We start from the raw sequence: 227163 nt of genomic DNA on the forward strand, positions 1-227163 counted from the left end.
GTTCGACCCGGCCTGGGCGCGGATCCCCGGCTTCGTCGGCTGGGTATGGCTTGCGGCTCTGCTCTACCTCGTGCTCGGGTTGATACTGGTCGGCGCCGGGTCTGGTGTCGCACGCCTCGCCGGACGCCCGCAGCCCACCGACCCGTCCCGCCGCCGGGTGTTGCGCGGTGCCACGGCCGCGGTGACGGTCGCCGCGATCGGTGCCGCGGGCTACGGCGTCGTCGAGGCCCACACTCCCCGGATCCAGCGGGTCCGGGTACCGCTGCGGCGCCTGCCGAGCGAGTTCGCCGGCATGCGCATCGCCCTCGTGACGGACCTGCACGTCGGTCCGTCCCGCGGAATCGGGTTCACGCGCAAGGTCGTCGATCTCGTCAACGCCCAGAAGCCCGAGCTGGTCCTGCTCGGCGGCGACCTCGTCGACGGCACCGTCGCGAAGGTCGGCCGCGACCTGGAGCCGTTGCGGGATCTGCGGGCCCCGCTGGGCGTGTTCGGGGTCAGCGGCAACCACGAGTTCTACGCGGGCGACGGCGGCCGCTGGCTGGATCTGTGGGACACGCTCGGTATCCGCACGCTGCGCAACGAGCGCGTCGAGATCCACCGCGGCGGCGGGGTTATCGACCTGGCCGGCATCCATGACCACACCTCCTCCGCGCCCTACGAACCGAATCTTCCGGCCGCGCTCGCCGGACGCGACCCCGACCGCTTCGTGCTGCTCCTCGCACACCAGCCGAAGCAGGCGGTCGAGGCGTCCGAACTCGGGGTGGACCTGCAACTGTCGGGTCACACACACGGTGGCCAGATGTGGCCGCTGGGGTATCTCGTCCCCCTGCAGCAGCCGTCGGTGACCGGCCTCGACCGGGTGGGCGACACCGTGCTGTACACGACGCGCGGGGCAGGCGCGTGGGGACCGCCCGTTCGGGTCGGTGTGCCACCGGAGATCACCATCCTCGAACTCGCGAGCCGCCCGCAACCGTCCCGCTGACCGGGCGTGCAGTGCGGGCACGGGTGAAGTCGCGGGTGACAAACGACGTGACACGCGCCCACCACTGGTTGGTTCGCCCGATATGTGCGTGGATGAGAGTTCTGCCGATCCTCCATGCCCCCACCTTCTCTGCAGATGCGGTCGGTCGCCGAAACCGAAGGACACCCATGACCCAGGAGTTCACCAGCAACCGGATCGCCGTTTGGGCGCCGACGAGGTTGCTGCACCGACTCCGGCGCACTTCGGGACTCACCGTCGTCCGGGCGCCCCACGGGTTCGGGAAGTCGGCGCTGGCGTCGGCGTGGCTCACGACATCGCCGGCCGCGGGACGCCGCACACTCCACATCCCACCGCCCCAGCCGACGACGTCCGTCGACGACTACTGGACACAGGTCTACCGCGCACCGACCGGCGCCGGGGACCCGCTGGACATCGTCCTCGAACGCGTGGACCTGCTCGGTGATCCGATCGTCGAACGCCGGATCCACGAGTTCGTCGACGAGCACCTCGCGGTCGACGTCCTGGCGACGGTGGTCGGGCGGTCGACCTTCGAGGATCCGCTGACCTTCCCGCCCGACCACGACTCGCTCCGCGCAGACGACCTTCTGTACACGCCCGACGACTTGCGGGAACTGTTCGGCTGCGCCGGGCACGAACCGTCCGACGCAGTTCTGGACGGTCTCCACCGCCGGACCGGCGGACTACCCCGGCTCTGCACGGCGGTGCTGGCATCGACGACATCGGCAGGCGTACCGGCGGGCGAGGTGCTCGAACAGGCCTGCGCCGACGTGGTCACGAGATACGTCCACCACGACATCCTCTCTGCGGTCGACACCGAACTGCGACGCTTCCTGGTCCGTACCGCGACCGCACGTGTGGTCACTGTGGAGCTCGCGCAGTACCTCGGTGGTGGCCCCGACTCGGCGCGCCACCTACACGACCTCGAATCCATGGGAATCCTGGACCACCGGGACACCGCCGACGGCGACGCCTGGATGCTGCCACCCGCGGTACGGACGGAACTGGTCAGCGTTCAGCGCGCGGAGGGCCTCGAACCCGCGGCGCGGTCTCGGCTGCTGGCTCTCCATCATCGGGACCGCGGCGATCACGGCGCGGCGCTGCGCTGTGCCGCCGAGGCCGAGGACTGGGACCTCGCCGTCGATCTGTTGAACCGACAGGCCGCAACTCTGGTCAACACGCACATCGACGTCCTCCGCGAAGCGCTCCTGGCGCTGCCGGCCGAAGTGCTGGACGCCCAACCCGGTCTCACGATGCTGCGCAACCTCGTGCGACAGCTGTCGGGCGATCCCTCGAACGACGAGGCCCGCTACGACACCGCCGACCTCCTCGACCTCACAGTGGTCGAGGACCCCCGCGAAGCTCTCACGATCGTCGGGAACCGGATTCTCTCGCAGCGCCTCGGTGGCGACTACGAAACCGCGGCCGATCAGACACGCAGGCTGCACGTTTCGGTGGGACGGCTGCTGGACACGGACCCCGACGCGATCACCGACCTACTGCCGTTCCTCCGGATGCAGAGCGGCCTCACGTATCAGTTGGCGGGCGACTTCGCGGACTCCACCGTCGAGCTACGGCTCGCACACCGACTCGGTGCGGCACGTCGCATGGACTACATCTCACGGAATGCGGCCGGCAACTCGGCCCTCAACTGGGCTTTCGCCGGCGAACTGCAGCGAGCACACGACTGGCTCGCCGCCGAGGCGCGGATCCCGCCGCCCGACGAGTGGATCGAAGCCCTCGTCCGCATCGGCGGTGCTGTCGCGCGCGTGCTCACCGCGATCGACGAACTCGACCTCCCGTCTGCGGAACGCGCGGTCGAAAGCTTGCGCGTTCTCCCGGAAGTCGTGGAACTGTGGCCGTTCGTGACGTACGCCCGCTGCAGGTACGCCATCGCGACGGGCGAACCGGCGGACGGACTCGCGGCGCTCGGTGTGTTCGCCGACGCGCGGACGACTGCAAACGGCGCCTTCGTGCAGTCGCTGCTCTCCGCTGTCGAGATCGAGGTGTGTCTCGCGCTCGGCGACATCGCGCGGTCCCGGGTGATCGCCGGTTCGCTGACGTCCGACACGCCGTGGGGCGTCGTTGCTGCCGCACGGGCGCACCTTCTCACCGGAGATCACCAGTCCGCCATCACCATGTGCCGCCGGTACGACTGGCTGGGTTCGCCGTACGCGCGAGCGCAGCTGGAAGCACTCGTGATCGAGGCGGCCGCCGCGTGCCGACTCGGCCGCGACGAGGACGCCCTCCGTGCCTGGACCCATGCCTGCGCGATCGCCGACCGCACGGGTATACGGAGCGCCTTCGCGAGCGTCGACCGTGACACCGTCGTCCTTCTCTCCCAGCGTGCGGCACGACCCTCGCCGGCGGTGACCGCGTTCCTCGAGGCGCCGTCCCGCGAGCACTACCCGTCGACGCTGGCCTTCCCGCAGCTCACCGACCGTGAAGCGACGGTGCTCGAGGGTGTCGTGCAGGGCCTGACCGTCGGACAGATCGCGAGCCGGATGTTCCTGTCGACCTCGACCGTCAAGACCCACAAGCGCACGCTCTATCGAAAGCTGACTGCGCACTCGCGCACCGAGGCGATCGATCGTGCCCGCTCCCTCGGCTTCCTCGACGACTGACCCTCCCCGGTCGTGGCTGCTCGAGAACTGGTGGTGAACCCGCGTGAGATTGCAGCGAGTCGCAAGATTCCGGGTTTCCTTCGATTCCGTCACATACGGAGTTCAATCATCGCACCGAGCGGGAGGGACTGGATGCTGCGGCTAGCCTGCGGGACAGAGAATCCGCCGGGCCTGATCCCAGAACGGGTACAGCTGCGATGTGTTCGCGTCGGGATGGTCGGCCCGCGCGACGCGTTCGAACTCGAGATAGGTCTGCCCCGGCATCGACGACAGGTTGCACGCCTGTAGACCGAGCTTCGCGGCCGAGGCGTCCGATACGCCCCGGCCCCACGGCCCGAGATCGGATGCCAGGTAGGCGTTCAGGCCGTCACCCCAACGATCGAACGCGAACTGCATATCGAAGGAACAGCTGTCCGGCAGCAGTTCGACGCAGGTCATCGTCCGCCCCCGTACGGTCGCCACATCGTCGGCCAGAGGCCGTTCCGTCGACGTCTGGGCGACGTCCGACAATGCGCGATAGAAGGCGAAACCCGTCCCGAGAAGCGCCGCGACCACCAGCACGGCAACGATTATCCTCGACACCCCTCCCCCTCTCCCCCGGTCCCGGGCGCCCGAACGTCAGGGACGCTGCGCGAGCGTCAACCGGATCTTGTGCCGGGTGACCACCCGGCCGTCCTCGTCACGCCAGCCCTCCACCCGCTCGAGCGCGGCGTCCCGAACGTGGTCGCGTTCGTCCTCCGGAATCGAATCCCACAGCATGCGCTGCCCGTGGGAGCGCGTCCACGAATACCACTGTGCGGGGTCGTCGAATTCCAGTTCGAGATCGAAGGACGTAGTCCTCTCGTGGACGAGGCCGGCGGTCCGCATCAGTGCCTCGACTGCGGCATCGGCGCCGAACGGCCCATCCGGATCGCGAGGATCCACGGGGAAGAAGCGCGTGTCGCGGTACGGCGCGAACAGATCGTCGAGTTCCTCCCAGCGCGGATCCCACGCGCCGAACGTCGACACGCCCACCGTCCCGTGTGGAACGAGGAGCGATCGCCACGCGGTCAGCGCGGCCGCCGGATCCGGCAGGAAGAAGAGCATGAACGACGCGGTGACGACGTCGTACCGGCCGTGTGGAAGGGACGGCCGCATGGCGTCCATCACCTGGACGTGCACGTTCGTCAACCCTCGGGTCCGCGCCTCGCGCCCTGTCACGGCCACCATCCGCGGCGCGAGATCGATTCCGGTCACCTCCCCCGACGGGCCGACGGCGTCGGCGAGGCGGAACAGCACCGCGCCCCTACCGCATCCGACGTCGAGCGCTCGGGCACCGGGCCGAGGCGCGACGGCACGCACGAGACGATCCGCGATGGGCCCGAAGAACGGCACGCCCAGACTGTCGTAGCTGTCCGCGACCAGATCGAACAGATCCGCGATCCGTGCGGTGTGTACCTCGTCCGGCACCTCGACCATCCATCGATCATGTGCCGGGCGCACCGCCAGGTCAACGACGATCAGGTATCGGAAGGCGCCGACCGGACCAATAGATTCGGTATTTCACCGACTTCCGTCCCGTCCGGATGTCCATAACCGCGCGCAACGTCGGCAGACGGTGAGGGCGGGTCCACGATCCGAGGGCCCGCCCTCACCTCTGGGACGTCAGCCGGAGTACGCCTCGATCGGCGGGCACGAGCACACGAGGTTGCGGTCGCCGTGGGCACCGTCGATCCGGCGTACCGCCGGCCACACCTTCGGTCGCGCGGTGCCGCGCGGGAACACCGCAATCTCCCGTGAGTAGGGGTGGTTCCACTCGGAAACAAGACATTCGGCGGTGTGCGGAGCACCGCGCAGCGGATTGTCGCCGACCGGCCACTCCCCTGCCGCGACCCGATCGATCTCGCCACGAATCGAGATCATGGCGTCGCAGAACTCGTCGATCTCGGCCAGGTTCTCGCTCTCCGTCGGCTCCACCATGAGCGTGCCGGCGACCGGGAAGCTCATCGTCGGTGCGTGGAAGCCGTAGTCCGCCAGTCGCTTGGCGACGTCGTCGACCGTCACACCGGTCTCCTTCGTGAGCGGACGCAGATCGAGGATGCACTCGTGCGCCACCATGCCGTTCTCGCCCGTGTAGAGGACCGGGAAGTACTCGTCGAGGCGGCGGGCGATGTAGTTGGCCGAGGCGATCGCGGTCAGCGATGCCCGGCGCAGCCCCTGGGCGCCCATCATCTTGATGTACGTCCAGGTGATGGGCAGAATCGACGCACTACCGTAGGGTGCCGCCGACACCGGTCCGCAGTCACCCAGTTCGGGCGCCAGGGGGTGCCCGGGCAGGAACGGGGCCAGGTGCGAACGGACCCCGATCGGCCCCACGCCCGGACCGCCGCCGCCGTGCGGGATGCAGAACGTCTTGTGCAGGTTCAAGTGGCTGACGTCGCCGCCGAAGCGGCCCGGACGCGCGAGTCCGACGAGCGCGTTCAGGTTCGCACCGTCGACGTACACCTGACCACCGGCGTCGTGGACGGCCGCGCAGATCTCGCCGACCTCCTCCTCGTAGACGCCGTGCGTCGACGGATAGGTGATCATGATCGCGGCCAGGCGCTCGGCGTGGTCGGCGATCTTCGACCGCAGGTCGTCGAGGTCGACGTCACCGTTCTCGCGGCACGCCACGACCTCGACCCGCATACCAGCCATGACCGCGGACGCGGCGTTGGTGCCGTGCGCACTGGAGGGGATAAGGCAGGTGTCGCGGTGGTCGTCACCACGGCTGAGGTGATAGTTGCGGATCGCGAGCAGACCCGCGTACTCGCCCTGGCTGCCGGCATTCGGCTGCAGGCTCACCGCGTCGTAGCCGGTGATCGCGGCCAACCAGTCCTGCAGGTCCTCGACGACCTTCAACATGCCGGGGGCGTCCTCGGGCGCAAACGGGTGCAGCTTCGAGAAGCCGGGCCACGTGATGGGCTCCATCTCGGCAGTCGCGTTGAGCTTCATGGTGCACGAGCCGAGCGGGATCATGCTGCGGTCGAGTGCGATGTCCTTGTCTGACAGTGCGCGCAGGTAGCGCAGCATCGCGGTCTCGGTGCGGTACTTCGTGAACGACTCGTGCTGCAGATACACCGACGTGCGGTCGCCGAACGGTGCCGGGGTGTAGGCGATCTCGGCATCGGCGGGCATCCCGAACGCCGCGAGCACGGACTGCAGGTGGGCATCGGTGGTCGCCTCGTCGCACGCGACAGCCACGTGGTCGGCGTCGACCAGCCGCAGGTTCACGCCCCACGCCTTGGCGTTCGCGACGATCTCGTCGGCGCGACCGGGCACCCTGGCCAGGACGGTGTCGAAGAATTCGTCGTGGACGACCTCGATGCCGGCCACTTGCAGGCCGGCGGCCAGGTAGGCGGCGCGCTGGTGGACCCGCTGCGCGATCGCCTTCAGCCCCTCCGCACCGTGATAGCTGGCGTACATCGCCGCGATGATCGCGAGCAGCACCTGCGCGGTGCAGATGTTGCTGGTCGCCTTCTCCCGGCGGATGTGCTGCTCACGCGTCTGCAGCGCCAGTCGGTATGCCTTGTTGCCGTCCGCGTCCACCGAGATGCCGACCAGGCGTCCGGGAAGCTGGCGGGCGTGCTTGCTGTGGACCGCGAGGTAACCCGCATGCGGGCCGCCGAAGCCCATCGGGACACCGAAGCGCTGGGTGGTGCCGAAGCACGCATCGGCACCCTGCTCGCCCGGCGGGGTCAGCAGCGTCATCGCCAGCAGATCTGCACCGACCGCCACCAGGGCGCCGCGCTCGTGCGCTTCCGCGATCATCGCGGCATGGTCGACGACCCGGCCCGACGCGCCCGGAAGCTGGGCGAGGACACCGAAGAACTCGCCGTCCGGCAGCCCCTGCGTCAGGTCCGCCTCGACGATCTCGATGCCGAGCGGCTCGGCGCGGGTGATCACCACGGCGCGGGTCTGCGGGAAGAGATCGGTGTCGAGGACGAACCTCGGCGACTTGCTCCGCGACGCCCGGCGCAGCAGCGTCATGGCTTCGGCCGCGGCCGTGCCCTCGTCGAGCATCGACGAGTTCGCGATCTCCATACCGGTGAGGTCGCCGACCATCGTCTGGAAGTTCAGCAGCGCCTCGAGCCGACCCTGGCTGATCTCGGGCTGGTACGGGGTGTACGCCGTGTACCAGGCGGGGTTCTCGAGGATGTTCCGCACCAGCACGGGCGGGGTGAGCGTGTCGTAGTAGCCGAGACCGATCATCGAGGTGGCGACGGTGTTCCGCGCTGCCTGCTCGGCGAGGGCCGCGAGGGCCTCGTGCTCGGAAAGAGGCGCATCCAACGCGTCCAGGCCCGCCGCGACACCGTCGGAGGCAGGATCGAGGATGCTGTCCGGAACGGCGCGCGCTGCGAGTTCATCGAGAGAGTCGACGCCGACGACGTCGAGGATGCGTGCCAGTTCGGCCGAATCGGGGCCGACGTGACGGTCGGCGAACGAATGGCTACGAGCGTCGATCAAGTGAACTCCCAGGCGGTTCGACGGGTACAGGATGCGTTCCGGCGGAACGGTCCTCCCCCTCTGTCGCCTGCTCGATCTTCCGAGCGCCTGAGAGATTCGGCTGCCACACCGGCCGGGCGGAGACTCGGACGGCGTACGCCTTTCCCCGTGGGCGGGTGGGTGCTCCCACCGCTTTCCAGAGGCGTCGGAGCCCGCACGGTCCTGGGTGCCTGAGAGATTGACGGGGAGGTGCTGCTCCTTCGGCGCCCGGGCAGCACATACAGATCTGCCCGGAACTCTCCCGCGCGACGGCGACGCACCGTCAGTCTATGTCACGACCGCGCGCCTACCGAACAGGCTGAGCGGCGGTGATCGCCTAGCCGGTCTTGCGTGCGCCGCGGTTCTTCCGGCGCGACGCCAACTCGTCCTCGGGACTCTGGGTGGCCTCGCCACCGTCCGCGCGCTCGGCCGGGAAATCGGCGATCGTTCCGGTCAGCTCCCGCATCGCGCCACTGACCGCGATCCCGAACACGCCCTGACCACCCTGCAGCAGGTCGACTACCTCCTCCGGAGACGTGCACTCGTAGACGGTGGTGCCGTCGGAGAAGAGGGTGATGCGCGCCAGATCGCCGACACCGCGCTGGCGCAGGTGGTCCACCGCGACGCGAATGTTCTGCAGTGAGATGCCGGTGTCGAGGAGACGCTTCACGATCTTCAGGACGAGGATGTCCTTGAAGGAGTACAGCCGCTGACTGCCGGAGCCGGCGGCCCCGCGAATCGACGGGACCACGAGGTTGGTGCGGGCCCAATAGTCGAGCTGCCGGTAGGTGATGCCGGCGATCTGACATGCCGTGGGCACCCGGTAGCCGACGAGCTCGTCGGGAACGGTGTCGTCGGGGAACAGTCCGGGCTGCACGTCGTCGACGGTCGACGTCTCGATCGATGCCTGGCCGGTTGCCTCGTCGGCGAGGTCCAACTGCTGCTCCTGCGGCCGATCTCCCACGGACTACTCCCTCTCGTGTGTTCAGTGGCGGTGACGGTACTGCCGAACTTCTGCAACCCGTCGATCACACACTCGTGACATCGAGTAAACCCGAACTGTGGATCCACTCAGCGTACGCCCCGGATTCACAGCGTGGCGCGCGTTCGCATGCAAGACGCTAGGGACCCGCGGGGGCCGGGTCAACGCGACGCGCCCAAGAGTCTCAACCTGAACTTGAGGTTGAGGAGTCAGCCGTCGGTGGCCTTGAAATCGTCCGGAGAGACCGACTCGAGAAATTCCTTGAACTTCTCCACCTCGTCCTCGCGCTCGTCCGGCATCACCAGCCCGGCTTCTGCGAGCACCGCCTCCTCGACGAAGATCGGCACGCCGATCCGAAGCGCGATGGCCACGGAGTCCGAAGGACGGGCCGAGACCCGCACATCCCCGTCGAACACGAGATCCGCGTAGAAGGTGCCGGCTTGCAGATCCACGATCCGCACTTCGCGCAGCGTGTGCCCGAACGCATCGAGCAGATCCTTGATGAGGTCGTGCGTGAGTGGGCGCGCGGGTTCCACTCCCTGCTGCTCCAGCGCGATCGCCGTCGCTTCCGTCTGACCGATCCAGATCGGCAGATAGCGGTCACCGTTGCTCTCCCGCAGCAACAGCACCGGCTGGTTCTGCGGCTGCTCGACACGGATTCCGATCACACGCATCTCACTCATCGCGTCCTCCACCTCGTACCGGTGACCGGATCCACCGCGGACGGCGGACGAGCCCCGCTTGACGTACTGCCCCGATTCTATTCGAACCTGCTGTGGTCGTCAGCGATCGAGCGCTCCACGAACCGCAGCCTTGACGAGGCACGTGTGCAGAGTCAGTGACAGCGCCGCGAGTTCGCGGACCATCTCCTCCGCGCGATCGCGCGCACCTGCATCGCGTCCCTTCGCGACCGGACCGGCGATCTGGGCGACGAGGCCTGCTTCACGGTCGGCGGCGAGCTTGAAGGCCCGCAGATGTCGCACCTCGAGCCCGAACTCGGACATCGCCTTCGCGGTCCGCGCCAGGATGACCGCGTCCTCGTCGAAGAAACCGGCGGCTCCGGGCACCACCAGTCCGCTGCGCAGGAGTTCGTTCAGGAACTTGACGTCGATGCCGGAACGTTCGATCAGGTCGTCCCGGCTGATCCGCACCTCACGGTCGGACCGGAACTCCTCGGGGGACACCTCCCCCGGGGCCACCGCGAGGGGGCGTGGGCGCCGGGGAGCCGAATCGACGGCGCCCACGGTGGCCGCGCCCTTGTCGATCGCCTCCAACTGTTCCTTGATCACCTTCAGCGGCAGGTACTGGTCCCGCTGTGCCGTGAGCACGTAGCGAAGCCGCTCACAGTCCGCGATCGAGAACCGCCGATAGCCCGACGGCGTCCGTTCGGGGCTGATGAGCCCCTCGGCCTCCAGGAACCGAATCTTGGAGATCGTGACGTCCGGGAAATCCGGACGCAGTCGATCGAGCACCGTGCCGATCGACATGCCCGTGGCGGCGTCCTGCCGAACGGCGGTCATCAGCTACCTGCACCCGCCGCGGATTCGCCGATCTGGGGGCCGCCGCTGTTGCCGCGCGGGCCGGTAAGGAAGACCAGTCGGAACTTGCCGATCTGGACCTCGTCGCCGTTCGCCAGCACCGCCGAATCGACGGGCTCGCGGTTGACGTACGTGCCGTTGAGGCTTCCCACGTCGACCACCTGGAACTCGTCGTCGTCCTGGCGGAACTCGGCGTGCCGACGACTGACCGTCACGTCGTCGAGGAAGATGTCGCTGTCGGGATGCCGGCCGGCCGACGTGGTCGGCTGGTCGAGCAGGAACCGCGAGCCCGCGTTGGGGCCTCTCTTCACGACGAGCAGCGCGGACCCGGCAGGCAGACCCTCGACCCCGGACACCGGAGCCTCGGCCGTCTGCGACGACTGGGTGTCCATCTCGCTGAGAAAATCCGCACGGAAAACCGATGTGGTCTCGGCCGGCGTTTCTCCGTAAACCGCATCGTTGCCGTTCTCGCTCACCGTTTCTCCTCCTCAATCCGACGAACCGGGAGCGCTCGCGGCGCTCCCGGGTTCACGCGGTCCAACTCGGCCCCGACGACGTCGTGTGACGACGCCGCGGCCACGATCACATTCCGATGCGGATGTGCGCACCGAGACGGCCTTGCGCTCACCTCGACCGTACCCTGAGAGTGCCGGTGCGTGTAGGTGGACAGGCCGCGCGGCGACCCGCGAAATCAGCTCCCGGACAGCGCGAGGTAGGCCTCGGCGTCCAGGGTTGCGGCGAGCACCGAGTCGAGGCCCGCCTCGTCCTCGACCTCGAGGTCCACGAGCCAGCCATTTCCGTACGGCTCGGAGTTCACCAGCTCGGGGCTGCCGTCCAGATCCTCGTTCACGGCAACCACTTTCGCGGTCAGCGGCGCATAGATGTCGGACACGCTCTTGGTGGACTCGACCTCGCCGAACGAGTCGCCGGAGGTCACGTCCTCCCCCACTGCGGGGAGCTGGACGAACACGACGTCACCGAGCTGCGACTGGGCGAAGTCGGTGATGCCGACTCGTACCGTCGTCGGACCCGTCCGCCGCACCCATTCGTGCTCTGCTGTGTAGCGCAGATCGTCGGGGGTAGCGAGCTCACTCACGGTGGCGTCCTTTCGAGGAGGTCCGACGAGCGGACCGCAGAAGATCAGTTTCCGGGATGAGCGTATTGGCGCGGTGAGATCTCCCGCAAGGCGGTCACGGTGACCTGCGGCGATTGTTCGATCCGCAATTGTCCGCCGCTCCGCGCGACGGTGTCGACCACGCCGCCGGGGATGTTCAGGGCCGCAGCCAGCGTCGGCGGATCACCGATCGCGACGACGCGGAACGGCGCGGACACCTTGCGCCCGTCGACCGTGATGTCGCCCCCGCCGCCGCTGACCCACGAGTCCACCCCGATCCGGATCGGGTCCGCACCGGCACCCTGCATCTCGATCGCCTCCGCTCCCGCGGCCCGCAGTTCCTGCAGTAGGTCGAGGATCACCTCGGAGCCGACCGACCTGCCGGGATCCTGGATCGTCAGCGTCACCCCGGGTCCGGTCGCGGCCACCGTGCCGACCTGGATGGAGAGCGCCGACAGGCGGGCCTTCGCCTCGTCGAGCGCGGCGCCCGAACCGCCCCCACCGGCCTCGAGTTTCGACAGGGTCTGTTCGAGTCCGGCGATCTCCTGCCGCAGCGCCGCCTCGCGCTGGTTGAGGTTGCCGAGAACGACGAGCAGGTCCGCGGGGCGGGCAGAGTCGAGGTTGTCGCCCGAGCCGGTACTGGTCACCTGCGTCGCGATCGCCACACCCAGCGCTGCCATGAGCAGGACCGCGAGCAGTCCGAACCCGAAACGCGCGCGGGATCGTGCCGGTCCCTTCGACGGCATCTCGTGCCGCCCGTCGGTCCGTGGCCCGGTGGGAGTCCCGTTGTCCTGCATGCCGATCACGCTCCGAACAGGCGCCGCCGCAGTGCGGCCGCGTTCCCGAAGATGCGGATGCCGAGCACGACGATGATCGCGGTGGACAGCTGTGTTCCGACGCCCAGTTGGTCACCGAGCCAGACGATCAGCGCGGCGACGAGAACGTTGAACACGAAGGACACGACGAAGACCTTCGAGTCGAAGATCTCGTCGAGGTAGGCACGCAGGCCGCCGAAGACGGCGTCGAGGGCGGCGACCACGGCGATCGGCAGATAGGGCTGGACGGCGTCGGGCACCTGCGGGCTGAACACGACCCCGACGACGATGCCGACGACGAGTGCGAGCACTCCGTAGAGCGCGTATCCACCCTTCACTTTCACGGGGCCCCCGTTTCCTTTGCGTACCGCACTTCACGACCTGCCGCAGCGGGCAGCTGCAGGTCGTCCGACTCGGCGATGGTGAAGCCCACGCCGTAGAAATCGCGGACCGCCGCCATCCGAAGGTAGGCGTCGCTCACGACGAAACTCGTCTGCAACTTGGCGGGCGGTCCGATGGCCGAGACCCGGTAGGGCGACGGCACGGGCTGATTGTCGACGAGCATCGCCCCGCCCGCTTGGCGGATCGTGACGCCCGGACCGATCCGGACGTCGCCGACGGCGACGGCTTCCGCTCCGCTGGCCCAGAGCGCATTGACGACGGACTGCAGATCCCGGTCGAGCACACCGGACTGCGGCGAGCCCGGCACCCGCTGTGACGAGTCCGACAGGTCGGGGCGGGCGGCAGGGTCGGTCAACGTCACGACGATGCCGGGTCCGTGCACGGGTTCCGCCGCGGCGGCGGACTCGAGGGTTCGCAGTTCGGTGAGCAGCTGGGCGCCCTCCGCGTCGCCGGCGAGCACCTTGGCCCGCAGGTCGTCGACGCGTGCGGTCAGATCGTCGCGTGTGGTGGCGAGGCTGCGGCCGCGGTCCTCGGCGTCACGCACCTTCGTCAGCATCTCGGCTCGGGTCGCGTCCGCGTCGGAGGCCGACGACGACGCCTGCGCGTACGCGATGCCGAACACCATTCCCACCAGCAGCGCCCCGAGCGCGATCCACGCGCCGGCCGCGATGCGGGGCGGCTTCGAGTGCCCCTGTTCCCGATCCGCAGCCGCCCCGGCGTATCCGGGGTCGAGGTGATCGTTCATGAGGGACTTCAGCAGCGACGGGACCGGATTCCGTCGCACCGACCGGGGCGCGTCGCTCACGGGCCGCTCCGGGCCACCGCGCGCGCCACGCCGACCGCTTTCGCGATGTAGATGCCCGCGGTCCAGACGTAGAGCACCGTTCCCCACACGAGCAGTGCGTAGCCCCAGGCGTTCGCGATCGACGCTCCTGCCCAGTCGCTCTGGGCGGCCAGCAGGATCGGGAGTGCGAACATCAACGCGAACGTCGCGGCCTTGCCGAGGTAGATCACGTCCGGCGGGGGAAGACCCCGACGGCGGTACACCGGGAGCGTGAGCGCGAGGATCAGATCGCGCCCGATCAGGATCGCGGCGAGCCACCACGGGATGATGTCGCGCAGGACGAACGCGACGAGCGTCGAGATGACGTACAGACGGTCGACGAACGGATCGAGCAGGGCCCCGAGGCGCGACATCTGGTTCAGCAGGCGGGCCAGTTTGCCGTCCGCCCAGTCCGTGAATCCACTGAGCATCAGCACTGCCAACGCCCAGCCGTCGGCCTGCGGTCCCAGCAGCAGATACAGGAACAGCGGCACGCCCGCCAACCGGATCATGCTCAGAACGTTGGGGATCGTGAGAATGCGGTCGGCGCCGGGACTGGAGCTCACGTTCTGCTGTCCTACCGCGTCCACCAACGATCCTCTCGGCTCCCGTGCTGTGTCGGTACGCCACCCTTCCACATGCGGTGTCGCATTTCAGCGACCGACCGGGCAGGGCCGCGGCGCTCAGATGCCGAGCGTGTTGCGGGGCACGCGGGCGATCGCCCCGGCGGTGAGGCTGCCGAGGTACAGCCATTCGGGGGTTTCGCGGACGCCCGTGACCGGCGAGTAGCTGCCCTTCCCGCCCTGCAGGCTGTGGACGATGCGCCCAGCCGCATCGAGGCCGAGGACCCACGCGCGGTGTTCCGGGTCCGGTTGGACGAACGCCGGCAGGTTCGCTGTCAGGACGCGCAGGGTCGGGTGCGGGGCCACTCGGTCGAGCAGTGGCATTCGCGGGCTGTACAGCGCCACCCAGAAGATACCGTCGGCGGTCTGCGACGCGACATTGTCGGGAATACCCGGCAGGTTGTCCGCCCAGACCGACACCGCGCCCGTGCGCGGACCGGTCAGCTCGACCCGCTGGATCCGGTAGGACCCGGTCTCGGCGACCACCACGAACGACTCGTCACGCGCGAGCCCCACCCCGTTCGCGAACTGCAGCCCACTCGCGAGCAAGTCGATCTCACCGGTGCCCGGATCGAAGCGGAGCAGTCTGCCGGTACCCGAATGCTCGAGCAGATCCAGGCGGTGGTTCGGCACGGTGAACCTCGACGACGAGTCGGTGAAGTACACGACACCGTCCCGCGCGACGGCCGAGTTGTTGCATGCGAGCAGCGGAGTACCGAGAGCGGTGTCCGCGAGCAACTCCACGCGTCCGGTCTCGTCGACGCGCAGCAGCCCCCGTTCGCTGTCGCAGACCAGGTATCGGCCGTCGCCCAGCACCTCGACGCCGAGTGGCCGGCCTCCGGTGTGGGCGAGTTCGGTGGGTCTGCCGTCGGCGTCGAAACGCCACAGCCGTCCGTCCTCGCCCCCGGTGATCACGCGTCCCTCACCGTCGACGGCGACGTCCTCGGGACCCCGGCCCGTAGGGAGCTTCCACTGTTCGGTCGCGTCGAGCTGGCGACCTGGCGCGAGCACGCCGGTGAGCGCGGGCGCGGCGGGCGGCTGCCAGGCCACCGGCTCGATCCCGGTGCGGTCGAGTGCGCGCAACGCCGATCGCAGGAGGGTCACCGCGCTGACGCTAGTCCGGACGGCCGTCGTTCACGCCGATTTCAGCGCCACGCGAAGCTGGGCTGCGCGAACGCGGACACCCGGGTGTGTCTGCCGTGCAGCACGACCTCGCAGAACTGGTGGATCACGGCCCCGGTGGGCGCATGGATGTGCTCGCCTCGGAACGGCCAGCACGCCACCGGCTCGCCCGATCCGGGTATGTCGGTCAGCTGTGTCGGCACGTCGAGTTCGTCCAGCGGAACCGCGAACACGTGGGCCACCTCGGCCGGACTGGGCACCACCGAGTCGACGGACCGGTCCGACCACACCACGAACGGGGTCATGACGTAGCCGGACCGCGTCACGTAGTCGTCGAGACGGCCGAGCACGTTCTCGGGATCGACCTCGACGCCGAGTTCCTCGGCCAGCTCGCGCAGCGCGGCATCCTGCGCGGTCTCACCGGCGTCAAGGCGCCCGCCGGGCAGTGCGAACTGGCCCGCGTGCGCCCGCATCTTCGCGGGCCGCAACGTCAGAGGAAAGACCGGAATGCCGTCCTCGCCCTGCATCACGGCGATCACGACGGCTGCGGCACGCCGCTCCCCCAGCGGTACCGTCATCGCGTCGAAGTCGTCGAGCCTCGCCCGGATCTCGTTCTTCGACAGCCGCTTCGCCTCCGCCATGTCCGCCTCCCGCACCCCGCACCGCTGTTCGATCGATCATCCCCCATGCAGCCAGGTCCCCCGATATCGTGAGTGCCTGCGATTGGGGTTCGGATGAACATGTCGTCGCGCTTTCTCTCCCACCGGTTCCGGTGCGGCCTCCGCGGCCCCGAGTGCCGCCGCCGCGCCACCCGATCCGATGCCCGGTGTGTGGCAGGCTTCGAAGGCTTTCCCGCGGGAGACGAATCGTGAGCTACGACATCCGGTTTCAGGACCGCGACGAGCAGCCAGCGGGAGTCGTGGCAGGCGACGTCACCGTCGACCGGATCGCCGACTTCATCGGGGCAGCGTTCCGTGAGGTCGTCGCGGTCGCGGAGCGTTCCGGGACAGCGCTCGCGGGTCCGCCGTTCGCTCGGTACCGCCCGCTTCCGGGCGGCGTGTGGAACGTCGAGGCGGGCTTCCCGCTCGACCGTGAGATCGCTCCGGACGGAGAGGTGGAGCCGACCGCGCTGCCTGCGGGACCGGTCGTCACCACCGTCCATGTGGGCGGCTACGACACGGTCGAACCCGCGTACATCGCGTTGACGTCATGGATCGCCGAACACGGTTACCTCACCGTCGGGGAGGCGTGGGAGTGCTACCTCGACGGCCCGAACGTGCCCGATCCACGCACCGAGATCGTCATGCCCGTCACCCGGCCCGATGCCCGACTGAACTGACGGTTCAGTCGATGCCGCCCCCGGCAGCGCGCCTCTCGGACAGGTAAGGAAAGATCGCGCATCGTGATTCGCTCGGCTCGGCTCGGCCTCTTCTCCGCCCTCTCCACCTCTGCTTTGATTCTCACGGGGTGCAGCGGCACCCCGACCGACGGAGAGCCGGTCGTCATCTCGCGTGCGGCCCCGGCACCGGCCGCCGTGACGACCCCCGTCGACGCCCTGCCGCGCATCCAGACCACCCCGGCCGTCACACCGGCGACCGAGCAGGGCACCACCGCGCGCGTCCCCGCACCCGAAGCGGATTCGGCACGCGTCCTCGAACCGACCACGGAACTGAGCACCGAGGATCTGCTGTTCCTGTCGTACATCACCGAGTTCACGTTGATGGAGAAGTCGGAGAGCGACCAGATCCGTCTCGGGCTGTCGATGTGCAACTCGCTCTACCGGGGCCGCAGCAAGGCCGACGTCACCACCGACTACGTGGGCGACGGCCGCTACACGACGCCCGAGATCACGAACGTCCTGGGAGCAGCGACGGTCTCCTACTGCCCCGAGTTCGCGTGAGATCCAGATGACCGACGCGATCCCGTACGAGGAGATGCGACGCATCCTCGGCCTCCCCGTCCGCCGTACCCGGATCTCGGCGCCGTGGGCGATTCGCAAGCTCGACGCCGGCGCCCATGTCGGGCACTGGGGTGTCTGGAAGGTCTCCGGCGGAACCCGTGAACTGATCGACGCCCACCGCACGTGGACCGACGCGATCACGGACGTGAGCAGCCGTTCGGACCACCGCTGACGTCGACGTCCGCGGGCCGACCCGGGAGCCGCCGTCGGAACGACAAAAGTCCCAGGTGAATGATCACCTGGGACTTTTTCGGTCGGGCTGACAGGATTTGAACCTGCGACCACTTGACCCCCAGTCAAGTGCGCTACCAAGCTGCGCCACAGCCCGTCCACGCCCTCGTTCGGGCGCCTCAGAAGATTACAACAGTGTCGCTCCGGAAAGCGAATCGCCAGGTCAGAGGCAACTTTCGGGCTTCCGCTGCCCCCGCCGCACGAGTCCGGTGCCGGTTGGCCACCGAAACCCGTGCGACGTCGGACGATCAGCGCCTCTTGTTGCCGCGGTCCCGCTTCTCCCGGACCCGCACGGAGATGCGGACGGGACTGCCGTCGAAGCCGAACTCCTCCCGCAGGCGACGCTCCAGGAAGCGGCGGTAGCCGGCCTCGAGGAAGCCGGTGGTGAACAGCACGAAGGTCGGCGGGCGGGTGCCCGCTTGCGTCGCGAACATGATGCGCGGCAGGCGTCCGCCACGCATCGGCGGCGGCGTGGCCGCCACGACCTCCTTGAGCCAGTTGTTGAGGCGTCCGGTCGGAATGCGCTTGTCCCACGACTCCAACGCCGTGTCGAGCGCGGGGACGAGCTTCTGGACGGCCCGGCCGGTGTGCGCGGAGATGTTGACCCGCTGCGCCCACGGCACGCGGACCAGTTCGCGATCGATCTCCTTCTCGAGCATCAGACGCCGGTCCTCGTCGACCAGGTCCCACTTGTTGAAGGCGAGCACCAGTGCCCGGCCCGTGTCCGCCACCATGCTCAGGACGCGCAGGTCCTGCTCGGTGATCGGCTTCGACGCGTCGATCAGCAGGATCGCGACCTCGGCGGCCTCGATCGCCGACTTGGTGCGCAGCGACGCGTAGAACTCGTGGCCACTGGCGTGGCTGACCTTCTTGCGCAGGCCGGCGGTGTCGACGAACTTCCACACCTTGCCGCCCAGCTCGACGAGCGAGTCGACGGGGTCGACGGTGGTGCCGGCGACGTCGTGCACCACCGAACGCTCGTCACCGGACAGCTTGTTGAGCAGGCTCGACTTGCCGACGTTCGGCTTGCCGACGAGCGCGACACGCCGCGGCCCGCCGCCGCCGGTGCCCTCGCGCGGAGTCTCCGGCAGCACCCGCAGAACCTCGTCGAGCAGATCGCCGGTGCCGCGGCCGTGCGTGGCGCTCACCATGTGCGGTTCGCCCAGACCGAGCGACCACAGTGCAGCGGCCTCGGCCTCGGTGCGGGCGTCGTCGACCTTGTTCGCGACGAGGATGACCGGGGTCTTGGACCGGCGCAGCACGCGCACCGCGGCCTCGTCCGTCGCGGTCGCGCCGACGACGGCGTCGACCACGAGCAGGATCGCGTCGGCGGTGTTCATGGCCAACTCGGCCTGACGGGCGACCGACTGCTGCAGCCCCTTCGCGTCGGGCTCCCAGCCACCGGTGTCCTGCACCATGAATCGGCGTCCGGCCCAGTTGGCGTCGTACGAGACGCGGTCACGCGTGACGCCGGGGATGTCCTCGACGACGGCCTCACGACGGCCGATGATGCGGTTGACGAGCGTGGACTTGCCCACGTTCGGCCGTCCGACCACTGCGAGTGTCGGTACGGCGACGTGCTCCTCGGCGTCCTCGCCGTCGAGGAAGTCGGCGAGGTCCCAGTCGGATTCCTCGCTCCAGATTCCGTCGCCGGCGTACTCGGTCGCCGAATCTGCTGAATAATCGTCGGTCACTGCACTGCTCCAGTTCTGTCGCCTACCACCAGCAGCAACCTGCCGATCACGTCTTCGATGCCCAGTTCGCTGGTGTCCACCGTCACCGAATCCTCCGCCGGGCGCAACGGAGATACCGCGCGGGTGGAATCGAGGTGGTCGCGACGCTGCACGTCGGCGAGGACGGCGGCGAAGTCGTCACCGCGCCCCTCGGCGATGTTCTGGGCGTTGCGCCGCGTCGCCCGCGCCTCCGCGGAGGCCGTCAGGAAGATCTTCACGTCCGCGTCCGGCAGGACCACCGTGCCGATGTCGCGGCCTTCGACGACGATCCGCCCCGCCTGCGCCACGATGCGGCGCTGCAGATCCACCAGGAACGTCCGGACCTCGGGTACCGCGGACACCGCGGACACGGCCTGAGTGACGGCCGCGCCCCGAATCTCGGCGGTGACGTCCTCGCCGGCCAGTTGCACACCGTCAGCCTCGGGATCGGTGCCGATCGACAGCGGCAGCGACGCCGTGACCTTCGCGATCGCGGCCGGGTCACCGAGGTCGACGCCGTGACGCAGTACGTGCAGCGTCGCGATGCGGTACATCGCCCCGGTGTCGAGGTAGCGCGCGCCGAGGGCGATCGCGACCCTGCGCGACACACTGGACTTGCCGGTGCCGGACGGGCCGTCGATCGCGACGACCAGCGCGGTCCCGTCCGTCACAGACCCACCGCCCCGTACAGGCCGCCGACCTCGCCGCGACCGAGAACCCGCAGGGTGCCGGGACGACCGTCGCCGAGCGCGACATTGCCGATGTCGGTGCGGACCAACCGCACCACCGGGTGCCCGACGGCTTCGAGGAGGCGGCGCACGATGTGCTTGCGGCCCTCGTGCAGCACGACGCGGACCAGCGACTTGCCACCGTTGACGTCGAGGAGCGTGAACGCGTCGACCTTCGCGGGCCCGTCGTCGAGTTCGACGCCGGCCTTGAGGGTCTTTCCGACGTTGCGGTCGACGACGCCCTGGACGGTGGCCAGGTAGGTCTTCGGCACCTCGTACGACGGGTGCATCAGCCGGTGCGCGAGGTCCCCGTCGTTGGTGAGCAGGATCAGGCCTTCGGTGTCGGCGTCGAGACGGCCGACGTGGAACAGGCGCTGACCGGCCGAGACGCGCTCGGAGACGATGTCACCGATGCAGGGACGGCCGAGGTCGTCGGACATCGTCGACTGCCAGCCACGCGGCTTGTTCAGCGCGATGTGGACGAGGTCCTTCTTCACGACGACGCGGATGCCGTCGACGCGGACGATGGCGTTCTCGGGATCGACGCGCAGGCCCTGTTCGAGGACGATGCGACCGTCGACCTCGACCCGGCCCTGGTCGATGAGTTCCTCCGCGGCGCGCCGGGAGGCGACGCCGGCCTGCGCGAGCACCTTCTGCAAGCGCACACCGTCGCCCTTCATCGGCGCACGCTCGCGGTCGACGTCGGCGTACTGGTGCTTCGCGGGCTTCGCGTTGCTGATCGTGGGAGTGTGCGACTGCGCCTGGGCGCGCTGGGGCTTGGCCGACTTCGGCTTGCCCCGCTTGTTCGTCTGCTGCTTGTTCGCAGCGGTGGATCGGGCGGCGCCCTTGGCGGGCTGCCTCTTCTTACGGTCCGGTGTGCCATCACGGCGAGCGGGCTTGTTCACTTTTGATCCCTGTCAGTTTTCGATGTCGATCCCGGGGTCCGGCGCGGTCGCCGTCGACCCCGATGACGACGTAGACCTGTCCATTCTCGCAAATCGTGGATCGGCTTCCAGACTCTCGGTGATGTCATCGATCACATCGACGTCCGGAAGCAGCGGCGCGAGCGGTGGCAGATCCGCCAAAGACGCCAGCCCGAGGCGCTCGAGGAACAGTTCCGTCGTCGCGTAGGTGGTCGCTCCGGAGTCCGTGTCCACACCCGCCTCCGTGATCAGACCGCGCGCCAACAGCGAGCGGATCACGCCGTCCACGTTGACGCCACGCACCGCGCTGATCCGCGCGCGGGTCAGCGGCTGCCGGTAGGCGATGACGGCCAGGGTCTCGAGGGCCGCCCGGGTGAGCTTGGAGCGGGCGCCGTCGAGTAGCAGTCGCTCGACGTACGGCGCGTACTCGGTACGGGTGTAGAAGCGCCACCCGTCACCCGCGTAGCGCAGGTCGATGCCACTGCCCCGCTCGGTGAAGTCCGCCGCCATCGTCCGCAGCATCGTCTCGACCCGTGCCTCGGGAACACCGACGACGTCGGCGAGCATCGCCGACGAGGCCGGGGTGTCGACCACGAGGAGCATCGATTCGAGTGCCGCGGCGAGTTCGGAGTCGGGCAGCTCCGTGAACTCGTCCTCGAACGATCGGGCGTCGTCTGTTCCCACGTCGTCGCTGCCGACGGACGTCATCCGTAGTCCTCCTCGGTCGCGGGAGCCGTCCGGTCCTCACCGGTCCAGCTCACCATCAGCTCACCCAGCGGTTCGGGCTGCTCGAACAGCACCGCTTGCTCTCGGTACAGCTCGAGCAGCGCCAGGAACCGGGCGACGATCTGTACCTGGACGTCGCACTCCGCGATCAGCGCCCCGAACGGTGTCCACACGCCGGCGCCGCGTTCCCGCAGCAGTTCCAGGACCCGGGCGGCCTGCTCCGGAACCGACACTGTCGGTGCGTGCAGATGGTCGAGGCCCACCGTCGGAACCGGGCGTGGACGGAACGCGGTGGCCGCGATCTCCGCGAATTGGAGGGGGTCGACCCCGAGAAGCACCTCGGGGAGCAGACCGACGTAGCGCTCCTCCACCGACACCGACCTCGGGTAGCGGCGCAGCGCGGCCGACTCGAGTTCACCGAACAGTTGCGCCACCTGCTTGTACGCGCGGTACTGCAGAAGCCGGGCGAACAGCAGATCTCGCGCCTCGAGGAGCGCCAGGTCCTCGTCGTCGTCCACCTCACCGGCGGGCAGCAGACGCGCGGCCTTCAGGTCGAGCAGCGTCGCGGCGACCACCAGGAACTCCGTCGTCTGGTCCAGCTCCAGTTCGCTGCCGAGACTGCGTGTGTACGAGATGAACTCGTCGGTGACCTCCGCGAGCGCAACCTCCGTGACGTCGAGTTGGTGCTGGCTGATCAGCGTCAGCAGCAGATCGAAGGGCCCTTCGAAGTTGCGCAGCCGCAGCCGGAACCCCGAGGGTCCGTCTGCGGCGGGAGCCTCCGTGACGACGTCGGTGGCCACGACCACTACCGGCCGCTGCGATGGATGACCTCACGGGCCAGTGCCCGGTAGGCCTCGGCGCCGCCGGACTTGGGGGCCCACGTGACGATCGGCTCTCCGGCCACGCTGGTTTCCGGGAAGCGCACGGTGCGGTTGATCACGGTGTCGTAGACGAGGTCACCGAACACCTCGACGACGCGCGACATCACCTCACGGGCGTGCAGCGTGCGGGCGTCGAACATCGTGACGACGATGCCCTCGAGCGACAGGCGCGGATTGAGCCGGTCTCGGACCTTGTCGACGGTGTCGTTGAGCAGCGCGAGACCGCGCAGCGAGAAGTACTCGCACTCCATCGGGATGATCACACTGTCGGCGCACGCGAGCGCGTTGACGGTGAGCAGACCGAGCGACGGCTGGCAGTCGATCAGCACGTAGTCGTAGCGGTCCAGAACCGGATGGAGCACGCGGCCGAGTGTCTGCTCACGACCGACTTCGGTGACCAACTGGATCTCGGCTGCCGACAGGTCGATGTTGCTGGGCAGCAGGTCCAGTCCGTCGATCCGGGTGCGCATCAGCACGTCGTCGATCGACGTGCGCTCCACCAGCAGGTTGTGGACCGTCAGCTCCAGATCGTGGTGCGCGACGCCGAGACCTGCGGACAGCGCGCCCTGCGGATCCAGGTCGACGAGCAACACTCGCCGACCGTACTGTGCCAGCGAGGCGCCCAGGTTGATCGTCGACGTGGTCTTGCCGACGCCGCCCTTCTGGTTGCACATCGCGATGATCCGAGCGGGCCCGTGCGCGGTGACCGGTCCCGGCTCGGGTATCTCCCGCAACGGACGCCCGGTGGGGCCGAGCGGCGCGTCCGGTACCGGTTCGACATTCTCTGCGTACGACAGCGCGCCCCTGGAATGCGGGTGCGCTGGCTCCGCCTCCGGCGGCTGCGGTGTCACCACGGTCCGATGCTCCCCTGTCCTGTAGGTCCCATCCTGTCGCTGACTGATGCCGTAACGCTACCGCTTCGTGATCTCGAACGACGCCCAACACGCAACCGCGTCAGCGCGCTCTGGGATGCGCCTGCGCCCATACCTCGCGGAGCGCACCCACCGTGACCAGGGTGTAGATCTGCGTCGTCGTCACCGAGGCGTGGCCGAGGAGTTCCTGCACGACACGCACGTCAGCGCCGCCGTCGAGCAGGTGTGTCGCGAACGAGTGGCGCAGCGTGTGCGGCGACACCGCGACCGCGATGCCGGCCTTCTCGGCCGCGGTGTGCAGGACCTGCCACGCGCTCTGCCGGGACAGCCGCCCGCCACGGACGTTGAGGAACAGCGCCGGACCACCCCGCACCGACAACGCCGGCCGCCCTCGAACCAGATAGTTGTCGATCGCGGTGATCGCGGGCCGTCCCACCGGGACCACGCGCTCCTTGCCGCCTTTGCCGCGCAGCAGCACCGAACGCGACTGTGTGTCCAGGTCGTCGACATCGAGACCGACGGCTTCCGAGATGCGGGCGCCGGTCGAGTAGAGGAGTTCGAGCAGCGCCCGGTCACGCAGCGTGCGCGGGTTGTCCGCGGAACCGTCGCCGCCGGACGCTTCGAGGATCGCGAGTACCTCGTCGAGCGGGAGCGACTTGGGCAGCCGGCGTCCCGGGGTCGGGGGTTTCACCGCCCGCGCGACGTCCCCGCTGGTCACGCCTTCTGCCGCCGCGAACCGGTGCAGTCCGCGGACCGCGATGAGCGCCCGTGCCGCCGAACTGGGCGCCAGCGCAACCACTCCGTCCGCCGGATCGCCCTTGCGCAGAGCGACGACGAACTCGCTGACGTCCGTCTCGGTGACCGACCGGATGTCATCCGTCCCCCGCGCTTCGAGGAACCGTGCGTAGCGATCCAGGTCGCGGCGGTACGACGTGAGGGTGTTGCGTGCGGCACCCCGCTCGACGGCCAGGTGGTCCAGATACGAGTCGATCAGACCGCCCAGCTCCGTCATGCGGATCCGTGCCCGGCCCGACCGTGCTTGCGGCGGGCGAAGGCGTCCGGCCGGTCCACCCATGCCGCATCGGCAGACCGCAGATCCTCCCCCCGCGCGCGTGCCGCGGCGAGCGCGAGAATTCCCGACACCGCGGTCGCGTTCACGATGTCGCCCCGCAGCGCCATGGACACGGCATCGTCGAGCGGCACCCTTGCTATCTCGAGGTCGGCTTCCTCGTCGTGGGCGTCCGGCCGTTCGACGTCGTGCACGCCGGTCGCCAGGAACACGCGAACACTCTCGTCCGTGAACCCGGGTGAGAGCGCCACGTCGACGAGGATCGACCAGTCGTCGGCATCGAGGCCCGTCTCCTCGGCCAGCTCCCGGCGGGCCGCGTCGAGCGGCGCTTCCCCGGGCTCGTCGAGCAACCCGGCCGGCAACTCCCACAGTCGCCGGCCCAGCGGATGCCGGTACTGCCGGATCAGCACCAGCCGATCGAGGTCGTCGAGCACCGCCACGGCAACAGCCCCGTGGTGCTCGACGACCTCACGATCGGCTTCCCGCCCGCCGGGCATGGCAACCCGGTCCACCCGCAGGGCCACGATCGCCCCGCTGTACACGTCGCGTGAGGCGACGGTGTCGAACTCGTGTTCCCCCGGCAGGCTCATCGGGGGTTATCCGACGCTGTCCGCGGTAGCCGCCTCGGCAGCGTCCGCCGGCGACGATGCGCTGACGTCGGTGACCTCGACGGGAAGCTGCTCGGCAGCCTTGTAGTCGAGAGCCGCGCCGATGAACGCCGAGAACAGCGGGTGCGGGCGGGTCGGACGGCTCTTGAGCTCCGGATGTGCCTGCGTGGCAACGAAGAACGGGTGCTTGTCCGCGGGCAGCTCGACGAACTCGACGAGGTGACCGTCGGGCGAGGTGCCCGAGAACACGAGGCCGCTCTTGGCGATCCGGCTCCGGTACGCGTTGTTGACCTCGTAGCGGTGACGGTGGCGCTCGGCGACGTTCTCGCTGCCGTACGCCGCGGCGACGACGGAGCCCTTCTCCAGCACGGCCGGGTACGCGCCGAGACGCATCGTGCCACCCAGATCGGCCTCACCGGCGACGATCTGTTCCTGATCGGCCATCGTCGAGATGACGGGATGCTTGGTGTCGGGATCGAACTCCTCCGAGTTCGCGTCCTCGAGACCCACCGAGCGGGCCGCCTCGATGACCACGGCCTGCAGGCCCAGGCACAGACCGAGCAGCGGAATCTTGTGGGTGCGGGCGAAACGGATCGCGCCCAGCTTGCCCTCGATGCCACGGATACCGAAACCGCCCGGGATCAGGACGGCGTCGACTCCGCCGATAGCGGCCCGGGCACCTTCCTCGGTCTCGCACTCGTCGGACGGCACCCACGAGATCTCGACCTTCGAACGGTGCGCGAAGCCGCCGGCCCGCAGCGCCTCGGTGACCGACAGGTAGGCGTCCGGCAGGTCCACGTACTTTCCGACCAGGGCGACCTTGACGGTCTCGCGCGGGTTGTGGACACGATCGAGCAGGTCACCCCACACGGTCCAGTCCACGTCTCGGAACGGCAGACCGAGCTGGCGGACGACGTACGCGTCGAGGCCCTCGCGGTGCAGCACCTTGGGGATGTCGTAGATCGACGGCGCGTCGGGTGTGGAGATGCACGCGTCGACGTCGACGTCGCACATCAGCGCGATCTTCGACTTGAGTGCCTGCGGCACGTCGCGGTCGCAGCGCAGGATCAGCGCGTCGGGCTGGATACCGATGTTGCGCAGGGCCGCGACCGAGTGCTGCGTCGGCTTGGTCTTGAGCTCGCCGGACGGCCCGAGGTACGGAACGAGCGACACGTGCAGGAAGAAGACGTTCTCGCGGCCCACGTCGTGGCGGACCTGGCGCGCGGCCTCGAGGAAGGGCTGCGACTCGATGTCGCCGACGGTGCCACCGATCTCGGTGATCACGACGTCCGGCACATGGCCCTGGGCGTCGGCACCCGCCATGGCGAGGATGCGGCTCTTGATCTCGTCGGTGATGTGCGGGATCACCTGGACGGTGTCGCCCAGGTACTCGCCGCGGCGCTCCTTGGCGATGACCGCCGAGTACACCTGGCCGGTGGTGACGTTCGCGAAGGCGTTGAGGTCGCGGTCGAGGAAGCGCTCGTAGTGCCCGACGTCGAGGTCGGTCTCGGCGCCGTCCTCGGTGACGAAGACCTCACCGTGCTGGAACGGGTTCATCGTTCCGGGGTCGACGTTGAGGTAAGGGTCGAGCTTCTGCATGGTCACGCGCAGCCCGCGCGCGGTGAGCAGCTCACCGAGGCTGGAAGCGGTCAATCCCTTACCGAGGGAGGAGGCGACACCCCCGCTCACGAAGATGTGCTTGGTGGCGCTACGCGACTGGATGCGTGACTGTGGCAAAGGGGCTCCCGTGACGACTGTGCAGGACTTGGTCTGAGTTGAAGCTGCTGGGGGCCTGCCGACCCACGGGACTTCACGGTAACACCTTCTCGCGCAGTCGCCGCGCGCGGCGTACGTGTTGCGGAGCGACAGGCATCACAGTCGCCCGACCGCAGCCGCTACTGCGCCGGCGCCCCGACCGTCACCGAGGTCGCTCCCGGCCCGGTTCCGTAGCGGCCGGCGCCGCCGCCGAGCTGCTCCTGCAGTGCGAGCACCGTGGTGATGCGGCCCGATTCCCGATCGACGTTGTCGACCGTCGAGAGGGTCGCCGAGACCCCTGCGTCGGCACGCGCGACGGCGATCGGGCCACTGCCCTCCGCTGCCGCCGGCGGCCCGACCAGCACCGCACCGGCGCCGCGGCCGTCCATCGCCGCCGCGAAGCGCGCGATCACGGCGCCACGATTGCCACTGGTGTTCTCGGGGTCACCGCTGCCGGTGAGGACGATCGCGAACTGTGCGGGCGCGACGTTGCCGTCGAAGTCGACGAAGCCTCCGCCCCGCAGCGCATCGAGGGCGAGGGCCCGTTCTTCGGGGGTGGTCTGTGGCTGCGCGGTCTGCGGATCGAGCAGCAGCACCGATCCCAGCAGGTCCCCGGCCAGGCTGCCCTGGTCGACGGCGCCGGTTCGCAGCTGGATCCCGGCGGGGATGACGTTCGTCACAGTAGTGCGCAGCTGGTCGCCGTTCACCGAATCCACGAACGACTTCGTGAGGGCGACGCGGCCGGTCACATTCCCGCCGGCCTGGCCGATCAACCGGTTGATTCCCTCGGCCTCACCCGGATCGGCATCGGGCGTGGTCACGACGACGACGGACCGTTGCGCGAGGGTGTCCCGCACGATGCGGTCGGACACCACGGAGTCGAATCCGTCCGCGGCGGTCAGTTGTTCGTTCAACTGGTTGTTGGTCGTGTTGAGGTCCTCGATCCGGCTCTGCAGATCGGCCTTGTCGTCGCGTAGGCCCGAGAGCATCCCGTTCGAGAGCAAACCCGAACCCAGCACCACACCGATGGCCAGTGCCAGGAAGATCGCCGCTATCGAGATGGCATGTTGACGCATCGAAATCACTTGAAGAGCCCCTGAACCCACAGCGCGAAGCTGTTCCACGTGTCGATCGCCCAGTCCATCGCGTCACCGCCGATGTTGGACACCACCAGAGCGACGATCACCGCGGTGAGCGCCGCCAGAACCAGCAGCGCTACTGCCGCGCCCGACACCCGGCTGCTGTACAGCGTCGAAACCGCCTTGGCGTCGACGAGTTTCGGCCCCACCTTCAGCCGCGTCATGAACGCGGCCGGGTTGGTGTCCCGGCGACCGCGGTCGAAGAACTCGTCGAGGGACACCGTGGTGCCGACCGTGACGATGAGGGACGCACCGTGATGATCGGCGAGTAACAGCGCCAGATCCGACGGCGACGCGGAGGCCGGAAACGTCATCGCGCCGATGCCGAGGTCCTGGATGCGCGAGAGTCCCTGCGCGTGGCCGTCCGGGTCGGCAGGTAGCACCACCTCCGCGCCGCACTTGAGCGTTTCGGCGGTGATGCCGTCGGGGTCGCCGACGATCAGATCGGGACGGTAGCCGGCCTTGGCCAACGAGTCGGCTCCTGCTCCGACGCCGATCAGGATCGGCGAGTACTCCTTGATGAACGGCTTGAGACTCTTGAGGTCGGCGAGGTGGTCGGGGCCGTCTGCGACCACCACCACATGCCGATCCTTCAGGTCCACATCGATGTCCGGCACGCCGACCCCGTCGATCAGCAAGGGGCTCTCGGAGCGGATGAACTCGATCGTGTTGCCGGAGAATGCTTCCAGGTGATCGACGAGACCGGTCTTCGCTTCGATCATCCGATCGGAGATCTCGGCCTCGACCTGTTCCTCGCCCTGGACCAGCAGGCGCTCGCCGGCGTAGACGGCGCCCTCGTGCAGTCGGATCTTGGAGCCGTCCTTGACGACCTTCATCAGGTCGGTGCCCGGTGCGTCGATCAGCGTGATGCCGTTCGCGACGAGGACCTCCGGGCCCAGATTCGGGTAGCGCCCGGAAATCGACATCGAGGCGTTGACGACAGCCAGGACGCCGGCCCCCACCAGCGCGTCCGCGGTGACGCGATCGAGGTCGATCTCGTCCAACACGACGATGTCGCCGTGCCCGACGCGGCGCAGCAGCTTGCCGGTGTCGCGGTCGACGCGGGCAATGCCACTGATTCCGGGCAGCGTTTCGGTCTTACGGGAGAGCAGCGCCGGCATCTTCATGCCGTCGATCATCACCCGTCACTCGGCGATCACACGGGAGGCGCGCCGTATCAAATACCACACCAGTCACACAATGCCAACTGAAAAGTCTGTTTCGACTCAGGCGAACGCGGCGCTGCGCTCCTGCCCCGCGATCGTCAACAGTTCCTCGGCGTGGGCGCGTCCGGTCTCGGTGTCGTCGAGGCCCGCCAACATGCGCGCCAGTTCCACGACACGCTCGTCCTCGGTGAGGGTGCGCACTCCGCTGTCGACTCCGCTCCGGACGTCGTCGGTCTTGTCGACCACCAGATGCGTGTCGGCGAAAGCCGCGACCTGTGGCAGGTGGGTCACGACGATCACCTGGTGGGTCCTCGCGAGACGGGCGAGCCGACGCCCGATCTCCACCGCAGCGCGCCCGCCGACGCCGGCGTCGACCTCGTCGAACACCATCGTCGCGCCGCGGTCCGAACCGGCGAGTACCACCTCGAGCGCCAACATCACCCGGGACAGCTCGCCGCCGGACGCGCTCTTGCTGATCGGTAGCGACTGCGCCCCGCTGTGCGCCGCGAGCCGGAACTCCACCTCGTCGACGCCGGACACTCCGGCATGCAGTTCCCGGCCGTCGACCAGCAGCGGGGCGGGATCCGCCGGTCCCGCCTCCCGGGCACGCACCGACACCTCGAGCGCGGCCCGCCCCATCGCCAGTCCCGCCAGTTCGTTGCTGACGGCCTTCGCGAGCTTCACGGCGGCCTTCGTCCGGGCGGCGGTGAGTTTGACAGCCGCCTCCGCGGTGGCGGCGGCGGTCTTCTCGACCCGCTCGGACAGTTCCGCCAGCGCATCGGCAGACACATCGATGCGGGCGAGCCGATCGCGCGCCGTCTCGGCCCATTCGAGCACGCCGTCGATGTCGGCTGCGTACTTCCGGGTGAGTGACTTGAGTTCCGCCTGACGGGTCAGCAACGTATCGAGAGCCCCGGGGTCGCTCGGCAGACCCGAGAGATAGCCGGACAGCTCGCCCGCGACATCGGCGACGACAGCCATCGCCTCGCCCAGTCGTGGCCCGAGTCCCGCCAGTGCGGGATCATCGGACGCCTCGATCCGCGACCGTGCCTCACCGAGCAGGTCGAGCGCGCCGGTGCCACCGTCCATGACGTCCTCGACTCCGGCGAGCGCTGCCTGCGCGCCCTCGGCTGCCGAGCGCAGCGAGTCGAGGTCGCCGAGACGGCGGACCTCGTCGACGATCTCCCGATCCTCGCCGGGAGTGGGCGCGATGCGGTCGATCTCTTCGAGCGCAAACGTCAGCTGATCGGCCTCCTGCGCGAGTTCGCGTGTGCGGCTGGTTCGTTCGAGCAGTTCGTTGCGCGCCTCCACCCACTCCGAGCGCAGCTTGCCGTAGCGCGCGAGTAGGGGGCCCACAGTCTTGTCCGCGAACCGATCGAGCGCTGCAAGTTGCTGATCCGGCCGCAGCAGGCGCAACTGGTCGTTCTGACCGTGCACGGTGAGCAGCGGGTCCGTGAACTCGGACAGCACGCCGGCCGGAATGCTGCGGCCACCGAGATGCGCCCGCGAACGCCCGTCGCCGCCGACGGTGCGGACCGCGATGATGCTGCCGTCCTCGTCCCGTTCGGCGCCGCACGATTCGAGCAGTCGGGTCACTTCACGGTCGATCTGCTGAGAGCTGCCGTCGACACTGAAGCGACCCTCGACCACCGCTCGGGCCGCCCCGACGCGTACCCGACCGGCATCGGCGCGGGCACCGCTGAGCAGATGGAGGCTCGTGACCACCATCGTCTTGCCGGCACCAGTCTCCCCGGTGAGCACGGTCAGCCCTTCGTGGAACTGGGCCGAGGCCGAGGAGATGGCCCCGAGGTTGTCGATCCGAATCTCCGAGAGCACAGCTACCGTTTCCTCCCTCGCCACCCGGTGACCGGTAGTTCGAACTTGCGCACCATCCGGTCTGCGAACGGCGCCGAATCGAGTCGCACCCAGCGAATGGGGTCCTTGCCCCGCACCACCTCGACACGTGCGCCCGCCGGAAGTTCCAGGGTTCGGCGTCCGTCGCAGAAGACCAAGCCGTCGTGGCTGTCGGCGACCGTCTCGACCGCGACGATCGACTCCGGACTCGTGACGAGGGGACGCGCGAACAGTGCGTGCGCATTGCTCGGGATCACCAGCAGCGCTTCGAGTTCGGGCCACACGATGGGTCCGCCGGCCGAGAACGCGTAGGCGGTGGACCCGGTGGGTGTAGCGATCAGCACCCCGTCGCACCCGAATGCCGAGACCGGACGGCCGTCGACCTCCAGTACGACTTCGAGAACGCCCAGACGCGAACGGTTCTCGATGCTTGCCTCGTTCAAGGCCCAGCCGCGCTGGACGATCCTGTCCTCGATCCGGACCAGGACGTCGAGCGTCATCCGATGCTCGATCCGATACTCGCGGCGGACCACCTGAGCCATCGCCGCCTCGAGGTGCTCGGCTTCCGCCTCGGCGAGGAACCCGATCCGGCCGAGATTGATACCGAGCACGGGCACATCCGCCGACTGAGCGAGTTCGGCGGCACGCAGGAAGCTGCCGTCGCCACCGAGGACGATGACCATCTCGCAATCCGCGGCGGCACCCGGCCCCTCCGGCACGACGGTGACGACAGGAACGTCCGGATCGTCGACGCCGTTCTCCACCCAGGAGAGGTCGACCTCGTTGTCCAGCAGGCGCAGCGCGATCCCCGCGTGCGCGCAGATTGCCGCAACCCTGCGGGCGGTATCGGTGATGTCGGGTCGCCCGGAGTGCGCCACCAGCAGTATCTGGCGGCCCGCCTCGCCGCGCGAGACCCCGTGCGTCACTGCGGACCTTCCTCGACTGCGCGACGAACCAGCGCCTCGACGTCCCGAATCTCGCCGCCCTCACCTTCCGGCGAGTCGGCGTCCGGGGTCGGGTCGCCCTTCCGGAGCCACAGGAAGTACTCGACGTTGCCCGACGGCCCGGGCAGCGGACTCGCCACCGCGCCGAGAGTCTGCAGCCCGAGCGCAGCCGCAGCTTCCGCGACCTCGAGGACCGCACCGACTCGCAGTTCGGGATCGCGCACCACGCCGCCGGCTCCGACCCGATCCTTGCCCACCTCGAACTGCGGCTTCACCATCGGGACGAGATCCGCGCCCTCGTTCACACACGCGACGAGTGCCGGGAGGACCAGTTTGAGGGAGATGAAAGAGAGATCGGAGACGACGAGATCGACCGGACCTCCGATCGTCTCGGCATCGATGGACCGGACGTTGGTGCGATCGTGGACGTGCACGCGGTCGTCGGTCTGGAGCTTCCACACGAGCTGGCCGTAACCCACATCCACCGCCACGACCTCACGAGCACCGTTGTGCAGCAGCACATCGGTGAACCCGCCGGTAGACGCACCGGCGTCGAGGCATCGACGCCCCTCGACCGCAAGTCCGTGTGGCATGAACGCCTCGAGCGCCCCGATCAGCTTGTGGGCACCGCGCGACGCCCAGGACACCTCCTCGGCCACCTCGGTCACGCGGAGCGGCGTACCCGCTTCGATCGCCGTGGCCGGCTTGGTCGCGACAGTTCCAGAGATGAGGACGCGGCCGGCGGCGATCAACTCCACCGCTTGCTCGCGGGAGCGCGCGAGACCGCGTCGCACCAGCTCCGCATCGACCCTTGCTCGACGTGCCACCTCAGACCTTGTCCACTGCTGCCAGGGACTCGACGAGTACATCGTGAGCCCGTTCGAGAATCTGTGCCTGCCGGGAAAGTTTGCTCGCTGCGTCCGTATCGGCGGCGGTACCGTCCAACCGCGCGAGCAACTCGTCTACCTGCGAGTGGATACCCGCCGGGTCGACACCGCTGCCCGTACCCGGGAGGTGCTGGCCTGGAAGTGGTACTGGCGTGCTCATCGATGCAAACCTAGCCCATCGGCCCGACAACGGACCACCTGCGATCCCGGCCGACAAGCCGTCACAATCCGCCGAGCAGGGCGGAGACCGCGGCACGTGCCGCGGCGTCGGCAGCCCTGATTCGAACGAACTCCGGATGGGCCCACGCCGCGGCGAGCACGGTGAGGAAGGCGCCGGCGGTCGTATGCCCAGCCCCGCCGTCGCCCGTATCGGCACTCCGCACGACGACGTCCCCTGCCTCGAAGTTCGCCTGCCAGCCAGGATGCGCCGTTACCGCCGACTCCTCCGCCGGCCGGTTCAGCGCCTCCAACGACGCAGCAACGTAGGTCGGTCGGTGCTCGACGTCGGCACGCAGGAGGTCCGCGGTGGTGCTCACGCCGGTGAGTACGAGCAACGACTCGACGTCGACGGCATTCGCCCCCGCGATGTCCGTGTCGAGTCGGTCACCGACGACCAGCGGCCGGCTTGCACGGGCCCTGTCGAGCGCGTCGTGCATGAGCGGCGCCGCCGGCTTCCCGGCCACGATCGGCTCCCGACCGGTCGCGGTACGCAGAGCCGCGACCATCGAGCCGTTGCCCAGGACGAGCCCGCGCTCGGTGGGAAGCGTGGAGTCGACGTTGGCCGCGATCCACAGCGCACCGGCCCGGATCGCAAGAGTCGCCTCCGCGAGAATCGCCCAGTCGGTCGCCGGGGAATGCCCCTGCACCACCGCGACGGGGGCGTCGACGAACCGCCGAACCGCGCGCAGCCCGACCTTCTCGACCTCGTCGCACAGTGCCTCGGTACCGACGACCAACACCGCCGAACCCGTATCCAGATGCTCCGCCAGCAGCCGCGCAGCGGATTGTGAGCTGGTCACAACGTCGTCGTCGGCAGCGTCGAAGCCGAGCTCGCGCAGGTGTTCCGCCACGTCGGCAGGGCTTCGGCTGGCGTTGTTCGTCACGTAGAGCTGCCGCTCGTTGCCCGCTTCGAGCGCCTCCCGGGCACCGGGGATCACCTCGCGGCCCTGGTAGACCGTGCCGTCGAGGTCGAGCAGGAGGACATCATGACCGGCGCGAAGCGACGGGCGATTCGTCGCACCCTCCGCAGACGTCACTGACCTTCTCCGGTCAGTTCGGCCACACGCTCCTCTGCATCGGTTTCACCGTCGAGGTCGGCCGCAGCCGCGTTCAGGAACCACTTGAGACCGTCGGGGATTCGTCCGGCTGCGACGAGCGCGTCCGCATACGCGTAGAACAATCGAGCCGCAGCCGACCCGGAACGCGACGCGTCGAGATCGGCGGTCTGCAGCGTCACGACGGCCTGGTCGTACTGACCGAGGTCCATGCGCGCGCCCGCGACGACCATGCGAAGCTCGCTGGCGTCCTCGCCCGTGAGCGCACGCGCTTCGTCACTTCGGCCGAGTTCGATCGCCCGCTCGGGACGACCGAGGCCACGCTCGCAATCTGCCATGACGGCGAGGAAGCCCGGCCCACCCGACATGCGCCGGGCAGCTCGCAGCTCGGACAACGCCTCGGCCCACTCGCCCGCGTGGTAGGCGGTGATACCTGCGGTCTCACGGACGACGGCGATTCGGCCGGCGCGCTGACGTGCCGCGCGGGCGTGAGCAAGCGCGAGACGTGGGTCGTCTTCGATCAACCGACTAGCCATCACGAGGTGACGGGCGACGGCGTTCGCGTTGTTCTTATCGAGACTCAGCAGATCGCGGCGCACGGCCGGATCGAGCTCCGACGCTTCCACCTCGTCCGGGATGTCCGGCTCGTCGGGACGCGCGTCACGACGCTGTTGACCGACTGCCTCGCGACCGCGTGCCGGCCCGAAGCCACCTTCCCCACCACGACGACGTGGACCGCCACCGGATCGACGATCGTCGCCGCGTCCCTGGAAGGAGCGCCGGTCATCGGACCGGCGCTCGCCGCGGTCGTCGCGTCGGTCGTCGCGACCCCGGTATCCACCTCGCTCTTCGCGACCCTGGCTTCCACGGCGATCGTCGGACCGGTCGTTACGGCGATCGTCGCGATCGCGCCACTGACCTGAACCCCGACCCGGACGGCCGGCGCGATCCTGTCCACTCGGGGGAGACTGACGGCGATCTTCCCGATCACCGCGTCGATCCGACGGTCGACCGTCGCGTTGTCCTTCGGAACGGTGGGGGCCGTCTCCGCGGAAGTTCCGACGATCACCACTGCTTTCCGACACAGCCATTCCTTTCATACAAAACACGAAAGGGGACCCAGTGTGTTGGGTCCCCTTTCGGTAACGGATGTTCGGCGGTGTCCTACTCTCCCACACCCTGTCGAGTGCAGTACCATCGGCGCTGGAGGGCTTAGCTTCCGGGTTCGGAATGGGACCGGGCGTTTCCCCTCCGCTATGGCCGCCGTAACTCTATGAAACTGTCACACATTCAACACCCCTACCCGAACCCATCCCCGGGGTCCGAAGACCCGAAAGATGGTGGGGGTGAATGGTATCTGTGTGTTGTTTCAGATACCGCACAGTGGACGCGTAGCTTCTTTGTGGTAAGTCCTCGGCCTATTAGTACCAGTCACCTCCACACATTACTGTGCTTCCAGTTCTGGCCTATCAACCCGGTGGTCTGCCGGGGGCCTTACCCCCTCGAGGGGGTGAGAAACCTCATCTTGGAACAGGCTTCCCGCTTAGATGCTTTCAGCGGTTATCCCTTCCGAACGTAGCTAACCAGCAGTGCTCCTGGCGGAACAACTGGCACACCAGAGGTTCGTCCGTCCCGGTCCTCTCGTACTAGGGACAGCCTTCCTCAAGTTTCTAACGCGCGCGGCGGATAGAGACCGAACTGTCTCACGACGTTCTAAACCCAGCTCGCGTGCCGCTTTAATGGGCGAACAGCCCAACCCTTGGGACCTACTCCAGCCCCAGGATGCGACGAGCCGACATCGAGGTGCCAAACCATCCCGTCGATATGGACTCTTGGGGAAGATCAGCCTGTTATCCCCGGGGTACCTTTTATCCGTTGAGCGACACCGCTTCCACTTGCCGGTGCCGGATCACTAGTCCCGACTTTCGTCCCTGCTCGACCTGTCAGTCTCACAGTCAAGCTCCCTTGTGCACTTGCACTCGACACCTGATTGCCAACCAGGCTGAGGGAACCTTTGGGCGCCTCCGTTACATTTTGGGAGGCAACCGCCCCAGTTAAACTACCCACCAGGCACTGTCCCTGAACCAGATCATGGTCCGAGGTTAGATGTCCAATACGATCAGAGTGGTATTTCAACAACGACTCCACGAACACTGGCGTGCCCGCTTCACAGTCTCCCACCTATCCTACACAAACCGAACCGAACACCAATACCAAGCTATAGTGAAGGTCCCGGGGTCTTTTCGTCCTGCCGCGCGTAACGAGCATCTTTACTCGTAATGCAATTTCGCCGAGTCTGTGGTTGAGACAGCAGAGAAGTCGTTACGCCATTCGTGCAGGTCGGAACTTACCCGACAAGGAATTTCGCTACCTTAGGATGGTTATAGTTACCACCGCCGTTTACTGGGGCTTAAATTCTCAGCTTCGCCATTACTGGCTAACCGGTCCTCTTAACCTTCCAGCACCGGGCAGGCGTCAGTCCGTATACATCGTCTTACGACTTCGCACGGACCTGTGTTTTTAGTAAACAGTCGCTTCTCTCTGGTCTCTGCGGCCCCACCCAGCTCAGGAAGCAAGTTCCGTCACCAGACGAGGCCCCCCTTCTCCCGAAGTTACGGGGGCATTTTGCCGAGTTCCTTAACCACAGTTATCTCGATCGCCTTAGTATTCTCTACCTGACCACCTGTGTCGGTTTGGGGTACGGGCCGTGTGAAAGCTCGCTAGAGGCTTTTCTCGGCAGCATAGGATCACTGAATTCGCCTCAATCGGCTACGCATCACGTCTCAGGCTGTATGTGACCCGGATTTGCCTAGGTCACGCCCTACACGCTTACACCAGTATTACCACTGACTGGCTCAGCTACCTTCCTGCGTCACCCCATCGCTTGGCTACTACCAGATCGGTTCACGCGCATCCACACACCGGAGAACCCGAAGGTTCGAAGGCGGCTTCAGGGCGCTTAGCATCACTGATTCACCAGGGGCGCGTTCACACGGGTACGGGAATATCAACCCGTTGTCCATCGACTACGCCTGTCGGCCTCGCCTTAGGTCCCGACTCACCCTGGGCGGATTAACCTGGCCCAGGAACCCTTGGTCATTCGGCGGACGAGTTTCTCACTCGTCTTTCGCTACTCATGCCTGCATTCTCACTCGTGCAGCCTCCACACCTGGATCACTCCGGCGCTTCCATGGCTGCACGACGCTCCCCTACCCATCCACACCACTGCACACAGGCCCGTAGACCCGCATGGGTGTTATGTGAATGCCGCGGCTTCGGCGGTGTACTTGAGCCCCGCTACATTGTCGGCGCAGGATCACTTGACCAGTGAGCTATTACGCACTCTTTCAAGGGTGGCTGCTTCTAAGCCAACCTCCTGGTTGTCTTCGCGACCCCACATCCTTTTCCACTTAGTACACGCTTAGGGGCCTTAGCCGGCGATCTGGGCTGTTTCCCTCTCGACTACGAAGCTTATCCCCCGCAGTCTCACTGCCGCGCTCTCACACTCTGGCATTCGGAGTTTGGCTGACGTCAGTAACCTTGTGGGGCCCATCGGCCATCCAGTAGCTCTACCTCCAGAGTGAAACACGCGACGCTGCACCTAAATGCATTTCGGGGAGAACCAGCTATCACGGAGTTTGATTGGCCTTTCACCCCTACCCACAGCTCATCCCCTCAGTTTTCAACCTAAGTGGGTTCGGGCCTCCACGACGTCTTACCGTCGCTTCACCCTGGCCATGGGTAGATCACTCCGCTTCGGGTCTAGAACATGCCACTACAAACGCCCTATTCGGACTCGCTTTCGCTACGGCTACCCCACACGGGTTAACCTCGCGACATGCCGCTAACTCGCAGGCTCATTCTTCAAAAGGCACGCCATCACCCACCCACCGAAGTGGCGCAGGCTCTGACGGATTGTAAGCGCACGGTTTCAGGTACTATTTCACTCCCCTCCCGGGGTACTTTTCACCTTTCCCTCACGGTACTAGTCCGCTATCGGTCACCAGGGAGTATTCAGGCTTATCGGGTGGTCCCGACAGATTCACAGCAGATTTCACGGGCCCGCTGCTACTCGGGTGTCCGTCACGACAGTCACCATGTTTTCGTCTACGGGACTCTCACCCTCTACGACAGGCCGTTCCAGACCACTTCGACTAACACGATGATTTCTCACTGTCGGCCAATCCGGCAGAATTGACAAGACGGATCCCACAACCCCACGAATGCAACGCCCGCCGGCTATCACACACCCATGGTTTAGCCTCTTCCGCTTTCGCTCGCCACTACTCACGGAATCACATGTTGTTTTCTCTTCCTGTGGGTACTGAGATGTTTCACTTCCCCACGTTCCCTCCACACGCCCTATATATTCAGGCGCGGGTAACCACACATCACTGTGGCTGGGTTTCCCCATTCGGACATCCTCGGATCTCAGCTCGGTTGACAGCTCCCCGAGGCTTATCGCAGCCTCCTACGTCCTTCATCGGCTCCTGGTGCCAAGGCATCCACCGTACGCTCTTAAACACTTACAACAAAGATGCTCGCGTCCACTGTGCAGTTCTCAAACAACACACAAACGGAAAACCAGTGCAGACACCGGACCAACCAGAACCGAAGTTCCCGCTGCGGTATGACCTGCGTTTCCCGCTCGTCGTTTCTTCCTTGAAAGATCACTCACGTGTTCTCTCAGGACCCAACAGTATGCCGATATAACTCTCTTCCCACCAGCACTCGGGCCGGCAGCAGTGAAGAAGAATACGTGTCAGTGTTCCACCCATGAGCAACCGCAGTCCCACGATTGGGGACTAAACGGCCTCTGCCAGCAAGAAGACAACCTCTGTTGCCCCTCGACTGGAGAACGCTCCTTAGAAAGGAGGTGATCCAGCCGCACCTTCCGGTACGGCTACCTTGTTACGACTTCGTCCCAATCGCCGATCCCACCTTCGACGGCTCCCTCCACAAGGGTTAGGCCACCGGCTTCGGGTGTTACCGACTTTCATGACGTGACGGGCGGTGTGTACAAGGCCCGGGAACGTATTCACCGCAGCGTTGCTGATCTGCGATTACTAGCGACTCCGACTTCACGGGGTCGAGTTGCAGACCCCGATCCGAACTGAGACCGGCTTTAAGGGATTCGCTCCACCTCACGGTATCGCAGCCCTCTGTACCGGCCATTGTAGCATGTGTGAAGCCCTGGACATAAGGGGCATGATGACTTGACGTCGTCCCCACCTTCCTCCGAGTTGACCCCGGCAGTCTCCTGCGAGTCCCCGCCATTACGCGCTGGCAACACAGGACAAGGGTTGCGCTCGTTGCGGGACTTAACCCAACATCTCACGACACGAGCTGACGACAGCCATGCACCACCTGTATACCGACCACAAGGGGGGCCGTATCTCTACGGCTTTCCGGTATATGTCAAACCCAGGTAAGGTTCTTCGCGTTGCATCGAATTAATCCACATGCTCCGCCGCTTGTGCGGGCCCCCGTCAATTCCTTTGAGTTTTAGCCTTGCGGCCGTACTCCCCAGGCGGGGCGCTTAATGCGTTAGCTACGGCACGGATCCCGTGGAAGGAAACCCACACCTAGCGCCCACCGTTTACGGCGTGGACTACCAGGGTATCTAATCCTGTTCGCTACCCACGCTTTCGCTCCTCAGCGTCAGTTACTGCCCAGAGACCCGCCTTCGCCACCGGTGTTCCTCCTGATATCTGCGCATTTCACCGCTACACCAGGAATTCCAGTCTCCCCTGCAGTACTCAAGTCTGCCCGTATCGCCCGCAAGCTTGGGGTTGAGCCCCAAGTTTTCACGGACGACGCGACAAACCGCCTACGAGCTCTTTACGCCCAGTAATTCCGGACAACGCTCGCACCCTACGTATTACCGCGGCTGCTGGCACGTAGTTGGCCGGTGCTTCTTCTGCAGGTACCGTCACTCTCGCTTCGTCCCTGCTGAAAGAGGTTTACAACCCGAAGGCCGTCATCCCTCACGCGGCGTCGCTGCATCAGGCTTTCGCCCATTGTGCAATATTCCCCACTGCTGCCTCCCGTAGGAGTCTGGGCCGTGTCTCAGTCCCAGTGTGGCCGGTCGCCCTCTCAGGCCGGCTACCCGTCGTCGCCTTGGTAGGCCATTACCCCACCAACAAGCTGATAGGCCGCGGGCCCATCCTGCACCAGTAAACCTTTCCAACCCCCGCCATGCGACAGGAGCTCATATCCGGTATTAGACCCAGTTTCCCAGGCTTATCCCAGAGTGCAGGGCAGATCACCCACGTGTTACTCACCCGTTCGCCACTCGTGTACCCCCGAAGGGGCCTTACCGTTCGACTTGCATGTGTTAAGCACGCCGCCAGCGTTCGTCCTGAGCCAGGATCAAACTCTCCGTTGAAGACTCAAGATTGGCCGGCAAAACCGGCAATCAGTCATAGACATCGAGTCAAATCACTAGCAAAATAAACTCAAACTAGCTGTTTGCGCTGACCATCCCAGACGGAAGAATGAGACAATCAGCAAATACCCACCACAAAAAGTGATGGAGTACCAAAAATTGGCACTGACATTCATCGACACACTGTTGAGTTCTCAAAGAACACGCACACACCATCACTCGAAACACACAGTTTCTCGTTCCGGGGCAACCGTTCCAGCTTAGCCCACCCGGGAGTCGAGTGCAAACTCGCTTCCCTTCCGGGCCACCCGGACGCGGTACAACCACCCTACACACGGCAGGATCATCAACCAACTTCCGGGAATATCAGGCGCTCCCCGTACAACCTCGTTTTCCCTCGCTGACCAGTGAAGATCGCGTCCGGGTCGGTGTCCGTGTCGCTCTGACTCGCAATAAGTTACGGGTCGGTTAGTGGATCTGCCAAATCGCCAGGTCAGAGCGCGATCATGGATCCGGCAAACCGCGAAGCCGCTGGTAGAACGATCGGGACGGGGGCAATCCCCGCCCCGATCGACTCACACTCTCTCAGGTGACGCCGAACACGTCAGCCGGCGATCACCTTGATGCCGGCAAAGTTCTTGCGTCCACGACGGATCACGAGCCACCGGCCGTGCAGCAGGTCCGACGACTCGGGCGTCCAGTCGTCGGACTCCACGCGCTGATTGTTGACGTAGGCGCCACCCTCCTTCACCGCACGACGTGCGGCGCCCTTGCTCTCGCTCAGTCCGCTCGCCACGAGCAGGTCGACGATCGTGCGCGGGGCATCACCGGCGACCTCGGCGATCGATGCTTCCTTCAACGCGGCGGCGAGGGTCGACTCGTCCAGATCGGTCAGCTCGGCACGACCGAACAGTGCCTTGCTCGCCAGTTCGACCGCATCGGTGTTGGCCTGACCGTGGACCAGGGTCGTCATCTCGGCCGCGAGCCGGCGCTGCGCCTCGCGTGCCTGCGGGCGTTCGGCCGTCGCGACCTCGAGCTCGGCCAGCTCCTCCTGGGTGAGGAAGGTGAACCACCGCAGGTACTTCACGACATCGGCGTCGCCGGTGTTCACGAAGTACTGGTACCAGGCGTACGGGCTGGTCATCTCCGGGTCGAGCCACAGGCTGCCGCCACCGGTGGACTTGCCGAACTTCTTGCCGTCGGCGGAGGTCACGAGTGGCACCGTCATGGCGTGGACCGACTCGCCGTCGAGCTTCCGGTTCAGGTCGACGCCGGCGATGATGTTGCCCCACTGGTCGGAGCCTCCGACCTGCAGGGTGCAGCCGTAGTTGCGGCGCAGGTGCACGAAGTCGTTGGCCTGCAACAACATGTAGCTGAACTCCGTGTAGGAGATGCCGTCGGTTTCGAGTCGGCGCTTGACGGTGTCACGGGCCAGCATGACGTTCACCGAGAAGTGCTTGCCGATGTCGCGCAGAAAGTCGATCGCGGTGAGCTTCGACGTCCAGTTCGCGTTGTTCTCGATGACGGCGCCGGTGGGCGATTCGTCGAAGTCGACGAATCGCTCGAGCTGCGAGCGGATGCGGTCGGCCCAGTCCGCGACGGTGTCCGCGGTGTTCATGACCCGCTCGCCGACGTCGCGCGGATCACCGATCATGCCGGTGGCGCCGCCGGCCAGCACGATCGGGCGGTGGCCGGCCCGCTGGAAGCGCTTGAGTGCCAGCAGTGGCACCAGGTGTCCGGCGTGCAGACTCGGCCCGGTCGGATCGAAGCCGGCATACAACGTGACTGGACCGGCCTCGGTCTCGCGACGCAGTGCGTCCAGATCGGTCGACTGGGCGATGAGCCCCCGCCAGGTCAGTTCGTCAAGGATGTTCTCAGTCACGACCCGATCATCCCACCGTCAGGTCGGGGCGGGTGCGCGCGGGCTGCGGCGATAGGACGAGACGGCGGGAGAACCGGGTATCCACAGCCGCCACGGCCAGTCCGGAGCCACCGAGATCCCCACGCGCGGACCGCTGTTCCAGACGTCCGTCGCGCACAGCTCCAGACTCACCCCCGACTCCTCGCCGAACAGGTCGAGGCCGTCGTCGTCGAGCGTCAACCCCAACGCCGCGCCCAGGTTTCCGGGACCGCGTGCCGCGTCGACGGGACGTCGGACGGCGGGACGCCGCGAGGCCACCAGCTCGTGCCCTTCGACGACTTCCGCGGCCCGCAGCAGCACTCCCCCGGCCACGCCGTCCGGTCCGTACGTGACGTTGGCGCAGAAGTGCATGCCGTAGCTGCGATAGACGTAGAGGTGTCCGGGCGGGCCGAACATGACCGAATTCCGGGGAGTCGGCCCGCGGAAGGAGTGTGCCGCCGGATCGGGCCACGGCCCCGACGGATCCCCGCCGTACGCCTCGACCTCCACGATCCGTGCCTGCACTGCACCGACAGTCAGCAGCCCGCCGAGTACCGCGCGCGCGGCGGCGAGCGGATCCTCGGCGTCGCGAAGGACGGCCCGGCCGGAGGAAGTCACGGTCACGATTGTGCACGGATACGCATTCGGTGCACGGCAACGGTTGACCGGCCGGCGGGAGCGGGCAGAGAATTCATCGGGCGATGAGTTCATCACTCGATGAATCGAGGTCGGTATGACCGCACCATCCGAGCACTCCGCCGATCCGCCGGCGTCGTCCGCCGTCGTGATCCAGGGCTTGAACGTGACGCGTGGAGGTGCCCCCGCGCTGCGGGATGTCGACCTGTCGATCCCCCGCGGCTCGATCACCGGACTGTTGGGACCGTCGGGCTGCGGAAAGACCACCCTCATGCGGTGCGTCGTCGGGACCCAGATCATCGAGTCCGGCACGGTGACCGTGCTCGGTCGGCCGGCGGGCTCGACGCCGCTGCGCCACCGGGTCGGGTATGTGACGCAGGAGCCCAGCGTCTATCTCGACATCTCCATTCGGGACAACGTGCGGTACTTCGCCTCGCTCTACGGACGCGGGCACGACGCGGTGGAGGACACGATCGAGGCGGTCGGTCTGAGTACGCACGCCGATCACGCTGCCGGGGACCTGTCCGGCGGCCAACTCGGCCGGGTGTCGCTGGCGTGCGCACTGGTGGGGCGGCCCGACGTACTGGTCCTGGACGAACCGACGGTCGGCCTGGATCCGGTGTTGCGCGCGGAGTTGTGGGATCACTTCGCGGACCTGGCGGCGTCGGGGGCGACGCTGCTGGTGTCGAGTCATGTGATGGACGAGGCGGACCACTGTGAGAGCCTGCTACTTCTCCGCGAAGGTCGGCTGCTCGCCCACGTATCGCCCGACGAGCTGCGCCGACGAACCGGCAAGTCGAATCTGGAAGAGGCTTTCCTCGTCCTCATCCGGGACCAGCAGGTCGGAGTCCAGCCGTGATCGTCAATCCACGTATCTATGCCGCGAGCACCGTTCGCATCCTCCGCCAACTCCGCACGGACCGGCGCACGGTCGCGATGATCCTGTTCGTGCCGTCGCTGATCATGGTGTTGCTGTACTTCCTCTATCAGAACGTCCCGACTCCGCCCGGTCAGACTCCACTGTTCGACCGCATCGCGATCACGATGCTCGGCATCATCCCCTTCATAGTGATGTTCCTGGTGACGTCGATCGCGATGCAGCGCGAGCGCAGCTCCGGAACGCTGGAGCGGTTGCTGACCACTCCCCTGTCGAAGCTCGACCTCCTGGCCGGCTACGGGACCGCCTTCTCGATCGCCGCGGCGGCACAGGCCGCGCTGGCGTGCGGAGTGGCGTTCTGGTTCCTGAGCCTGACCACGCAGGGCAACGCGTTCTGGGTGATCCTCATCGCCGTGCTCAACGCGGTCCTCGGCGTCGCCCTCGGCCTGTTGTGCAGCGCATTCGCGCGCACCGAGTTCCAGGCCGTGCAGTTCATGCCGGTGATCGTCATCCCACAGCTGCTGTTGTGCGGCTTGCTGGTGCCGCGCAACCAGTTGCCGCAGTGGCTCGAGTGGATGAGCAACGTGCTCCCGCTCAGCTACGCGGTCGAGGCACTGCAACAGGTGGCGACCCATCCGGGAACGACCGCGCTGATGTGGCGCGACCTGGGCATCGTCGCGTCGTTCGTCGTGGTCGCGCTGGGTCTCGGCGCCGCGACGCTACGTCGACGCACGCCATGACGGTGGACCCCGCGGTGCCCCCGACCCGGCCCGGGCGTCGCCCCGGCCCGTCGACCACACGCGACCGGATCCTGAGCGCGGCGCGGGAGCGTTTCGCCGACGACGGGTTCGACCACACGACGATCCGAGCGATCGCAGCCGATGCCGGTGTCGACTCGGCGCTGGTACACCACTACTTCGGAACGAAGCAGCAGTTGCTCGTCGAAGCCGTGGCCCTACCGATGGACCCGGCGTCGATCGCCGGCTCGTTCGAAGCCGTGCCGGTGCACGAACTCGGTGAGGCGCTCGCCCGCACGGTGATCGGTATCTGGGATTCGCCGCACCAACCGGCGGTGGTCGCGGCGGTACGGTCAGCGCTCACGGGCGGCCGCGAACGACTGCTCCGCAGCTTCCTGCTGGAAGTCGCACTCCGCGACGTCGTGCCGCGGGTCGACTCACCGCCGGGAACCGGTGAACTTCGCGTGGCGCTCGTCGCGTCGCAGATGGCGGGGTTGTTCCTCACCCGCCACCTCCTCGACGTCGGCGCGCTCGCCGATCTGTCGACCGACGAGGCCGCCCGACTGGTGGCACCGACGCTGCAGGCCTATCTCACGGGCCCGCTCGACGCTGCGGTCAGGACTCGGCCGCCGCGCCCCGGGCGACGAAATCCTCGTGCTCGGCATCGGTGACGTCGCGCGCCTCGTCGATCAGCAGAACGGGAATGCCGTTCTCGATCGGGTACGCGCGGCGCAGGCGCGGGTTGTAGAGCACCTCGTCACCGACCAACAGCAACGGCCCCTTGTCCTGCGGGCACGCCAGAATGCTGAGCAGGGTGGGATCAATAGCCACTTCAGTCCTCTCGGGCCGTCCGTCGATCTCGGCCGGTCCAGGCTACAAGTCGCCGCAGCACCGGCTACGCGGGCACCCCACCCGGACCCTCCGGGCTGCCGCCGTACCGGGCGGCCGCAGCCTTGGTGAATCGCTTGTAGCGGCCCGTCTCGGCATCGAGACACCACGAACGAGCACTCGGCTTCGGCAGCCCGGCGGCCTGCAGTTCGGTCGCCTGCGGCCGGTACGACGGGCCCAGCGGAATCCGGTCGACGACGTGGACGATGTCCGGGCACTGCTCGATCGGCAACTGTCCGAGAGCGGCCGTGACCTCGGCGGCGCTCGGGACGCGGCCGTCGTGGACGGTGATCGCGGCCACCGGTACCTGGCGCTCGCCCGTCGGCACACCGTAGGCGACCGCAAGGTCCACCTGCGGCATTTCTCCGAGCAGGTCGACGATCGGTTGCGTGAAGACCGGCCCGCGGACCGTGTCGACGACCGTCCGCTTGTGATCGACGAGCCAGAAGTCACCGTCGGCGTCGCGACGGAAGAGATTCTCGGTCGGCACCCACGCGTCACCGGCCGCGAACACACCCCGCATGACGCCCGGCACCGCCTCGGTTCGAGCGCCGGGCCTGCCCAGCAGGAGGCCCACCTCGTCGTCCTCACACTCGCGCACGAACCCGCGCGCATCCTCGAGGAACCGTCCCTCGATCGGGTCGTAAGCGCCGACCCGTACCTCCGCGCTGCCCGGCAGCGGCCGTCCCTTCGAGCCGACCTTCGCGCCCGACACGTTGACCAGCACCACGTCACCCTCGGTGGATGCGTAGAACTCGAGCACCCGCGCCGGCGCGAAACGGGAAGAGATCCGCCGCCAGAGCCCGGGCGGCATTCCCGACCCGATGAACAACCGGATCGGATGTCCTTCCTCCAACGGAAGGGATTTGGCGTCGAGAATCTCGCGCATCATCGTCCACGTGTAGCTCACGACCGTCACACCGTAACGGCGGACTTCCTCCGCGAAGCGGTCCGGATCGAGGCCGCGGGACAGGGCGATGCGTGCGCCACCGGCGATCGCGCCACCCAGGGTCGCCATCAACCCGGACGAATGATGCAGTGGCGCAAGGCAGTAGACGGTGTCGCTCCGGCTGAGCGAGGCAGCCGAGGCGGTGCCGAACGCCGACAGCGCCCACCGGAAGTTGGTGATGTACTTGGCTTCGAGGTTGCCGCAGGACCCACTGAAGATCACGAACGCCAACTCGCGGGCCAGGCCGGGATCCGGGCGGTACCACCCGGGCAGCGTCACCGCATCCGGGTCGACCTGCTCGAGGTCGATGACATCGGGGCCCAGTTCCACCGCCAGGCCGCGGAACTCGCCACCACCGAGCACGAGAACCTTCTGACCCGTGGCAACCGCATCCTCGAGGTGGTCGGGATCGACGACGATCCTGTCGACCCGACCCAGCCGGACCGCCTCGTCGAGATCCCCGCCGGGCGGCAGCAGCACCGCGACCGCGCCCAGCCGCGACAGCGCCGCGATCGCGACCAGCGCACTCGGCCGGGTCGCCATCAGCACGCCGACATGCGCGGCAGGCCGGACGCCGGCGTGCACGAGCCCGCGGACGACGTTGTCGATACGGGTGTTGACAGCCGCATTGGTGTGCACCCGGTCGTCGAACAGGAAGCACTCGCCGTTCGGCGCCTGCCTGCCCTGCTCGGCGAGCAGCAGACCCAGCGAGATCCGGGAATGCGGTTGCAACTGCCCGAGGCGAGCCAGTCGGGGCAGTGCCCGCGCCGCCTCTATCGAGATCTCGCGGGTCCCTCGCACGGTGTCGGTCGCGAAGTCGGCGATACCCTTCCCGACGCCGACGCCGACCTCGGCGATCGACGCGACCGTGTGAGTGATGCGATTGGTGAGGCTGACGCCGCTGTCCTGACCGGACGGCTCGTCGTGGATCATCACGTCGACCGCTTCCGGGCGCGGGCCCATGTCTTCGCGCCAGCGCACCCATTCACCCGTGGTCGGCCATGTCCGCGATGCGGCCGCCGATCCGACCACCAGACCGAAATGCCCTGCACGGAGGGTCGACTCGAACACCTCGGCGCGAGGGGCCGCCCGCTTGATGCCCCGTACGGCGAGGGGCTGGCCGATGTCGTCGACCTCGCCGACGAACGCGAGGATCGGGCACGACAGCTCGGCCAGACTGACGGCGGTGTCCTTGATGACGAACCCGCCGGTCATCATCCGGTTGTGGACGATGAACTGCTTGAGCAACTCCGCGACGGCCGGCCCGGACCACGCGACCCAGCCGTCCTGCGCCAGGAACCGGCGCTGCTGCTCGCGCGGTAGCAGCGCATCCCGGTCGTGCAACTGGCGGAGGAAATCGAACCGGGACTTGGCGGTCTTCACCGGATCCAGCAACTGGAACCCGGTGCGCGCCATCCACCCGGCGATCGAGAGCCGGTTGAAGACGTGGTCGGCCAGCAGGTCCGCACCCTTCGTCGCGAGCCCTGCAGGAATGTTGAACGGCAGCGCCGCCAGGGTGTCCACGGGGGCGCCGAACGTGATGAGGCTGGCGATGTTCCGGCAGCGGCGGTACGCCGCAGCCTGGTAGCAGAACATGCCGCCCTGCGAGTACCCGGACAGGTGGACGTCGCGCCCGGTGTGCTCGTGCACCCGGTCGACGATCTCGCTGATCGCGACGATGTGGTCGGCGAGCGTGCGGTTCCAGCCGCCCTCCTCGGCATCGGGCGAACCGAAGTCGACCACCCAAGGGTCGAGGCCCATCTCGTGGAGAATGCCGACCGCGCCCTGGTCCCGCGTGACGTCGTAGACATCCGCGGACATCATCATCGGCGGAACGAGGACGATCGGCGGACCGGCCTCCGCGGGCTCGGTGTCCGCGGGCTCGGTGTCCGCGAAGTAGCGACGGAGCCGGTACATCGGCGCACGCTCGACGATCTGGAACGGGGACGGGGTCGCCCCCGTTTCCAGACCGCCGAGTCGAACAACTTCGAGGCCGTTCTGTGCCGTGGCCACGGCCCGCCGAAGCGAACCCACCACGTACTCGGAACCGAGACTCACCAGCGCACTCCCCCAGCAACTCACCGTGACTTGCATCACATCATGTTCGATGAGCCTTCCACATTACTGCGTTCGTGGAAGCCGGGTCACACCGACTCGTCGTCGATTTCCTTATGCGCGCGCCCATGCGCGAAGCGCGTTCGCCGACTCCCGCACCCCGCCCAGCTGCTCGGCGACGCGGACACCGGCCGTGCCGCCACGCGCACTGCGCGATGCGATCGATCCGTGCACCGTGAGCACCTCACGCACCGCGGGCGTCAGCGCCGGATCGACCCCGGCCAGTTCCTCGTCGGTCAGCTCGTCGAGACCCACGCCGCGAGCCTCGGCGACACGCACGCACGCACCCGCCGCCTCGTGCGCCACCCGGAACGGGACACCCTGGCGCACCATCCATTCCGCGATGTCGGTGGCGAGCGTGAACCCGGCCGGGGCCAGCTCCGCCATCCGGTCGGTGTGGAACTCCAGAGTGGAGACCAGGCCGGTGATCGCCGGCAGCAACAGCTCGAGCTGTGCGACCGAATCGAAGACCGGCTCCTTGTCCTCCTGCAGATCGCGGTTGTACGCGAGGGGCTGCGCCTTGAGCGTCGCGAGCAGACCGGTCACGTTGCCGATGAGGCGTCCGGCCTTGCCGCGAGTGAGCTCGGAGACGTCCGGATTCTTCTTCTGCGGCATGATCGACGAACCCGTCGACCACGCGTCCGCGAGCGTGATGTAGCCGAATTCCGGTGTGCTCCAAATGATGACCTCTTCGGCCATCCGGGACAGGTCAACCGCGATCATCGCGAGGACGAACGCCGCCTCGGCCGCGAAGTCCCGCGACGACGTCGCGTCGATCGAGTTCTCGGCAGCCGAGTCGAAGTTCAGCTCGGCAGCGATGGCGTCGGGATCCAGGCCCAGCGACGAACCCGCGAGAGCACCGGAACCGTACGGCGACACCGCGGCCCGCTTGTCGAAGTCCCGCAGCCGCTGCACGTCGCGCAACAGCGGATGCGTGTGTGCGAGCAGATGATGCGCCAGCAACACGGGCTGCGCCGCCTGCAGGTGTGTCTTGCCCGGCATCACGGCGTCCGGGTGCGCAGCGGCCTGCGTCGCGAGCGCGTCGACCACGTCGAGAACGCCGTCGGCGATGCGGCGGACCGCGTCACGCAGCCACATGCGGAACAGTGTGGCCACCTGATCGTTGCGGGAACGCCCCGCGCGCAGCCGGCCACCGACCTCGGGTCCGACGCGCTCGATCAGCCCGCGCTCGAGGGCGCCGTGGACGTCCTCGTCGGAGTCCGCCGGACCGAACGCACCAGAGGCGACGTCGTCGCCGAGCCTGGTGAGGCCGTCGAGCATCGTCGCCAGGTCTGCGTCGCTCAGCAGACCGGCCTTGTGCAGGACCTTGGCGTGCGCCTGCGAGGCCCGCACGTCGTACGGGGCCAGGACCCAGTCGAAGTGCGTCGACTTGCTCAGCGCCGCCATGGCGGCGGCCGGTCCGGATTCGAACCGGCCGCCCCAGAGGGCACCCTCGTTTGTTCCGTGGGCGTCGGTCATGACCTAGAGACCCAGGTCGCGCTTCGCCGCGACCTTGGAGGACAGGCCGTGGATGTTGACGAAGCCCTTCGCGTACGACTGGTCGAAGGTGTCGCCCTCGTCGTAGGTGGCGAGGTTGAAGTCGTACAGCGACTCCGGGCTGCGGCGGCCGTTGACCGTGATCGCGCCACCGTGCAGGAACAGGCGGATGTCGCCCGTGACCCGCTCCTGGGTCTTCGCGACGAAGGAATCGAGCGCATCCTTGAGCGGCGAGAACCAGAGGCCGTCGTAGACCAGCTCGCTCCAGCGCTGCTCCATCTGACGCTTGTAGCGCCCGAGCTCGCGCTCGAGGGTGACGTGCTCGAGTTCCTGGTGCGCGGTGATCAGGACCATCGCGCCCGGGGCCTCGTAGATCTCACGGCTCTTGATGCCGACGAGACGATCCTCGACGACGTCGAGGCGGCCGACGCCCTGCGCGCCCGCACGCTTGTTCAGCTCCTGGATGGCCTCGAGCACGGTGACGGGCTTGCCGTCGATCGCAACCGGCTTGCCGGCCTCGAAGCTGATGATCAGCTCGTCGGGGCTGTTCCAGTTGAGGGTCGGATCCTGCGTGTAGTCGTAGACGTCCTTGGTGGGGGCGTTCCACAGATCCTCGAGGAAGCCCGTCTCCACCGCGCGGCCCCACACGTTCTGGTCGATCGAGAACGGCGAACGCTTGGTGACGTTGATCGGGATGTTGTTCTCCTCGGCGAAGGCGATCGCCTTCTCGCGGGTCCACGCGTAGTCGCGGACCGGCGCGATCACCTCGAGGTCGGGGGCCAGAGCACCGAAGCCCACCTCGAACCGAACCTGGTCGTTGCCCTTGCCGGTGCAACCGTGCGAGACGACGGTGCCGCCGTGCGCACGCGCGGCCTCGACGATGTGCTTGACGATCAGCGGACGGCTGATGGCCGAGACCAGCGGGTAGCGGTCCATGTACAGCGCGTTGGCCTGAATCGTCGGCAGGCAGTACTCGTCGGCGAACTCGTCACGCGCATCCACCACGACCGACTCGACGGCACCGCAGTCGAGGGCACGCTGACGCACGACCTCCATGTCCTCGCCGCCCTGGCCGAGGTCGATGGCGACGGCGACGACCTCTTTGCCGGTCTCCTTGCCGATCCAGCTGATGGCCACCGAGGTGTCCAGCCCGCCGGAGTAGGCGAGTACGACGCGTTCAGCCATGGTGTGTGTGCTCCTTAGAGATAGAAGTGTTCGAGAAAGAGTCTAGTGGTCAGGCCAGGCGCTCTATCGCCGCGGCAAGCTCCGCTCCGGTGAGCGGGTCGCGGGCCACGACGAGGATCGTGTCGTCGCCCGCGATCGTGCCTACGACGTCGGGCAACGAGGCCCGGTCGAGCGCGCTGGCCAGGTAGTGCGCCGCCCCGGGCGGAGTGCGCAGCACGGCGAGATTCCCGCTGGCGTCGGTCGACACCAACAGTTCGCCGAGCAGGCGGGACAACCGGTCGGTGCCGCCCGAGACGCCGCGTACGGGCGAGCCGTCCTCGGGTACGACGTACACCCCGGCCCCGCCGTCCGCAGCGCGCAGCTTCACCGCGCCGAGCTCCTCGAGGTCCCGCGAAAGCGTCGCGTTCGACACCTCGATGCCCTCGGCGGCGAGCAACGCCGCGAGCTCGGCCTGGCTTCGGATGTGCCGCTCCGCCACGAGAGCGGTGATCCGCGCCTGACGGCCGGCGCGCGTGTGCGCGACGGCCGCGGCAGGGTGCGCGGTCTCCGAGCCCGGGGCGGAGGTCACGGCCGCGTCCCGGCGCGGTCGAGCAACCACACGAGCAGGGCCTTCTGTGCGTGCAGGCGGTTCTCGGCCTCGTCCCACGCCGCGGACTGCGGCCCGTCGAGCACCTCGTCGGTGATCTCCTCACCGCGATGCGCAGGCAGGCAGTGCAGCACGACGGCGTCGGGCGCCGCCTTCGCCAGCAACTCGGCGTTGATCTGGAACGGCCGGAACGGTCCGACGCGGTCGAGACCGTCCTCCTCTTGCCCCATCGACGTCCACGTGTCGGTCACCAGCACGTCGGCGCCGGCGACCGCGGCCTGCGGGTCGTCGACGAGCGTGACCATCGCACCGGTCTGCTCGGCGCGGGTGCGGGCCGCCGCGACGACCGCCGGATCGGGCGCGAACCCGAGCGGGGCGGCAATCGTCACGTGCATGCCGGCGGTGACGCCGCCGAGCAGCAGCGAGTGCGCCATGTTGTTGGCGCCGTCGCCCAGGTACGTCAGTCGCAGGCCTGCCAGCTCGCCCTTGCGTTCGGCGATGGTCTGCAGGTCCGCGAGCACCTGGCACGGGTGGAACTGGTCGGACAGCGCGTTGACGATCGGAACCGTCGCACCCTCCGCCATCTGCTCGAGCCGCTCCTGACCGAACGTGCGCCACACGACGGCGTCGACGAAGCGCGACAGCACCCGGCCCGTGTCCTGCAACGTCTCGTCGCGTCCCAGCTGGGTCTTGCTGCCGTCGACGACGACCGCGTGCCCACCGAGCTGCGCGATGCCCATCTCGAACGAGAACCGCGTGCGCGTCGAGTTCTTGTCGAAGATGACGCCGACGCCGCGCGGGCCCTCGAGCGGCTTGCGCGAGAACGGGTTCGCCTTGAGTTCGCGGGCGAGCCACAACACCTCGGCCTGCTCGGCCGGAGTGAGATCGTCGTCCCTCAAGAAGTGCCGAACGGTCATGTACTACTTACCTCCTGCTGCCGATTCCGCTGCGGCCGTGTCGAGAATTCCCGGCAGCGCCGCGACGAATCCTTCCGCCTGCTCCTCGGTGAGGATCAGCGGGGGTGCCAACCGGATCACCCCCGGCTGCGCGGCGTTGACGAGGTAGCCGGCCTCACGGGCCGCCGCCTCGACCGTCGGCGCGACGTCCTGCGTGAGCACGACACCCAACAGCAGACCCGAGCCCCGGACGTGGTCGACGAGCGGATGCCCGAGCCCCTCGATGCCGGTCGAGAGCACCTTGCCGATCATGTCCGCCCGGGTGAGCAGGTCGTCGGCCGCGATGGTCTTCAGCACCGCCAGGGCCGCCGCCGCACACACCGGGTTGCCACCGAACGTGGTGCCGTGCTTGCCGGGACCGAACAACTCGGCCGCCGCGCCGGTCGCGATGCAGGCGCCGATCGGCATGCCGCCACCGAGCCCCTTCGCGAGCGTCATCACGTCGGGCACGATGCCCGAGGCCTGGTGCGCGTAGAACCAGCCGGTGCGGCCGATGCCGGTCTGCACCTCGTCGAGGACGAGCAGCGCTCCCCGCTCGGCCGTGATCTTGCGGGCACCCGCCAGGTAGCCCTCGGGCGGCACGACGACGCCGCCCTCACCCATGATCGGCTCGAGGAACACCGCTGCGGTGTCCTCGTCCACGGCCCGGTCCAGAGCCTCGAGATCGCCGTACGGGATGTGCTCGACGCCGGGCGGCATCGGTTCGAACGGCGCCCGCTTGTCGGGCTGGCCGGTGAGAGCCAAAGCGCCCATCGTCCGGCCGTGGAACGCCTTCTCGGCGGCGATGATCTTCGGCCGGCCGGTGGCCCGCGCCAGCTTGAACGCGGCCTCGTTGGCCTCCGTGCCGGAGTTGCACAGGAACACCCGGCCGGTGACGGAACCGGCGTTGTCGCCGACGCCCAGCTGCATCAGAAGATATTCGGCCAGCGCGACGGCGGGCTCACTGGCGTACAGGTTCGACACGTGCCCGAGCGTGGACAGCTGCGTGGTGACCGCCTCGACGATCGCCGGGTGTGCGTGCCCCAGGATGTTCACCGCGATGCCGGCGAGCAGGTCCAGGTACCGCTTGCCGTCGGCGTCGGTGACGACCGCACCCTCGCCACGGACCAGTGCGACCCGCGGCACGCCGTAGGTGTTCATCAGTGCGCCGGACCAGCGTTGCTGGAGATCCGTCGTGGCAGTCATGCCAGTCCTTCCGTGGATGCGAGTTGGAGTTCGGGTGCGGGAACGACCATCGTGCCGATGCCCTCGCCGGTGAAGAGTTCGAGCAGTACCGCGTGCGCGACGCGACCGTCGATGACGTGTGCCGTGGGCACGCCCCCCTCGACGGCGCGCAGGCAGGCCTCCATCTTCGGAACCATGCCGGCGTCCAGCCGAGGCAGGAGCTGACGCAACGCGGCCGTGTCGATCTCGGACGCGAGTGACGAGCGGTCGGGCCAATTGGTGTAGAGCCCCTCGACATCGGTGAGGACGACGAGCTTCTCGGCGCCGATCGCCTCCGCCAGCGCCGCGGCCGCGGTGTCGGCGTTGATGTTGTGCACGATGCCGTCCTCGTCGGGCGCGATCGTCGACACGACCGGAATGCGTCCGGCCGCAATGAGATCGAGCACCGCCGCGGGATTGACGGTGGTGACGTCGCCGACGAGCCCGATGTCGGTGGCCTCACCGTCGACCTGCACGGTGCGCCGGGTGGCGGTGAACAGCCGCGCGTCCTCGCCGGAGATGCCGACGGCGAACGGACCGTGCGCGTTGATCAGGCCGACGAGTTCGCGGCCGACCTGACCGAACAGCACCATGCGGACGACGTCCATCACCTCGGGGGTGGTGACGCGGAAGCCTCCGCGGAACTCACCCTCCATGCCGAGCCGCTTCAGCATCGCGTTGATCTGCGGACCGCCACCGTGCACGACGACCGGGTGGATGCCGATGGTGCGCAGGAACGCCATGTCGGCCGCGAACGCGCTCTTGAGCTCGTCGTCGATCATCGCGTTGCCGCCGTACTTGATGACGACGACCTTGTCGTGGAAGCGCTGCAGCCACGGCAGCGCCTCGGCGAGGACGAACGCCTTCTGGCTCGATGTCAGGTTCGCGATGGATTCGGTCATGACGAGTACGCCGAGTTCTCTTCGACGTAGGCGTGCGAGAGATCGGTGGTGCGGATGGACGCACTGTGCTCGCCCACCCCGAGTGCGATCGTCAGGTCGATGTCCATGCCCGACAGATCGACCTCGCGGGCGCCGGGCGCGCCGACGCCGTCGATGCACACGGGATTGCCGTTGAACGACACCGAGATCCGGTCCGGGTCGAGGTCGACGGGAGCGATGCCGACCGCGGCAAGCACCCGGCCCCAGTTGGGATCGGACCCGAACAGTGCGGTCTTGACCAGGCTGTCGCGCGCGACGGTGCGCGCGGCGACCAGCGCGTCCTGCTCGGATGCGGCGCCGCTGACGGTGACCCGGACCCGCTTGGTGACGCCCTCCGCGTCGGCCATCATCTGCTCCGCCAGGTCGTCGCACACGGCGAGAACCGCGGCATTGAGCTCGTCCTGCGACGGCGTGACCGAGCTGGCGCCCGACGACAGCAGCAGGACGGTGTCGTTGGTGGACGTGGCGCCGTCGACGTCGAGTCGATCGAACGTCATCCGCGTCGCGTGCCGCAGCGCCTCGTCCAGTTGCTGCGCGGTGGCGACGGCGTCGGTCGTGACGACGCACAGCATCGTCGCGAGCGACGGCGCGAGCATGCCCGCACCCTTCGCCATACCGCCGACGTTCCACTTGTCGGCGTGGTGCAGCGCCGCCTGCTTCGGGACGGTGTCCGTGGTCATGATCGCGTGTGCGGCGTCGGTGCCGCCGGAGATGCCGCCGGCCAGCTCGTGCACGATCTCGGTGACGCCGGCGAGGACCTTGTCCATCGGCAGCCGGTCGCCGATCAGGCCGGTGGAGCACACCGCCACCTCGATCGCGCCGGTCTCGGTGCCCCAGTCGCTGAGCGACGCGGCCACGTGTTCGGCGGTCTTGTGCGAGTCCTGGAAGCCCGGCGCCCCGGTGCACGCGTTGGCGCCGCCCGAGTTGAGGACGACCGCGCGCAGACGTCCGGTCGTGAGCACCTGCTGCGACCAGAGGACGGGTGCCGCCTTGACCTTGTTGGCGGTGAAGACACCCGCCGCAGCCAGGTCCGGCCCCTCGTTGACCACGAGCGCCAGGTCGGAGCGTCCGCTGACCTTGATCCCGGCCTTGATACCTGCGGCGCGGAACCCCGCAGGGGCAGTGACACCCTGGCTGCGGATCAACCGACCGCCGGCGATCTCGGTGGCGTCGGTGAAGTCGGAATCGGTTGTCACGGAGCAACTCCCACAGTCGAGAGACCATCGGTCTCGGGCAGGCCCAGGGCCAGGTTCATGGATTGGACAGCGCCGCCCGCGGTGCCCTTGGTCAGGTTGTCGATCACCGCGACCACGACCAGGAGGCCGGCGTCCGCGTCGACCGAAACGGCGATCTGCACGGCGTTCGAGCCGACGACGGCACCGGTCTGCGGCAGCTGGCCCTCGGGGAGCACATGCACGAACGGCTCGTTCTTGTAGGCCTTCTCGTAGACGGCACGGATCTCGTCGACGCTCGCGGTGGTCGGCGCCGTGCACGTCGCGAGGATGCCGCGCGGCATGGGCGCGAGCACCGGCGTGAACGACACCGTCACCTCGGTGCCGGCGGCAGCGGAGAGGTTCTGCTTGATCTCGGGGGTGTGGCGGTGCGCGCCACCGATGCCGTAGGCCCGGACCGACCCCATGATCTCGGCGCCGAGAAGATCCGCCTTGGGCGCCCGGCCGGCGCCGGACGCGCCGCTGACGGCGACCACGTTGACCCGCGGCTCGACGACGCCCGCGGCCACAGCCGGAGCCATCGCCAGGGACGACACCGTCGGGTAGCAGCCGGGCACCGCGATCCGGGTGGCGCCCACCAGTTCGTCCCGGCCGCCCGGCAACTCGGGCAGGCCGTACGGCCAGCTGCCGGCATGCGGGCTGCCGTAGTACTTCTCCCACGCGGCGGCGTCGGTGAGCCGGAAGTCGGCGCCACAGTCGATGACGACGGTGGACTGCGGCAGCTGCTGCGCGATCTCGGCCGACTTCCCGTGCGGAAGGCCCAGGAAGACGACGTCGTGCCCGAGCAGTTCCTCGATGTCGGTGGGACCGAGGACGCGATCGGCCAGCGGCAGCAGGTGGGGATGGTGTGAGCCGAGCGTCGTCCCGGCGTTGCCGCCCGCCGTCAGCGCACCGATCACCAGCGAGCCGTCACGGTAGGCGGGATGCCCGAGCAGCAGACGCAGGATCTCGCCGCCCGCGTACCCGCTGGCGCCCGCGATGGCCACCTTGATCGGCGACCGTTGGACGGCCGACGAAGCTTCGGAGTCTCCAGAAGTACCCATACGGATGATTATGCACCATCATGCAAATCTATTCATCCGGCGGCGGCGCACGGTCGGCCCAGGCGCGCAGCGCGACGGCGAACCGGCCCGGTCATCCCACCCGCGAGTGCCCGGACCCGCTGCCGATCACGGCCGAACGGGTGCGAGTTCGGGACGCTTTGCCACCCGTCCGGCGCCCGACGACGTTCCGCGCAGTCGGCGGCCGAGCCACGGCCCGAGGAAACGCAGAGCCCAGTCGGCATCCGCGCGCAGGCGCGCCGGCACGGTGACCGGAGGAAGAGGACCCAGACTGTCCTGCCAGGTCAGATCGGTGCCGGGCAGCCCCAGCACGGTGGCCGCGGCGGCTGCGAGACGGTCGTGTCCGTCGGCATTGAGGTGCAGCCGGTCCCAGCTCCACAGCCGCGGGTCCGTCGACACCGGGTACAGCTCCAGGTCGATCACCGCGACGTCGTGTCGGGCCGCAGCCTTCCGGATCTCCGTGTTCAGCGCCGATATGCGGGCCATGATCGCGCGCCCGCCCGGCATGCCCGCACCGAGCGTCGGGAACGCCATCGTCAACACCCGGGCGCCCGACGCGGACAACGCCTCGAACGCGATCTCCAGTTCCGCCGCGATGGCGACGGGTTCGAACTTCGGACGCAGCAGGTCGTTCACACCCGCGACGACGGACGCCAGGTCGGGCTGCAGCGCCAACGCCGGAGCCAACTGTTCCTCCCGCACCTGACGGGCCAGCCGGCCCCGGATCGCGAGGTTCGCGTACTGCACGCCGGGGTCGATCTCCGCGAGACGTTCCGCCAACCGGTCCGCCCAGCCCCGGTAGCCCCTGGCGTCGTCCCCGTCGTTGAGTCCCTCGCTCTGGCTGTCACCGATCGCCACGAACCGACTGAACACGAAGGTCCCCCTCATCTCTGCTGCGCCTGTGCGACGAGCCTAGAACTCCGCCGTCCCGGTCGACGCGCGGGTCATCCGTCCTTCATCGATCGGCGGATCTCGTCGAGCCGGTCGCGGCCCGCCTTCTCCCGTGCCTGCCACTGCTCGTCGACGTCACGGCCGGTACGGCTCTCTCGTTCGAGTTCCTCTGACCCGATCGCCGTACCGAAGCGTTCCTCGATCCCGTCACGCACCCGGTCGAAGGTCGGCACTCCCGCATCGGTGTAGTCGAGCCCCGACGGCGAACCCGTCCCGATCATCGTGGGCGGCGGAACGTCCGGGGGCGCAGCGGGACGCGACGGGTCCGGTGGGACGTCGGAGGTGTGGCCCCCGGCGGCCGCGAGCATCGCCGCCGCAGCGTGCACCGGAGCCAAGGCCGGCCGGCCGTGCGTGACCGCGAGCACCACTTCCAACAACGCGGCGTCGTCCAGCCCCTGTAGGCGGGTGAGTGTCTCGTCCGGGTCAACCATGAAGGGCTCCTCTCGACAGCACTGTCCAGGCTACCGAGAGGAGCCCCTCCCTGGTCGAACTCGAATGTCAGCCGCGCAGCACGGCACCGACCGCAGCCGCCGCCGACGCGACCGCCGCGTCTCGGGCCGCGCTGGCCTCGTCCTCGGTCAGCGTGCGATCGGCACCGCGGAATCGCAGCGCGAAGGCGAGCGACTTACGACCCTCGCCCACCTGCTCGCCCTCGAACACGTCGAACAGACGGATGTCCTCGAGCAGTTCGCCGCCGCCGCTGCGCAGCGCCGCCTCGACCGCAGCCGCGGGCACCGAGGCGTCGACGACCACCGCGACGTCCTGCAGGACCGCCGGGAACGGCGAGATCCGCGGGGCCGGAAGCACTTCGGTCACGGGCAGCGCGTCGAGATCGATCTCCACCGCACACGTGCGGGCCGGCAACCCGGCGCGCTCGAGCACCGCGGGATGCAGCTCACCGGCGTGGCCGACGACGGTGCCGTCGAACACGACCTCCGCGCAGCGACCCGGATGCCACGGCAGGTACTGCGCGGCGCGCAGTTCCACGGTGACACCGCAGGCGTCGGCGATGGTCCGGACGAGCGCGAAGGCATCCGCCGCCTCGACGGCGCGACCCGGCCCCCACGGACCCGACGGCTCACGCAGGCCGGCCAACACGACTGCCACGTGCAGCGGCTGCGCGGGCAGCGACCCCATCAGTTCGGCGATCTGCTCGTCGGTGGGCCGACGATCGACCGGCAGTGCCTCGACCGGCTTGGTCTCGGGACCCGGTTGGACGACCTGAGCGACGCCGTACAACGCGACGTCCCGCTGACCGCGAGCGACGTTGCGTGCCAGCACCTCGAGCATGCCCGGAAGCAGCGTCGAGGCCAGCTCGGGACGATCCGACTCGAGCGGGTTGAGCACCTTGGTGGTGTTGCGACGGGGATCGTCCGCGTCGAGGCCCCAGGTGTCGAACACGGCGTGCGGGAGGAACACCGGGGGCAGGACCTCGACGCACCCCGACGCCGCCAGCATTCGGCCCACCGCGCGGCGACGGCGCTGCTGCGGCGTCAGACCGCGGCCGGCGGGAGCGTGCGGCAGCACCGACGGGATCTGCTCGAGACCTTCGAGGCGCAGCACCTCCTCGACCAGATCGGCGGGCTGCGTCAGGTCCGGACGCCACGACGGCGGCGTCACGACGAGTTGACCGTGCCCGGTCTCGCTCACGCCGACCTCGACGGTGCAGCCGATCTGTGTCAGACGGCGCGCGGCCGTACCGTTCGGGTAGGCCACACCGGCCACCCGGTCCGGCAGGTCGATGTCCATGCGGATCTGCCCGGCGGGCGTCACGCCACCGATGTCCGTGAGGACCGGTTCGACGGTGCCGCCCGCGATCTCGACGAGCAGCGCGGCGGCACGGTCGAGTGCCGGCAGCGCCACCTCGGGGTCGACGACGCGCTCGTAGCGCTTGCTGGCCTCGCTGATCAGCTTGTGCCGACGCGACGTCTTGAACACTGCCAGCGGATCCCACGTGGCGGACTCGAGCAGGATGTCGGTGGTGCCGTCGTGGACCTCGGTGGAGGCACCACCCATGACGCCTGCGAGCGATACCGCGCCCGAGTCGTCGGCGATCACCACGTCCTCGGCGTCGAGTGCCCGCTCGATGCCGTCGAGGGTGGTCAGCTTCTCCCCCGCCTGAGCGCGGCGCACGACGAGCCCGCCCTGGACCTTCGCGGCGTCGAACGCGTGCAGCGGCTGCCCGAGCTCGAGCAGCACGTAGTTGGTGACGTCCACGGCCGGCGAGATCGGCCGCACCCCCGACATCAACAGACGACGCTGCAGCCACCACGGGCTGACGGCCTTCGGGTCGATACCGGTGATCCGGCGCGCCGTGAACCGGGTGGCCCCGGACTCCGGCTCGAGTGTGATCGGCCACGCCTCGCCGCCGTCGGACGGCAGCGGCGCGATCGCCGCGGGATCGGCGAACTCGAGGTCGAACCCGCACGCCAGTTCGCGGGTCAGTCCGCGCACCGAGAAGCAGTAGCCGCGGTCGGGCGTGATGTTGAGCTCGATGACGGTGTCGTCGAGACCCAGCAGGACGTTGGCGTCGGTACCGGGCTCGGCTGTACCGGGCTCGAGCACGAGGATGCCGGAATGGTCCTTGCCGATACCCAGCTCGGACGCCGAGCACATCATGCCGTTCGACACCTTGCCGTACGTCTTGCGGGACGCGATCGCGAATCCGCCGGGCAGCACGGCACCCGGCAGCGCGGCGATCACGAGGTCGCCTTGAGCGAAATTCCGGGCGCCGCAGACGATCTCCTGCGGTTCGTCTGCGCCGACGTCCACCTTGCAGAAGCGGATCGGCTTCTTGAACTCGGTGAGTTCCTCGATCTCGAGCACCCGGCCCACCACCAGCGGCCCGGTCACGGGCTCGAGAGTGTCGACCTCCTCGACCTCGAGCCCCACCCGGACGAACCCCGCGTCAAGTTCCTCGGGGCTCACCTGCCACTCAGGGGTGGTCCGCTGCAGGATGTCGGTCAGCCACGATTGCGCTACTCGCACGTCTTCTCAGCTCTCTCGTTCTCGTCGCGATCAGGCCTGGACACCGAAGGGCAACGTGAACCGCACGTCGCCCTCGACGATGTCGCGCATGTCGGGGATGCCGTTCCGGAACTGCAGGGTCCGCTCGAGGCCCATACCGAACGCGAAGCCGGAGTACTCGTCGGGGTCGATCCCGCTCGCGCGCAGCACGTTCGGGTTGACCATGCCGCAGCCGCCCCACTCGACCCAGCCGGCCCCGCCCTTCTTGTTCGGGAACCACACGTCCACCTCGGCGGACGGCTCGGTGAACGGGAAGTAGTTGGGGCGCATGCGCGTCCGCGTCTCGGGGCCGAACAGCGCGCGGGCGAAGGCGTCGAGCGTGCCACGCAGGTGCGCCATCGTCAGACCCTTGTCCACCGCGAGACCCTCGACCTGAGAGAAGACCGGGGTGTGCGTGGCGTCGAGCTCGTCGGTGCGGAAGGTACGCCCCGGGCACACCACGTAGATCGGGATCTCCCGGGAGAGCATGGTCCGCACCTGCACCGGCGACGTGTGGGTCCGCAGCACCTGCCGCGAGCCCTCGGGCGCGATGTGGAACGTGTCCTGCATCGTGCGTGCCGGATGGTCGGGCAGGAAGTTGAGCGCGTCGAAGTTGAAGTGCTCGGTCTCCACCTCGGGCCCCTCGGCCACCTCCCAGCCCATGGCGACGAACACGTCGGCAATCTGCTCGGAGATGATCGTGATCGGGTGCCGCGCGCCGGCCGGACGGCGGTCCGACGGCAGCGTCACGTCGATCGCCTCGGCGACCAGCACAGCCGCGTCGCGCTCGGCCAGGAGTACCTCGCGGCGGGCGTCGAACGCCGTCGTCACTCGCGTGCGTGCCACGTTGACTCGCTTGCCCGCATCGGCCCGCTCGTTGCCGGGCAGCGCACCCAGGCCCCGCTTGGCGAGCGCGATGGGGGCCTTGTCTCCGAGGTGCTCGATCTTGGCCTTGGCGAGCGCATCGAGATCGGCGGACGCCGCGAAGGCCTCCTCGGCCGCGAGCGCCGCGGCGTTCAGCGACTCCTCGGTGAGCGCATTCGCATCGACAGTCGGCGGGGCGCCGCCCTCATTCTTAGCCACGACCGGTGCAACTCCTTGTCTATCGATGGATATCAGCGCGCGCAGGCACAACACTCGAATCCTAGGCGATCGCCCCAGGACGATTCGAACGAGTTCACACTCCGGTCAGGACTGCCGGCCCTGCACCCGCGCGCTGGCGTACAGGCAGATCGACGCCGCCGTGGCCAGGTTCAGGCTCTCGGCCCGGCCGCGGATCGGGATCCGCACCCGATGATCGGCTCGCCGCGCCACCGCGGCGTCGAGTCCGTGGGCCTCGTTGCCGAACAACCAGGCGGTGGGGCGGGCCAACAGGTCGTCGGCCTCGTCGAGATCGACCTCGCCGTCGGCCGCGGTTGCCAGAATCTGGATGCCTGCCGACGTCAGAGCGTCGAGCACGGCGTCGACGTTGCGCTCCCGCACGATCGGGATGTGGAACAGGCTGCCGGCAGAGGACCGCACACACTTGCCGTTGTGGGGGTCCACGCTGTCACCGGCGAGGATCGCCGCATCGGCACCGACCGCGTCGGCAACCCGGATGACCGTGCCGGCATTGCCCGGCTCACCGATCGCCACGGGAACTGCCAGGAGCCGGGTCCGCGACGTCACCGCGGTGGCCAGCGGCACGTCGAGCAGATCGCATACGGCCACGACGCCGGGAGGTGTCACGGTGTCGCTCAGCGCCCGGATCGCCCGGTCCGTTACCAGCGAACCACGAACGCCGTCGGCAACGGCCCGCTCGATCAGGTGGGGGTAGCGCTCGGCGGCCTGCTCGGTGAAGAACAACTCGTGCACGGGCCCGGCGATCAGCGCCTCGGCGACCGCGTTCTCGCCCTCGACGAGGAACCGGCCCGTCTTCCTGCGCTCTGCGCCGCGCAGGAGCTTGACAGCAGAAACGACCCGCGGAGTCCGTTCGGTGAACGGGTCCACGGGTCGATTCCGGAACTGCTGACTCAGGCCGCTTCTCCGGCCGGAGCGTTGACGTCGGCCGGCAGAGCAGCCTTCGCGACCGCCACGAGGCCGGCGAACGCCGCGGCGTCGGAGACCGCCAGCTCGGCGAGGATCTTGCGGTCGACCTCGACACCCGCAGCCTTCAGGCCCTGGATGAAGCGGTTGTACGTGATGTCGTTGGCGCGGGCCGCAGCATTGATGCGAGCAATCCACAGCTTGCGGAAGTCGCCCTTGCGCGCACGACGGTCACGGTAGGCGTACGTCAGCGAGTGGAGCTGCTGCTCCTTGGCCTTGCGGTACAGGCGCGAACGCTGTCCGCGGTAGCCGCTCGAGGCCTCGAGAATCGAACGACGCTTCTTCTGGGCGTTGACTGCCCTCTTTACGCGTGCCACTGCAAAATCCTGTCAATCTGTCGGGGCGCAGACACACCCCGTGCGGTCGAGTAAGGGAAGAAATCAGATGCCGAGCAGGCGCTTGATGCGCGGCGCATCCACGTCGGCGACGACGGCGACGCCGTCGAGGCGGCGGGTCACACGCGAGCTCTTGTGCTCGAGCAGGTGGCGACGTCCCGCCTTCTGGCGCAGGATCTTTCCGCTACCGGACACCTTGAATCGCTTCGCGGTGCCGCTGTGGGTCTTCGACTTGGGCATGGAGTCCTCAGTTCTTGTGTTCTGTACTTCGGTCTTCGTGAAGTGGTCCGGTCGGCCGGCTACGCGCTCGGCGCGGAGGCGGTGCCATCCTCACCGGCAGCGGGCTTCGGCTGTGCAGCCTGGACCTCTTCCTGCGCCTTGGCGCGCGTCTTCGCACCCTTGTGCGGCGCCAGCACCATCGTCATGTTGCGACCGTCCTGCTTCGCGGACGTTTCCACGAAGCCGAGATCGGCGACGTCGGCACCGAGGCGCTGCAGCAGGCGGAAACCGAGCTCGGGACGGGACTGCTCACGACCACGGAACATGATCGTGACCTTGACCTTGGATCCCGCTTCGAGGAAGCGGATGACGTTGCGCTTCTTCGTCTCGTAGTCGTGATCGTCGATCTTCGGCCGAAGCTTCTGCTCCTTGATGACGGTCTGCTGCTGGTTCTTCCGCGACTCGCGCGCCTTCTGCGCCGTCTCGTACTTGAACTTGCCGTAATCCATGATCTTGCAGACCGGCGGGCGGGCGTCGGGAGCCACCTCGACCAGGTCGAGGTCGGCCTCGAGAGCGACACGAAGCGCATCCTCGACACGCACGATCCCAACCTGCTCACCACCCGGTCCGATGAGGCGAACCTCGGGGACGCGGATGCGCTCGTTGATGCGGGTCTCGGTGCTGATGGGGCCTCCTAGGTAGTACGGTGCAGTCCGTTGACCGCGCCGCAGCCCGTGCGCCCTCTACCCCAACAAGAAAGCCCCGCGTCGACGAGTGTTTCGTCGTGCGGGGCCCGATGTCGACCGGTTCGACGCCGGATCCGAGACCTCGGACCTTGCGTCCCCTCGATTACCCGAGGAAGCCGTCCGGCACTGCTGCCGTCCGGCGACCGGACCACTGAACCGCACCGTCGGTGCCGCGCAGAGGTGGGAGTCGGACTCCACTTTGCTGCCCTGGCCGAAGCCTAGGGCGGTCGTGACGAACAGCCTAACACCTCCCCCGCCGGGAATCGAATCGCGCTCCGCGTCCCGACCCGGTCACCCCCGGGCGCGATCACGGGTGGAATCCTGAGAGCATGACGCAGAATCCCGACCCGGCCGAAGCCGTTCAGCACGCCGAGGACGACCTCGACGACATCCGCGAGCTCGCGGATGTTCCCGCCATCGAGGTGATCAGCCGCGCCGCCGTCATGCTGATGAGCTCGGCCGCCGAGAAGCTGGGCCTGTCCGACGAGAACCCGGAGACCAGCCCCAACCTGGATCTGGACGAAGCGCGCCGCGTGATCACTGCGCTCGCCGGACTGGTCACCGCCTCCGTCGAGTACCTCGGTCCGCACGCCGGTCCGATCCGCGAGGGACTCCAGGCCCTGCAGCGCGCCTTCCGTGAGACATCGGCCCACCCCGACGAGCCCGGCAAGGGCCCCGGCGAGAAGTACACCGGCCCGGTCTACTGATCAGCGGCAAAGCCGGCAAACCCGATGCACTGATTCCCCTCGCGCCACACTCGTCACATTGGTAGCGTCCCCTTCGCGTGGTTCAGATCACGCAACTCCCCCACCAGAGTCCTCACCCGGGGACGACCTAAGGAGAACGAATGGGATCGATCGGCGACATCTTCAGCGGCTTGCTCGGCGCCATCACCAACGGTGACATCGACATCACCGCACTGCTCACCCAGCTCCTCGCCGGCTCCGCCGAGCAGCAGCAGGGCGGCGGCGGCCAGTAAGGTCCGGGAACTTTCCGGCGGCGGGGGCAATCAGCCCCCGCCGCCGTTTCTTTTGCCCGGAGGACCCCGAGTCCCACTTGCGCGCCCGAACTTTGCTTCCGCCGCCGAACGCCGCGTCCCGCGCGCCCACAGGGCCGCCACCAGGCAGTTTCTGGACAGATGTCCGACTTCCACGCTGGCCTGCACAAACTCCGCGTTCGATGACGGAAAACAAGTTTGCGAAAAGCGCCCCGAATCGCCCCGCCGTGTTGGTAGCGTCACCGTCGCGTGACCGGAAAGTGATCCAGATCACGCATACCCCCACCTGGACCTTCCCCCCGAAGGACCGATTCGAAGGAGAGATACATGGGATCGATCAGCGAAATTCTTCCGGGCCTCATCAGCGCGCTGAGCAGCGGTGACCTCGACATCACCGCACTGCTGGGCTCGCTGCTCGGCGGTGCGTCCGAGCAGCAGCAGCCGTCCTGATTCGGTCCGCTGACAGCTTGACGGCGGTGGGAAACCTCGGTTTCCCACCGCCGTTCGCTCGTTCTGAGTCGACAGGCTTCGGTCAGCCGACCGTCGCGGCCTTCCGCGCACGCTTTCGCGGCGCGGCCTTGGCTTTGGTCGCTCCGGACGCCTTGTTCACTCCGGACTTCCGGGGCGCTGCTCCGTTCGTCGCCGGCGGCGCGGACAGCACTTCCTCCAGGAACCGCCCGGTGTAGCTGCCCGGCACGGCCGCGACGTCTTCCGGAGTTCCCTCGGCCACCACGGTGCCGCCACCGGAGCCGCCCTCGGGCCCCATGTCGATCACCCAGTCGGACGTCTTGATCACATCGAGGTTGTGCTCGATGACGATCACGGTGTTGCCCTTGTCGACGAGACCGTTGACGACCTTCAGCAGCTTCCGGATGTCCTCGAAGTGCAGACCGGTCGTGGGCTCGTCGAGCACGTAGACCGTGCGCCCGGTGGACCGCTTCTGGAGTTCCGCCGCCAGCTTGACCCGCTGCGCCTCACCACCCGAGAGCGTGGGCGCCGGCTGGCCCAACCGGACGTAGCCGAGGCCCACCTCGACGAGGGTTTTGAGGTACCGGTGGATCGAGGTGACCGGCTCGAAGAACTCGGCGGCCTCCTCGATCGGCATGTCGAGCACCTCGGCGATGGTCTTGCCCTTGTAGTGCACCTCGAGCGTCTCGCGGTTGTAGCGGGCGCCGTGACAGACCTCGCACGGCACATAGACGTCCGGCAGGAAGTTCATCTCGATCTTCAAGGTGCCGTCACCGGAGCACGCCTCGCAGCGACCGCCCTTGACGTTGAACGAGAATCGTCCCGGCTGATATCCACGGACCTTGGCCTCGGTGGTCGCGGCGAACAGCGTCCGGATCTTGTCGAAGACACCGGTGTAGGTGGCCGCGTTCGACCGCGGGGTCCGCCCGATCGGCGACTGGTCCACCTGAACCAGCTTGTCGAGTTGATCGAGGCCGTTGATGCGGGTGTGCCGACCCGGCACCTGCCGTGCGCCGTTGAGCTTGTTCGCCATCACGGTGGCCAGGATGTCGTTCACCAATGTCGACTTGCCGGAGCCGGACACGCCCGTGACGGAGGTGAGGACGCCTAGCGGGAAGCTGACGTCGATACCCGCAAGGTTGTTCTCCCGGGCGCCGACGACAGTGATCTGCCGCTTGCGGTCCACCGCACGCCGCTCGGCCGGCACCTCGATGACGCTGCGGCCGGACAGGTACGCGCCCGTGAGGGACTCCGTGTTGTCGAGAAGTTCCTTGTACGTACCGCTGTGCACCACCCGACCGCCGTGCTCACCCGCGAGGGGGCCGATGTCGACGACCCAGTCCGAGGTCCGGATCGTGTCCTCGTCGTGCTCGACGACGATCAAGGTGTTGCCGAGGTCCCGCAGCCGGGTGAGCGTCTCGATGAGACGACGATTGTCGCGCTGGTGCAGTCCGATGGACGGCTCGTCGAGCACGTACAGCACGCCTACGAGCCCGGACCCGATCTGGGTGGCGAGCCGGATGCGCTGGGCCTCACCGCCCGACAGGGTGCCCGCGGCACGCGCCAACGACAGGTATTCGAGCCCGACGTCGAGCAGGAAGCCCAGGCGCGCCTGCACCTCCTTGAGGACCTGGCCCGCGATCGCTTCCTCGCGGGCGCCCAGCGTGAGGCTGTTGAGGAACGCCGAGCACTCGGCGATCGAGAGCTCACAGACCTGCGCGATCGACTTCTGACCGTAGGTCTCGGAGGAGATGGTGACCGAGAGGATCTCGGGCCGCAGGCGGGCGCCGTCACACGCGGGGCACGGGACGTCGCGCATGTAGCCGTCGTAGCGCTCCTTCATCTGCTCGGACTCGGTCTGCTCGAGCCGACGGTGCAGGAACGGCATGACGCCTTCGAACTCGGCGTAGTAGGAGCGGGTGCGTCCGTAGCGGTTCTTGTACCGGACGTGCACCTGTTCGGTGCTGCCCTCGAGGATCGCGCGGCGCGCCTTGGCGGGCAGCTTGTTCCACGGCGTGGCCATGTCGAAGCCCATGATGTCGCCCAGGCCGGACAGCAAGCGCCCGAAGTACTCCGAGCTCTGGCCCATCGACCACGGGGCGATGGCGCCGTCCTCGAGGCTCAGTTCGGGGTCCGGCACGACCAGGTCGGGGTCGACCTCCTTGCGGATGCCGAGACCGGTGCACTCGGGGCAGGCGCCGTACGGAGAGTTGAACGAGAAGGACCGCGGCTCGAGGTCGTCGATCGACAGCGGATGCGCGTTGGGGCACGCCAACTTCTCGGAGAACCGCCGCTCCCGGTCGGGAGCGTCCTCGTCGCGATCGACGAAGTCCAGCACGACGATCCCGTCGGCCAGACGCAGTGCCGTCTCGACGGAGTCGGTGAGCCGCTGCTTCGCGCTCGCCTTGACGGTGAGGCGGTCGACGACCACCTCGATGTCGTGCTTCTCCTGCTTCTTCAACTTGGGCGGATCGGTGAGCTGGTGGATCACACCGTCTACGCGCACGCGCGAGTAGCCCTGTGTGTTGAGCTGCTCGAACAGATCGACGAACTCGCCCTTGCGTGTCCGGACGACGGGTGCGAGGACCTGGAACTTGGTTCCCTCCTCCATGTCGAGCACCTGGTCGACGATCTGCTGCGGCGTCTGGCGTGCGATCTGCTCGCCACACACCGGGCAGTGGGCCGTGCCCGCACGCGCATACAGCAGGCGCAGGTAGTCGTACACCTCGGTGATGGTGCCCACTGTCGAGCGCGGATTGCGGTTGGTGGACTTCTGGTCGATCGACACCGCGGGCGACAGACCCTCGATGAAGTCGACGTCGGGCTTGTCCATCTGGCCGAGGAACTGCCGCGCGTACGCCGACAGCGACTCGACGTAGCGCCGCTGCCCCTCCGCGAAGATGGTGTCGAACGCGAGGCTGGACTTTCCGGAGCCGGACAGCCCGGTGAAGACGATCAGGCTGTCCCGGGGCAGATCGAGATTGATCCCTCGCAGATTGTGCTCCCGCGCACCTTGCACGATCAGGCGATCCGCCACACGTATTCCCTTCTCGGTACAGCCGTCGTCGGACACTCGTCCGGGCGAAGCCCATGGTAGGCGCGGGCACCGACAAACTCGCCGACCAGCAGGTTTCCCGAGGATCGACGGCAGCAGGCGTCGGCGCCGCGATTCGACGGTAGCCTCCCGATCATGGAGCAGCAGAGCATCACCATCGACGACGACTACACCGGCGACCTGTCCGGAAGTTCCGCGGCCCAGCGACGGACTGTCCTGGGCGCCACGATCACGAAGATGTCCGTCGGCCCGATGGACAACAACACCTACCTGATCACGTGCTCTGCCACCGGAAAGTCGCTGCTCATCGATGCCGCGAACGACGCGGGACGAATCCTGCAGCTCCTCGACGCACAGGCGCCGGAACTGGAGTTGATCGTCACGACGCATCAGCATCACGATCACTGGTTCGCGCTCGCCGAGGTCGCCGAGAAGACCGGTGTGCCTACCGCTGCACACCCGCTCGACTCCGAGATCCTGTCGGTGGCTCCGACCCGCAGCCTGGAGGGAGGCGACACCGTGACCGTGGGCGATCTCACGCTCGAGGTGATCCATCTGAGCGGGCACACGCCGGGCGGAATCACGCTCGCGCTCACCGAGAACGGCGGGAACGGCCGCGTCCATCTGTTCACGGGCGATTCGCTGTTTCCCGGCGGTGTCGGCAAGACTCCGGACGCCGAACGGTTCGCCTCGCTCATGGACGACGTCGAGAGCAAGCTCTTCGCCCGGTTCCCCGACGAGACCGTCTTCTACCCCGGCCACGGCAAGGACTCCACGCTCGGTGCCGAGCGGCCCCACCTGGGCGAATGGCGCGAACGCGGCTGGTGACGATCGGTTCCATCGGTCGAACCCCTCGGCCGATGGAACCGGCGTAGTTTGAGGACACCGGCGAAACCTGCAGCGTGGTGAGCGGTATCGACGCCCGGGTCTTTCGTTCGGTCAGCGGCCGGCAGGCGGAAGGCGAACGGCCATGCAGACGACTCCGGGACGGGATCGATGACCCGCGCGGTGATCGATCCCCGGCGTCTCGACGCCGTCGCCTTCGCGCTCGAGGGTGTTTTCGTCGGCACCGCCGACCTCCGTGGTGAAGTGTGGGACCACTTCTACCGCGAGCGCTTTCCGGACCACCCGCCCCTGCCCGGACACGATTACGTTCGGATCGTCGCGGACACCTCGCTGACCGACGCGATCGCGGACGGGCTGGCCGGCGTCGGTGTCCCGCTGCCGGTGGGCGCCCCCTCCGGCTCGCCCACCGCCGAAGCGGCACGGGGCATTACGGGCCTGTTGGATCGGGAGTTCGCGGACCGTATCGCTCGCGGCGGCATCCCGGTGCAGGACGCGGCCGTCGACCTCGCTCGGCGGGTCCGCAGTGCGGGCCTGCGGATCGCGGTGTACTGCGCAGAACCTCGCCGCACCGCGATCCTCGACGCGATCGGTGGCGACATCTTCGGCGCCGAGACGATGCTCGCCGTCGAGGCGCAGCTCCGGACGCTCGACGAAGCCGTACGTCGGCTCGGGGCGGACCCCGCTCGCACGGCCGTCGTGGTGGGCGGTCCGTCGGATCTCGCGGCCGCCCGCCGCGGCGGATTCGCGCTCGTGATCGGCGTGGCCCGCCCCGGCGACGAGGAACTCCTGCGCCGCGCCGGTGCCCACGTGGTGGTGACCGACGTGGCGCGGATCGGGTTTCGTTCCGGGACACGTCCCCTCTCCCGGATTCCCGATGCTCTCACCTCACGCCACCAGTCGGCGGCGCTCCTGCGGTCGCGACATCCGGCGGTGTTCCTCGATTTCGACGGCACGATAGCCGACATCGTGGCCCAGCCCACCGCCGCAACTCTCGTCGAAGGCGTGGCGTCCGAGCTCGCGCGGCTGGCCCGGCACTGTCCGGTCGGGATCATCAGCGGCAGGGATTTGGCGGACGTTCGAGCCCGCGTCGGAGTGCCCGGCCTCTGGTACGCGGGCAGTCACGGCTTCGAGCTCGTCGGACCGGACGGTCAGCACTACGAGAACGAGGAGGCGTCGGACGCCGAACCGGACCTCGTCCGGATCACGTCGACGCTGTGCGAACGCCTGGGCACGGTTCCCGGGGTCCTGGTGGAAGGTAAACGTTTCGCCGTCTCGGTCCACTACCGCAACGTGGACGCCGAGCGGGTCGACGAGGTGATCTCGACGGTGCGTGCGGCCGTAGCGGAGGAACCTCGATTGCGGCTTACGAGCGGCCGCAAGATCGTCGAGATCCGTCCGGATGTCGACTGGGACAAGGGCCGGGCACTGGTGTGGGCCCTCGGCCACGTCGGCGCATCGTCCGACGTGCTGCCGATCTACGTCGGCGACGACCTGACCGACGAGGACGCGTTCGACGCGATCGAGGACAGCGGGTTCGGGGTCGTGGTGCGCCACACCGAGGACGGCGACAGGCGGTCGGCGGCGCGATTCGCGGTGGACGGCCCCGCGCAGGTACACGAACTGCTCCAACGAATCGCCGATCTGGTGGGCAGCGATCCGCGCACCGCACCCCCGCCGGAAGACCCGTGGACGGTGTTCTTCGAGGGTTACGACCCGTCCGTCGAGAAGCTGCGCGAGGCACTGTGCACGGTCGGCAACGGCGCCTTCGCCACCCGCGGGTGCGCGCCCGAGGCGCGAGCGGGCGCAATCCACTATCCCGGCACGTATGCGGCCGGCATCTTCGATCGGCTCCGCGAGGAGATGGCAGGCACCGCCGTCGACAACGAGAGCATGGTGAATCTGCCCAACTGGCTCCCGCTCACGTTCAGGATCGACGGCGGCCCCTGGTTCGACGTCGACACGACCGAGCTGCTCGAGTACCGCCAGCACCTCGACCTGCGTCGCGCGGTCTTCGTTCGGAGGTTGCGCTCACGCGATGCCGCCGGCCGCATCACCTCTCTGATTCAACGCCGATTCGTAGCCATGCATCTGCCGCACGTCGGCGCGCTGGAGACGACGATCTCGGCCGAGAACTGGTCGGGGCGTCTGGACATCCGCTCGGAGGTCGACGGCGCTGTCGAGAACACTCTGGTCGAGCGGTACCGCGCGCTCGGGAGCAGGCACCTCGAGCCGGTGCAGGCCACCGAACTGGCCGCCGGGTCGGTGCTGATCTCCGTGTGCACCAGCAATTCCCGCATTCCCGTGGCAATCGCCGCCCGGACGACCCTCCGGCGTGATCACGAGCAGCCCTCCCCCACGTACCGGTTGATCGAAGGGGACGGCCGGATCGGGCACGACATCTCGATCGACCTCGCTGCCGGGCAGTCCGTCACTGCGGAGAAGATGGTCACCTTGTTCACGGGCCGCGATCCCGCAGTGTCGGAACCGGCCGACGAGTCGGCGCGGTGGCTCACACGCCTCGGCCGGTTCGACGAGGTACTCGACGGTCATGTCCTGGCCTGGGCTCGGCTGTGGGACAGTCTCGGTATCGAGCTCGAGGGCCACGGCCACGCGCTGCGGATCGTCCGCTTCCATCTCCTGCAGATCCTCCAGACGGTGTCACCGAACACCGGCGACCTGGACGCGGGTGTGCCGGCACGGGGACTGCACGGAGAGGCGTATCGCGGCCACATCTTCTGGGACGAGCTGTTCGTGTTCCCGGTCTTGAACCTTCGGTTGCCCACACTGACGAAATCGCTCCTGCGCTACCGCTATCGCCGGCTGCGCGAGGCCCGCCGAGCGGCGCGGGAGGCGGGGCGGACCGGCGCGATGTTCCCGTGGCAGTCGGGCAGCGACGGACGTGAGGAGAGCCCCCGGCTGCATCTCAACCCGATATCCGGGCGATGGAACCCGGACCCGAGCCGCCATCAACTTCACACCGGGATCGCGGTCGCCTACAACGTGTGGCAGTACTACCAGGTCACAGGTGACCTCGAGTTCCTGATCGAATTCGGCGCCGAGATGCTGATCGAGATCGCACGGTTCTACGCCGGACTCGCCGACCTGGACGAGAGTCGCGGCCGCTACGTCATCCGCGGTGTCATCGGCCCCGACGAGTTCCACGCCGGCTACCCGGAAGCCCCCTTCGACGGCATCGACAACAACGCGTACACCAACGTCATGGCGGTGTGGGTGCTGCTGCGGGTCATCGACACCCTCGAGGTGATCCCGCGGCAGATCCGCTCGGATCTCACTCAGGCTCTGGGTTTGCCGACCCAGGAGATCATTCGCTGGGAAGACGTCAGCCGCCGTATGTTCGTCCCGTTCCACGACGGGGTGATCAGCCAATTCGAGGGGTACGGCGACCTCGCGGAACTGGATTGGAGCGGGTACCGCCGGCGGTACGGCAACATTCAGCGGCTGGACCGCATTCTCGAGGCCGAGGGCGACGACGTGAATCGGTACCGTGCATCGAAACAGGCGGATGTGCTCATGCTCTTCTACCTGCTGTCGGCCGACGAACTCCGGGAGTTGCTCCAGCGGCTCGGATACACCTTCCCTGCAAACGCCATCCCCCGCACCATCGACTACTACATCGAACGAACCTCGCACGGCTCGACACTGAGCGGCGTCGTCCATTCCTGGGTCCTGGCCCGTGGCAGCCGAGATCGCGCGATGGAGTTCTTCGACCGAGTGCTCGCATCGGACGTCGCCGACATCCAGGGCGGGACCACCGCGGAGGGTATCCATCTCGCCGCGATGGCGGGCAGCGTGGATCTGATGCAGCGGTGCTTCTCCGGACTCGAGGTGCGCGGCGACCGACTGGTGTTCTCTCCCGACTGGCCCTCGAGCCTGGGCACCTTGCAGTTCCCGATCTTCTATCGAGGTAATCGCCTCTGGTTGACCGTCGACGGTCGTAGTGTCGAGGTGAGCGCCGCGCCGGGCAATCAGCCGTCGATCGAGGTCGAATGCCGTGGACAGGTGGCGCAACTGCACCCCGGGGGCTCGATTCGGCTCGGGTAGACAAATCGGCTCGTGCCGTGCCGGATCACGCTCGCCTGGATACGGTGGAGGGACAATCGAGGTAGGGAGTCCGCCCATGATCGTTCGAAGAATTGCCCGCCCGCTCCTGTCCACCGTGTTCATCGCCGGTGGCATCGATTCCCTGCGCAGTCCGGCTCCCAAAGCCGACGCCGCCGGGGCGCTGATCGAGAAATCCGTCGGGACGCTTCCCGGTGCCGTCACCGACAAGTTGCCGTCCGACCCCGAGACATTGGTCAAGATCAATGCCGCGCTCCAGGTCGGGGCGGGTGCACTGCTCGCGGTCGGCAAGGCGCCGCGTGCAGCCTCGCTGGTCCTGGCCGGGACGCTCGTTCCGACCACGCTCGCCGGGCACGACTTCTGGAACGTCGACGACCCGCAGCAGCGCGCGATGCAGCGGATGCAGTTCTTCAAGAACATGACGATGCTCGGCGGGCTGCTCATCGCTGCTGTCGACACCGAGGGCAAGCCGTCGCTGGGCTGGCGCGGCCGGCGCGCCGCCCGCAAGGCGCAGGCTTCGGTCGCGGAAGCGTTCTCGAGCGCAAACGGTTCGGATGCCGAACACACGATGCACGTGGTATCCGAGCGGGCGCGGTCGGCGGCCGAGCAGGCCGGTGAGCGTGGCGGCGAACTTCTCGACGCGGCCCGTGTCCGAGGGTCGGCACTGGCGCACCTCGCGAAGGAACGCGGTGCGGAGCTGAGCGAAGTGGCCCGCGAACGCGGACCGGTACTCGCCGAACTCGCGCGCGAGCGCGGAACCGAGTTCGCCCACCTCGCCCGGGAACGGGGAACGGAATGGGCGGCCTCGGCGAGCGAGCAGGGCGAGGTGTTGAGCAAGCGGGCCCGCAAGAAGGCGGAACACGCACTGGCGACCGCCGGCGAGCAGAGTGAGGTCGTGAGCAAGAAGGCCCGCAAGAAGGCCGAGCATGCTCTCGCGGCCGCGCGCGCGAAGGCCGCCGAACTGCAGGACTGATCGCCCGTCGTCACGCTGACGCCGGACGACCGATATCGGGCGGCACGTCACCGGAATTCCGGTGACGTGCCGCCCGTTTCGGATTCGGCACGGTCATCGTTCGCCCGATCCCGAGAGCTCGTCCCGGAGTTGCGAGTCGATGGTCACCCGGACGAGCGCTGCGGCGAGCGGTGCCATCCCCCGCGTCCCGGCCAACGCGCCGAGTCCCCCGCGGTCCCGCGGCAGATGCAGCGCCTCGGCACCGTCGAGGGCGCGGTCGTCGAGATGCGGCCGGAGCCACGTCCACGTGTCCTGAACCTCGCGGAGGAAGATCTCGGCGCCCACCGGGCCGATGCCGTCGAACTCCTCCAGCAGCCGTGCGGCCGCGCCCGCGTCGTGATCGCTTCGCTGCGCGAGCTCGCGCAGATCGCCACGGTATTCGGCCGTCACACGGTGGGCCATCTTCCTCAGGCGGGTCGCGGTGCTCTCGTCGTACCGCGTGTATCGACCTCGCTGCAACGCCGCGATCACCTCCGCCCGCGGTGCAGCCTCCATCGTGTCCGGCGTCCGCCATCCTGCGGCGAACAACTCTCGGGCCGCCCGCGTCGCGATGTCGGCCGATATGCGGGAGCTGAGCAGCATGGACAGCACCAGCAGCTGAAACAACGGTTTGGGTGTGTCCTTCAGCGTGATACGCGCCTCCTCCGCGAAGGTTCGGCCTGCCCGGTCGAGGAGGTCGCGGACCACGTCGGTGTCCGACCGTGAGGCGGTCACGAATACCTCCCCTCCTAACCGGTTGCCGCGTGTTCGACTCCGGCGTTCTTCGGGACGGAACGAATCAGCTTGCGGTTGGCGAATTCGAACAGACCGAGATCACTCAACTCGCGACCGAAACCGGAACTCTTGACGCCGCCGAAAGGAAGCTCCGGGGCGGTCGACGTGGGATGGTTGATCCACACCATCCCGCTCCTGATGCGATCGGCGACGGCGCGAGCCCGCTCCTCGTCCGAGCCGAAGACCGTGCCACCGAGACCGAAGCGCGTCGAGTTGGCGAGCTCCACCGCCTCGTCCTCGTCGGCCACCCGGTAGACGACCGCGACCGGCCCGAACAGCTCCTCCTCGAACGCCCGCATGTCCGGCGTCACGCCGGTGAGCACGGTGGCGTCGACGAACGCGCCGTTTCCGTCCGGCCCCCGGTCGTCCGGACGTGTTCCGCCGACAGTGACCGTGGCGCCCTTGGCTACGGCGTCGTCGACCTGTTCGAGCAACTTCCGTGCAGCGTCCTCCGACGACAGCGGGCCCAGCGTCGTCTGCGGATCCGACGGATCTCCGACGACGAGTTGGGAGAACCGGAGGGTGAGTCCCTCGACGAACTCGTCGTAGACGGCGTCCGGGACGATGAAGCGTTTGGAGGCAACGCAACTCTGGCCGGTGTTGCCGAGTCGTCCCGCGGCCGCCGCATCGAGAACGCCGTCCAGATCGTCCACGTCGAGCACCACGAACGGATCGCTGCCACCGAGCTCGAGCACACACTTCTTCAGGTGCCGGCCCGAAATCTCGGCCAGGGAGGCGCCGGCGCGTTCGCTGCCGGTCAGGGAGGTGCCCTGAACCGCCGGGTGGGAGACCACCCGTTCCACGTCGGAGACCTGCAGGAAGAGGTTGCTGTACACACCCTCCGGCGCCCCGGCGTCGGCCAAGAGCTTCTCGAGTTCGAGTGCCGTCTGCGCACACGAACTCGAGTGTTTGAGCAGGATCACGTTGCCCAGCAGCAGGTTCGGGGCGGCGAAGCGGGCCACCTGGTAGAGCGGGAAATTCCACGGCTCGATGCCGAGCAGCACTCCGATGGGCTCGTTGACGAGTTCGGCGGTGCCCTCGTCCACGTCGAGCTCACGGGGACGGAGGAACTCGGGTCCATGTTCGGCGTAGTAGTCGAAGATCGCCGCCGCCAGGTCCACCTCGGCGCGAGCCTCCGTGATCAGCTTGCCCATCTCCCGCGTCACCGACGCCGCCAAGTCGTCCTTGCGTTCGCGCACGAGTTCGGCGGCGCGGGCCAGCACGTGCGCACGGCGTTCGACGGGTTCGTCGCGCCACAGTTCGAATGCGGCGGCGGCTCGCTCCACGATCTCGTCGAGTTGCTCCCCGACGAGGTACGGGTACTCCCTGATCGACCGTCCGGTGTACGGGTCGACGGTGCGGAAGGGCGTCGCGTCGGGGCCGGACGCACTGGTGGGCTGCACGCTGGTGGAGGTCATGCTCTCCCCTCTCCGGTTGTGGGCGGAATCGGTCCGCTCTCCGACTACCCACTGCACGCCACGCTCACGCATCCGGGCCGCGACCCACGAAGGGCCCTCGACCAGCGAATCTGCGCGAGCATCCCCCGCGCACTAGACTGCTTGGGCGCTTTTCTGCCGTCCCTCGATCTAGGAGACCTCTTGCCCGACGAGGCCCACATCCACCCCGAACTCGACCACGAGCAGGGTTATGTGTCGATGCTGTACGAGCGCCTCGACGGCCTGCGCACGTACGCTTCCGACCGGCTCAGCCGAGTCCTCCTCGAGGGCGGTGGCACCCCGCAGGCGCGGAGCGAGCGCGAGTCGTTCACCCAGATGTACACCGAGGACCTCGCCCGCTACGACGCAGCGGAGAACGGCCTGTGCTTCGGCCGCATCGACGTCGACGGAGAACCGCGCTACGTCGGACGCGTCGGCATCCTCGACGAGGACGGCGACTACGAGACGCTCCTCCTCGACTGGAGAGCACCTCTCGCCCGGCCGTTCTACCTCGCGACCCCGGCCGCCCCGGAGGGGGTCACCCGCCGGCGCCACATCCGCACCCGGCGGCGGACGGTCACCGCGATCAACGACGAGTACCTCGACCTCGACGCAGCGCGGGCTCACGGCGACGGCGGCGGAGCGGGCGGTGTCGCCGGCGAGAGCGCACTGCTGGCCGCACTGAACGCGGCCCGGACCGGGCAGATGCACGACATCGTCGAAACCATCCAGAGCGAGCAGGACGCCATCATCCGGTCGAACCACCGCAGTGTCCTGGTCGTGCAGGGAGGACCTGGCACGGGCAAGACCGCCGTGGCCCTGCACCGCGCCGCCTATCTGCTCTACACGTACCGGCAGCAACTGGACCGGGCCGGCGTCCTCATCATCGGACCCAACGCCACGTTCCTCGACTACATCGGTCAGGTCCTGCCCTCGCTCGGTGAGACGGGAGTCCTGCTGTCGACGATCGGCGATCTGTATCCGGGCGTCCGCGCGACCCGTGAGGACTCGTTGGAAGAGGGCGAGCTCAAGGGCTCCCTGGCGATGATCGACGTGTTGAAGAAGGCGGTCCGCGACCGCCAGGAGGTGCCGAAGTCACCGATCGAGCTGCGGTTCGACACCTACCCGATCACGCTCGACCGGAAGATCGTCACCCGCGCCCGCGGACGCGCGCGCTCGTCGCGTCGCCCCCACAACCTCGCGCGTCCGATCTTCGTGTCCGCCGCGATCGAGGCGCTCGCCGACCAGCTCGCGGCCACCCTGGGGCGCAACGTGCTCGACGGCTCGAACCTGCTCAGCCGCGACGACATCGCCGACATGCGCGACGAGATGCGCGAAGACCCAGCGATCATGGCAGCTCTCGACGCGCTCTGGCCCGAGCTGACGCCGCAGCAGGTCCTGACCGATCTTCTCCGCTCCCCCGAACGGTTGGCATCCGCGGCCCCCGAACTCTCCGACTCCGAACGCGACGTACTGCTCCGCACCGAGGGGGTCGGGTTCAGTGCCGCCGATGCGCCGCTGCTGGACGAGCTCGCCGAGCTTCTCGGTATCGACGACGCCGCCGAACGCGAACGCGCAGGGCGCCGCTGGCGGGCCCAGATCGCCGACGCCCAGGGCGCGCTCGACATCCTGACCGGTTCGGCGCCCCAGGACCTCGAAGACGAGATGGATCCCGAGATCCTCATGGCCTACGACCTCATCGACGCCAGCCAGCTCGCCGAGCGTCAGGACCTCGGCCGCCACCGGACCACCGCGGAGCGCGCCGCCGGCGACCGGACGTGGACGTACGGCCACGTGATCGTCGACGAGGCGCAGGAGCTGTCGGAGATGGCGTGGCGAATGTTGATGCGCCGCATCCCCAACCGGTGGATGACCCTCGTGGGCGACACCGCCCAGACCGGCGATCCGGCGGGCAGCTCCTCGTGGCAGGACGTGCTCGGGCCGTATGTAGCGCAGCGATGGAAGCTGACCGAGCTCACCGTCAACTACCGCACGCCCGCCGAGATCATGGAGCTCGCGCACAAGGTCCTCGAAGAGATCGACCCGAACCAGACGGTGCCGCGGTCGGTCCGTGCGTCGGGCCACGCGCCGTGGGCCCAGTGCGTCGACGCCACCGAGGTTCTCGACGAGGTCCGTCGACGTGTCGCCGCCGAGTCCGGGCCGGGACTGACGGCCGTCCTCGCCGGACACGAGCACGTCGCGCAGCTCGCCGATCTGCGCTCCGACGACGTGAGTGTGCTGACCGTCAAGGACGCGAAGGGCCTGGAGTTCGATTCGGTGATCATCGTCGAACCGCAGAATCTGCTCGACGAGTCCCCGCGCGGCATGAACGACCTCTACGTCGCGCTGACGCGAGCGACGCAGCGTCTCGGCATCGTCCACGCTCGGCCGCTGCCGAGTGTGCTCGACGCGCTCGACGAATCCGTCTGCACACGGGCCTGATCGCCGAACCGCTCGTGGGCGAGAACGTCGAGGCGGTACGGTGCCTGGGCACCGAATCGTCGACTGCAGAAGGAAGAGACCGTGATCCGATCGCGTCTGCGGGGACGCGCAGTGCGCGCACTGCCCATCGCGTTGACTGCCGGCGCGATGGCGGTGACGCTCGGGGCCTGCGGCGCCACGAACCCTGCCGGCCCTCCTGCCGAGACAGTGGCAGATCCGCCCGAGCCGTCCACTGTCGCGACCGTGGCCGACGTCCGCACCGAGCATCTCTCGCAGGTGCTTGCGGCCCGAGGATTCCCCGCCGTCGTTCCTCACCCGACGCTGCTCGCCCTCGCGGACGGGGTGTGCCGGCAGATCGCGGCCGGCACACCCGATTCCGAGATTCTGACGCACCTGCGGCCGACGGCCGCCTACGCGGCGAGCCAGTCCGGCGGCGTGCTCACCGCCGAGCGGGCCACCCGGCTACTGCTCGATTCGACGCGTAGCGACTTCTGCTGACCGGTCAGCGCACCGTGTGCACGATGAGGACATCGCACGTCGACTTGCGTGCCGCGTCGGACGGCACGGAACCCAGCAGACGCCCCGTCAGGGTGTTGAGTCCGCGGTTGCCGACGACCAGGAGGTCCGCCTCCACCTCGTCGACAAGTGCGAGAAGCGAATCCACCGGCGCGCCGACGACGGCGCGTTCGACGATGTCCTTGGCGCCCGCACCCAAGGCACGCTCGCGCGCCCTCCGGAGGATCTCGTAGGTGGGGGCAGATCCGGTCACCTGGTAGGCGTCCTCACGCAGGGTGTCCTGCGCCGCCTCGGTGTCCTTCGGATCCGCGGGATAGTAGGCGCATGCGATCACGAGCTTCGCATCTGCCGCACCGGCAAGGGCAGCAGCCTTGTCGACTGCGCGGTACGACGAGTCCGATCCATCGGTTCCGACGACGACGGTCCGATACGCGGTCATTGATTCCTCCATGTGTGCGTTCGTTCGAGGACTCCGGCTGCGTGCCCTGTTCGACCGAAGATTCCCGTTCGCTGCGCTGACACTATCCGCATCGGCGCGACGTCAGGTGGAATTGCGGCACAACATGCTTCATCCCCCGGTGGACGGATCCACCCCTGCGACCATTTCACCACGGGACTCCACCGTGTGGGTCGCGCTGTCAGCGGGACTCGCCGTACCGCGGGCCGAACAGCGATTCCGGGAACAGACCCGAATCGCGTACGGACCGGCACCACGGCGTGGCGAGTTCGACGAGGCGGGCTGCTCCGTCCTCCCCAAGTTCGGTCCACGGCGCCGACCCGAGCTCGTCGGTGAGATCCTCGACCACCTCGCGTAGTTCACGGCCGTCGGCGGTCAGCTCGCCGTCGGGGGTCAGCAACTCCCGGTCGACCAGGTCGGCCGCCGCCGACGCCCAATCCTCGCTGCTCCAGCCACGACGCGACTGCGCGAACGACTTCCGGAAACCGATTCCCGCGGCGGTGTGCGTGATCAGCGCCTCGAGCCCGCTGAATCCGGCGGTCTGCAGCGCTGCCACGTGACCGTCCCCGCGGTACTCGCGCAGCAGCGTCAGCGCATGCCACAGCACCAGATGCGGCTGGTCCGGCCAGTCCAGTGCGGCATACCCCGCATACAGCGGGCGACCGTCGACGCCCGGGATCGCCTGCGCCGCAATAGCAGCGAGCTGTGCGGCCTCCGACATCTGCTGCGACGCGATCACCTTCTCTCCGAGCAGCGAGCGGTAGGCCGCATCGACGCCGCGATACCGCGCCTTCACGATCTCCGCGGGGTCCGCGAGGGTCCAGGCACGCGGGAGCACGTTCGAGATCAGCGACGGGTTGAAGTTGTAGAACACGGCGGCGACGACCCCCGCCGACACCGCTCCCATCGGTGCGGAACGTCCGGCGAAGTACGTCATTCGGCCCGGTTCGAGCCCGCTCCCGACCAGTTCCCGCTCGACCTCGGGTGCGAAGTAGGCGAGCGAATGCAGAAGTTCGAGCGACCGAGCAGTGCGTCCGGCGAGATGTACGTCCATGTCCCGGAAGCGTACTGACCTCTACTTCAGGCCCGCCGCGTCCATCCCGCGCAACTCCTTCTTCAGGTCCGCGATTTCGTCCCGCAACCGGCCGGCCAGCTCGAATTGGAGATCGCGTGCGGCGTTCATCATCTGATCGGTGAGCTCCTTGACGAGATCCGCCAACTCGGCTCGCGGCATGGACTTCACGTCACGACCCTCGTAGATGCCGGCGCTGACGGCACGACCGGCCTCGCCCTGCGCCCGCCGCCCGCGACTGGCGTTGCGACCGGAACCGCCGACGCCGACCTCGGTGTCCTCGGCCTCCTCGTACACCTGGTCGAGGATGTCGGCGATCTTCTTCCGCAGCGGCTGCGGATCGACGCCCTTCTCGAGGTTGTAGGCGATCTGCTTCTCGCGCCGACGCTCGGTCTCCTCGATGGCTCGTTGCATCGAGTCGGTGATCTTGTCGGCGTACATGTGCACCTGCCCGGACACGTTGCGGGCCGCGCGTCCGATGGTCTGGATGAGACTGGTAGTGCTACGCAGGAAGCCCTCCTTGTCGGCGTCCAGAATCGCGACCAGCGAAACCTCCGGCAGGTCGAGACCCTCGCGGAGCAGGTTGATGCCCACGAGGACGTCGTACTCCCCGAGCCGGAGCTGTCGCAGCAGCTCGACGCGTCGGAGGGTGTCGATGTCGGAGTGCAGGTATCGCACCCGGATACCGAGCTCGAGCAGATAGTCGGTCAGGTCTTCGGCCATCTTCTTGGTGAGCGTCGTGACCAGCACGCGCTCGTCGCGCTCGGAACGCTCGCGGATCTCGTGCACGAGGTCGTCGATCTGTCCCTTGGTCGGCTTCACGACCACCTCTGGGTCGACCAGACCGGTGGGGCGGATCACCTGTTCGACGAACTCACCGCCGGCCTGGCCGAGCTCGTACGCGCCCGGTGTGGCCGACAGGTACACGGTCTGACCGATCCGGCCGGCGAACTCTTCCCAGGTCAACGGCCGGTTGTCAGTCGCCGACGGGAGCCGGAAGCCGAACTCGACGAGATTCCGCTTCCGGGACATGTCGCCCTCGTACATCGCACCGATCTGGGGCACCGTCACGTGCGACTCGTCGATGACCAGGAGGAAGTCCTCCGGGAAGTAGTCGATCAGCGTGGCGGGAGCCGAACCTGCCGGGCGACCGTCGATGTGCCGCGAGTAGTTCTCGATGCCGGAACAGAATCCGACCTGCTTGATCATCTCGAGGTCGTACTGCGTCCGCATCCGCAAGCGCTGCGCCTCGAGCAGCTTGCCGCGGTTCTCCAGGTCGGCGAGGCGTTCCTCGAGCTCCGCCTCGATGTCCTGGACCGCGCGTTCCATCCGCTCCGGCCCGGCCACGTAGTGCGTCGCCGGGAAGATCCGCACGGTGTCGACCTGGCGCACGACGTCCCCGGTGAGAGGGTGGAGGTAGTACAGCGCCTCGACCTCGTCGCCGAAGAACTCGATCCGCACGGCAAGTTCCTCGTACGAGGGAATGATCTCCACGGTGTCGCCGCGGACGCGGAACGATCCGCGGGTGAACGCCATGTCGTTGCGGTTGTACTGGACATCGACGAGGAGCCGGAGCAGAGCGTCCCGGTCGACCTCCACGCCCACCTCGAGCTGGATCGACCGATCCAGATACGACTGCGGGGTGCCGAGACCGTAGATGCACGACACCGACGCGACCACGACGACGTCCCGTCGGGACAGCAGACTCGAGGTGGCCGAGTGGCGGAGCCGTTCGACGTCGTCGTTGATGGACGAGTCCTTCTCGATGTAGGTGTCCGTCTGCGCGATGTACGCCTCGGGTTGGTAGTAGTCGTAGTACGAGACGAAGTACTCGACGGCATTGTTCGGCAGCATCTCCCGCAGTTCGTTGGCGAGCTGCGCGGCGAGAGTCTTGTTCGGCGCCATCACGAGAGTGGGCCGCTGGACCCGCTCGATCAGCCAAGCCGTCGTCGCCGACTTACCGGTGCCGGTAGCACCGAGCAGGACGACGTCCTTCTCGCCCTCTCGGAGCCGCCTCTCCAGCTCGTCGATGGCCTGCGGCTGGTCACCGGCAGGCTCGTACTCGCTGACGACATGGAAACGCGCGTCGGACCGCTCGATCTCGCTGACCGGTCGGAACTCGGAATGGGCAACCACGGGGTGCTCGGATGCGAACGCCATGTCCCCAGGGTATGCGCCGGTTCCGACAAGTTCTGATAACGCTGTCCGAGGCCCGGTCGATCGCCGCTGCCCGGCGCCACGTTTGCCGGTACTTTCTTGCTTTATGGAGAACGTCGAACCGGGCCTCGCTGCGGCCACGCCGCCCGCAGCCCCCGCAGCCGTCTACGTACCCACGGTCGACCTGGCTCCGGCACACCGGCCCAAGATCGAGTACTTCAACCTCACCGAGTGCACCAACACCGATCCCAAGGGATTCGTCCGGCCGGTGGACCACTACCGGCTCGAGCCGTGGGGCCTGTACATGGCGCGCACAGCGGACCACCCGCAGTTCCACTACCTGGAGTCCTGGATCATCCCGGACCTGGGAATCCGCGCGTCGATCTTCCATTTCCATCCGTACCACGATCGCGATCAGGACCACTACATCGACATCGGCGACTTCACGCGCGGACCGGACGTGTGGAAATCGGAGGACCACTACCTGGATCTCGTCGTCCGGACGGGGCGCGAAACCGAGCTCCTCGACGTCGACGAGTTGATCTCGGCAACCGCGCACGGATACATCTCCCCGCGCACCGCCGGCCGCGCGGTGCAGCGTGCGGTGGCCGCAGTCGACGGGATCGCTGCCCACGGCCACGACCTGGACGCGTGGCTCGCGTCGAAGGGCATGCCGATCAGCTGGCGCTGACGCTCGTCAATCGCCGGGCGTCCAACCCGTTGCCTCCGCCCAGGCCCAGGCTCGCTGATACCCCTGGTCGAACCAGGGCGCGACCGCTTCGGCGTACGCGACGTCGGCGTCGGCCTCGTGCGTGTTCTCGGCGGCCGTGGCGGACGCGGCCTGCTTGACCTCGAGGAACTCGGCACGCGCGTCCACGTCCGCACTCAGCCAGTCGCGCAGGAGCAGTGCGAACTGCTGACCGGGCCACCCCGCGACACGGATGCTGATGTGCACCGGCCGTCCGGGGTCGGCGCCGCCGTGCGTGCGCTTGTCCCACAGCCCGGGATCCGCCTCGCCCCCGACACCGTAGGTCGGCTTCGGCAGGTCCCGATCGTCGTCCGGTATGCGCGGGAACCCCGCTGCGGCGAGCGGTCCGGCCAGTGCATCCGCGGCCGCCAGGTCCTTCACCGTGATCTGGACGTCGACGAGGTCGCGGGCATCCAGACCCGGAACCGCCGTGGACCCGACGTGATCGATCCGCGTGGCCAGGTCTCCGCACACCAGTCGCAGTCGCTCGACCAGCCGCCGGCCCTGCGCCGCCCAGTCCGGATCCGCCGGGCGCACGACCGGTGGCACCGACACCGCCGTCCCGGTTCGCAGATTGGCCTCGAAGGGGACCAGGCGATCAGTGAACAGCGCGCGGACCTGCTCCCCGACCATGTCGGGAGTACCGCTGTTGTCGAGCAGGACGTCGGCGGCCTCGCGGCGCTGCGCGTCGGTGGCCTGCGCCGCAATCCGTGCCCGGGCGTCCGTCTCCGGCATGCCGCGCAGTTCGACGAGACGTCGGACTCGTTCCTCCTCGTCGACGTACACGACGAGGACGAGATTGAACGCGGGGCCCATGCGGCCCTCGACGAGCAGCGGAATGTCCTGCACGACGATTCCGTCGGCGGGGGCACCCTCGACGAGTTCCGTGGTGCGCGCCCCGATGAGCGGATGCAGGATCGAGTTGAGCAGCATCCGCGAGTCGTCGCTGCCGAATGCCTTCTCCGCCAACGCCGGACGGTTCAGCGAACCGTCGTCGTGCAGGATCGAGTCGCCGAACGCGTCGACCAGGGCCGCGAGCCCCGGGGTGCCCGGCTCGACGACCTCGCGGGCGATCAGGTCGGCGTCGACGATCACCGCACCCAATTCCGCGAGGACCTTCGACACAGTCGACTTGCCGGCTCCGATGCCTCCTGTGAGGCCCACTCTCAACACGCCGACCAGTCTCTCACCAAACACGCCGAAGATCATCTACGCACCAAATGACGGGGTTCTTCGACCTGGTCAGATACCCTTTCGGAGACCGTACGAACAGCCGATTGAATCGAGTAGGAGAAGCGCATGAGCAGCCATCCCACCCGTCCCGGTCGGCACCGTCTCGGCATGGAGAACGGCATTCACGCCATCCTCATCCCCGAGGTGGCCACGGCGCTCGCAGAGCACCGTCGCAACTGGTTCACCAGTATCCTGAGCCCCGCTCGCCACAGCTTCGCGACCATCAAGAAGCGCACGGCGACCATGCCCACCCGATGGGTGCCTGCCGCGGCGGGCTGACCACCCGCACAGGACACGCACTGTGGCCCGATCCCCGCCGGGATCGGGCCACAGTCGTCTCTCCCCCGTCATCCCTGCCCGGTTCCCCCCGCCCTCTCCGGACCCGCGTTTTGCGCACTTATCGCGCGCAGGGGCCGGCGTGTCGGCGCGATAAGTGCGCAAAACGCGGAGGGGGGGGACGGACAAAGGTGGGGACGAAAAGACAGAAGACCCCGACCCTGAGAGTCAGGGTCGGGGTCTTCCGGTCGATCAGGCCTGAATGCTCAGGCCAGCGCTATCAGGCGTTGCCCGACAGCTTCTCGCGCAGTGCAGCGAGCTGTGCGTCGCTCGCCAGCGAGCCACCGGCGGACTCGGTGGACGCGGCAGCGCCCTCGTCCGAGCCCGACTCCGAGGAGTAGTTGGTGCCCGAAGCGCCGGCCGCAGCCTCGGCAGCCTCGTCGGCAGCCATCTTCTCCATCTGAGCGGTGTGCATCTTGTGGCGACGCTCCGCCTCGGCGTAGCGGGACTCCCACTCCTCACGCTGCTTGTCGAAGCCCTCGAGCCATTCGTTGGTCTCGGGATCGAAGCCCTCGGGGAAGATGTAGTTGCCCTGCTCGTCGTACGAGTCGGCCATGCCGTACTTGGACGGATCGAACTCGGCGTTGTAGTCCTCGTTCGCCTGCTTCAGCGACAGCGAGATGCGGCGGCGCTCCAGGTCGATGTCGATGACCTTGACGAGCGCATCGTCGCCGACGCCCACAACCTGGTCCGGAACCTCCACGTGGCGCTCGGCCAGCTCGGAGATGTGCACCAGGCCCTCGATGCCCTCCTCGACGCGGACGAACGCGCCGAACGGAACCAGCTTGGTGACCTTGCCCGGAACGATCTGGCCGATCGCGTGGGTGCGGGCGAACTGACGCCACGGGTCCTCCTGCGTCGCCTTCAGCGACAGGGAGACACGCTCGCGGTCCAGGTCGACGTCGAGAACCTCGACGGTGACCTCGTTGCCGACCTCGACGACCTCGGACGGGTGATCGATGTGCTTCCAGGAGAGCTCGGAGACGTGGACCAGACCGTCGACGCCGCCGAGATCGACGAACGCACCGAAGTTGACGATCGAGGACACGACGCCCTTGCGGACCTGGCCCTTCTGCAGCTGGTGCAGGAACTCGCTGCGGACCTCGGACTGGGTCTGCTCGAGCCATGCACGACGCGACAGGACCACGTTGTTGCGGTTCTTGTCGAGTTCGATGATCTTGGCCTCGATCTCCTTGCCGACGTACGGCTGGAGGTCGCGGACGCGACGCATCTCGACGAGCGAAGCGGGAAGGAAGCCACGCAGGCCGATGTCGAGGATGAGGCCACCCTTGACGACCTCGATGACGGTGCCCTTGACGGCCTCGTCCTTCTCCTTGAGCTCCTCGATGGTGCCCCAGGCACGCTCGTACTGAGCGCGCTTCTTCGACAGGATCAGACGGCCTTCCTTGTCCTCCTTGGTGAGGACCAGGGCTTCTACCTCATCGCCCACGGAGACGACCTCGTTGGGGTCGACGTCGTGCTTGATGGAGAGCTCACGGGAAGGGATGACGCCTTCGGTCTTGTAACCGATGTCGAGAAGGACCTCGTCGCGATCGACCTTGACGATCGTGCCTTCGACGATGTCGCCATCGTTGAAGTACTTGATCGTGGCGTCGATGGCGGCGAGGAAGTCCTCGGCGGAGCCGATGTCGTTGACGGCTACCTGCGGCGAGGTCACGGTGTTGGAGGGCATGTGTTGAGTTGCTCCGGACGGGTTGTTAGTCGGTTGATGGTGTTTGTCAGACAGGCGGATCGGGATGCCGTACGTTCCGACGTAATGCCGGATCCGACCGATCTTCCGGTCCACCACGAGGTCTTCCGACGACTCCGCCGACCAAACTTCGGCCGGTGGCGATCCGCACCGAAGACACTCGCGAGCAACAGGGTACGCGACCTACGGCTAGCTGGGCAAACCCTGCCGTCACCGGCCCGGCCGCGACCGCCGACGGGCGGGCAGACAACCATCCCTGCGCGACATCTAGGCTTGACCTCCATGTCCGACGATCGTCACGCCGCCGCCATCTCCACCCTCGGGACCAGCGGGGTCGCCCGCACCCGCATCGGTTCGGACGCCAGCGAACGCGCGAGCCGCGCGTGGTGGGACGCCGACGCCGACGACTACCACCGCACGCACGGCGAGTTCCTCGGTGTCGACTCGAGCGCCGGCGAATTCGTGTGGTGCCCGGAGGGCCTCCACGAGGGCGACGTGCACCTCCTCGGCGACGTCGCCGGCAAGCGCATCCTCGAAGTGGGCTGCGGATCTGCACCGTGTGCCCGATGGCTCGCGTCCCAGGGCGCCGACGTCGTCGGTCTCGATCTGTCGATGGGGATGCTGGCCCGTGGGGTGGCCGCGATGGACGAGGCCGGTTCGCGAGTCCCCCTCGTCCAGGCCGGCGCCGAGACGCTCCCGTTCCGTGACGAGAGCTTCGACGCCGCCTGTTCGGCTTTCGGTGCGGTTCCGTTCGTCGCGGATTCGGCCCGGGTGATGGCGGAGGTGGCGCGCGTCCTGCGCCCGGGCGGTCTGTGGATCTTCGCGGTCAACCACCCGATCCGGTGGATCTTCCCCGACGATCCCGGCCCGCGCGGTCTCACCGCGACGCTCCCCTACTTCGACCGGACGCCGTACGTCGAAGTCGACGACGACGGCGTCCCGACGTACGTAGAGCACCACCGCACCATCGGGGACCGCGTGCGAGAGGCGGTCGCGGCCGGTCTCGAGGTGCGCGACATCGTCGAGCCCGAGTGGCCGGAGTGGCTCGACCGCGAGTGGGGACAGTGGAGTCCGCTGCGGGGTCAGTTGTTCCCGGGCACCGCCATCTTCGTCACCCGCAAGCCGGCCTGATCCTCACAGCAGCTTCGACAGGAAAGCCCTGGTCCGCTCCTGCCGCGGGTTGGCCAGCAGCTCCCGGGGGTTGCCGGCTTCGACGACCACTCCGCCGTCCATGAACACGAGTTGGTCGGCCACCTCGCGGGCGAAGCCCATCTCGTGGGTGACGACGACCATCGTCATGCCGTCCCTGGCGAGCTCCTTCATGACACCGAGCACCTCGCCGACCAGTTCGGGGTCGAGGGCCGACGTCGGCTCGTCGAACAGCATCAGTTTCGGTTCCATCGCGAGGGCGCGCGCGATCGCGACGCGCTGTTGCTGACCGCCGGACAGCTGCACGGGATAGGCGTCGGCCTTCGACGACAGACCCACCCGGTCGAGCAGTTCCCGGGCCTGCGCGACGGCCTTCGCGCGAGGCACCTTCTTCACCAGGACCGGCGCCTCGACGATGTTGTCCAGGACCGTGCGGTGCGGGAAGAGATTGAAGTGCTGGAAGACCATGCCGATGTCGCGGCGCTGCTTCGCCGCCGCCCGCGGGCTCAGTTCGTGCAGTTTGCCGCCGCGCTCCGCGTAGCCGACGAGTTCACCGTCGACGTACAGGCGGCCGGCGTCCACTCGTTCGAGGTGGTTGATGCAGCGCAGAAAGGTCGACTTGCCGGAGCCGGACGGACCGATCAGGCACAGCACCTGGCCGCGCGGGATCTCGAGTGTGATGCCGCGGAGCACCTGTAGCGCGCCGTAGTTCTTGCAGACTCGGTCGGCGCGGACCATTGGGGTGGTCACACCGCTCCCCCTTCGTCGCGGCGCTGGGCCTTGGCGAGCGCCTGCAGCTGCCCGGCGGTGAGGGTGCGTGAAGCGCCCTTCGAGTAGTGGCGCTCGATGTAGTACTGACCGACCATCAGGATGCTGGTGATCGCCAGGTACCACGTGGAGGCCACGAGCAGGAGCGGCACCGGGTAGAAGTTGGCGCCGGAGATGTCGCGGGCCCGGCCGTACAACTCCAGGCTGTACGGCACCGCGGCGACCAACGACGTGGTCTTGAGCATGCTGATCAGCTCGTTGCCGGTCGGGGGGATGATGACCCGCATCGCCTGCGGAAGCACCGTGCGCCGCATGGTCTGCGCCCACGACATGCCCAGAGCGGTGGACGCCTCGGTCTGGCCTTCACTCACCGAGCCCACACCCGCTCGAACGATCTCGGCCATGTACGCCGCCTCGTTGAGCGCCAGGCCTATGACCGCGAACAGGAAGGCCGCTTCGAGCGCCTGGATGTCGAAGTGCGCGAACTGGGGCCCGAACGGGATGCCCACGTCGATCGTCTTGTAGATCGACGGGAACAGGCCCCAGAACACCAACTGGACGTACACCGGGGTTCCGCGGAACACCCACAGGTAGACCCACGCCGCGGAACGCAGGACCGGGTTGGGCGACAGGCGCATGACGGCCAGGACCACCCCGAGCACGATGGCGATCACCATGGCCAGAACCGTCAACTGGATGGTCTTCCATGCGGCGGCGGTGATGCGCTTGTCGAACAGATACTGCCCGTACACGTCCCAGTGGAAGGCCTCGTTGGTCGCGGCGCCGTAGACGAACAGGCCGAACAGCGCCAGCACGACGACCGCCGCGACCCAGCGGCCGGGGTGCCGCAACGGGACCGCCTTGATGGGTTCCGGCTCGGAGGCGACCACTGCGTCCGGTGGTCGGCTCTCGTTGGCTGGCATTACTGTGTTCTCTCCTGTGTTCAGTTCGTTGCGCCGTTGACGACCGATGTGTCGATCATCCCCGCCTCGACACCCCATGCTTCGGCGATGGCCTGATACTGACCGCCGTCGATGAGGTACTGGACCGCCTGCTGCAGCACCGGGGCGAGCGGCGAACCCTTCGCGACCACCCATCCGTACGGACTGGCGTCGTACACACCGCCCGCGGGCACCATGCGGCCGTCACTGCGCTTGATCGCGTACGCGGTCACCGGCGAATCGGCCGACAGCGCGTCCACCCGCCCGAGGATGAGGGCGTTCGCCACGTCGTCCTGGCTGTCGTACTTGATCTTGCGGATCGGGGGCTTCCCGGCCGCGACGCACGCCGCGCTCTTCGCGGGCACCTCGTCGATGTCCTCGATCGTGGTGGTCTGCACCCCGACGCGCAGGCCGCACGCATCGTCCGGGTCGATGTCGTCGCCCGCCCGCTGCGCCCACTGCACTCCGGCGCTGTAGTAGGTGACGAAGTCGACACTCTTCTCACGCTCGAGGGTGTCGGTGAACGACGACATACCGAGGTCGAGGGTCCCGGCCTGGACGGCCGGGATGATCTTGTCGAAATCGGTCTGCTTGAGGTCGAGCGTCAGGCCGAGGACCGCGCCCACTGCCTCCATCAGGTCCACGTCGAAGCCCACGATCGCTCCCGACTCGTCCTTGAACTCGTTGGGGGCATAGGGCGGATTCGTGCCGATACGAAGCTCGCCGGAGGCTGCGACGTCCGGGGGCAACTGGTCGGCGATCGCGGCGACCCGTTGCACGTCGATGTCCGGCAGGACCGGAACCAACCCCTCGTCGTTCGTGACACATCCCACGGCCCCGAAGGCCAAGACGGATGTCGCGACGGCAGCGGTCACGCACCTTGCGAATCGAGCGAACACGCGCGCCTCGAACCTCCGTTTCCCGACCGGCGAACCCGGGACACACTACTGCCTGAGCGGTGCAGGTAGCGAACGCGGTCCGCGATCACCGCCGGAACACCCGGGCGATCACGGTCTCGGTGAACTCGCTGGTCGACGCCAGCCCACCGAGGTCGGCAGTGGCGACGCCCGACTCCACGGTTCGCTCGACGGCACTACGGATGCGCTCGGCCGCGGCGGCGAACGCCGGTTCGCTGCGGCGAGCCGAGATCCAGTCGAGAAGCATCGCGGCCGACAGGAAGAGCGCGACGGGGTTCGCGCGGTTGCGGCCCGAGATGTCCGGGGCCGCACCGTGCGCGGCCTGCGCCATCGCCTTCGTCTCGGACGCGTTGATCGAGGCGGCGGTCCCGAGTGATCCGGACAACTCGGCGGCGAGATCGGACAGGATGTCGCCGAACATGTTCTCGGTGACGACGACGTCGTAGTCCTCCCCGCGCCGCACCAGGTATGCGGCCATCGCGTCGACGTGCTCGTCGTCCAGGCGGACGTCCGGATAGTGCGCGGCGACGTCTCGGCACACGTCGCGGAACAGACCGGTGGTGGTGGCCAGCACGTTCGCCTTGTGCACCACGGTGACCCGCTTGCGCCGGCGCATCGCGAGCCCGAAGGCGGTGTGGGCGATGCGTTCACACGCCTGTCGTGTCACCACACCGACGGCCATCGCCACGTCGGGAGTAGGCATGAACTCACCGCTGCCCACGAACATGTTGCGGTCGGCGTAGAAGCCCTCGGTGTTCTCCCGGACGATGACCAGATCCATGCGCGGCGATACCGCGCGTACGCCGGGCAGGGCCCGCGCCGGCCGGATGTTGGCGTACAGGTCGAAGCGCTTGCGGATCGTGCCGCCCGGGGTCAGCTGCATCTGGAACGGGTCCGGATAGGACGCGCTGTCGTGCGGGCCGAGGATCCACGAGTCGAGTTCGGCCAGGGCGACGAGGGTGCTCTCCGGCATCGGTGACCCGTGCGACTCGATCGCGTCGAGCCCGATCGGCAGTGGCACCCACTCCACCTCCGGAAGCCCTGCGGCCGACATCGCGGCGTCCACGACGTCCCGGGCGGCGGGCACGATCTCCCGTCCGATGCCGTCGCCCTGCAACGAACCGAGACGCAGATTCCGCAAATCTCCTGTGCTGACGCTCCCCACGCGACAATCATTACTCACGATGGTCCAGTCCGTGGAGTTGCTGCTCGACCCCGACATCGACGCAACCGTGCGTGCCGAATGGCGCCGGCTCTCGTCCGCGCGCCTGCCCAGCCAGGACCGCATCACCGCGGAGTCGAACCGGCCGCACGTCACGATGGGGGTGGCCAGCCATATCCCCGACGACATCGAGGACGCGCTGGTGCGGGAACTTCCGTCGGCCCCACTCCCGATCCGGCTCGGCGGCGTCGTGGTGTTCGGTGGCCGGCGGCTCACGTTGGCGCGGCTGGTGGTCCCGACCACGGAACTCCTCACACTGCAGCGGATCGTCTACGAGCTGATCGCGGACTGCGAAGGGGTGCCCCCGCACATCGTGCCCGGCGAGTGGACGCCGCACGTCACGCTGTCGCGCCGCATCCAGTCCACCGATCTCGGTACCGCCGTCGTCGTCACGCGTGCCGGTAGTCGCGACGTGGTCGGCACCTCGGCGGGAATCCGGCGGTGGGACTCCGACGACAAACGTGAGTGGCGAATCACACGTCACCCTTGAGCAGTGGAAACAAACCGCGGCGGCCGGGCGTGTTCCGCGATCCGGAAGAATTCGGGCCGACGGAGCGTTGTACCGGCCAATCAGCGGATATCCCGAGTCAGCGGATATCGATGACGACTCCCCCGAAAGGACCCTTCGTGGCTACCCAGACCCTCACCCAGCAGAACTTCAAGCAGACCGTCGAGGACAACGACATCGTGCTCGTCGACTTCTGGGCGTCGTGGTGCGGCCCGTGCCGCAACTTCGCGCCGACGTTCGATGCGTCGTCGGAGAAGCACCCCGACGTCGTGCACGGCAAGATGGACACCGAGGCCGAGCAGGAGTTCGCCGCCGGCGCCGGGATCCGCTCGATTCCCACGATCATGGCGTTCCGCGAGGGCGTGCTCGTGTTCAACCAGGCGGGTGCGCTGCCGCCGGCCGCGCTCGAAGACCTGATCACCCAGGTCAAGGCGCTCGACATGGACGCGGTCCGCGCGGAGATCGCATCGCAGACGGGGAACTGACCCCGGCACGCCACGAGAGACGGAAACGCCGGGCGCACCGATCGGGTGCGCCCGGCGTTTCCCTGCACGGTCAGTGCGCCGCGGCGTCCCAGCTGCGTCCCGTGCCCACCGACACCTCGAGCGGCACCGACAGATCGATCGCCGCCGCCATCTTCTCGCGAACCAGCTGCTCGACCCGCTCACGCTCGCCCGCGGCGACCTCGAGGACGAGTTCGTCATGTACCTGCAGGAGCATCCGCGACGCCAGCCCGGCCTCGCGGAGTGCGCGCTGGACGTCGATCATCGCGACCTTGATGATGTCGGCAGCGGTGCCCTGGATGGGCGCGTTGAGAGCCGCGCGCTCGGCCACTTCCCGACGCTGACGGTTGTCGCTGTTGAGGTCCGGCAGGTAACGCCGACGGCCGAACAGGGTCTCGGTGTAACCCACCTTGCGGGCCTGCTCGACGACCTCGTGGAGGTAGTCGCGGACCCCGCCGAAGCGTGCGAAGTACGCGTCCATCTGCTGACGGGCTTCCTCGGTGGAGATCTTCAGCTGCGCCGCCAACCCGAACGCGCTCAGCCCGTAGGCGAGACCGTACGACATCGCCTTCACGCGGCGCCGCAGTTCCGGCGTGACCTCCTCGATCGGTACACCGAACGCGCGCGAGCCGACGAAGCTGTGCAGATCCTCGCCGGTGATGAACGCCTCGATCAGGCCCGCGTCACCGGACAGGTGCGCCATGATGCGCATCTCGATCTGGCTGTAGTCGGCGGTCAGCAGCGTCTCGTAGCCCTCGCCGACGACGAACCCGTCGCGAATCTGACGGCCCGCGTCGGTGCGAACCGGAATGTTCTGCAAGTTCGGCTCGGTCGACGACAGTCGTCCGGTCGCCGCCACGGTCTGGTTGAACGTGGTGTGGATCCGTCCGTCCTCGGCCACCGTCTTGAGCAGACCGTCGACCGTCACCTTGAGCCGCGTCGCGTCGCGGTGCTCGAGAAGGTGCTCGAGGAACGGGTGCTGCGTCTTCTCGAACAGGGACTGCAACGCATCCGCGTCGGTGGTGTATCCAGTCTTCGTCTTCTTGGTCTTCGGCATGTCGAGTTCGTCGAACAGCACCACCTGCAACTGTTTCGGCGAACCCAGGTTGATCTGCTTGCCGATCACCGCGTAGGCAGCCTCGGCCGCCTCGGCGACGCGCGCGGCGAACGCCGACTGCAGGTCGTGCAGATGCGTGGTGTCGACCGCGATGCCCGTCGACTCGAGGTTGGCGAGCACCTCGAGCAGCGGCAGTTCCATGTCCGCGAGCAGGCCGGTGGCCTCGATGTCGGCGAGTTCGGTGTCGAGCGCCGCGGCGAGATCGAGTACCGCCCGCGAACGCAGGATCTCACCCTCGGCCGCCTCCGCGTCGGCCGCATCCTCGTCGTCGAGGAGCGAAAGCTGTTGCTGGCCGGACTCTTCCACCCGAAGCTCGCGCTTGAGGTAGCGCAGCGACAGATCATCGAGGTTGAAGCTCCGCTGGCCGGGACGCACGAGGTACGCGGCGAGTGCGGTGTCGCTGGTGAGACCCGCCAACGTCCAGCCGCGTCCGCGCAGCGCATGCGTCGCCCGCTTCGCCTCGTGCAGCGCCTTGGGCCGGCCGGCATCCGCAAGCCAGTCCGCGAGTGCCGCCTCGTCCTCCGGCGTCGCCGTCGTGGTCGAGATGTAGGCCCCCTCGCCGTCGGGCGCCGCGATCGCGACGGCGGTCACGTCACCGCCGTAGGGAGTGGTGGTGCCGACGACGGAGAGCCCGTGCCGCTCCCCGGTGGACGCATGTTCGGCGATCCACGCCGCGACCTCGCCCGGCGCGAGAGCCCGTCCGCTGACCTCGAAGCCTTCCTCGGCCTCGGGTTCGGTGGAACTGAGGGTCGCGAACAACCGGTCGCGCAGCACCTTGAACTCGAGGTCGTCGAACAGCGCGTGGATACGCTCGCGGTCCCACGGGGCGAGCGCCAACTGGTCCGGCGTGTACGGCACCGCGACGTCGCGCACCATCTCGGTGAGGTGCCGATTGAGGAGCACGCTGTTGACGTTGGCGCGCAATGCATCCCCCACCTTGCCGCGCACCTTGTCGACGTCGTTGACGAGGTTCTCGAGGGAGCCGTACTCACGAATCCACTTGGCCGCGGTCTTCTCCCCGACACCGGGAATGCCGGGCAGGTTGTCGCTCGGGTCGCCGCGCAGCGCCGCGTAGTCGGGGTACTGCTGCGGGGTGAGGCCGTACTTCTCCTCGACCGCCGCCGGAGTGAAGCGCGTCAGATCCGAGACACCCTTGCGGGGGTAGAGCACCGTGACGTCGTCGGTGACCAACTGCAGCGAATCGCGGTCGCCCGTCACGACCAGCACCCGGTAACCGAGCGCCGTGGCCTGCGTGGTGAGGGTGGCGATGACGTCGTCGGCCTCGAATCCCTCGATCGCCATCACCGGGATGCCCATCGCCGCGAGGACGTCCTTGGTGATCTCGACCTGCCCCTTGAACTCGTCCGGGGTCTTGCTGCGATTGGCCTTGTACTCCGGGAACGCCTCGGCGCGGAACGTCTGCCGGGAGACGTCGAATGCGGCGGCCACGTGCGTGGGCTGCTCGTCGCGCAGAAGATTGATGAGCATGGACGTGAACCCGTAGACCGCGTTGGTGGCCTGACCGCTCTGCGTCTTGAAGTTCTCGGCCGGCAGGGCGAAGAACGCGCGGTACGCCAGCGAGTGCCCGTCGAGGAGCATCAACGTCGGGCGGTCGGAACCGGACGCGTCGGCGGTAGCGGGAGTGGTGGACGAGGACGTGGTTGCGGGGCTCACGGTTGACCAGTCTAGGGAGGAGGGCCGACACCACGGCCCGTCGTCCCCGCGCGTCGCCGACCGGAACCCCCGCAAACCCGCTCAGGCGGGGGAACTGCCTCCGCCGAGAGTGTCGAGGACCACCTCGGCGACGGCCTTCATGGTCGTCCGGCGATCCATCGCGGCCCGCTGGATCCACTTGAACGCCTCGGGCTCCGACAGGTTCTGTGACTGCATCAGCATTCCCTTGGCACGTTCGATGACCTTGCGCGTCTCGAGTCGATCGGACAGGTTCGCGACCTCCCGCTCGAGCAGCGAGATCTCGACGAAGCGGCTTGCCGCCAGCTCGACTGCCGGCACCAGATCCGACTTCGAGAACGGCTTGACGAGGTACGCCATCGCACCGGCGTCTCGGGCCCGCTCCACCAGTTCGCGCTGGCTGAATGCGGTGAGGATCACCACGGGCGCGATGCGCTTCGCGGCGATCTCGGAGGCGGCGTCGATGCCGTCGCGTCGGGGCATCTTGACGTCCATGATCACCAGGTCCGGACGGAGTTCTTCCGCCAACTCCACAGCGCGCTGGCCGTCGCCGGCCTCACCGACGACGTCGTAGCCCTCCTCGCGGAGCATCTCGACCAGGTCGAGCCTGATCAGGACCTCGTCTTCCGCCACCACCACGCGCCGCGGCCGTCGTTCCGTGCCCTGCGCGGCGGGAGCGTTCATGGTCACCTGTCTCCTCGGGGGTCGGCGCCCGCCGAATCGGGGCGCGAACGCTTCGAGGGTACCGGTGGTTTGACTGTGCTCCGTGATCTTCTAGAGTAGGAACCCGCAGGACGCCCTCGTATCCCAATTGGCAGAGGAAACGGATTCAAAACCCGTGCAGTGTGAGTTCGAGTCTCACCGAGGGCACCACACAACTTCCGGAATTCGACGGGACCATTCGGCTACCTCGGCGTGTCGCCGGGAACGATGTCGATCGACGATTCCGATCGACGATTCCGATCGACGACTCCCACGAGTGATTCCTACGAGTAAGGCCCCGAGATCTCGCGATCCCGGGGCCTTCTCGGTCTCCCCTACCAAAAGGAGCAACTCCAGAGTGCCACAACTCTGCGGGTGCGCCCACTACGTACAAGTGTGAAATCGATGGTGAAAATGCCGCGCGGGGCCTCGACGCACTCGTAACCGCGCTCGACGTGCGGGCCTCGACCACCAATTTCCCGGAGGAAGTCCCGTATCGACGACCGGTGTCCGGCGGGCCCGAGTGACCGGCGCGACGCTCTCCGCCTCAGGCGACGTCCGCGAGCGAGTCGAGGATGGCCCGGTAGTGCAGGTGCGCCATGAAGTGGCCGCCCGTCCCGATGTTCAACGTGGACTTCGGGATTCGCGTCGCGAGTTCGGCCGGCCATTCCCGCGGAATCAACTGGTCCGCGTCGCCCCACCATACGTCGACCGGCACCTCGAGATCCTCCGGCTCGAAGCCCCACGGCCGCATCCACGCCCGGTATTCCTCGACGACGCCCGCCGGATTCCTGAGCCCCTCGTCGATCATGGCCGCGAACACCCTCGGTTCGCTGTCGACCAACTCCGCGTCGGCGGGGGCGAGCGTGCGCGACGAGATCCGCGCGAACTGCCGCGGCATCGCTCGGGCGAGCACCGACAGACCGCGGAAGGACGCCTCCGCGAGCCCCGGACAACCCACCGACATCCGCGTGAACAGCCGATCGATCCGGGGCAACCGCGCGAACGTCCCCGCCTCGGTCAGCGGCAGTGCGCCCGCCACGATCGCAATCCGACTGATGCGGGACGACAACGCGTATCCGAGCGCGGCCGCATACTGCCCGCCCATGGACCACCCGAGCACGCCCATCCTCTCGACGCCGAGCTGATCGGCCAGTTGTTCGACGTCGGACGCCCAGTCGAGCACTGTCCGTCCGGGGCTCGGATCGGACAGCCCGATCCCGGGGCGATCCGGTGAGATGAGCCGGATCCCGGCCGCCTCGGCGACCGGGGCGGCGGCTCGGATGTCGAGTCGGCAGGACAGTCCGCCGTGGGCATTGACCACGACGAAGCCGTCTGCGGGACCGTAGTCGGCGAATCCCATCGACCGACCGTCACGCAGACTGATCACCCGATCCTCGGGCCTGACAGTCACTCTGGGCACAACGCACCTCCGACGAGTCGCCATCACGATAACGGTCGGTCGCCCGACAGTGACGGACTTCACCGCCGGGATTCGACGCGTGTTCACCGGCACGGCCCGGACCCGCCGTTTTCGGCCTTCCTCCAGGTAGGCCCGTGTCGTCCGTTTCGGTCGTTTGGTCTTCTTCGCAGGGGGCGTCACTCCTCACGCCCGGTCCCGCTGGCCGGACGTTCGACATGTTCCGCGGCCCGCCGCCGGGCACGAGGCCGCACCGCCGTCCGGTGGATGGGATCGCACGTCGGGAATCAGTTAACTCATGCCATACTGCAACCCGTTCTCTTGCCGGTCACCCACTCGACCGGCCGATCAGGCTCGACAAGCAGATGAGGTTTGCATGAGCGACACCGCCACACCGGCCGTCGAAGGCTGGTTCACCACCGGGCCGGAGCCGGCCCTGATCGGCACCAAGTGCCGGTCCTGCGGCACGATCTCGTTCCCGCGGGAGACCACCTTCTGCAAGAACCCGGCGTGCTCCGGCGAGGAGTTCGACGACGTCGAGCTGTCCCGCTTCGGCAAGGTGTGGTCGTACACCGACGCGCAGTACAAGCCGCCGGCCCCGTACATCCCCACGACGGATCCGTACGTGCCGTTCGCGCTCGCCGCCGTCGAACTGCCCGAGGGTCTCGTCGTCCTCGGCCAGGTGGCCGACGGCTTCGGCGTCGCGGACCTCAAGGTGGGCAACCCGGTGGAGCTGGTCGTCGAGACCCTCTACACGGACGAGTCGGGCGACCGCAGCATCTGGCGTTGGAAGCCGCTCGCGGCAGCAGAGAACGGGGCACAGGCATGAGCAACAACGATGTGGCCGTCCTCGGCGTCGGCATGCACGCGTGGGGCAAGTGGGGCCACTCGTTCGTCAAGTACGGCGTCGCCGCGGCCCGCGCCGCGCTCGCCGACTCCGGAGTCGACTGGAAGGACGTCGACCTGATCGTCGGCGGTGAGACGGTCCGCAACGGCTACGGCGGCTACGTCGCGGGTGCCACCTTCGCACAGGCCCTCGGCTGGAACGGCGCCCGCGTCGCGACGTCGTACGCGGCGTGCGCCACGGGTGCACAGGCCCTGGACACGGCTCGTGCGCGCATCCTCGCCGGCCTGTCCGATGTGGCCCTGGTCGTCGGCGCCGACACCACCCCCAAGGGCTTCCTGGCTCCCAACGCCGGTGAGCGCTGGGACGATCCGGACTGGCTGCGCTTCCGCCTGATGGGCATGACGAATCCCGGCTACTTCGCGCTCAACGCCCGCCGTCGCATCGACCTGTACGGCGCCACCGTCGAGGACTTCGCGGCCGTCAAGGTCAAGAACTCCAAGCACGGCCTGAACAACCCGTACGCGCGTTACCGCAAGGAGGTGGCCGCCGCCGACGTTCTCGCGTCGCCGATGGTGGCGGATCCACTGCACCTGCTCGACATCTGCGCCACCTCCGACGGCGGTGCGGCGATCATCCTGACGTCGATGGAGTACGCCCGCAAGAAGGGCATCGTCGATCCTGTTCGTATCAAGGCGATTTCGACGGTCACGCCCACGTTCCCGCAGACGATCATGGACATGCCGAACTTCTCCACGGAGTCGGCGTCCGCGGTCCCCGCGCCGGAGCGCACGTTCAAGGAGTCGATCGGAGACGCCGCCTACGAGGAGGCCGGCATCTCGCCCGAGGACGTCGACGTCGCCGAGGTCTACGACCTCGCCACGTCCGTCGAACTCGACTGGATCGAGGACCTGGGCCTGTGCAAGCGCGGCGAGGCCGAGCACCTGCTGCGCGCCGGCGACACGACGATCGGTGGCCGCATCCCGGTCAATCCGTCCGGCGGCCTTGCATGCTTCGGTGAGGCGGTCCCCGCCCAGGCACTGGCCCAGGTCTGCGAGCTCACGTGGCAGCTGCGCGGACAGGCCGAGGGCCGCCAGGTCGAGGGTGCCCGCGTCGGCATCACCGCCAACCAGGGCCTGTTCGGCCACGGCTCGTCGGTGATCGTCTCGGCCTGACCCTCGGAGAAGTCGTCTCGAAGAGCTCCCGCCCTCGCGGACGGGAGCTCTTCCTTCTTCCCGAAGCCCCTGTGCACCAGCTAGGTTCGAGTGATGACCGACCTCGATGCCATCGACGAGCACGTGCGGCCCCACCTGGACTCGTCGGCACTGCTCGTCATCGACGTGCAGAACGACTTCCTCGACGGCGGACCGCTGCCGGTGCCGGGCACCACGGCGGTACTTCCCCGGCTGGTCGAGCTGGTGGGGGCCTTCCGCCGTGCGCACCGGCCGATCGTGCACGTGGTCCGGATCTACGACGGCGACGACGTGGATCCGGTCCGTCGTACCGCCGTCACGCGCGACGACGCCCGCATCGTCCGCCCCGGCACCGAGGGGTCCCGAATCCCACCCCAGCTGCTCCCGCCCGGAGCCCCTGAACTCGATCCGGACATTCTCCTGCGTGGTGAATTGCAGCCGTTCGGCGACGCGGAGGCCGCGCTGTGGAAACCACGCTGGAGCGCCTTCCACCGCACAGGGCTCGAAGCCCATCTCGCAGGAGCGGGCGTCGACACCATCGTCGTCGCGGGGTGCAACCTGCCGAACTGCCCGCGGGCCACCCTGTTCGACGCGAGCAGCCGCGACCTGCGGACAGTGCTCGTGACCGACGCGACGTCACAGGTGAGCGACGAGCGTCTGGCCGACGCACGGTCCATCGGCGTCGTGCCCATGACCGCAGCAGAAGTCGGCGGTGCGCTCCGGTCAGCCTTCTGACCAGCAATTTTGCTCGGGTCGCGGCGCATGTGCCGTTCGTGACCGACGCACGCTATCGGGTCACGAGGGCGTTTCGCGCGGCTAGCGAATGTGACCTGGGACACCTTCAGGCAGTGACCCTGGTCACATTCCGTACTCGAATGCGCCCCCGCCTGACCGCCGGTTTTCACCCGCCCACCTGGGCCGACTGTGGAAGTCTCGCCCCGAACACGCACATGCGTACCAGAAAACAGACCCGTGACGTGACGGAGAGTCCCACCTAGCGTCGATCACGGCTCGAACCGAAAGAGCCCGCCGCCGATCCGCTTTCACCGTCGGACTGCCCGCCGGATCGGAATGGCAACCTCCAGGGCAGACGTGAGGGATCGCACCGTCGGCGCCCTTCGTGCGGCGCCGGCCGGAACCCTCACCATCAGTACGGAGAGGACACCATCGATGCCGAAGTCCATCACACGCTTGCTCGGCGGCCTCGCCGCCTCCACCGCGGCCGTCGCCGCGCCCCTCGTCGTCAGCACCGGGACGGCCCACGCCGCCTCCGGCGACTGGGATGCCGTGGCGCAGTGCGAAAGCGGCGGAAACTGGTCCGCGAACACCGGAAACGGCTACTACGGTGGCCTGCAGTTCAGCGCCGGCACCTGGAGCGCTCACGGTGGTTCCGGTCTGCCGCACAACAATTCCCGCGAGGAACAGATTCGGGTCGCCGAGGGTGTGCTGGCCTCGTCGGGCCCGGGAGCGTGGCCGTCGTGCGGACAGTACCTGTGATGCACACCTGAGCGAAGGGGCCGTTCGTGCGCCCGGGGCGCACGAACGGTCCCTTCCGGTGGGGATGCCTCAGCCGACGCTGACCGCGGACAGGCGCCAGGGCCCGCCCCCGAGCAGTTCGAGCTGGCGGGTGTGGTGCTGGTCGACCGTGCTCCGGTGGCTGACACTGAACAGGATGCTGTCGGGGACTCGATCCCGAATCATTTGGTAGAGAGAGTATTCGAGTCCCTCGTCCACGGCCGACGTGGCCTCGTCCAGGAACACCACCTGCGGCCTGATCAGCAGGACGCGCGCGAACGCGATGCGCTGCTGCTCCCCCGGGGACAGGGTCTTCGCCCAGTCGGCGCGCTCGTCGAGTCGTCCGACGAGGTTCCCCAGGTGGACGTCGCGCAGCGCCGCGGCGATCCGGTCGTCGGAAAGGTCCTGCACGTGGCCCGGATACGCCACGGCGCTCCGGAGATCCCCCAACGGCAGATACGGTAGCTGTGACAGGAAGAGTGCGTCGGGTCCCACCGGCCGGGCCACGCTGCCGGCGGCGAACGGCCACATCTCCGCGAGCGTACGGAGCAGCGTCGTCTTGCCACTCCCCGACGATCCCTTCACCAGTAGGGCTTCCCCGGGGAGGAGGCGCAGATCGAGTGTGTCGATCAGCAGTCTGCCGTCCGGGGTGCGCACGGATACCTTGTCCAGGTCCACCACCCGGTCCCGACCCTCGGTCCGGATCGAGGGCAACTGCCGGGAACGTTCGTCGGCGCTCAGCAGCCCGTCGAGACGAATCAGACTGGCGCGGTATACCGCGAACTGGTCATAGGACTGCCGGAAGAACGACAGCGCATCGGACAATTGGCCGAATGCCTGCGCGCTCTGGGTGATGTCGCCGAGCGTGATGGTGCCGGCGAAGAACCTCGGTGCCTGGATCACGATCGGGAAGACGACGGCAACCTGGCTGACGCCCAGATTGAATCCATTGAACTTCAGTGTCCGGAACACGATCTGCCACGCGTTCGCGATGACGGCGGCGAATCGTCCGAGCAGGCCCTGTCTTTCGACTTCCTCACCGCGATAGAACGCGACGTTCTCCGCGCTGTCGCGCAGACGCACGAGTGCGTAGCGGAAGTTGGCCGTCAGGCGTTCCTTCAGGAAGCTCAGGCCGATCAGCGGTCGGCCGATCCAGAACGCGATCGCCGTGGCCGTGAGGATGTCGACGTAGACGAGGAGCACCATCGCGCGCGGAATCTCCACGCCGAACACACTCATCGGCCCCGACAGGTCCCACAGGATCCCGGTGAACGACACCACCGACACCACCGAACTGACCAAACCCATCGACAGCGTCTGCGACGTCGTCGCGACTTCGGTGATGTCGGACTCGATCCGCTGGTCCGGGTTGTCGATCGAACCGTCGATGAATCTTCCTCGGTAGTACGCTCGCCCGTCGAGCCAGTCGGTCGTGACCCGGTCGGTGAGCCACGTGCGCCACAAGATCTCGAGCGCCTGGCCGGTGTACTGCGCCAGTAGCGACCGCACCACGTGCACGGTGGCCAGCACAGCGAAAACCACGATCGAACGCCAGAACATCGACTTCGCACCGTCGAGTGCCGCGGCGTCACCGGCCTCGAGCGCCTGCGCCACCAGTTGCAGTGAGGTGTACATCTCGTTGCCCTGATACGAGAGCAGGACCAGGATCCGCACACCGAGAATCGTCAGAAACAACAGCGCCAGGATCAGCGCCCACGGCCGCCAGCTGTCGCGACTGGAGAAGTAGGGCCCGGTGATTCGCCAGAATTGGCGCCCCCACTCGGTGCGCCGGGCCAGCACCGCACCGATCACGACGAAACAAACCAGCGCGATCAGGAATGCTCGGGAGGTCCACAACAGACTGGCCACGGCCTCGTGGCTCCAGTCGATCGGTTCGTCTCGCATGGGGCTCCCCCATCACCGATGGCGTGCCGTGATCAGAGAACCAGAATTCTAGCCACCGCGGCGGGGCCACGGACCGTCATGGCCGAACAGGCTCAGCGCCGGGCCGGAAAGTGCCGAATGACGCCTTCCTGCACCACCGTTGCGATCAATTCGCCCTTGCGCGTGAAGAACCGACCGGTTGCGAGACCACGCGATCCGGCCGCGACCGGAGACTCCGTCGCGTAGAGCGCCCACTCGTCGAACCGGAACGGACGATGGAACCAGATCGAGTGATTGACGGTCGCGGCGACGATCCGGTCGAGCCCCCAGGACAGCCCGTGGGTGGTGAGCACCGAGTCCAGGACGGTGGTGTCCGACGAGTACGCGAGGGCGGCGGCATGCATCCCGGGATCGTCCCCGAGCTGTCCGTCGGTGCGCATCCAGACCCGATTGTGCTCGAGGCGTTCACCGGAGCCCTTGAGGACCCAGGCAGGATCGTTCGCGTAGCGCATCTCGATCGGTTTGAGCGCGCCCACGAACGTCGGGAGGCGGTCTTCGTAGCCGGCCAGGTGATCACCGAGCGAAGGAAGTTGCTCCGGGCCGTCGACATCGGGGATCGCGACACTGTGCTCGAGCCCGGCACCCCAGTCCTGGAACGCCGCGAACATCGAGAAAACCACGTTCCCGTCTTGGTATGCGGTCACCTGACGGTTCGCGAACGCCCGCCCGTCGCGGTGCCGCTCGACGCGGTACTCGATCGGGGCCTTGACGTCGCCGCCGCGGATGAAGTGGGCGTTGACGGCGTGCACGGGACGTCCGGCATCGACCGTGCGCCCCGCGGCCACCAGTGCCTGGGAGACCAACTGCCCGCCGAACGTCCGGCTGGCGACCTGCTCGGGATGCCGTCCGAGGTAGGTGTCCTCCCCGATCTGTTCGAGATCGAGGAGGACCAGCAGCGTCTCCAGATCGGCCGAGCGCGTCGGTCGTAACGCTGCCCCCACTTCGTTCACGTGCGCGTCCCCTTGCTAGTGGTCTTCCTCCCCGATCCGGTGCACGTGGATCAGGTTGGTCGAGCCTACTGTGCCCGGCGGGGAGCCGGCCACGATGACCACGAGGTCGCCCTTGTTGTAGCGGCCGAGGGAGAGCAGCGCGTGGTCGACCTGCGTGAACATCTGGTCCGTCGAGTCGACCGGGTCCACGATGAACGTCTCGGTACCCCACGACAGCGCCAGCTGGCAGCGCACCGACTCGAGCGGCGTGAACGCCAGCAACGGCAGCGGCGAATGCAGCCGAGCGAGCCGGCGGACCGTGTCCCCGGACTGGGTGAACGCCACCAACGCCTTCGCATCGAGCCGCTCACCGATGTCACGAGCCCCGTAGGAGATGACACCACGCTTGGTCCGCGGGACGTGAGTGAGCGGCGGCACGCGCGCGGGATCGGTCTCGACCGCCTCGAGGATCCGCGCCATCGTCTGCACGGTCTCCATCACGTACTTACCGACCGACGTCTCACCGGAGAGCATCACAGCGTCGGCGCCGTCGAGGACGGCGTTCGCGACGTCCGACGCCTCCGCACGGGTGGGCCTCGAGTTCTCGATCATCGATTCGAGCATCTGCGTCGCCACGATCACCGGCTTGGCGTTCTCACGAGCGATCTGGATCGCCCGCTTCTGCACCAGCGGCACCTGCTCGAGCGGCAGTTCCACACCCAGATCACCACGGGCGACCATGACCGCGTCGAACGCCAGGACCACGGCCTCGAGGTTCTCGATCGCCTCGGGCTTTTCGAGCTTCGCGATCACCGGCACCCGGCGACCGACCCGATCCATCACGTCGTGGACCAGTTCGACATCGGCGGGCGAACGCACGAACGAGAGCGCGATGAAGTCGACTCCCAGCCCGAGCGCGAACTCGAGATCCTCGATGTCCTTCTCCGACAGCGCCGGCACCGACACGTTCATCCCGGGCAACGACACACCCTTGTTGTTGCTCACCGGACCGCCCTCGGTCACCCGACACACCACATCGTCACCGTCGACGGCCTCGACGACGAGCCCGACCTTGCCGTCGTCGACGAGCAACCGGTCACCGGGCCGCGCGTCCTGCGCGAGCTGCTTGTAGGTGGTCGACACCCGATCGTGGGTTCCCTCACAGTCCTCGACCGTGATCCGGATCTGTTCACCCGTCTCCCACCGCGTCTTGCCCTCGACGAACCGGCCGAGACGAATCTTCGGTCCCTGCAGATCGGCCAGGATGCCCACCGCGCGGCCCGTCGCTTCCGACGCCGCCCGCACACGACGGTAATTGTCCTGGTGATCGGCATGTTCACCGTGACTGAAGTTGAGTCTGGCTACATCCATTCCGCTCTCGACGAGCTCGCGAACGCGGTCGCCGGATGCAGTAGCAGGGCCAAGAGTGCAGACAATCTTCGTGCGTCGGGTCACGGGGAAAGCCTAGTCAATCCGGGGAACGAACTCTATTCGGCGGGCGAACGCTCGGTAACACCGAAGTGAGCGTCAGAGGACGGTCAGCGGCAGGGCCGTCGGATGCACCGGAGCGGGCAGTTCGGACGAACCAGTCAGGTACACGTCGACCCCGCGTGCAGCCGAACGCCCCTCCGCGATCGCCCACACCACCAACGACGCTCCGCGGTGCGCGTCGCCGCACACGAACACGCCGGGCGTCGACGTCTGCCAGTCCGCCGCGCACGACAACGAACCGCGGCGGTTGGTCTCGAGCCCGAGATCGTCGAGCAGCGGACCGTGCTCGACGCCCTCGAATCCGATCGCGAAAAGCGCCAGATCACAAGGTAGTTCGATCTCCTCGCCGACGGGAGTGATCACGCGTCGGCCGTGTTCGTCGCGGCCGAGGCGGACCTCCGCGAGCACCATCGACCGGACGTGGCCGGACTCGTCACCGAGGAAACGTTGCACCGCAACCTCGTACCGGCGGACGCCGCCTTCGGCGTGTGCCGGCGACGTACGCAACACCATCGGCCACGCCGGCCACGGTGCCGATTTCGTGTCCCGCTCCTCCGGCAGCGCCGGGTGGTAGTCCAACTGGGTCACCGACAGCGCGCCCTGGCGGTGCGCGGTGCCCAGGCAGTCGGCGCCGGTGTCGCCGCCACCGATGATGACGACGTGCTTGCCGCGCGCGGAGATCGGCGTCGCCCCATCTCCCTCGCACTCGTGGTTCGACGCGACCAGGTGCTCCATCGCCAGGTGCACCCCGTCGAGGCCCCGGCCCTGGACGTCGGGATTGTCGCGGGCGAGCAGCGCCCCGGTGGCGAGCACCACTGCATCGAAGCGCTCCCGCAGATCCGACACCGCGAGGTCCACACCGACCTCCACCTCGGTGACGAAATGCGTTCCCTCCACGCGCATCTGGGACAGGCGTCGTTCGACGACCCTCTTCTCGAGCTTGAACTCGGGGATGCCGTACCGCAACAGCCCACCGAGCCGGTCGTCGCGCTCGTACACCGTGACCTCGTGCCCCGCCCGGGTGAGCTGCTGTGCCGCGGCCAACCCCGCCGGACCCGATCCGACGACTGCGACGTTCTTGCCCGTCCGTAGCGCCGGGCGCACGGGTGGGACGAGGTCCTTCTCCCAGGCGGCGTCCGCGATGGCCTGTTCGATGCGCTTGATCGTCACGCTCCCCGTGGTGTGCGTGTCGGCCAACGCCAGCACGCACGCGGCCTCGCAGGGGGCGGGACAGACCCGGCCGGTGAACTCGGGAAAGTTGTTGGTGGCGTGCAGGCGTTCGGTGGCCGCGTCCCACCGTCCGCGCCGCACCAGGTCGTTCCACTCGGGGATCAGGTTCCCGAGCGGGCACCCCGCGCTGCTCGAATGACAGAACGGGATGCCGCAGTCCATGCACCGCCGGGCCTGCTCGGACACCTCACGGTCCCGCTCGGAGGGCGACTGGGGTGCATACACCTCACGCCAGTCGTGGATGCGTTCCTCGACGGGACGCTTGCGTGCGTCCTGCTTCGCCACGTGCAGGAATCCTTGGGGATCAGCCACGCGCCGCCTCCATGATCGCGGTGTCGACGTCGAGCCCTTCGGCGCGTGCCATCCGTGTCGCTTCGAGCACCCGCTGGTAGTCGGTGGGCATGACCTTCGTGAACAAGGCGGAACGCCGGGGCCAGTCGGCCAGGACCGACGCGGCCACCGCGGAACCCGTCCATCGCAGGTGCTGCTCGACCACCACACGCAGCCATTGCAGGTCGTCGCCGTCCGGAGTCTGCAACCGCACCATCGCGGTGTTGATCTTCGAGTGGTCGGCGTCGAGGAGGAACGCGATGCCACCCGACATGCCTGCTGCCAGGTTGCGCCCGATCGGGCCGAGGACGACGACGCGTCCACCCGTCATGTACTCACACGCGTGGTCGCCGACCCCCTCGGTGACGGCGACGGCCCCCGAATTGCGCACGCAGAACCGTTCGCCGACCCGGCCCCGCAGGTAGGCCTCGCCCGATGTCGCGCCGTACAGCAGGGTGTTGCCCGCGATCACCTGAGTCTCCGGGAGGAACAGGACGTCGTCGGCCGGGCGCACCACGATCCGACCGCCGGAAAGCCCCTTGCCCACATAGTCGTTCGCGTCACCCACCAGGTCGATCGTGATGCCGGGGGGCAGGAACGCACCGAGTGACTGCCCCGCCGACCCCTCGAGCTGGACCCGGATCGTGTCGTCCGGCAGCCCCGCCGCACCGTAGCGGCGGGTGACCTCGGATCCGAGCAACGTTCCGACCGTGCGGTTGACGTTGCGCACCGGCAGTTCGAGCCGCACCGGCAACGCGTCCTCGAGGGCGCCCTCGGCCAGCTGGATAAGAGTCCGGTCCAGGGCCAGGTCGAGCCCGTGGTCCTGGGCACGGACGCGTCGACGCTGAGGCGGGCCCGAGCCCGGGAGCGTCTCCTCGGCCGCGAACACCGGCGTGAGGTCCAGGCCACGGCTCTTCCAGTGCGCGACGCCGACCGCGGTCTCGAGCAGCTCCGGATGCCCGACCGCCTCCTCGACGCTGCGGAACCCGAGTTCCGCGAGGTGCCTGCGGACATCCGCCGCGACGAACCGGAAGAACTCCTCGACGAACTCCGGCTTGCCCGTGAATCGTTTACGCAGTTCCGGATTCTGCGTCGCGACACCCACCGGGCACGTGTCGAGGTGGCACACGCGCATCATGATGCAACCGGCCGCGATCAGTGGCGCGGTGGAGAACCCGAACTCCTCCGCCCCGAGCAGCATCGCCACCATGACGTCGCGTGCGGTGCGCAGGCCACCGTCGCACTGCACCGTGATCCGATCGCGAAGTCCGTTGAGCACCAGCGTCTGCTGCGCGTCGGCGAGGCCCACCTCCCACGGGAGTCCGGCGTGCTCGAGGGAGGTGAGCGGCGATGCGCCGGTGCCGCCGTCGTGCCCGGAGATGAGCACCACGTCGGCATGGGCCTTGCTGACCCCGGCCGCGACCGTCCCGACACCGACCGAACTGACGAGCTTGACGTGGACGCGGGCGTTCTCGTTCGCGTTCTTGAGGTCGTGGATGAGCTGGGCGAGGTCCTCGATGGAGTAGATGTCGTGGTGCGGCGGCGGCGAGATCAGTCCCACCCCCGGCGTCGAATGCCGGGTTCGCGCGATCCACGGATAGACCTTGAACGCCGGGAGTTGGCCGCCCTCACCGGGCTTGGCGCCCTGTGCCATCTTGATCTGGATGTCGGTGGCGTTGACGAGGTAGTCGCTGGTGACACCGAATCGCCCGCTCGCGACCTGTTTGACGGCGCTGCGCCGCATCGGATCGTAGAGGCGGTCGACGTCTTCCCCGCCCTCACCCGAGTTCGAGCGGCCCCCGAGTCGGTTCATTGCGATCGCCATCGTCTCGTGCGCCTCCGCCGAGATCGAGCCGTAGCTCATGGCGCCGGTGTTGAACCGCGCGAAGATCGATTCCGCCGGCTCCACCTCCTCGATAGGCACGGGTGGGCGCAGCCCGTGCCGGAACTCGAACAGTCCCCGCAGCGTCCCGCCCTCCGCGGACAGGCGATCGACCTCCGCGCTGTACTTCTCGAAGACGTCCGCCCGGCCCGTCCGGGTCGCGTGCTGCAACAGGAAGACCGTCTCGGGGGTGAACAGGTGCAGTTCGCCGTCGCGCCGGTACTGGTAGATGCCGCCGACATCGAGCCGACGATGCACCTGCGAGGACGGGTTCTCCGGATACGCGGCGCGGTGCCGCAGTTCCACTTCGCGGGCGAGCACGTCCAGACCGACACCGCCGAGACGACTCACCGTCCCGGTGAAGTACTCGTCGACCACCTCGCGCGAGAGACCGATGGCCTCGAAAACTTGTGCGGCGGTATACGACCCGACCGTCGAAATGCCCATCTTGGACATCACCTTGAGCACACCCTTGCCGAGCGCGCGCAGGTAGTTCCGTACCGCGACCGACGCCTCGACGCCGGTGAGTTCGCCCTCGGCGACGAGGTCCTCGATCGTCTCCATCGCCAGGTACGGGTTGACCGCCGCGGCACCGCATCCGATCAGTAGCGCAATATGGTGCACTTCGCGCGCGTCCCCGGTCTCGACGACCAGCGCCACCTTCGTCCTCTCCTTCGTCCGGACCAGGTGGTGGTGCACCGCGGAAACCGCGAGCAGCGTCGGGATCGGCGCCCGCAGGTGGTCGGAGTCGCGGTCCGAGATCACCAGGGTGCGGAAGCCGTTCGCGATCGCCTCGCTCGCGGACGCCCGGAGGTCCTCGATGGCCTCCGCCATTCCCTCACCGCCCGCGTCCGCCCGGTACAGCGCCCGCAGCACCGTCGCCGCGAAACCCGGGCAGTCCCCGTCCGCGTTGATGTCGATGATTCTCGCCAGCTCGTCGTTGTCGAGCACCGGCCACGGCAGCACGATCTGCCGACACGACGCGGCCGTGGGTTCGAGCAGATTCTGCTCGGGGCCCATCACGCGGCGCAGCGACGTCACGATCTCCTCCCGGATCGCATCCAACGGCGGGTTGGTGACCTGCGCGAACAGTTCGACGAAGTAGTCGTAGAGCAGCCGGGGCCGCTGCGACAGGACGGCGATCGGGGTGTCGGTGCCCATCGAACCGATCGGTTCGCCGCCGGCCGTCGCCATCGGCGCCAGCAGGACGCGCTCCTCTTCCGCGGTGTAGCCGAAGGCGAGTTGTCGTCGGACCACCGACTCGTGGTCGTGGGAAATTCGGCCCCGCCCCGGCATGGAACGCAGGTCGAGCAGACCGGCGTGCAGCCAGTCCGAGTACGGCTGCTGCGCCGCGAGTTCCGCCTTCACCTCGCGGTCGGGCACGAGTCGCCCGGCCTCGGTGTCGACGAGGAACATCTCCCCCGGCTCGAGCCGGCCCTTCTCGATCACCTCGGACTGCGGGATCGGCAGCACGCCGCTCTCGCTGGCCAGCACCACTCGCCCGTCGCCAGTGCGCCACCATCTGCCGGGACGCAATCCGTTGCGGTCGAGAACCGCACCGACGACCGTGCCGTCGGTGAATGTGACGCAGGCCGGGCCGTCCCACGGTTCCATCAACGACGCATGGAACTGGTAGAACGCTCGCAACGACGCGGGCATGTCCGCGTGGTTCTCCCAGGCCTCGGGGATCATCATCAGTACGGCGTGTGGTAGTGACCGTCCGCCCAGGTGCAGGAGTTCGAGAACCTCGTCGAAGGAGGCCGAATCCGAGGCGTCGGGGGTGCAGATGGGAAACAGCCGCTCCAGATCTCCCGGGATCACCGTGCTCGCAAGCATCGCCTCGCGAGAGCGCATCCGGTTCCGATTTCCCCGCACCGTGTTGATCTCCCCGTTGTGGGCGACGAATCGGAACGGGTGCGCCAACGGCCACGACGGAAACGTGTTCGTCGAGAAACGACTGTGCACCACGGCGATCGCACTCGTCACCCGACGGTCTCGCAGATCGCGGAAGAAGACGGCGAGTTGCACCGTCGTGAGCATCCCCTTGAACGTGATCGTCCTGCTCGACAGCGACGGAAAGTACACGCCGATTCCGGCCCGCTCGACCTCTGCGGGCGTCTGCTCGGCGCGCTTGCGCAGACCGTAGATGCGGCGGTCCAGTTCGAGTCCGCCCAGCGGACTGCCGTCCTCCGCTCGGGCGGAGACGAACAGGTACGTCATGTGCGGCATGCAGGACTGTGCGGTCCTGCCGATGTCGGCACCGATCGGGTCCACGTCCACGTCGTGCCAGCCGAGGATCTCGATGCCCTCCTGTTCCGCTATCCCGGCCACACGCTCCCGTGCGGCAATCCGGGACTGCGGATCGGTCGGCAGGAAGCAGATGCCCGCCGCGAAGGTGTGGGCGCCGTCGGGGCGCGATTGCGGCAGCGCGAAAGAGACACGTTCGCGGAAGAACTCGACCGGTAGCTGAACGAGGATGCCGGCCCCGTCGCCGCTGTTGGCCTCCGCACCCGCGGCGCCGCGATGGTCGAGATTCTCGAGAGCCGACAACGCGTCGCACACGATCTCGTGGGAACGCCTGCCGTGAATGTCGGCGACCATGGCGACGCCACACGAGTCCGCTTCACGATCACGGACATAGAGGCCGCGGGAATCGGGTTGCCGAGAAAACAGCACCGGAACACCTCCACACCGGCCCACCGGAAGCTCCGCGAGCTTCGCTGCGGCCATCGCGCGTCGCGCACTTCTTCAGTGGCCCCTGGCGGGGTCACCGACTACGGGTGCCGACTGCATCGATCGGGGTCCACCGGCACTGCTGTCGACCCGTGAAGGTTGCCGAGGTTCCACACCCGGCCGGGCCAGTTTACCCCGGGAAGGCCACCCGAAGCGATGCCGTGAACGTGCTCCGCCCGCGCCGGAGAACGGCGCGGGCGGAGGGTTCGGAGGCGAACGGGGAACGGCGGATCAGGTCTTCAGCGGCCGGCCCTGAGGGTCGCGGACGGCGCCGGACAACATGAGGATTCCGTCGACGAACGCCCAGATCCAGATGACCGGGAAGATCACGAACCCGATTCCGAAAATGATGGTGATCAGGCCGAACCAGAAGACGAGCAACTGGGTGAGTCCGATCCCGATGCTGCCGATGTACAGGCGACCGATACCGGGCAGCGAGATGAACCCGAGCAGGATCTGCAGCAGACCGGCCGTCGCGCGGGACTTGTCGGAGTACGGTTCGCCGGTGACCGGATCCCGACCGAACGGCGCGCTCGGATCGCCGTAGGCTCCGCCGTACATCCCCGGGTACCCCGATGCCGGCGGGTAGCCCGGCGCCGACGGACCCGTCGACGGCGGTGGGGTGGGCCTGCCGTACTCGGGCTGCGGAGTTCCGTACACGGGACCGGGCGAGCTGGCACCGGTGACCGGCGGCAACGGATCGCTCGACGGCGGCGGGTAGCTCGGGCCGGATCCCCAGCCCGGGCCGTTCCCGACACCCGAGTAGGTGTCCCATCCCGGACCGGCGGTGTTGCCGCCCGACGGTGGGACCGCCGACGTGCCGGACGTCGACTCGGTCATCGACGCGTCGGCCGTGGCGTCGTAGTCGAACGGTGAGCCGAACTCGGGTGGCAGCGGCGTACCGGAGGTGTCGGCCGACTTGTCGGCGGACTGATCTCCGGTGGACTCGGGACGCTTGTCCGGTTGCTCGGTCATTTCTTCTTCCCCTCGACTTCGGACGGCTCGGCGGTGTCCGCGGCGGGCGCCGCGCGGCCACCGGATCCGTGCGGCTGCAACTCCGCCGGATCCTCACGGCCCTTCTTCGCGAGAACGAAGTACGCGACGGCGGCCAGGAAGACGAGCGCCGACGTGAACGAGTTGACGCGGATACCCAAGATCTCGGACGCGTGGTCGGAGCGCATCAGTTCGATCCAGAAGCGCCCGGCGCAGTAACCGGCCACGTAGAGCGCGAACAGGCGCCCGTGCCCGATCTTGAACTGCCGGTCGACGGCCACCAGCAACACCACGATCAGCAGGTTCCACACCAGCTCGTACAGGAACGTCGGGTGCACCACCTGCTGGACCACACCGTTGGAAACCCCGTTCAAGGTGTCCACCCGGCCGGAAGCGTCGGTGCGCTCGTAGATCTCCAGACCCCACGCAACGGTGGTCTCGCGTCCGTACAGCTCCTGGTTGAACCAGTTGCCGAGTCGACCGATCGCCTGAGCCAGCACGATGGCCGGGGCGATCGCGTCGCCGAACGCCGGCAGCGGGATCCCGCGCCGGCGGCAACCGATCCAGGCGCCGACGGCGCCCAGCGCGACTGCACCCCAGATGCCGAGACCGCCCTGCCAGATCTTCAACGCGTCCGCCGGACTGCCGCCCTCACCGAAGTACGTCGGCCAGTCCGTGATCACGTGGTACAGCCGGCCACCGATCAGCCCGAACGGCACCGCCCACACGGCGATGTCGAGCACGGTGCCCTTCTCACCGCCCCGCGCGACCCAGCGGCGGTCGCCCCACACGATGGCGACGACGATGCCGACGATGATGCACAGCGCGTAGGCGCGCAGGGCCAGTGGCCCGACGTGCCACACGCCCTGCGGCGGGCTCGGAAGATAAGCGAGCAATTCGGTCGAAGTCACCATCGCAGTCACGACGCCACGTTAGCCGAGCGCACACCCTCCGAGAGTTCCGCAGTGAGCGCCCGCACCGCGTCCAATCCCTGCTCGGCCGCCGAGACGATCGCCGACCCGACGATGACGGCATCCGCGTACGACGCGATCTCCGCCGCCTGCGCCCCGGAACGAACTCCGAGGCCGACGCCGACCGGGATGTCCGAATGCGCGCGGATCCGGGCGGTCAGTTCGGGGGCCATCGAGGACACTGCGTCCCGGGCACCGGTCACGCCCATCGTCGACGCGGCGTAGATGAACCCGCTGCTCGCCTCGAGGGTCATCGCCAGACGCTCCTCGGTCGACGACGGTGCGACCAGGAAGATCCGGTCCAGGTGATGTTCCTCGGACGCCGCCATCCACTCGCCGGCTTCCTCGGGGATGAGGTTCGGCGTGATCAGGCCGAGGCCGCCGGCGGCGGCGAGATCACGGGCGAAGCGATCGACGCCGTACTGGAGCACCGGGTTCCAGTACGTCATGACGACGGCCTTGCCACCGACCGACGCGATCTGTTCGACGACGGTGAACACGTCGCGCACCCGGACGCCGCTGCGTAGCGCGGTCTCGGCGGCGGTCTGGATGGTCGGTCCGTCCATCACCGGATCGGAGTAGGCGATACCGACCTCGATGATGTCGCAGCCCGCGTCGACCATCGTCTTGAACACGTCGATCGACGTGGGAACGTCCGGGTATCCGGCGGGCAGATACCCGACGAGTGCGGCCCGATTCTCGTCGCGGCACTTCGCGAACGTGGGCGCCAGGCGCGAATCTCGTTGGCTCACTTGGCCGAACCTTCCTCGGTCGAATCATCAGCAGAGTCGTCGAACAGCCCGAACCACTTCGCTGCGGTGTCCATGTCCTTGTCGCCACGGCCGGACAGGCTGACGACGATGATCGCGCCCTCCCCCAGCTCGCGGCCGAGCTTGAGGGCGCCCGCGACGGCGTGGGCCGACTCGATCGCCGGGATGATGCCCTCCGTACGCGAGAGCAGCAGCAGTGCGTCCATCGCCTCGGAGTCGGTGATCGGCTCGTACGACGCGCGACCGGTGTCCTTGAGGTAGGCGTGCTCGGGACCGACACCCGGGTAGTCCAGGCCCGCGGAGATCGAGTGCGACTCGATGGTCTGGCCGTCCTCGTCCTGCAGCAGGTACGAGTACGCACCCTGGAAAGCGCCCGGGGTGCCACCGGCGAATGTCGCTGCATGCCGACCGGTCTCGACGCCGTCGCCGGCGGCCTCGTAGCCGACGAGCTTGACCGTCGGGTCGCCGATGAACGCGTGGAAGATGCCGATGGCGTTCGAGCCACCGCCCACACACGCGACGACCGCGTCGGGCAGGCGCCCGGTCGACGCCTGCACCTGTGCACGCGCCTCGAGACCCACGACGCGCTGGAAGTCGCGCACGATCATCGGGAACGGGTGCGGGCCGGCCGCGGTGCCGAAACAGTAGTACGTGCGGTCTGCGTTGGTGACCCAGTCGCGCAGCGCCTCGTTGATCGCGTCCTTCAAAGTGGCCGAACCCGATTCGACGGAGACGACCTCGGCGCCGAGCAGACGCATCCGGGCGACGTTGAGGGCCTGCCGGGCGGTGTCGACCGCACCCATGTAGACGATGCACTCGAGCCCGAGCAGGGCACACGCGGTCGCCGTCGCGACGCCGTGCTGGCCGGCTCCGGTCTCGGCGATGATGCGCGTCTTGCCCATGCGCTTGGCGAGCAGCACCTGCCCCAGCACGTTGTTGATCTTGTGAGATCCGGTGTGGTTCAGGTCTTCCCGCTTGAGCAGGATGCGCGCGCCGCCGGCGTGCTCACGCAGCCGGGTCGCTTCGAAGATCGGGGACGGACGGCCGGTGTAGTCGCGCTGCAGCCGGTCGAGTTCGTCGAGGAAGTTGTCGTCCGCGCGAGCCTTCTCGTACTCCGCGGTGACCTCCTCGATCACCGCCATGAGCGCCTCGGGTACGTGCCTACCGCCGTAGACACCCCAGTGGCCACCAGGGTCCGGTTCATGGCCGGACCGCTCCGTCAGACCGGCGCTGGCGGGAGGCAGATCGCCACCCTTGGACACGAGGGCCTCATTGCGTGAACTCACCCCTCCAGTCTGCCCCAACGCCATCGAGAACGAGCGGTCGGGTCCGACGGGAAGCGTGCCGTCAGCGCGACGGCTTGGGGCACGACGGATGCGCACCCGCCGTCACGAGATCCGACACGGCGGCACGCGGATCGCCGCTGGTGACCAACCCCTCCCCGACCAGGACCGCGTCGGCACCGGCACCGGCGTACGCCAGCAGGTCCGCGGTACCACGAACGCCTGACTCGGCGATCTTCACGAGGTCCGTCGGCAGGCCCGGGGCGATGCGCCCGAACGTGTCCATGTCGACCTCGAGCGTCTTGAGGTTGCGGGCGTTGATGCCGATGACGCTGGCGCCGGCCTCGAGCGCGCGGTCGGCCTCTTCCTCGGTGTGGACCTCGACGAGCGCGGTCATCCCCAGCGACTCGGTACGGTCCAGCAGAGACGCGAGAACGTGCTGCTCGAGCGCGGCGACGATCAGCAGGATCACGTCCGCGCCGTGCGCGCGCGCCTCGTGGATCTGGTACGGCCCGACGATGAAGTCCTTGCGCAGGACCGGAATGTTCACGGCCTTGCGGACAGCGTCGAGATCGGCGAGCGAGCCGTGGAAACGCCGCTCCTCGGTGAGCACGCTGATCATCCGCGCCCCGCCGGCCTCGTATGCCGCTGCCAGCACCGCGGGGTCCGGGATGTCGGCGAGGGCGCCCTTCGACGGGCTCGCCCGCTTCACCTCGGCGATGACGCCGATTCCGGGCGCGCGCAGAGCGGCGGCCGCGTCGAGCGCCGGAGGGGCGGCAGCGGCCGCGGCCTTCACGGCAGAGAGGTCGAGAACGGCTTCACGGGCGGCGACGTCGGCGCGCACTCCGTCGAGAATCGAGTCGAGAACGGTCATCGTGGCCCGAGTCCTTTCCGGCATGTCAACCGATGTGAGGAAACTCATCGGCTCTTGACTCAGCCTAGAGGTCGCAGTTATTCGGACTCCGAGCGGGTACCCGAGGGCCCGGTGTCCTTGGTCACATCCGGTGCCGCAGGGCTTGACTCACCTGCAGCGGAGGCGCGATCGCCCCCGTCGACGGTCGGGTCCTCACCTGCGTCGAGCGCGTCCCACAGCATGCGCTGGGTCGGCGGCTCGTTCTCCGCATGCGAGGCGCCCCGCTTGGCGGTGGCCTCCCGCCGCGCCGCCGGACTGTCGTACTTCGACGAGAGTCCTCCTGCCGCAGACGGTTTCCGGATCAGAACGAACGCGGCACCGAAGGCGACGACGGACCCCACCAGCACCAACAGCGCCGGGGCGGTGGCCACCTCGGTCGCGGTGACCTGAGTCGCAACACGTTCGAAACCCGCGATGTCGGAGGCCTTCTCGTCGGAAGCGCCGCCGACGAGCAACCCGACGGCCGGTATCGCGGCGACCACCGCGACGACGGCGACCAGGAGCCCGACCACCCGCAACAACCATCCGCGCACCGCGAAGGCGGCCGCGATCGCAGCGATCAGCGCGAGAGCGAGAGGCGTCGTGGCGGCAGCCCAGGTGCCGCCGTCGAGTTCGGTGATGCGCTCCTCGCCGAGTCCGTCCGCGGACGTCACCGTCACCCACGTCATCCGGGAGGACGCCCACAGGCACAGCGCCGCGACGGCGAGCAGCAACGCCGCCACCCCGGTTGCCCGCTTGCTGCGCGAAGCGGGGTTCGCGGTCTTCTTCTCACTCAACGCCGTTCACCTCCGAAGCGCCCCCGAAGGGCCGCAGCGTCTGCGCGGCGGCGACGGCACTGAGCGCCGACATCGCCTTGTTCCGCGCCTCCATGTCCTCGTACACCGGATCCGAATCGGCGACCACGCCGGCGCCCGCCTGCACGTATGCCGTGCCGTCCTTGATCAACGCCGTGCGGATCGCGATCGCGGTGTCCGCGTCACCGGCGAAGTCGAGGTAGCCGACGATGCCGCCGTAGATGCCGCGCCGTGTCGGCTCGAGTTCGTCGATGAGTTCCATCGCGCGCACCTTCGGTGCGCCGGACAGCGTCCCGGCGGGGAAGCAGGCGGTGACCGCATCGAGCGCGTGCCTGCCCTCGGACAGCCGTCCGGTCACCGTCGACACGAGATGCATGACGTGGCTGTACCGCTCGATGTGCCGATAGTCGTGCACCTTGACGGTTCCCGGCTCGCACACCCGGCCGAGATCGTTGCGCCCGAGGTCCACGAGCATCAGGTGCTCGGAGTTCTCCTTCTCGTCGGCGAGAAGGTCCTTCTCGAGCAGGATGTCGTCCTCCTCGGTGGCACCGCGCCACCGGGTGCCCGCGATCGGGTGCGTCGTCGCGACGCCTTCCTTGACCGTGACGAGCGCCTCCGGGCTGGAGCCGACGATCGAGAAGGCCGTCTCCCCCTCCGGTCCGGGCACCTGCAACAGGTACATGTACGGGCTCGGGTTCGACGCCCGCAGCATCCGGTAGACGTCGATCGGCTCTGCGGTGCAATCCATCTCGAAGCGCTGCGAGAGCACCACCTGGAACGCCTCGCCCGCCTCGATCTCGTCGATCAGCCGGCGCACGTCCGCCCCGAAGCTCTCGGTGGTCCGCTGGCGGCGGTACACGGGCTCCGGCCGCGCGAAGGTGGACACGGTCGACGGGGCGGGCGCCGCCAGCGCCGCCGTCATCCGATCCAACCGCGCGAGCGCATCGTCGTAGGCCTCGTCGACGCGCTCGTCGGATCCGTCCCAGTTGACCGCGTTCGCGATGAGAGTGATCGCGCCCTCGTGGTGGTCGACCGCCGCGAGGTCCGTCGCGAGCAGCATCACCATCTCGGGGATCTGCAGGTCGTCCACCGCGTGGTCCGGCAGCCGCTCGAGCCGTCGGACGGCGTCGTATCCCAGGAAGCCGACCATGCCGCCGGTCAGCGGCGGCAGGTCCGGCAGACGCTCACTGCGCAGCAGTTCGAGGGTACGGCCGAGCGCGACCAGCGGATCGCCGCCGGACGGCGCTCCGGCCGGAACGTTGCCGAACCACGAGGCCTCGCCGTCGCGCACAGTGAGGGCGGCGGGACTACCCGCCCCGATGAACGACCAGCGCGACCAGGACCGGCCGTTCTCTGCCGACTCCAGCAGGAACGTGCCCGGGCGGCTGCCCGCCAACTTGGCGTAGGCGGACAGCGGGGTCTCGGCGTCCGCCAGCACCTTGCGGATGACGGGGACCACGCGATGCTCCGCCGCCAGCGACCGGAACTGCTCGCGGGTGGTGGTCGAATCGTGCCGTGGCCCCCGGCCCGGAACGGCCGAGGGAGCTGCTGGGATGGTGGTGGACTCGCCGCGCATGCACCCATCATCCCAGCAACACCGATCGCTGCCGCGGTCGCGGGTAGCGTCGGCGCCCATGAAGCCCGGAGAGCGCGCGCCCGAATTCGACCTTCCCGACCAGGACGGCATCCGCCGCACGCTGGCTTCACTGCTCGCAGACGGACCGCTCGTGCTGTTCTTCTATCCCGCGGCGTCCACTCCGGTGTGTACGGCCGAGGCGTGCCACTTCCGTGATCTGGCACGCGAGTTCGCCGCGGCCGGCGCGTCCGTGGCGGGTATCAGCCGCGACGCCGTCGAGAAGCAGGCGAGTTTCGCCCGCGCGCAGGCGTTCGACTACCCGCTGCTCGCCGACGTCGACGGCACCGTCGCCGAGCAGTTCGGTGTCCGGCGAGGACTGCTCGGCCGGATCACCCCGGTCAAACGCAGCACGTTCGTCATCGACACCGACCGGACGGTGCTCGAGGTGATCTCCAGCGAGCTGCGCGCCAACCTCCACGCGGACCGCGCGCTCGAGTTCCTGCGCAGCCGGGCCTGATCCGGCGTCAGACCACCTGGAAGGAACGCTTTGCCAGGCCCATCCAGAAGCCGTCGATCACCTGGTCGGCGCTCTGTTCCGGATCGCTCGACGCACCGAGGGTGACGAACAGCGGCGCGAAGTGCTCGATCGTCGGGTGGGCGTACGGCATGCCGGGGGCCTGGGCACGGAAGTCGATCAACGCGTCGACGTCCCCGGCCGCCAGCCTCTCCGCCGCCCACGCGTCGAATTCCGCCGACCATCCGGGCGCCACGGCGTCGGGCGACGGATCGCGCAGGAACGGCAGACCGTGCGTCGTGAAACCGGATCCGACGATCAGCACCCCTTGCTCGCGCAGCGGACGCAGCCGCCGTCCTAGTTCGAGTAGGCGCACCGGATCGAGGGTGGGCATCGACATCTGCAGCACCGGGATGTCCGCGTCGGGATACATGACGGTGAGCGGCACGTACGCACCGTGGTCGAGACCGCGGTCGGGCTGGTGGTGAACCGGTTCGTCGTCGGGCATGAGTGCGGCGACCTGACGGGCCAGGTCGGGTGCGCCCGGCGACCGGTAGGTCACCTCGTAGAAGCGGCGCGGGAAGCCCCCGAAGTCGTACACGAGCGGTGTCCCGGTTGCAGTGGCACCGATCGTGAGCGGCGCCGACTCCCAGTGCGCGGAGATCACGAGGATCGTCGTCGGGCGCGGCAGATCGGTGGACCACCGGGACAGCTCGTCGACCCACTGCGCGCTGTCCACCAGCGGGGGTGCGCCGTGGCTGAGGAAGATGGCCGGCATTTCGCTCACGAGAACTCCTTTGTTGAAGCTTCAACCTAACATGTTGTTCAACTTTCCCCGCTCGACCTCTGTTCCCCGCTCACGCGCCGGCGGTGCCGGTTTGGCACGCTGGTACCCGAGATCGACCTCTTCAGTGATCGGAGAAACGACCCGATGGGCGCGCAACAGAGCACCGAGACTCCCTGGCTCACCGGAGCACAGCAGGAGGCGTGGCGGACGCTCGTCTCCCTCGTGACCCGGCTGCCCGCGGCGCTCGACACCCAGCTGCAGCGCGACTCCGAGCTGACCCACTTCGAGTACTTCGTGCTCGCGGTGCTCTCGGAGGCGCCCGACCGGCGCCTGCGCCTGTCCGAACTCGCGTTCCAGGCCAACGCGTCGTTGTCACGGCTGTCCCATGTCGTGACCCGGCTCGAGAAGCGTGGGTGGGCTCGGCGCGAGACGGTGGCGGGCACGCGCGGGGCGTTCGCGGTCCTCACCGACGAGGGCTACGACAAGGTGGTCGAGGCCGCACCCGGGCATGTCGCCACCGTTCAGGCGCTGGTCTTCGAGGGCTTGGACGACAAGCAGGTCATGCAGCTGTCGACCCTGGGCAAGGCACTCGTCGATCAGCTCGACCGGGGCATCGCGGCCGGCACCGGCAAGGCCTAGCCGCATGGCGGCGGAGCCGGCATCCTCCGGCCCGTCCGCGTGGGGCGGGATGCTCACGCTGACACCCGGCGCCGTCCTCTATCGAGGCCCCGGAGGCAACGCCGATCTGCACGCGCACCATGCCGTGCAGGTCCTGATCACGCTGGACGAGCCGTTCGTCCTCGAATTCGCGGACAGCAGTCTCGAGGCCTCTGCCGCAGTCGTGCCGAGCGGTCTCCCCCACCGGCTGCGGTGCACGTCCCGCGATGCGCTCCTGATGCTGGTCGAGCCGCTGGGGCCCCGCGGCCGCGGGCTCGGCGCGGCGGGATCACGCAGCCGGGGCCAGGAGCATGCGCACACCCTCGCCCGCATCGCGACCGAGCGTGTGCGTGAGCCGAGCGCCACGGCCACGATCGACCACCTGCTCGGAGCGATCACCTCGGAGGGACCGCCGCGATCCCGCGCGCTGTCCCGACCGGTGCGCTCGGCGGTGCAGTATCTCGAACGCAACGCCGGGACGCGGCCGACGCTCACCGGTGCGGCCGCCGAAGCGCACCTGTCCCCCTCGCGGCTGACACACCTCTTCACCCAGGAGGTGGGAATCCCGTTCCGCCGCTACGGGCTGTGGGTGCGCCTGCGTGCGGTCGCCGAACACGTCGCGGCCGGATCCGACCTCACCCGTGCGGCGGTCGCGGCCGGCTTCAGTGACTCCGCGCATTTGAGCCGGGTGTTCAAGAGGAACTTCGGCCTCACTCCGTCGGCACTGCTGGGAATGACGGTCGACCGCGACGCGTGGCCCACGGGCGGACCGACGGGGGCGGACCCCGCGTAGAAGATCAGCCGCAACGTTCAAGCCGCCCCACCGTCGCCTCTCCTACGTTCGAGGCATGGACGTTCACCTGCGACCCACCGACATCCTCGACTACGAGCGGGAACCACTTCGAGCGCTGATCGGATCGCGCGGATGGCGCGAACTGCCGTACGCGGCGCGCATCGGCGCGGTGTACGACTTCGTCAGGGACGAAATCGAATTCGGATACAACGCATCCGACGCGATCCCGGCGTCCCGGGTGCTCGCCGACGGGTACGGCCAGTGCAACACCAAGACCACCCTGTTGATGGCACTCCTCCGCGCCGTCGGAGTGCCCTGCCGATTCCACGGGGCGACCATCGACAAGCGTCTGCAGAAGGGCGTCGTCGAAGGCGCGCTGTACCGCATGGCACCCCGAAACATCCTGCACAGTTGGACCGAGGTGTGGTTCGACGACCGCTGGGTCGATCTCGAGGGAGTCATCCTCGATGCCGACTACCTGGCGGGCCTGCGCAACACCGTGGCGTCCACCGGGGCATTTCTCGGCTACGGGGCCGGGACCGACGACATCGCCGACCCGCCCGTGGCGTGGGTCGGCACCGACACCGCCATTCAGAAGACCGGCGTGAACGGCGATTTCGGTACGTTCGACGATCCCGACGACTTCTACCGAGCGCACGGCACCAACCTGACCGGCGTGCGAAAGTTCCTGTATCAGAGGATCATTCGTCACGTCATGAACCGCAGGGTCGCCTCGATCCGCGGGTGTGCGATCACCCCAGCGGTTCGCCGCCGACGCCCCAGTGCTCGCGCGGAACCTCGGTGATCGTCACCCACACCGACGACGCGTTCTTTCCGGTCGCCTCGGCATAGGCCTTGGTGACGGCGGCGATGGTCTCGCGCTTCTGTTCGGCGGACAGGCCGGGCGTCTGACTGATCTGAATCAGGGGCATGCCGCCATTGTCGCCGCAATCGCTTCCGTCCCGCCCGTCGGGGCGCCACCACCACGCCCGCGCGCCGGGAGCCGAGACGACCGGGGTCGATCGGAGCGGCCTCTCGACTCCATTTCGTCAACACTGTTGACAACATTTCGTCAACACTGTTGACTGGTTCTCATCGAGTTCGACCGATCGGAAGACCTGCCACCCGGTGCGCCACGAGGCAGAAGTGATCGCCCCGATCACCGGTCCGGGGCACACGGCCGACGCCGATCGCCAGTTCCCAGCTCGAACTCATTCGTAGAAAGGGCGCAAGAATGAACCGACTTTCCGGCAAGAAGATCGTCATCACCGGAGCTGCAAGTGGAATCGGGCAGGCCGCGGCGAAGTTGATGGTCGCCGAGGGCGCACACGTTCTGATCGCCGACCTCGACCGGGAGGCCGCCGAAAGTGCCGCCGCCACCATCGGCCGGTCCGAGTCCGGTGGGCGAGCAATCGGGACAGAGGTGGACGTGATGGACGCCGAGTCGATCCGCACGATGATCGACCACGCGGTCGCAGAATTCAGTGGAATCGATGTTCTGTGCAATCACGTCGGCGGCAGCAACCCGCGCAAGGACCTCGACCTGCTGCGACTCGACCTCGACGAGTGGGATCGTACGATGGCGCTCAACGCCCGCAGCACCGTTGTCGCGTCACAGTTGGCGCTGCCTCACATGATCGCGGCGGGCGGTGGTTCGATCATCAACACCGTGTCCGTCGGCGGACTCTCCGGCGACACTCTCCAGTGCGCCTACGGAGCGGCGAAGGCAGCCGTCATCCGTCTCACCCAGTACATCGCCACCCAGTACGGAAAGCAGGGCGTTCGCTGCAACGCCGTCGCGCCCGGGGCGGTGATGACACCGGCGCTCCGGGACAACCTTCCGGCGAACGTCATCGACGACATTCGTCAGCACAACGCCCTCGACATGATCGGTGACCCTGACGACATCGGATGGGCAATGGTCTATCTCGCGTCCGACGAATCCCGGTACATGAGCGGCCAGACCCTCGTGCTCGACGGTGGACTCACCGCGCAGAGTCCGATTGCCGCGAGTCGCCGAGTGCTGCTCGACTCCTGACGGCCCCGGCTGCGGCGGTTGCCGCCGACGCTACGGGTCGGCACAGAACCGACCGGGCGGCGCGGACGATCGTGCTGCGGTCGTACGTGACGACGTAGTCGAACTCACGCTTGCCGTCGGGTCCCCCGGTGTGCAGATCCAGAGCGGAGAGTGCACACGCGAACCGGGCTCCGATGACGATCACGTTCCATTCGTCGATCAGAGGATCGTGTGGGTGCAGCCGATACCGATGGATCCCCAGATCGCTTGCCGGCGAGAACTGTTCGCCGTACGCCGCCGTGAACGAAATGGTGCGGGCGAGGTCCGACCATCGGCGCTCGGTGGACGCGGGAAAGTGATGCAGCCGCTGGAAGGTTCCGACGGCGACGACCTCACTGCCGGCCGATCGCGCCTGCTCCTCCAACTGTGTGCTCATCTCGACGAGGAGACCCTTGACGCTTCGAATCCGTTCGCGTCCGGGAGAAATGAGGGAGAACGGGGTGCTGCCGACCGGGACGGGGTCCACCTGCCAGGTCGGGCCCGCGAGCAGCGGTCGGGGCCGAGTGCTGCGCATCGGATCGGGAGTTCTGTTCAGGGATTCGAACTTCCGGCCCGAGCCGTGGCGGATCCCGAGAGCGAGAGCGTGCTCGCAGTCGCGGTCGGTGTCGATACCGTCGGCGACCACGACCGCGTTGCTGCGCTCGACGACCGCGGCGAGGGCCTGAGCCAGAGCGATCGGATCGCTGTCCGCACCGTTCGACAAACCCCCCGCTCCGACCACGATCACATCCGGCTCGATCAAAGGCAGTAAGCCGAGGGCTCGCGGGTGCGACCCGACGCCGCTGAGAGCGATGAGATCGCCCTCGGCGCGGGCACGGTCGATCAGTCCGAGGACCGGCGTGGGATCGCCGTCCAGCAATCCGGGTGTCACAACCGACACACGGGAGACGGCCGCGGCCCTGTTCGCGCTCCGGCGAGTGATGGGAACGAAAACCGGAAGCGCCCGGCGCTCGACGTCCGATGGAAACAGGTCAATGCAGTCGGCGTCCTCGCCGTTCCACACCACGGCCACACACTCGCCGTCTTCGAGCTGACAGATCGGAACCACCAACTGCGCACCCGACGACTGACCCATCGCAGCAGAATAGGTCAGTTCCCCGGACACCCGCGTGTGCGTCAGTCGGTGAACCGCTCCAGGACGGCGTGCGCGCAACGCGTCACGGTGCGGCGATCGTAGGAGACCACATACTCGAACTCGCGTTCGCTGTCGACCGTGCCTTTGTGCAGGTCCCGGGCGGCCAGCACACAGCAGAAGTGCGATCCGAGGACGACGACGTTCCATTCGTCGACCAGTCGGTCGGTGTGGTCGAGCGGCGCGTGATGGACGTTGAAGTCGATCATCGGCTGAATGCCCACTCCGTATATCCCGGTGTAGGCCACTTGCGACGCAAGATGAGCCCAGCGGCGCCTGGAACCGGGAGTGAAATGATCGGCGTGCTGGAACGTACCCAACACGATGGTGTCCTGGCCGGCCGAAGCGGCCTGCATCTCGAGCATCTTGCTCATCGATACCAACAGTCGCTTGAGGCTGCGCGTCGTCCGGCGACCGGGTGCAGCGATGGTGAAGGGCGTCGAACGCCCGTCCGACGCGCCCTCGGGCCGGGAGCGCGGTCCCGGATCGAAGTCACCGTGACCCGCGACCGATGCGGCTGTCGCAGGAGGGAACGAGCCGATCCCGAACCGCGCTCCGACGCCGAGCGCGCGGCGCCGCTGCAGGTCGCTGTCGACGCCGCGCGCGATCACCAGGGCATCGGTTCGCTCGCGGTAGGCCGCGACTGCATGCGCTGCCCGTGCCGTCAACGCGTGAGCGGGGCGTGAAACGAGGTCGGCCGACGTGATGATCACGTCCGGCTCGACCAGGGACAAGAGCGCCAGCGACTGCGGGCGCTCACCCACCTCGTCCACGGCGATCGCCAATCCCATGGAACGAGCCGCCGCGATGTATCCGAGTGCCCGTGCCGGATGCGCCATGACGGCGTCCTCGGTCACGGTTGCGATGAGGCGCACACCGTCGTCGACTCCCGCCAGGTTCGCACTCACAGCGATCTCCACGTCCAGTAGAGCCAGCTGCGGTACGGCGGCCTCCTCCTCCGCATACGCCCGCGCCGCGGCCAGGGTGATTTCGTCGAGCAGACCCGTCTCACCCATCGAGCGCGCAGTGGCCCGTAGGACACCGGGAGCCGCGAAGGCAGAATCCTCGGCGCCGCGGAGCTGAAGCTCCACAGCGGTCAGGGCGGCGGTGTCCAGGCAGCGGACGGGAGCGCGGTGCACACGGAGCGGGATGCCATGGAACGCGGGGGCAGAGCCCGCCGAGGCGGGTTCCGGTGCAGTTGTCTCCATCGGCCCACCATGCCAGACGCCCGGTCCAGAACCTTTCAGCACCTAATTCATATCGATTCGATAACCTTGCATAACGTTTCGGTATCGTTGGACGACCATCGCTATTTCGGCGGTTTCCGCAGCTCAATACGCACTACACGGGGTCTACGCTCGCCGCATGACAGCAATCGGAGACAGCCCAACTGCGGACACTGCTCCCTCCGTGCCCGTTTCGTTATACGAACTCGCGACGGCACCCGTCACGACCACGAGGCGCGCGGAGCGCACACTGCGGGTGCCGACGGCGGCGTATCTGTCTTCGCTCTATCGCGACGAAGTCGATGCACTCGCCATTGCGACGTGCAGACCGACCTCCGTGGTTCGTCGCGGCACCGGGTTCCTCCTGTGCGTGGAGTTCGAGTTCGACCGGTTCCTCCTCGCCACCAACTCTCCGCTCGGCACCCTCGAATCCAGCCCTCGACGTACAGAGCCCCCGCGATGGGTAGTGCAGTTCTTCGCTCGCGACGACGGCAACGAACGGTTCCTGGTGGAGGCCGCGAACGAATGGCTGATCGACGCATTCGACGAGGCCCTGATCCGGGTCTGCCGGCAGGGACACTGGGTGCGGGCCGATTTGAAGTACGGGCACCTGACAGCGCCGCGCGAGGCCGCGACGGCCTAGTTCGACAGGTGCGCGGCGCGGTCGGGCCGAGGTGTCACGGGCCGAGGTGTCACGGGCCGAGGTGTCACGGGCAGGCCGGTGTGACGATGTCGTAGATCCGTTCGGCCTGATCCTGCGAGGGTTCGGTTCCCTTGTTGGCCGCCAGCACACGGATCTTCTCGGTGACCTGCTCCTCGCTGACCCCGTTCGCCAGGTCGTTGCAGGACGCGATGACGATGTTCTCGATGCTGTCGTCGTCCCGGTCCTCGGAGAGATCCGAGTACCCGCTCCGAAATGCGACCACGAACGCATCGAGCTTCGCCTGATCGAACGTGCCCAGCTGGTCGGTCGATGTGACCGATGTGGGGGTCGATTCTTCGCTCTCCGTCTCGGTGGTCGCGGGCATCTCCATCGACGTCTGCATCGTGGTGTCGGTGTTGTCGTCGTTGCCGTCTCCGCACCCCGCCAACGGCAGCACGGCGCCGGCACCCACCAGAGCGGTGGCGATGATCTTCTTCATGCGACTTGCCTCTCTCTTCGGCTATTCGGAAGTTGGAGTGGAGGGAGCGAACTGCTGCTCGAACAGGCGAGCGGCCTCCTCGAGCACGGATCGATGGATTCGGGCCAGCGGACGGAACTGGGCGACCAGCGGTTCGAGATCCAGGCTGTGTCCGATGACGGTGCCGGTGAGCAACCAGGGAAACCGATCCGGCTCCGAGCCCTGCTCGGCGGGCACTTGTTCGACGAGGCCGCAGCAACGGTGCAGCCGGCGCGCGATCCATTCCTCGACAGTCCGCGGCCACCACGGTTCGAGGGACAGTGGTGTGACGGTCAGGCCCGGCATGTCGATGTCCGACTCCCGGTCTCGGCTCCGACAATCTGCGGCATCGCGTTCGGGGCCGGCGGAGTAGCGCAGGAAGATGCCGTGTGTGGACGCCGTGAGGGCGACCAGCTCGGCCAACGTGGTGATCGTGACGAGCTGCGCCCCCGGCGGCTCTCGATTCGAGACCGCGCCGGTCACGAGTAGGTCCTCCGGACTCTCGATCGCACGAAGCTCCTCCGATGCTCGCATCCGTCTCGACGACGGCGGGCACGGTCCGTGTACCCGGGCGGACGCGCGGCCAACCATGCCGGGCACGTTTCACTTCTCGGCACCTCGGGAATACACCGTCTGTTCCGATCGGTCCCGAGCAGCACCCGGAGAGGCAGACATGAAATTCGAGGCGCACTGGGAGACCACCGCTTCTCCCGACAAGGTGTGGGAGGTACTCGCCGACGGCTGGCGGTATCCGGGCTGGGTGGTCGGCGCGTCCCGAATGCGGGCCGTGGACCCCGCCTGGCCCGCCCCCGGTGCGCGCATCCACCATTCGGTCGGATTGTGGCCGTTCCTCATCGACGACCACACCGAGGTTCTCGAGGAGGATCCGGGGAAGTCACTGACCCTTCTGGCCCGCGCGAAGGCCTTCGGCCGCGCCCGGATCGAAATCCAGGTCCGTCCCCGCCCCGACGGGGTGGGCACCGTCATCGAGATGGGCGAGCATCTCGCCTCCCCTCCCATGTCGTGGTTTCCGCAGAGCGTGGTCGAACTGGCGGCGGTGCCGCGCAACCGGGAGTGCATCCGCCGGTTGGCACTGCTCGCGGAGGGCCCCGCCCATCCGCGCGACGGCTCGACCGCACCGAGGCTCGGGTGATCGGATGACGGAGAAGGCGGATGCAATCGTCGTCGGCGCCGGACCCAACGGACTGGTCGCCGCGATCACCCTCGCGGATCGAGGATGGGACGTGCTGGTCCTCGAGGCCGAACCGACACCGGGAGGAGCCGTGCGTTCCGGTGATCTCCACCCCGGATACCGCTACGACCGGTTCAGTGCGTTCTATCCCCTCAGCGCGGTATCGCCCGCGTTCGCCGAGCTGGACCTGGACCGGCACGGGTTGTCGTGGAGTCGAGCTCCCATCGCGGTGGCCCATCCGCTGGACGCCGAGGACTCGAACGCGCCCGCCGTCCTTCCCGAGGCCGCGGACACCGCAGCCGCACTGGAGCGGTTCCGCAGCGGCGACGGGGAACGGTGGCTCGAGCTGTACCGGACGTGGGAGCGCATCCGCGAGCCCCTGCTGGACACCCTGTTCGGCCCGTTTCCCCCGCTGAAGGGGCCGGTGAAGCTACTGCGCGAGCTGGGCTCGGCGGAGGCGCTGCGCATCGCCCGGTTCCTGTTGTTGCCGGCGAACCGGATGGGGCAGGAACTGTTCGCCGGCGAGGCGGCGAAGGTCCTGCTCCTCGGCAATGCACTGCACGCCGACGTGCCACCCGACGCCCCGATCAGCGGGGCGATGGGATTCCTGTTAGGGATGCTGGCGCAGGACGTGGGTTTCCCGGTCCCCGTGGGTGGTGCGGGCGCGCTCACCGACGCCCTGGTGCGCCGACTGGAATCGGCGGGCGGCCGGGTGGAATGCGACAGTCGCGTCGACGCCGTAACCGTGCAGGGCGGCGCGGCAACGGGGGTTCGCCTGTCCGACGGCCGGACGTTCGGGGCTCGTCGCGCCGTCCTCGCGGACGTGTCGGCGCCCGCGCTCTACGAGCGGCTGCTGCCGCAGGACGTCGTGCCTGCGAACGTGCGCGCCGCGCTCGCGAACTTCGAGTGGGACACCCCGGTGGTGAAGGTGAACTACGCTCTGCGCGAGCCGATTCCGTGGCAGGCCGACTCGGTCCGCCGCGCCGGCACCGTGCATGTGGGCGGCGATACCACCAGGCTCGCGAAGTGGCACACGCAGCTGGCGGCCGGCGAGCTCCCCGAGCACCCGTTCCTGCTGGTGGGCCAGATGACGACCGCCGATCCGACCCGCTCGCCGGACGGCACGGAAAGCGCATGGGCGTACACGCACCTCCCGCGGGGCGTGGCCGACGACGCCAGCGCGGACAAGATCGCCGAGCGCACCGACGAACAGCTCGAGCGTTTCGCTCCCGGCTTCGGTTCGAACATCGTCGCGCGAAGCGTCCAACGGCCGTCGGATCTCGAACGCGCCGACGCGAACCTGGTGAACGGCGCTGTCAACGGCGGAACCGCCCAGTTGCACCAGCAACTGATCTTCCGTCCCGTTCCCGGGTCGTCGCGGCCGGAGACTCCCGTGAAGAACCTGTTCCTGGCCAGCGCGTCGGCGCACCCCGGTGGCGGCGTGCACGGCGTGTGCGGCCTCAACGCGGCCCGGGCCGCCCTTGCCCGGCACGGCATCGGGGCGCCGGTCCGGCGAAGCGTGAACCGCGTCGTGGCGGACGTCGTGTGGCGTTCCGCGAAACGAGGGTGACGATGCGGATCGCGATCACCGGCGCCACCGGGAACCTCGGCACGGCCCTGTTGCAGGCGTTGCGGGAGGACGGCAACCACGAGATCGTCGGAATCGCGCGGCGGAGGCCTCCGGACGAGCCCCCGTACGCCGGCGTGGCCTGGCACACCGTGGACGTCGCCGCCCCCGACGCCGCCGAGCAACTCGCACTCCCGTTCGCGGATGCCGACGCCGTCGTCCACCTCGCGTGGGGTTTCCAGCCCACCCATCGACGCCACTACCTGCGGGCGACCGGGGTCGACGGGACACGCGCCGTGCTCGCGGCCGCAGCGACGGGCGGCGCCGGGCACGTCGTGCACATGTCCTCCTCCGCCGTCTACGCGCCGGGCTCGTACGGGCGGCCCGTCGACGAGTCGTGGCCCACCACCGGTGTGCGGTCCTCGGTCTACAGCCGGGACAAGGTGGCCGCCGAGGACGTCGTCCGCCGCCATGTCGATTCCGGCGCCGGCCCGTCCGTGACGGTCCTGCGCGCCGGCCTGATCGGTCAGTACCGCGCGGGAAACCAGTTGCTGCACTACATTCTTCCCGACTGGGTGCCCGCCGGCGTTCTGCGCCTCGCGCCCGTGGTGCCGATCGACCGGGGCATGTGCATCCCGGCGGTGCACGCCGAAGAGGCGGCGCGGGCGATCGTCCTCGCGACCCGGCAGCGGAAATCCGGGATCTACAACATCGCGTCCGACGTCCCGGCGACGGGCGCCGACGTCCTTGCCGGACTCTCGGTCCATGGTCTGCACGTCCCGTCCCGACTGCTGCGGGCGGCCGCCCAGGTGACGTGGCGGCTGCACCTGCAACCCGTCGACGGAGGCTGGATCGACCTGGCGTACTCGACTCCGCTCGTGGACCCCGCCCGCGCCCGCGACGAGTTGGGTTGGGTCGCGCACACCGAGGGACCGGATGTCGTCCGCGAACTGGCCGAGGGGATGGTCGATCGCGCGGGCACCGGCAGCCCCGTCCTCGAGGACCGCTCGGTGCTCACGCGGCTGACGTCGGCCCTGCGGCGAGGCGAGGTCGGCACCAGGAAACCGACGTGACGGTCAGTCCATCCGCCTGGACGCCGGCTGCGCGTTGCGCGTCTCCATCGGCGGGAGGAAACCGCCGATGACGATCATCGCGACCGCGAGCCCCAGGTGGAGCCAGTTGTCGGCGTCGTTGACCGGAAGGAAGTTCGCCGCGTCGTCACGGTTGATCGACACACCGTAGATCCACACCGCGAAGTAGACCACGCCTCCGGCGATCAGGTAAGTCCGCGCCATTTGCATGCTCCGGGCCATCACGATTCCGGCCACACCGAACGCAAGATGGATGATGTTGTGCAGGACGGAAACTTCGAAGATTCCGAGCAGCTTCGCATCGGAGTGGTGGCCGGCCCACGTCATCGTGTCGTAGTCGGTCGTGATCCCGGGGATGAAGCCCGCGATTCCGACGACGAGGAACACGACACCGAAGACCAGCGCCACCACCTCGGTGGCCGAGCGCTTGCGAGCCGACGTCGGCCGAGTGTCGCTGGACATGTCGTACCCCTTCCTGTTCGGGTCCGAGCGGGGTACCCCGCGATCGCGGCGGTCAACCCCCGGCGGGCGGGGAAATCCGCTCACGGACATCGAGCGTGTGGCATACCCAGCGAATGGGTACCCGACGTCCACGGAGGGGCGGACGGCGAGCACGGACATCGAGGAGGCAGCCATGACGCAGCGACCGGGCGAACATCTGGAGGAGGAACCACAGTCGGAGCGGGGCGCGCCGGGCTCCCGCGATACCGGGGCCGAGGAGCCGAGTGCAGGCGACCACCGGCGCGAGGGCGCCTTCGAGGACGAGTCGACGATCTCGTCGGGCGAACCGGGGTGGCAGCGGCCCGCGGATGCCGGCGGACACGGCGCGTCCTCCGACGAGGCCGCGATACCGCCGTACGACGATCGCCAGCAGGAGGCCAAGTCCCCCGAGCACATGCGTGCACGCGCCGGCGATCCCGACGGCGCCGGGCAGGCACAGAAGAGCGGCGTGCAACACGAACGACCGTCCGAGTCCGACCCCGGGGTCGGACCGGCACACCAGGGTGGTACCCGCCGGGGCGAGGACCATCCCCCGGAGACCACGCACCCGGAGAAGTAGCGCCGCGAACCGGCGCGGCAGCGAAGCACTGGAACGCCGAGGAGGATCAGCAGATGGAAATACTCGTCATCGTCGCACTCGTGGTGATCGTCGCCGCGATCAACGTGCGCTGGTGGTATCGCAGGCGCCAGGGCAACTCGCCCACCCCGGAAGCCGGTACCGCCGAGGGCAAGACCCGGCAGATGAACGACGTGCACCGGGAGCGCCGCAACGGCGAATCGTAAGTCTGCCGCGCTCACGGCCTGCCGATCCCGCGGTAGGAGAAGCCACAGGCCTCCAGAGCCGCGGGATCGAGCAGGTTTCGCGCATCGATGACGAGCGGCCGCTGCACTTCTCGCGCCGCGGCGCGCCAGTCGACGGTCCGGAACTCGGGCCATTCGGTGAGGACCACCACGGCCGACGCGCTCTTCACCGCCGCCGCCGGTTCGTCGACCACCTGGAACTCGCCGTCCGCGTCCACGGCCGATGCCCGCCCCGAGCCGCATGCCGGGTCGTACGCGGTCACGATCGCGCCGCGGACACACAGTTCGTGGACGACCGCCAGCGCGGGCGACTCCCGCACGTCGCCGGTGCCGGCCTTGAAGGTCAGACCGAGGACCCCTATCCGATATCCGGCCAGGGATGCCGCCGGTTCCCCCGTGAGCTCGCGGACGATGTCGGCCACCAGCCGGCGGCGATGGCGGGTGTTCGACCGCACCGCCGCCCGCACGGTGTCCAGCACCACCCCCGCCCGCCGCCCGGCGTCGAGCATGCCGCAGGTGTCCTTGGGCAGGCAGGATCCACCCCACCCCGGACCGGGCGCGAGGAACGCACCTCCGATTCGCGGATCCGCCGCCATCACCGCGGTCACCTCGGTCACGTCGGCGCCCACCGCCGAGCACAGGTCGGCGAGTTCGTTGGTGTACGACGCCTTGACCGCGAGGAAGCTGTTGCACGCGTACTTCGCGAGTTCGGCGCTCGCCCAGTCCGTGCGGAAGATCGGCGCGGGAACCGACCGGTACAGCGACGTGACGGCGTCGACGGCGGCGCTGTCGGCGCCACCGACCACGATCCGTTCGGGCCGCAGGAAGTCCGCCACCGAACGGCCTTCGCGGAGGAACTCGGGATTGCTGACCACGTCGATACGGCCGCGGCCGAGTGAATCCTGCAGTGTGCGAGCGCTTCCCGGCGGGACGGTGGATTTCACCGCCAGCACCACCGGTCCCGCGATCTCGCGGGCGATGCGTCGGGACACCGATGTCACGCTCGCCAGGTCGGGTGCGCCGTCCCGGCCGGAGGGCGTGGGCAGGCAGAGAACCACGACACCGCACGAGGTGAGTGCACCGAGTTCGGTGTCGAAACACACCGTCCCGCCGCGTAATCCGGCGTGCACGAGCTCGGCGAGACGCGGCTCGAGAATGTCGACCACACCCCGCCGTAACCGCTCGACTCGGGTCGCATCGCTGTCCACACACCGCACCGAGTGGCCCAGGTGCGACAGACAGGCCGCCGTCGTCAGCCCCACGTACCCGGCCCCCACTACGCCCACCGGACCTGCGGACATCGCGCACCTCACCTCTCCAGTTGCACGGACGCGGCGGCCACGACGTCGGCCGCCTCGATGTCCGCCAGACCGGGGTCCAGACGCGCACCGTGCGGGTCGCCGCGCCGGCCGGTCCACAACACCGTGTGCAGATGTCGGTCCACCCGCGGACCCCACGTCCGCGGCGGTGTGGGCCCGAACAGCACCACCGATCGCGTCCCGAACGCCGTTGCCAGATGGGCGATTCCGGTGTCACCGCAGACGACCAGCCGGGCATGCGAGACCAGCGCGGCGAGTTCGCCGAGCCGACACGGGACCGCACGCCGGACCGGGACACCCGATCCGACGGCCCGGCACACGTCGTCGACGAGTCCGCCTTCCCCCGGACCCCCGGTGACCACGACGGCTCCCCCGTACGCACTCCACAGTTCGCGAATCACGGCGGCGAACCGAGCTGCGGGCCAGCGGCGGGCCGCGCTCGCCGCGCCGGGGTGGACCACGATCGCACCCTCGACGGGCGCCGATCGGGGTCGTCGGATCCGCAGTTCCGTCGGATCGGCGGGCACCCCGTGGTGCCGCAGCAGCGCGCACCAACGATCGACCTCGTGCAGATGCTCGTCCCATTCCGGGCCGTCAGCGCCGATGCCCGGATCGCGATGACACCAGACGCCGCCCGGTCCCGCGCCGCGCAGCAACGTCGTGCTCTGCGGGCCCCGGCCGTGGAGATTGACGGCCAGGTCGGGACGGGTGTGCACGGCCATGGCGCGCAGCCCGGACGTCGGCACGATGTCGTCGATCCCGCCGATCAGGCCGACGAGGTCCCGCAGCCCGATCGGCGTGGCCAGGCGCAGACGTGCGTTCGGGAACTCGCGCCGCAGCGCACGCAACGCCGGGACCGCGGTCGCCAGGTCACCCACCCCGAGCGCACGCAGCACCAGCACGTCGCTCACGGCCACGACGACTCTTCGGAGGCGCACACGACCATCTCGCGGATCTCGCACCCCTCCGGCTGCCCCAGCGCGTACATCACGGTCGCGGCCACGTCCTCCGGCCGGTTCAGGTGGGCGTCCGGGGGCGGACGGTACTGCGCGGTGCGCCCGTCGAAGAACGACGTGTCCATGCCACCGGGCACCAGCAGGGTCACGCCGTATCGTCCCGCCGTCTCCGCCGCGAGTGCCCGGGTGAAACCGACGACACCGAACTTCGCCGCGCAGTAGGCAGTCGCGTCGCTCACCGCCTTCAGACCAAGGGTCGAGGCGCACGTCACGATGCGGCCGGACGGGCTGGCCAGATGCGGCAGTGCCGCACGGACGACGGCCGCGGTCCCCATCAGGTCGACGGCGACGACGCGCTCCCAGTCGGCTGCGGCGACCTCGTCCAGCCTGCCGCAGCAGTCGATGCCGGCGGCGGTGAACACCCCGTCGAGTCGGCCGCCCACGCTGCCTGCGAGTTCGGCGGTGGCCTCGGCGACCGCCGAACTGTCCGCGATGTCCACGAGCCGATAGGCGTGTTCCGCGTCGGGCACCGCCATATCGAGTACGAGCGGCGTTCCTCCCGCCTTGGCGACGGCGGTCGCGGTCGCGGCGCCCAGGCCCGACGCTCCGCCCGAGATGAGCACGTTGCCGATGTCGATCACGGATTCCTCCCTTCGGATCCGAGACCGGCCCGGCCCCGGAAAGCTTCGTGATGCGATTCGATCGCGGCGACGACCTTGGTGGTCGAGTAGTCGCCGAGCGGCGGGACGGTGCGGACCTCGCCGCCGTTCCGCCGCACGGTCTCGGCCTCGGGGAGATCGGCCGGTCGATAGTCCCCGCCCTTCACCCACACGTCCGGTCGCAACCGCTCCAGCAGGCGGGTCGGCGTGTCGTCGTCGAACACCGCCACCGCGTCGACGGTGTCGAGTTCGCGCAGCATCGCCGCGCGCACGTCCTGCCCGAGCACCGGGCGCCCGGCCCCCTTCAGCCCGCGGACGGACGAATCAGAGTTCAGGCACACCACCAGTGCGTCGCCGAGTGCCGCGGCCTCGCGCAGCAGGCGGAGATGACCCGGATGGACCAGGTCGAAGCACCCGCCGGTCGCCACCAGCCGGCCTCCGTCCCGGTGCACGCGATCGGCGAGTGCGAAAGCGTCCGAGCAGGATCGGCTCGGACGACGAACCCGGCTCGATGCCGCCCCGCGGTCCACGGAGGCCATCGACCCCGCGCCGCCCGCGGACACGAACCGGGACGCGTGATCGACCGCGACCGTGACCGCTTCGGTCACCGACGCACCACCGCCCAGCGCGGCCGCGGCCGCCGCGGCGAAGCGGTCGCCGGCGCCGCACGTGTCCGGCCGGCCGGTCCGCAACGTCACCGGCGTCTCCGGGACCGGGACCACGTGGACCCGCCGCCCCCGTTCGACGACGGTGGCACCGGCCGGGCCCTGGGTGATCGCAACGGCTCGTGTTCCCCACTGCCCGAGCAGGCGCCGCCCGGCCTCGGCCGGCACCAGCGCGTCGGCGCCGCCGCCGAGCGCACCGTAGGCCTCCCGCAGATTCGGCGTCGCCAACGCGCACTCCGCGCCGGGAGCCGCCCCGCGCGGATGCGGATCCCAGACCACCGGAGCCACCCGGGCCCGGGACGCGACCAGGGCCCGGAGGCCCCGATGCCGCGTCGTTCCTCGCCCGTAGTCGGCAACGACGATCGCGTCCGCCCCCGCCAGCGCTCGCTCGACCGCGGAGGTCACGGGCGTGCCTGCGGTGGTGCCGTCGCCGGAGTCGATCCGCAGCAGGTGCTGGACGTCGGTACGGATCCGGGTCTTGGTCACTGTCGCCCCCAGCAGGTCGATCGGGACCACGTCACAGTGTTCCGAAACGAGTTCGACCAGTCGCCGCCCCTCGGCGTCGGCGGCCACCGCTGTCACCAGCACCACCTCGCCGACGTCGCGGGCCGCCAGCACGGCGGCCAGCGCGGCGCCGCCCGGACGCACCCGGACGCTGTCGGTGTCGAACACCGGGACCGGCGCCTCCGGCGACAGCCGGTCGACACGGCCCTCGAGGTCCACGTCGAGGAGCGAGTCCCCGAGCACCACGACGCGGGTCACTGCTCGAACCTCAGGGCGGTGTCGATCTCGGCGCACAACGCGTGCACGAGAACCAGGTGGATCTCCTGCACCGTGGAGACCCGGGGCGCGTCCACCGCGATGGCCTCGTCCACCACCGCCGCCAGCGGGTTGGGTTCGCGCCCCGTCATGGACCACGTCGTGACACCCAACTCGTGGGCCGCCTTGGCTGCGGTGAGGACGTTCGGACTGCGGCCACTCGTGGACAGGCAGAGCAGCACGTCGCCGGCGCGGGCATGGGCGCGGACCTGGCGCGCGAAGATCTCGTCGAGGCCGTAGTCGTTGGCGATCGCCGTGGCCGACGAGGTCTCGGCGTGAAGAGCGATCGCGGACAGTGGCATCCGCTCCCCTTCGAACCGGCCGACGAGCTCGCCGGTGAGGTGCTGCGCCTCCGCCGCACTGCCGCCGTTTCCACATGTCAACAGCCTCGCTCCCGAGGGCAGGACCGCGGCGAGATGCCGGCCCCACCGCTCGAGGCGGGGCGTCGCCGCGACCACGCCGTCCAGGGCCGCGTGAAGTTGCGCTGCATGGTCGTCGAGGTGCTCGGGCATCGGGGCCTCCCAGTTCCGAGTACGGGCGATCACGGGCTACCCGTGCCGACCGGCCCCAAACACCGACCTTGCGGATTCCGCGGAACATGCGTGAGCCCGCCCCGGCCTGGGTATCCGCAGGCATGACCGAACCGACTGCGCTCGCTCTCGTCTGCACACTCAAGGCTTCTCCGGCCCCCTCCAGCAGCGACCTGATCGCCCGGCAGGTCCTCGCCGAACTCGAAAAGCACGGCGTCTCGGGACGCACGATGCGGGTCGTGGACCATCACGTCGCTCCCGGCGTCGAGAAGGACATGGGAGAGGGCGACCAGTGGCCGACACTGCGCCGCGCGGTCCTCGAATCCGACATCGTGCTGATATCGACGCCCACGTGGCTCGGACAGATGTCGAGCGTCGCGAAACGCGTCCTCGAACGTCTCGACGCCGAACTCTCGGAAACCGACGACGAGGGGCGTCCGATCCTGTTCGACAAGGTCGCGGCAGCCGCGGTCGTCGGGAACGAGGACGGCGCCCACGCCATCGTCGCGAGCCTGTTCCAGGCATTGAACGACATCGGCTTCTCGGTGCCGGCCCAAGGTTGCACGTACTGGAACGGGGAGGCGATGACTCCCGGCGACTACAACGATCTCGGCGACGTGCCCGAGGCCGTGGCCTCGACGAACGCGACGCTCGCCGCGAACGCGGCACACCTCGCTCGCGTGCTGCGGGAGAACCGGTATCCGGCGACCTGACCGAACCGGTCGCCCAGCGCCGACGCCTTCAGGGTGTGCCCATGGCGACGGCTGAGACCGCCTCGCTGAGCCTCGGCAGACCTGATCACATGTTCACGACGCGCGATCGAGCGCCATCTCAATGGCGGACGCGAAGTGGCGGACGCGGGGGCTCTCGTTATCGTCGCGCCAGACCAGCGCGAGCGCGGAATCGGGAAGCCCGTGCACGGGTACGAAGGCGATGTCGGCCCGCTGACTGTATGCGGCCGTCGCCGCACACAGAAGGAGACCGCCGCGGTGGGATGCAACCTGCGAAAGCCCCTCCTGAACCGTGCTCGCCCCTCCCCTCGTGTGAATCCGCACTCCGCCCGGTGTCGATCGCGGGGAGTGCGCGCGTCGCCAATAATCCGGCGCGGGACCGGTGATCGGCACCAAAGTGATCTCCGCCAATTGCTCGGCCCTGAGTTCTCCCGCTCCGGCGAACGGATGGTCGACCGAGACCGCCAGCGTCTGAGGTTGACGGGAGAAGACGAGACCGGTCACCAACTCGGGCTCTTCGACGGGAAGCAGTACCACCGCAGCATCGATGCGACCGGCCAGCACATCACTGAACGGATCGCCCAGCGGCAACTCCCTGATGTGTACAGAAGTGCGCGGGTGCTGCAATTCGAATTGACGGATCGCCCTCGCAATCGAATCGTAGATCGCACCCTGAAAGCCGACTCGGAGCGGCGTCGTCGCATCGCGTGCGCGCAACTTCGCCTCTTCGACGACATTGACGAGTGCGCGATGGGCAGGCGCCAAGGAAACGAGGAAGTCGGCCCCGAACTCGGTGAGTTGGACTCGTCGGCTCGTGCGTGTCACCAGGCGCGCACCCATGCGCCGCTCCAATGCGCTGATCAACTGACTCACGCGGCTCTGCGAGATGCACAGCCGCTCTCCGGTTCGTCCGAAGTGCAGTTCCTCGGCGAGAGTGAGAAAGCACTCGATCTCGCGCATGGGTAGCTCCGACACCTCGTCACCCCGATCTCTCGAACCCACCGTCAGCGGATCTTCCCACCCTATCGATGAATCTCGCTAATGAGTCGATGATCGATTCGCCGTTGATCACTCTGCGGCGCGCCGGTTCCCTTGTCGTATGTCTCCCTCCGCACCGACACCGATGTCACGACAGAACTGCCCGACTTCTCGCTCCTTGCAGACCTCGGAGCTTCCGAACCGGAACCACTGGGGAGCAGTAGCTTTGGTCGCGTCGGCCACGTTCGTGGTCGTCGCGGCGGAGATGATGCCCGTCGGACTTCTCACACCCATCGGCGCCACGCTGGCCGAAAATGAAGGGACGATCGGTCTTTCGCTGACGATCACAGGCTTGGTGGCTGCCGCATCCGCCCCGTTCATCCCGGCCGTTACCAGCCGAATCGACCGACGGTCGACGCTCATCGTCCTGATGTTGCTTGTTGCGACTGCGAACGCCCTCACCGCCCTCGCAACAAGCTTCACCGTGCTCGCGGTCGCACGTGTTCTTCTCGGACTGAGCATGGGTGGAGTTTGGGCACTCGCCGCAAGCATGGGTCCCAGGCTGGTTAGGGGCAGTTCCGTCGGGATCGCGACCACCGTCATCTTCAGTGGAATCGCCGTCGCCTCGGTTGTCGGTGTTCCAGCCGGCACCTACATCGGCGACCGAGCGGGGTGGAGCGCAGCGTTCTGGACTCTCGCCGCAGCCGCGACCGTGATCGCCCTCGCGATGCCCCTCGTCGTGCCGAATATGCCGTCCGAAGGCGTTCTACAACTCGGGAGTCTCGCGGCAGCCCTTCGATCCCCGGGAGTCCGGTCGGGACTCGCCCTTACCGCCTTCCTCGTCACCGCACACTTCGCCGCCTATACCTATATCCGTCCGGCCCTCGAATCCTTCACCGACATAAGCGCTTCCTTGATCGGCGCACTGCTCCTCATCTACGGCATCCTCGGCGTCGTGGGCAATTTCACCGCTGGGCCGATTGCCGTGAAGGCTCCGAGCAAAGTGGCGGCCGTCATCAGTTTGGGAATCGCCGCGACACTAGCCGCATTCCCTGTCGTGGCAACCACCGCGACGGCTGCCGCCTTGCTGATGGCCGCATGGGGCCTGTTCTACGGAGGAGTATCCGTGGGAACTCAGACGTGGGTCGCTCAGTCGACTCCCCATCGGGAAGCCGTATCCGCCCTCTGGGTCGGCATCTTCAATGCAAGCATCGCGTTCGGCGCCTTCGGCGGCGGACAGGTCTATGACCGCGCCGGCCCCAGTCTCGTTTTCTGGATCGCCGCAGGAACCGCGTCGATCGCCTTGCTGTTCGCAATAGCCGGGAATCCTTCGAATCCGCGGAAGCAAGCCGGTCGGCGCGTCGGAGGTCGAGTGACCCGGGCCGAGCGTCATCATCGGACGGGCACCCGGACAATTCACCGGCCCGGCGGGGCGGCCGCCTTCGTCGTGGGCGAGCGTCCTGGCAGCGGCACCGCTCTGGCTCCCCCGCGCCGCCGTATCCGCCGAATCTGAGTCACAATCGATTCCCGTGACGACGGTTGAGGAAGTAGCGCCCGATGTGTTCCGTGGCAGCGGAACGCATGTGAACTTCGTGCTCCTGCGAGATGGTGACGCGCTCACTCTGATCGACGGCGGCTATCCAGGCGATGTGGCCGCGGTCGACGGGGCGATCCGATCGCTGGGCCGGCGGCCGGAGGATGTGCAGGGCATGCTGCTCACGCATGCGCACGTCGACCACATGGGCGCGATCGTCGCGTTCCATGAGCGCTACGGAATTCCCGTCTTCACCGATCCCACCGAGGTGGCGCACGCGCGTCGGGAGTACCTCGAGCAGGCCGCCGGTAGGGACTTCATCCCGATGCTGCACAGGCACGGCGTGCTGCCGTGGCTGCTGCGCATCGCCCGCGCCGGTGCCACCAGGTCGGTGTCCGTGAACGCGCAGGCCGTCACCTCCGGTCGCCCCCTGGACCTCCCGGGCGGCCCCGTGCCGGTGGCCACCCACGGCCACACTTCCGGGCACACCGCGTTCCATCTGCCGCAGCACGGTGTCATCGTCACCGGTGATGCCCTGGTCACCGCACATCCGCTGTCAAAGACTCAGGGCCCGCAACTGCTTCCGCCGGTCTTCGACCACGGTCACGGGGACACACTCGCAGCAGCACTCGACCACCTCGCGACGCTGAATGCGGACACCGTCCTGCCGGGCCACGGCCCAGTGGTGTCGATGGCGATCGCGGCCGCCGTCGATCTGGCGCGTGAAACCGCGCGCTCGCGCGCGTACCCGGTGTGATCGTCGCATTGCTGCGAGCATGGGGCCATGAGCGCCGAACCGGGTGAACTGTGGACGATCGGGCACTGGACCTGCCCGCCGTCCGTCGTGCTCGACACGCTCACGCAGGCCGACATCGACATGATCGTGGACGTGCGGAAGATGCCGGGATCGCGGCGCAGTCCGCAGTTCGACGCCGACGAGATGACCGCGTGGCTGGGTGCCGCAGACATCGAGTACCTCCATCTCACCGAGCTCGCCGGTCGGCGGCCCAAGCAGCACGACGTCGACCCGACGATCAACGCCGGCTGGCAGAACACGAGCTTCAAGAACTACGCCGACTACACGCTCACCGCAGGTTTCGACGCGGGCCTGAAGCGACTCACCACATTGGCCGCCGATCGGCACGTCGCGATCATGTGCGGCGAGCCGATGCCGTGGCGCTGCCACCGCCTGCTGATTGCGAACACACTGACCGCCCGCGGCTGGAGCGTGGTGCATCTGGTGAACAACGCCGCGCCACGGCCGCATCGGCTGGGGCAATGGGGCGCGGCTGCGTTGGTGGGCCCGGACGGGGTGGTCACCTATCCGCCCGACCCGGCGCCTGCGGCCGGATCACCGTAGCCGCCGCCTCGGAGCTGTCGGTGTGTGCGCGGCAACCTGCGGCGCCTACTCCGACGATCCGATCCGAACTATGTGGTCCCACCAGACGGCGTCGCTGTCCGAGTGACGGCGAGCACCGCCGCCAGACCCTCCTGCAGATCCCGGACGAAATAGTCAGGGACCTCCAGCGACAGGAAGTGACCGCCGGTCTCGGGTTCCTGCCATCGGACGATCCGCCTATACCGCTGCTCCGCCCACGGGCGTGGGCACTTCTCGATGTCGCGGGGATACATGGTGATCGCGGACGGCACGTCGACCCGAAGCTCGGGATCGAGCGAGTTGTGGCTCTCGTAGTAGATGCGGGCCGCCGAGGCGCCGGTCCGCGTCAACCAGTACAGCGTGACGTCGTCGAGGATCGCGTCCATGGAGATCGTCTCGAAGGGGCTGTCCTCGGTGTCCGACCACTCGGCGAACTTGTCGAGGATCCACGCGAGCAGCGCCACCGGGGAGTCGACCAGCGAGTAGCCGATGGTCTGCGGCCGCGTGGACTGCTGCTTCGCGTACGCCGCCCGGTGGTGCCAGAAGTCGCGGGTCTCCTCGGTCGACCGGCGCTCGTCCGCCGTCAGCCCGTCCGTGGACAACCCCGGCGGCGCCTCCGCGAACAGGGTGTGGACGCCGAGAACGTGCCCCGGGACCGGCCCGCGAGCACCGTGGTGATGTTGCCGCCCCAGTCGCCGCCGTGCGCGAGGAACCGGTCGTAGCCGAGCCGTCCCATCAGCTGTACCCAGGCGGCCGCACGGCTGACCGACGTCACCCCCGATCGGGGTGATGACGATGTTGATCGCCCATTCAAGGTTCGCGTCGCCGACAGTGGTGCCCCCGCTCGACGCGAACCCGGAACGGGCGGCCTCCCGACGGCGCTCGGATCACCAGACGCCGGTCGCCATCAGGATGAGCGCGACCACCACCGCGGCGAAGACGATCACGATGAGACCGACCACCACGATCGTGGCGGCACCAGTCGCCGGAAATCCGTGGCGGGTGTCGGGCTCGTGCTCCGACACACCCGAGGTTCCGCCGGATGCGGGCGGAGTGGACCCTGCGGGCACGCCCCCACCTGGTTCCAGGTCCGGGGTGTTGCGGGGGTCGGGGTCGGGGCTTTCGGCTGCGCGTGGATCGGTCATCTCGTCCTCCTGGTCGCCTTTGGATCCGAGTACCCAGGGGCGCCGCGAGTCATTCGCCCCGAGTCCCGTCGGTTTCCGAAATCGGTGTTTGTGCGGGCGTCGCAGCGGCTAACCGAAACGGGTGGAGCGCGGCGATCCGGGCCGGTGGGGTACCGGGCATGTCCCTCCCCCGTACGAAGGACAGGTCATGAAAGGTGGCATGCGAGTCGCACTCGGTGTCGCGGCCGGCTACTTCCTGGGCCGAACGCGAAAGATGAAGGTTGCGCTGATGCTCGCGGGCGCGGGAGCGACGGGACGTCTTCCCGACAACTCACGCCAACTGGTTCGGGAAGGAATCAAACGGCTCGGGGAGTCCGCCGAGGTCGGCAAACTCACGGAAAGTGTCCGGGGTGAACTCACCGACGCCGCAAAGCGGGCGGCGGTCGCGGCCGCGAGCAACCGGATCGACGCCCTCACCAACCGCATCGAAGGTGTCGGGTCCGGCGTGGGCGAGAGCGTCGGCAAGGTGGGCGAGGACGTCGGCGACACCGTCGGCAAGGTCGGCGAGGGCTTGCTGGGCGGCGGGAAGGACGACGAAGACGAGGAAGAGCAGGACGGAAAGGCCGAGAAGGGCGAGAAGGGCGAGAAGGACACAGCCACAGCCGAATCCGCGACTCCGAAGTCCACTTCCTCTCGGCAACGGACGAAGCGGACGAAGTCCGCAGCAGACACAGATGACGCCGATACGGGAGATGCCGGCGGCACGGAGAGCGACGAGGACGTGGGATCCGATCACGAAGAGGGCCGGGACGACGCGGCCCCCCGGCGCAGGTCTTCCGCGCGCGGCTCGGCGGCGCGACGCGGCACGCCGCGCACACGTAAGGACTCCGAGTCCACGTCGCGCACCCGCACGCGGTCCGCGACGGCCGCCGATGCACCCGTGCGACGGACCGGGAGGTGAGGGTGATGACCACAACGCAGGAAGGGACCGACGAGAAGGCAACCACGCCTGGCGCGGATCAGCTCAAGTCGTCCCTGCAGCATCTCGTCGGCGCCGTCGCCCAGAAGGGGGTGAAGTCGCTGACCGACACCGTCTCGTCGACCGTGGGCAATCTCGACCAGTTCACCGAGGGCGGCGGAAGTGGAGGTCTCGCGTCCGCCGTGACCGGGCTGGCGCAGGGCGAGTCGCCCGCGAAGGTCGCGCTCAAGGCCGGCATGTCGTCGGTGACCGGAAAGATCAAGGAGAAGGGCCAGGACCTCAAGCAAGCGCTCACTGGTGGCGGCAAGGGCAAAGGTAAGGGCAAGAGGGACAAGATCACCAACATCGTCGAACAGATCGACATCGGCGCACCGGTCGATCTGGTGTACGACCAGTGGACCCAGTTCGCCGACTTTCCCCGGTTCATGAAGAAACTCGAGCAGGTTGAACAGATCTCGGACGAGAAGCTGAGGTGGAAGGCGCAGGTCTTCTGGTCCCACCGCTCGTGGGAGTCCACCATCCTGGAACAGGTTCAGGACGAACGCATCGTGTGGCGTTCCAAGGGCGACAAGGGGTATCTCGACGGCGCGGTCACCTTCCACGAACTCACACCCGACCTCACCAGGGTGCTGGTCGTGATCGAATACCACCCGCAAGGCTTCTTCGAGAAGACCGGCAACATCTGGCGGGCACAGGGACGTCGAATCCGACTCGAACTCAAACATTTCCGCCGCCAAGTCATGATCCAGACCCTCCTGCACCCGGACGACGTCGAGGGCTGGCACGGCGAGATCCGTGACGGCGAGGTGGTTCCCGAGGAGGACCTGGACGAAGAACCCGAAGACGAGGACACCGAGGGCGACGAGGGCGACGAAGAGGAACCCGACGAGTACGACGAGGTGGACGAGGAGCCGGACGAGAACGAAGACGAGGAACCGGAGGATGCGGAAACCGACGACGGTGAGCGAGCGGAAGCCGGTTCCCGGAAGGAGTAACAGATGACCATGGTGCAAGGGGGCGGCGGTGCCGGCGGCCCGAGTTCCCAGAGCCTCGCGGACGTGGTGGACACGATCCTCGACAAGGGCCTCGTGATCGACGCGTACGTACGGGTCTCTCTGGTCGGCATCGAACTCGTCACGATCGATGCGCGTGTCGTGGTCGCCAGCGTCGACACGTACCTACGATTCGCGGAGGCGGTCAATCGCCTGGAGATCTCGGAGACTCAGCCCAAGGGACTGCCCGACATGGTGCAGGACATGACCACGGGCGTCGCCGAAGGCAAGACGAAGGGCGCCATCGAGGCGGCCGGCGAGAAGGTGCTCGACTTTCTCGGTGGCTCGCAGGACGAGCGTGAGCCGCAGCGACGCGGGCACTCCGGCGGAGGCAAGGACCGATGAGCGAACAGGAATCCGCACCGGACGGTGGTGGCCCGGTGGTGTACGTGTACGGACTGGTTCCCGCGGACGTGGAAGTGAAGGAGGACGCCACCGGTATCGGCTCGCCGCCCCGGCCGCTGAAGATCGTCCACCACGAGGACGTGGCCGCTCTGGTCAGCGAGATCGACCCGGACACCCCGCTGGGCAGTTCCGACGACCTGCGGGCCCATGCGGCCGTCCTCGACTCCACCGCGACGGTGGCACCGGTTCTGCCGCTGCGCTTCGGCGCCGTACTCACCGATACCGATGCCGTGGTGGCCGAACTTCTCGAACCGTATCGGGACGAGTTCCACGAAGCGCTCGAACAGCTCGAGGGCAAGGTCGAGTTCGTGGTCAAGGGCAAGTACGTCGAGGACGCGATCCTCCGCGAGATCCTCGCCGACGACCCGGAGGCGGCACGACTGCGCGACGTCGTCCGCGAACAACCCGAGGACACGACCCGCGACGAGCGGTTGGCGCTAGGCGAACGAATCAGCCAGGCACTGACGGCCAAACGCGAGCAGGACACCGGGCGCATCGTCGAAGCTCTCGAACCCGCGGCGACCGCCGTGGCACCACGGGAGCCGACCGACGACGAGGAAGCGGGTTCGGTGGCCGTACTGATCTCCGCGGACGGGGTGGACGAACTGGACAAGGCCGTGGCGCGGCTGATCGACGACTGGCAGGGGCGCGTCGAGGTCACGGTGACCGGTCCGCTGGCCGCCTACGACTTCGTGAAGACGCGGGCGCCGGGTACCTGACATGGGACTCTTCTCCGCCATCTTCGGACTGCCACTGGCGCCCGTCCGGGGCGTCGTGTGGATCGGGGAGGTCGTACGCCGGCAGGTCGAGGAGGAGACGACGAGCCCTGCCGCCATGCGCCGGGACCTCGAGGCGATCGAGGAAGGCCGCCGTTCCGGTGAGATCTCGGAGGACGAGGCCGCGCAGGCCGAGGACGAGATCCTCCACCGGGTCACCCGCCGTCGGGACGCCGGCGGCTCCGGAGAGGAGTAGTGAGCGATGAGCGGGCCGCGAGATCCGGACGAGCCCACCGACCTGACAGCACCGCAGGCCGCCGCGGAGGCGGCGCGGCAGATCGCCGCGCTCACGGGGCGGACGCCCATCGGAGCCGTGTCGGTCGCGCCGAGCGACGAAGGGTGGTCCGTCGAGGTGGAGGTCGTCGAGGATCGCCGGATCCCGTCGTCCTCCGACGTCCTCGCGATCTACGTGGTGGTCCTCGACATGGACGGCATGCTGCTGTCCTACCGGAGGAGCCGCCAGTACACGCGCGGTCGGTCCGAGAAGGGGGCACAGCAGTGACGAGGTCGGGCAGCGGAGCGAACTACCCACAGCAGTACAGCCAGGGGCTCGGCGGGGCGGGCCACGAGCCGGCCAATCTCGGCGACATCCTCGAACGGGTCCTCGACAAGGGCATCGTGATCGCCGGGGACATCCGGGTCAATCTCCTGGACATCGAACTGCTCACCATCAAGCTGCGCTTGGTGATCGCCTCGCTCGAAACGGCGCGCGAGGTCGGAATCGACTGGTGGGAACACGATCCGTGGCTGTCCGGGAACAACCGCGATCTGGAACTCGAGAACGAGCGTCTGCGCGCGCGCATCGAGGTTCTCGAATCCGGCGAGAGACGGGTCGCGGACGTGACCGACCCGCACCGGGCGGTGCAACCGGCCGAGTCACCCGCCGCGGAGGTTCGCGACGATGACTCCTGACGACGGCGTGTGGGTGTACGCCGTGACCGGTGACGGCCCGTTCCCCGGCGGTATCTCCGGTATCCGCGGGGTGGCCGGCGAGGAACTCCGTACGGTAACCGACTCGGGGTTCACGGCCGTCGTGGGCACTGTTCGCCTCGACACGTTCGGCGAGGAAGCTTTGCGGCGCAATCTCGAGGATCTCGACTGGCTGGCCGACACGGCCCGTCGACACGACGCGGTCGTCGCCGCCATCTGCGCGGGCGGTGCCACCGTGCCACTCCGCTTGGCGACCGTGTACTTCGACGACGATCGGGTCCGAACGATGCTGCGCGACAATGCCGAGCAACTCGGCGAGGCACTGCAGCAGATCACCGATCGGTCCGAGTGGGGCGTGCGCGCCTACCTCGAGCGACCGCGCAGCGAACCCCGAGACGCGCGTGAGAAGACCGGACGCCCCTCCGGCACTGCGTATCTCATGCAGCGGCGCGCACAGGTGGCCGCCCGAGAGCAAGCCGAGTCCGCGGCGGGCCGACGAGCCGACGAGATCTTCGCCGAACTGGCACGGTGGGCGGTGGCCGGCGTCCGGCAACCGCCCTCTCCCCCGGACCTCGCGGGCCGTCGTTCCCAGGAGATCCTCAACACGTCGTTCCTGGTCGACAACGGCCGCCACCGCGAGTTCGTCACGGCCGTCGAAGAACTCGACGCGCGACTGAGCGATGTGGACCTGGTACTCACCGGCCCGTGGCCGCCGTACTCGTTCACCTCCGTCGAAGCGAGTGCGCGGTGAGCGCCACCCCGGACCGTCGGATCGCGCTGGTCGATCTCCTCGACCGAGTCCTCGGCGGAGGCGTCGTCGTCGCGGGCGAGATCACCCTGTCGATCGCAGACGTCGACATGGTGCACATCTCCCTGCGCACGCTCGTGTCGTCGGTCAGTGCGCTGACCCGGCCACCCGACGAGAAGCCGGAGAATGCCGGGTGAGCGAATCGAGCGGCGGTCCGACGTCGAACGAGCGTGCCGGCCCGCACGATCGGTCGATTCGCCAGCGGATCGACTCGGATCCCGAGTCGGTCGAACGCGGGCTGGTCGCGTTGGTCCTCACACTCGTCGAACTGTTGCGACAGCTCATGGAGCGGCAGGCGCTGCGCCGCGTGGACGCCGGTGATCTCTCCGACGACCAGATCGAACGCATCGGCACGACGCTGATGCTGCTCGAGGAGAAGATGGAGGAATTGCGTGAGCATTTCGGACTCGAACCCGAGGACCTCAACATCGACCTGGGCCCGCTCGGCCCGCTGTTGGCGGAGGACTGACCGCCGGCAGTGGCGGGAGCCGGCATGAACCGCACATCCGTCGTGATCGCCACACGCGACCGGCCGATCGAGCTGGCCCGGACACTCGACCGCATCGGTGCAGACTGTCCTGCGACACCGATCGTCGTGGTGGACAACGCCTCTCGGGATCCTCTGCAGCGCTGGTTGAAGACGCGCCACCCGGACGTCGAGGTGATCCGGCTCGACACGAACCGGGGCGCAGCCGCCAGGACGGTCGGCGCCCGCCGGGCCGGCACAGAGTTCGTGGCCTTCTGCGACGACGACTCGACGTGGGAGCCCGGCGCCTTCGCCGTCGCCGAAGGCATGTTCGATGCGTATCCGTCGGTTGCAGTGCTCGCCGCTCTCACCCTCGTCGGGGATCAGCAGCAACCGGACGCGATCACCGCCGCGCTTGCCGGCAGCCCGCTCCCCCACACCGAACCGCTTCCCGGACCCCGGATCCTCGGCTTCCTCGCATGTTCGGCGATCGTCCGGCGCGCGGCGTATCTGGGTGTGGGCGGATTCGATCCACTGCTCCACTTCGCCGGCGAGGAACGGCTGCTGTCCCTGGACCTGGCAGTACACGGCTGGGATCTCTGCTATTCGAACCGGCTGGTCGCGCGGCACTTCCCGTCGCAGGTCCGTCCCCCGTCGGATTGGCGGCGGCGCCGCGAGATGCGCAACGACGCCCTCACCTCGTGGATGCGCCGACCGTTTCCCGCCGCCCTCGGATCGTCCGGGCGGTTGCTCCGGCGCGCGCTCGCCGACCGTTGCGCCCGCGGTGCCGCCGGCGAGGTGGCGCGCCTGCTGCCCGCGGCGCTCGCGCGCCGACGGCCGCTGCCGGCGACCGTCGAGCGCGACATCCGACTGCTCGAAACTGCACCCGCTCTTCGTCCGGAGGTCTCGTCGTGAGCGAACGCGCCACGGTCGTCGTCATCACCTACAACCGCCGCGACGAACTACGGCGCACCCTGCGGGCGATGACCTCGCTACCCGACGCGGCGCCGATCGTTCTCGCCGACAACGGCTCGAGCGACGGCAGTGCAGCCATGGCCGAGGCGGAGTTCCCCGACGTCACCGTCGTGCGGTTGCCGCGGAATCTCGGCGCGACCGCCCGCAACATCGCGGTGGAGCAGGTGTCGACGCCCTACGTGGCGTTCTGCGACGACGACACGGTGTGGCAACCGGGTGCGCTCACCACCGCCGCCGACGTCCTCGACGAGTACCCGGGCCTGGCGACGGTCACCGGCCGTTGCCTCGTCGAACCGACGCTGACGGAAGATCCCCTGACCCCTGAGCTGCGCAACTCGCCGGTCCCGGGCCCGGACTGGATGCCCGGTCCGACGCTTCTGGGCATCATGGCCGGGCTGACGATGATCCGCCGTCGCGCGTTCCACGAGGTCGGCGGGTTCGAGCCGCGGATGTGGCTGGGCGGCGAGGAGGAGCTGCTCGCCCTCGACCTCGCCGCTGCCGGGTGGTGGATGTGCTGGCGCGAGGACGTCGTCATCCACCATCGGCCCTCGACGTCGCGTGACGCCCGGCGTCGGCGCCAACTGGGAATCCGGAACACGTTGTGGACGCTGTGGCTGCGCCGTCCGGTGCGCTCCGCGCTCCGTCGCTCGACGCAGATCGTCCGTTCGGCGCCGGCCGACCGGTACACCGCTCTCGCGGTCCTCGAGGCAGTGCGGTCGCTGGGCTGGGTGGTCCGCAACAGGGTCGTCGTCCCGAGTCGGGTCGAATCCGGTCTACTCGCCCTCGAGGACGCCCAGGTGCACTCGGCGGCGCGACGCTACGTGGGCTGACCTGCTCCGCAACACCTTCGGTTCGGTTCCGACACGGGATTTCACGATTACCTATCCATAGAGTTTGAAATTCGCTGGATCGGTAACCCTCCCCACATGAGCGATCGGAGCGACGCGCGCAACATCCTCGTGTGGCACGTGCACGGCTCGTGGCTCGACGCGTTCGTCCGCGGTGGACACCGGTATCTCGTACCCACGCTGCCCGGCCGCGGTCCATGGGGACGAGGACGGATGGGCCGCGACTGGCCGCCGAACGCGGAGGAGATCGTCCCACGCGACCTCGAGAACGCGGACGTGGACCTCGTGGTGGCGCAGAATCCGGGCGAGGTACCGCTGGCCGCCCGGTGGCTGGAGCGCCTGCCCGGACGCGACGTTCCTCTGGTCTACGTGGAGCACAACACCCCGGGTGGGCACGCCCCCACCACCCGGCACCCGATGGCCGATCGTGACGACCTGACACTCGTTCACGTCACCCACTTCAACCGCACGATGTGGGACTCGGGGGCCACGCGCACCCGCGTGATCGAGCACGGCGTCGTCGACCCTGGTGCCCGCCACAGCGGCCGCCTGGCCCGGAGCGCGACGATGATCAACGACCCGGTACGGCGGTGGCGGGCCGTCGGCACGGACCTGCTACCGAAACTGGCGTCCGCCGCCCCCGTCGACGTGTTCGGCATGCGAACCGGCGAACTGGCGCGCAGAGCCGACATACCTCCTTCGGTCTCGGCCGGAGGGGACCTCGGCCGCGACGCGCTGCACGACGCGGTCGGGGAGCGCCGCGTGTATCTGCACACCGCGCGCTGGACGTCCCTCGGATTGTCGCTGATCGAGGCGATGATGCTGGGAATGCCTGTGGTCGCGCTCGCCAGCACCGAGGTGGCCGTCTCGGTACCCCCCGAAGCCGGAGTCGCCGCCACCGACCCCGACCGAATGGTCTCGGCAGTGCACCGCTTCGTCACGGATCCCGCGGATGCCGCCGAGACGGGCCGCCGCGCGCGGGCTTTCGCGCTCTCGAAATTCGGACTCGAACGTTTCCTGCACGACTGGGACGTCCTCATCGACGAGACAACACGCCGACCACTGTGCGCCAGGAGGTAGCGAATGAAGATCGCGATGATCTCGGATCACGCCAGCCCGCTCGTCGCGATGGGCGGGGTCGACACGGGAGGACAGAACGTCCATGTCGCGGCGTTGTCCGCCGCGCTCGTGCGGCGGGGTCACGACGTCGAGGTGTTCACCCGGCGGGACGACGCCACCGTCCCGGAACGGGTCCGCTCCGAGGACGGCTACGACGTGGTGCACGTGCCGGCCGGGCCCGCGCGGAGAATCCCGAAGGACGAGCTGCTACCCCACATGCAGGAGTTCGCCCTCGGTCTTCGCGATCGTTTCGCGCGGGCACAGTTCGACGTCGCGCACTCACACTTCTGGATGTCCGGCCTCACCGGCCGACTCGCGAGCCAGGCATGCGGGATACCACTCGTGCACACGTTCCACGCGCTGGGCATCGTGAAGAAGCGCTACCAGGGCGCGGCGGACACGAGCCCGCCGGAGCGGATCCCGTTGGAGTGCAAGATCGGCCAGAGTGCCGACGCCGTCGCGGCGACGTGCTCCGACGAGGTGTTCGAACTCGTCCGGATGGGCATCCCCCGCTCACACATCACCGTGGTCCCGTGCGGGGTCGACACGGACGAGTTCCGCCCGGACGGGCCCCGGGCCCCACGGGGCGACCGGTTTCGCGTCGTCACGGTGGGACGCCTGGTGCAGCGCAAGGGATTCGATGTCGCCATACGCGCGCTGGTCGCGCTGCCGGGCGCCGAGCTGGTGATCGCCGGCGGGCCGGTGGCGGGATCGGTGGACGAGGACGCAGAGGGATCGCGGCTGCTGCACCTCGCCGACGAACTGGGCGTACGGGATCGCCTGGCGATGCCCGGCCAGATTCCCCGCGCCCGGATGCCGGAACTGCTGCGCTCGACGGACGTGGTGGTCTGTTCGCCGTGGTACGAACCGTTCGGGATCGTCCCGCTCGAGGCGATGGCGTGCGGTAAGCCGGTGGTCGCCAGTGCCGTCGGGGGACTCACCGACTCCGTCGTCGACGGGGTGACCGGGGTGCACGTGCCGCCCCGGAACGCCGACGCCCTGGGCCGCGCCCTGCATCGGCTGCTCACACAGCCCGTGCAGTGCGAGCAGTTGGGACACGTCGGGCGGGACCGGGCGGTGCAGCGCTTCGCGTGGAGCCGGGTGGCGGGCGAAACCGAGCGCGTGTACGAGTCCGTGCTCCGCCAGGCGGTTCCCCGCGCGGCCGGCGGGGTGGGCCGATGAACGCGCCCGGTGGTCCGCGCCGTCGTCGGGTTCTGGTCACCGGCGGAGCCGGCTTCCTCGGTCTCCATCTCTGCACGCGCCTGTCCAGACGGGGCGACTCGGTGATCTGTCTCGACGACTTCTCGACGTCGGCCCCGTGGGCGCGATCGACCCTGGAAGCGCTCGACCGCGTGACGGTGATCGACGGTTCCGTGACGGATCCTCCGCCCCTGCCCCGCCGAATCGACCTCCTGATCCACCTCGCCTGTCCCGCGTCGCCGCGCGACTACCAGGACGATCCGGTCGGCACCCTCGCCACCGGTGGTCTCGGAACCCTCGAGATGCTCGAACGTGCCGAGGCTTCCGGCGCTCGCTTCGTGCTGGCGTCGACGAGCGAGGTGTACGGCGATCCGCAGGTGCACCCGCAGGTGGAGTCGTATCGCGGCAATGTGGACCCGGTGGGCCCGCGCAGCATGTACGACGAGGGCAAACGGTTCGGCGAAGCCCTCGCGTCCGCGTTCCGCCGCCAGTACGACACCGACACCGCGATCGTGCGCATCTTCAACAGCTACGGTCCCGGCATGCGGGCCGACGACGGGCGCATGGTGCCGGCCTTCGTGTGCGCGGCCCTCGACCGCCGCCCTCTACCGGTCGCGGGGAACGGACGTCAGACGCGATCGCTGTGCTACGTGGACGACACCGTGGCGGGCATTCTGGCCATGTCGGACAGTCGGCATCCCGGTCCGGTCAACATCGGCACCGATCACGAGATGTCGGTGCTGGATGTCGCCGCAGTCGTCAACCGGATCGCGCACTCGGACGCTGGTGTCCGCTTCCTGCCCTCGGCCCCGGACGACCCCCGGCGACGGTGCCCCGACGTCGAACGTGCCCGCAGTCTTCTCGGTTGGCGCCCGCGGGTGACGCTGGAGGAGGGCATGCGCCGCACCGTGGACTGGTTCGCCCGCACGGCCCGGGCACAGTCGGTCGCCGGCGCTCCGGCGAGCACCCGAGGGGGTTCACTGTGAAGATTCTCGGTGTCAACGCGGTGTTCCACGATCCCGCCGCCGCCGTCGTCGACGACGGCCGGGTGATCGCCGCCGCGGAGGAAGAGAGATTCAGCAGGCGAAAGCACGGCAAGCGGCCGTACGCCTTCTCCACGTGGGAAATTCCCGAGCAGTCCATTCGATGGTGCCTGGCCGAAGCCGGACTCACCGCGCAGGACCTCGACGCCGTCACGTACTCGTACGATCCCGCTCTGGTGGATCCGGAGCTTCCCGGCACCGAACAGGACTGGGAGTTCCTACGCACGATGTACGCCGAGCGTTTCCCACGGTTCCTCAGGACGGTCCTTCCCGACGTCGATCCCTCGATCGTCCGCTTCGTTCCCCACCACCTGACCCACGCCGCGTCGGCTGCGCTCGCCTCGCCGCATCAGGATTGCGCGGTTCTGGTCGCGGACGGGCGCGGCGAGTCCTCGTCGTATCTCGCGGGCGAGTTCCGGGACGGAAAACTGACACAGCTTGCCTCCCAGAGCCTTCCGCACTCCCTGGGGCTGATGTACGAGGATCTGACCGAGCACCTGGGGTTCGCGCGGTCGAGCGACGAATACAAGGTCATGGCCCTCGGCGCCTACGGGACCCCGCGCTTCCTGCCGGAACTGCAACGCCTCGTCACCACCACCGACAGCGGCAGCTTTCGGATCGAGCCGATCGAATGGGACGCGCTGGCGCCCCGGCGACGTGCCGGGGGCAGTTGGACCTCCGCGCAAGCAGATCTCGCGTGCAGTGTGCAGCGTCGCCTCGAAGACGTCCTGCTCGCGCTGGCTCACTGGCTGTACGACCGAACCGGGAACCCCCACCTTGCGCTCGCCGGGGGTGTGGCGTTGAACTGCGTCGCCAACACTCGGTTGCACGCGGAAGGACCTTTCGACGACGTGTGGGTCCAACCGGCGTCAGGTGACGCGGGGACCGCACTGGGCGGCGCACTACTGGCCGCCACGGAACTCGGCGATACCCCGGCCCATCCCGCCGGGTACGACCTCGGACGGGCGTGGACCGACACGGAACTCGAGGACATTCTCGTGGCCGCGGCCGTGCCCTACGAGCGCCCGACGGACATCGCAGATGCAGTCGCCGAGGCGATCGCACGGAACCAGGTGGTCGGATGGTTCCAGGGCCGAAGCGAATTCGGGCCGCGCGCGCTGGGCCACCGCTCGCTACTGGCGCACCCCTCCCCGGCCGCGAACATCGAGCGGCTCAATGCGGTGAAGGGCCGTGAGCAGTTCCGGCCGGTCGCCCCGATGGTCGCCGTGGACCGCGCGTCCGACATCTTCGGCCGCGGCCCCGTTCCCAGCCCGTACATGTTGTTCGTCCACGACGTCGCGCCGGAATGGCGGGAACGGCTGTCGGCGGTCACCCACGTCGACGGTACGGCCCGCATCCAGACCGTCGATCCCGTCGCCGAACCGCTGCTGCACCGGATGCTGGCGGCGTTCGAGCGCCGAACCGGAGTCCCCGTGGTGGTCAACACCAGTTTCAACACCGCGGGCCGGCCGATGGTCGATTCGCCCCGGGACGCGCTGGAGTGCTTCGGGTCCGCCCCGATCGATCTGCTCGCGATGGGTCCCTTCGCGGTTCGGAGGCCGAGGTGACCCCGCGCGAGTTGCGCTACACCGTCGTGATTCCGACGGTGCTGCGGCCGAGCCTCGACGTTCTGCTGCGAGCGCTGGCGGGCACCGACGGTCCGCAGCCATCCGAGATCATCGTGGTCGTGGACCTGCCCGACCGAACGGGCTCGCAGGTCTCCGGCGGGGCCGGGAGCGTCGACAGCGGTGGGCCCCCGGTGCGATGGCTCTCCTCCGGGGGCCACGGTCCGGCGGCCGCACGCAATCGTGGCTGGCTCGCCTCCCACGACCCGTGGGTCGCCTTCCTGGACGACGACGTCGTCGTCTCTCGCGACTGGGCGCGGCGGCTCGCCGAGGACCTCGCCGGGCTGGGACCGGAGGCTGCCGCGTCCTACGCCCGGATAGAGGTCCCGGCGCCGATCGGACGGCGCCCCACCGACGACGAGCGGCGCACGCTGGCGCTGCGCAATGCGCAGTTCATCACCGCGGACGCGGCTGTCCGCCGATCGGCCCTGATGGCGGTCGGAGGGTTCGACGAGCGGTTCCCGCACGCGTATCGGGAGGACGCGGACCTCGCACTGCGCCTGATGTCGGCGGGATTCACCCTCCACACCGGATCGCGCGTCACCACCCATCCGATCGGCCGCGCTCGCGCTCTCGCCAGTCTCCGCGCCCAGACCGGTAACGCCGACAACGCCCTCATGCGTCGCAGGCACGGGCCGGACTGGCGTCGCACCGCGGGCGAGAGCGGGGGCCGACTCGGGCGGCACATGTTCACCACTTTCTGTGCGGGTCTGGCCGCGGCCGCGGCGGTCTCGGGACGGCGCCGAGTCGCTGCCACTGCCTCCGCGGCGTGGCTCGCCTCCACCGTCCGGTTCGCGCTCGTGCGGGTGGCGCCGGGCCCCCGCACCGCCCGAGAAGTGCTCGAGATGTCGGTCAGCAGCATCCTCGTCCCGCCGGCGGCGGTAGCCCACCGGATCCGCGGGGAGATCGCCGTGTCGAAGGCCGGAACAGCGATTCGGTCGCCCGTCCTCGCGGTCCTCTTCGACCGCGACGACACGATCATCCACGACGTTCCGTACCTGTCCGACTTCCGCAAGGTCGAGCCCGTGCCGGGCGCCGCCGAGGTGCTGTCGCGGCTGCGGGCCACCGGGGTGCTCGTCGGCGTCGTCTCGAACCAGTCCGGGGTCGCGCACGGACGGATCACCGTCGGCGAGCTTCGGGAAGTCAACGACGAAGTGGAACGACGGCTCGGCCCGTTCGACACCTGGCAGATCTGCGTCCACTCGGGACGGGCCGGCTGCGCGTGCCGCAAACCGATGCCGGGCTTGATATTCCGAGCCGCTGCGGACCTGGGCGTGCCGGTGGAGCGCTGTGTCGTCATCGGGGACACGGAAGCGGACGTCGAAGCCGCTCGCACCGCAGGAGCAGTGGGGATCCTCGTACCCACGGCACGCACGCTGCCCGCCGAAGTGCACCGGGCCCACAGCCACGGCAGGCTGGCCCCCGACCTCGCGACGGCCGTCGCACTCGCAGGACTGGGCCGGGGCAGGACCGCCGACTCGTGACCGGCCTCCACACACTCGTCGTGCGCCAGGACAATCTGGGCGACGTGCTGCTCGCCGGTCCGTGTGTGCGCGCGGTCGCGGCCGGATCCGGGCGTGTCACGCTGCTCGTGGGTCCCCGCGGGAGTGCCGCCGCGGCACTGCTTCCCGATGTCGACGAGGTTCTCGTGTGGGAGGCGCCGTGGATCGACCCGGAACCGGTGTGGCCCGGCTCCGACTCGGTACTCGACCTCGTCGACCGGTTGCGGCGGCGCCGATTCGATCGCGCCTTGATCCTCACCTCGTTCCACCAATCCCCACTCCCGACGGCCGTGCTGCTCCGGATGGCGGGAGTGCCGTGGATCGCGGCCATCTCCGACGACTACCCGGGGGCTCTGCTCGACGTCCGCCATCGTCTCGATTCCGATGTACCGGAGGCCGAGCGGGCGCTGGACCTCGCCCGGCGCGCCGGATTCCAGCTGCCCCGCGGCGACGACGGCCGCCTGCGACTGCGCGCCGAGCTGCCCGATCCCGCGCCGTTCGTCGGGCCGGAACCGTACGTCGTCGTGCATCCAGGCGCCTCGGCGGCAGCCCGGACCGCGTCCGCCGGTTGGTGGGCACGAACGGTCCGGTCACTCGCCCTTCGCGGGCATCGCGTCGTCGTCACGGGCGGACCGGACGAGTCCGCGCTGACGCGAGCCGTCGCCGGTTCCGCGATCGATCTCGGGGGACGGACCACGTTCGCGGAACTCGCAGCGGTGCTGCGATCCGCCGCCGTGACGGTCGCGCCGAATACCGGGGCAGCCCATCTGTCGGCGGCCGTCGGCACTCCGGTGGTGTCGTTGTTCGCTCCGATCGTTCCGGTCGAAAGGTGGGGGCCCTACGGAATCCGCAGCATCGTGCTCGGCGACCAGCACGCCCCGTGCCGGGGCTCGCGCGCACGACGGTGCGACCTGGCGGCGCACCCGTGTCTGGACGCGATCGACCCGCGAGATGTGGGTGGTGCAGTGGAGAAGCTACTCCGCAACTCTTCCCTGGAGCGCGAGTATCCGCGAGTTTGGAAACAGGGCACGACGGGAATCCTCCGATCGAAGCCACCGACCGGACCCACCTGTCAGGCCCAGTTTCGAAACGAGGAGTCATGAGCGAAGCGTGCCTCTCCACGAGCAGAAACCAGGAGCCCGCGCCTGTCATCGAGCTGCGCACGCCGGCCGAGCCGATCCAGCTGGCCCCGATCCGGGGGGTCACGGCATCGCTGGCCGAACGGTGCGACATGACCCTCGACCAGTTGGCCGATCTGAGGCTCGCCGTCGACGAGGCCTGCAGCACTCTCTTCCGGATCGCGCTACCCGACAGTGACATCGTGTGCACGTTCCGGGTGCGGGCCGACACCTTCCGATTCGCCGCCTGTGTCCCGACCTCCCGTCCCGCAGTGGACGGAGAGTACGAGCAGACGTTCGGTTGGCACGTACTTCGCACCCTCACAGACGATCTCGCGCTCCATCGACACCACGGCAACGGCGACGGCCGCGCCTCCACCGTCACGATCTCCTTCACCGTGGAATGCGGGGAGCACATGTGACGCCCCGGACTACGGACCGGCCCGACGAGTACAGCGACGTCAAACCCATGTTCGCGTCGCTGCAAGCGCTTGACGAAAACGACCCTGGTCACGCGGAACTACGGGAATCGATCATCACCCGGTGCTTGCCCCTCGCCGAGCACATCGCTCGACGCTTCGACCGCCGCGGCGAGCCCTTCGAGGATCTGGTGCAGGTCGCCAGCATCGGCCTCGTCAACGCGGTTGACCGCTACGACGTCGAGCGTGGCTCGGACTTCCTCGCCTTCGCCGTGCCCACGATCATGGGAGAAGTGCGGCGCCATTTCCGGGACACCGGCTGGGCGGTCAGGGTGCCGCGGCGCCTCAAGGAGCTTCACCTGGACCTCGTCAAGACGTCGTCGCAGTTGTCCCAGCGCCTCGGACGGTCTCCCACCACCCGCGAGATGGCGGAGGAACTGGGAATCGAGGTCGAGGAAGTCGCTCAGGGCCTGCAGGCCGCCAACGGATATCAGGCACTGTCCGTCGACGCCGCCGCGGGCAGCGGCCCCGACACCGGTTCGACGCTGGGCGACCTGTTGGGCGACAACGATTCGGATATCGCCGGTGTCGAGGACCACGAAACACTGCGGGTCGTCCTCGAAGGACTGCCCGAACGGGAACGAACGGTCCTGTTGCTCCGCTTCTTCGGGAACCAGACGCAGTCCCAGATCGCCGCGCACGTCGGCGTCTCCCAGATGCATGTCTCGCGGATCCTGTCCGACACGCTTGCCCGACTGCGTGCGCAGGTGGAGCGGTAGACCACGCGCTGTTCTTCCGGCATACCCGTTTCGTGAGCCTCGAAACCAGGGCAGACGCCGGTGACCTGTACACCGGGACGCGTCGGTGTTAGAAAGAAGAGAGGTTGAGCACACAGCCTGTCCACATCGGAGACGGGCGCATCTGTGGCCGTCGATCGAGTGAGCGTCCCGGCCAGGAATGGGGCGAGGCGCCGTCCAACTCGTTTCCAGCAGATGGAGGCATGCCGTGCCTGATCTTCCCGGTACAGCGACGAACATATTGCACGCGTCCACCCACCAGACCGACGCCGGCGCCGACACCTCGTCCGCGTTGGTGGTGACGCTCCTGGTCGACTTGGACCTCAGCACCGTGGACACCTTCCGTCAGGCGTTCGCCCAGCTACTCGCAGGCGACGCTTCGCCGAACGCGGACCTTCTCGTCTTCGATCTCTCGCGGGTCGACTTCGTCAGCATCGACGGAGCCTCGGCACTTGTCGAGGCGAAGGACAGGGTGGTCGAAAGCGGCCTCGATTTCCGGCTCGTCACCGCGACACGGGGCGTTGAGCATGCTCTTGCGGCCACCGGCGCGCGGCAGATGTTCGAGCGCCACGCCACGGTCGGGTCTGCTCTCGATCGCGAGTCGAACCGGGCGGGCACGCCGGTCGCCGACCCCTCCTACTGACTGCCGCACCGGTGAACGGATCCCCAGATGACGGACGACACCACCGACACACTGAGTGAGCGTTTCGACGAGATCACCGGAGCACTCCAGGATCTGTCCGACGTCCTGGACGAATACGAGGACCTCGCAACGGTTCTGGAGCATGTCGTCGAAGGAGCGGTGAGGATCGTTCCCGGAGCCGACATGGCCGGAGTGACGCTCGTGTCCGACGAATCCGCGAAAACTGTGGCGGCAACGCATCCGCGAGTCCGCGAAGTGGACCAAGTCCAGTACATGAACGACGGCGGCCCCTGTTTGACGGCGTCTCGGGACGGCCGGAGCGTGGTGGTCGACGTCGACCAGGTTCGCTCACGGTGGCCCGCCCTCGAAGCCTCGGCCGCCGATCTCGGGATCAAGAGCTTCATCGCGCTGCCGTTGATGCTCTCGGATCGTATTCACGGCTCGTTCAACCTCTACAGCAGCGATCCCCGAGGCTTCCAGTCCCTGGACGAGTCACTACTCGAGCTGTTCACCACCGCCGCTGTCACCGCGCTGCAGCAGGCCGAACGGCACCGCCGCGCGCTGGCGTCGATCCGAAACCTCCAGACCGCGCTCACTTCTCGCGCAGAGATCGACCAAGCGATCGGTGTGGTCATGGCGTTGCACGGCCTGCCCGCCGCCGAGGCGTTCGACCGGCTGGTGTCCACGTCTCAGGACACGAACGTCAAGGTCAGAACTGTTGCGCGACAACTTCTCGACAAGGTCGCGGCGCAGAGGTGACCGGCGGATGACGGCGGCGCTGCACCCGCAGCGCCGCCGTCATCGTGTCGGACCGTGATCGTGGTCAGATGAGAATCGCGGCAAGGCCCACGGCCACGAACACCACCAATGCCACGGTGGCACAGAGAATCCCGCTGTATCCGAGCACGAGGGGCGGGAAGGCGGCAACCGCTCCCGAGCCGCAAGCGAGGGCCGCCGAGAAGCCGCGCCGTGACTGGCGGCCTCCCGGCTCGGGAAGACCGTTGCGGCCGGCGAGTCGATCGGAGTCGAGAATCATGCGTCCGCACCTACCGTCCTCGCATCGACGTTGCGCGCCTTCCGGAGCTCGGCCCACTGCGGCGGAACGATGACCGCACCGTTCGGCAGGTCGCTCTCCCTGACCAGCGAGATCAGGCTCGCGGCGGCGGATCCGACACTGACGTGATGATGCATGGCGACGTCGATCAACTCGTCGAATGCGGCGTCCTGGCTGCATCCGCGCGCGGCACTGATGACGGCCACCGCTTCGCGTTCGGGAGCGCAGCCCGGCACTTCCCCGCGGAGGGAACGATGTACTGAGAGGTGTTGGCGATTCATCACGAGACGACTCCGATACGTCGGAAGAAGAGCGGTCTCGCTGTCGACCCATCGCATTCTCGAACCGAGCGAGAATGAGGGACGAAGCCGACGCGAGCGGGGCTTCCAGCATCGGCTGTTTGTTCAACCGTGACCAAGAATACAGACTGGCCCCGCCGACGCGCAAGGGTCGGAGCCGAATACGTCCGTGACGGGGTCGTGAGAGATCAAGTCGAGTAGGACTCCGCCGGAAAGGGTATAACCGAGCAATGGCGAACCCCCGCAACGACAGCGACGCACTCGCAGAGAAGGTCTCCGATCTCGCTTCCGAGGCCGGCCGCAGTATCGCGACCGCCGAATCCCTGACCGGCGGGCAGATTTCGTGCCTGCTCGGCGCCGCTCCCGGATCGTCCGACTGGTTCCGTGGCGCCGTCGTCGCCTACGCGAGCGCCGTCAAACACGATCTGCTCGAGGTGCCGCCCGGCCCGGTCGTCTCGGAAGCCGCTGCCCGCAGCATGGCAGCGAAGACGGCGGAGCTCCTGGGCGCCGACACCGTCATCGCGGTGACAGGCGCCGCAGGACCCGACGGCCAGGACGGGCAGGAACCGGGGACCGTCTGGTTCGGGATCTTCGACCGCGGTTCCGTCCGTGCCTTCCAGAAGAAGTTCGAGGGCGAGCCGACGGAAGTCGTCGAGACGACCGCCCATCACGCCCTCGAACTCCTCACCGACTGCCTCGGCGGCGAATGAGCTGCCGAAGCGTCGAGCCGCGCGTCACCAACCTCAGGGTTCGAGGAGGACCTTCACCGCGCCGTCCTGCTTCTTCTGGAAGATCTCGTAGGCGCGGGGCGCTTCGTCGAGCGACAGCCGATGGGTGGCGAACGTGTCGACCCCGAGCGGGTCACCGTCCGTGAGCAGCGGAAGAATGTCGTCGGCCCAGCGCTTCACATTGGCCTGACCCATCCTGAACTGGATCTGCTTGTCGAACATCTTGAACATCGGCAGCGGGTCCAGAGCTCCCCCGTACACGCCGACGATCGAGACGGTGCCCCCGCGGCGCACGATGTCGATCGCTGCTTCGAGCGCCGCGAGACGGTCGATGCCCGCGTGGGTGAACAGCGGTCCGGCGACAGCATCCGGCATGAACGACGTCGCCTGCTGTACCAGCTTCGCACCCGGCGACCCGTGCGCTTCCATCCCGACGGCGTCGATCACGGCATCGGTGCCGCGCCCACCGGTCATGTCCCGGATCGTCGCCCCGATGTCGTCGTTCTCCCGCAGGTCGAGAACCTCGATGCCACGCGCCCGCAACCGCTCGAGCCGCTCCGGAACCAGGTCGACGCCGATCACCCGGACCCCCCGGTGTGCCGCGATCCGGGCGGCCATGTCGCCGATCGGCCCCAGCCCCAGCACCGTGAGCGATTCGCCCTCGCGGACGCCGGCGTACTCCACTGCCTGCCACGCGGTGGGCAACACGTCCGACAAATACACGAAACGGTCGTCCGGCGGGCCCTCCGGGACCTTGATGTGCGTGTACTGCGCCTGCGGAACACGTAGATACTGCGCCTGCGCCCCGGGGATACTGCCGTAAAGCTTCGAATACCCGAAGAGCGCGGCGCCGGTGCCTTCCGATCTGACTTGTGTTGTCTCACATTGCGTCTGCAACCCACCACCACACATCGCGCAGTGCCCACACGAAATCTGGAACGGAATCACCACGCGGTCCCCGACCGCGAGATCGCCCACATCGCTGCCGATCTCCCGGACGATACCCATCGGTTCGTGTCCGAGAATGTCGCCGGCGGTCATGAACGGCGACAGCAGTTCGTACAGGTGCAGATCGGACCCGCAGATGTTGGTCGTGGTCACCTCGATGATCGCATCGTTCGCTTCCTGGATACGCGGATCGGGAACCGTCTCCACCGATACGTTCCGCTTGCCTTGCCATGTCACCGCTTTCACCGCTACCTCCAGGTTGTGGGTCGTCTCCGCCCGACGCCTACCCAGTCGCGGACCGGCGCAAACGCCCCAGGATCGCCCGCCGGCAGCGAGCGGATCGAGGTGCGGTACGGCCCCCGCGAGAACGATCGCGTGCAAGAACGACCGGGGTGGACGACAATCGGAACTACATTCAGGGCCCGCACCGGTCCATTCCGGCGCGGAGCACCGACTCGACACCGGGGAGGCTCGAAATGAACACCAACGACCCTCGCGATCTCGCGCACACGACCCGGGAGCACCCCGGCGAAGCGATCGAAGACGCGCGCAACTGGCCCGGCTACGCCCTGATCGGCGTCGCCATAGTCACGCTGGGCCTTACACTCGTCGCAGCCGGATACGGGTTTGCGGGCTGGGCCTGGATCGCCGGAATCGTCTGCGTGGGCGCACTGCTGGCCGGCACCGCACTCGTTCTCGCCGAGCATCGGCGGGTGAAGCGACTGGACAACGCGTCGCTCACCGATCAGGTCGGCCACTGACCGACGTTTGATTCCTTCGACGATCGGGTACACAGCTGGCGGAACCTGTCGGCGGAAGGGAGTTCGCGTCATGTCGGACAAGGACGAGTCGGGGCCTGCGGAGGCTGTCAAAGGCGCCGTCGAAGGCGTGAAGGGTAAGGCCAAGGAGGCCGCCGGCGCGGTGACAGGTCAGGACGACCTGGTTCGGGAAGGCAAAGCGCAGCAGGACAAGGCATCCGCCGAGCGGGAAGCCGCCGAGAAGGAGGCCGAGGCGGAGAAGGCTCGCGGCAAGGCGGCAGCGAACGAGGCGCGCCAGCGCACGGAGCAGGACTCGTAGCAGATGACTTCGGACGCAGTGTTGCGGGGAACCGGTGAGCCGATTCGCCCGCGCAACGGGAAACCTGGCAAGTTCTGGCGTCTACCGGGGGTCTATCCGCCGCAGTCGGACACCTACCTTCTCGCACGTACGTTGCTCGGCGAGACGATCGAACCCGGTACCCGCGTGCTCGATATCGGCGCGGGTACCGGGTATCTATCGGTGTCAGCAGCGCTGGCCGGCTCGCGGAACGTGACCGCTGTCGATGTCGCGAAGCGGGCATTGCTGAACACCCGCCTGAACGCCACACTCAACGGCGTGCAGGTACGTACAGTCCACGGCGATCTGACGAATCCTCTGGGGGAGAACAACTTCGATCTCGTCGTCAGCAATCCGCCGTACGTCCCGGCAGCCGACGACACGTTGCCGACGGCGGGCCTGGCGCGATGCTGGGATGCCGGCCGAGACGGCCGCGCCCACCTGGATCGCATCTGTCGTGAAGCTCCGCGCATACTGGCGCCGGGCGGTGTGCTCCTATTGCTGCAATCGGCCCTGAGCAACATCGATGCGACACAACGAGAGCTCCAGCGCCAAGGCTTTTCGGCAGAGATCGTCTCCACCGCCCAGATCCCCTTCGGCCCCGTGCTCACCGAACGCGCGTCCCTGCTGCGGCAGCGCGGGCTACTGGCACCCGGAGAAGACCGTGAGAAGCTGGTCGTTTTCCGGGCAATCAAGCCTACGGGCGCAGCATGAGAGCCGATCGGCGCATACAGGTTTCGACGTCTCGCCAGGGACGGGCCGACAGCTCCTGCGGTAGCTAGGTTCCTCCAGGTGCGGCAGGGCGGGATGCCAGCACGATCTGTCGCTGGCAGCGTTGGGTCGGTTGTCCGCGGTCACCCGGCCATGACCGCATCGGCCGATCTGTGATCGAGCGATCCGCGAACGGCAATCGCGATGAGTGCGAGCCCGGCGAAGAGCACGCCCGACCAGATCATCCGATGCAGTAGCGCAGTCAGTTTCGTAGTGGTGAGGACGCCGGAGGCGAATCGCGGTCCGGCGCGGTCCGTTCGTGCGCTCCCCTGTCGCCTCGGCTGGTAGTCCTCCCCTGGCAGGATTGCGAATTGTGGAGTGCTGATGCAACGGAACCTCTGGGTCCACCTCGTCGGCGGAGGTCAGTTGCGGCATTGCTGCGGTACCACCTCACGGAACCAAGCCTCATCGTCTCAGCCGCGGATGGCTTCGAAGGTCCACACCGCGTCGGTGGGGGTCGGTGCGCTGCCGGCGCGATATCCGCCGTGGACGGCCACCTCGGCGAACCCTGCCTGGTACAGCATGGTCGTGAACTCGGCCAACCCGAACCAGAGCAATGAGAACACCTGCAGTTCGGTTCGGATCAGTACGCCGGCGTCCCAGCGTTCGTAGCGGAGCCAACTGGTAGATCGTTGGGCGATCGGATCTGCGGTCCTCTTCCAGGTGTCAAGAGTGATAAGGCTTCCTTCGTGCCACCAATGACGAACTGGATCGCGGTCGGGCTCGACGTGCACGGTCGGCGGCTCGATGTCGACGATGAGCCGTCCACGCGAGGCAAGGTTGCCGTGCATCGCTTCGAGCGCAGCCAGGGCGCTGTCGCGATCCGGCAGAAGAGCGAATGATCCGGTCGGGATCACGATCGCCTCGTACCTGCGCTCGTCGCAATAACGTGTCATCTCGCCCTCGACGACGTCGGGGACCAGATCATGGCGTGCACAGTTCGCCCGGCATTGGTCGAGCATCGCGGGCGAGTTGTCGTACCCGCGCACGGAGAATCCTTGTTCCAGAAGCGGGATGAGGATTCTTCCGGTTCCCACCGCAGGTTCGAGCACGGGGCCGGTCACGCCCTGCAGGCGGGACAGATAGAACTCGACGTCACCGAAGGACGTCCCGATCGGCTTGTCGAGTTCGTAAGCCAACGTGGCGAGTGGTCCGTATTCCCAGCCGGTCCCGTGCGTCTCCACCAAAGCCAACTCGCCTTCCGATCGAGGATGCTGCAACGCCTCTCAGGACGCTCCCGAGCACGCTACGGGCGAGCCGGGACTCTGCACCAATGGATTTCGAATCGCAACTCGTGTTCGACGATTCATCTCCTGGGTACAGCATCGCTGGACTCCAAGGTGAGCGCATGGCAAGGAACGACCAACGTTGGCACTGGGCTCCTGAGGAACTGGCGCTCGCCTCCGGCCCGGATGCAGGCTTCTGGATCGCTGATGGGTTGCGACGCGGTGCGTTCGATGTCGGAGGCCTCGTTCCGCCGGTGTTCGACGCGTTCGCACGTGTCTTCCATCCCGTTTACCTTCACGACGGCGACGACTGGACTCGAGTCAACTGGGGAACCATCGCCCAGCAACACGGCACGACCGCACACGCTGCAATGAGCTGGCAGGCCATAACCGGCACTCACCGTCCCGGCAATGATCCGGAAGAAGGCTCCCTGCCTCGACCGGAGGCAAGCGTCCTCGCGACGATCCTCCGCCATCACACCACCACACCGGACGAATGCTGGTTTGCAATCTGGGACGGGTACGGCGACGAAGGCAGACCCCCGGCTGGTATTGAACTCCTCGATGCGTCCCGGAACATGGTTGTCCTCCACGGGCCGATCACTGCAGCCGAGGCTCGTTTCGGCGCGGCCCCGCACCACTCGGGCGGCGGCTACAGCGCCAATCTATGGTGGCCAAACGATCACACGTGGTGCGTAGCAACCGATATCGACCACAAGTCGACGTACGTGGGCGGCAACTCCGCCTGCATCGATGCCATCCTCACCGATCCGCGTCTCGAAGCCTTCCCCGTTTCCGGAACCCAGTTCATCGGCTGGGCAGCCGACACCGTCAACCCCCATCCGCCATACGGGACATGACAGCCAACCAACTTTCCACAGTGCCGGAGAGGCTCGGCGGGCCCCACAGGTGTGTAGCCGGCCGAGCCGGCGGGCCCTCCAGGTCACCGTGCTGTATCGGACGGGACATGCCGTCAATCCAACTCCGGGCCGGCAGCACACGTGCCTTGTACGTTGAGGGAGTGAACTGGCTCCTGGTAGTGACACTGCTCCTGGTCACGGTGGGCGCGTACCTCGGGATCGGCGTACTGACAGCAATCGGGTAACGCCGACGTGGCGGTAGCGGCGTCCTCGCTGCCGGCTCGATCGTGCTCTTCCCCGCCTACTGGATCACCTGGTATCTGCGGGACACCAAACCCTTCACCCGCACGCCGCAACCATCCGGTGTGCGACAGTCGCAGAACGGGAAACCAGCGGCACGCCGACACGACGCCACACGGTTCCCGAGGTAGCGCCGCGAAGGCACTTGTCATCGCCGCAATCTGCCTCATCGGCGGGCTCACGTTCACCGGCTTGCCCATCTTCGAGACCTCGCTGTGGATCACCTATGCCGTAATGGTCATGGTCGAAATTGCTCTCGGCGTCGTCCTGTTCTTCTCCCGATGGACCAACAAACCCGCAGAAGTCGTCCTCGTGCTACTGGCACTGTTTCAAGCCGGACAGAGCTACTTCAACGAGCAGATGCGATACACCTCAGGTGATCCGGTCATCCCGATCGACAACTTCGGAGTCCTCTTTTGTGCGCTTTGGCGGCATATCTGATCGAGAAGGGCCAGCCCTGGCCTGTTCGACCCCACCCCTGACGGGGGTTCTGGCCCCACCTGGGATGCTCGCCCCTGCTCGGGGCGAGCTGCACCTGTACGACCTATACGCCATCCCATGGTGCATACGTTGAGCGCCTTGTAATCGACTCGGGGGTTCTATCGTTGCTGATTTCGGCTGGGCGTCCCCAGCATGTTCTGTGGCGTGACCAACGCGAAAATCACTCCTCCGCTGAGCAATTGAAAGAGTCGACGGCGTTTTCATGAGGCTTGTAGGTGTGCTCGCAGCCGATCATCCAGCAGAAGGCTCGATGTCGCCGACCAGCTCCGGCGATCGTCACTCATGCGACCCAAGCACCCACCCGCTTCCTCTTCTTCTGCAACATCGGATGGATTCGCGATTCGGGCGACGCCGTAGGGGGTGGCGACTCGACGACGGTCGTCTGCGACGGAGTACTCGGCAGCGCGAAGGAAGTCGTCGTCACAGACGAGGGCTGACCGCTCTATCCGGCACCGCTTCCGCAGGCGACCAGCGCCGCCCCCACCACTACGCCCAGCAACACCCGCCTACCGTTCATGCGTCGACTACCGCGAATGACGCCCAGCCGTTACACCTAAAAGCAGGGCAGTCGTCGCCACCCGCGAATTCGCGTTGTTGAAAGACGAATTGATTGTCGTGGGGCGGAGCCGTTCAGGCAGCGCCACCGCAGTGTCGTAGTCAGGTTCGCTGTCGTGCGGCTGGCGTCCTGAGCTTTCCAATAATTGCAGGCCCACCGGTCGCGAAGGTCGCTGTGCCCGCTGCAAGCAGAATCCCAATCACCGCGGCTCGGCGCGGAAGCCCTTGGCGAGCAGCGGCCGCTACCACTCCCGCGTCGACGACGTCCATCACGACACCGGCTTTCAGCGTTGCGCGTCGAACAGCATCGTCGGGGTGCAGGGCCGCCACCCCCAGGACGATGTCGCGGACTCCAAAGGCCTTGATCCAGATCCCCTTGTCCGGGCCGGGATACTCGACACCAAGCGCTCGGTGGACGCAGCCGGGAAAGAGCGCTGTTGTGGCACCCCAGACGATGCGCCCAAGACCTATGGCAGCGAGAACGTGACGTTCCGCTACATGAACACTTGTCACCTTGGCTGTCCTCCCAGTTGGTTCGGCGTGCTCCCGCTGCGAAGGCGGCCAGTGTGTCGCTCTATGGCTGTGCCGTGTTGCCCATCTCGACGTGATCGAGCCAGATTCGCTTCGTGAAGCCGCCCCGGGTCGTACGCTTCCGATCGGCCACCTTCTTCACCTCGGAATCCGCCATCCCGAGCTCCGCCATCAAGGCGGCGGCAACCTCGAGCAGGTCGGCCAACTCGTCGATTCGGTTCTCCGGCGACGCGTCCTGCAGTTCCTTGGCTTCCTCGACGACCTTGGTGAGCAGCGCCGCGAGGTAGTCCGAATCGTCGACTATGGGCCGCCAGTGCGGGCGGTCACCATTGGCAAGAATAACGTCCGGAATGTTGTCTCGAACGAGCTTTCGATGGAACTCTACCGCGCCGCTGCTTCCCATTCGCTGATTCAACCATCCAGGACGACGTGCAGCGCCCCCTGTTTCCGGGATTGAACGGCGCCTTGGCGAGGCTGGTTCGTTCATACAGCTGTAACCATTACCGCGAGGTGGTACTGATTCAGGAGTGGTATTGCCAGTCCGGCCGGCCCTCGGCGACGTGAGGTGTTCATCGACCGTCGAAGGCACTACCGGTTTCCAAGCCGTCCGCGGGATCGGTGAGCATGGCGCTCAGCGATACCCAGCGCGGACGAGCGGCGTCCGCGTCGACTTTGTCTACTAGGGCTGCTCACTCCCAGGTGATGTCGTCTCGGCCCGTCTCTTCGCGGAGCCGGCGATAGAGATCCGCGCCCACCTCTCGATGGCGCCGTGCGTGTGCGGGGTTATCCCAACCATCGATTGGGTCGTACTGCCGGTCCCACGAACGTTGCCATTCAATGAGGTCACGAATCAGATCGCGACAGCCCGAGCGGGTTGCGGCCCGGCCCGAGTAGGACGAAGTGGTCCGGCACGCGAAGATAGGTTCCCCATACTGGAAACGGCGCGCAGTAGTCGACCATTAATCGGATGCGGGAAATCACCGCTGACGACACTGCGCGAGTGTACCGGTTCACAGCGCCGGGCAGAGGGAACCCGTGCGCAGATCACAACGGACTGGGTTGCTTTCTCTGTGGCCGTTGATTCCGTTGCGCGTGGTCTGGTTCCTCGATGCTGGGCCAAGGATGATGGGCAGGTGCCGGATAGCGACGTGGAACCATATCTCGAAGCCGTCGTGGAGGCCGCCCGCGAGGTGTTGGGTACGGAATTCGTCGGGGCGTACGCGGCCGGGTCGCTGGCTCTGGACGCCTTCGACCCTGGCCGCAGCGACATCGACATCGCTCTGCTCTGCCGCAACCCCTTGAGAGAGGCTGTAAAGCGGGAGTTGATAGCCCGATTGCGGCACAGCGCCCTGCCGTGTCCGGCCCGGGGTTTGGAGCTGGTGGTCTACACCGTGGCTACAGCGCACTCGGGCACCGGGAAGCCGGGCTTCGAGCTCGAGCTGAACGACGGCCCAGACATGGCCTTCCGGCAGACCTTTCGACCTGCGGACCGTCCGGCGGCCGACGGGACGTTCTGGTACGGACTGGACCGCAGCATCCTGCACCAAAGCGGCCGGGTGTTGGCGGGACCGCCGGCCTCGGAGGCTTTCGCCGAACTACCACCGGACGAGCTGCGGAGCCTACTGATCGACTCGCTGCACTGGTGGATGGCGCTGTCCGGCCAATCCGACGACCGATCTGCAGCCGGAGCCGACGACGCGGTCCTGGGGGCCTGCCGCGCGCTGGTCCGATATCGCTACGGGAGGTGGCTTTCCAAAGCCGACGCCGGCCTTCGGCTACTCGGGGCCGGCAACCAGCCGACCGAGGCGATCGAGCAGTCCATCGCAGCACGCTGGGGTGGGCCCCCACCCTCGGGCCGGCAAGCACGGACCTTCCAGGAAGGCGTTCTGCACACGCTCCTGACTGAGACCTGACGGGCCATGCCGCCCGCCACGCATCCGAGTGTCTGCCCGGGCTGGCGCTGCGGGCGGTCACGCAGACCTGACCGAGCGATCGGCCCTCGGACCTGTGAAGTGCGCCAATCACTGTGCGGTCCCCACACTTCGATTCGTGATGTTGCGCGTCACAAACCCGCGGGACTGCCGCGGATCGGAGTGGTGGTTTCTAGGATTGTGTGATGCCGAAATGGTTCGACCTGTCTGCCGGCGACGAGACGCACCTGGAAACAGCCACCTTCGTCCGGCGCTTCTCGGTCGCACTGTCGGTCTCCGCGGAATCTGCATGGGCGGAACTGACCCGCGATAACGCGCTCGCTTGGTGCTCATCTGTCACCAGTTCCCGATACCTGACACCACGCCCGTTCGGTGTGGGCACGCGTCGTGAACTGTCGATGCGTCCATCCCCAGTGAAGGCCACAGAGGAGTACTTCCGGTGGGAGGAGACATCGCGAGTCCGGTATCGGAACACCTTCTACGTCAGTAGATTCACCGTCGCCGGTCTGCGGCTTTTCGTGGAGGACATACTCGTCGAGCAGATTGCATCCGGCTCGCGACTGACTTGGACGTTCGCGATCGAACCGGCTCGCACACTGCGCGTGCCGCTGCGACGTGGTGCACCGGCCGTTACCGCGGCGCTACAGCGCGTCGTGACGGAGACCGCTGACCACCTCGGGCGCGCGACCGAAACCACGCCCATTGACACCTGAGCTGCGCGATCGACCGAGAGCCGGGCTTCGGATCGCCACTACCTGCCTGGTAGAGGTCACTTCCGTTGGCTGCGACATCCAAGGAAATCCCCTTGCAGCGCAGGCAGAGTGGTTCTTCGTTCGCGTTCAACACAGGGATGGAGTGTTCGTGCCCGTGCCCGTGCCCGCGCCAACTTGCCGACATCGCTTGCGTAGGGGCCGTTCCGTCCGTACACAATTCACGGGACCAAGGCCGGCCCAGCGAGGAGAACTACGAAAGGCAACAAACTGCGGCGGGAAGGCCCGGTACGAATAGCAGCGGGATGTGCGGATGAGGGACCGGCTGCCAGTCGGCCGTGCCTACGCCTTGCCAGGTTCGTAGTTCACCCAGTCTCCGTAGTGGGTGAACACGACCCAGGATGCTCCATCGTGTTCCCTTGTCCGTTCTGTCCGGATGCACACGCAGCGACCGTGACTCCGAACCTGATCGGCCGGCTGATCGGGGCAGCACATCTGACGGGTCCGATAGGGGCCGATCTCTCGTTCGTCGACGTCGAGATAGCTCCCCGTAAGGTTTCCACCCTCGAAGGTGCACCGCATGTGACGATCCTAACGGCGGGCCACGAAGTACGTCCGCTTCCCCACCTGGCTGACTGCTGGGCCGCACGCCTGCCCGCGCCCGGATTGCCCAGCGGTTGCGGCCGCTCGAGGCGATGGTGAACATGCACCGCGACACTCCGACGAGTGCCGATCTCGACGCACCTCGCCGACCAGCAGGGCACGACGCAGGCCGAACATGCCGATCGTGGTCGACCGTCTTCTGCTCGAGCTCGCCGAACCACAGTGCGAACACTCCGGCCAGTACGAACATGTTCGTTACGAACATGTTCGTGTAACGTGGTCGGTATGGAGAAGGCAGTTTCGATCCGTAGCCGACGCGAACGACCCGCCAAGCCGGCGTTATCCCGCGAAGGGATCATCGGCGCAACCATCGAGATCATGCGCGCCGAGGGCCTCGAGAAGGCCACTCTGCGTCGCGTGGCACAGGCGCTCGACACCGGCGCATCCTCGCTGTACGTCTACGTGGCCAACACCACCGAACTCCACAACGCGGTACTGGACGAACTCATCGGGTCACTGGAGGTAGGCGCAGACGGGAACTGGCAGACACGGCTCGAGAATCTACTGGCGGACTACACCGACGTGCTGTTCACATATCCCGGTCTGGCGCGATCGGCAGTTGCACTCCGCCCGGCAGGACCGAGCTCACTTCGATTGTTCGACCGGGTCCTCGGGTTGCTCCTAGGAGGCGGTATCGAGCCCGCCCGCGCTTCATGGGGTGCCGATCTCCTACTGCAGTACGTCACCGCGACTGCCGCCGAGCACAGCACTCCGGCGCCCACCAACCGCGACCATCTCGGCGAGAACGAAGCCAAATCAATGCATCTCACGTCAGCGATCCGATCTGCCGACCCACAAGCCCTCCCCCATCTCACTGCACACGCGGGTTCGATCCTCGGCGGCACACCAGCCGAACGCATTTCGTGGTCCATCCGGGCACTCCTCACCGGAATCTCCGCCACACCAACACCAGACACACACCACGATGCGCCCTGACCACAGCGGGCCTCACCAAGGAGCACCATGCCCAAGCACTACCCCATCGCGATTATCGGCGGCGGTCTCGGCGGCCTGGTAGCCGCTCGTGTCCTCCACAGCCACGGCATCGAATCCGCCGTGTTCGAACTCGAACCGACCCGTGACGCCCGCGTCCAGGGCGGCATGCTCGACATCCACCACTACAACGGCCAGAAGGCCATCCACGCCGCGGATCTGTGGGCACCCTTCGCCGCACTGGTCCGCCCCGGCGGCGAAGCAATGCGCATAGTCGACCACACCGGCGCGATCCTCCGCGACGAAGCAGACGACGGAACCCTCACGCGGCCTGAAGTCGACCGCGGCCAACTCCGTGACATGCTCATCGATTCACTACCCGACGACACCATCCGCTGGGGTCACAAAGCCATCCACATCCACGCGGACGCAGGCACAACCGGCCGCCACGAAGTGACATTCACGAATGGTGAAACCATCACCACCGACCTCCTCATCGGAGCCGACGGCGCGTGGTCGAGAGTGCGGTCACTGATCTCCGACGCCACACCCGCGTACACAGGAATCTCGTTCGTCGAAGCAGACCTGTTCGACGCCGACGAACGACGCCCCGCCCAGGCCGAGATCATGGGCGGTGGAATGCTGTTCGCATTCCGCGGAAACACAGGAATCCTGGGTCATCGTGAAACCGACGGCAGCCTGCACAGTTACCTCGGCATCCGCATCGACGAAGACTGGATCGACACGATCGACTTCTCCGACACCGCCACCGCCCAACAAACCATCCTCGACCTGCTCGACGGCTGGAACGACGCGCTCCGCGGTCTGGTCACCAACTCCGATACCGGCCTGACCCCGCGCCGCGTCAACGCCCTCCCCGTCGGACACTCATGGCCGCGCGTCCCCGGGGTCACACTCCTCGGCGATGCCGCGCACGTAATGTCGCCTTTCGCCGGAGAGGGCGCCAACCTTGCAATGTACGACGGGGCACTGCTCGCACTTGCCATCGTTGACCACCCTGGCGACACCGAGACCGCACTCGCCGCCTACGAAGCCGAACTGTTTCCTCGCGCCACCGAGGCGGCCGCCGAATCCGCGCAGAGCCTCGACATCCTCTTCAGCGCGGCGTCACCGCAAGGTCTTGTGGACATGTTCGCCGCTCACGACTCCGAGAGTGGCCGCGCCGGCGAAATATAGCAGCGCGGCATACCCGTGGAACGCAGCGGAGAACACGCCATAGTGCCCGAAGCGCGGAGCGACACCCCAGCCTCCGGTCCGCCTCCTCGGGCGACTCTCAAGACGGGGTTCGCGACAACAGGGATGGCCCCGAAGCGATTTCGGCGCCGCATAGCCGCTCCCTGAGGATGACCGGAGAGGTGCGTGGAGGGAGCCTGCGTCGGCGCCGGGAGAGGATCGGACTCCGATCGGTCCACCGGGCGGCGCTTCTGCCGCTGGACGGTGAAATGGTCCCGGAGCTGTCGAACCCGAGGGGGATCAGGACGCCCACGGCGGGGTTATGGTTCCGCGGTCCGCAGTGATGGCCGTCATGCCCACCGATGTCGTCACCCACAACGAGGCGACACTGCCGTTGGGGTTGTCGAGCTGAACAGTCGCGGACTCCGGAACGAACACGACATCTCCCACCGAGAGTTCAAATCGGCTGTCGTCCAGCGTGATCACAGGTGTTCCATCAAGCACGAGAAGGACCTCCTCATGCGAAACCGTGTGCGATGCGCCAGCACTTCCCGGCACGAGATCCGTCCGCCAAGCGCACAGCTGTCGACTGCCGCGAGAGGGCGCCACATAGGAGTGGAATTTCGCGCCGTGCATTTGGTGGGTGTCGTGATCGCCGCTTCGTCGAATCGGCATGTCGATCCCCTTTCGTCAGTTTTACTGTCTTTATTGGACAGGTAGGCTGACGACATGTCAAGGGACGAACCGCGCGCCGATCTGCTGATACTGCTGATGCGAAGCTCATCCGCACTGGCAGAGCGGATCAATGCCGCCGTGGTCGCGGCGGGGCATTCGTCGCTACGCCCGGCGCATGGCTTGTTGTTTCGCAGAGTGGCCGGCGACGGGGCCACCGTCAGCGAAATAGCGGCCTACCTGGGTATCACGAAACAGTCCGCAGCTGTGATGGTCGACGAGTTGGTCGCGTCGGGGTATGTGAGCAAACACCCCCACCGAAGCGATCGCCGTTCGCAGCTCGTACGGCTCACCTCCGCCGGTGTCGATGTGACCGCTGCGGCTACTGACGCAGCCCTCCGCTGCTGGGAAGCAGCGAGCACGACGATCGGCGCCGACACAATGGCATCGCTGGTGGTCGCACTCGAGGAGATCGGGAAACACGGAACGCCCCGGCCGGTCTGGTGACCGAATAGTCGGGCGACAGCGCTTGCGCTGTGTATTGGGGGCCCGCGTCTCGTCTCAACTTCGCGCTGCGGCACTCCGGCGTCGGTTCTCCTTCTCGATGGCATCGACAAGCTCCCCCTTGTTCATCGTCGACCGGCCGTGGATATCGAGTTTCCGAGCGATGTCGTAGAGGTGACGTCTGCTGGCGTTGGCGTCGACGCCCTCAGCGGTGCGGCCGGAGGCCTGCGGGCCTCCGCTGCGCGCCCGTGCGTCCGACGGCCCCTTCTCGGCCTTCGGCTCCCAGTGGTCGCCGACCTTCTCGAAGCTGTGCTTGAGCGCCGCGTACGCGACCCTGTGTGCTCGCTCACCTTCGCCGTACTCTTCGACCGCCGAGTCGTGCGCCTTGGCGAAGGTCCGTTGCGCCTTCGCGGGCGAGCGCAGCAGTGTTTCCGGCAGCTCCTGCTTCTTCGGCTGTCCGGTCTTGGTCGTCTTCGGCATCACTGCACCTTCTCTCGCCTGTCTCGTCCGGCACGGCCTAGGCCAACGCCGGTGCAATCTCCCGCACGTAGAAATCGAAGAACCCGTCGACATCCGGTCCCGCGTTGACGAGGGCGAGATGATCGAAGCCGGCTTCGCCGTACTCGCGAATGCGCTCCAGATGACCTTCCGGATCGGGCCCGTAGCCGAAGCTCTCGGCCGTGTCCGATTCCCGGACAACGGATGCGGCGGCCTCGAAATTGACCGGATTCGGCAACTCGGCCTGCACTTTCCACCCGGTAGCCGAGAAGCGAAACAGCTTGTGCGCAGACTGCAGGGCCGCGTCCTCCGTCGGCGCCCAGGACAGCGGGACCTCGGCGTATCGCCGTCCCGCTCCCCCCTCCTTCTCGTACTGGGCGATCAGATCCGGGTCGGGCTCGGTCGCGAACAATCCGTCGCCGAGATCGGCCGCGATCTTCGCCGCCGGCGCTCCCGATCCCGCCACGATGATCGGAGGCAGTTGCTCCGGCAAGTCGAACACACGCGCGTCCTCGAGCTCGAGGTGTCGACCGCTGTAGCTGTGATAGCCGCCGCTCCACAGCAAACGGATGATTTCGATCGACTCGCGCAGCATCGCCGAACGGGTCGACGCCGGTGGCCACCCGCGGGCCACGACGTGCTCGTTCAGTCGTTCCCCGGTTCCCAGCCCCAGCACGAATCTGCCGTCGGACAGGAGTGCTGTCGTGGCCGCCGCTTGCGCGATGATCGCCGGGTGGTAGCGGACGAAGGGACACGTCACCCCGGTGGCCAGTTCGAGGGTCGACGTCTTCGCGGCGATGGATCCGAGGATCGACCACGCGAAACCGGAGTGGTTCTGATCGTGCAGCCAGGGGTGGAAGTGATCGCTGATCTCGACGAAGTCGAAACCCGCCTCCTCTGCCCGAACCGCCTGCCGCACGAGCTCGGCGGGCGAGTACGCCTCCGCGAACAATTTGTATCCGATCTTCACAACGCCTCCGTCGATGCCGTATCCGTCACCCGGTCCTGAAAATCGACTACCCCGCAGCCGAGCGCTCGAAACCGGCTCCGCGTGGGGTGCCGCCGGTGCCGATATTGCGTTCGCGTCACGATCGGCGACGGCCACGCCGGTCGAGGATTCCTCCGCGCCGCGGCGGGTATCTCGGCAACGTCCGAACTACCGCGTCCCGAAGGAAGTGACATGTTCACCCACAACAAGGATCTCCAGTTCGAAGTCCGGATCGACAGGCCCGACCCACAGTTCGCGACGCTGCTGCAGGAACAGTTCGGCGGCGCCAACGGTGAACTCAAGGCCGCCATGCAGTACTTCACGCAGGCATTCGTCCTGCGGCGCAAGAACCCGAAGATGTACGACCTGTTCATGGATATCGCCACCGAGGAGTTCAGCCATCTCGAGATCGTCGGCTCGATGATCACGATGCTTCTGGACGGTCTCAACGACGACCTCAAGCAGGCGAACGAGCGCTGCGACTGGATGCCGGTCGTCGCGACGGCCGACGGCCGGGAACAGGCGATCCACCAGGTCGCGGTGAACCCGACCTATCTGAGCCTCACCGGCGGCGGCCCCGACGTCGTGAATTCGGCGGGCACCCCGTGGTCGGGAACCTTCGTCAACTCCAATGGGGATCCGTCGGTGGATCTGCGGAGCAATCTTGCGGCGGAGTCGCGGGCGAAGATCGTCTACGAGTACCTCAAGCAGTTCACGGACGATCCGGGTGCGCAGGACACCCTGACGTTCCTGATGACGCGGGAAGTGGCGCACTACCAGCAGTTCACCGCCGCCCTCAACGAACTGCCCGTCAACTTCCCGCCCGGCCAACTGCCCGGCGACGATCGCTTCCAGAACGTCGCGTTCAACATGTCCAACGGTGGATCGGTCCGCGGGCCGTGGAACGAAGGCCAAGGCCCGTGGCCCGAGGGCACGGAGTGGCGCTACGTCGAGGCTCCTGCCGACCAGTGGCTGCGCAGTGAGGACAGCACCAACCGGGGCGAGACCGAGAGCCCCGAAGGCGGCCCTGCGGTTCACGGCACCAAGCCGTTCACGCACGAGCAGCACGTCCCCGCGAACTGACCTCACGACCGACAGATGCGCGACGAAGGGATGCTCCCCGCGATCGGCGGGGAGCATCCCTTCGTCGTGGTGAGCTGTCCCGGTCAGCTCGGCGGCGTCTCGGGCGGATGGTGCCGACCGCGTCCGCTGAGCACGTCGCGAACCTTGTCCACCGCCGCAGCCATGGCGCCGGTGGTCTTGAGAACAGCCGGCCGCGGTGGTGTGTTCGGGTGAGGACGTGTCGGAGCACGCTTACGGGCCGCCTCCAGTCGGTTCCCTGCGTCCTCGAGGTCCGAGGCGGGAACGGCCTCCGTCACGAGTGGCCACACCTGATTCTGTTCGTACTCGATGTGCTCCCTTGCCGCGGCGAGAAACTCGCGCAGAGCCGACTCGTAGTCCTCGTCCCCCGCGGACCCGTGCTCGATGGTGTCGAGCAACTTCTCTCCGTCCATCTCCTGGCCGATCGCCGTGTCCGCCAGCTCGTCGCCCCCCGGGACCGCGTCGCGGACGATGGGCCAGAAGATCTCCTGTTCGATGGCCTCGTGACGAGACTCCGCGATCACGAGATTCGCGACCATGTCGTCCCGGCCGGGTGATCCCGGGCCCGACCCTTCGAGCACCTCCAGCATGCCGAGAACGCTCTCGTGCTCGGCGCGCAGAAACGTCAACGCATTCACCACACCCATCACCTCCGATTCCAGGGCTGTCTGTGGGACATAACCGATCAGGGGCGTCCTCAAACACGCTGCCGGCAGTGGACAGGATCCGGCGAGGCGTGCACGGTGGGACCAGGACCTTCCGACCGAAGGAGAACTGCAATGTCCGAACGTGATTCGCTGCAGGATCCCACCACGCGCTTTCCGATCCCCGACCTCGAGGGCCAGAAACCGATCGCGCACCCGGGCCTCACCCAGGAGATGACTACCCGCCCCGACCACGGCGAGCAGGACTACCGCGGAGCCGGCCGTCTGGCACAGCGCCGGGCGCTCGTCACCGGCGGTGACTCGGGGATCGGAAGGGCCGTGGCCGTAGCGTTCGCGCGAGAGGGGGCCGACGTCGCCGTCAGTTACCTTCCGGAGGAGGAGCCGGACGCTCGGGAGACCATGCGTTTGATCGAGGATGCGGGTCGACGCGCGCTCGCCCTCCCCGGCGACATCCGCTCCGAGGAACACTGTCGCGCCCTGGTGGAGTCCACGGTGGAATCCTTCGGAGGACTGGACATCCTCGTCAACAACGCGGCGTACCAGATGGCGACGCCGGGCGGGATCGCGGACATCTCGACCGAACAGTTCGACCGCGTGATGAAGACCAATCTCTACGCGCTGTTCTGGTTGTGCAAGTTCGCCGTCGCGGTCATGCCGGCCGGCTCCACGATCATCAACACATCCTCCATCCAGGGCACCAACCCATCACCCTCCCTGATGGACTACGCCACCACCAAAGCCGGGATCGTGGACTTCACCAAGGCGTTGGCCGACGACGTGGCAAGCAGGGGGATTCGGGTCAATGCCGTTGCACCGGGGCCGATCTGGACACCGCTCATCCCGGCCACGATGCCACCCGAGCAGTACCGCGAGTTCGGCAAGGACGTCCCGCTCGGCAGGCCGGGGCAGCCCGCCGAACTCGCGCCCGCGTACGTGTTCTTCGCCTCGCCCGAATCCAGCTACATCACTGGTGAAGTCCTCGGAATCACCGGTGGCACACCGTTCACATAGTTCCACGCGATCGGTGTACCGCGGTCAGTGCGAGGGACGAGGGGTCCCCGGCCCGGTATCGCCACCGAACGGATGGCGCAGGCTCCGCGGGTGTTCCGATTGCTGCGTCGTCTCCGTGCGGGGGGCCTCGGCGCGGGTGGTGGGCGAGACAGCCGCATCACCGGCCGGCACCGCCGCGGCGTCCCTGCGCTCCAACTCGTGGCGGGCGTAACGGGCCTTGCGCGAGGTCCGCCGCGCACCGGCGAGCAGCAGCGCGAGTCCCAGCATGCCCGCGGCGCCGACGACCAGTCCCGCCAGGAAGAGCGTTCCGGTGGACCCGGTCACGTGGACACCGAACACCGTGAAGTCGTCCTGGAGTTCGTGTGCGGTGCCGGTGTTGTTCACGACGCCGGCCACCCCGATCGCGACGGCGGCGATCAGGAGGATCAGTCCGATGATGATCATGTGTTCTCCTCGGTCGTTGCGCGGCTGCCCTGGGCCGCCGCGAATTTCAAGCCGTAGTGGTTGAGGGTCGGAGGCAGGTCCCCGCCCGGTTGCAGTCGTGGTGCACTCACCTGTTCGATCCGGTCGAATGCCGTCACGACCGCGGACAGCACCGTGCTGGATACGAACAGGGCGACGTTGCGTCCGGGGCATTCGGCGGGGCCACCGCTGAAAGGCAGCAGCGTGTGCAAGCCGTCGGCACGCCCGTCGATCCAGATGTCGGGGGTGAACGCGTTGGCGAAGTCGAAGCGGTCCCGGTCGCGGTGCAGCGGCGGGGTGAGGATGATGAACATGCTTCCCTCGGGCACCGTGGCCCTCGCGCCACCCGGGGTCCGCCACACGGTGGGCCGAGTCGAATCCCGCAGAATTGCCGGCGTCGTCGGCCACAAGCGAAGCGACTCCAGAATGCAGGCCCGGTGGATCGGCAGGGTGGCCGCGTTCCCGACGGGTCGCTCCGACGCCTCCCGACGAACCTCGGCGAGCCGGTCGGGGTGCGCGGCAAGGAGTGCGAGCGCACGCAGGGTCGCCATCCCGGCCGCGTCGAATGCGAAGAGCCAGTGCGGGATCTGCCCCACCGGATCGACGGCCGGAGCCGTCTCCACCGACGCGAGCGCGTGGACGAGGGTGCCCGGCTCGGCACGGTCGGCGTAGTCGTAGAGACTCTCGAAGAACCGATCCCGCAGGCGTCGGCGCGGCGGAGTGAGGTACGACCAGTTGCCGTTGGCGCGGAGCTTCCACAGCCGATCGGTGACGTCCGTGTCGTCCCGCGCACTTTCCCCCAGTGTCACCTGGCGAGCGATTCTCCACCAGACCCGGGTGAAGTCGGCCGCCGTGAACGCGCCGGTCTCCCCCACCTGCTGCGCGAAGATGGAAATCTCCCGGTCGATCGTCCGGGCCATGCTGTCGGACGCACCGTGCAGCGGCTTCGGGGTCTCCAGTGCCGCCTCGTTGACCACGCGCCGTCGCGCGCGGATATCGCCCTGCGAGATGAGGACCCCATGCGGCTGGAACGCCCCCAGCGCCGCCCGCTTCTCTCGATTCGCCGGCGTGAACGGGTCCGGGCTGTCGTCGAGCACCCGCGCGACGTCGTCGGGGTCCAGCAGCAGGACCACCCGGCGGCCCGGCAAGCGGAATTCGATCGGACCACGACCGAATTCGTCACGCAGCCGTCGGAACATCTCGATCGACAACGCGTCGGCCCGTGCCTTCTCGAGTAGCGGCATGACCAGATGCCGCCGGGCGATGATGCCGGAGGCGACCGACGGCAGTCCCAGTGCGGTGACCGCTCCGATCGCCCGGAGCCCGGCGACGACCGGAATCGCGGAAGATCCCTCGTCGGTCGTGGCACCGACCGGCTCGCCCGGCGCTGGGAAGTGGGACGTCATTCGGAAGACCTACCCGTACCGCCGAAATGCAAACGTCGCGGGGTGACAGCAGCGTGCATGGACGGTGCCTTCTGGGTTGTCTCTGCGAGGGTTTCGAATCCTCACGGGGCGGGAACCTTCCCACATGATCAGACGCAGACATCGGGCGCCCCCCGAGCCGGACGACGACACCGAAGGTGCCGAGGGGTCGCCCGACGTCCGATATCCGCAACCGAGCCCCCTCGAACCGTGGTGGCGGCGCGTGATGGCGCAGGGCAAGGCGGCCGACGACCGCCCCGAACACGGCGACGGACGCCGCTGAGCCGGCCTGGCCGACGCCTGTCCACGCCGAAGGTGTAGCCACGCGGACTGCTGGGTATGCGACAGCCAGGCAGCACACGCATTGGAGGGAGACGACCATGGCACGCTCGTCGATCAAGGATGAGAAGCAGTACGAGAAGCTCCGGGAGAAGGGCGCGTCCAAGGAGAAGGCCGCCCGAATCGCGAATGCGAGCGCTGACCGTGGGCGTTCGGACGTGGGCCGCAAGGGTGGCAAGTCGCAGTCCTACGAGGACTGGACCGTCGACGAACTGAAGAAGCGCGCCAAGGAGATCGGCCTGTCGGGCTACAGCTCCAAGCGCAAGGCCGATCTCATCTCCGAACTGCGTAACCACTGAGCCCGTGAACGACCCCTCGCTGTGGCTCGACCGCCCCCGCCCCGCATCGAGTCCGCCCCTTCCGGACGGCAGCCGGTTCGACACGGTGGTGGTCGGTGCAGGATTGACCGGATTGTGTACCGCGTTCGAACTCTCCCGGGCGGGGGCCACGGTGGCGGTCCTCGAGGGCCGCCGTGCGGGTTCGGTGACGACGGGTCGCACGACGGGGAAGATCTCGCTTTTGCAGGGCACGAAGCTGTCGCAGATCGCCGAGCGTTACCCCACGGACGTCGTACGCGCCTACGTCGAGGCCAACCGGGACGGCCGACGGCGGCTTCTGGACCTGTGCCGCAGTTTCGAGGTGCCGGTGCAGAGGGAAACGGCGTACACCTACGCCACATCGTCCGAGGGCGCGACGGCGCTCGCCGCCGAGTTCGATGCCGCAACCGAAGCCGGCCTCGACGTCGGTTGGGACGAAGCGGCTGAGTTGCCGTTCCCGGTGACCGGCGCGATCGGGCTTGCCGATCAGGCGCAGTTCGATCCCGTCGACCTCGTGACCGCGCTCGTGCGCGAGCTGCGCGGGCGTGGCGTCCCCGTCGTCGAGAACACTCGCGTGCGGTCGGTCGGGCGGACGCCGGGCGGCCTCGCCGTCCGCCACGACGGTGGGGGCGAGCTCGTGGCCGACCGGGTGGTCCTCGCGACCGGAACACCCGTCCTCGACCGCGGGTCCTTCTTCGCCAGACTCGAACCGCAAAGGTCGTACTGCATCGCGGTCGCCGGTACGGACCAGCCGCCCCGAGGGATGTACCTGTCCGCCGACTCCCCTACGCGGTCGCTACGCTACGCGCCCAACCCGGACGGCGATCTGCTGATCGTCGGCGGCAACGGGCACACCGTCGGTCGCGGCGGACCGACGCAGCCGCGTGTCGCGGATCTGATCGACTGGACCCGTCGCCACTTTCCCGGCGGGGAGGTCACCCATACGTGGTCGGCTCAGGACTACCACTCGGCCGATCAGTTGCCGGTGGTCGGCGGATTGCTCCCCACCGACGATCGGATCCTGATCGCCAGCGGGTACGACAAGTGGGGTATGACGAACGCCGTCGCCGCCGCGGCCGTGATCGCCGCGCGAATCGACGGCGAGCCGCCGGCGTGGGCGGCGACCTTCGACCCGTGGGCACTGAGTCGCGCACCCCGAAGCGCTCTGCCCACTCTCGAACTCAACGCCGGCGTGGCGGTCGAGATGGTGAAGGGATGGGTGGGGCCCGTCGTCGGATTCCGCTCGTCGTCGCCTGCGGAGGGCGAGGGCAGGGTCCAACCCGGGGTTCCGGTTCCTCGAGCCGTGTGCACGGTCGACGGGCGGACCCACCGGGTGTCGGCAGTGTGTCCCCATCTCGGGGGCATCGTCCGGTGGAACGACAGCGAACGCAGCTGGGACTGTCCGCTGCACGGCTCCCGCTTCGCCGCGGACGGCCGGGTCCTCGAAGGGCCCGCCACGCGAGGTCTGAGTGCGTCGGATTGCGTTTCCGACCGACGGGGTACGTGAGGGTCATGGACCAGTCACGGGCGCCTCTGCTGGAGGCCTTGCAGGAGTACCACCGATTGGACCGTTACGGCTTCTCGCCGCCCGGGCACCGCCAGGGCCGCGGCGCCGACGCGCGGGTTCGCGACGTGTTGGGCGACGAGCCGTTTCGCGCGGACGTCCTGGCGTCCGGAGGCCTCGACGATCGCCTGTCGTCGGCGGGCTATCTGTCGAACGCCGAGAAGCTGATGGCAGAGGCGGTCGGCGCGGACCAGGCCTTCTTTTCCACCTGCGGCAGTTCGCTGTCGGTCAAGGCGGCGATGATGGCGGTTGCGGGAGACGATCCGGGCGGCCTCCTCGTCGCCCGCGACTCTCACAAGTCGATCGTCGCCGGACTGGTCTTCAGCGGCGTCACGCCCCGCTGGATCACCCCGAGGTGGGACGAGGAGATGCATTTCTCCCATCCGCCCTCCCCCGAGCAGGTCCGTTCCGCGTGGGAGAAGCACCCCGACGCGGCAGGAGCGCTGATCGTCAGCCCGAGCCCGTACGGCACGTGTGCCGACATCGCGGGCATCGCCGATGTGTGCCACGAGCGCGGCAAGCCGCTCATCGTCGACGAGGCATGGGGCGCACACCTGCCGTTCCACGAAGACCTACCCACCTGGGCGATGGACGCCGGCGCCGATGTCTGCGTGGTCAGCGTCCACAAGATGGGAGCCGGTTTCGAACAGGGCTCGGTCTACCACGTACAGGGCGACCTCGTAGAGGGCCGGTACCTGGCGCAGTGCGCCGACCTGCTGATGACCACCAGCCCGAACGTGATGCTGTACTCGGCCATGGACGGCTGGCGGCGGCAGATGGTCGAGCACGGCCACGACCTGCTCGGACGCGCGCTCACACGGGCCGCGCGCGCCCGCGAGCAAATCAACGGCATCGACGGTCTCACCGTGCTCGAGGACCGCCTGCTGGGTGAGGAGGCCTCACACGATCTGGACCGGCTCCAGGTTCTCGTCGACGTGAGCGACCTCGGTGTGTCCGGATACCAGTGCACCGATTGGCTGCGCGAACACTGTCACATCGATCTCGGCATGACCGACCATCGGCGAATCCTCGCCACGATGTCCCTCGCCGACGACGACGCCACCGTCGATCGCCTGGTCGACGCCCTCCGGGCCGTCGCCCGTGCGGCGGAGTCGTTCCCGGCGCCCCACGAGATTCGCCTTCCGAGTCCCGACGAACTCCAACTCGAGTCGGTGCTCTCCCCACGGGACGCCTTCTTCGGAGACATCGAGATGGTGGATGCCGGCGACGCCGACGGCAGGATCGCCGCCGAACAGATCACGCCGTATCCCCCGGGCATCCCCGCAGTGGTGCCGGGCGAGCGTCTCGACCGAGCGGTGATCGACTACCTCCGCAGCGGCGTCGCTGCGGGCATGAACATCCCGGACGCCTCCGACACCTCGCTGGAGAAGTTCCGGGTGGTGAAAGAGCACTGAGCGGCGAATCCGCTGGACTTCGTTTGAGCCACAGCGGAGCCGGGCACCCACTACACACAGACCGGAAAGGTTCGAGATGACCGACGAGACCCACCGCCCCGCACCGAAGGACGACGTCCACGCCGACCCCCCGGGTCCGGCCGATCACGGTCGCGACGGCGGAATGGCAACCCGCGAGAACGCGCCGGACGTCGTGCGCCAGTCCGACAAGGACGAGGACGACAGCTGAGCACCTCGGAGGACCCATGATCTATCTGGACAACGTCGTGCAGAAGGTGGGCCAGGTGGTGGGCGAGGCCGTCGGCCACGTGTCGAAGTCGGACGCCACCCAGTCGGTCACCATCGCCCGCCCCCGCGACGAGGTGACACAGTTCTGGCGCGACCCCCAATCGCTGTCCGCGGTCTTCGACCAGGCCGCGGAAGTCCGAGCGGGCGATGTTGCCGGGGAGTATGTCTGGAGCCCGGTCGGTTCACCCGACGACGCCGAGTCGTGGCGCGCGACCCTCCGAGAGGACGAGGACGGCTTCCGGTTCACGACGACCGGGGGCGACGCGACCGGCCCGACCCCCGGATTCGTCCTGGGCTTCCGGGACGCGCCCCACGGGCTCGGCACCGAGGTCACGCTGCGAGCCCGGACCCCGCTACCGGAGTTCCTGTCGTCGCTCGCGGCGTTCGCAGTCCTTTACCGGGCGCGCGCTCTGCTGCAGACCGGGGAGGTCCCCACCCTGCGCGACAACCCCAGCGCCCGCCGTAGTGGGCAGTGATCGACAACCGGAGGAGGTCCCGTGCGCGCTCTGTGTTGGAACGGCGTCAACGACTTGGCCGTGGAAACCGTCGACGATCCGCGTCTGGTCAATCCTCACGACGCGATCGTCGAGGTACGCCTGACCACGACGTGCGGGTCCGACCTGCATTTCATCGACGGCTACCTACCGGGGATGCGAGAAGGCGACGTCTTCGGCCACGAGTTCATGGGCGAGGTGGTCGAGACCGGCCCGCAGGTCACCCGGATCCGGACCGGGACGCGGGTGGTGGTGCCCTCGTTCATCAGCTGCGGGTCGTGCTGGTACTGCGACCACGACCTGCCGTCGGTGTGCGACACCGCCAACCCCAATGCCCATCTGCAGCAACCGGTTTTCGGTTACCCAACCGGCGGGATCTACGGCTACACCCACCCCTTCGGGGGCTACCAGGGCTCGCACGCCGAGTACATCCGGGTGCCGTTCGCCGACTCCAATTGCTTCCCGGTGCCCGACGGGATATCCGACGAGCAGGCCCTGTTCCTCTCCGATGCGGTGCCGACCGGCTACATGGGTGCCGACTTCTGCGACATCTCCGCCGGTGACACGGTCGCCGTCTGGGGCGCCGGCGGAGTGGGTCTGATGGCTGCGAAGAGCGCGCTGCTGCTCGGCGCCGACCGGGTGATCGTGATCGACAGGTTCCCGGAGCGTCTCGAGATGGCACGCACCGTGTGCCACGCCGAGACCGTGGATTACACCGACTGCAACGTGCGCGAGGTACTACGTGAGAGCACCGGGGGACGCGGTCCCGACGCGTGCATCGACGCCGTCGGGATGGAGGGCCACGGTACCGGAGTGCAGGAACTCTACGACCGCACCAAGCAGCTGCTGCGACTCGAGACCGACCGCGCGACATCACTGCGGCAGGCCGTACTCGCCTGCCGCAAGGGCGGAGTGGTCTCCGTGCTCGGGGTCTACGGGGTGACCGACAAGTTCCCGATGGGCGCCGTGACCAACAAGAGTCTGACGATCCGCTCCGCGCAGCAGCACGGGCAGCGCTATCTCCCCAGGCTGTTCGAGCACGTGCAGCGGGGTGAACTCGATCCCGCGGTACTCGCCACCCACGACCTCCCGCTCGAGGACGCGGTCCGGGGCTACGAGATGTTCAAGAAGAAGCAGGACGGTTGCGTCCGCGCGGTCTTCCGTCCGTAGCGACGCGAGAGGGTGCGATGCCGTCGCGGTGGAATCCCACCGTCGGGGTCGAGGAAGAGTTCCTCCTCGTCGACCCGGTCACCGCGTGGCCGCGGATGGACAACGACGCCGTGGTCGCCGAAGCTCACCGCGCCGGTGTGGAGCTCCAACGCGAACTGGGTGCCTGTCAGATCGAGACGACCTCCCCGGTGTGCACCGGGCCGGAGGAGCTGACCACGCAGCTGGCCCAGCTGCGTTCCGCGGCCGCGCAGGCGGCGGCCCGATGCGGCTGTCGACTGCTCGCCTCCGCGGTCCCTCTCGTCGGACCCCGCGAACACCAGGTCAGCGACGACGACCGTTACCGATCGATGGAGCGAGCCTTCGGGATCCTGGCGCGGCAGCACGGCGTGTGCGGCTGCCACATCCACGTGGCGGTGCCGGACCGGGACTGTGCGATCGCAGTCGGCAACCGCCTACGCCCCTGGCTGCCATCGCTGTTGGCTCTCACTGCGAACTCCCCGATCTACAGCGGGGTCGATACCGGTTGTGCGAGTTGGCGTTCGGTCATGTGGCGACGCTGGCCCAGCGCCGGCGCTCCCCCACTGTTCAGGGATGCGCACGAGTTCGACCGCGTCGTCGCGGCGATGGTCGACACCGGCAACATCCTCGATCGTGGAATGGTCTACTGGGACGTGCGGCCGTCCGCACGGTTTCCGACGGTGGAAGTGCGGGTGAGCGACGTTCCGGCGACCGTCGAGGAGTCGGTGCTGCTCGCGGTACTCGTGCGCGCGCTCGTGGTGACGGCGCTGCGAGACGCAGAAGCCGGCTCGGACGTCGCGGATGTACCCGGCCACGTGCTCGACGCCGCCTACTGGCGCGCCGCCCGCGACGGGCTGGACGGCGTGGGTGTGGACCCCGCGACGGTGACCGTCGTCCCCGCCTCGGTCCTGCTCGAGCGGATGATCGACAGCGTGGGCGACGCCCTCGACCACCAGGGGTTGCGAGCCGTCGCAGAAGACGGGCTCCGGCGTCGGGTGGCAGCGGGAAACGGTGCTCGACGGCAGCTTTCGGCCTTCCGGCGACGGCACTCGATCTTCGACGTGGTCGAGACGGTCGCAGACCTCACCCTGCAGGGTTGCTAGGCAGCAGACCACCCGACTGGCGATCACGGGCCGTGCGGGACGACACGAAAGGCGTCCTGCTAGTTTTTGTGACGACTTGTCGTCATAAAGAAGGGTCGACTCGGTGCCGACGATCGATGTACACGTTCATACCGACGGGATCCGGCTACCGCGGCGCCGGCAGATGGCGTTGTCGGCCCTGGCCGGCGCCGCCGCGTCCGCGGTGATTCTCGCTTCGGCGCAACTGGCTGTCGGCTGGCAGAATTCGGCCGATTCCGCGCTCCTGCTGAATCTGGGCTACGCGGCCCAGTTCGCCGCCATCGTCCAGGTACTGTCCGTTCCGCTCGCGCGCGCCGGAGACCGCGTGACGGGTCTGTCGCTGGGATTGTTCGTCGCCGCGATGTTCCCGCCGATGCTGCACGGCCATGCCGCCCGACTCGCAGTCGTGAGCGATCTCTATCTCGTGAATGTGCTCGTGGTCCTGGCGCTCGCGGTCGCGACGGTCCGTGCCACCGCCGATCTGTGGCGGAGGGCTCGCGCGTGAGCGGACCGGCGGACGTCGTCGGCGCGGTTCGGCTCAGAACGAGACGAACGGTCGCGGTGGAGCTCGAGCGCCTGGCGCGGCGCGGCAGCCTGTCGGAGATCCAGATCGAGGCCGTCGCCGCGGCCCTCGAGCGCGTGTCGACCGTCCTCGTCCTCGATCGGCTGGCGGCGTTGCAGGGTGACCCGTGGGTCGTGGCCGAACTGTTCGGCCACGACGCCCCGACCACGAACGAGGAACACCGCCGATGCCCAAACTGACAGGTGGGACCACGCTGGCCGAGCACAAGGCTGCGACGCGTGACGCAATGCTCGACGCGTTCGCCGTCGAACTGCACCAAAGACCTTGGCAGGACCTCAAACTGCAGACGATCGCGGAACGGGCGGGAGTGGCGCGCACCGCGGTGTACAACTACTTCCCCGACCGGACCACACTGTTGCTGGCCTGGTCCGAACGCGAGATGACGCGATTCATGGCGTTGGCCGCGCGCGAACTCGCGGACCGCATCGACCCCGTCGACCGCTTGCAGGTCCTCGTCAAGCTGGTCCTCATCGAATTCTCCCTGCAGCGCGGTGTCGCCGCCTCCGTCGCGTCGATGCTCGCACCCGAGGATCGACACGTCTTCTTCACGCACCTGGAACCACTCGCGGAGCTGTTCGAGGATCTGCTGCGGGACGGTATCGACGGTGGAGTGTTCGCGGACGCCGATCCGGCAGCCACGCGCCAGTTGATCATGGCGTGTCTGGAATCCCAGCGCCCGGGACTGGTCGCGGGAGGAAGAACGGATTCCGCCGTCGCACGCACCGTGCCGTTCATTCTGCGCGCGCTCGGGGTACGAGAACCCGGGGTGCAGGGCTAGTAGGCCCGCGTCAGCAGGGCGTTGCGCAGCGCGGCCCGATCGTCGAACGCGGTCGCCACGCCGTCGTCGACGAGTGCCGGGTCGTGCCCGCGTCCCGCGAGGAGCACGGTGTCCCCGGCACCGGCCAGGTCCACGGCTACCGCGATCGCCTCCCCGCGATCCGGGATCACCACCACCTCTGCCGTCCCGGCCCGGCGCGCTCCCGCCGCAACGGCGTCGCGGAGATCGGCGGCGTCGTCGGAGAAGGCGCTCTCGTCCGTCACGACGACCACCTCCGCGTATCGCGCAGCGGTGAATCCGAGCGGAGCGCGCTTGCCGGGATCACGCTCGCCGGTGGCGCCCAGCACAACCACGATCCGCCCTGGCGTCACCGAACGCAGATAGGGGAACAGCCGATGCTGACCGGCGGTGTTGTGCACGTAGTCGACCAACGCGAGGAACGGTTGCCCGACGTCCACACGCTCGAGCCGCCCGGGGATCGCGTCGAGTGCCTCGATCCCGGCCACGGCAGCGCCGAGGTCGATTCCTCGGACGGACAGCGCAGCGAGGGCCGCGACAGCATTGTCCACCTGGTGCCCGCCGAGGACCCGCAACCGAACCGGTACCCGTTCGCCCCGGTGGTGCAGAGTGAACGTGCTCCCCCACCGTTGTGCCCGCACCGTCGTCGCGTACACGTCGGCACCGGGATCGCGTGCCGAGAACGTCAGGTGTGGAACCGCGACCTCGGCCGCGAGCCGGCGGCCGTAGTCGTCGTCGATGCAGACGGCCGCGCGTTCGCAGAGGTCGCGTTCGAACAGACGTGCCTTTGCTGCGTAGTAGGCCTCCATGTCGGGGTGGTAGTCGAGGTGGTCACGCGCGAGGTTGGTGAAGACTCCGACGTCGAAACGGGATCCGTCGATCCGGTGTTCGGCCAGTCCGTGGCTCGACACCTCCATCGCGACCGCGTCCACTCCTTCCTCGACGAACTCGACGAAGCTCTGCTGCAGCTCACACGCTTCCGGCGTGGTCCGCGTCGCGGGCCGGACCGTGCCGGGTCCCCGCACCGTGACACCGGTGACCACCCCCGTCCGGAGACCCGCCGCCACGAGAGCGGCCTCGAGCAGGTAGACGGTGCTGGTCTTGCCGTTCGTCCCTGTCACGCCGTACAGGTCGAAGGCGGTCGACGGATTTCCGTACGCCCATGCCGCGAGCGGTCCCAGTGCCACGCGTGGATCGTCGACGACGACCGTCGGCACGATGTCCGACGGCCGGTCGCTCAGCATCGCGACAGCGCCGCGCGCGGTTGCCTCCGAGGCGAAATCCGCACCGTGGTGCCGACGTCCCGGCAGTGCAGCGTAGAGGTCACCCGGGCGGACACGCCGGGAGTCCTGACACACTCCGGTGATCACCCGCCGGTCGTCCACGGGGGCGTCGGCAACCACGTGCCCCGCCTCGCACAGGCGGTCGACGACCTCACGCAACGTGCGGGGACAAACCGGCGTCCACAGGTCCTCGAGGTCCATCCGACAAGTTGACCACCCTCGGGGCGGTTGCCGCCGGTGAACGATCGTGTCCCTGACGGTCGGGGCATTCCCGATCCGCGCCGTCTCGACATCTCGGCGACGGAACTGCCCGACTGCGCAGGCGCTCAGCGGCCGGGCGAGCCGACGGACCGCACGGGAAGGCGATGCAACTCCACCTCGTTCAACACCCCGCCCAGGGCCGTCGCCGTCATGTACGTGCAATGCGGCTGCCGGCGCCGATCCGTCGGTGAGCCCGGGTTGAGCAGACGCAGTCCGCCCGGGGCTGTCGTGTCCCACGGGATGTGCGAGTGCCCGAACACGAGCACGTCGGTGTCGGGGTACGCCGCCTCCGCCCGCTTCTCCCTTCCCGCCGCTGCTCCCGTCTCGTGGACCACCGCGAGACGCACCCCTTCGAGCGTCACCCGCGCGATCTCCGGAAGCCGTTCCCGCAGTGCGGGACCGTCGTTGTTGCCCCAGCAGGCGACCAGCCGCCGAGCCCTTCCCTCGAGCTGATCGAGCAACCCGACGTCGACCCAGTCGCCCGCATGGACGACGACGTCGGCGCGATCGACCTCGTCCCACACCGCGGGCGGCAGCGACCGCGCTCGGGCCGGGACGTGGGTGTCGGCCAGCAGCAGGAGCCTCATCTCACCAGTGTGCCGCTCGCGCTCGATGGGTACACGGCGAGCATGACCGTCCCCACACACGACCGACTCGCCATCGTGACCGGTGCAGACTCCGGCATGGGCAGGGCAACCGCGCAACTCCTCGCCTCCGACGGGTACGACGTCGGCATCACGTTCCACACCGACGAGGCCGGGGCTGCGGACACCCGCGCCGCCGTCGAGCAACGCGGACGACGCTGCTACGTCGCCCGCCAGGATCTGACGAGTCCGGATACCGGCGACACCGTCGATCACCTCGCCGAACAGCTCGGTGGATTGGGGGTGTTGGTGAACAATGCCGGCGCCGGTCACCGGGACCGGGCGCTCGACCTGACCTACGCCCGGTGGCGGGAGATGCTCGCCACCGATCTCGACGGCCCGTTCCTGTGCGCGCAACGGGCCGCGCGCCGGATGGTCGAAACGGGCAGGGGTGGACGGATCGTCAATATCACCAGCGTCCACGAGCACGTACCACGCCTGGGCGCGGCCGCCTACTGCACGGCCAAGGCCGGCCTGGGAATGCTGACCCAGTGCCTCGCACTCGAACTCGCCCGGTACGACATCACCGTCAACGCCGTCGCTCCCGGCGAGATCGCCACCCCGATGACCGGTATGGACGAACCCGACGCTTTCCGCGAGGACCGTCCCGGCAATCCGACCGGGCGCCCGGGGCACGTCGACGAGATCGCCGCCGTCGTCGCCTTTCTCGCGTCGCCGCGCGCGTCGTATCTCACCGGCCGCTCGATCCCGGTGGACGGCGGCCTGATGCTCATGGCCGCGCACGGGCACGACATGGCCGACGGCAGCTGGCGCGAACTCTGACTGCGCCCAGCTATTCGGCGCTACGTCCGACCCCCGCGTCGCGACAAGCCGCGACGAGGTGGAGTCCGGCGTAGGTCCGCCACGGCCGCCAGCGGTCGACATCCACCGCATCGATGCCGAACCGGTCCATTGCCGCCCGGACGGCGGGATCCTCGGTCGACAGGACGTCGGGGTCGCCCAGGCCCCGCATCCGGATGTGGGCGGCAGTGCCCGGTGGGAGGCCGGGAATGTCGCCGAGGGCCTTCTCCGCGGCGGCGCGGTCGACGCCCGGGTCGAGTGTGACCGCGCCCGAGGCCAGCCTCCGAGCGAGCCCTCGAAGCGTCCGCCGGAGGGGATCGGACAGTTCCCCGAACGAACGGTCGGCCAGATCCTCGGCTCGGGGGAACAGGTGGGTCAGGCCGCCGCGGGCAGTGACCAGCGGCTGCCCATAGCGCCGCGCCAGGAGGGCGCCGGCCCGGCCGGCGACCGCGCGGAGCGCGAATTCCTCCGGGTCGACGGTTCCCGGAGAACGCAGACCGGGTCGGGCCGCCACGGCGTCGGCGAGCGCCCGGTCCGCGCCCAGCCGCTCGGCCACCGCGTCGGGATCTGCGTCGAGGTCGAACAGGCGCCGGACGCGTTGCGTCGCGGTCGTGAGGTCGCGCAGGTCCTGCAGGCACAGGTGGCAGGGCAGCCACCCGTCGCCGCTGTCCTCCCCGACCTCGGCGATCCCGACACCGCGGGGAAGGCGCAACGTGCGACGGTAGCGGCGGGTGGGACGGACACCGGTCATCTCCTCGACGCCCGGTACCAGATCGGCGGCGAGGACGTCGAAAGTCACTGCGGCCGAATAGTGCCCGCGGAAAGGCAGGCGCAGTGGGATACCCGCCGCCGTGCCGGGGGCGCCTACGTCACCGAACCGGGTGGGGGTCCGGGGGCGGGCGGCGCGCAGCCCGGTGGGGTTGGCCGCGTAGATCTCACGGATGGTGTCGTTGAACTGCCGCACGCTGGCGAACCCGGCCGCGAACGCGACATCGGTCACCGGCATCGACGTGGTCTGGAGCAGGACCCGTGCCGTGTGCGCGCGCTGGGCCCGCGCCAGCGCCGTCGGGCCCGCCCCGACCTCGGCGTTGAGTTGGCGCTGAACCTGGCGAGCGCTGTACCCGAGTCGGTAAGCGAGCCCCGAGACACCCTCCCGGTCGACGACGCCGTCGGCGATCAGGCGCATGGCGCGCCCGACCAGGTCGGCCCTGACGTCCCACGCCACCGAACCGGGGACGGCGTCGGGGCGGCAGCGGCGACAGGCGCGGAATCCGGCGCCCTGTGCAGCGGCCGCGGTGGGGAAGAAGCGGACGTTCACACGTTTGGGGGTGGTCGCCGGACAACTCGGCCGACAGTAGATACCGGTGGTGGCCACCGCGAAGAAGAAGTCGCCGTCGAACCGCGCATCACGACTGCACACCGCCTCGTACCTGGCCTCGTCGCTGATCACCACACCAGCATGCGGTGGACGAGTTCGATCGGGCCAGCGGAAATCGGACGTCGCGTTCGAGGACCGCTCGCTGGGGTCGACGTCTTGGCGGGCTGCCACGGAGCCGCCGAGGTCGTTTACGCCGCCGCTGTCCCGTCCGCTCCGCCCGCGACCACGGCGACGGTCGAGCAGACCACCGCCGCTCGCGTCAAGATCTTTGTCAGCACTGGATACTCACCCCTCTCCCTTGATGGAGGCGATCAGTGTTCGACCGCCCTCGTACCGTGTACGAACGGTTCGGACCCACAGCCGCATCCGGAGCCGTGAGCGTTCGTGCGGCGGTAGCGCTTCGCTCGACGTAGCCACAAGGCGCGCCGCGAACGGATACGTGACTCGCCAACCGGAGCGGCCTGTGGACCGCGGAGAGACCTCGACGGCCACCGGCTCAGTGGCCGCAGGACGTCGTAGCCCCTCGAAGCCTCGCCGCACCTGCTCCCGAACCGTCAGGGGCCCACTCGCACCAAACCTGCCAGCGCCCGGACCAGATCGGCAGATTCCGGAGCGGGTAGCTCCCCGAGCCATTGCTCCTCGACGTCGCGCACCGTCAGCGACAAGCGGGCGTGCAACTGCCGTCCCCGCGGACTCGGATAAACACGCACTTTGCGCCGGTCGTCGGGGTCGACCTCACGGTAGACAGCGGCGATCGACACGAGCCGATCCACGACACGGGTGAGAGTCGGTGCCGGGATCCGTGTATCGACACGCAACTCCGCCATCGTCGCTCCCGGACGGGCCGCCAGCGTGTCCAGCACCAGGTAGTGGTCGACGGTGAGCTTGTCCGCGGCGAATGCGTCGTCCGCCGCCTGCGCTGCCACTCGGGCCGCCCTCAGCAGCGCAGCGGTCACCGACACGTCGCCTACTGCGATGGCACTATCGTCCGACACGACCCACTCCCGAGCTGTTGCGTAGTTCACACCCCACAAGCAATACTTTCAAATGAAATGATAACCCGAGCACAGCCCCTCACCTACGACGCCGCGGAGGCCTCGACATGAGCGCCGTACTCGACCGCGTGCGCGCCGCGCAGTGGCGAGTGGCGATGGTGGTTCCGCTCCAGGGGCCGGCCGGATTGTTCGGGCCGTCGTGCGAGGCGATCGGCGAACTGGCCGTGCACGACATCAACAACACCGGAGGCGTTCTCGGCCGCGAGGCCGCCCTCCATGTCGTGGACGGCGGTCTGGACCCTGCGGCGATCGCCGCAGAGGTGCACCGACTGGTGTCCGCCGGCGCCGTGGACGCGGTGAGCGGTTGGCACATCTCGTCCGTGCGCCACGCGCTCGCACCGGTCGTCACGGGACGCGTCCCGTACTCCTACACCTCGCTTTACGAAGGCGGCGAGACGCGCAGCGGCATCTTCTGCTGCGGCGAGACGCCTCGCCAACAGATTGCTCCGGCCCTGAAATGGTTGCGGGACAACCTCGACACCCGTCGATGGTTCGTGGTCGGCGACGATTACATCTGGCCGCACGGATCACTGGGCGCCGTGCGGGCGTATGCCCACGAGCTCAGTCTCGAGATCGTGGGCGAGGCATTCGTAGACCTCGGCCGCGGCAACATGAACCGCGTGGTGGACGCAGTCCGCGCATCATTGTGCGACGGCGTTCTGATGCTTTTGGTGGGTCAGGACGCCGTCGACTTCAACCGCGCCTTCGCCCGCCGCGGACTCGACGAGCACATCGTGCGGTTCAGTCCCCTCATGGAGGAGAACATGCTGCTCGCGAGCGGGCCGCACGCCACGCGAAGTTTGTTCGTAGCCGCCGCATACTTCCGCTCGCTCGTCGACGCCGACTCGATGGATCTCGTCGGCCGCTACGTTTCGCTACACGGCGCGGCAGCGCCGCCACTGAACAACGCCGCGGAGTCCTGCTACGAGGGCATCCAGACCCTCGCCAACCTCATCCACCGTGCGGGAAATCCGTCCACCGCGGCACTCGATTCCGTCGTCGACGGCGCAGCATACGACGGCCCACGAGGGACCGTTGAGTTCCGAAACCGAGTAGCTCGTCAGCGAATTCACCTCGCCATGGCGAACGGTGTCGACTTCGACATCGTGACCACACTCTGATCGACCACCTCTTGACACTGTGGCGCACACCACTTACTTTCATTTGAAATCATTCCATTTGAAAGTGCTCTGAGGTGTCCGATGGGCAGTGTCGGTCTGCTGTACGTGGGTGCGGTCCTGTTCGTGAACGGGCTGATGCTGCTCGGAGCGGTGCCACCGAGATCGGCGGCGATCCTGAACCTGTTCGTCGGGGCGCTCCAGTGCATCGTCCCGACGGCGATGCTCATACAGGCGGACGGCGACTCCGCGGTGACCCTCGCCGCGTCGGGTCTGTACCTGTTCGGCTTCACGTACCTGTACGTCGGGATCGGCAACCTCGCCGGGCTCGATCCTCGTGGCGTCGGCTGGTTCTCGATCTTCGTCGCCGCCGCAGCGGGTGCCTACAGCCTCATCTCCTTCAGCATCGTCGACGACCCCGTGTTCGGTGTCATCTGGCTGGCCTGGGCCGGGCTCTGGACCCTGTTCTTCCTGGTCCTCGGCGCCGGACGGGAGGAACTCACCCGATTCACGGGCTGGACGGCCCTACTACTCAGCCAACCCACCTGCACGCTTCCTGCGTTCCTGGCGCTGACGGGCAATCTTCCGAGCTCATCTGGTGCTGCGGCACTGTGGGCCGCCGGGCTGGCAGCGCTCGTCGCAGTCGCCGCGACCCTGGGCCTGCCAGCCGCCCGGCGCCGGGTGCCCGATACTGCCGAACTCCACCTCAACCCCCACTAACTCTGCCCTGCAACGCAATCAACGAGAGGAACGATCATGCGACACGGAGATATCTCCTCGAGCAACGACACCGTCGGAGTGGCGGTGGTGAATTACAAGATGCCTCGACTGCACGACAAGGCCGGAGTCCTCGACAACGCACGACGAATCGCCGACATGATGATCGGCATGAAGTCGGGACTGCCGGGGCTCGACCTGGTGGTGTTCCCTGAGTACTCCACGCAGGGAATCATGTACGACGAACGAGAGATGTACGAGACGGCGGCAACGATTCCCGGCGACGAGACCGCGATCTTCTCGGCCGCGTGCCGCGAAGCCGACACCTGGGGCGTCTTCTCGATCACCGGCGAGCAGCACGAAGAACACCCGAACAAGCCGCCCTACAACACCCTGATCCTCGTGAACAACAGGGGCGAGATCGTGCAGAAGTACCGAAAGATCCTGCCGTGGTGCCCGATCGAAGGCTGGTATCCGGGCGACACCACACACGTGACCGAGGGGCCGAAGGGCTTGAAGATCTCGCTCATCGTATGCGACGACGGCAACTACCCCGAGATCTGGCGGGACTGCGCAATGAAGGGCGCCGAACTGATCGTGCGCTGCCAAGGGTACATGTATCCGGCGAAGGACCAACAGGTCCTCATGTCGAAGGCCATGGCGTGGGCGAACAACTGCTACGTCGCCGTAGCGAACGCCGCCGGATTCGACGGAGTGTATTCGTATTTCGGCCACTCGGCGATCATCGGGTTCGACGGCCGCACCCTCGGCGAGACAGGCGAGGAGGAGTACGGCATCCAGTACGCACAGTTGTCGGTCTCCGCCATTCGAGACGCCCGCGAGAACGACCAGTCCCAGAACCACCTGTTCAAGTTGTTGCATCGCGGCTACTCCGGCATTCACGCTGCAGGTGACGGCGACAAGGGCGTGGCGGATTGCCCCTTCGAGTTCTACAAGCTGTGGGTCACCGATGCCGAGAAGGCCCGAGAGCGCGTCGAGTCGATCACGAGAGACACTGTCGGCGTTGCGGATTGCAGGGTGGGATCGCTGCCCGTCGAACAGACCTCCGAGGCCTGACGAGGAGGTCCGCCATGCCCTATCTCACAGACATGTTCCACGAGCAGAACCGAGCGCCCACGGATGTGGTGGCACCGCCACTCCGGCCCGTCGGCGCTTTCGATCCCACCGCACTCGCCGACCGCCTCGGTTCGCGGATCGTCGGACAACGCAACGCAATCGATGCCGTCGTACGGGCGGTCTCGTTGGCCTCGGTAGGCGCCAACGATCCGTCCCGCCCGCTCGCGAACATCCTCCTTACCGGACCGACCGGTGTCGGCAAGACCGAACTGGTACGACAAGTCGCCGCCGCGCTGCGCTCCGGACCGGACGATATGTGCCGAATCGACATGAACGCGCTTGCGCAGGAACACTACGCGGCGTCCTTCTCCGGCGCGCCTCCCGGATACGCCGGCAGCAAGGAATCGTTCACCCTGTTCGACCGCGGCGCCATCGAAGGCGATCCGTACACACCTGGGATCGTCCTGTTCGACGAGGTGGAGAAGGCCGACACGACGGTCCTACGTGCACTGCTGCAGATTCTCGACCACGGCGTGCTCCAGCTGGCGAACGGGCAGCAGACAATCTCGTTCCGCAACAGCTACGTGTTCCTGACGTCGAATCTCGGGTCCGTCGAACTGGCCGCCCGCCGCCGCACCCTGTGGGGGCGGCTGGGCCGCCGACACCCGCCGGACGACGAGAAAGTTGTCCGGCGCGCCGTCGAGCGCTTCTTCGATCCGGAGTTCTTCAACCGCCTCGACGAAACCGTGGTGCTGAACGGACTCGACGATGCGACCGCCCGCGAGGTTGCCGGTCTCGAGATCGACGTGGTCGCACGCCGGCTGGCCAGGCGGTCGATCAGCGTGGAGATCGGACCCGACGTCGTCGCGCTGCTCTGCGGTCAGGGCTTCGACCCCGTCTACGGCGCGCGCGGGCTGCGACGCACTGTACGTACGGTACTGGCCGATCCGATCGCGGCAGCGGTCCTCGAACACCGGCCTGTTGGATCGGAACCACTGCATCTCCGCACGCGGGTGACCGCCGGAAGAGTCCGTGTCACCCGCAGCTGATCTGCGGAATCCGTCTGCGGGGTGGCCCGGTACCGGACCGGGCCACCGCGCACGAGGCCTACCGTCCACGCACGCTCGTGTCTCCCGCCGTCGCAGGTGCACACACCCGGTCCTTTCGAACAGCGCCGCGCCGACACCATCAACGACACTGACCAACGGAGTCCCGGCCCGCGTCCTACGGGCCGGGACGCCACCCGCATCAGACCGGATCGAACCCCTGCCGCGGCTTCATCCGATCCGCGAGGTGCTACGCCGGACGCAGCTGTGCCGTCGGGTCAGGTCGACGTCTCCCCCGTCCCCGCCTCGATGGTGTGCTGGGTGTCGGATGCGAGACGAGTGACCTCGATCTTCCGTGGCTTGGCCCGTTCGGCGACCGGGATCATCACGGTCAGGACACCGTTCTCGTAGGTGGCAGAGATGTTCTCGGCGTCGACGCCGTCGCCGAGTGACAACTGCCGACGATAGGTTCCGGTGAACCTTTCCGACGCGAGCCACTGGACGTGCTCCGCCGAGGGCGCGCTGCGATGCGCGGTCAGCGTGAGCGTGCCGTTCTCGACGTCGACGTCGACCGAGCCGGGGTCGACGCCGGGCAGATCGGCGTGGAGCACATAGTGGTCGTCTACCCGATACAGGTCCATGGGCATGAACTGCGGGACACGCGAGGTACCCACGGCGTTGGACATCAGGCTGCGAGTGAGTGCGTCGACATCGGTGAAGGGATCGAAGCGAAGCACAGCAGAACACCTCCCGAGCTTTCCAGTGCCCGTCACGTCGACGGGCATCCGAACAACGTGTGCACCATGAAATTTAGCACTCCCCGACCGAGAGTGCCAAGAGGATTCCGGGTCGAGTTTTCGACGCGCCCACGACGCCGACTCACACCAATCCCACTGCTGCACAACCACGTCGACGACCGGCCGACTCGCTTCCGCGGTGGGGATCGGATCGAAGCAGCGGCCGGTCGGCGCCGTCACCGGCTCGGGCGGACGCTAGCCCGATCGGATGTCGAGGCCGGCAATCTCCGCGAACGCCGCGAGCTGCTCGAGGTAGTGCCCGAGGGAGTCGTGGCGGACCGTCAGGTTGATCTGTGTGGCGCCCGCCTTCTCCGCCGTGGCGATCACGTCGGCCACCTGGCCGGGAGCGTCGACGGGATCGAGCCGTTGGTTCGGCGAGAAGACGACGTCGAAATCGTCGGGCAACTCGTGCCGGTCGAGCATCTCGCGCATCAGCTCGGGACTGGGACCGCGGAAGGCCTGCGGCGCCGGCGCCCAGCCGTCGGCGAGGGTCACGGCCCGGCGCAGTGCACGCTCGCTGTGCCCCCCGATCCACATCGGAACCCGCGCCTGCGCGGCGTGCGGGTCGACCACCATGTCCAGGAACGAGTGGTACGGCCCCTCATAGGACACCACGCGGCCGGACAACGCCGCGCGCAGGGCCCGCAGGGCGTCGTCGGCGCGCGGTCCACGGTCCTCGAAGGGAACCCCGAGCATGTCGAACTCCTCCTTCAGGTTCCCGACACCGAACGCCAGGATCAGTCGCCCGCCGCTGAGGTGATCGAGCGTCCCGTACCGCTTGGCGATCTCCAGGGGGTGATAGAACGGCAACACCAGCACGTACGGCAGGAATCGCAGCCGGTGTGTCTGCCCGGCCAGGAACGAGAACGTCGCGAGCGGATCGTAGAAGCGTTCTCCGCGCGGCAGACCCGGTGGGACCGCCACGTGGTCCCCACACGTCATGAACTCGAACCCGAGGCGGTCGGCAGCCTGCGCCACCCGGACCAGTTCGGCGGTACCGGCGGCGGCCTCCCACTCGGGTCGGTTGCCCGCGAGCGCCACGATCGGCGAGCTGATACCCACCTTCATGCCCGTGCCTCCGCCCCGTACAGCCTGCGCTGCAGCCGGATCAGCGGATCGTCGCCGTCCCTGCTGCCGGACGGTCCGGCGCCCTCCTTCGGCATGAACCGGCCGGCGTCCGACCGCGTCCACTCCCGGGTGGCCCACCGCTCGGCGATGGCCCAGCGACCGTCCCGCCATTCCATGTGGTCGATGAACCGCACGCCGCTGGTGAAATTCGTCCGCGGATCGTCGGCCGGCTCACCCCAGTGAACCGACGTCCCGTACGTCTCGCTGATGGCGGTGTCGCCGAGCAGTTCGACCAGATGGTTGCCGACCATGTGCATCGTCCCACCGCGCCGGGCGCGCAGCTTGGGCTCGACCCAGGCGATGTACTCGTCCAGGGTGCCCTCGAACCCGGTGTGATGATCGATTCCGTCCGGGTGATACGCCGACCGGACGAGGTCGAAGTCCAGCCGGTCGATTCCGCGGCAGTACCGCAGGACGACGTCGTGGATCTGTTGGCGATCGGACCACTCGCTGCGTTGCTCGTTCATACCGAACGAACGTAGAGAAGCCGTCGGCCTCACGCGGTCCACATCCTGCTGGGCGAGAAGACGCGGCGGTGAACCTCGGACCCGTCGGCGTGCCGGGCGAATTCGAGGCTCAGTGCCCGAGGTGATCTCTCAGGTGCCGATGCTCCATGTGCTTCACGTGCGCATGCTCGGCCACCACGATGCTCGCCCCCGCCATGAAGAACAGCGCGCATGCCGTGCCTGCGATGACGGCCCAGCCCTCGAACCCGTAGCCGGCAGCGACCAGCGCCATCCCGAGTGTGGCTATACCGAGGCCGATCAGTCCCAGCCCGGGCCAGTTCCTCGTGTCGTCGATCGATTCGCCCGGATGCTCCCGGGTGGTGTGCGCACGGTCGAGCGGCAGTCGATGAGTGTTCATGCCGACCCTCTTCCTCGAGGTACGGGTTCGAGGTTCCAGCATGCGCGTGTCCTGCAGTCGAACGGGACACAGCGGCATCACCTGAAGGTCACATTCTCCTCTCGCCGGCCGCGAATCGACCCGGCGACGCGCCCCTGCGCGCACGGCGTAGCAGTGCCCGATTCATTCGCACTCGGCCCGGATCGCCGTGAGCATGACGGAGGACACGGAAATCGGCGGAGCGTCAGTGATGCGGACCATTCCGGCGAGACCGACGGCCAGCATCAGCAACCGGCCCGCCGCCTCACGGGCATGCGTGAAGTCCGCGTTCCGGCGGCACAAAACGGCTGCGAGTACTTCGGTCAACCGGGACAGCGACTCGATGTAGCTGTCTGCGATCGGCTTCCGTAGCTGCGCATGGGCCGCCGCCTCGGCCCATCTGGCCATCGACCGGCCATCCGTTCCACCCAGCAGATCGCGAAAGAACTCGATCAAGGCGTCGATCGGTTCGAGTCCCTGTACTTCGCCTTCATAGGCGTCGATCTCGCTAGCGGAGTATTGGCGCCACGCTTCCGCGGCAAGTTCATCGGTCGACGAGAAGTGATGGTGGATTTGCCCCTGCGAACCACCGAGTTGCTCCGCCACCGTACGGGCCGTAACAGCACTGAGGCCTTCCTTCGCCACGATGGCCGCAGCCGCTTCGACGATCGAGCGTCGACGCTCCGCACGTGCCAGATACGCCATCATTGCCTCCGTCGTGCTTCTCGCTCGGGATGGGACGCCGACTTCAGGAAGGCAGCCGTTCGTTCGCGGAGGCCCTGCCGACGCCGTTCGATCGTCTCCTCGGCCGGAGGATCGAGTGGGCCGACGATCGGCTTGCTGTGGACGTTCACACTGCAGTCGAGGTCGGTGCAGACGTGAAGCCCGAGCGTACTCAACCGCTGACGCTTGTCGCGGGACGGGCGCGGGGCAGTGAAGAGTGACACCTCGTTGAACCGCCGCGCAAACCGACACAGGTCGCACATCACCGCGCGCGAGGAATGTGCGGCTTGATTCGGGTTCTGCCGGAGCATCACACCGAGCGCCTCGCCCTCGACGTCGGCGACCAGATAGACCCGCAGCGGAGCCCGCAGGTCTCGCCAGCCGAGGTAGTCGATGCGCGGCCAACGCACCTCGTCGAATCCGACCGGTAGGTGCACTCTCTTCTGCACCGGATCGAGATTGACGATAGAGGCACGCACTTCCGCCCTCGTCATGGACCGCACGTCGCTTCCCCCTAACTTGTACACGGATACAATTTGTATCACGATACAACTTGGAGGTTCGTGCGTACGCGGGCGTGGCCGCCGACATCGACTCTTCTCGGCCGGCGAGTCGCGAGGCCGCCTACTCGGCTTCCTTGATCCACCTGGTCGCGTACATCGTGTTCGATCCGAAGAATTCGCGAACCACGTCGTCTACTGCGTTCAGACCGTTCTCGCTGTTCGTCATGATCACAAGACTGCGGCCGGTTTCGGGATAGGCGATGAAGAAGGCCTTGTACGGGCCGTTGTCGCCCCAGTGCCAGATCGCGTCCCCGAGTTCATTGCTCTGCAGCCCGATACCGAGGCCCCACTTGATGTGGTCGATCGCGTCCTGGTCGCTGCCGCCGTGGTCGGCACTACCGAAGGGAGTGAACATCATCTGGCGCGTGGCAGGTTCGAGGCCCTCGCCGTCCAGCAGCGCGCCGCGAAGGAACTTGTCGTAGTCACCCGCCGTGGTCCGCAGGGTGTAGGCGATGTTCGCGCGGGGGAAGTTGCGTACCGGCCGGGCGGCGCCGTCGGCGGTGTGGCCGACCGATGTGACTGCGTCGAACGCAGGATTGGTGACGAGATCGCTTCCCGTCATCCCGAATCGCTCGAAGACCCGCTCCCGAACCAGTTGGTCGAACGATTGGCCGGTCAGCGATTCGACGGTCTTCTGCAGGTAGTAGAAGCCCTCCCCGGAGTACGACCACTGGGTCCCGGGTTCGAAGGTGGTGCTGACCGGTGTGGTCTCGAACTCCGGGCTGGACGGTCCGGTCGCCCAGTTCGGGAGGCCGGACGTGTGCGTCAGTACCATCCGCCCGGTGATCCGTTGCGCCGCCGGATCTCCCGCGATCCGCGAGTAGTCGAAGTACTCCGACAGCGGTGTGTCCAGATCGAGCAACCCCTCGTCCACCAATTGCAGCACGACGTACGAGGCGACCACCTTCGTCAGCGATGCCGCCTCGAACACTGTCTCGGCAGTCACCGGCCTACCCGTGGCAGCATTCGCCACCCCGTAGTCGAATTCGCGCTCGGTCCCACGGTCCGCGTAGATGACCTGGGCGCCGGGAACCCCCTGCTCCGCCATGATGGCGCCGAGCCGCTGAGCGACCGCCGCGTTCGACGGGTCCTCGAGGGATCCGCCGAGAGAGCCCAGCGAACCGGTGGAGCCGAGCCAGCCGGGGGCCCCGATGGTCGCCGCCCGAGCCGGCGCATCGATGGACGGGGACAGCGCGACGGCACCGGAAAAGGCCACAGCGAGAACAGGTACCAATACCCTGCGATGGAAAGACTTCACATGACACCTCGAGACATCGATCAACGGACACGCCGATGCTAGGACGGATCGGAGCCCGAATCGCTCGGGGTAACAACATCCTTACCGACGTCAACGAGATGGAAACAAACGTCCGTTTGAACCCTGTCTCGAACTGTGCGCCAGTGGTTTTCGCGTGTCGCAGTTCACACCTTCGGCCGAGCCTTACCGATCTCGACGAACCAGTGGCCAGCACCTGAACCTCGCGTCGCTCCAGCCTCACCGTCTCGCCATGCGCTCTCCGGAAGCCGTCGGGGTCGGGTCCTCGTCCGTGAGGAGATCACGCAGCTGTAAGAATGGTGCGATGAATGTCGTTATCAGGCCGGGCCAATCGGAGGATTCCGTGCTGCTCAGCGAGCTCGCCATGCGTTCCAAGGGCTTCTGGGGTTATAGCGACGAGTTCCTCGAACTGTGTCGACACGAGTTGACGCTGAATGGCACCGACGTCTTGATCCGAAGGACTGCAGTAGCCGAATCGTGCGGCACCGTCGTCGGATTCGTGACCGTTGACGGGACCCCGCCCGACGGCGAGTTGGGGATGCTCTTCGTTGCCCCGGAGGCTATTGGCGGCGGCATCGGCACAGAGCTTTTTCGCCACGCACTCAACACTGCACACCAGGCCGGGTTTCGCCGGCTCGCGATCGAGTCGGAACCCCGTGCCGAACCGTTCTATCGCGCGATGGGAGCGGTCAGAATCGGCAGTGTCGCGTCCACGTTGGTTCCCGGCCGCGAGTTGCCCTTGATGGAAGTGAGCACAATCCCAACCCTTTGAGCAAGGAACGGCTCGAGTTCCACTCGACGCGATGCAGGACATCGAAACCGACCAAGGGGCCGGGCCACCGTAGTAGTCACGGGCAACACCGGAGTGGACGCACAAATAGCTGTGGCGACGGGCTGCGATGATATGTCGGGTCCTTGCGCGAGATTGTGCCGCCGGACAGTCCTCGCCGACTGCACGGGGAGACGCGGAGAGATCAGATACACGCCCCGCTGTGATGCAATCAGCTCATGCAATTCAATCATGACAACATGACTGGCGCGCTCCTGGCCGCGGACCTTGTCAACCTTCAGCGAGAGGACCGATGGACGATCCCGGGTGTCGAGGCGGTTTTGGACAACCACACCATCCGATGGCCAGACGTGGACGAAAGGACGTCGACGGCACTGCGCCGATGGGCCTTTCGACTCCGAGAGGTATTCGTCGCCCAGAACGAGGAGCTTCGGTGCCAGGCCGTCAATGCGCTTCTGGTCGACGGGGTCGGCAGTGTGTATCTGACGACGCACGGCGGTCGTCGCCCGCACTTGCACTTCACACCGGACGGAGACGACCTCGTTGGGCGCGTGATGGCGGTCACTGCGGGTGGGCTTGCGTTCTTCACGGTTGAGGCGGCAGGTGGCCGCCTGGGCGAATGCGATAGGGCAGGGTGCAATCGGGTGTTCGTGGATACCAGCCGAAACGGACGCCGTGCCTATTGCAGCGCTCGATGCGGCAATACGGATGCTGTCCGCCGTCATCGCAGCCGAGGCCATACTTGACCTGGCCATCGGGCGGATACCGCCGGTGCGAGTCCTACCCGATCATCCGGACCCACAACTCGCCAGTTGCCGCAATCGCTTCGCTGATACCGCACCCATCCCGCACTCGTACAGTGCGAGGACACCGTGTTCCAAGTCTCGATCTCACGCATAGCCACACACCCTGACGCAATGGATGGGTACATAACAACCATTACTTCACAGGCATCGCCGGTGCATCCTCGGCCACAGTCCCCGCATGTGAATCCTCATGGTTCGCTACACCGAATGTGCCCGGCGAGTTTGGGGCGCCGCCCCTCCTTGTAGTAGACGTCAACGACGCAGATTCCCTCGACGAAATGTCCGCTGAGTTTCGGCCGAGGAGCAGTCGGGCCGCGCCCTCGCGCTCACCCCCACACCGGGGCATCCGGATCGAACGAATGGGACGCGTCCTCCTCTCGTCCCGACCGTGAGGTGTCGCCGCAGACTCCTCGAACCGACGCGTCAACGACGTGTGCCGGGCGCCGAGATTCGACGGCGCCCTCGCATACCCGCAAACCGCGTCTCGGCCATCGCTCACCGCATCTTTCGCGGTCCCGCCCCGCCGGGTGCGCGAGACCGGCCAGAATCGGGAGTATGAGTGCCGCGCCGACTCCTCCCGCGCCGATGCTCGCCACGCTCGGCGAGCCTCCGGCCGGTGAGGGCTGGGCGTTCGAGATGAAGTGGGACGGACAACGCGCCGTCACCGATGTTCGCGATGGCGGTGTCCGACTCTTCAGCCGCAACGGCAACGACATCACCACGGCGTTTCCTGAACTGACCGGGCCGATAGCCGAGGCCGTCGACGACCATGCCGTCGTCCTGGACGGCGAGATCGTGGCGCTCGACGCGAAGGGTCGGCCGTCGTTCGGTCGGCTGCAACGCCGGATGCACGTCGCTCGTCCTACGACACAGTTACGCAACGACTTTCCGGTCATCTACTACGCGTTCGACGTCCTGGCCCTCGATGGCGAATCGACCATCGGCCGGACGTACCTGGAGCGGCGCCGGATGCTCGACGACCTCCGGATATCAGGGCGGCAAGTGCAGGTTCCGCCGTTCTGGACCGGCGTGGACGGCCACCGGATGCTCGACCTGGCCCGCGAACACCACCTCGAGGGCGTGGTCGCCAAGCGCGTCGACTCCACCTACCGGCCGGGTCGACGCGCGCCGGAGTGGATCAAGACTCCACTGCGCAAGAGCACCGAGGCCGTCGTCGTGGGCTGGGTCGACGGCAGCGGCGCAGCACGTCACGGAGTCGGCTCTCTACTGCTCGGCGCATACGACGACGATGGTCGCCTCGTCTACATCGGACATGTCGGCACCGGCTTCACCACCGCACTGCGCCGATCGTTGCGCGAGCAACTGGCCACGCTCGAGCGGCCCACGAGCCCGCTTGCCGCGCCGCCCCCGAGCCGGGACGCGAAAGACGCGCACTGGGTCGAGCCCCAACTGGTGGGCGACGTCGAGTACCGCGAATACACCGGAGGCAGTCTGCGACATCCCAGCTGGAAGGGCCTACGCGACGACAAGACCCCCGCCGAAGTCGACCTCCCCGGCCGTCACTGAAGATGGATCGGTTGTCGCCCACGGCCGACGCGGCTGCGACACTGCTCGAATGGAAGCTATCGGGTTCGAGGCGGCAGAACTGCTCGACGCGGCCGGTGTCGCGCTCGGACCGGGCCTGTCCGACGCCGAGTTCACCTCCGTCCACGAACGCTTGCCCGCGACGCCCGAGGATCGTCGAGTATCTGCGCAACGAGCTTCCTGCCGGCCGAGGCCGAAAGTCTCTCTCGCCCATCACCGTCCGCGTGCCGTACTGGTCCCGGTTCGTCGAGTCGGCGAGCAGCGCCGAATCGGTCTGACCGACGGGCGGAGTCAGACGGCCGGGCGTTCATCGCCCTCGGTGAGTTTGCGCGCGATGTCGTAGAGCGGCACGTTGCGTTCCTGCGACAACTTGCGCAGTAGGCCGAACGCGTGATCGGCGTCCACCGCGAATTTCTCCATGAGCATGCCCTTGGCCTGCCCGATGGTGTCCCGGGACTGGAGTGCCTCTCGGAACTGCTCCTCGCGCTGGGCTGCGATCACCGCGATCGCCGCATGCGTGGCCAGTGAACCCCCGACGCTCACCGAGGTGGCGTCGAACGCATGGGGAGAGGCACTCAACAGATTGAGCGCGCCCAGGTTCGACTCGGTGGTGTAGAGCTGGAAGGCGAGCATCGAGCCGATCCCCGCGTCCGCGGCACGGGGCGCGAATCGCGGCCACCGGCCCTCGTGCGCCATGTCGTCCACCCGAACTGTCTCGTGCTCCCAGATCGCCTGCAGGCACGGACCGTCGTCGACCTCCTGTTGCAGGTCGTCGATCCGGCTCGGCAACTCGGATGTCCCGGCGCGCGATTCCAGACGCCCGCCCCGCACCGCCAGCGTGATGTCCGCGTGCTCGGCCCCGGGAACGAGCTCGACCGCGGCGCGAGTGATCACCTCGAGCGTGCCGTCGAGGCTGGCGTGCTCGTCGCGCATGTCCCGCGCCATGGCTTCGATCGCGACCCGTACGTGCCGGTCCACGTTTCGCGGCGTCGCCGCTGCGCTGCCGCCCTCGTCGCCTCCGTCGTGTGCCACGCATCCATGTTTCCACTGATGCGGCCCTGCGCGCGGCCGATCCACTCGCCTTTTCGGACGAGTAGCCTGGCGATCAGCCGCATGGCTTCGGACGCCGTCGGTCAGGCGTTATCGGTTCAGCAGCGCAGCTGGTGGCGTCGTCCGTCACCGGACGCCGACAACCTCCTGCGCTATCGCGGCAAGGCGCGTCTGAGCTGCAGAGACGACGCCGTGCCGGTTCTTGTTCGCCTCCTCGTAGGCGACGATGACGCGCACATCGGCGGGATCCGTCAGTTCCTTGATCGCGGCCACCGCGCGGGAGACGTTCATGTCGTCGTAGTCGGCGATCGGCAGTTCGTCGGGCCGCAGCGCGCCCGTGGATGCCCGTACCCCGTGCAGGGCGTCGGCCACCGCGTCGACCCCACGATCACGCGTGACCTCCTCGGCCCGCTCCAAGGCGCCGTCACGACCTGCGGCGATCGTGCGCGTCGCCACGTCGCCGGCGTACGCCCCGCGGCTCAGCAGCTGATCGAACGAGGACCCGCGGAACGCACCGCGTCCATCATCTGGTCGATCCCTCGCGCCGACCAGGACACGGGAGCGTTCATCCAGCGCACCGCCACCCCGGCCACCGCCTGCGCCGGGGTTCGGCGCAGCGCCACGGGACCACCGAGCGCCTCCTCCGCCAGCACGGTGGTCAACCACTCCACGGTCGCCGAATGCGCTGTGATCAGGCGGTCTGCCAGCTTCGCGACGTCCTCGCGCCGTTCCGCGGTGGCCACGGCCTTCAGATACCGGGCGCGGTCGAGCAACTGGTGTTCGAGGGCGAGGTCGGCCAGCAGTGCTTCCTCGAACGGCTGCGCCTGTTCCGCCAGTGCCTTCAGGACGGCCGTGGCCCGCCCGACCATGGGGCCGACCAGGGCGGGTAGCCCACCGAGGTCCCGCAGAGTTCGCTCGATTGCGTCGGCCCGTCCCCGCGCATTGTCGGCGTTGCGCGCGAGTTCGGTCGCCACGGCCTCGGTCCGCGCCTGCGCGCGGCGGGTGTCGGCCAATTGGATCTCGGAATTGGTCAGCTCGAGCAGGGTGCGTAACTGCACGACGAGCGTCGAGGTGTCGGTCACCGCATTCTCCGTTCCGGCAGTGCTTGCCATAGGGGAAACTTCGTCCGCGCCGTGGGCTACCCGAATCCCTCCCGCGCCAATCACTTGCGGCACGACGTGCCGCAAGCGCCCTCGGGCACGCCGCCGCGCCGCTATCCGGCCAGGATCCGCTCGGCGAGCTCTCCGGCTCGCCGCAGGCGCTGATCGGATCCGTCGATCCCGCGGTGAGAGACCGCACCCTCGAGCAACAGGTAGAGATGCTCCGCGACCTCCCGCGGGTCGTCCGCGACACCGTCCTCGGAGACCAACTGCGCCATCCGTTCGTGGACACGCTGCTTGTGATCGCGGATGACGTCGTAGGCCGGGTGGGAGAAGGGCAGCTCGGCGGCCGCATTGATGAAGGCGCAACCCCGGTCCCCCTCGTCGACGTCCGCGCGATAGGAATCGAAGACGGCCAGGACCCGTGGTCGCGGCGCCGTCGCGAGTCGCTCCTCGAACCGCTCCCACCACCGCCTGTCCCGCTCGGTGAGGTAGGCGACCACCAGCGCATCCTTCGAGCCGAATCGGTCGTAGAGGGTGCGCTTGGTGACGCCCGCGCCGGCGGCGATCGCGTCCACCCCAACCGCGTGGATACCGTTGCGGTAGAACAGCTCCGATGCCGAGTCGAGAATCTTACGCGCCCCGTCGGTGAGCCGACCCCCGGATGCCACCATCACACCATCCTCCTTGACTTCACCGACCAGTATACCTAGCGTGAGAACACGTACTTCACAGATCGGTATACCCAACCGGCAGGCGCCGATTCCACACGGACGACCGAAGGGAGTCATGTCATGTCCTTCACGAAGCCGGCACAACCGGTCGGCGGCTCCAATCCGACGCTCTCACCGACGCGCACAATAGGTTTGGCCGGCGCGGGACTGTCCTTGATCGCAGTCTGTTACGGCCTGGCGCGCTTCGCGTACGGGTTGTTCGTGCCCGAGTTCCGCGAGTCCTTCACCCTCACGGCCGGCCAGACGGGACTGATCGCGGCGGCCGGCTACGCCTCGTACTGCGTGGGTGTGGTCGCCGCGACGACGGGCACGCCGCGCTTCGGCGCACGCGCCGTAGCCGTCGCCGCGGGCTCCTTGGCGACGGCGGGGACCGCGCTCATCGCGGTTGCCCCCACCGCTGTCGTGCTGGCCGCCGGCGTCACCATCGCCGGAGTCGGCACCGGGGTCGCGTCCCCGCCACTGGGCCACGCGATCGCACTGAGAGTCGTCCCGCGGCACCGCGACCGAATCCAGACCATCGTCAACGCCGGCACCGGCCTGGGCGTCGCAATCTCCGGCCCGGTCGCCTTGCTGGCCGAAGACCGTTGGCGGGCAGCATGGCTCGCGTTCGCCGCCGTCGCCGCGGCGGTGACCGTGTGGGTGCGGATCCATGTCCCGTCCGCCGTCGGCCACGCACCGGGGCCGGCAGGCACCGACGAGCCCACGACGCGGCACGCGGTGTTCCCGTCCGGAGCCCTCCGGATGCTCGGAGCCGCCGCCGTAGTGGGCGCCGCCACGGCGGCCGTGTGGACCTTCGGTCAGGAACTGCTCGTCACCGTGGGAGGTCACGACCGCACGTTGGCGACGACCGCATGGATCGTGCTGGGAGTGTCGGGCCTACTGGGGGCCGTGGCCGGCGAGTTGGTGCGCCGGGTGGGACTGCAACGCGCCTGGACGATATCCACCGCGGCGGTGTGCGCCGCGACCGCCCTCCTGGCCGCGGCTTCCCGCCAGCCCGCCGTCGCCGTGGCGGCCTCGGCGCTGTTCGGTGCCGTCTACATCGCCGTCACGGGAGTCCTGCTGGTGTGGAGCACTCGCGTCTACCCCACGCAACCCGCCACCGGTGTGGGGCTCGCGTTCCTGCTCGTCGCCGTCGGCCAGGCCGCGGCCGCGCCCGTGCTCGGCTTCGTGGCAGACCGGGCGGGTCTCACGACCTCGTTCTGGATGTCCGCAGGTGTGGCTCTCGCCGCCGTCGCCGTGACGCCGCCTGCTCGATTCCGCAGGACATGATCGGCCCCATCGAGGATCGAGCGCCGTCAGTCCTCGGCTGCGAGCAGCACGTCGGTGTCGAAGCACGTGTGCGTGCCGGTGTGGCACGCGGCGCCGTCCTGGTCGACGATGAGCAAGACCGTGTCGCCGTCGCAGTCCAAGCGGACCTCGTGCACGTACTGGGTGTGGCCGGACGTCTCGCCCTTGACCCAGTACTGCTGACGCGAGCGCGAGTAGTAGGTGCCCTTGCGGGTCTCGAGCGTGCGCGCCAGGGCCTCGTCGTCCATCCACGCCACCATCAGGACGTCGCCGGTCGACTTCTCCTGCGCGACGGCACTGAACAGCCCGGCCTCGTTACGCTTGAGGCGGGCGGCGATCGTCGGATCGAGGCTCATCGGACGGTGATCCCTTCTGCACGCATGGACGCCTTGACGTCCCCGATCGTCATGTCCCCGAAGTGGAACACGCTCGCTGCCAGGACGGCGTCGGCGCCTGCATCGACGGCGGGAGCGAAGTGCTCGACGGCGCCCGCGCCGCCGCTCGCGATCACCGGAACGTGCACCGCGGCCCGGACGGCACGGATCATCTTCAGGTCGAAGCCTGCCTTGGTGCCGTCGGCGTCCATCGAGTTGAGCAGGATCTCACCGACACCGAGTTCGGCCCCCCGGACCGCCCACTCGACGGCGTCGATGCCGGTGCCGCGCTTGCCGCCGTGCGTGGTGACCTCCCAGCCCGACGGCGTGGGCTCCTGACCCACGGGGACGGTGCGGGCGTCTACCGACAGCACGATGCACTGCGACCCGAACCGCTCCGACATCTCGCGCAGCACCTCGGGGCGGGCGATCGCGGCGGTGTTGACGCTGACCTTGTCGGCTCCGGCGCGCAGCAGGCGGTCGACATCTTCGACCGTGCGCACGCCGCCACCGACGGTGAGCGGGATGAAGACCTGCTCGGCGGTGCGGGTGACGACGTCGAGCATCGTGCCGCGGTCACCGCTGGAGGCGGTGACGTCCAGGAAGGTCAGCTCGTCCGCGCCCTGCGCGTCGTACGTCGCGGCGAGCTCGACGGGATCACCCGCATCGCGCAGGTTCTCGAAGTTGACGCCCTTGACGACGCGGCCCGCGTCGACGTCGAGGCACGGGATCACTCGAACAGCCAAAGTCATTGTGGTGGCCCTCCTTCAGGCCGCGTCTCCGGATCACCCAGAGAGTGGAGAATGTCGAGCAGCTCGCCGTGCACGCCGGGCGCCGCCGCGAGGACGGATCGCGAGCCCACGTGCCAGTCGTCGCCGCGCAGATCCGTGACCACGCCACCGGCAGCCCGCACCAGCGCGACGCCGGCCGCGTTGTCCCACACATGGTGACCGAACACCACGGCGCCGCCGAGAATTCCGGCGGCGGTGTAGGCGAGATCCGCCCCGGTCGACCCGTGCATCCGGATCCGCGACGAGACGCGGCTGAGCCGGCCCAGTAGTTCGAAGCGGTACGTGCCGGGGATGCGGCCGCGGCTGTCGAGGTTGAACGCCCCGAAGCCGATCATCGCCGACGACAGTTCGCTGCGTTCGAGCGGCGGCAGGGCGACCCCGTTGCGGTACAACGGCCCGCCCTCGGCGGCGGCGAACCGCTCCCCCGTCAGCGGCAACCAGGTCAACCCCAGCACGGGAACGCCGTCCCGCAGCAGCGCGAGCAGGATGCCCGCGATGGGCAGGCCCGCCGAGTAGTTGAACGTGCCGTCGATCGGGTCGAGGATCCACACGTCACCGCTCGCGAGCTCGGGACCGCCGAACTCCTCACCGTGGACCTCGATACCGGTGCGGCGTTCGAGTTCCGCGGACACCGACTTCTCGAGCTCGAGGTCGACGGCCGTTGCAAAGTCCTTGGGGCCCTTGCGAACCGCACTCGGCGCGCCCAGCCCCTCGACGAACCGTTCCCGGGCGCCGTCGAGAACCTCGCTCGCGATCGCGAGCAGGTCGAGCGGTGTCCGGGACGGGCTCATCGTGGCGGCCGTTGCTAGCGCGAAACCGCGGCCAGGGCCTCGGGCAGGGTGAATCGTCCGGCGTAGAGCGCCTTTCCGACGATCGAACCCTCCACACCCTCGCCGACGAGACCGGCGATGGCCTCGAGGTCCGCAATGGTCGAGACACCACCGGACGCGACGACCGGGGCATCGGTGGCCGCGCACACGGCGCTGAGCAGTTCCAGGTTCGGGCCCGTCAGCGTGCCGTCCTTGCTGACGTCGGTGACCACGTAGCGCGAGCAGCCGTCGCGGTTGAGGCGCTCGAGGACCTCCCACAGGTCGCCGCCGTCGGAGACCCACCCGCGACCGCGCAGGCGGTAGTCGCCGTCGATCAGCTTGACGTCGAGGCCGACGGCGATGCGCTCGCCGTGCTTGGCGATGGCACGCGCACACCACTCGGGGTTCTCGACGGCCGCGGTGCCCAGGTTGACGCGGGCGCACCCGGTCGCCAGGGCTGCTTCGAGGGAATCGTCGTCCCGGATACCGCCGGACAGCTCGACCTTGACGTCGAGCTCGCCGACGACGGCGGCCAGCAGCTCACGGTTGGATCCGCGGCCGAACGCGGCGTCGAGATCGACCAGATGCACCCACTCGGCACCGTCGTTCTGCCACGCCAGGGCAGCGTCGCGGGGCGCACCGTAACTGGTCTCGCTCCCCGCCTCTCCCTGAACGAGGCGAACAGCTTCACCGTTGGCGACATCTACAGCAGGCAAAAGGACCAGGCTCACTGCGCCGATCCTAGTGGGTCACCGGTCTCGTCCGGGCTTCGGGTCGCCACCGGGCTGGTCGGGTCGGCGTCGCCGGTCGCCGTACGCACGATTGGTCATACGTTTCGACACCACACCCATCCCCGCGATCGCCCCGACGACGCCGACGAGGGCGATCCCGAGCCCGACGACCGGGCCCGGCTGCACGAGCACGACGACGAGCGCGACCACGACCAGGACGGTGGCCGCGGTGCCCATCGTCGCGAGCGCGAGCCTGGCGATGGACAGGTCACCGCCGGCGCGGTCGTCGCGGTCGGGGGTCACAGACTGCGGACCCAGTTCTCCAACAACTGGGCGCCGGCGTCGCCGGACTTCTCGGGGTGGAACTGGGTGGCCGAGAGAGCGCCGTTCTCGACCGCGGCGAGGAAGCGGTCGCCGTGCTCGGCCCACGTCAGCTTGGGCGGAGCGATGATGTCCGACGGCGGCAGTTCCCACTTGCGCACGCCGTAGGAGTGGACGAAGTAGAAGCGCGTCTCCGGGTCCATGCCCGCGAACAGGACACTGTCCTCGGGTGCGTCGACGGTGTTCCACCCCATGTGCGGCAACACGTCGGCCTCGAGACGCTCGACCGTGCCCGGCCACTCCCCGCAGCCGTCCGCCTCGACGCCGAACTCGACGCCGCGCTCGAACAGGATCTGCATGCCGACGCAGATGCCCAGGACCGGGCGTCCGCCCGCGAGTCGCTGGCCGATGATCCGGTCACCGCGGACCGCCAGCAGTCCCTCCATGCACGCCGCGAACGCTCCGACGCCGGGAACCACCAGTCCGTCGGCAGCGAGCGCCACCTGCGGGTCGGAGGTCACCTCGATCTGCGCGCCGGTGCGAGCGAGGGCGCGTTGCGCCGAGTGGAGATTTCCGGAGCCGTAGTCGAGGAGGGCAACCTTGCGTGCGGTCATGAGGAAACTCTATCGGTGTGCGGGACCCGCCCCGCGCACAGCCAGGGCGATCGGGGCGACCACCAGCGCCACGACGGACGACAGCGCGAACACCGCCGGATAGCCCGACGCACCGGCGACGACGCCGAGGACGAGCGCACCGATACCGGTGCCGCCGTCGTACGCGATGTTCCAGGCGGCGCTGGCGGCGCCGACCCGATCCGGCCCTGCGGACGCCAGCAGCGTCAGCAGCGCCTCGTTCTGGACGGCGCCGAATCCGGCACCGAACGCCATCGCCCCGACGACGAGCGCCCCGTCACCGCCGATGCCCGCCACCGACAGCGCCAGCAGGCCCATGCCGGCGGCCGCGAGGACCAGTGCGGGCACCAGGGTTCGCCCGGCGCCGATCCGGTCCGCGATCACGCCCGCGCCGTAGCGACCGACGAGCATCGCACCCGCGGACGCCGACAGCGCGAACCCGGCGATCGCCGCGCGGCTCTCCGTCGCGATCGGCAGCAGCGACGACATGCCGCCGTACGCGGCCGAGACCACCAGCATCGCCAGGCACGGGATCAGCAGCACACTCACCGACAGACCCTTGCGGCCCGCCGGCAGGCCGGGATTCGGCACCACCGGTAGCCGCGATATCGACACCAGCGACAACGTCGGTATCAGCGCCCCGAGGACGAAGACCGCGGCATCGAGACCGGCTTCGTACAGTGCGAGGCCGAGGGGCAGCACGATCATCTGGGCCGACGCGATCGCCACACCGTTGGCGCCGGTGACACGTCCCAACAGGTTTCGGGGCGCCAACTCGGCCAACAGTCCGATACCCGCGACCGTCACCATGCCGAAGCCGACACCACGGACCGCCGAGATGACGAGCGCAGGACCGGTTGCGGTGCTCCACAGGAAGGCGAGCGACGGCGGGCCGAGGAGCACACAGCCGACCGCCAGCACAGCTCGGTACCCGTACCGACGGAGCAGTGCCGGCACCTTCAGCTGGGTCGCGACGGTGGTGGCCATGAAGACCGCCGTCGACGCACCCGCCGCGGCGTCGGAGCCGCCACCGTCGGCAATCGCCAACGGGACCACGGGCAGCAGGAGTGACCACCCGCCGAACGTGGTGGCACCCATGAGGAGAGCAACCAGGATCCCGCGCGTACGCAGGAGTTCACGCATCAGATCAGCCGCAGGATTCCCGACGCAGCGGCGAGGACGGCCAGGGCCACCAGCACGCCCGACGCCAGCTTGTTGACCTTCCACATCGCGTACGCGCCGCCGATGGCGAAGCCTGCCGCGAGGAACAGGACGTAGATGAAGACCGTGCTCATGGTTCTACAGCGCACCCTTGGTCGACGGAACGCCCGACACCCGCGGATCGGGTTCGACGGCCTCGCGCAGCGCGCGGGCGACGGCCTTGAACTCCGCCTCGGTGATGTGATGCTGGTCGCGGCCGTACAGAACCCGCACGTGCAGCGCGATGCGCGCGTTGAGCGCGATCGACTCGAAGACGTGCCGGTTGATCACGGTCGAGTACGGCACGCCCGGGTAGCCGCCGATCACGCTGTGCAGCATGTGTTCCGGCTCACCGGTGTGCACGCAGTACGGTCGTCCGGAGACATCGACCGACGCGTGCGCGAGCGTCTCGTCCATCGGGATGAACGCGTCGCCGAAGCGGCGGATACCCCGCTTGTCGCCGAGCGCCTGCCCCAGCGCCTGACCGAGCACGATCGCGGTGTCCTCGACGGTGTGGTGGGCGTCGATCTCGACGTCGCCCTTCGCCTCGACCGTCAGGTCGAAGCTGGCGTGCGCGCCGAGGGCGGTGAGCATGTGGTCGAAGAACGGAATCCCGGTGGACACCGACACGTTGCCCGTTCCGTCGAGGTTCAGCTCGACGACGATGCTCGACTCCTTGGTGGTCCGCTCGACGCGTGCGATCCGGTCGCTCATCGGGATCCCTTCGTTTCCGTGGCCGCCAGCTCCGTGGAGGCAAGTTTCCTGCTGACCCGCAGCAGCTCGTCGTTCTCGGCAGCCAGGCCGATCGTGGCCCGCAGGTGCCCGGCGATACCGACGTCGCGGATCAGCACGCCCTCGTCGAGGTAGTGCTGCCAGGTGCGGGCCGCATCCTCGAAGAGCCCGAAGAGGATGAAGTTGGCGTCGCTGGGGACCACCTCGTACCCCATCTCGGTCAGTTCGGCGCTCACGCGATCCCGCTCCGACGCGAGCTCCGCGACGCTGCCGAGCGTCTCGTCGGCGTGGCGCAGCGCCGCCCGCGCCGCCGCCTGCGTCACGACCGACAGGTGATACGGCAAGCGCACCAGCAGCATCGCGTCGACGAACGCCGGCGCCGCGACCAGGTAGCCCAGCCGGCCTCCCGCGAACGCGAAGGCCTTGCTCATCGTCCGGCTCACCACGAGCTTGGTGGGGAACTCGTCGATCAGGCCCACCGCGCTGGGCACGGACGAGAACTCGGCGTACGCCTCGTCCACGATCACGATGCCGGGCGCGGCCGCGAGGATCTGCTTCAGATCCTCGAGCCCGATGCTGTGCCCGGTCGGGTTGTTGGGGCTGGTCACGAACACGACGTCGGGACGCCGCTCCTCGATGATCCGCACCGCGGTCGCGGTGTCGAGCGAGAAGTCGTCGTGTCGCGCAGCCGCGATCCACTCGGTCTGGGTGCCGGCGACGAGCAGCGGGTGCATCGAGTACGACGGCACGAAACCGATAGCGCTGCGGCCGGGGCCGCCGAACGCCTGCAGCAACTGCTGCAGCACCTCGTTGGAGCCGTTGGCGGCCCACACATTGGACACGTCGAGCGGAACCCCGGTCTGGCGGGTCATGTACTCGGCCAGGTCGGTACGCAGCGCCACTGCATCCCTGTCGGGGTAGCGGTGCAGGTCCGCAGCCGCGGCGCGCACGGCCTCGGCGACGTCGTCGACGAGGGCCTGCGACGGCGGGTGCGGATTCTCGTTAGTGTTGAGCTGTACCGGCACCGTCAATTGCGGTGCGCCGTACGGAGATTGACCACGCAGGTTCTCCCGGATGGGCAGGTCGTCGATGCCGACCGTCGATCCGGGGACGTTCCCCGCGCTCACTGGAGAGCCTCGAACCGCAGACGCACGGCCTCGCCGTGGGCCGGAAGATCCTCCGCGTTGGCGAGCGTGATGACGTGCCCGGCAACGTCCTTCAGGGCCGCCTCGGAGTAGTCGACCACGTGGATGCCACGCAGGAACGTCTGCACGCTCAGACCCGACGAGTGCCGCGCGCAGCCCGCGGTGGGCAGCACGTGATTGGAGCCGGCGCAGTAGTCGCCGAGGCTCACCGGAGCCCACGGACCGACGAAGATCGCTCCGGCGGAGCGCACCTGCGCCGCCACCGCGGACGCGTTCTCGGTCTGGATCTCGAGGTGCTCGGCGGCGTAGGCGTTCACGACCTTCAGACCGGCCGCGATGTCGTCCACCAGCACGGTGCCCGACTGGCTGCCGCGCAGCGCGGTCTCGACACGCTCGCGGTGCTTGGTGATCTCGAGCTGCGCGGCCAGCGCGGTGTCGACGGCGTCGGCCAGATCGGTCGACGTGGTCACCAGCACGCTCGCAGCCATGACGTCGTGCTCGGCTTGGCTGATCATGTCAGCCGCCACGTGCACGGGGTCCGCGGTGTGATCGGCGAGAATCGCGATCTCGGTGGGGCCCGCCTCGGCGTCGATGCCGACCAGTCCACGGCACAGCCGCTTGGCGGCGGTGACGAAGATGTTGCCGGGTCCGGTGATGAGATCGACCGGCGCGAGTTCAGCGCTGTCGGTGTCGGTACCGCCGTAGGTGAGCAGCGCGACGGCCTGCGCGCCGCCGACGGCCCACACCTCGTCGACGCCGAGCAGCGCGGCCGCCGCCAGGATCGTCGGGTGCGGCAGGCCACCGAACGCAGCCTGCGGCGGCGACGCCACGACCAGCGACTCGACTCCCGCGGCCTGCGCCGGCACGACGTTCATCACGACCGACGACGGGTACACCGCGTTGCCGCCCGGCACGTACAGACCGACGCGCTCGACCGGAACCCAGCGCTCGGTGACGGTCCCGCCGGGGACCACATCGGTCACGGTGTCGGTGCGGCGCTGGTCGGCGTGGACCTTGCGGGTCCGTTCGATCGCCACCTCGAGGGCGGCGCGGACGTCGGCGTCGAGTTCGGCGAGCGCACGGTCCAGCTCGGCCTGCGGGACGCGCACGGTACCGGGGCGGACACCGTCGAACTTCTCGCCGTACTCGAGCGCGGCCTCGGCGCCGCGATCGCGGATGTCCTCGACGACGGGGCGGACCTGATGCAGCACCGCGTCCACGTCCACTCCGCCACGGGGCAACGCGCCCCGGAGCTCAGCGGTGGAAGGGGTACGACCACGAAGGTCGGTGCGGGCGAGCATGAGAGGTCCTCTCTGGAGAACGGGGGTTCACACCGATTATCCGCGATGGACGCAAGTTGCCTACATTCCGGCCCCGCACGCGCGTCGAGCGGGCCTCCCGACGCGGCGAGCGGCGGCCCTGAACTGCGATTTGTCCGAAAGACACCCCACTGGACACGTGTCCACCCTAGAGTCCGGACCTGCGGGGCCGGCCACCCCGCTTCCGTCCCCGGAACAGCCAGGTAAGGGAGCCGACGTGATCGCGGATTCGAACTCCACCACTAACCGCGTGTCGCGGCGCGCGTTCCTCGGCGGCGCAGCGGCCGCGACCGTCGCCACCACCGCCGCCGCGATCTCGGCGCCCGCCGGAGCCCAGCCCCGCCCAGTCACCGAGGAGCGGCGCCGGGCCGTCGTGATCGGCAGCGGGTTCGGGGGCGCGATCGCTGCGTTGCATCTCGGGCGCGCCGGGGTGGACACCGTCGTCCTCGAGCGCGGCATCCGCTGGCCGACGGGCCCGAACGCCGAGACGTTTCCGCGGATGCTGTCTCCCGACCAACGTTCCGCGTGGCTGCAGCCCCACCCGGTGATGACGGGCGCTCCCCCGGCGGTGTTCCCACCTTTCACCGGGCTCATGGAACGCATCCCGGGCAACGGCATGGACATCCTGTGCGGAGCCGGCGTCGGCGGTGGATCGTTGGTGTACCACGGCATGACGATGCAGCCGAACGGCGAGAACTTCGCGAAGTGCGTCTCGCCGCGCATCGACTACGAGCAGATGGCGTCGGAGTACTACCCGCGGGTCGCGAGGACGCTGCGGATCGCCACGATCCCGGACGACCTGTTGAACAGCCCCCAGTACAGCTCGTCGCGCCGGTTCGTGGAGATGGCCGACGCGCAGGGCCTGCACTCGTTCCGGGTACCGATGCCGATCGACTGGGAGTTCGCGCGGCGGGAACTGCGTGGCGAGATGCGCCCGTCGTACACCAACGGCGACGTCATCTACGGCGTCAACAACGGTGGCAAGTTCTCGGTCGACGTCACCTACCTTGCAGCGGCCGAGGCGACCGGCAAGGTGGAGGTTGCCCCGCTCCACCGCGTGAACGACATCGAGCGCGGTGCCGACGGCACCTGGATCGTGCACTGCGACCGGATCGGCCGTGACGGCACCGTGCTCGAGCGCAAACGCGTCGTCTCCGACGCGCTGTTCCTCGGAGCCGGTTCCCCCGGCACCACCCGACTGCTCGTCAAAGCCCGCGCGAAGAACGCGATTCCCGACCTGCCGGACGGCATCGGAACGGGTTGGGGCAACAACGGCGACCGCATCTTCATGGTCACCCGGGCGCTCGACAGCCCCGGGGCGTGGCAGGGCGGTCCGGCGTGCGTCGGGGTCAAGGACTGGGACAACCCGGCCGGCGCCCTGACGATCGTCCTCGGGCCGGTGCCGTTCCCCCTCGATCTGCACACGACGTCCGTCATCGGGTACGGCGTGGTGGAGGGACTCGGAAGCTGGCACTACGACAGCGCCCGCGACGACGCGGTGCTCACCTGGAACCAGGCCTACGATCGCGGGCTCACCGACGCGATCCGCGCTCGGATCGAACAGATCGTCGGCGCCGGGTTCGGGGTGTCGGCGATCGACGTGAACGCGTTCGACACCAACACCTTCCATCCCCTCGGCGGCGCCCCCTTCGAGACCGTCTGCGACGACGCCGGACGGGTGCACGGGCAACGCGGCCTCTACATCCTCGACGGCGCGCGTATCCCGGGATCGACAGGCGCGTGCAATCCGTCGATGACGATCGCGGCCCTGGCCGAATACAGCATGGACCTTCTCGTCGCACACGACGTCGACACCGTCTTCTGAAGGAGTTCTCGTGAGAACCGCACTCGGCGCCGCGCTCGTGGCCCTGTCCGCAACACTGCTCGCCGCGCCCGCCGCGGGCGCCGGCCCGCTCGGCGACGACTTCCTGTGGGGTGTGGCCACGTCGGGCTTCCAGTCGGAGGGCTCGTCCCCGGACAGCAACTGGGCGCGCTATTCGGCATCCGGGAGGACCCACGACGCGATCGGCGATGCGGTCGACTTCCGGCACCGGTACGCCGAGGACATCGACAATGCCGCGGCGCTCGGTGTCGACGTATTCCGCTTCGGGATCGAGTGGGCGCGCGTCCAACCTGCTCCCGGGCAGTGGAACGAGGCCGAATTCGCGTACTACGACGACGTCGTGCGTCGCATCCGCAGTCACGGCATGACGCCGATGATCACCCTCGATCACTGGGTGTACCCCGGCTGGGTCGCGGACCGGGGCGGATGGGCCGATCCGCGAACCGTCGACGACTGGCTGCTCAACGCCGAGAAGGTGGTCGACCGCTACAAGGACGCCGAGGCCATCTGGATCACGTTCAACGAGCCCACGACGTACGCGCAGCGCGAGCTGACCTTCGGCGGAATCTCACTCCTGGACGTCCACCGGATGTTCGACGGTATGACCCGTGCCCACCGGGCGATCTACGACCGCATCCACCAGCTCGACCCGTCCGCCCGCGTCGGCAGCAACCTCGCATTCATCCCCGCCGTCTTCGGCATGCTCGACACGCTCTTCGTCGACCGGGTGACCGACAAGCTGGACTTCCTCGGCATCGACTACTACTACGGCGTCTCGTTGGACAACGTCTCCGCGATCGCCGCTGCCACCGACCGCTTCTACGACGTCGACCCGCAGCCGGACGGGATCTACCACGCCCTCATGGCGTACCACCGCAAGCTGCCGGACATGCCGCTCTACGTCGTCGAGAACGGCATGCCCACCGACAACGCACAGGCCCGGCCCGACGGTTACACCCGGTCCGATCATCTCCGCGATCACGTCTACTGGATCGAGCGCGCTCGCGAGGACGGCGCCGACGTCATCGGCTACAACTACTGGTCGATCACCGACAACTACGAATGGGGTTCGTACCGGCCTCGATTCGGCCTGTACACGGTCGATGCCCTCACCGATCCGGCGCTGACTCGTCGCCCGACGGACGCGGTGGCGACGTATCGCGACCTCGTGGCGGCCGGTGGAGTGGCCCCCGACTACCGCCCCGTGAAGGCGGCCGCCTTCTGCTCCCTCGTCGACCCGCCACGCAGTTGCATCGGCTCCGGATCCGGCGGCTCCTGACGGACCCGCCGCGGCCGGTCGGCCAAGCCCGGAGTACATTTCTCGCCCGTGTCGTGGCAGGTCTGGGTGGCGTTCTTCGGCGCCAGCTGGGTGATCAGCCTGTCACCGGGAGCCGGCGCCATCGCGTCGATGACGACGGGCCTGAACCACGGACTTCTTCGCGGGTACTGGAACATCCTGGGCCTGCAACTGGCGTTGCTGCTGCAGATCGCGATCGTCGCCGCGGGCGTCGGCGCCCTGCTGGCGGGATCGACGACCGGCTTCATGCTCGTCAAGTGGTTCGGCGTGGCCTACCTCGCCTATCTCGGTGTGCGGCAGTGGCGTTCGAAGCCCGACCCGGTCACGGCCGAGTCCGCCCCGGATCGTGCGTCCGCCGCCGGACTGGTGCTGCGCGCCTTCCTCGTCAACTCGAGCAACCCGAAGGCCATCGTATTCATGCTCGCCGTGCTGCCCCAGTTCCTGGACCCCGCCGCACCACTGTGGCCGCAGTACGCCCTGATAGCAGCAACGATGGTGGTGGTCGACACGATCGTGATGACCGGCTACACCGGCCTGGCCGCGCGGGTCCTGCGGCTGTTGCGCTCGCCCCGGCAGATGCAGCTCACCAGCCGGGTGTTCGCGACTCTCTTCTTCGCCGCGGCCGCCACCCTGGCGACCGCCGTGTGAGGCTACGCGCCCTCGCGCTTCTCGATTCCCACCGCCGCGCGAAGCTCTTCCAGGTCCACGCGCAGACCCGGGTGCTCGCGGCTGAGCTCCTCCATCAGATCGGCGAGCCCGTCTGCTATGGCGTTGAGCTTCTGCTGCACCGCGTCGTCGGACCGCTTCTGTGTGTTCTGCAGCAGGGCCACCAACAGGAACGTCACGATGGTGGTGATCGTATTGATGATCAGCTGCCAGGTGTCGATGTTCTGCAACACCAGAAACGACGGCGCCCAGACCACCACGATGATGACGCACGCGACGAAGAACACCGCACGCGAAGTGAAATTGCTTGTCGCCGTGGCGAACCTATCGAACACGGACAGTTTGCCGACGACGCCCGACGGCATGGTGACGGACTGCTGCATGGGGTACCTCCAGAAGGATCTGGTGGGGCACTACCCAGGAGCGGCCTCGCTGAAACCGGACAAGTCGTCCGGAGCGGCTCAGGACCGCAGCGAGCTCCTGCCCCGCGACCAGCAGTCGGTGACGTGCTCGCCCAGGAGGTCGTCCAACGCCAGGCACGCCGCCGCCCCGAGGAGCACGTCGTCGAGCAGCTCCGGCCGATCGCTCACCAGACCGCCCGCGAGGTCGCGGACCGCGATCTGCTCGTGGACGGAATCCGCCTCGACATGTTCGTCGAAGAACAACGTCGCGGCGCTCCCGTAACCGAGGCGTCGCAGGCCGGCCGAGTACTTCTTGCTGGGCAACGCGGACGTCGTCTCGATGGCACACAGGTGGCCGACGAGAGCGCCGAGATTGCGGCGGTGCACACCGAAATAGGACAGCGCATTCAACGTCGCCAACGTCACCGCGGGAACGGCGTCCAGGTAGTGCGCGTAGGCGTCGGACAGGCCCAGTTCGCGCATCGTGGTCGCGAACAGTCGCGAGTGCATGCGGTCGAACCTCCCCTGCCCGTACTCGTCGATCTGGATCTCGAGCAGCGCGGCCTTCGGCGCACCGGCCATGCGCGGGATGCCGAAGGTGTAGAGGTCCGCCTCACGCAGCTGGTTCAGCGACCGGTGGATGAGCAGTTCGCGGAACTGCTCGAGCACCGCGTCCGTTGCCATGAAGTCCGAGAGACCGGGCTCTCTCGTCGGGGCGGTCATGTCCCACAGCGCCGCCACCACGTCGTCCCCGAATCGACCCCGCGCCGCAGCGACCCGGTCGCCGGCGAGCGCGCGGATAGCGGCGTCGAACGGTCGCTCCAGCAGCCGCCGGGCCGCGACGAGACGCGGATCCCATTCACAGCGGTCGTCGACGCCGTCGATGCCCTGGAGGTGCAGTTCGTAGAGCAACGTCAGGCACAGCTGCGCGTCGTCGTCGTGGAGGATGCCGAGGGCGTCGGCGTCGTACCGCGCGCTCAGTTCCGCGGCTGCGGTCAGGAAGCTGTCCGGCTCGCCCTCACCGCGCAGAACGTCCAAGAGGATGCCGCTGGCATCCCCTCGCATGACCGGGACGGCCATCCGACCGGTGACTCGTTCTCCGGCGGCGCCCTCTCGAAGCGGCAGCATCACGGTTCTCCTCCCTCTTCCGCCCGCGCCGCGGTCCGCACGACACGCCGCGGCTTCTTCTTCTTGTGTGTCGAATCGCAGAACGGTGGATTCCTGGTTCCGCCGCACCTGCACAGGGCGACGACGTTGCGCTGGATGTCCACGGGCGCACCGTCGGCGTCCACCAACTCGATCGCACCGCGCACGAGGAGGGGTCCGTCCGGGCACACGGTGATCCTGACGTCGCCGTTCACTTCGGCACTCATGTAATCGCATCCTCCACCGGGGTACGTGGCCTCGTGGCATCGGTCCCCCGACCCCGCCGACTGCCTGCATAGGCGATGCGGCGGATCCCGGCCAACCAGGACGGCCACATCCGGATCCCGGCCGGACAGTTGAGCACGGGGTCGAAGGACGGCTGGTCACCGTCTTCGCATGGTATCCGCCGCGTCAGTCGGAAGGACCCGACCGGAACCGGCGCTCCGCGTGCGGACGCCAGTCCGACCCTGAAGGACAGCGGTGGCACCAGGTCCTCGAGCGACGGCGGGCCGTCCGGCCGGCCCCCGACGGGAGCCGCGACGATCCACCGAGGCGCCGCGCCGTCGATCCCCCGATACGCGGCCAGCGTGCTGAAGTTCGCGCTCGCCCACGAGCGGGCCGGCACGAGCGCG

At 68.0% G+C, this 227163-nt stretch carries 229 protein-coding genes, 2 tRNA genes, 3 rRNA genes, 2 pseudogenes and 1 riboswitch (2 of these 237 cut by a window edge); of the genes and pseudogenes, 99 read left to right on the top strand and 137 right to left on the bottom strand.

What is annotated here, in order from left to right:
- Positions 1-982: the 3' portion of a metallophosphoesterase gene (locus C7H75_RS13085; protein WP_106851441.1), read on the top strand. Its footprint begins 167 nt before the window's first position; 982 of the gene's 1149 nt are visible here — the last part of the coding sequence; its start codon lies off the left edge, out of view; its stop codon occupies positions 980-982.
- A gap of 167 nt (positions 983-1149) precedes the next feature.
- A complete protein-coding gene (locus C7H75_RS13090; protein ID WP_233281759.1) occupies positions 1150-3624 on the top strand; it encodes a LuxR C-terminal-related transcriptional regulator in 2475 nt (824 codons plus the stop codon).
- Positions 3625-3765: 141 nt separating this feature from the next.
- Here C7H75_RS13090 and C7H75_RS13095 read toward each other — a convergent pair whose 3' ends face one another.
- From C7H75_RS13095 to C7H75_RS13160, 14 genes are all read right to left on the bottom strand, one after another.
- Positions 3766-4206 carry a hypothetical protein gene (locus C7H75_RS13095; RefSeq protein ID WP_049910376.1) on the bottom strand — a complete coding sequence of 147 codons (441 nt, stop codon included), beginning with the start codon at positions 4204-4206 and terminating at the stop codon, positions 3766-3768.
- A gap of 36 nt (positions 4207-4242) precedes the next feature.
- Positions 4243-5082 (bottom strand): class I SAM-dependent methyltransferase, encoded by an 840-nt coding sequence (locus C7H75_RS13100; RefSeq protein ID WP_005513090.1) that lies wholly within the window; start codon positions 5080-5082, stop codon positions 4243-4245.
- A 186-nt stretch (positions 5083-5268) separates the two neighbouring features.
- The gene (gene gcvP / locus C7H75_RS13105; RefSeq protein ID WP_022596109.1) at positions 5269-8109 is read right to left on the bottom strand and encodes an aminomethyl-transferring glycine dehydrogenase; all 2841 of its coding nucleotides are present in this window, start codon (positions 8107-8109) and stop codon (positions 5269-5271) included.
- A 186-nt stretch (positions 8110-8295) separates the two neighbouring features.
- Positions 8296-8402: riboswitch (glycine riboswitch) on the bottom strand.
- A gap of 62 nt (positions 8403-8464) precedes the next feature.
- Positions 8465-9091 carry a MerR family transcriptional regulator gene (locus tag C7H75_RS13110; RefSeq protein WP_005513087.1) on the bottom strand — a complete coding sequence of 209 codons (627 nt, stop codon included), beginning with the start codon at positions 9089-9091 and terminating at the stop codon, positions 8465-8467.
- Between the two features lie 227 nt (positions 9092-9318).
- Positions 9319-9792 (bottom strand): bifunctional nuclease family protein, encoded by a 474-nt coding sequence (locus C7H75_RS13115; protein WP_013416112.1) that lies wholly within the window; start codon positions 9790-9792, stop codon positions 9319-9321.
- Between the two features lie 99 nt (positions 9793-9891).
- The gene (ftsR, locus tag C7H75_RS13120; protein WP_013416113.1) at positions 9892-10629 is read right to left on the bottom strand and encodes a transcriptional regulator FtsR; all 738 of its coding nucleotides are present in this window, start codon (positions 10627-10629) and stop codon (positions 9892-9894) included.
- Positions 10629-11123 carry a glycogen accumulation regulator GarA gene (garA, locus tag C7H75_RS13125; RefSeq protein ID WP_005513084.1) on the bottom strand — a complete coding sequence of 165 codons (495 nt, stop codon included), beginning with the start codon at positions 11121-11123 and terminating at the stop codon, positions 10629-10631. The genes ftsR and garA overlap by 1 nt, the downstream gene beginning before the upstream one ends.
- A gap of 215 nt (positions 11124-11338) precedes the next feature.
- On the bottom strand, positions 11339-11743 hold the full coding sequence (gene gcvH / locus C7H75_RS13130; RefSeq protein ID WP_005513083.1) for a glycine cleavage system protein GcvH: 405 nt from the start codon (positions 11741-11743) through the stop codon (positions 11339-11341).
- Positions 11744-11787: 44 nt separating this feature from the next.
- Positions 11788-12558: a DUF881 domain-containing protein gene (locus C7H75_RS13135; protein WP_037085222.1), complete on the bottom strand. Its 771-nt coding sequence runs from the start codon at positions 12556-12558 to the stop codon at positions 11788-11790.
- 5 nt (positions 12559-12563) lie between these two features.
- Positions 12564-12914: a small basic family protein gene (locus tag C7H75_RS13140; RefSeq protein ID WP_013416116.1), complete on the bottom strand. Its 351-nt coding sequence runs from the start codon at positions 12912-12914 to the stop codon at positions 12564-12566.
- 2 nt (positions 12915-12916) lie between these two features.
- Positions 12917-13723 carry a DUF881 domain-containing protein gene (locus tag C7H75_RS13145; protein WP_044991051.1) on the bottom strand — a complete coding sequence of 269 codons (807 nt, stop codon included), beginning with the start codon at positions 13721-13723 and terminating at the stop codon, positions 12917-12919.
- 56 nt (positions 13724-13779) lie between these two features.
- The gene (clsA, locus tag C7H75_RS13150) at positions 13780-14367 is read right to left on the bottom strand and encodes a cardiolipin synthase ClsA (protein ID WP_226347393.1); all 588 of its coding nucleotides are present in this window, start codon (positions 14365-14367) and stop codon (positions 13780-13782) included.
- Between the two features lie 117 nt (positions 14368-14484).
- Positions 14485-15528: an SMP-30/gluconolactonase/LRE family protein gene (locus tag C7H75_RS13155; RefSeq protein ID WP_022596115.1), complete on the bottom strand. Its 1044-nt coding sequence runs from the start codon at positions 15526-15528 to the stop codon at positions 14485-14487.
- Between the two features lie 41 nt (positions 15529-15569).
- A complete protein-coding gene (locus C7H75_RS13160) occupies positions 15570-16187 on the bottom strand; it encodes an NUDIX hydrolase (RefSeq protein ID WP_233281760.1) in 618 nt (205 codons plus the stop codon).
- Between the two features lie 227 nt (positions 16188-16414).
- Between C7H75_RS13160 and C7H75_RS13165 the strand changes: the two genes are divergently transcribed.
- The 3 genes from C7H75_RS13165 (at position 16415) to C7H75_RS13175 (ending at position 17678) form a co-directional block, all read left to right on the top strand.
- On the top strand, positions 16415-16885 hold the full coding sequence (locus C7H75_RS13165; RefSeq protein WP_013416120.1) for a GyrI-like domain-containing protein: 471 nt from the start codon (positions 16415-16417) through the stop codon (positions 16883-16885).
- Positions 16886-16948: 63 nt separating this feature from the next.
- Entirely contained in the window at positions 16949-17446 is a 498-nt protein-coding gene (locus C7H75_RS13170; protein ID WP_049799497.1) for a DUF732 domain-containing protein, read from the top strand.
- Between the two features lie 7 nt (positions 17447-17453).
- On the top strand, positions 17454-17678 hold the full coding sequence (locus C7H75_RS13175; RefSeq protein WP_041674262.1) for a hypothetical protein: 225 nt from the start codon (positions 17454-17456) through the stop codon (positions 17676-17678).
- An 82-nt stretch (positions 17679-17760) separates the two neighbouring features.
- Here the strand turns inward: C7H75_RS13175 and C7H75_RS13180 are convergent.
- The 23 genes from C7H75_RS13180 to C7H75_RS13290 all read right to left on the bottom strand — a co-directional run bounded on the left by C7H75_RS13180 (position 17761) and on the right by C7H75_RS13290 (position 43187).
- A tRNA-Pro gene (locus C7H75_RS13180) sits at positions 17761-17834 on the bottom strand.
- 151 nt (positions 17835-17985) lie between these two features.
- Entirely contained in the window at positions 17986-19431 is a 1446-nt protein-coding gene (der, locus tag C7H75_RS13185) for a ribosome biogenesis GTPase Der (RefSeq protein WP_005512985.1), read from the bottom strand.
- Entirely contained in the window at positions 19428-20120 is a 693-nt protein-coding gene (cmk, locus tag C7H75_RS13190) for a (d)CMP kinase (RefSeq protein ID WP_013416122.1), read from the bottom strand. Before cmk ends, der begins: the two co-directional genes overlap by 4 nt.
- A complete protein-coding gene (locus C7H75_RS13195; protein WP_005512980.1) occupies positions 20117-21082 on the bottom strand; it encodes a pseudouridine synthase in 966 nt (321 codons plus the stop codon). Before C7H75_RS13195 ends, cmk begins: the two co-directional genes overlap by 4 nt.
- A 12-nt stretch (positions 21083-21094) precedes the next feature.
- Complete coding sequence (gene scpB / locus C7H75_RS13200; protein ID WP_022596125.1) at positions 21095-21808, bottom strand: SMC-Scp complex subunit ScpB; 714 nt, start codon at positions 21806-21808, stop codon at positions 21095-21097.
- Complete coding sequence (locus tag C7H75_RS13205) at positions 21805-22632, bottom strand: segregation and condensation protein A (protein WP_064076720.1); 828 nt, start codon at positions 22630-22632, stop codon at positions 21805-21807. The genes scpB and C7H75_RS13205 overlap by 4 nt, the downstream gene beginning before the upstream one ends.
- Positions 22632-23504 (bottom strand): ParA family protein, encoded by an 873-nt coding sequence (locus C7H75_RS13210; protein WP_237169334.1) that lies wholly within the window; start codon positions 23502-23504, stop codon positions 22632-22634. The genes C7H75_RS13205 and C7H75_RS13210 overlap by 1 nt, the downstream gene beginning before the upstream one ends.
- A 157-nt stretch (positions 23505-23661) precedes the next feature.
- On the bottom strand, positions 23662-24591 hold the full coding sequence (gene xerD / locus C7H75_RS13215) for a site-specific tyrosine recombinase XerD (RefSeq protein WP_106851444.1): 930 nt from the start codon (positions 24589-24591) through the stop codon (positions 23662-23664).
- Positions 24588-25238 (bottom strand): NUDIX domain-containing protein, encoded by a 651-nt coding sequence (locus C7H75_RS13220; RefSeq protein WP_106851445.1) that lies wholly within the window; start codon positions 25236-25238, stop codon positions 24588-24590. Before C7H75_RS13220 ends, xerD begins: the two co-directional genes overlap by 4 nt.
- Positions 25239-25244: 6 nt before the next feature.
- Positions 25245-26993: a CTP synthase gene (pyrG, locus tag C7H75_RS13225; protein ID WP_106851446.1), complete on the bottom strand. Its 1749-nt coding sequence runs from the start codon at positions 26991-26993 to the stop codon at positions 25245-25247.
- A 158-nt stretch (positions 26994-27151) separates the two neighbouring features.
- On the bottom strand, positions 27152-28096 hold the full coding sequence (locus tag C7H75_RS13230; protein WP_013416128.1) for a copper transporter: 945 nt from the start codon (positions 28094-28096) through the stop codon (positions 27152-27154).
- Positions 28093-29277 (bottom strand): putative cytokinetic ring protein SteA, encoded by a 1185-nt coding sequence (steA, locus tag C7H75_RS13235; protein ID WP_013416129.1) that lies wholly within the window; start codon positions 29275-29277, stop codon positions 28093-28095. Before steA ends, C7H75_RS13230 begins: the two co-directional genes overlap by 4 nt.
- A 99-nt stretch (positions 29278-29376) precedes the next feature.
- Positions 29377-31152 carry a DNA repair protein RecN gene (recN, locus tag C7H75_RS13240; RefSeq protein WP_106851447.1) on the bottom strand — a complete coding sequence of 592 codons (1776 nt, stop codon included), beginning with the start codon at positions 31150-31152 and terminating at the stop codon, positions 29377-29379.
- Between the two features lie 2 nt (positions 31153-31154).
- Positions 31155-32096 (bottom strand): NAD kinase, encoded by a 942-nt coding sequence (locus tag C7H75_RS13245; protein WP_005512969.1) that lies wholly within the window; start codon positions 32094-32096, stop codon positions 31155-31157.
- Positions 32093-32941 carry a TlyA family RNA methyltransferase gene (locus tag C7H75_RS13250; protein ID WP_069854813.1) on the bottom strand — a complete coding sequence of 283 codons (849 nt, stop codon included), beginning with the start codon at positions 32939-32941 and terminating at the stop codon, positions 32093-32095. The genes C7H75_RS13245 and C7H75_RS13250 overlap by 4 nt, the downstream gene beginning before the upstream one ends.
- A gap of 1 nt (position 32942) precedes the next feature.
- Positions 32943-33161, bottom strand: coding sequence for a hypothetical protein (locus C7H75_RS13255; protein ID WP_081121627.1), 219 nt, complete (start codon positions 33159-33161; stop codon positions 32943-32945).
- A gap of 61 nt (positions 33162-33222) precedes the next feature.
- On the bottom strand, positions 33223-34257 hold the full coding sequence (locus C7H75_RS13260; RefSeq protein ID WP_106851448.1) for an HAD-IIA family hydrolase: 1035 nt from the start codon (positions 34255-34257) through the stop codon (positions 33223-33225).
- Positions 34254-35366, bottom strand: a complete 1113-nt coding sequence (locus C7H75_RS13265; RefSeq protein ID WP_084923099.1) for a tetratricopeptide repeat protein — start codon at positions 35364-35366, stop codon at positions 34254-34256. Before C7H75_RS13265 ends, C7H75_RS13260 begins: the two co-directional genes overlap by 4 nt.
- A gap of 60 nt (positions 35367-35426) precedes the next feature.
- Positions 35427-35543 (bottom strand): 5S ribosomal RNA (gene rrf / locus C7H75_RS13270).
- 133 nt (positions 35544-35676) lie between these two features.
- Positions 35677-38807: ribosomal RNA gene (locus C7H75_RS13275) — 23S ribosomal RNA — on the bottom strand.
- Positions 38808-39144: 337 nt separating this feature from the next.
- A 16S ribosomal RNA gene (locus C7H75_RS13280) occupies positions 39145-40663 on the bottom strand.
- Together the 16S, 23S and 5S rRNA genes form the textbook arrangement of a ribosomal RNA operon.
- A 604-nt stretch (positions 40664-41267) precedes the next feature.
- Positions 41268-42545, bottom strand: coding sequence for a tyrosine--tRNA ligase (tyrS, locus tag C7H75_RS13285; RefSeq protein WP_013416135.1), 1278 nt, complete (start codon positions 42543-42545; stop codon positions 41268-41270).
- 18 nt (positions 42546-42563) lie between these two features.
- Positions 42564-43187: a DNA-3-methyladenine glycosylase gene (locus tag C7H75_RS13290; RefSeq protein WP_106851450.1), complete on the bottom strand. Its 624-nt coding sequence runs from the start codon at positions 43185-43187 to the stop codon at positions 42564-42566.
- 109 nt (positions 43188-43296) lie between these two features.
- Here C7H75_RS13290 and C7H75_RS13295 point away from each other — a divergent pair, with 109 nt between their 5' ends.
- The 3 genes from C7H75_RS13295 to C7H75_RS13305 are packed head-to-tail and all read left to right on the top strand — an operon-like array spanning position 43297 to position 45484.
- Positions 43297-44058: an ABC transporter ATP-binding protein gene (locus C7H75_RS13295; protein ID WP_005512961.1), complete on the top strand. Its 762-nt coding sequence runs from the start codon at positions 43297-43299 to the stop codon at positions 44056-44058.
- Positions 44055-44816, top strand: a complete 762-nt coding sequence (locus C7H75_RS13300) for an ABC transporter permease (RefSeq protein WP_106851451.1) — start codon at positions 44055-44057, stop codon at positions 44814-44816. Before C7H75_RS13295 ends, C7H75_RS13300 begins: the two co-directional genes overlap by 4 nt.
- Positions 44813-45484: a TetR/AcrR family transcriptional regulator gene (locus C7H75_RS13305; RefSeq protein ID WP_106851452.1), complete on the top strand. Its 672-nt coding sequence runs from the start codon at positions 44813-44815 to the stop codon at positions 45482-45484. Before C7H75_RS13300 ends, C7H75_RS13305 begins: the two co-directional genes overlap by 4 nt.
- Here the strand turns inward: C7H75_RS13305 and C7H75_RS13310 are convergent.
- The 18 genes from C7H75_RS13310 to infC all read right to left on the bottom strand — a co-directional run bounded on the left by C7H75_RS13310 (position 45429) and on the right by infC (position 64753).
- The gene (locus C7H75_RS13310) at positions 45429-45644 is read right to left on the bottom strand and encodes a Trm112 family protein (RefSeq protein WP_081188566.1); all 216 of its coding nucleotides are present in this window, start codon (positions 45642-45644) and stop codon (positions 45429-45431) included. The genes C7H75_RS13305 and C7H75_RS13310 overlap by 56 nt on opposite strands.
- A 64-nt stretch (positions 45645-45708) precedes the next feature.
- Positions 45709-48744: an acyl-CoA synthetase gene (locus tag C7H75_RS13315; protein WP_084869722.1), complete on the bottom strand. Its 3036-nt coding sequence runs from the start codon at positions 48742-48744 to the stop codon at positions 45709-45711.
- 75 nt (positions 48745-48819) lie between these two features.
- Positions 48820-50244: an argininosuccinate lyase gene (gene argH / locus C7H75_RS13320; RefSeq protein ID WP_005512951.1), complete on the bottom strand. Its 1425-nt coding sequence runs from the start codon at positions 50242-50244 to the stop codon at positions 48820-48822.
- Between the two features lie 3 nt (positions 50245-50247).
- Positions 50248-51447 (bottom strand): argininosuccinate synthase, encoded by a 1200-nt coding sequence (locus tag C7H75_RS13325; protein WP_013416141.1) that lies wholly within the window; start codon positions 51445-51447, stop codon positions 50248-50250.
- A gap of 49 nt (positions 51448-51496) precedes the next feature.
- Entirely contained in the window at positions 51497-52015 is a 519-nt protein-coding gene (locus C7H75_RS13330; protein ID WP_064058717.1) for an arginine repressor, read from the bottom strand.
- Positions 52012-52950 carry an ornithine carbamoyltransferase gene (gene argF, locus C7H75_RS13335; RefSeq protein ID WP_022596148.1) on the bottom strand — a complete coding sequence of 313 codons (939 nt, stop codon included), beginning with the start codon at positions 52948-52950 and terminating at the stop codon, positions 52012-52014. Before argF ends, C7H75_RS13330 begins: the two co-directional genes overlap by 4 nt.
- Positions 52951-52953: 3 nt before the next feature.
- Positions 52954-54174 (bottom strand): acetylornithine transaminase, encoded by a 1221-nt coding sequence (locus tag C7H75_RS13340; RefSeq protein ID WP_064079453.1) that lies wholly within the window; start codon positions 54172-54174, stop codon positions 52954-52956.
- Positions 54171-55094, bottom strand: a complete 924-nt coding sequence (argB, locus tag C7H75_RS13345; RefSeq protein ID WP_005512944.1) for an acetylglutamate kinase — start codon at positions 55092-55094, stop codon at positions 54171-54173. Before argB ends, C7H75_RS13340 begins: the two co-directional genes overlap by 4 nt.
- A complete protein-coding gene (argJ, locus tag C7H75_RS13350) occupies positions 55091-56329 on the bottom strand; it encodes a bifunctional glutamate N-acetyltransferase/amino-acid acetyltransferase ArgJ (protein ID WP_005512943.1) in 1239 nt (412 codons plus the stop codon). Before argJ ends, argB begins: the two co-directional genes overlap by 4 nt.
- Positions 56326-57408 carry an N-acetyl-gamma-glutamyl-phosphate reductase gene (argC, locus tag C7H75_RS13355; RefSeq protein WP_005512942.1) on the bottom strand — a complete coding sequence of 361 codons (1083 nt, stop codon included), beginning with the start codon at positions 57406-57408 and terminating at the stop codon, positions 56326-56328. The genes argJ and argC overlap by 4 nt, the downstream gene beginning before the upstream one ends.
- A 126-nt stretch (positions 57409-57534) precedes the next feature.
- The gene (locus tag C7H75_RS13360; RefSeq protein ID WP_231814819.1) at positions 57535-58299 is read right to left on the bottom strand and encodes an SGNH/GDSL hydrolase family protein; all 765 of its coding nucleotides are present in this window, start codon (positions 58297-58299) and stop codon (positions 57535-57537) included.
- A 71-nt stretch (positions 58300-58370) separates the two neighbouring features.
- A complete protein-coding gene (locus C7H75_RS13365; protein WP_106851453.1) occupies positions 58371-58808 on the bottom strand; it encodes a hypothetical protein in 438 nt (145 codons plus the stop codon).
- A 67-nt stretch (positions 58809-58875) separates the two neighbouring features.
- Complete coding sequence (pheT, locus tag C7H75_RS13370) at positions 58876-61365, bottom strand: phenylalanine--tRNA ligase subunit beta (RefSeq protein ID WP_022596157.1); 2490 nt, start codon at positions 61363-61365, stop codon at positions 58876-58878.
- A gap of 30 nt (positions 61366-61395) precedes the next feature.
- Positions 61396-62466, bottom strand: coding sequence for a phenylalanine--tRNA ligase subunit alpha (gene pheS / locus C7H75_RS13375; protein ID WP_005512937.1), 1071 nt, complete (start codon positions 62464-62466; stop codon positions 61396-61398).
- 105 nt (positions 62467-62571) lie between these two features.
- Entirely contained in the window at positions 62572-63372 is an 801-nt protein-coding gene (locus tag C7H75_RS13380; protein WP_013416149.1) for a TrmH family RNA methyltransferase, read from the bottom strand.
- A gap of 23 nt (positions 63373-63395) precedes the next feature.
- Positions 63396-63785 (bottom strand): 50S ribosomal protein L20, encoded by a 390-nt coding sequence (rplT, locus tag C7H75_RS13385; protein ID WP_005512933.1) that lies wholly within the window; start codon positions 63783-63785, stop codon positions 63396-63398.
- Between the two features lie 63 nt (positions 63786-63848).
- On the bottom strand, positions 63849-64043 hold the full coding sequence (rpmI, locus tag C7H75_RS13390) for a 50S ribosomal protein L35 (protein ID WP_005512932.1): 195 nt from the start codon (positions 64041-64043) through the stop codon (positions 63849-63851).
- A gap of 59 nt (positions 64044-64102) precedes the next feature.
- Complete coding sequence (infC, locus tag C7H75_RS13395) at positions 64103-64753, bottom strand: translation initiation factor IF-3 (RefSeq protein WP_080559246.1); 651 nt, start codon at positions 64751-64753, stop codon at positions 64103-64105.
- 344 nt (positions 64754-65097) lie between these two features.
- On the opposite strand from infC, the gene C7H75_RS13400 reads away from it, so the two are divergent.
- The 3 genes from C7H75_RS13400 to C7H75_RS26335 all read left to right on the top strand — a co-directional run bounded on the left by C7H75_RS13400 (position 65098) and on the right by C7H75_RS26335 (position 66215).
- Positions 65098-65475 carry a DUF1844 domain-containing protein gene (locus tag C7H75_RS13400; RefSeq protein WP_005512927.1) on the top strand — a complete coding sequence of 126 codons (378 nt, stop codon included), beginning with the start codon at positions 65098-65100 and terminating at the stop codon, positions 65473-65475.
- A gap of 140 nt (positions 65476-65615) precedes the next feature.
- The gene (locus tag C7H75_RS26330) at positions 65616-65747 is read left to right on the top strand and encodes a hypothetical protein (RefSeq protein ID WP_005512926.1); all 132 of its coding nucleotides are present in this window, start codon (positions 65616-65618) and stop codon (positions 65745-65747) included.
- 345 nt (positions 65748-66092) lie between these two features.
- Positions 66093-66215 (top strand): hypothetical protein, encoded by a 123-nt coding sequence (locus tag C7H75_RS26335; protein WP_262510121.1) that lies wholly within the window; start codon positions 66093-66095, stop codon positions 66213-66215.
- Positions 66216-66297: 82 nt separating this feature from the next.
- Here C7H75_RS26335 and uvrA read toward each other — a convergent pair whose 3' ends face one another.
- A complete protein-coding gene (uvrA, locus tag C7H75_RS13405) occupies positions 66298-69270 on the bottom strand; it encodes an excinuclease ABC subunit UvrA (protein ID WP_064058768.1) in 2973 nt (990 codons plus the stop codon).
- Positions 69271-69423: 153 nt separating this feature from the next.
- Here uvrA and C7H75_RS13410 point away from each other — a divergent pair, with 153 nt between their 5' ends.
- From C7H75_RS13410 to C7H75_RS13420, 3 genes are all read left to right on the top strand, one after another.
- Entirely contained in the window at positions 69424-70116 is a 693-nt protein-coding gene (locus tag C7H75_RS13410; protein ID WP_106851454.1) for an MBL fold metallo-hydrolase, read from the top strand.
- Positions 70117-70284: 168 nt separating this feature from the next.
- Positions 70285-74196: a trehalose-phosphatase gene (gene otsB, locus C7H75_RS13415; RefSeq protein ID WP_106851455.1), complete on the top strand. Its 3912-nt coding sequence runs from the start codon at positions 70285-70287 to the stop codon at positions 74194-74196.
- 76 nt (positions 74197-74272) lie between these two features.
- Positions 74273-75187, top strand: coding sequence for a DoxX family protein (locus tag C7H75_RS13420; protein WP_005512916.1), 915 nt, complete (start codon positions 74273-74275; stop codon positions 75185-75187).
- A 93-nt stretch (positions 75188-75280) separates the two neighbouring features.
- Here the strand turns inward: C7H75_RS13420 and C7H75_RS13425 are convergent, their stop codons facing one another.
- Entirely contained in the window at positions 75281-75940 is a 660-nt protein-coding gene (locus tag C7H75_RS13425; RefSeq protein ID WP_064058723.1) for a hypothetical protein, read from the bottom strand.
- A 14-nt stretch (positions 75941-75954) separates the two neighbouring features.
- Positions 75955-77418: an NAD-dependent succinate-semialdehyde dehydrogenase gene (locus tag C7H75_RS13430; RefSeq protein ID WP_106851456.1), complete on the bottom strand. Its 1464-nt coding sequence runs from the start codon at positions 77416-77418 to the stop codon at positions 75955-75957.
- A 180-nt stretch (positions 77419-77598) separates the two neighbouring features.
- On the opposite strand from C7H75_RS13430, the gene C7H75_RS13435 reads away from it, so the two are divergent.
- Together C7H75_RS13435 and C7H75_RS13440 are read left to right on the top strand one after the other, a co-directional pair.
- On the top strand, positions 77599-79878 hold the full coding sequence (locus tag C7H75_RS13435; RefSeq protein WP_064058725.1) for a HelD family protein: 2280 nt from the start codon (positions 77599-77601) through the stop codon (positions 79876-79878).
- 81 nt (positions 79879-79959) lie between these two features.
- Positions 79960-80376, top strand: coding sequence for a hypothetical protein (locus C7H75_RS13440; RefSeq protein ID WP_233281761.1), 417 nt, complete (start codon positions 79960-79962; stop codon positions 80374-80376).
- 4 nt (positions 80377-80380) lie between these two features.
- On the opposite strand, the gene C7H75_RS13445 is transcribed toward C7H75_RS13440, so the two are convergent.
- The 3 genes from C7H75_RS13445 to uvrB all read right to left on the bottom strand — a co-directional run bounded on the left by C7H75_RS13445 (position 80381) and on the right by uvrB (position 84083).
- Positions 80381-80833: a universal stress protein gene (locus C7H75_RS13445; RefSeq protein ID WP_022596179.1), complete on the bottom strand. Its 453-nt coding sequence runs from the start codon at positions 80831-80833 to the stop codon at positions 80381-80383.
- 199 nt (positions 80834-81032) lie between these two features.
- Complete coding sequence (locus C7H75_RS13450; RefSeq protein WP_106851458.1) at positions 81033-81905, bottom strand: SCO6745 family protein; 873 nt, start codon at positions 81903-81905, stop codon at positions 81033-81035.
- A 21-nt stretch (positions 81906-81926) separates the two neighbouring features.
- On the bottom strand, positions 81927-84083 hold the full coding sequence (uvrB, locus tag C7H75_RS13455; RefSeq protein WP_084925069.1) for an excinuclease ABC subunit UvrB: 2157 nt from the start codon (positions 84081-84083) through the stop codon (positions 81927-81929).
- Positions 84084-84186: 103 nt separating this feature from the next.
- Between uvrB and C7H75_RS13460 the strand changes: the two genes are divergently transcribed.
- On the top strand, positions 84187-84771 hold the full coding sequence (locus C7H75_RS13460; RefSeq protein ID WP_081205638.1) for a ribonuclease FAU-1 family protein: 585 nt from the start codon (positions 84187-84189) through the stop codon (positions 84769-84771).
- Positions 84772-84777: 6 nt separating this feature from the next.
- Here C7H75_RS13460 and coaE read toward each other — a convergent pair whose 3' ends face one another.
- Positions 84778-86001 (bottom strand): dephospho-CoA kinase, encoded by a 1224-nt coding sequence (gene coaE / locus C7H75_RS13465; RefSeq protein ID WP_201790123.1) that lies wholly within the window; start codon positions 85999-86001, stop codon positions 84778-84780.
- 126 nt (positions 86002-86127) lie between these two features.
- Between coaE and C7H75_RS13470 the strand changes: the two genes are divergently transcribed.
- Positions 86128-86340: a hypothetical protein gene (locus C7H75_RS13470; RefSeq protein ID WP_022596185.1), complete on the top strand. Its 213-nt coding sequence runs from the start codon at positions 86128-86130 to the stop codon at positions 86338-86340.
- A 277-nt stretch (positions 86341-86617) separates the two neighbouring features.
- Here the strand turns inward: C7H75_RS13470 and rpsA are convergent, their stop codons facing one another.
- A complete protein-coding gene (gene rpsA / locus C7H75_RS13475; protein WP_013416161.1) occupies positions 86618-88090 on the bottom strand; it encodes a 30S ribosomal protein S1 in 1473 nt (490 codons plus the stop codon).
- 300 nt (positions 88091-88390) lie between these two features.
- Between rpsA and C7H75_RS13480 the strand changes: the two genes are divergently transcribed.
- Positions 88391-89239: a class I SAM-dependent methyltransferase gene (locus tag C7H75_RS13480; protein WP_005512900.1), complete on the top strand. Its 849-nt coding sequence runs from the start codon at positions 88391-88393 to the stop codon at positions 89237-89239.
- 3 nt (positions 89240-89242) lie between these two features.
- On the opposite strand, the gene C7H75_RS13485 is transcribed toward C7H75_RS13480, so the two are convergent.
- The 4 genes from C7H75_RS13485 to C7H75_RS13500 all read right to left on the bottom strand — a co-directional run bounded on the left by C7H75_RS13485 (position 89243) and on the right by C7H75_RS13500 (position 93024).
- The gene (locus tag C7H75_RS13485; RefSeq protein ID WP_022596191.1) at positions 89243-89995 is read right to left on the bottom strand and encodes an amino acid ABC transporter ATP-binding protein; all 753 of its coding nucleotides are present in this window, start codon (positions 89993-89995) and stop codon (positions 89243-89245) included.
- Between the two features lie 8 nt (positions 89996-90003).
- Positions 90004-90948, bottom strand: a complete 945-nt coding sequence (locus tag C7H75_RS13490) for an amino acid ABC transporter permease (RefSeq protein ID WP_005512898.1) — start codon at positions 90946-90948, stop codon at positions 90004-90006.
- Between the two features lie 20 nt (positions 90949-90968).
- Positions 90969-91841: an ABC transporter substrate-binding protein gene (locus C7H75_RS13495; protein WP_022596194.1), complete on the bottom strand. Its 873-nt coding sequence runs from the start codon at positions 91839-91841 to the stop codon at positions 90969-90971.
- 109 nt (positions 91842-91950) lie between these two features.
- On the bottom strand, positions 91951-93024 hold the full coding sequence (locus tag C7H75_RS13500; RefSeq protein WP_022596196.1) for an isocitrate/isopropylmalate dehydrogenase family protein: 1074 nt from the start codon (positions 93022-93024) through the stop codon (positions 91951-91953).
- 43 nt (positions 93025-93067) lie between these two features.
- Between C7H75_RS13500 and C7H75_RS13505 the strand changes: the two genes are divergently transcribed.
- Positions 93068-93595 carry a 2'-5' RNA ligase family protein gene (locus tag C7H75_RS13505; RefSeq protein ID WP_005512893.1) on the top strand — a complete coding sequence of 176 codons (528 nt, stop codon included), beginning with the start codon at positions 93068-93070 and terminating at the stop codon, positions 93593-93595.
- A gap of 137 nt (positions 93596-93732) precedes the next feature.
- Positions 93733-94098: a thioredoxin gene (gene trxA / locus C7H75_RS13510; protein WP_013416164.1), complete on the top strand. Its 366-nt coding sequence runs from the start codon at positions 93733-93735 to the stop codon at positions 94096-94098.
- A gap of 70 nt (positions 94099-94168) precedes the next feature.
- Here the strand turns inward: trxA and polA are convergent, their stop codons facing one another.
- Both polA and C7H75_RS13520 read right to left on the bottom strand, forming a co-directional pair.
- Positions 94169-96907 carry a DNA polymerase I gene (gene polA, locus C7H75_RS13515; RefSeq protein ID WP_084848797.1) on the bottom strand — a complete coding sequence of 913 codons (2739 nt, stop codon included), beginning with the start codon at positions 96905-96907 and terminating at the stop codon, positions 94169-94171.
- An 81-nt stretch (positions 96908-96988) separates the two neighbouring features.
- Positions 96989-97609 carry an ANTAR domain-containing response regulator gene (locus tag C7H75_RS13520; RefSeq protein WP_022596204.1) on the bottom strand — a complete coding sequence of 207 codons (621 nt, stop codon included), beginning with the start codon at positions 97607-97609 and terminating at the stop codon, positions 96989-96991.
- 112 nt (positions 97610-97721) lie between these two features.
- Between C7H75_RS13520 and C7H75_RS13525 the strand changes: the two genes are divergently transcribed.
- Positions 97722-97798, top strand: a tRNA-Leu gene (locus C7H75_RS13525).
- Between the two features lie 376 nt (positions 97799-98174).
- On the opposite strand, the gene C7H75_RS13530 is transcribed toward C7H75_RS13525, so the two are convergent.
- On the bottom strand, positions 98175-99074 hold the full coding sequence (locus C7H75_RS13530) for an alpha/beta fold hydrolase (protein WP_106852014.1): 900 nt from the start codon (positions 99072-99074) through the stop codon (positions 98175-98177).
- A 349-nt stretch (positions 99075-99423) separates the two neighbouring features.
- On the opposite strand from C7H75_RS13530, the gene C7H75_RS13535 reads away from it, so the two are divergent.
- From C7H75_RS13535 to C7H75_RS13550, 4 genes are all read left to right on the top strand, one after another.
- Positions 99424-99876 carry a Zn-ribbon domain-containing OB-fold protein gene (locus C7H75_RS13535; RefSeq protein ID WP_005512885.1) on the top strand — a complete coding sequence of 151 codons (453 nt, stop codon included), beginning with the start codon at positions 99424-99426 and terminating at the stop codon, positions 99874-99876.
- Positions 99873-101066, top strand: coding sequence for a lipid-transfer protein (locus C7H75_RS13540; RefSeq protein ID WP_005512883.1), 1194 nt, complete (start codon positions 99873-99875; stop codon positions 101064-101066). The genes C7H75_RS13535 and C7H75_RS13540 overlap by 4 nt, the downstream gene beginning before the upstream one ends.
- Positions 101067-101159: 93 nt before the next feature.
- Positions 101160-101819: a cysteine hydrolase family protein gene (locus tag C7H75_RS13545; protein ID WP_084848796.1), complete on the top strand. Its 660-nt coding sequence runs from the start codon at positions 101160-101162 to the stop codon at positions 101817-101819.
- Positions 101820-102254: 435 nt separating this feature from the next.
- Positions 102255-102581 (top strand): transglycosylase family protein, encoded by a 327-nt coding sequence (locus C7H75_RS13550; RefSeq protein WP_022596206.1) that lies wholly within the window; start codon positions 102255-102257, stop codon positions 102579-102581.
- A gap of 69 nt (positions 102582-102650) precedes the next feature.
- Here C7H75_RS13550 and C7H75_RS13555 read toward each other — a convergent pair whose 3' ends face one another.
- The 12 genes from C7H75_RS13555 to C7H75_RS13610 form a co-directional block, all read right to left on the bottom strand.
- Positions 102651-104504, bottom strand: coding sequence for an ABC transporter ATP-binding protein/permease (locus tag C7H75_RS13555; RefSeq protein ID WP_106851459.1), 1854 nt, complete (start codon positions 104502-104504; stop codon positions 102651-102653).
- A 92-nt stretch (positions 104505-104596) separates the two neighbouring features.
- Positions 104597-105493, bottom strand: a complete 897-nt coding sequence (locus C7H75_RS13560) for an acyl-CoA thioesterase (protein WP_084848794.1) — start codon at positions 105491-105493, stop codon at positions 104597-104599.
- Between the two features lie 15 nt (positions 105494-105508).
- Positions 105509-106927 carry a pyruvate kinase gene (pyk, locus tag C7H75_RS13565; RefSeq protein ID WP_013416172.1) on the bottom strand — a complete coding sequence of 473 codons (1419 nt, stop codon included), beginning with the start codon at positions 106925-106927 and terminating at the stop codon, positions 105509-105511.
- 72 nt (positions 106928-106999) lie between these two features.
- A complete protein-coding gene (locus C7H75_RS13570) occupies positions 107000-108505 on the bottom strand; it encodes a glutamate synthase subunit beta (protein ID WP_084847109.1) in 1506 nt (501 codons plus the stop codon).
- Positions 108498-113081, bottom strand: coding sequence for a glutamate synthase large subunit (gene gltB / locus C7H75_RS13575; protein ID WP_084847501.1), 4584 nt, complete (start codon positions 113079-113081; stop codon positions 108498-108500). The genes C7H75_RS13570 and gltB overlap by 8 nt, the downstream gene beginning before the upstream one ends.
- A gap of 288 nt (positions 113082-113369) precedes the next feature.
- Positions 113370-114113, bottom strand: coding sequence for a TM2 domain-containing protein (locus tag C7H75_RS13580; RefSeq protein ID WP_084847110.1), 744 nt, complete (start codon positions 114111-114113; stop codon positions 113370-113372).
- On the bottom strand, positions 114110-115045 hold the full coding sequence (lgt, locus tag C7H75_RS13585) for a prolipoprotein diacylglyceryl transferase (RefSeq protein ID WP_022596226.1): 936 nt from the start codon (positions 115043-115045) through the stop codon (positions 114110-114112). The genes C7H75_RS13580 and lgt overlap by 4 nt, the downstream gene beginning before the upstream one ends.
- A gap of 5 nt (positions 115046-115050) precedes the next feature.
- Positions 115051-115854, bottom strand: a complete 804-nt coding sequence (gene trpA, locus C7H75_RS13590; RefSeq protein ID WP_005512870.1) for a tryptophan synthase subunit alpha — start codon at positions 115852-115854, stop codon at positions 115051-115053.
- Positions 115851-117158: a tryptophan synthase subunit beta gene (gene trpB / locus C7H75_RS13595; RefSeq protein WP_013416177.1), complete on the bottom strand. Its 1308-nt coding sequence runs from the start codon at positions 117156-117158 to the stop codon at positions 115851-115853. The genes trpA and trpB overlap by 4 nt, the downstream gene beginning before the upstream one ends.
- Before the next feature lie 61 nt (positions 117159-117219).
- On the bottom strand, positions 117220-118029 hold the full coding sequence (trpC, locus tag C7H75_RS13600) for an indole-3-glycerol phosphate synthase TrpC (protein ID WP_013416178.1): 810 nt from the start codon (positions 118027-118029) through the stop codon (positions 117220-117222).
- 77 nt (positions 118030-118106) lie between these two features.
- Positions 118107-118844 (bottom strand): TIGR02234 family membrane protein, encoded by a 738-nt coding sequence (locus C7H75_RS13605; protein ID WP_022596230.1) that lies wholly within the window; start codon positions 118842-118844, stop codon positions 118107-118109.
- Complete coding sequence (locus C7H75_RS13610; RefSeq protein ID WP_175278647.1) at positions 118837-120438, bottom strand: anthranilate synthase component I; 1602 nt, start codon at positions 120436-120438, stop codon at positions 118837-118839. Before C7H75_RS13610 ends, C7H75_RS13605 begins: the two co-directional genes overlap by 8 nt.
- A gap of 58 nt (positions 120439-120496) precedes the next feature.
- Between C7H75_RS13610 and C7H75_RS13615 the strand changes: the two genes are divergently transcribed.
- Positions 120497-120955 (top strand): peroxiredoxin, encoded by a 459-nt coding sequence (locus tag C7H75_RS13615; protein WP_069856878.1) that lies wholly within the window; start codon positions 120497-120499, stop codon positions 120953-120955.
- 7 nt (positions 120956-120962) lie between these two features.
- Here the strand turns inward: C7H75_RS13615 and C7H75_RS13620 are convergent, their stop codons facing one another.
- Positions 120963-121730, bottom strand: a complete 768-nt coding sequence (locus C7H75_RS13620; protein ID WP_084844999.1) for a dioxygenase family protein — start codon at positions 121728-121730, stop codon at positions 120963-120965.
- Between the two features lie 153 nt (positions 121731-121883).
- Between C7H75_RS13620 and C7H75_RS13625 the strand changes: the two genes are divergently transcribed.
- From C7H75_RS13625 to C7H75_RS13635, 3 genes are read left to right on the top strand one after another with little or no spacing between them, the layout of a single operon-like run.
- Complete coding sequence (locus C7H75_RS13625; protein ID WP_005512859.1) at positions 121884-122378, top strand: MarR family winged helix-turn-helix transcriptional regulator; 495 nt, start codon at positions 121884-121886, stop codon at positions 122376-122378.
- Between the two features lie 4 nt (positions 122379-122382).
- Positions 122383-123189 carry a helix-turn-helix transcriptional regulator gene (locus tag C7H75_RS13630; RefSeq protein WP_084847112.1) on the top strand — a complete coding sequence of 269 codons (807 nt, stop codon included), beginning with the start codon at positions 122383-122385 and terminating at the stop codon, positions 123187-123189.
- A 55-nt stretch (positions 123190-123244) separates the two neighbouring features.
- On the top strand, positions 123245-123994 hold the full coding sequence (locus C7H75_RS13635; protein ID WP_084847113.1) for a transglutaminase-like domain-containing protein: 750 nt from the start codon (positions 123245-123247) through the stop codon (positions 123992-123994).
- Here the strand turns inward: C7H75_RS13635 and C7H75_RS13640 are convergent.
- Positions 123942-124121, bottom strand: coding sequence for a tautomerase family protein (locus C7H75_RS13640; RefSeq protein ID WP_005512856.1), 180 nt, complete (start codon positions 124119-124121; stop codon positions 123942-123944). The genes C7H75_RS13635 and C7H75_RS13640 overlap by 53 nt on opposite strands.
- A 302-nt stretch (positions 124122-124423) precedes the next feature.
- Between C7H75_RS13640 and C7H75_RS13645 the strand changes: the two genes are divergently transcribed.
- Complete coding sequence (locus C7H75_RS13645) at positions 124424-125227, top strand: SDR family NAD(P)-dependent oxidoreductase (RefSeq protein ID WP_084847114.1); 804 nt, start codon at positions 124424-124426, stop codon at positions 125225-125227.
- Here C7H75_RS13645 and C7H75_RS13650 read toward each other — a convergent pair.
- On the bottom strand, positions 125175-126341 hold the full coding sequence (locus tag C7H75_RS13650) for a DICT sensory domain-containing protein (protein WP_084847502.1): 1167 nt from the start codon (positions 126339-126341) through the stop codon (positions 125175-125177). The genes C7H75_RS13645 and C7H75_RS13650 overlap by 53 nt on opposite strands.
- Before the next feature lie 41 nt (positions 126342-126382).
- Positions 126383-127606 carry a DICT sensory domain-containing protein gene (locus C7H75_RS13655; RefSeq protein ID WP_084847115.1) on the bottom strand — a complete coding sequence of 408 codons (1224 nt, stop codon included), beginning with the start codon at positions 127604-127606 and terminating at the stop codon, positions 126383-126385.
- Positions 127607-127763: 157 nt separating this feature from the next.
- Here C7H75_RS13655 and C7H75_RS13660 point away from each other — a divergent pair, with 157 nt between their 5' ends.
- A complete protein-coding gene (locus C7H75_RS13660; protein ID WP_233281762.1) occupies positions 127764-128267 on the top strand; it encodes a hypothetical protein in 504 nt (167 codons plus the stop codon).
- A gap of 64 nt (positions 128268-128331) precedes the next feature.
- Here the strand turns inward: C7H75_RS13660 and C7H75_RS13665 are convergent, their stop codons facing one another.
- Together C7H75_RS13665 and C7H75_RS13670 are read right to left on the bottom strand one after the other, a co-directional pair.
- The gene (locus tag C7H75_RS13665; protein ID WP_005512848.1) at positions 128332-128766 is read right to left on the bottom strand and encodes a hypothetical protein; all 435 of its coding nucleotides are present in this window, start codon (positions 128764-128766) and stop codon (positions 128332-128334) included.
- 21 nt (positions 128767-128787) lie between these two features.
- Positions 128788-129267: a DUF6098 family protein gene (locus tag C7H75_RS13670; protein WP_005512847.1), complete on the bottom strand. Its 480-nt coding sequence runs from the start codon at positions 129265-129267 to the stop codon at positions 128788-128790.
- A gap of 190 nt (positions 129268-129457) precedes the next feature.
- Here C7H75_RS13670 and C7H75_RS13675 point away from each other — a divergent pair, with 190 nt between their 5' ends.
- Genes C7H75_RS13675 through C7H75_RS13685 form a run of 3 tightly spaced genes read left to right on the top strand, consistent with a single transcriptional unit; the run spans position 129458 to position 132616 of the window.
- Positions 129458-129937: an SRPBCC family protein gene (locus tag C7H75_RS13675; RefSeq protein ID WP_022596242.1), complete on the top strand. Its 480-nt coding sequence runs from the start codon at positions 129458-129460 to the stop codon at positions 129935-129937.
- A gap of 4 nt (positions 129938-129941) precedes the next feature.
- Complete coding sequence (locus C7H75_RS13680; RefSeq protein WP_084845006.1) at positions 129942-131546, top strand: phytoene desaturase family protein; 1605 nt, start codon at positions 129942-129944, stop codon at positions 131544-131546.
- Positions 131547-131548: 2 nt separating this feature from the next.
- Positions 131549-132616 (top strand): NAD-dependent epimerase/dehydratase family protein, encoded by a 1068-nt coding sequence (locus C7H75_RS13685; protein WP_069856415.1) that lies wholly within the window; start codon positions 131549-131551, stop codon positions 132614-132616.
- 3 nt (positions 132617-132619) lie between these two features.
- On the opposite strand, the gene C7H75_RS13690 is transcribed toward C7H75_RS13685, so the two are convergent.
- Positions 132620-133096 carry a DUF4383 domain-containing protein gene (locus tag C7H75_RS13690; protein ID WP_106851460.1) on the bottom strand — a complete coding sequence of 159 codons (477 nt, stop codon included), beginning with the start codon at positions 133094-133096 and terminating at the stop codon, positions 132620-132622.
- A 172-nt stretch (positions 133097-133268) separates the two neighbouring features.
- Between C7H75_RS13690 and C7H75_RS13695 the strand changes: the two genes are divergently transcribed.
- Both C7H75_RS13695 and C7H75_RS25970 read left to right on the top strand, forming a co-directional pair.
- The gene (locus C7H75_RS13695; RefSeq protein ID WP_013416192.1) at positions 133269-133694 is read left to right on the top strand and encodes a hypothetical protein; all 426 of its coding nucleotides are present in this window, start codon (positions 133269-133271) and stop codon (positions 133692-133694) included.
- Between the two features lie 53 nt (positions 133695-133747).
- On the top strand, positions 133748-133918 hold the full coding sequence (locus tag C7H75_RS25970; RefSeq protein ID WP_169819085.1) for a hypothetical protein: 171 nt from the start codon (positions 133748-133750) through the stop codon (positions 133916-133918).
- Between the two features lie 11 nt (positions 133919-133929).
- On the opposite strand, the gene C7H75_RS13700 is transcribed toward C7H75_RS25970, so the two are convergent.
- From C7H75_RS13700 to C7H75_RS13720, 5 genes are read right to left on the bottom strand one after another with little or no spacing between them, the layout of a single operon-like run.
- Positions 133930-135237 (bottom strand): UDP-glucose dehydrogenase family protein, encoded by a 1308-nt coding sequence (locus C7H75_RS13700; RefSeq protein ID WP_084847504.1) that lies wholly within the window; start codon positions 135235-135237, stop codon positions 133930-133932.
- An 8-nt stretch (positions 135238-135245) separates the two neighbouring features.
- Positions 135246-136172, bottom strand: coding sequence for a glycosyltransferase family 9 protein (locus C7H75_RS13705; RefSeq protein WP_084845008.1), 927 nt, complete (start codon positions 136170-136172; stop codon positions 135246-135248).
- Positions 136163-136852: an SDR family oxidoreductase gene (locus C7H75_RS13710; RefSeq protein ID WP_084845009.1), complete on the bottom strand. Its 690-nt coding sequence runs from the start codon at positions 136850-136852 to the stop codon at positions 136163-136165. Before C7H75_RS13710 ends, C7H75_RS13705 begins: the two co-directional genes overlap by 10 nt.
- The gene (locus C7H75_RS13715; protein ID WP_084845010.1) at positions 136849-138297 is read right to left on the bottom strand and encodes a PfkB family carbohydrate kinase; all 1449 of its coding nucleotides are present in this window, start codon (positions 138295-138297) and stop codon (positions 136849-136851) included. The genes C7H75_RS13710 and C7H75_RS13715 overlap by 4 nt, the downstream gene beginning before the upstream one ends.
- Positions 138294-138866 carry a D-sedoheptulose-7-phosphate isomerase gene (locus tag C7H75_RS13720; protein WP_084845011.1) on the bottom strand — a complete coding sequence of 191 codons (573 nt, stop codon included), beginning with the start codon at positions 138864-138866 and terminating at the stop codon, positions 138294-138296. The genes C7H75_RS13715 and C7H75_RS13720 overlap by 4 nt, the downstream gene beginning before the upstream one ends.
- Before the next feature lie 122 nt (positions 138867-138988).
- Here C7H75_RS13720 and C7H75_RS13725 point away from each other — a divergent pair, with 122 nt between their 5' ends.
- Positions 138989-139597 (top strand): flavodoxin family protein, encoded by a 609-nt coding sequence (locus C7H75_RS13725; protein WP_084847051.1) that lies wholly within the window; start codon positions 138989-138991, stop codon positions 139595-139597.
- A gap of 93 nt (positions 139598-139690) precedes the next feature.
- On the opposite strand, the gene C7H75_RS13730 is transcribed toward C7H75_RS13725, so the two are convergent.
- Complete coding sequence (locus C7H75_RS13730; protein ID WP_106851461.1) at positions 139691-140575, bottom strand: LysR family transcriptional regulator; 885 nt, start codon at positions 140573-140575, stop codon at positions 139691-139693.
- A 244-nt stretch (positions 140576-140819) separates the two neighbouring features.
- Here C7H75_RS13730 and C7H75_RS13735 point away from each other — a divergent pair, with 244 nt between their 5' ends.
- From C7H75_RS13735 to C7H75_RS13745, 3 genes are read left to right on the top strand one after another with little or no spacing between them, the layout of a single operon-like run.
- Complete coding sequence (locus C7H75_RS13735) at positions 140820-142106, top strand: MFS transporter (RefSeq protein WP_233281763.1); 1287 nt, start codon at positions 140820-140822, stop codon at positions 142104-142106.
- A gap of 16 nt (positions 142107-142122) precedes the next feature.
- Positions 142123-142884: an MBL fold metallo-hydrolase gene (locus tag C7H75_RS13740; RefSeq protein ID WP_084866523.1), complete on the top strand. Its 762-nt coding sequence runs from the start codon at positions 142123-142125 to the stop codon at positions 142882-142884.
- 27 nt (positions 142885-142911) lie between these two features.
- Positions 142912-143487, top strand: coding sequence for a DUF488 domain-containing protein (locus C7H75_RS13745; protein WP_084866522.1), 576 nt, complete (start codon positions 142912-142914; stop codon positions 143485-143487).
- Between the two features lie 68 nt (positions 143488-143555).
- Here the strand turns inward: C7H75_RS13745 and C7H75_RS13750 are convergent.
- Both C7H75_RS13750 and C7H75_RS25740 read right to left on the bottom strand, forming a co-directional pair.
- Positions 143556-144262: pseudogene (locus C7H75_RS13750) on the bottom strand (alpha/beta fold hydrolase); the annotation flags it as partial.
- Positions 144263-144392: 130 nt separating this feature from the next.
- Positions 144393-144650, bottom strand: coding sequence for a DUF6480 family protein (locus C7H75_RS25740; RefSeq protein WP_080559245.1), 258 nt, complete (start codon positions 144648-144650; stop codon positions 144393-144395).
- Between the two features lie 199 nt (positions 144651-144849).
- On the opposite strand from C7H75_RS25740, the gene C7H75_RS13755 reads away from it, so the two are divergent.
- From C7H75_RS13755 to C7H75_RS13860, 22 genes are all read left to right on the top strand, one after another.
- Positions 144850-145590, top strand: coding sequence for a hypothetical protein (locus C7H75_RS13755; RefSeq protein ID WP_022596286.1), 741 nt, complete (start codon positions 144850-144852; stop codon positions 145588-145590).
- A gap of 5 nt (positions 145591-145595) precedes the next feature.
- Positions 145596-146603, top strand: coding sequence for an SRPBCC family protein (locus tag C7H75_RS13760; RefSeq protein WP_081186914.1), 1008 nt, complete (start codon positions 145596-145598; stop codon positions 146601-146603).
- A gap of 3 nt (positions 146604-146606) precedes the next feature.
- Entirely contained in the window at positions 146607-147005 is a 399-nt protein-coding gene (gvpJ, locus tag C7H75_RS13765) for a gas vesicle protein GvpJ (protein WP_005512792.1), read from the top strand.
- On the top strand, positions 147002-147784 hold the full coding sequence (locus tag C7H75_RS13770) for a GvpL/GvpF family gas vesicle protein (RefSeq protein WP_005512791.1): 783 nt from the start codon (positions 147002-147004) through the stop codon (positions 147782-147784). Before gvpJ (C7H75_RS13765) ends, C7H75_RS13770 begins: the two co-directional genes overlap by 4 nt.
- A 1-nt stretch (position 147785) precedes the next feature.
- A complete protein-coding gene (locus C7H75_RS13775) occupies positions 147786-148037 on the top strand; it encodes a gas vesicle protein GvpG (RefSeq protein ID WP_022596291.1) in 252 nt (83 codons plus the stop codon).
- A 6-nt stretch (positions 148038-148043) separates the two neighbouring features.
- Positions 148044-148343: a gas vesicle protein GvpO gene (gene gvpO, locus C7H75_RS13780; protein WP_005512788.1), complete on the top strand. Its 300-nt coding sequence runs from the start codon at positions 148044-148046 to the stop codon at positions 148341-148343.
- Positions 148340-148753, top strand: coding sequence for a gas vesicle protein (locus C7H75_RS13785; RefSeq protein WP_106851462.1), 414 nt, complete (start codon positions 148340-148342; stop codon positions 148751-148753). Before gvpO ends, C7H75_RS13785 begins: the two co-directional genes overlap by 4 nt.
- Positions 148743-149522 carry a GvpL/GvpF family gas vesicle protein gene (locus tag C7H75_RS13790; protein ID WP_064077968.1) on the top strand — a complete coding sequence of 260 codons (780 nt, stop codon included), beginning with the start codon at positions 148743-148745 and terminating at the stop codon, positions 149520-149522. Before C7H75_RS13785 ends, C7H75_RS13790 begins: the two co-directional genes overlap by 11 nt.
- A complete protein-coding gene (gene gvpJ / locus C7H75_RS13795) occupies positions 149519-149716 on the top strand; it encodes a gas vesicle protein GvpJ (RefSeq protein ID WP_022596294.1) in 198 nt (65 codons plus the stop codon). Before C7H75_RS13790 ends, gvpJ (C7H75_RS13795) begins: the two co-directional genes overlap by 4 nt.
- Positions 149713-150048 carry a gas vesicle protein K gene (locus tag C7H75_RS13800; RefSeq protein ID WP_372489642.1) on the top strand — a complete coding sequence of 112 codons (336 nt, stop codon included), beginning with the start codon at positions 149713-149715 and terminating at the stop codon, positions 150046-150048. Before gvpJ (C7H75_RS13795) ends, C7H75_RS13800 begins: the two co-directional genes overlap by 4 nt.
- A 24-nt stretch (positions 150049-150072) precedes the next feature.
- On the top strand, positions 150073-150960 hold the full coding sequence (locus C7H75_RS13805; protein ID WP_044991098.1) for a glycosyltransferase family 2 protein: 888 nt from the start codon (positions 150073-150075) through the stop codon (positions 150958-150960).
- On the top strand, positions 150957-151850 hold the full coding sequence (locus C7H75_RS13810) for a glycosyltransferase family 2 protein (RefSeq protein ID WP_005512782.1): 894 nt from the start codon (positions 150957-150959) through the stop codon (positions 151848-151850). The genes C7H75_RS13805 and C7H75_RS13810 overlap by 4 nt, the downstream gene beginning before the upstream one ends.
- A 96-nt stretch (positions 151851-151946) precedes the next feature.
- Positions 151947-152948, top strand: coding sequence for a glycosyltransferase (locus tag C7H75_RS13815; RefSeq protein ID WP_106851463.1), 1002 nt, complete (start codon positions 151947-151949; stop codon positions 152946-152948).
- A 3-nt stretch (positions 152949-152951) separates the two neighbouring features.
- Positions 152952-154169 carry a glycosyltransferase gene (locus tag C7H75_RS13820; RefSeq protein WP_106851464.1) on the top strand — a complete coding sequence of 406 codons (1218 nt, stop codon included), beginning with the start codon at positions 152952-152954 and terminating at the stop codon, positions 154167-154169.
- Complete coding sequence (locus C7H75_RS13825) at positions 154166-155173, top strand: NAD-dependent epimerase/dehydratase family protein (RefSeq protein ID WP_106851465.1); 1008 nt, start codon at positions 154166-154168, stop codon at positions 155171-155173. Before C7H75_RS13820 ends, C7H75_RS13825 begins: the two co-directional genes overlap by 4 nt.
- Positions 155170-156798 carry a carbamoyltransferase family protein gene (locus C7H75_RS13830; RefSeq protein ID WP_106851466.1) on the top strand — a complete coding sequence of 543 codons (1629 nt, stop codon included), beginning with the start codon at positions 155170-155172 and terminating at the stop codon, positions 156796-156798. The genes C7H75_RS13825 and C7H75_RS13830 overlap by 4 nt, the downstream gene beginning before the upstream one ends.
- Complete coding sequence (locus tag C7H75_RS13835) at positions 156795-158339, top strand: HAD-IIIA family hydrolase (protein ID WP_106851467.1); 1545 nt, start codon at positions 156795-156797, stop codon at positions 158337-158339. Before C7H75_RS13830 ends, C7H75_RS13835 begins: the two co-directional genes overlap by 4 nt.
- Positions 158336-159460 carry a glycosyltransferase family 9 protein gene (locus C7H75_RS13840; RefSeq protein ID WP_106851468.1) on the top strand — a complete coding sequence of 375 codons (1125 nt, stop codon included), beginning with the start codon at positions 158336-158338 and terminating at the stop codon, positions 159458-159460. Before C7H75_RS13835 ends, C7H75_RS13840 begins: the two co-directional genes overlap by 4 nt.
- Positions 159457-159897, top strand: coding sequence for an ATP-binding protein (locus C7H75_RS13845; protein WP_081122102.1), 441 nt, complete (start codon positions 159457-159459; stop codon positions 159895-159897). The genes C7H75_RS13840 and C7H75_RS13845 overlap by 4 nt, the downstream gene beginning before the upstream one ends.
- Entirely contained in the window at positions 159879-160673 is a 795-nt protein-coding gene (locus C7H75_RS13850) for a SigB/SigF/SigG family RNA polymerase sigma factor (protein WP_175271636.1), read from the top strand. The genes C7H75_RS13845 and C7H75_RS13850 overlap by 19 nt, the downstream gene beginning before the upstream one ends.
- Positions 160674-160899: 226 nt before the next feature.
- The gene (locus C7H75_RS13855; protein WP_232244741.1) at positions 160900-161334 is read left to right on the top strand and encodes an STAS domain-containing protein; all 435 of its coding nucleotides are present in this window, start codon (positions 160900-160902) and stop codon (positions 161332-161334) included.
- A 27-nt stretch (positions 161335-161361) separates the two neighbouring features.
- A complete protein-coding gene (locus C7H75_RS13860; protein WP_106851469.1) occupies positions 161362-162093 on the top strand; it encodes a GAF and ANTAR domain-containing protein in 732 nt (243 codons plus the stop codon).
- A 64-nt stretch (positions 162094-162157) separates the two neighbouring features.
- Here the strand turns inward: C7H75_RS13860 and C7H75_RS13865 are convergent, their stop codons facing one another.
- On the bottom strand, positions 162158-162370 hold the full coding sequence (locus C7H75_RS13865; protein ID WP_106851470.1) for a hypothetical protein: 213 nt from the start codon (positions 162368-162370) through the stop codon (positions 162158-162160).
- Positions 162367-162594, bottom strand: a complete 228-nt coding sequence (locus C7H75_RS13870) for an ANTAR domain-containing protein (RefSeq protein WP_044991144.1) — start codon at positions 162592-162594, stop codon at positions 162367-162369. Before C7H75_RS13870 ends, C7H75_RS13865 begins: the two co-directional genes overlap by 4 nt.
- 323 nt (positions 162595-162917) lie before the next feature.
- On the opposite strand from C7H75_RS13870, the gene C7H75_RS13875 reads away from it, so the two are divergent.
- Positions 162918-163397, top strand: coding sequence for a CinA family protein (locus C7H75_RS13875; protein ID WP_022596315.1), 480 nt, complete (start codon positions 162918-162920; stop codon positions 163395-163397).
- 33 nt (positions 163398-163430) lie between these two features.
- Here C7H75_RS13875 and C7H75_RS13880 read toward each other — a convergent pair whose 3' ends face one another.
- Entirely contained in the window at positions 163431-164609 is a 1179-nt protein-coding gene (locus C7H75_RS13880) for a zinc-dependent alcohol dehydrogenase (protein ID WP_022596317.1), read from the bottom strand.
- A gap of 230 nt (positions 164610-164839) precedes the next feature.
- On the opposite strand from C7H75_RS13880, the gene C7H75_RS13885 reads away from it, so the two are divergent.
- From C7H75_RS13885 to C7H75_RS13895, 3 genes are all read left to right on the top strand, one after another.
- The gene (locus C7H75_RS13885; RefSeq protein ID WP_005512762.1) at positions 164840-165124 is read left to right on the top strand and encodes a hypothetical protein; all 285 of its coding nucleotides are present in this window, start codon (positions 164840-164842) and stop codon (positions 165122-165124) included.
- A gap of 70 nt (positions 165125-165194) precedes the next feature.
- Positions 165195-165440, top strand: coding sequence for a microaggregate-binding protein 1 (mbp1, locus tag C7H75_RS13890; RefSeq protein WP_022596322.1), 246 nt, complete (start codon positions 165195-165197; stop codon positions 165438-165440).
- A 3-nt stretch (positions 165441-165443) separates the two neighbouring features.
- Positions 165444-166172: a HemK2/MTQ2 family protein methyltransferase gene (locus tag C7H75_RS13895; protein ID WP_022596324.1), complete on the top strand. Its 729-nt coding sequence runs from the start codon at positions 165444-165446 to the stop codon at positions 166170-166172.
- Between the two features lie 470 nt (positions 166173-166642).
- Here the strand turns inward: C7H75_RS13895 and C7H75_RS13900 are convergent, their stop codons facing one another.
- The gene (locus C7H75_RS13900) at positions 166643-167293 is read right to left on the bottom strand and encodes a class I SAM-dependent methyltransferase (protein ID WP_232244742.1); all 651 of its coding nucleotides are present in this window, start codon (positions 167291-167293) and stop codon (positions 166643-166645) included.
- Positions 167294-167577: 284 nt separating this feature from the next.
- Between C7H75_RS13900 and C7H75_RS13905 the strand changes: the two genes are divergently transcribed.
- Together C7H75_RS13905 and C7H75_RS13910 are read left to right on the top strand one after the other, a co-directional pair.
- Positions 167578-168315 (top strand): hypothetical protein, encoded by a 738-nt coding sequence (locus C7H75_RS13905; RefSeq protein WP_044991145.1) that lies wholly within the window; start codon positions 167578-167580, stop codon positions 168313-168315.
- A gap of 492 nt (positions 168316-168807) precedes the next feature.
- Positions 168808-169056: a hypothetical protein gene (locus C7H75_RS13910; protein ID WP_044991102.1), complete on the top strand. Its 249-nt coding sequence runs from the start codon at positions 168808-168810 to the stop codon at positions 169054-169056.
- A gap of 1189 nt (positions 169057-170245) precedes the next feature.
- On the opposite strand, the gene C7H75_RS13920 is transcribed toward C7H75_RS13910, so the two are convergent.
- Entirely contained in the window at positions 170246-170605 is a 360-nt protein-coding gene (locus C7H75_RS13920; protein ID WP_022596331.1) for a nucleoside triphosphate pyrophosphohydrolase, read from the bottom strand.
- Between the two features lie 745 nt (positions 170606-171350).
- Between C7H75_RS13920 and C7H75_RS13925 the strand changes: the two genes are divergently transcribed.
- The 4 genes from C7H75_RS13925 to C7H75_RS13940 all read left to right on the top strand — a co-directional run bounded on the left by C7H75_RS13925 (position 171351) and on the right by C7H75_RS13940 (position 175636).
- On the top strand, positions 171351-172115 hold the full coding sequence (locus C7H75_RS13925) for a nucleotidyltransferase domain-containing protein (protein WP_080668412.1): 765 nt from the start codon (positions 171351-171353) through the stop codon (positions 172113-172115).
- A 203-nt stretch (positions 172116-172318) separates the two neighbouring features.
- Positions 172319-172846: an SRPBCC family protein gene (locus tag C7H75_RS13930; RefSeq protein WP_022596334.1), complete on the top strand. Its 528-nt coding sequence runs from the start codon at positions 172319-172321 to the stop codon at positions 172844-172846.
- 885 nt (positions 172847-173731) lie between these two features.
- Positions 173732-174442: a TetR/AcrR family transcriptional regulator gene (locus C7H75_RS13935; protein ID WP_022596338.1), complete on the top strand. Its 711-nt coding sequence runs from the start codon at positions 173732-173734 to the stop codon at positions 174440-174442.
- Between the two features lie 27 nt (positions 174443-174469).
- Positions 174470-175636, top strand: a complete 1167-nt coding sequence (locus tag C7H75_RS13940; protein WP_022596341.1) for an FAD-dependent oxidoreductase — start codon at positions 174470-174472, stop codon at positions 175634-175636.
- Between the two features lie 297 nt (positions 175637-175933).
- Here C7H75_RS13940 and C7H75_RS13945 read toward each other — a convergent pair whose 3' ends face one another.
- Positions 175934-176308 (bottom strand): cupin domain-containing protein, encoded by a 375-nt coding sequence (locus tag C7H75_RS13945; protein ID WP_064066899.1) that lies wholly within the window; start codon positions 176306-176308, stop codon positions 175934-175936.
- Positions 176309-176362: 54 nt separating this feature from the next.
- Here C7H75_RS13945 and C7H75_RS13950 point away from each other — a divergent pair, with 54 nt between their 5' ends.
- Complete coding sequence (locus C7H75_RS13950; RefSeq protein WP_013416243.1) at positions 176363-176812, top strand: MarR family winged helix-turn-helix transcriptional regulator; 450 nt, start codon at positions 176363-176365, stop codon at positions 176810-176812.
- Positions 176813-176866: 54 nt separating this feature from the next.
- Here C7H75_RS13950 and C7H75_RS13955 read toward each other — a convergent pair whose 3' ends face one another.
- Positions 176867-177289: a ChaB family protein gene (locus C7H75_RS13955; RefSeq protein ID WP_013416244.1), complete on the bottom strand. Its 423-nt coding sequence runs from the start codon at positions 177287-177289 to the stop codon at positions 176867-176869.
- A gap of 37 nt (positions 177290-177326) precedes the next feature.
- Complete coding sequence (locus C7H75_RS13960; RefSeq protein ID WP_022596346.1) at positions 177327-178277, bottom strand: TIGR03557 family F420-dependent LLM class oxidoreductase; 951 nt, start codon at positions 178275-178277, stop codon at positions 177327-177329.
- A 210-nt stretch (positions 178278-178487) separates the two neighbouring features.
- Here C7H75_RS13960 and C7H75_RS13965 point away from each other — a divergent pair, with 210 nt between their 5' ends.
- A complete protein-coding gene (locus tag C7H75_RS13965; RefSeq protein WP_013416246.1) occupies positions 178488-179378 on the top strand; it encodes a manganese catalase family protein in 891 nt (296 codons plus the stop codon).
- A gap of 83 nt (positions 179379-179461) precedes the next feature.
- Here the strand turns inward: C7H75_RS13965 and C7H75_RS13970 are convergent, their stop codons facing one another.
- On the bottom strand, positions 179462-180034 hold the full coding sequence (locus C7H75_RS13970; protein ID WP_044991147.1) for a hemerythrin domain-containing protein: 573 nt from the start codon (positions 180032-180034) through the stop codon (positions 179462-179464).
- Between the two features lie 141 nt (positions 180035-180175).
- On the opposite strand from C7H75_RS13970, the gene C7H75_RS13975 reads away from it, so the two are divergent.
- Positions 180176-181072, top strand: coding sequence for an SDR family oxidoreductase (locus tag C7H75_RS13975; protein WP_022596350.1), 897 nt, complete (start codon positions 180176-180178; stop codon positions 181070-181072).
- 24 nt (positions 181073-181096) lie between these two features.
- On the opposite strand, the gene C7H75_RS13980 is transcribed toward C7H75_RS13975, so the two are convergent.
- The gene (locus C7H75_RS13980) at positions 181097-181516 is read right to left on the bottom strand and encodes a hypothetical protein (protein ID WP_022596353.1); all 420 of its coding nucleotides are present in this window, start codon (positions 181514-181516) and stop codon (positions 181097-181099) included.
- Positions 181513-182940, bottom strand: coding sequence for a cytochrome P450 (locus tag C7H75_RS13985; protein ID WP_022596355.1), 1428 nt, complete (start codon positions 182938-182940; stop codon positions 181513-181515). The genes C7H75_RS13980 and C7H75_RS13985 overlap by 4 nt, the downstream gene beginning before the upstream one ends.
- Positions 182941-183064: 124 nt before the next feature.
- Here C7H75_RS13985 and C7H75_RS25975 point away from each other — a divergent pair, with 124 nt between their 5' ends.
- From C7H75_RS25975 to C7H75_RS14030, 11 genes are all read left to right on the top strand, one after another.
- The gene (locus C7H75_RS25975; protein WP_005512735.1) at positions 183065-183241 is read left to right on the top strand and encodes a hypothetical protein; all 177 of its coding nucleotides are present in this window, start codon (positions 183065-183067) and stop codon (positions 183239-183241) included.
- 97 nt (positions 183242-183338) lie between these two features.
- Complete coding sequence (locus tag C7H75_RS13990) at positions 183339-183596, top strand: DUF7218 family protein (RefSeq protein ID WP_005512734.1); 258 nt, start codon at positions 183339-183341, stop codon at positions 183594-183596.
- A 4-nt stretch (positions 183597-183600) separates the two neighbouring features.
- Complete coding sequence (locus C7H75_RS13995; protein WP_022596357.1) at positions 183601-185121, top strand: FAD-dependent oxidoreductase; 1521 nt, start codon at positions 183601-183603, stop codon at positions 185119-185121.
- Between the two features lie 5 nt (positions 185122-185126).
- Entirely contained in the window at positions 185127-186593 is a 1467-nt protein-coding gene (locus C7H75_RS14000) for an aminotransferase class I/II-fold pyridoxal phosphate-dependent enzyme (protein WP_106851472.1), read from the top strand.
- Positions 186594-186669: 76 nt separating this feature from the next.
- Positions 186670-186822, top strand: a complete 153-nt coding sequence (locus C7H75_RS25980; protein WP_013416254.1) for a hypothetical protein — start codon at positions 186670-186672, stop codon at positions 186820-186822.
- A 16-nt stretch (positions 186823-186838) separates the two neighbouring features.
- Positions 186839-187357 (top strand): SRPBCC family protein, encoded by a 519-nt coding sequence (locus C7H75_RS14005; protein WP_022596360.1) that lies wholly within the window; start codon positions 186839-186841, stop codon positions 187355-187357.
- A gap of 21 nt (positions 187358-187378) precedes the next feature.
- Entirely contained in the window at positions 187379-188545 is a 1167-nt protein-coding gene (locus tag C7H75_RS14010; protein WP_022596361.1) for a zinc-dependent alcohol dehydrogenase, read from the top strand.
- A 17-nt stretch (positions 188546-188562) separates the two neighbouring features.
- Positions 188563-189666: a carboxylate-amine ligase gene (locus C7H75_RS14015; protein WP_022596362.1), complete on the top strand. Its 1104-nt coding sequence runs from the start codon at positions 188563-188565 to the stop codon at positions 189664-189666.
- A 103-nt stretch (positions 189667-189769) separates the two neighbouring features.
- On the top strand, positions 189770-190189 hold the full coding sequence (locus C7H75_RS14020) for a hypothetical protein (RefSeq protein ID WP_022596363.1): 420 nt from the start codon (positions 189770-189772) through the stop codon (positions 190187-190189).
- On the top strand, positions 190186-190446 hold the full coding sequence (locus tag C7H75_RS14025) for a hypothetical protein (RefSeq protein WP_044991148.1): 261 nt from the start codon (positions 190186-190188) through the stop codon (positions 190444-190446). Before C7H75_RS14020 ends, C7H75_RS14025 begins: the two co-directional genes overlap by 4 nt.
- Complete coding sequence (locus C7H75_RS14030) at positions 190434-191045, top strand: TetR/AcrR family transcriptional regulator (RefSeq protein ID WP_022596365.1); 612 nt, start codon at positions 190434-190436, stop codon at positions 191043-191045. The genes C7H75_RS14025 and C7H75_RS14030 overlap by 13 nt, the downstream gene beginning before the upstream one ends.
- Here the strand turns inward: C7H75_RS14030 and C7H75_RS14035 are convergent.
- Positions 191042-192547 carry a Mur ligase family protein gene (locus C7H75_RS14035; RefSeq protein WP_106851473.1) on the bottom strand — a complete coding sequence of 502 codons (1506 nt, stop codon included), beginning with the start codon at positions 192545-192547 and terminating at the stop codon, positions 191042-191044. The two genes, C7H75_RS14030 and C7H75_RS14035, sit on opposite strands and share 4 nt — an antisense overlap.
- 125 nt (positions 192548-192672) lie before the next feature.
- Positions 192673-193194, bottom strand: coding sequence for a metallophosphoesterase family protein (locus tag C7H75_RS14040; protein WP_022596366.1), 522 nt, complete (start codon positions 193192-193194; stop codon positions 192673-192675).
- A gap of 42 nt (positions 193195-193236) precedes the next feature.
- Between C7H75_RS14040 and C7H75_RS14045 the strand changes: the two genes are divergently transcribed.
- Positions 193237-194034: an SDR family oxidoreductase gene (locus C7H75_RS14045; protein WP_044991149.1), complete on the top strand. Its 798-nt coding sequence runs from the start codon at positions 193237-193239 to the stop codon at positions 194032-194034.
- A 10-nt stretch (positions 194035-194044) separates the two neighbouring features.
- On the opposite strand, the gene C7H75_RS14050 is transcribed toward C7H75_RS14045, so the two are convergent.
- Positions 194045-195505 (bottom strand): DNA-3-methyladenine glycosylase 2 family protein, encoded by a 1461-nt coding sequence (locus C7H75_RS14050; protein WP_022596368.1) that lies wholly within the window; start codon positions 195503-195505, stop codon positions 194045-194047.
- A 479-nt stretch (positions 195506-195984) separates the two neighbouring features.
- The gene (locus C7H75_RS14055) at positions 195985-196425 is read right to left on the bottom strand and encodes a MarR family winged helix-turn-helix transcriptional regulator (RefSeq protein WP_106852015.1); all 441 of its coding nucleotides are present in this window, start codon (positions 196423-196425) and stop codon (positions 195985-195987) included.
- Positions 196426-196532: 107 nt separating this feature from the next.
- On the opposite strand from C7H75_RS14055, the gene C7H75_RS14060 reads away from it, so the two are divergent.
- The 4 genes from C7H75_RS14060 to C7H75_RS14075 all read left to right on the top strand — a co-directional run bounded on the left by C7H75_RS14060 (position 196533) and on the right by C7H75_RS14075 (position 200446).
- The gene (locus C7H75_RS14060; protein WP_106851474.1) at positions 196533-197606 is read left to right on the top strand and encodes a substrate-binding domain-containing protein; all 1074 of its coding nucleotides are present in this window, start codon (positions 196533-196535) and stop codon (positions 197604-197606) included.
- A gap of 81 nt (positions 197607-197687) precedes the next feature.
- Positions 197688-198323 carry an AmiS/UreI family transporter gene (locus tag C7H75_RS14065; RefSeq protein WP_106851475.1) on the top strand — a complete coding sequence of 212 codons (636 nt, stop codon included), beginning with the start codon at positions 197688-197690 and terminating at the stop codon, positions 198321-198323.
- Between the two features lie 36 nt (positions 198324-198359).
- Positions 198360-199397 carry an aliphatic amidase gene (locus tag C7H75_RS14070; protein WP_013416265.1) on the top strand — a complete coding sequence of 346 codons (1038 nt, stop codon included), beginning with the start codon at positions 198360-198362 and terminating at the stop codon, positions 199395-199397.
- Positions 199398-199411: 14 nt separating this feature from the next.
- The gene (locus C7H75_RS14075; RefSeq protein WP_106851476.1) at positions 199412-200446 is read left to right on the top strand and encodes an AAA family ATPase; all 1035 of its coding nucleotides are present in this window, start codon (positions 199412-199414) and stop codon (positions 200444-200446) included.
- A 275-nt stretch (positions 200447-200721) separates the two neighbouring features.
- On the opposite strand, the gene C7H75_RS14080 is transcribed toward C7H75_RS14075, so the two are convergent.
- The 7 genes from C7H75_RS14080 to C7H75_RS14110 all read right to left on the bottom strand — a co-directional run bounded on the left by C7H75_RS14080 (position 200722) and on the right by C7H75_RS14110 (position 205752).
- Positions 200722-201180, bottom strand: a complete 459-nt coding sequence (locus tag C7H75_RS14080) for an Hsp20/alpha crystallin family protein (RefSeq protein WP_013416267.1) — start codon at positions 201178-201180, stop codon at positions 200722-200724.
- 255 nt (positions 201181-201435) lie between these two features.
- Complete coding sequence (locus C7H75_RS14085) at positions 201436-202308, bottom strand: LLM class F420-dependent oxidoreductase (protein ID WP_013416268.1); 873 nt, start codon at positions 202306-202308, stop codon at positions 201436-201438.
- Positions 202305-202835 (bottom strand): nuclear transport factor 2 family protein, encoded by a 531-nt coding sequence (locus C7H75_RS14090; protein WP_041674281.1) that lies wholly within the window; start codon positions 202833-202835, stop codon positions 202305-202307. Before C7H75_RS14090 ends, C7H75_RS14085 begins: the two co-directional genes overlap by 4 nt.
- Before the next feature lie 109 nt (positions 202836-202944).
- Positions 202945-203232, bottom strand: coding sequence for a hypothetical protein (locus C7H75_RS14095; RefSeq protein ID WP_005512691.1), 288 nt, complete (start codon positions 203230-203232; stop codon positions 202945-202947).
- Between the two features lie 162 nt (positions 203233-203394).
- Entirely contained in the window at positions 203395-203958 is a 564-nt protein-coding gene (locus C7H75_RS14100; RefSeq protein ID WP_049799517.1) for a TetR/AcrR family transcriptional regulator, read from the bottom strand.
- Complete coding sequence (locus C7H75_RS14105; RefSeq protein ID WP_022596381.1) at positions 203955-204452, bottom strand: FBP domain-containing protein; 498 nt, start codon at positions 204450-204452, stop codon at positions 203955-203957. Before C7H75_RS14105 ends, C7H75_RS14100 begins: the two co-directional genes overlap by 4 nt.
- Before the next feature lie 145 nt (positions 204453-204597).
- Complete coding sequence (locus C7H75_RS14110; protein WP_233281764.1) at positions 204598-205752, bottom strand: serine hydrolase domain-containing protein; 1155 nt, start codon at positions 205750-205752, stop codon at positions 204598-204600.
- Positions 205753-206116: 364 nt separating this feature from the next.
- Between C7H75_RS14110 and C7H75_RS14115 the strand changes: the two genes are divergently transcribed.
- The 3 genes from C7H75_RS14115 to ligD all read left to right on the top strand — a co-directional run bounded on the left by C7H75_RS14115 (position 206117) and on the right by ligD (position 208935).
- Positions 206117-206584: a GNAT family N-acetyltransferase gene (locus C7H75_RS14115; protein ID WP_041674282.1), complete on the top strand. Its 468-nt coding sequence runs from the start codon at positions 206117-206119 to the stop codon at positions 206582-206584.
- A 572-nt stretch (positions 206585-207156) separates the two neighbouring features.
- Complete coding sequence (locus tag C7H75_RS26215) at positions 207157-207348, top strand: CGNR zinc finger domain-containing protein (protein WP_231849606.1); 192 nt, start codon at positions 207157-207159, stop codon at positions 207346-207348.
- A 615-nt stretch (positions 207349-207963) separates the two neighbouring features.
- Positions 207964-208935 (top strand): non-homologous end-joining DNA ligase, encoded by a 972-nt coding sequence (ligD, locus tag C7H75_RS14125; protein ID WP_106851478.1) that lies wholly within the window; start codon positions 207964-207966, stop codon positions 208933-208935.
- A 309-nt stretch (positions 208936-209244) separates the two neighbouring features.
- On the opposite strand, the gene C7H75_RS14135 is transcribed toward ligD, so the two are convergent.
- The 3 genes and pseudogenes from C7H75_RS14135 to C7H75_RS14145 all read right to left on the bottom strand — a co-directional run bounded on the left by C7H75_RS14135 (position 209245) and on the right by C7H75_RS14145 (position 211777).
- Positions 209245-209898, bottom strand: a complete 654-nt coding sequence (locus C7H75_RS14135; RefSeq protein WP_175271969.1) for a GAF and ANTAR domain-containing protein — start codon at positions 209896-209898, stop codon at positions 209245-209247.
- Between the two features lie 231 nt (positions 209899-210129).
- Positions 210130-211115: pseudogene (locus C7H75_RS14140) on the bottom strand (ferritin-like domain-containing protein).
- 101 nt (positions 211116-211216) lie between these two features.
- Positions 211217-211777 carry a TetR/AcrR family transcriptional regulator gene (locus tag C7H75_RS14145; protein ID WP_005512679.1) on the bottom strand — a complete coding sequence of 187 codons (561 nt, stop codon included), beginning with the start codon at positions 211775-211777 and terminating at the stop codon, positions 211217-211219.
- Positions 211778-211897: 120 nt separating this feature from the next.
- Between C7H75_RS14145 and C7H75_RS14150 the strand changes: the two genes are divergently transcribed.
- Positions 211898-213106 carry a YbfB/YjiJ family MFS transporter gene (locus tag C7H75_RS14150; RefSeq protein WP_106851480.1) on the top strand — a complete coding sequence of 403 codons (1209 nt, stop codon included), beginning with the start codon at positions 211898-211900 and terminating at the stop codon, positions 213104-213106.
- Positions 213107-213132: 26 nt separating this feature from the next.
- Here C7H75_RS14150 and hisI read toward each other — a convergent pair whose 3' ends face one another.
- Genes hisI through hisD form a run of 11 tightly spaced genes read right to left on the bottom strand, consistent with a single transcriptional unit; the run spans position 213133 to position 221160 of the window.
- Complete coding sequence (gene hisI, locus C7H75_RS14155) at positions 213133-213480, bottom strand: phosphoribosyl-AMP cyclohydrolase (protein WP_005512677.1); 348 nt, start codon at positions 213478-213480, stop codon at positions 213133-213135.
- Positions 213477-214250, bottom strand: a complete 774-nt coding sequence (hisF, locus tag C7H75_RS14160; RefSeq protein ID WP_106851481.1) for an imidazole glycerol phosphate synthase subunit HisF — start codon at positions 214248-214250, stop codon at positions 213477-213479. The genes hisI and hisF overlap by 4 nt, the downstream gene beginning before the upstream one ends.
- Positions 214247-215080 (bottom strand): inositol monophosphatase family protein, encoded by an 834-nt coding sequence (locus C7H75_RS14165; RefSeq protein WP_084845048.1) that lies wholly within the window; start codon positions 215078-215080, stop codon positions 214247-214249. The genes hisF and C7H75_RS14165 overlap by 4 nt, the downstream gene beginning before the upstream one ends.
- Positions 215081-215094: 14 nt before the next feature.
- Positions 215095-215829 (bottom strand): bifunctional 1-(5-phosphoribosyl)-5-((5-phosphoribosylamino)methylideneamino)imidazole-4-carboxamide isomerase/phosphoribosylanthranilate isomerase PriA, encoded by a 735-nt coding sequence (priA, locus tag C7H75_RS14170; protein WP_005512674.1) that lies wholly within the window; start codon positions 215827-215829, stop codon positions 215095-215097.
- Positions 215830-215847: 18 nt separating this feature from the next.
- Positions 215848-216132, bottom strand: a complete 285-nt coding sequence (locus C7H75_RS14175; protein WP_005512673.1) for a hypothetical protein — start codon at positions 216130-216132, stop codon at positions 215848-215850.
- Positions 216129-216764, bottom strand: coding sequence for an imidazole glycerol phosphate synthase subunit HisH (gene hisH / locus C7H75_RS14180; RefSeq protein WP_005512672.1), 636 nt, complete (start codon positions 216762-216764; stop codon positions 216129-216131). Before hisH ends, C7H75_RS14175 begins: the two co-directional genes overlap by 4 nt.
- Positions 216765-216773: 9 nt before the next feature.
- Complete coding sequence (locus tag C7H75_RS14185) at positions 216774-217925, bottom strand: MFS transporter (protein ID WP_005512671.1); 1152 nt, start codon at positions 217923-217925, stop codon at positions 216774-216776.
- Complete coding sequence (locus C7H75_RS25985; RefSeq protein ID WP_005512670.1) at positions 217925-218077, bottom strand: CG2302 family histidine operon protein; 153 nt, start codon at positions 218075-218077, stop codon at positions 217925-217927. The genes C7H75_RS14185 and C7H75_RS25985 overlap by 1 nt, the downstream gene beginning before the upstream one ends.
- Positions 218078-218081: 4 nt before the next feature.
- Positions 218082-218696: an imidazoleglycerol-phosphate dehydratase HisB gene (gene hisB, locus C7H75_RS14190; protein ID WP_013416286.1), complete on the bottom strand. Its 615-nt coding sequence runs from the start codon at positions 218694-218696 to the stop codon at positions 218082-218084.
- Positions 218693-219841, bottom strand: a complete 1149-nt coding sequence (locus C7H75_RS14195) for a histidinol-phosphate transaminase (protein ID WP_005512667.1) — start codon at positions 219839-219841, stop codon at positions 218693-218695. The genes hisB and C7H75_RS14195 overlap by 4 nt, the downstream gene beginning before the upstream one ends.
- On the bottom strand, positions 219838-221160 hold the full coding sequence (gene hisD / locus C7H75_RS14200) for a histidinol dehydrogenase (protein WP_106851482.1): 1323 nt from the start codon (positions 221158-221160) through the stop codon (positions 219838-219840). The genes C7H75_RS14195 and hisD overlap by 4 nt, the downstream gene beginning before the upstream one ends.
- A gap of 235 nt (positions 221161-221395) precedes the next feature.
- Between hisD and C7H75_RS14205 the strand changes: the two genes are divergently transcribed.
- From C7H75_RS14205 to C7H75_RS14215, 3 genes are read left to right on the top strand one after another with little or no spacing between them, the layout of a single operon-like run.
- Positions 221396-223003: a GMC oxidoreductase gene (locus C7H75_RS14205; protein ID WP_084968427.1), complete on the top strand. Its 1608-nt coding sequence runs from the start codon at positions 221396-221398 to the stop codon at positions 223001-223003.
- Positions 223004-223013: 10 nt separating this feature from the next.
- Positions 223014-224300 carry a glycoside hydrolase family 1 protein gene (locus C7H75_RS14210; RefSeq protein WP_081181615.1) on the top strand — a complete coding sequence of 429 codons (1287 nt, stop codon included), beginning with the start codon at positions 223014-223016 and terminating at the stop codon, positions 224298-224300.
- Between the two features lie 48 nt (positions 224301-224348).
- Positions 224349-224966, top strand: coding sequence for a LysE family transporter (locus tag C7H75_RS14215; RefSeq protein WP_106851483.1), 618 nt, complete (start codon positions 224349-224351; stop codon positions 224964-224966).
- A gap of 2 nt (positions 224967-224968) precedes the next feature.
- Here C7H75_RS14215 and C7H75_RS14220 read toward each other — a convergent pair whose 3' ends face one another.
- From C7H75_RS14220 to C7H75_RS14235, 4 genes are all read right to left on the bottom strand, one after another.
- Positions 224969-225367 carry a low affinity iron permease family protein gene (locus tag C7H75_RS14220; protein WP_022596408.1) on the bottom strand — a complete coding sequence of 133 codons (399 nt, stop codon included), beginning with the start codon at positions 225365-225367 and terminating at the stop codon, positions 224969-224971.
- Between the two features lie 78 nt (positions 225368-225445).
- On the bottom strand, positions 225446-226513 hold the full coding sequence (locus C7H75_RS14225; protein WP_394342265.1) for an iron-containing redox enzyme family protein: 1068 nt from the start codon (positions 226511-226513) through the stop codon (positions 225446-225448).
- Entirely contained in the window at positions 226513-226758 is a 246-nt protein-coding gene (locus C7H75_RS14230; RefSeq protein WP_081181625.1) for a CDGSH iron-sulfur domain-containing protein, read from the bottom strand. The genes C7H75_RS14225 and C7H75_RS14230 overlap by 1 nt, the downstream gene beginning before the upstream one ends.
- Positions 226755-227163: the 3' portion of a phosphodiesterase gene (locus tag C7H75_RS14235; protein WP_106851485.1), read on the bottom strand. It continues 302 nt past the right edge of the window; only the last 409 of its 711 coding nucleotides appear in the window; its start codon lies off the right edge, out of view; the stop codon is at positions 226755-226757. The genes C7H75_RS14230 and C7H75_RS14235 overlap by 4 nt, the downstream gene beginning before the upstream one ends.

It is taken from the genome of Rhodococcus (subgen. Prescottella) equi (assembly GCF_003013675.1).
GTDB classification, from domain to species: Bacteria; Actinomycetota; Actinomycetes; order Mycobacteriales; family Mycobacteriaceae; genus Prescottella; species Prescottella equi.

Bases quoted from the DNA above. Each gene is read 5' to 3' on its own strand.
- C7H75_RS13940 (WP_022596341.1), top strand. From the start codon at position 174,470: ATGCCCAAGCACTACCCCATCGCGATTATCGGCGGCGGTCTCGGCGGC.
- C7H75_RS13545 (WP_084848796.1), top strand. From the start codon at position 101,160: ATGACCGACCTCGATGCCATCGACGAGCACGTGCGGCCCCACCTGGAC.
- argH (WP_005512951.1), bottom strand. From the start codon at position 50,244: ATGACCGACGCCCACGGAACAAACGAGGGTGCCCTCTGGGGCGGCCGG.
- C7H75_RS13485 (WP_022596191.1), bottom strand. From the start codon at position 89,995: ATGGTCCGCGCCGACCGAGTCTGCAAGAACTACGGCGCGCTACAGGTG.
- trpC (WP_013416178.1), bottom strand. From the start codon at position 118,029: ATGACCGTTCTCGACTCGATTCTCGACGGAGTGCGCGCCGACGTCGCC.
- C7H75_RS13755 (WP_022596286.1), top strand. From the start codon at position 144,850: ATGCGAGTCGCACTCGGTGTCGCGGCCGGCTACTTCCTGGGCCGAACG.
- C7H75_RS14225 (WP_394342265.1), bottom strand. From the start codon at position 226,513: ATGCTGCCGCTTCGAGAGGGCGCCGCCGGAGAACGAGTCACCGGTCGG.
- C7H75_RS14075 (WP_106851476.1), top strand. From the start codon at position 199,412: ATGCCCTATCTCACAGACATGTTCCACGAGCAGAACCGAGCGCCCACG.
- scpB (WP_022596125.1), bottom strand. From the start codon at position 21,808: ATGACGTCCGTCGGCAGCGACGACGTGGGAACAGACGACGCCCGATCG.
- mbp1 (WP_022596322.1), top strand. From the start codon at position 165,195: ATGTCGGACAAGGACGAGTCGGGGCCTGCGGAGGCTGTCAAAGGCGCC.
- C7H75_RS13400 (WP_005512927.1), top strand. From the start codon at position 65,098: ATGACGCAGAATCCCGACCCGGCCGAAGCCGTTCAGCACGCCGAGGAC.
- C7H75_RS13845 (WP_081122102.1), top strand. From the start codon at position 159,457: ATGAGCGAAGCGTGCCTCTCCACGAGCAGAAACCAGGAGCCCGCGCCT.
- C7H75_RS13820 (WP_106851464.1), top strand. From the start codon at position 152,952: ATGAAGATCGCGATGATCTCGGATCACGCCAGCCCGCTCGTCGCGATG.
- hisI (WP_005512677.1), bottom strand. From the start codon at position 213,480: ATGAGCCTCGATCCGACGATCGCCGCCCGCCTCAAGCGTAACGAGGCC.
- xerD (WP_106851444.1), bottom strand. From the start codon at position 24,591: ATGACGGAGCTGGGCGGTCTGATCGACTCGTATCTGGACCACCTGGCC.
- argC (WP_005512942.1), bottom strand. From the start codon at position 57,408: ATGGGTACTTCTGGAGACTCCGAAGCTTCGTCGGCCGTCCAACGGTCG.
- C7H75_RS13675 (WP_022596242.1), top strand. From the start codon at position 129,458: ATGAAATTCGAGGCGCACTGGGAGACCACCGCTTCTCCCGACAAGGTG.
- C7H75_RS13640 (WP_005512856.1), bottom strand. From the start codon at position 124,121: ATGCCCCTGATTCAGATCAGTCAGACGCCCGGCCTGTCCGCCGAACAG.
- C7H75_RS25985 (WP_005512670.1), bottom strand. From the start codon at position 218,077: ATGAGCACGGTCTTCATCTACGTCCTGTTCCTCGCGGCAGGCTTCGCC.
- C7H75_RS14115 (WP_041674282.1), top strand. From the start codon at position 206,117: ATGAATGTCGTTATCAGGCCGGGCCAATCGGAGGATTCCGTGCTGCTC.
- C7H75_RS13805 (WP_044991098.1), top strand. From the start codon at position 150,073: ATGAACCGCACATCCGTCGTGATCGCCACACGCGACCGGCCGATCGAG.
- C7H75_RS13935 (WP_022596338.1), top strand. From the start codon at position 173,732: ATGGAGAAGGCAGTTTCGATCCGTAGCCGACGCGAACGACCCGCCAAG.
- gvpO (WP_005512788.1), top strand. From the start codon at position 148,044: ATGAGCGGGCCGCGAGATCCGGACGAGCCCACCGACCTGACAGCACCG.
- C7H75_RS13930 (WP_022596334.1), top strand. From the start codon at position 172,319: ATGCCGAAATGGTTCGACCTGTCTGCCGGCGACGAGACGCACCTGGAA.
- C7H75_RS13430 (WP_106851456.1), bottom strand. From the start codon at position 77,418: ATGACCTCCACCAGCGTGCAGCCCACCAGTGCGTCCGGCCCCGACGCG.
- C7H75_RS13860 (WP_106851469.1), top strand. From the start codon at position 161,362: ATGACGGACGACACCACCGACACACTGAGTGAGCGTTTCGACGAGATC.
- C7H75_RS13445 (WP_022596179.1), bottom strand. From the start codon at position 80,833: ATGACCGCGTATCGGACCGTCGTCGTCGGAACCGATGGATCGGACTCG.
- C7H75_RS14005 (WP_022596360.1), top strand. From the start codon at position 186,839: ATGATCTATCTGGACAACGTCGTGCAGAAGGTGGGCCAGGTGGTGGGC.
- C7H75_RS25980 (WP_013416254.1), top strand. From the start codon at position 186,670: ATGACCGACGAGACCCACCGCCCCGCACCGAAGGACGACGTCCACGCC.
- C7H75_RS14185 (WP_005512671.1), bottom strand. From the start codon at position 217,925: ATGCGTGAACTCCTGCGTACGCGCGGGATCCTGGTTGCTCTCCTCATG.
- C7H75_RS25970 (WP_169819085.1), top strand. From the start codon at position 133,748: ATGGAAATACTCGTCATCGTCGCACTCGTGGTGATCGTCGCCGCGATC.
- C7H75_RS13630 (WP_084847112.1), top strand. From the start codon at position 122,383: ATGGCGGCGGAGCCGGCATCCTCCGGCCCGTCCGCGTGGGGCGGGATG.
- hisH (WP_005512672.1), bottom strand. From the start codon at position 216,764: ATGACCGCACGCAAGGTTGCCCTCCTCGACTACGGCTCCGGAAATCTC.
- C7H75_RS13450 (WP_106851458.1), bottom strand. From the start codon at position 81,905: ATGGACGTACATCTCGCCGGACGCACTGCTCGGTCGCTCGAACTTCTG.
- C7H75_RS14000 (WP_106851472.1), top strand. From the start codon at position 185,127: ATGGACCAGTCACGGGCGCCTCTGCTGGAGGCCTTGCAGGAGTACCAC.
- C7H75_RS25975 (WP_005512735.1), top strand. From the start codon at position 183,065: ATGATCAGACGCAGACATCGGGCGCCCCCCGAGCCGGACGACGACACC.
- C7H75_RS13695 (WP_013416192.1), top strand. From the start codon at position 133,269: ATGACGCAGCGACCGGGCGAACATCTGGAGGAGGAACCACAGTCGGAG.
- C7H75_RS13660 (WP_233281762.1), top strand. From the start codon at position 127,764: ATGACAGCAATCGGAGACAGCCCAACTGCGGACACTGCTCCCTCCGTG.
- C7H75_RS14015 (WP_022596362.1), top strand. From the start codon at position 188,563: ATGCCGTCGCGGTGGAATCCCACCGTCGGGGTCGAGGAAGAGTTCCTC.
- hisB (WP_013416286.1), bottom strand. From the start codon at position 218,696: ATGAGCGACCGGATCGCACGCGTCGAGCGGACCACCAAGGAGTCGAGC.
- C7H75_RS14065 (WP_106851475.1), top strand. From the start codon at position 197,688: ATGGGCAGTGTCGGTCTGCTGTACGTGGGTGCGGTCCTGTTCGTGAAC.
- C7H75_RS14060 (WP_106851474.1), top strand. From the start codon at position 196,533: ATGAGCGCCGTACTCGACCGCGTGCGCGCCGCGCAGTGGCGAGTGGCG.
- rpmI (WP_005512932.1), bottom strand. From the start codon at position 64,043: ATGCCCAAGTCGAAGACCCACAGCGGCACCGCGAAGCGATTCAAGGTG.
- C7H75_RS14030 (WP_022596365.1), top strand. From the start codon at position 190,434: ATGCCCAAACTGACAGGTGGGACCACGCTGGCCGAGCACAAGGCTGCG.
- C7H75_RS13175 (WP_041674262.1), top strand. From the start codon at position 17,454: ATGACCGACGCGATCCCGTACGAGGAGATGCGACGCATCCTCGGCCTC.
- C7H75_RS14145 (WP_005512679.1), bottom strand. From the start codon at position 211,777: ATGGTGGCATCCGGGGGTCGGCTCACCGACGGGGCGCGTAAGATTCTC.
- C7H75_RS13975 (WP_022596350.1), top strand. From the start codon at position 180,176: ATGTCCGAACGTGATTCGCTGCAGGATCCCACCACGCGCTTTCCGATC.
- C7H75_RS13550 (WP_022596206.1), top strand. From the start codon at position 102,255: ATGCCGAAGTCCATCACACGCTTGCTCGGCGGCCTCGCCGCCTCCACC.
- C7H75_RS25740 (WP_080559245.1), bottom strand. From the start codon at position 144,650: ATGACCGATCCACGCGCAGCCGAAAGCCCCGACCCCGACCCCCGCAAC.
- C7H75_RS26330 (WP_005512926.1), top strand. From the start codon at position 65,616: ATGGGATCGATCGGCGACATCTTCAGCGGCTTGCTCGGCGCCATCACC.
- C7H75_RS13760 (WP_081186914.1), top strand. From the start codon at position 145,596: ATGACCACAACGCAGGAAGGGACCGACGAGAAGGCAACCACGCCTGGC.
- C7H75_RS13945 (WP_064066899.1), bottom strand. From the start codon at position 176,308: ATGCCGATTCGACGAAGCGGCGATCACGACACCCACCAAATGCACGGC.
- argB (WP_005512944.1), bottom strand. From the start codon at position 55,094: ATGACCGAATCCATCGCGAACCTGACATCGAGCCAGAAGGCGTTCGTC.
- C7H75_RS14095 (WP_005512691.1), bottom strand. From the start codon at position 203,232: ATGAACACTCATCGACTGCCGCTCGACCGTGCGCACACCACCCGGGAG.
- C7H75_RS13480 (WP_005512900.1), top strand. From the start codon at position 88,391: ATGTCCGACGATCGTCACGCCGCCGCCATCTCCACCCTCGGGACCAGC.
- C7H75_RS14035 (WP_106851473.1), bottom strand. From the start codon at position 192,547: ATGGACCTCGAGGACCTGTGGACGCCGGTTTGTCCCCGCACGTTGCGT.
- C7H75_RS13160 (WP_233281760.1), bottom strand. From the start codon at position 16,187: ATGGCGGAGGCGAAGCGGCTGTCGAAGAACGAGATCCGGGCGAGGCTC.
- C7H75_RS13990 (WP_005512734.1), top strand. From the start codon at position 183,339: ATGGCACGCTCGTCGATCAAGGATGAGAAGCAGTACGAGAAGCTCCGG.
- C7H75_RS13090 (WP_233281759.1), top strand. From the start codon at position 1,150: ATGACCCAGGAGTTCACCAGCAACCGGATCGCCGTTTGGGCGCCGACG.
- C7H75_RS14135 (WP_175271969.1), bottom strand. From the start codon at position 209,898: ATGGCGCGGGACATGCGCGACGAGCACGCCAGCCTCGACGGCACGCTC.
- C7H75_RS13365 (WP_106851453.1), bottom strand. From the start codon at position 58,808: ATGGTTGACCCGGACGAGACACTCACCCGCCTACAGGGGCTGGACGAC.
- gvpJ (WP_005512792.1), top strand. From the start codon at position 146,607: ATGACCATGGTGCAAGGGGGCGGCGGTGCCGGCGGCCCGAGTTCCCAG.
- C7H75_RS13745 (WP_084866522.1), top strand. From the start codon at position 142,912: ATGAGCGCCGAACCGGGTGAACTGTGGACGATCGGGCACTGGACCTGC.
- C7H75_RS26215 (WP_231849606.1), top strand. From the start codon at position 207,157: ATGGCGGTCACTGCGGGTGGGCTTGCGTTCTTCACGGTTGAGGCGGCA.
- C7H75_RS13790 (WP_064077968.1), top strand. From the start codon at position 148,743: ATGACTCCTGACGACGGCGTGTGGGTGTACGCCGTGACCGGTGACGGC.
- C7H75_RS13875 (WP_022596315.1), top strand. From the start codon at position 162,918: ATGGCGAACCCCCGCAACGACAGCGACGCACTCGCAGAGAAGGTCTCC.
- C7H75_RS14085 (WP_013416268.1), bottom strand. From the start codon at position 202,308: ATGAAGGTGGGTATCAGCTCGCCGATCGTGGCGCTCGCGGGCAACCGA.
- C7H75_RS14220 (WP_022596408.1), bottom strand. From the start codon at position 225,367: ATGCAGCAGTCCGTCACCATGCCGTCGGGCGTCGTCGGCAAACTGTCC.
- C7H75_RS13315 (WP_084869722.1), bottom strand. From the start codon at position 48,744: ATGCAAGTCACGGTGAGTTGCTGGGGGAGTGCGCTGGTGAGTCTCGGT.
- C7H75_RS13540 (WP_005512883.1), top strand. From the start codon at position 99,873: ATGAGCAACAACGATGTGGCCGTCCTCGGCGTCGGCATGCACGCGTGG.
- C7H75_RS13985 (WP_022596355.1), bottom strand. From the start codon at position 182,940: ATGACGTCCCACTTCCCAGCGCCGGGCGAGCCGGTCGGTGCCACGACC.
- C7H75_RS13700 (WP_084847504.1), bottom strand. From the start codon at position 135,237: ATGTCCGCAGGTCCGGTGGGCGTAGTGGGGGCCGGGTACGTGGGGCTG.
- steA (WP_013416129.1), bottom strand. From the start codon at position 29,277: ATGAAGATGCCGGCGCTGCTCTCCCGTAAGACCGAAACGCTGCCCGGA.
- C7H75_RS13965 (WP_013416246.1), top strand. From the start codon at position 178,488: ATGTTCACCCACAACAAGGATCTCCAGTTCGAAGTCCGGATCGACAGG.
- C7H75_RS13620 (WP_084844999.1), bottom strand. From the start codon at position 121,730: ATGCCGGCCATCTTCCTCAGCCACGGCGCACCCCCGCTGGTGGACAGC.
- C7H75_RS13645 (WP_084847114.1), top strand. From the start codon at position 124,424: ATGAACCGACTTTCCGGCAAGAAGATCGTCATCACCGGAGCTGCAAGT.
- C7H75_RS13895 (WP_022596324.1), top strand. From the start codon at position 165,444: ATGACTTCGGACGCAGTGTTGCGGGGAACCGGTGAGCCGATTCGCCCG.
- C7H75_RS13920 (WP_022596331.1), bottom strand. From the start codon at position 170,605: ATGGGAAGCAGCGGCGCGGTAGAGTTCCATCGAAAGCTCGTTCGAGAC.
- C7H75_RS13535 (WP_005512885.1), top strand. From the start codon at position 99,424: ATGAGCGACACCGCCACACCGGCCGTCGAAGGCTGGTTCACCACCGGG.
- C7H75_RS13530 (WP_106852014.1), bottom strand. From the start codon at position 99,074: ATGGCGACTCGTCGGAGGTGCGTTGTGCCCAGAGTGACTGTCAGGCCC.
- C7H75_RS13145 (WP_044991051.1), bottom strand. From the start codon at position 13,723: ATGAACGATCACCTCGACCCCGGATACGCCGGGGCGGCTGCGGATCGG.
- C7H75_RS13690 (WP_106851460.1), bottom strand. From the start codon at position 133,096: ATGTCCAGCGACACTCGGCCGACGTCGGCTCGCAAGCGCTCGGCCACC.
- C7H75_RS13815 (WP_106851463.1), top strand. From the start codon at position 151,947: ATGAGCGATCGGAGCGACGCGCGCAACATCCTCGTGTGGCACGTGCAC.
- uvrB (WP_084925069.1), bottom strand. From the start codon at position 84,083: ATGGCGTTCGCATCCGAGCACCCCGTGGTTGCCCATTCCGAGTTCCGA.
- C7H75_RS13325 (WP_013416141.1), bottom strand. From the start codon at position 51,447: ATGGCTGAACGCGTCGTACTCGCCTACTCCGGCGGGCTGGACACCTCG.
- C7H75_RS13650 (WP_084847502.1), bottom strand. From the start codon at position 126,341: ATGGGTCAGTCGTCGGGTGCGCAGTTGGTGGTTCCGATCTGTCAGCTC.
- ligD (WP_106851478.1), top strand. From the start codon at position 207,964: ATGAGTGCCGCGCCGACTCCTCCCGCGCCGATGCTCGCCACGCTCGGC.
- C7H75_RS13135 (WP_037085222.1), bottom strand. From the start codon at position 12,558: ATGCAGGACAACGGGACTCCCACCGGGCCACGGACCGACGGGCGGCAC.
- C7H75_RS13770 (WP_005512791.1), top strand. From the start codon at position 147,002: ATGAGCGAACAGGAATCCGCACCGGACGGTGGTGGCCCGGTGGTGTAC.
- C7H75_RS13340 (WP_064079453.1), bottom strand. From the start codon at position 54,174: ATGACTGCCACGACGGATCTCCAGCAACGCTGGTCCGGCGCACTGATG.
- C7H75_RS13295 (WP_005512961.1), top strand. From the start codon at position 43,297: ATGACCGCACCATCCGAGCACTCCGCCGATCCGCCGGCGTCGTCCGCC.
- C7H75_RS13410 (WP_106851454.1), top strand. From the start codon at position 69,424: ATGGAGCAGCAGAGCATCACCATCGACGACGACTACACCGGCGACCTG.
- C7H75_RS13685 (WP_069856415.1), top strand. From the start codon at position 131,549: ATGCGGATCGCGATCACCGGCGCCACCGGGAACCTCGGCACGGCCCTG.
- hisD (WP_106851482.1), bottom strand. From the start codon at position 221,160: ATGCTCGCCCGCACCGACCTTCGTGGTCGTACCCCTTCCACCGCTGAG.
- C7H75_RS13610 (WP_175278647.1), bottom strand. From the start codon at position 120,438: ATGCGCGGCGAGTCCACCACCATCCCAGCAGCTCCCTCGGCCGTTCCG.
- lgt (WP_022596226.1), bottom strand. From the start codon at position 115,045: ATGGTGACTTCGACCGAATTGCTCGCTTATCTTCCGAGCCCGCCGCAG.
- C7H75_RS13100 (WP_005513090.1), bottom strand. From the start codon at position 5,082: ATGGTCGAGGTGCCGGACGAGGTACACACCGCACGGATCGCGGATCTG.
- C7H75_RS13720 (WP_084845011.1), bottom strand. From the start codon at position 138,866: ATGCCCGAGCACCTCGACGACCATGCAGCGCAACTTCACGCGGCCCTG.
- C7H75_RS14150 (WP_106851480.1), top strand. From the start codon at position 211,898: ATGTCCTTCACGAAGCCGGCACAACCGGTCGGCGGCTCCAATCCGACG.
- C7H75_RS13615 (WP_069856878.1), top strand. From the start codon at position 120,497: ATGAAGCCCGGAGAGCGCGCGCCCGAATTCGACCTTCCCGACCAGGAC.
- C7H75_RS13505 (WP_005512893.1), top strand. From the start codon at position 93,068: ATGGTCCAGTCCGTGGAGTTGCTGCTCGACCCCGACATCGACGCAACC.
- C7H75_RS13905 (WP_044991145.1), top strand. From the start codon at position 167,578: ATGGCAAGGAACGACCAACGTTGGCACTGGGCTCCTGAGGAACTGGCG.
- C7H75_RS13725 (WP_084847051.1), top strand. From the start codon at position 138,989: ATGACCGAACCGACTGCGCTCGCTCTCGTCTGCACACTCAAGGCTTCT.
- C7H75_RS13470 (WP_022596185.1), top strand. From the start codon at position 86,128: ATGAGCAGCCATCCCACCCGTCCCGGTCGGCACCGTCTCGGCATGGAG.
- C7H75_RS14230 (WP_081181625.1), bottom strand. From the start codon at position 226,758: ATGAGTGCCGAAGTGAACGGCGACGTCAGGATCACCGTGTGCCCGGAC.
- ftsR (WP_013416113.1), bottom strand. From the start codon at position 10,629: ATGACCGCCGTTCGGCAGGACGCCGCCACGGGCATGTCGATCGGCACG.
- C7H75_RS13220 (WP_106851445.1), bottom strand. From the start codon at position 25,238: ATGAGCCTGCCGGGGGAACACGAGTTCGACACCGTCGCCTCACGCGAC.
- otsB (WP_106851455.1), top strand. From the start codon at position 70,285: ATGACCCGCGCGGTGATCGATCCCCGGCGTCTCGACGCCGTCGCCTTC.
- argF (WP_022596148.1), bottom strand. From the start codon at position 52,950: ATGACCGTTCGGCACTTCTTGAGGGACGACGATCTCACTCCGGCCGAG.
- C7H75_RS13825 (WP_106851465.1), top strand. From the start codon at position 154,166: ATGAACGCGCCCGGTGGTCCGCGCCGTCGTCGGGTTCTGGTCACCGGC.
- C7H75_RS26335 (WP_262510121.1), top strand. From the start codon at position 66,093: ATGGGATCGATCAGCGAAATTCTTCCGGGCCTCATCAGCGCGCTGAGC.
- C7H75_RS13775 (WP_022596291.1), top strand. From the start codon at position 147,786: ATGGGACTCTTCTCCGCCATCTTCGGACTGCCACTGGCGCCCGTCCGG.
- C7H75_RS13420 (WP_005512916.1), top strand. From the start codon at position 74,273: ATGATCGTTCGAAGAATTGCCCGCCCGCTCCTGTCCACCGTGTTCATC.
- C7H75_RS13635 (WP_084847113.1), top strand. From the start codon at position 123,245: ATGGACGTTCACCTGCGACCCACCGACATCCTCGACTACGAGCGGGAA.
- C7H75_RS13255 (WP_081121627.1), bottom strand. From the start codon at position 33,161: ATGAGCACGCCAGTACCACTTCCAGGCCAGCACCTCCCGGGTACGGGC.
- C7H75_RS13265 (WP_084923099.1), bottom strand. From the start codon at position 35,366: ATGGCTGTGTCGGAAAGCAGTGGTGATCGTCGGAACTTCCGCGGAGAC.
- C7H75_RS14165 (WP_084845048.1), bottom strand. From the start codon at position 215,080: ATGAGCCCGTCCCGGACACCGCTCGACCTGCTCGCGATCGCGAGCGAG.
- C7H75_RS13955 (WP_013416244.1), bottom strand. From the start codon at position 177,289: ATGCCGAAGACGACCAAGACCGGACAGCCGAAGAAGCAGGAGCTGCCG.
- C7H75_RS13850 (WP_175271636.1), top strand. From the start codon at position 159,879: ATGCGGGGAGCACATGTGACGCCCCGGACTACGGACCGGCCCGACGAG.
- C7H75_RS14040 (WP_022596366.1), bottom strand. From the start codon at position 193,194: ATGAGGCTCCTGCTGCTGGCCGACACCCACGTCCCGGCCCGAGCGCGG.
- C7H75_RS13885 (WP_005512762.1), top strand. From the start codon at position 164,840: ATGAACACCAACGACCCTCGCGATCTCGCGCACACGACCCGGGAGCAC.
- C7H75_RS13865 (WP_106851470.1), bottom strand. From the start codon at position 162,370: ATGATTCTCGACTCCGATCGACTCGCCGGCCGCAACGGTCTTCCCGAG.
- C7H75_RS13655 (WP_084847115.1), bottom strand. From the start codon at position 127,606: ATGGAGACAACTGCACCGGAACCCGCCTCGGCGGGCTCTGCCCCCGCG.
- C7H75_RS13580 (WP_084847110.1), bottom strand. From the start codon at position 114,113: ATGACCGAGCAACCGGACAAGCGTCCCGAGTCCACCGGAGATCAGTCC.
- C7H75_RS13950 (WP_013416243.1), top strand. From the start codon at position 176,363: ATGTCAAGGGACGAACCGCGCGCCGATCTGCTGATACTGCTGATGCGA.
- C7H75_RS13665 (WP_005512848.1), bottom strand. From the start codon at position 128,766: ATGAAGAAGATCATCGCCACCGCTCTGGTGGGTGCCGGCGCCGTGCTG.
- C7H75_RS14100 (WP_049799517.1), bottom strand. From the start codon at position 203,958: ATGATGGCGTATCTGGCACGTGCGGAGCGTCGACGCTCGATCGTCGAA.
- C7H75_RS13520 (WP_022596204.1), bottom strand. From the start codon at position 97,609: ATGAACGCTCCCGCCGCGCAGGGCACGGAACGACGGCCGCGGCGCGTG.
- C7H75_RS13460 (WP_081205638.1), top strand. From the start codon at position 84,187: ATGGAGAACGTCGAACCGGGCCTCGCTGCGGCCACGCCGCCCGCAGCC.
- C7H75_RS13680 (WP_084845006.1), top strand. From the start codon at position 129,942: ATGACGGAGAAGGCGGATGCAATCGTCGTCGGCGCCGGACCCAACGGA.
- C7H75_RS13490 (WP_005512898.1), bottom strand. From the start codon at position 90,948: ATGCCAGCCAACGAGAGCCGACCACCGGACGCAGTGGTCGCCTCCGAG.
- C7H75_RS13625 (WP_005512859.1), top strand. From the start codon at position 121,884: ATGGGCGCGCAACAGAGCACCGAGACTCCCTGGCTCACCGGAGCACAG.
- hisF (WP_106851481.1), bottom strand. From the start codon at position 214,250: ATGACTTTGGCTGTTCGAGTGATCCCGTGCCTCGACGTCGACGCGGGC.
- C7H75_RS13555 (WP_106851459.1), bottom strand. From the start codon at position 104,504: ATGCGAGACGAACCGATCGACTGGAGCCACGAGGCCGTGGCCAGTCTG.
- C7H75_RS14070 (WP_013416265.1), top strand. From the start codon at position 198,360: ATGCGACACGGAGATATCTCCTCGAGCAACGACACCGTCGGAGTGGCG.
- C7H75_RS13730 (WP_106851461.1), bottom strand. From the start codon at position 140,575: ATGCGCGAGATCGAGTGCTTTCTCACTCTCGCCGAGGAACTGCACTTC.
- C7H75_RS13115 (WP_013416112.1), bottom strand. From the start codon at position 9,792: ATGAGTGAGATGCGTGTGATCGGAATCCGTGTCGAGCAGCCGCAGAAC.
- rpsA (WP_013416161.1), bottom strand. From the start codon at position 88,090: ATGCCCTCCAACACCGTGACCTCGCCGCAGGTAGCCGTCAACGACATC.
- C7H75_RS14045 (WP_044991149.1), top strand. From the start codon at position 193,237: ATGACCGTCCCCACACACGACCGACTCGCCATCGTGACCGGTGCAGAC.
- C7H75_RS13305 (WP_106851452.1), top strand. From the start codon at position 44,813: ATGACGGTGGACCCCGCGGTGCCCCCGACCCGGCCCGGGCGTCGCCCC.
- C7H75_RS14090 (WP_041674281.1), bottom strand. From the start codon at position 202,835: ATGAACGAGCAACGCAGCGAGTGGTCCGATCGCCAACAGATCCACGAC.
- C7H75_RS13980 (WP_022596353.1), bottom strand. From the start codon at position 181,516: ATGATCATCATCGGACTGATCCTCCTGATCGCCGCCGTCGCGATCGGG.